The 230,686-nt window shown below is 46.1% G+C and carries 221 protein-coding genes and 4 pseudogenes (2 of these 225 only partly in view); 114 read left to right on the top strand and 111 right to left on the bottom strand.

Features of this window, described 5'->3' with window-relative positions:
• The 3 genes from TSUB_RS22185 to TSUB_RS22175 all read right to left on the bottom strand — a co-directional run.
• A protein-coding gene (locus tag TSUB_RS22185) for a hypothetical protein (protein WP_087018003.1) crosses the window boundary here: on the bottom strand, positions 1–1,414 show its 5' portion. 20 nt of this gene lie to the left of the window's left edge; 1,414 of the gene's 1,434 nt are visible here — the first part of the coding sequence; the start codon lies at positions 1,412–1,414; the stop codon falls past the left edge of the window.
• 151 nt (positions 1,415–1,565) lie between these two features.
• Positions 1,566–2,414, bottom strand: a complete 849-nt coding sequence (locus TSUB_RS22180) for a nitrilase-related carbon-nitrogen hydrolase (protein WP_087018005.1) — start codon at positions 2,412–2,414, stop codon at positions 1,566–1,568.
• A 119-nt stretch (positions 2,415–2,533) separates the two neighbouring features.
• Positions 2,534–3,007, bottom strand: coding sequence for a hypothetical protein (locus tag TSUB_RS22175; protein WP_087018007.1), 474 nt, complete (start codon positions 3,005–3,007; stop codon positions 2,534–2,536).
• Positions 3,008–3,368: 361 nt separating this feature from the next.
• Here TSUB_RS22175 and TSUB_RS22170 point away from each other — a divergent pair, with 361 nt between their 5' ends.
• From TSUB_RS22170 to TSUB_RS22160, 3 genes are all read left to right on the top strand, one after another.
• Positions 3,369–3,719: a YciI family protein gene (locus TSUB_RS22170; RefSeq protein ID WP_087018009.1), complete on the top strand. Its 351-nt coding sequence runs from the start codon at positions 3,369–3,371 to the stop codon at positions 3,717–3,719.
• A 606-nt stretch (positions 3,720–4,325) separates the two neighbouring features.
• On the top strand, positions 4,326–5,678 hold the full coding sequence (locus tag TSUB_RS22165) for a sigma-54-dependent transcriptional regulator (protein WP_087018011.1): 1,353 nt from the start codon (positions 4,326–4,328) through the stop codon (positions 5,676–5,678).
• Positions 5,675–7,492: an ATP-binding cassette domain-containing protein gene (locus TSUB_RS22160; RefSeq protein ID WP_087018013.1), complete on the top strand. Its 1,818-nt coding sequence runs from the start codon at positions 5,675–5,677 to the stop codon at positions 7,490–7,492. The genes TSUB_RS22165 and TSUB_RS22160 overlap by 4 nt, the downstream gene beginning before the upstream one ends.
• Before the next feature lie 6 nt (positions 7,493–7,498).
• Here the strand turns inward: TSUB_RS22160 and TSUB_RS22155 are convergent, their stop codons facing one another.
• Genes TSUB_RS22155 through TSUB_RS22140 form a run of 4 tightly spaced genes read right to left on the bottom strand, consistent with a single transcriptional unit; the run spans position 7,499 to position 12,061 of the window.
• Complete coding sequence (locus TSUB_RS22155) at positions 7,499–8,617, bottom strand: hypothetical protein (RefSeq protein WP_087018015.1); 1,119 nt, start codon at positions 8,615–8,617, stop codon at positions 7,499–7,501.
• A 16-nt stretch (positions 8,618–8,633) separates the two neighbouring features.
• The gene (locus TSUB_RS22150; RefSeq protein ID WP_087018016.1) at positions 8,634–9,602 is read right to left on the bottom strand and encodes an ABC transporter permease; all 969 of its coding nucleotides are present in this window, start codon (positions 9,600–9,602) and stop codon (positions 8,634–8,636) included.
• Positions 9,589–11,106 carry a sugar ABC transporter ATP-binding protein gene (locus TSUB_RS22145; protein ID WP_087018018.1) on the bottom strand — a complete coding sequence of 506 codons (1,518 nt, stop codon included), beginning with the start codon at positions 11,104–11,106 and terminating at the stop codon, positions 9,589–9,591. The genes TSUB_RS22150 and TSUB_RS22145 overlap by 14 nt, the downstream gene beginning before the upstream one ends.
• 19 nt (positions 11,107–11,125) lie before the next feature.
• Positions 11,126–12,061 carry a sugar ABC transporter substrate-binding protein gene (locus TSUB_RS22140; protein ID WP_087018020.1) on the bottom strand — a complete coding sequence of 312 codons (936 nt, stop codon included), beginning with the start codon at positions 12,059–12,061 and terminating at the stop codon, positions 11,126–11,128.
• A 724-nt stretch (positions 12,062–12,785) separates the two neighbouring features.
• Here TSUB_RS22140 and TSUB_RS25305 point away from each other — a divergent pair.
• The 8 genes from TSUB_RS25305 (at position 12,786) to TSUB_RS22105 (ending at position 21,045) form a co-directional block, all read left to right on the top strand.
• Complete coding sequence (locus TSUB_RS25305) at positions 12,786–13,172, top strand: toxin-activating lysine-acyltransferase (protein WP_221274603.1); 387 nt, start codon at positions 12,786–12,788, stop codon at positions 13,170–13,172.
• Complete coding sequence (locus TSUB_RS22130) at positions 13,157–14,563, top strand: protein adenylyltransferase SelO family protein (RefSeq protein WP_221274602.1); 1,407 nt, start codon at positions 13,157–13,159, stop codon at positions 14,561–14,563. The genes TSUB_RS25305 and TSUB_RS22130 overlap by 16 nt, the downstream gene beginning before the upstream one ends.
• A gap of 8 nt (positions 14,564–14,571) precedes the next feature.
• A complete protein-coding gene (locus tag TSUB_RS22125; protein ID WP_246616479.1) occupies positions 14,572–15,567 on the top strand; it encodes a glycosyltransferase family 2 protein in 996 nt (331 codons plus the stop codon).
• 411 nt (positions 15,568–15,978) lie between these two features.
• Entirely contained in the window at positions 15,979–16,974 is a 996-nt protein-coding gene (locus tag TSUB_RS22120) for a radical SAM protein (RefSeq protein ID WP_087020277.1), read from the top strand.
• Positions 16,975–17,107: 133 nt separating this feature from the next.
• The gene (locus TSUB_RS22115) at positions 17,108–18,247 is read left to right on the top strand and encodes an HlyD family secretion protein (RefSeq protein ID WP_221274601.1); all 1,140 of its coding nucleotides are present in this window, start codon (positions 17,108–17,110) and stop codon (positions 18,245–18,247) included.
• On the top strand, positions 18,238–19,668 hold the full coding sequence (locus TSUB_RS22110; protein ID WP_246616478.1) for a cysteine peptidase family C39 domain-containing protein: 1,431 nt from the start codon (positions 18,238–18,240) through the stop codon (positions 19,666–19,668). The genes TSUB_RS22115 and TSUB_RS22110 overlap by 10 nt, the downstream gene beginning before the upstream one ends.
• Positions 19,669–19,793: 125 nt before the next feature.
• The gene (locus TSUB_RS25130; RefSeq protein ID WP_246616477.1) at positions 19,794–20,327 is read left to right on the top strand and encodes an ATP-binding cassette domain-containing protein; all 534 of its coding nucleotides are present in this window, start codon (positions 19,794–19,796) and stop codon (positions 20,325–20,327) included.
• A gap of 7 nt (positions 20,328–20,334) precedes the next feature.
• Positions 20,335–21,045 (top strand): acyltransferase, encoded by a 711-nt coding sequence (locus TSUB_RS22105; protein ID WP_087022974.1) that lies wholly within the window; start codon positions 20,335–20,337, stop codon positions 21,043–21,045.
• A gap of 225 nt (positions 21,046–21,270) precedes the next feature.
• Here the strand turns inward: TSUB_RS22105 and TSUB_RS22100 are convergent, their stop codons facing one another.
• Positions 21,271–21,837 (bottom strand): helix-turn-helix domain-containing protein, encoded by a 567-nt coding sequence (locus TSUB_RS22100; RefSeq protein WP_087022982.1) that lies wholly within the window; start codon positions 21,835–21,837, stop codon positions 21,271–21,273.
• Positions 21,838–22,035: 198 nt separating this feature from the next.
• Here TSUB_RS22100 and TSUB_RS22095 point away from each other — a divergent pair, with 198 nt between their 5' ends.
• Positions 22,036–22,656, top strand: coding sequence for a LysE family translocator (locus tag TSUB_RS22095; RefSeq protein WP_087022976.1), 621 nt, complete (start codon positions 22,036–22,038; stop codon positions 22,654–22,656).
• Positions 22,657–22,677: 21 nt separating this feature from the next.
• Here TSUB_RS22095 and TSUB_RS22090 read toward each other — a convergent pair whose 3' ends face one another.
• Entirely contained in the window at positions 22,678–24,114 is a 1,437-nt protein-coding gene (locus TSUB_RS22090) for a serine hydrolase domain-containing protein (RefSeq protein WP_087022978.1), read from the bottom strand.
• A gap of 667 nt (positions 24,115–24,781) precedes the next feature.
• Here TSUB_RS22090 and TSUB_RS22085 point away from each other — a divergent pair.
• From TSUB_RS22085 to TSUB_RS22070, 4 genes are all read left to right on the top strand, one after another.
• Positions 24,782–25,660 (top strand): hypothetical protein, encoded by an 879-nt coding sequence (locus TSUB_RS22085; protein ID WP_159065005.1) that lies wholly within the window; start codon positions 24,782–24,784, stop codon positions 25,658–25,660.
• A 1-nt stretch (position 25,661) separates the two neighbouring features.
• Entirely contained in the window at positions 25,662–26,741 is a 1,080-nt protein-coding gene (locus tag TSUB_RS22080) for a hypothetical protein (RefSeq protein ID WP_087024737.1), read from the top strand.
• Between the two features lie 249 nt (positions 26,742–26,990).
• Positions 26,991–27,806 carry a methyltransferase domain-containing protein gene (locus TSUB_RS22075; RefSeq protein ID WP_087024741.1) on the top strand — a complete coding sequence of 272 codons (816 nt, stop codon included), beginning with the start codon at positions 26,991–26,993 and terminating at the stop codon, positions 27,804–27,806.
• Positions 27,799–28,134, top strand: coding sequence for a cupin domain-containing protein (locus TSUB_RS22070; protein ID WP_087024743.1), 336 nt, complete (start codon positions 27,799–27,801; stop codon positions 28,132–28,134). The genes TSUB_RS22075 and TSUB_RS22070 overlap by 8 nt, the downstream gene beginning before the upstream one ends.
• A gap of 54 nt (positions 28,135–28,188) precedes the next feature.
• Here TSUB_RS22070 and TSUB_RS22065 read toward each other — a convergent pair whose 3' ends face one another.
• Genes TSUB_RS22065 through TSUB_RS22055 form a run of 3 tightly spaced genes read right to left on the bottom strand, consistent with a single transcriptional unit; the run spans position 28,189 to position 31,000 of the window.
• A complete protein-coding gene (locus tag TSUB_RS22065) occupies positions 28,189–29,814 on the bottom strand; it encodes a DUF4857 domain-containing protein (protein WP_087024745.1) in 1,626 nt (541 codons plus the stop codon).
• Positions 29,814–30,695: an ABC transporter ATP-binding protein gene (locus TSUB_RS22060; RefSeq protein WP_087024747.1), complete on the bottom strand. Its 882-nt coding sequence runs from the start codon at positions 30,693–30,695 to the stop codon at positions 29,814–29,816. The genes TSUB_RS22065 and TSUB_RS22060 overlap by 1 nt, the downstream gene beginning before the upstream one ends.
• Positions 30,692–31,000 carry a hypothetical protein gene (locus tag TSUB_RS22055; protein ID WP_087024749.1) on the bottom strand — a complete coding sequence of 103 codons (309 nt, stop codon included), beginning with the start codon at positions 30,998–31,000 and terminating at the stop codon, positions 30,692–30,694. Before TSUB_RS22055 ends, TSUB_RS22060 begins: the two co-directional genes overlap by 4 nt.
• 533 nt (positions 31,001–31,533) lie before the next feature.
• Here TSUB_RS22055 and TSUB_RS22050 point away from each other — a divergent pair.
• The 4 genes and pseudogenes from TSUB_RS22050 to TSUB_RS25125 form a co-directional block, all read left to right on the top strand.
• On the top strand, positions 31,534–31,755 hold the full coding sequence (locus tag TSUB_RS22050) for a hypothetical protein (protein WP_087024750.1): 222 nt from the start codon (positions 31,534–31,536) through the stop codon (positions 31,753–31,755).
• Positions 31,756–32,086: 331 nt separating this feature from the next.
• Positions 32,087–32,590 carry a hypothetical protein gene (locus tag TSUB_RS22045; RefSeq protein WP_221274600.1) on the top strand — a complete coding sequence of 168 codons (504 nt, stop codon included), beginning with the start codon at positions 32,087–32,089 and terminating at the stop codon, positions 32,588–32,590.
• A gap of 19 nt (positions 32,591–32,609) precedes the next feature.
• A complete protein-coding gene (locus tag TSUB_RS22040; protein WP_221274599.1) occupies positions 32,610–32,975 on the top strand; it encodes a hypothetical protein in 366 nt (121 codons plus the stop codon).
• 66 nt (positions 32,976–33,041) lie between these two features.
• Positions 33,042–33,161 (top strand): annotated as a pseudogene (locus TSUB_RS25125) (acetyl-CoA carboxylase, carboxyltransferase subunit beta); the annotation flags it as partial.
• 53 nt (positions 33,162–33,214) lie between these two features.
• On the opposite strand, the gene TSUB_RS22035 reads toward TSUB_RS25125, so the two are convergent.
• Entirely contained in the window at positions 33,215–35,128 is a 1,914-nt protein-coding gene (locus TSUB_RS22035) for a PhoX family protein (protein WP_414718388.1), read from the bottom strand.
• 300 nt (positions 35,129–35,428) lie between these two features.
• Here TSUB_RS22035 and TSUB_RS22030 point away from each other — a divergent pair, with 300 nt between their 5' ends.
• The 5 genes from TSUB_RS22030 to TSUB_RS22010 all read left to right on the top strand — a co-directional run bounded on the left by TSUB_RS22030 (position 35,429) and on the right by TSUB_RS22010 (position 38,676).
• The gene (locus tag TSUB_RS22030) at positions 35,429–36,295 is read left to right on the top strand and encodes an alpha/beta fold hydrolase (protein ID WP_087022703.1); all 867 of its coding nucleotides are present in this window, start codon (positions 35,429–35,431) and stop codon (positions 36,293–36,295) included.
• Positions 36,292–36,840, top strand: a complete 549-nt coding sequence (locus tag TSUB_RS22025; protein WP_221274598.1) for a glycosyltransferase — start codon at positions 36,292–36,294, stop codon at positions 36,838–36,840. Before TSUB_RS22030 ends, TSUB_RS22025 begins: the two co-directional genes overlap by 4 nt.
• A gap of 59 nt (positions 36,841–36,899) precedes the next feature.
• Positions 36,900–37,499: a glycosyltransferase gene (locus TSUB_RS22020; protein WP_343231781.1), complete on the top strand. Its 600-nt coding sequence runs from the start codon at positions 36,900–36,902 to the stop codon at positions 37,497–37,499.
• Positions 37,499–38,191, top strand: coding sequence for an acyltransferase (locus tag TSUB_RS22015; RefSeq protein ID WP_087026361.1), 693 nt, complete (start codon positions 37,499–37,501; stop codon positions 38,189–38,191). The genes TSUB_RS22020 and TSUB_RS22015 overlap by 1 nt, the downstream gene beginning before the upstream one ends.
• Before the next feature lie 266 nt (positions 38,192–38,457).
• Entirely contained in the window at positions 38,458–38,676 is a 219-nt protein-coding gene (locus TSUB_RS22010; RefSeq protein WP_087026358.1) for a hypothetical protein, read from the top strand.
• Between the two features lie 112 nt (positions 38,677–38,788).
• Here the strand turns inward: TSUB_RS22010 and TSUB_RS22005 are convergent, their stop codons facing one another.
• The 3 genes from TSUB_RS22005 to TSUB_RS21995 form a co-directional block, all read right to left on the bottom strand.
• Complete coding sequence (locus TSUB_RS22005; RefSeq protein ID WP_087026355.1) at positions 38,789–40,288, bottom strand: carboxylesterase/lipase family protein; 1,500 nt, start codon at positions 40,286–40,288, stop codon at positions 38,789–38,791.
• Between the two features lie 44 nt (positions 40,289–40,332).
• Positions 40,333–42,381 carry a TonB-dependent receptor gene (locus TSUB_RS22000; protein WP_087026352.1) on the bottom strand — a complete coding sequence of 683 codons (2,049 nt, stop codon included), beginning with the start codon at positions 42,379–42,381 and terminating at the stop codon, positions 40,333–40,335.
• A gap of 429 nt (positions 42,382–42,810) precedes the next feature.
• A complete protein-coding gene (locus tag TSUB_RS21995) occupies positions 42,811–45,123 on the bottom strand; it encodes a penicillin acylase family protein (protein WP_087026349.1) in 2,313 nt (770 codons plus the stop codon).
• 416 nt (positions 45,124–45,539) lie between these two features.
• Between TSUB_RS21995 and TSUB_RS21990 the strand changes: the two genes are divergently transcribed.
• Complete coding sequence (locus tag TSUB_RS21990) at positions 45,540–46,394, top strand: AraC family transcriptional regulator (RefSeq protein WP_087022319.1); 855 nt, start codon at positions 45,540–45,542, stop codon at positions 46,392–46,394.
• A 104-nt stretch (positions 46,395–46,498) separates the two neighbouring features.
• On the opposite strand, the gene TSUB_RS21985 is transcribed toward TSUB_RS21990, so the two are convergent.
• From TSUB_RS21985 to TSUB_RS21960, 6 genes are all read right to left on the bottom strand, one after another.
• On the bottom strand, positions 46,499–47,047 hold the full coding sequence (locus TSUB_RS21985; RefSeq protein ID WP_087022316.1) for a DinB family protein: 549 nt from the start codon (positions 47,045–47,047) through the stop codon (positions 46,499–46,501).
• A gap of 72 nt (positions 47,048–47,119) precedes the next feature.
• Positions 47,120–47,548, bottom strand: coding sequence for a GNAT family N-acetyltransferase (locus tag TSUB_RS21980; protein ID WP_087022314.1), 429 nt, complete (start codon positions 47,546–47,548; stop codon positions 47,120–47,122).
• Between the two features lie 315 nt (positions 47,549–47,863).
• Positions 47,864–48,187: a hypothetical protein gene (locus tag TSUB_RS21975; RefSeq protein ID WP_087022312.1), complete on the bottom strand. Its 324-nt coding sequence runs from the start codon at positions 48,185–48,187 to the stop codon at positions 47,864–47,866.
• Positions 48,188–48,363: 176 nt separating this feature from the next.
• Complete coding sequence (locus TSUB_RS21970; protein WP_087022309.1) at positions 48,364–48,579, bottom strand: hypothetical protein; 216 nt, start codon at positions 48,577–48,579, stop codon at positions 48,364–48,366.
• A gap of 36 nt (positions 48,580–48,615) precedes the next feature.
• Positions 48,616–49,068 (bottom strand): hypothetical protein, encoded by a 453-nt coding sequence (locus tag TSUB_RS21965; protein WP_087022307.1) that lies wholly within the window; start codon positions 49,066–49,068, stop codon positions 48,616–48,618.
• Positions 49,069–49,247: 179 nt separating this feature from the next.
• Positions 49,248–50,398, bottom strand: a protein-coding gene (locus tag TSUB_RS21960; RefSeq protein ID WP_087022304.1) for an IS3 family transposase whose coding sequence is annotated in 2 segments (ribosomal slippage) — positions 49,248–50,161 and positions 50,161–50,398 — 1,152 coding nt in all. Because the reading frame shifts where the segments join, the coding sequence is not laid out codon by codon here.
• A gap of 206 nt (positions 50,399–50,604) precedes the next feature.
• On the opposite strand from TSUB_RS21960, the gene vapB reads away from it, so the two are divergent.
• Entirely contained in the window at positions 50,605–50,838 is a 234-nt protein-coding gene (gene vapB, locus TSUB_RS21955) for a type II toxin-antitoxin system VapB family antitoxin (protein ID WP_087025062.1), read from the top strand.
• Entirely contained in the window at positions 50,831–51,253 is a 423-nt protein-coding gene (locus tag TSUB_RS21950) for a type II toxin-antitoxin system VapC family toxin (protein WP_246616476.1), read from the top strand. The genes vapB and TSUB_RS21950 overlap by 8 nt, the downstream gene beginning before the upstream one ends.
• 179 nt (positions 51,254–51,432) lie before the next feature.
• Here TSUB_RS21950 and glmS read toward each other — a convergent pair whose 3' ends face one another.
• Positions 51,433–53,265 (bottom strand): glutamine--fructose-6-phosphate transaminase (isomerizing), encoded by a 1,833-nt coding sequence (gene glmS / locus TSUB_RS21945; protein WP_087025066.1) that lies wholly within the window; start codon positions 53,263–53,265, stop codon positions 51,433–51,435.
• Positions 53,266–53,276: 11 nt separating this feature from the next.
• The gene (locus TSUB_RS21940; RefSeq protein WP_087025068.1) at positions 53,277–54,053 is read right to left on the bottom strand and encodes a DeoR/GlpR family DNA-binding transcription regulator; all 777 of its coding nucleotides are present in this window, start codon (positions 54,051–54,053) and stop codon (positions 53,277–53,279) included.
• A 439-nt stretch (positions 54,054–54,492) separates the two neighbouring features.
• Between TSUB_RS21940 and TSUB_RS21935 the strand changes: the two genes are divergently transcribed.
• From TSUB_RS21935 to TSUB_RS21900, 8 genes are all read left to right on the top strand, one after another.
• On the top strand, positions 54,493–55,518 hold the full coding sequence (locus TSUB_RS21935) for a cupin domain-containing protein (RefSeq protein WP_087025070.1): 1,026 nt from the start codon (positions 54,493–54,495) through the stop codon (positions 55,516–55,518).
• Positions 55,519–55,907: 389 nt separating this feature from the next.
• Positions 55,908–57,929: an elongation factor G gene (gene fusA, locus TSUB_RS21930; protein ID WP_087025072.1), complete on the top strand. Its 2,022-nt coding sequence runs from the start codon at positions 55,908–55,910 to the stop codon at positions 57,927–57,929.
• A 223-nt stretch (positions 57,930–58,152) separates the two neighbouring features.
• Positions 58,153–58,794, top strand: coding sequence for a TetR/AcrR family transcriptional regulator (locus TSUB_RS21925; RefSeq protein WP_087025074.1), 642 nt, complete (start codon positions 58,153–58,155; stop codon positions 58,792–58,794).
• Positions 58,791–60,173: an efflux RND transporter periplasmic adaptor subunit gene (locus TSUB_RS21920; protein WP_087025076.1), complete on the top strand. Its 1,383-nt coding sequence runs from the start codon at positions 58,791–58,793 to the stop codon at positions 60,171–60,173. The genes TSUB_RS21925 and TSUB_RS21920 overlap by 4 nt, the downstream gene beginning before the upstream one ends.
• Complete coding sequence (locus tag TSUB_RS21915; RefSeq protein WP_087025078.1) at positions 60,170–63,301, top strand: efflux RND transporter permease subunit; 3,132 nt, start codon at positions 60,170–60,172, stop codon at positions 63,299–63,301. The genes TSUB_RS21920 and TSUB_RS21915 overlap by 4 nt, the downstream gene beginning before the upstream one ends.
• Before the next feature lie 193 nt (positions 63,302–63,494).
• Positions 63,495–63,896: a VOC family protein gene (locus tag TSUB_RS21910; RefSeq protein ID WP_087025080.1), complete on the top strand. Its 402-nt coding sequence runs from the start codon at positions 63,495–63,497 to the stop codon at positions 63,894–63,896.
• Positions 63,897–63,980: 84 nt separating this feature from the next.
• Positions 63,981–64,394, top strand: coding sequence for a hypothetical protein (locus TSUB_RS21905; protein ID WP_221274597.1), 414 nt, complete (start codon positions 63,981–63,983; stop codon positions 64,392–64,394).
• A 142-nt stretch (positions 64,395–64,536) separates the two neighbouring features.
• Positions 64,537–64,950 carry a GFA family protein gene (locus TSUB_RS21900; RefSeq protein ID WP_246616475.1) on the top strand — a complete coding sequence of 138 codons (414 nt, stop codon included), beginning with the start codon at positions 64,537–64,539 and terminating at the stop codon, positions 64,948–64,950.
• A gap of 60 nt (positions 64,951–65,010) precedes the next feature.
• Here the strand turns inward: TSUB_RS21900 and TSUB_RS21895 are convergent, their stop codons facing one another.
• On the bottom strand, positions 65,011–66,255 hold the full coding sequence (locus tag TSUB_RS21895; protein WP_087025084.1) for an MFS transporter: 1,245 nt from the start codon (positions 66,253–66,255) through the stop codon (positions 65,011–65,013).
• Positions 66,256–66,379: 124 nt separating this feature from the next.
• Between TSUB_RS21895 and TSUB_RS21890 the strand changes: the two genes are divergently transcribed.
• Together TSUB_RS21890 and TSUB_RS21885 are read left to right on the top strand one after the other, a co-directional pair.
• Positions 66,380–67,159 carry an XRE family transcriptional regulator gene (locus TSUB_RS21890; protein WP_343231780.1) on the top strand — a complete coding sequence of 260 codons (780 nt, stop codon included), beginning with the start codon at positions 66,380–66,382 and terminating at the stop codon, positions 67,157–67,159.
• Between the two features lie 394 nt (positions 67,160–67,553).
• Entirely contained in the window at positions 67,554–67,967 is a 414-nt protein-coding gene (locus tag TSUB_RS21885) for an RDD family protein (RefSeq protein ID WP_087025088.1), read from the top strand.
• 110 nt (positions 67,968–68,077) lie between these two features.
• Here TSUB_RS21885 and TSUB_RS21880 read toward each other — a convergent pair whose 3' ends face one another.
• Entirely contained in the window at positions 68,078–68,632 is a 555-nt protein-coding gene (locus TSUB_RS21880; RefSeq protein ID WP_087025089.1) for a shikimate kinase, read from the bottom strand.
• An 875-nt stretch (positions 68,633–69,507) separates the two neighbouring features.
• Here TSUB_RS21880 and TSUB_RS21875 point away from each other — a divergent pair.
• On the top strand, positions 69,508–69,729 hold the full coding sequence (locus tag TSUB_RS21875; protein ID WP_087025091.1) for a hypothetical protein: 222 nt from the start codon (positions 69,508–69,510) through the stop codon (positions 69,727–69,729).
• A 69-nt stretch (positions 69,730–69,798) separates the two neighbouring features.
• Here TSUB_RS21875 and agaR read toward each other — a convergent pair whose 3' ends face one another.
• The gene (gene agaR / locus TSUB_RS21870) at positions 69,799–70,575 is read right to left on the bottom strand and encodes a transcriptional repressor AgaR (protein WP_087025093.1); all 777 of its coding nucleotides are present in this window, start codon (positions 70,573–70,575) and stop codon (positions 69,799–69,801) included.
• Between the two features lie 300 nt (positions 70,576–70,875).
• Between agaR and kbaZ the strand changes: the two genes are divergently transcribed.
• The 9 genes from kbaZ (at position 70,876) to TSUB_RS21825 (ending at position 82,529) form a co-directional block, all read left to right on the top strand.
• Positions 70,876–72,153 (top strand): tagatose-bisphosphate aldolase subunit KbaZ, encoded by a 1,278-nt coding sequence (kbaZ, locus tag TSUB_RS21865; protein ID WP_087025095.1) that lies wholly within the window; start codon positions 70,876–70,878, stop codon positions 72,151–72,153.
• A 15-nt stretch (positions 72,154–72,168) separates the two neighbouring features.
• Positions 72,169–73,326, top strand: coding sequence for an SIS domain-containing protein (locus TSUB_RS21860; RefSeq protein ID WP_087025097.1), 1,158 nt, complete (start codon positions 72,169–72,171; stop codon positions 73,324–73,326).
• Positions 73,327–73,345: 19 nt separating this feature from the next.
• A complete protein-coding gene (gene agaV / locus TSUB_RS21855; RefSeq protein WP_087025099.1) occupies positions 73,346–73,819 on the top strand; it encodes a PTS N-acetylgalactosamine transporter subunit IIB in 474 nt (157 codons plus the stop codon).
• 20 nt (positions 73,820–73,839) lie between these two features.
• Positions 73,840–74,616 (top strand): PTS N-acetylgalactosamine transporter subunit IIC, encoded by a 777-nt coding sequence (gene agaW, locus TSUB_RS21850; protein WP_087025101.1) that lies wholly within the window; start codon positions 73,840–73,842, stop codon positions 74,614–74,616.
• Entirely contained in the window at positions 74,606–75,463 is an 858-nt protein-coding gene (gene agaE, locus TSUB_RS21845; protein WP_087025103.1) for a PTS N-acetylgalactosamine transporter subunit IID, read from the top strand. Before agaW ends, agaE begins: the two co-directional genes overlap by 11 nt.
• A gap of 183 nt (positions 75,464–75,646) precedes the next feature.
• Complete coding sequence (gene agaF / locus TSUB_RS21840; protein WP_087025106.1) at positions 75,647–76,081, top strand: PTS galactosamine/N-acetylgalactosamine transporter subunit IIA; 435 nt, start codon at positions 75,647–75,649, stop codon at positions 76,079–76,081.
• Positions 76,082–76,113: 32 nt separating this feature from the next.
• On the top strand, positions 76,114–77,253 hold the full coding sequence (nagA, locus tag TSUB_RS21835; protein WP_087025108.1) for an N-acetylglucosamine-6-phosphate deacetylase: 1,140 nt from the start codon (positions 76,114–76,116) through the stop codon (positions 77,251–77,253).
• A gap of 98 nt (positions 77,254–77,351) precedes the next feature.
• Entirely contained in the window at positions 77,352–78,206 is an 855-nt protein-coding gene (locus tag TSUB_RS21830) for a tagatose bisphosphate family class II aldolase (RefSeq protein ID WP_087025110.1), read from the top strand.
• A 510-nt stretch (positions 78,207–78,716) separates the two neighbouring features.
• The gene (locus TSUB_RS21825; protein ID WP_087025116.1) at positions 78,717–82,529 is read left to right on the top strand and encodes a discoidin domain-containing protein; all 3,813 of its coding nucleotides are present in this window, start codon (positions 78,717–78,719) and stop codon (positions 82,527–82,529) included.
• A 96-nt stretch (positions 82,530–82,625) separates the two neighbouring features.
• On the opposite strand, the gene TSUB_RS21820 is transcribed toward TSUB_RS21825, so the two are convergent.
• Entirely contained in the window at positions 82,626–85,196 is a 2,571-nt protein-coding gene (locus tag TSUB_RS21820) for a cellulose-binding domain-containing protein (RefSeq protein WP_087025112.1), read from the bottom strand.
• An 810-nt stretch (positions 85,197–86,006) separates the two neighbouring features.
• On the opposite strand from TSUB_RS21820, the gene TSUB_RS21815 reads away from it, so the two are divergent.
• Positions 86,007–86,210: a TIGR03643 family protein gene (locus TSUB_RS21815; RefSeq protein ID WP_087024987.1), complete on the top strand. Its 204-nt coding sequence runs from the start codon at positions 86,007–86,009 to the stop codon at positions 86,208–86,210.
• A gap of 158 nt (positions 86,211–86,368) precedes the next feature.
• The gene (locus tag TSUB_RS21810; protein ID WP_087024989.1) at positions 86,369–86,719 is read left to right on the top strand and encodes a hypothetical protein; all 351 of its coding nucleotides are present in this window, start codon (positions 86,369–86,371) and stop codon (positions 86,717–86,719) included.
• A 9-nt stretch (positions 86,720–86,728) separates the two neighbouring features.
• Here TSUB_RS21810 and TSUB_RS21805 read toward each other — a convergent pair whose 3' ends face one another.
• The 3 genes from TSUB_RS21805 to TSUB_RS21795 all read right to left on the bottom strand — a co-directional run bounded on the left by TSUB_RS21805 (position 86,729) and on the right by TSUB_RS21795 (position 88,190).
• The gene (locus TSUB_RS21805) at positions 86,729–87,019 is read right to left on the bottom strand and encodes a hypothetical protein (RefSeq protein ID WP_159065013.1); all 291 of its coding nucleotides are present in this window, start codon (positions 87,017–87,019) and stop codon (positions 86,729–86,731) included.
• A 159-nt stretch (positions 87,020–87,178) separates the two neighbouring features.
• Entirely contained in the window at positions 87,179–87,499 is a 321-nt protein-coding gene (locus tag TSUB_RS21800; RefSeq protein ID WP_221274596.1) for a hypothetical protein, read from the bottom strand.
• Positions 87,500–87,689: 190 nt separating this feature from the next.
• The gene (locus tag TSUB_RS21795; protein WP_087024995.1) at positions 87,690–88,190 is read right to left on the bottom strand and encodes a DUF485 domain-containing protein; all 501 of its coding nucleotides are present in this window, start codon (positions 88,188–88,190) and stop codon (positions 87,690–87,692) included.
• A gap of 278 nt (positions 88,191–88,468) precedes the next feature.
• Here TSUB_RS21795 and TSUB_RS21790 point away from each other — a divergent pair, with 278 nt between their 5' ends.
• From TSUB_RS21790 to TSUB_RS21735, 12 genes are all read left to right on the top strand, one after another.
• The gene (locus TSUB_RS21790) at positions 88,469–89,410 is read left to right on the top strand and encodes a YbgA family protein (protein WP_087024997.1); all 942 of its coding nucleotides are present in this window, start codon (positions 88,469–88,471) and stop codon (positions 89,408–89,410) included.
• Complete coding sequence (locus TSUB_RS21785; protein WP_087024999.1) at positions 89,400–90,209, top strand: MerR family transcriptional regulator; 810 nt, start codon at positions 89,400–89,402, stop codon at positions 90,207–90,209. The genes TSUB_RS21790 and TSUB_RS21785 overlap by 11 nt, the downstream gene beginning before the upstream one ends.
• The gene (gene phrB, locus TSUB_RS21780) at positions 90,202–91,659 is read left to right on the top strand and encodes a deoxyribodipyrimidine photo-lyase (RefSeq protein ID WP_087025000.1); all 1,458 of its coding nucleotides are present in this window, start codon (positions 90,202–90,204) and stop codon (positions 91,657–91,659) included. The genes TSUB_RS21785 and phrB overlap by 8 nt, the downstream gene beginning before the upstream one ends.
• The gene (locus tag TSUB_RS21775; protein ID WP_087025002.1) at positions 91,656–92,093 is read left to right on the top strand and encodes a nuclear transport factor 2 family protein; all 438 of its coding nucleotides are present in this window, start codon (positions 91,656–91,658) and stop codon (positions 92,091–92,093) included. Before phrB ends, TSUB_RS21775 begins: the two co-directional genes overlap by 4 nt.
• Positions 92,090–92,818, top strand: a complete 729-nt coding sequence (locus TSUB_RS21770; RefSeq protein ID WP_087025004.1) for an SDR family NAD(P)-dependent oxidoreductase — start codon at positions 92,090–92,092, stop codon at positions 92,816–92,818. Before TSUB_RS21775 ends, TSUB_RS21770 begins: the two co-directional genes overlap by 4 nt.
• Complete coding sequence (locus TSUB_RS21765; protein ID WP_087025006.1) at positions 92,818–94,128, top strand: NAD(P)/FAD-dependent oxidoreductase; 1,311 nt, start codon at positions 92,818–92,820, stop codon at positions 94,126–94,128. The genes TSUB_RS21770 and TSUB_RS21765 overlap by 1 nt, the downstream gene beginning before the upstream one ends.
• Positions 94,128–94,958 carry a DUF1365 domain-containing protein gene (locus TSUB_RS21760; RefSeq protein WP_087025008.1) on the top strand — a complete coding sequence of 277 codons (831 nt, stop codon included), beginning with the start codon at positions 94,128–94,130 and terminating at the stop codon, positions 94,956–94,958. The genes TSUB_RS21765 and TSUB_RS21760 overlap by 1 nt, the downstream gene beginning before the upstream one ends.
• Positions 94,951–96,186, top strand: coding sequence for an SAM-dependent methyltransferase (locus tag TSUB_RS21755; RefSeq protein WP_087025010.1), 1,236 nt, complete (start codon positions 94,951–94,953; stop codon positions 96,184–96,186). Before TSUB_RS21760 ends, TSUB_RS21755 begins: the two co-directional genes overlap by 8 nt.
• Before the next feature lie 45 nt (positions 96,187–96,231).
• Entirely contained in the window at positions 96,232–96,720 is a 489-nt protein-coding gene (locus TSUB_RS21750) for a DUF2878 domain-containing protein (RefSeq protein WP_087025012.1), read from the top strand.
• Positions 96,707–97,222, top strand: coding sequence for a chalcone isomerase family protein (locus TSUB_RS21745; RefSeq protein ID WP_087025014.1), 516 nt, complete (start codon positions 96,707–96,709; stop codon positions 97,220–97,222). The genes TSUB_RS21750 and TSUB_RS21745 overlap by 14 nt, the downstream gene beginning before the upstream one ends.
• 79 nt (positions 97,223–97,301) lie before the next feature.
• The gene (locus TSUB_RS21740) at positions 97,302–98,111 is read left to right on the top strand and encodes an esterase/lipase family protein (RefSeq protein WP_202819776.1); all 810 of its coding nucleotides are present in this window, start codon (positions 97,302–97,304) and stop codon (positions 98,109–98,111) included.
• 89 nt (positions 98,112–98,200) lie between these two features.
• On the top strand, positions 98,201–98,878 hold the full coding sequence (locus tag TSUB_RS21735) for an alpha/beta hydrolase (RefSeq protein ID WP_087025016.1): 678 nt from the start codon (positions 98,201–98,203) through the stop codon (positions 98,876–98,878).
• 21 nt (positions 98,879–98,899) lie between these two features.
• On the opposite strand, the gene TSUB_RS21730 is transcribed toward TSUB_RS21735, so the two are convergent.
• The 3 genes from TSUB_RS21730 to TSUB_RS21720 are packed head-to-tail and all read right to left on the bottom strand — an operon-like array spanning position 98,900 to position 100,222.
• Positions 98,900–99,322, bottom strand: a complete 423-nt coding sequence (locus tag TSUB_RS21730) for a VOC family protein (protein ID WP_087025018.1) — start codon at positions 99,320–99,322, stop codon at positions 98,900–98,902.
• Positions 99,323–99,332: 10 nt separating this feature from the next.
• Positions 99,333–99,704, bottom strand: a complete 372-nt coding sequence (locus TSUB_RS21725) for a glutaredoxin family protein (RefSeq protein WP_087025020.1) — start codon at positions 99,702–99,704, stop codon at positions 99,333–99,335.
• Positions 99,701–100,222 carry a hypothetical protein gene (locus TSUB_RS21720; protein WP_087025021.1) on the bottom strand — a complete coding sequence of 174 codons (522 nt, stop codon included), beginning with the start codon at positions 100,220–100,222 and terminating at the stop codon, positions 99,701–99,703. Before TSUB_RS21720 ends, TSUB_RS21725 begins: the two co-directional genes overlap by 4 nt.
• Positions 100,223–100,415: 193 nt before the next feature.
• Between TSUB_RS21720 and TSUB_RS21715 the strand changes: the two genes are divergently transcribed.
• The 5 genes from TSUB_RS21715 to TSUB_RS21695 all read left to right on the top strand — a co-directional run bounded on the left by TSUB_RS21715 (position 100,416) and on the right by TSUB_RS21695 (position 103,196).
• On the top strand, positions 100,416–100,892 hold the full coding sequence (locus TSUB_RS21715) for a GNAT family N-acetyltransferase (RefSeq protein WP_159065015.1): 477 nt from the start codon (positions 100,416–100,418) through the stop codon (positions 100,890–100,892).
• Positions 100,885–101,442, top strand: a complete 558-nt coding sequence (locus TSUB_RS21710; protein WP_246616474.1) for a GNAT family N-acetyltransferase — start codon at positions 100,885–100,887, stop codon at positions 101,440–101,442. Before TSUB_RS21715 ends, TSUB_RS21710 begins: the two co-directional genes overlap by 8 nt.
• A gap of 74 nt (positions 101,443–101,516) precedes the next feature.
• Positions 101,517–101,948: a hypothetical protein gene (locus TSUB_RS21705; RefSeq protein WP_087025037.1), complete on the top strand. Its 432-nt coding sequence runs from the start codon at positions 101,517–101,519 to the stop codon at positions 101,946–101,948.
• Between the two features lie 212 nt (positions 101,949–102,160).
• Entirely contained in the window at positions 102,161–102,718 is a 558-nt protein-coding gene (locus TSUB_RS21700; protein ID WP_087025025.1) for a sugar O-acetyltransferase, read from the top strand.
• A gap of 34 nt (positions 102,719–102,752) precedes the next feature.
• On the top strand, positions 102,753–103,196 hold the full coding sequence (locus tag TSUB_RS21695) for a GNAT family N-acetyltransferase (protein WP_087025027.1): 444 nt from the start codon (positions 102,753–102,755) through the stop codon (positions 103,194–103,196).
• Positions 103,197–103,339: 143 nt separating this feature from the next.
• On the opposite strand, the gene proX is transcribed toward TSUB_RS21695, so the two are convergent.
• From proX to TSUB_RS21675, 4 genes are all read right to left on the bottom strand, one after another.
• The gene (proX, locus tag TSUB_RS21690) at positions 103,340–104,347 is read right to left on the bottom strand and encodes a glycine betaine/L-proline ABC transporter substrate-binding protein ProX (RefSeq protein WP_087025029.1); all 1,008 of its coding nucleotides are present in this window, start codon (positions 104,345–104,347) and stop codon (positions 103,340–103,342) included.
• Positions 104,348–104,357: 10 nt separating this feature from the next.
• Positions 104,358–105,494, bottom strand: a complete 1,137-nt coding sequence (gene proW, locus TSUB_RS21685; RefSeq protein ID WP_087025031.1) for a glycine betaine/L-proline ABC transporter permease ProW — start codon at positions 105,492–105,494, stop codon at positions 104,358–104,360.
• 4 nt (positions 105,495–105,498) lie between these two features.
• Complete coding sequence (proV, locus tag TSUB_RS21680; RefSeq protein ID WP_087025033.1) at positions 105,499–106,686, bottom strand: glycine betaine/L-proline ABC transporter ATP-binding protein ProV; 1,188 nt, start codon at positions 106,684–106,686, stop codon at positions 105,499–105,501.
• A gap of 658 nt (positions 106,687–107,344) precedes the next feature.
• A protein-coding gene (locus tag TSUB_RS21675; protein WP_414718387.1) for an IS630 family transposase occupies positions 107,345–108,380 on the bottom strand; the annotation gives its coding sequence in 2 pieces (ribosomal slippage) (positions 107,345–107,920 and positions 107,922–108,380; 1,035 coding nt in all).
• Positions 108,381–108,788: 408 nt separating this feature from the next.
• Between TSUB_RS21675 and TSUB_RS21670 the strand changes: the two genes are divergently transcribed.
• Together TSUB_RS21670 and TSUB_RS21665 are read left to right on the top strand one after the other, a co-directional pair.
• A complete protein-coding gene (locus TSUB_RS21670; RefSeq protein WP_087018298.1) occupies positions 108,789–110,513 on the top strand; it encodes a metallophosphoesterase in 1,725 nt (574 codons plus the stop codon).
• Positions 110,514–110,920: 407 nt separating this feature from the next.
• Positions 110,921–111,299, top strand: a pseudogene (locus TSUB_RS21665) (ABC transporter permease subunit); the annotation flags it as partial.
• Between the two features lie 448 nt (positions 111,300–111,747).
• On the opposite strand, the gene TSUB_RS21660 reads toward TSUB_RS21665, so the two are convergent.
• Complete coding sequence (locus TSUB_RS21660) at positions 111,748–112,917, bottom strand: GGDEF domain-containing protein (RefSeq protein WP_087016441.1); 1,170 nt, start codon at positions 112,915–112,917, stop codon at positions 111,748–111,750.
• Between the two features lie 383 nt (positions 112,918–113,300).
• On the opposite strand from TSUB_RS21660, the gene TSUB_RS21655 reads away from it, so the two are divergent.
• Positions 113,301–114,926: a methyl-accepting chemotaxis protein gene (locus TSUB_RS21655; protein WP_087016440.1), complete on the top strand. Its 1,626-nt coding sequence runs from the start codon at positions 113,301–113,303 to the stop codon at positions 114,924–114,926.
• Positions 114,927–115,161: 235 nt separating this feature from the next.
• Complete coding sequence (locus tag TSUB_RS21650; RefSeq protein ID WP_087016439.1) at positions 115,162–116,076, top strand: homocysteine S-methyltransferase family protein; 915 nt, start codon at positions 115,162–115,164, stop codon at positions 116,074–116,076.
• 73 nt (positions 116,077–116,149) lie between these two features.
• On the opposite strand, the gene TSUB_RS21645 is transcribed toward TSUB_RS21650, so the two are convergent.
• Together TSUB_RS21645 and TSUB_RS21640 are read right to left on the bottom strand one after the other, a co-directional pair.
• Positions 116,150–117,391, bottom strand: coding sequence for a GGDEF domain-containing protein (locus TSUB_RS21645; protein ID WP_087016438.1), 1,242 nt, complete (start codon positions 117,389–117,391; stop codon positions 116,150–116,152).
• Positions 117,392–117,889: 498 nt separating this feature from the next.
• Positions 117,890–119,884: an exoribonuclease II gene (locus TSUB_RS21640; RefSeq protein ID WP_087016437.1), complete on the bottom strand. Its 1,995-nt coding sequence runs from the start codon at positions 119,882–119,884 to the stop codon at positions 117,890–117,892.
• A gap of 344 nt (positions 119,885–120,228) precedes the next feature.
• On the opposite strand from TSUB_RS21640, the gene TSUB_RS21635 reads away from it, so the two are divergent.
• The 9 genes from TSUB_RS21635 to TSUB_RS21595 all read left to right on the top strand — a co-directional run bounded on the left by TSUB_RS21635 (position 120,229) and on the right by TSUB_RS21595 (position 131,479).
• On the top strand, positions 120,229–122,085 hold the full coding sequence (locus TSUB_RS21635) for a DEAD/DEAH box helicase (RefSeq protein ID WP_087019521.1): 1,857 nt from the start codon (positions 120,229–120,231) through the stop codon (positions 122,083–122,085).
• A 217-nt stretch (positions 122,086–122,302) separates the two neighbouring features.
• On the top strand, positions 122,303–124,225 hold the full coding sequence (locus tag TSUB_RS21630) for a putative bifunctional diguanylate cyclase/phosphodiesterase (RefSeq protein ID WP_159064880.1): 1,923 nt from the start codon (positions 122,303–122,305) through the stop codon (positions 124,223–124,225).
• Between the two features lie 132 nt (positions 124,226–124,357).
• The gene (locus TSUB_RS21625; protein WP_087018062.1) at positions 124,358–126,664 is read left to right on the top strand and encodes a methyl-accepting chemotaxis protein; all 2,307 of its coding nucleotides are present in this window, start codon (positions 124,358–124,360) and stop codon (positions 126,662–126,664) included.
• 197 nt (positions 126,665–126,861) lie between these two features.
• Positions 126,862–127,488, top strand: coding sequence for a hypothetical protein (locus TSUB_RS21620; protein ID WP_087018066.1), 627 nt, complete (start codon positions 126,862–126,864; stop codon positions 127,486–127,488).
• A gap of 211 nt (positions 127,489–127,699) precedes the next feature.
• Positions 127,700–128,311 carry a DNA-J related domain-containing protein gene (locus tag TSUB_RS21615; protein ID WP_087018068.1) on the top strand — a complete coding sequence of 204 codons (612 nt, stop codon included), beginning with the start codon at positions 127,700–127,702 and terminating at the stop codon, positions 128,309–128,311.
• Positions 128,312–128,567: 256 nt separating this feature from the next.
• Positions 128,568–129,263 (top strand): molybdate ABC transporter substrate-binding protein, encoded by a 696-nt coding sequence (gene modA, locus TSUB_RS21610; protein ID WP_087018070.1) that lies wholly within the window; start codon positions 128,568–128,570, stop codon positions 129,261–129,263.
• On the top strand, positions 129,263–129,946 hold the full coding sequence (modB, locus tag TSUB_RS21605) for a molybdate ABC transporter permease subunit (RefSeq protein ID WP_087018085.1): 684 nt from the start codon (positions 129,263–129,265) through the stop codon (positions 129,944–129,946). Before modA ends, modB begins: the two co-directional genes overlap by 1 nt.
• Positions 129,943–131,016 (top strand): molybdenum ABC transporter ATP-binding protein, encoded by a 1,074-nt coding sequence (gene modC, locus TSUB_RS21600; protein WP_159064828.1) that lies wholly within the window; start codon positions 129,943–129,945, stop codon positions 131,014–131,016. The genes modB and modC overlap by 4 nt, the downstream gene beginning before the upstream one ends.
• Positions 131,017–131,200: 184 nt before the next feature.
• A complete protein-coding gene (locus TSUB_RS21595) occupies positions 131,201–131,479 on the top strand; it encodes a hypothetical protein (protein WP_087018073.1) in 279 nt (92 codons plus the stop codon).
• 163 nt (positions 131,480–131,642) lie between these two features.
• On the opposite strand, the gene TSUB_RS21590 is transcribed toward TSUB_RS21595, so the two are convergent.
• Together TSUB_RS21590 and rlmF are read right to left on the bottom strand one after the other, a co-directional pair.
• Positions 131,643–131,837: a hypothetical protein gene (locus TSUB_RS21590; RefSeq protein WP_087018075.1), complete on the bottom strand. Its 195-nt coding sequence runs from the start codon at positions 131,835–131,837 to the stop codon at positions 131,643–131,645.
• A 165-nt stretch (positions 131,838–132,002) separates the two neighbouring features.
• Positions 132,003–132,968 carry a 23S rRNA (adenine(1618)-N(6))-methyltransferase RlmF gene (gene rlmF / locus TSUB_RS21585; protein WP_087018077.1) on the bottom strand — a complete coding sequence of 322 codons (966 nt, stop codon included), beginning with the start codon at positions 132,966–132,968 and terminating at the stop codon, positions 132,003–132,005.
• Between the two features lie 609 nt (positions 132,969–133,577).
• On the opposite strand from rlmF, the gene TSUB_RS21580 reads away from it, so the two are divergent.
• The 4 genes and pseudogenes from TSUB_RS21580 to TSUB_RS21565 all read left to right on the top strand — a co-directional run bounded on the left by TSUB_RS21580 (position 133,578) and on the right by TSUB_RS21565 (position 135,741).
• A complete protein-coding gene (locus tag TSUB_RS21580; RefSeq protein ID WP_087018079.1) occupies positions 133,578–134,078 on the top strand; it encodes a GNAT family N-acetyltransferase in 501 nt (166 codons plus the stop codon).
• Positions 134,078–134,293 (top strand): DUF3820 family protein, encoded by a 216-nt coding sequence (locus TSUB_RS21575; protein WP_087018081.1) that lies wholly within the window; start codon positions 134,078–134,080, stop codon positions 134,291–134,293. Before TSUB_RS21580 ends, TSUB_RS21575 begins: the two co-directional genes overlap by 1 nt.
• An 87-nt stretch (positions 134,294–134,380) precedes the next feature.
• Entirely contained in the window at positions 134,381–134,641 is a 261-nt protein-coding gene (locus TSUB_RS21570) for a hypothetical protein (protein WP_087018083.1), read from the top strand.
• Positions 134,642–134,707: 66 nt separating this feature from the next.
• Positions 134,708–135,741 (top strand): annotated as a pseudogene (locus tag TSUB_RS21565) (IS630 family transposase).
• 64 nt (positions 135,742–135,805) lie between these two features.
• Here the strand turns inward: TSUB_RS21565 and TSUB_RS21560 are convergent.
• From TSUB_RS21560 to TSUB_RS21545, 4 genes are all read right to left on the bottom strand, one after another.
• Complete coding sequence (locus tag TSUB_RS21560; RefSeq protein ID WP_087022368.1) at positions 135,806–138,361, bottom strand: LuxQ periplasmic sensor domain-containing protein; 2,556 nt, start codon at positions 138,359–138,361, stop codon at positions 135,806–135,808.
• Positions 138,362–138,363: 2 nt separating this feature from the next.
• The gene (locus TSUB_RS21555; protein WP_087022371.1) at positions 138,364–139,458 is read right to left on the bottom strand and encodes a substrate-binding domain-containing protein; all 1,095 of its coding nucleotides are present in this window, start codon (positions 139,456–139,458) and stop codon (positions 138,364–138,366) included.
• Between the two features lie 122 nt (positions 139,459–139,580).
• Positions 139,581–140,483: a chemotaxis protein gene (locus TSUB_RS21550; protein WP_087022374.1), complete on the bottom strand. Its 903-nt coding sequence runs from the start codon at positions 140,481–140,483 to the stop codon at positions 139,581–139,583.
• Between the two features lie 189 nt (positions 140,484–140,672).
• A complete protein-coding gene (locus TSUB_RS21545; RefSeq protein WP_159064926.1) occupies positions 140,673–140,846 on the bottom strand; it encodes a hypothetical protein in 174 nt (57 codons plus the stop codon).
• A gap of 84 nt (positions 140,847–140,930) precedes the next feature.
• On the opposite strand from TSUB_RS21545, the gene TSUB_RS21540 reads away from it, so the two are divergent.
• The gene (locus tag TSUB_RS21540) at positions 140,931–141,365 is read left to right on the top strand and encodes a GNAT family N-acetyltransferase (protein WP_087022377.1); all 435 of its coding nucleotides are present in this window, start codon (positions 140,931–140,933) and stop codon (positions 141,363–141,365) included.
• A gap of 250 nt (positions 141,366–141,615) precedes the next feature.
• Here the strand turns inward: TSUB_RS21540 and TSUB_RS21535 are convergent, their stop codons facing one another.
• The 17 genes from TSUB_RS21535 to TSUB_RS21455 form a co-directional block, all read right to left on the bottom strand.
• Positions 141,616–143,745 carry a phage tail protein gene (locus tag TSUB_RS21535; RefSeq protein ID WP_087022380.1) on the bottom strand — a complete coding sequence of 710 codons (2,130 nt, stop codon included), beginning with the start codon at positions 143,743–143,745 and terminating at the stop codon, positions 141,616–141,618.
• Positions 143,718–143,924, bottom strand: coding sequence for a hypothetical protein (locus TSUB_RS21530; RefSeq protein ID WP_192867852.1), 207 nt, complete (start codon positions 143,922–143,924; stop codon positions 143,718–143,720). The genes TSUB_RS21535 and TSUB_RS21530 overlap by 28 nt, the downstream gene beginning before the upstream one ends.
• A complete protein-coding gene (locus tag TSUB_RS21525; protein WP_087022383.1) occupies positions 143,905–144,117 on the bottom strand; it encodes a hypothetical protein in 213 nt (70 codons plus the stop codon). Before TSUB_RS21525 ends, TSUB_RS21530 begins: the two co-directional genes overlap by 20 nt.
• Before the next feature lie 9 nt (positions 144,118–144,126).
• Positions 144,127–144,870, bottom strand: a complete 744-nt coding sequence (locus tag TSUB_RS21520; protein WP_087022386.1) for a phage BR0599 family protein — start codon at positions 144,868–144,870, stop codon at positions 144,127–144,129.
• The gene (locus TSUB_RS21515; protein WP_087022389.1) at positions 144,860–146,494 is read right to left on the bottom strand and encodes a hypothetical protein; all 1,635 of its coding nucleotides are present in this window, start codon (positions 146,492–146,494) and stop codon (positions 144,860–144,862) included. Before TSUB_RS21515 ends, TSUB_RS21520 begins: the two co-directional genes overlap by 11 nt.
• Entirely contained in the window at positions 146,491–147,399 is a 909-nt protein-coding gene (locus TSUB_RS21510; protein ID WP_087022392.1) for a hypothetical protein, read from the bottom strand. Before TSUB_RS21510 ends, TSUB_RS21515 begins: the two co-directional genes overlap by 4 nt.
• Positions 147,399–148,253 (bottom strand): hypothetical protein, encoded by an 855-nt coding sequence (locus TSUB_RS21505; protein ID WP_087022395.1) that lies wholly within the window; start codon positions 148,251–148,253, stop codon positions 147,399–147,401. The genes TSUB_RS21510 and TSUB_RS21505 overlap by 1 nt, the downstream gene beginning before the upstream one ends.
• A gap of 10 nt (positions 148,254–148,263) precedes the next feature.
• On the bottom strand, positions 148,264–151,182 hold the full coding sequence (locus tag TSUB_RS21500; protein ID WP_087022398.1) for a coiled-coil domain-containing protein: 2,919 nt from the start codon (positions 151,180–151,182) through the stop codon (positions 148,264–148,266).
• Complete coding sequence (locus TSUB_RS21495) at positions 151,166–151,504, bottom strand: hypothetical protein (RefSeq protein ID WP_087022401.1); 339 nt, start codon at positions 151,502–151,504, stop codon at positions 151,166–151,168. Before TSUB_RS21495 ends, TSUB_RS21500 begins: the two co-directional genes overlap by 17 nt.
• A complete protein-coding gene (locus TSUB_RS21490) occupies positions 151,501–151,842 on the bottom strand; it encodes a hypothetical protein (RefSeq protein WP_087022404.1) in 342 nt (113 codons plus the stop codon). The genes TSUB_RS21495 and TSUB_RS21490 overlap by 4 nt, the downstream gene beginning before the upstream one ends.
• A gap of 71 nt (positions 151,843–151,913) precedes the next feature.
• On the bottom strand, positions 151,914–152,840 hold the full coding sequence (locus TSUB_RS21485) for a phage tail tube protein (RefSeq protein WP_087022406.1): 927 nt from the start codon (positions 152,838–152,840) through the stop codon (positions 151,914–151,916).
• A gap of 42 nt (positions 152,841–152,882) precedes the next feature.
• Positions 152,883–153,305, bottom strand: a complete 423-nt coding sequence (locus tag TSUB_RS21480; RefSeq protein ID WP_087022410.1) for a phage tail terminator protein — start codon at positions 153,303–153,305, stop codon at positions 152,883–152,885.
• The gene (locus tag TSUB_RS21475; RefSeq protein WP_087022413.1) at positions 153,305–153,742 is read right to left on the bottom strand and encodes a gp436 family protein; all 438 of its coding nucleotides are present in this window, start codon (positions 153,740–153,742) and stop codon (positions 153,305–153,307) included. Before TSUB_RS21475 ends, TSUB_RS21480 begins: the two co-directional genes overlap by 1 nt.
• Positions 153,739–154,236 (bottom strand): HI1506-related protein, encoded by a 498-nt coding sequence (locus TSUB_RS21470; RefSeq protein ID WP_087022416.1) that lies wholly within the window; start codon positions 154,234–154,236, stop codon positions 153,739–153,741. The genes TSUB_RS21475 and TSUB_RS21470 overlap by 4 nt, the downstream gene beginning before the upstream one ends.
• Positions 154,237–154,322: 86 nt before the next feature.
• Positions 154,323–155,222, bottom strand: coding sequence for a Mu-like prophage major head subunit gpT family protein (locus TSUB_RS21465; protein WP_087022419.1), 900 nt, complete (start codon positions 155,220–155,222; stop codon positions 154,323–154,325).
• A 42-nt stretch (positions 155,223–155,264) separates the two neighbouring features.
• Positions 155,265–155,645, bottom strand: a complete 381-nt coding sequence (locus TSUB_RS21460; RefSeq protein ID WP_087022422.1) for a hypothetical protein — start codon at positions 155,643–155,645, stop codon at positions 155,265–155,267.
• A 3-nt stretch (positions 155,646–155,648) separates the two neighbouring features.
• The gene (locus TSUB_RS21455; protein WP_087022425.1) at positions 155,649–156,800 is read right to left on the bottom strand and encodes a phage protease; all 1,152 of its coding nucleotides are present in this window, start codon (positions 156,798–156,800) and stop codon (positions 155,649–155,651) included.
• A 188-nt stretch (positions 156,801–156,988) separates the two neighbouring features.
• Between TSUB_RS21455 and TSUB_RS21450 the strand changes: the two genes are divergently transcribed.
• Both TSUB_RS21450 and TSUB_RS21445 read left to right on the top strand, forming a co-directional pair.
• Positions 156,989–157,156 carry a hypothetical protein gene (locus TSUB_RS21450; protein ID WP_159064927.1) on the top strand — a complete coding sequence of 56 codons (168 nt, stop codon included), beginning with the start codon at positions 156,989–156,991 and terminating at the stop codon, positions 157,154–157,156.
• Positions 157,157–157,376: 220 nt separating this feature from the next.
• Complete coding sequence (locus TSUB_RS21445; protein WP_087022428.1) at positions 157,377–159,218, top strand: hypothetical protein; 1,842 nt, start codon at positions 157,377–157,379, stop codon at positions 159,216–159,218.
• Between the two features lie 299 nt (positions 159,219–159,517).
• Here the strand turns inward: TSUB_RS21445 and TSUB_RS21440 are convergent, their stop codons facing one another.
• The 23 genes from TSUB_RS21440 to TSUB_RS21330 all read right to left on the bottom strand — a co-directional run bounded on the left by TSUB_RS21440 (position 159,518) and on the right by TSUB_RS21330 (position 176,455).
• Positions 159,518–159,988, bottom strand: coding sequence for a phage virion morphogenesis protein (locus tag TSUB_RS21440; RefSeq protein ID WP_087022430.1), 471 nt, complete (start codon positions 159,986–159,988; stop codon positions 159,518–159,520).
• On the bottom strand, positions 159,988–160,179 hold the full coding sequence (locus TSUB_RS21435; RefSeq protein ID WP_087022432.1) for a hypothetical protein: 192 nt from the start codon (positions 160,177–160,179) through the stop codon (positions 159,988–159,990). The genes TSUB_RS21440 and TSUB_RS21435 overlap by 1 nt, the downstream gene beginning before the upstream one ends.
• A gap of 53 nt (positions 160,180–160,232) precedes the next feature.
• Entirely contained in the window at positions 160,233–161,639 is a 1,407-nt protein-coding gene (locus TSUB_RS21430) for a phage minor head protein (RefSeq protein ID WP_087022435.1), read from the bottom strand.
• On the bottom strand, positions 161,639–163,228 hold the full coding sequence (locus TSUB_RS21425; protein WP_087022438.1) for a DUF935 domain-containing protein: 1,590 nt from the start codon (positions 163,226–163,228) through the stop codon (positions 161,639–161,641). Before TSUB_RS21425 ends, TSUB_RS21430 begins: the two co-directional genes overlap by 1 nt.
• A 129-nt stretch (positions 163,229–163,357) precedes the next feature.
• Positions 163,358–164,944 (bottom strand): terminase large subunit domain-containing protein, encoded by a 1,587-nt coding sequence (locus TSUB_RS21420; protein ID WP_087022441.1) that lies wholly within the window; start codon positions 164,942–164,944, stop codon positions 163,358–163,360.
• Positions 164,941–165,543: a DUF3486 family protein gene (locus TSUB_RS21415; protein WP_087022443.1), complete on the bottom strand. Its 603-nt coding sequence runs from the start codon at positions 165,541–165,543 to the stop codon at positions 164,941–164,943. The genes TSUB_RS21420 and TSUB_RS21415 overlap by 4 nt, the downstream gene beginning before the upstream one ends.
• A gap of 29 nt (positions 165,544–165,572) precedes the next feature.
• Positions 165,573–165,869, bottom strand: coding sequence for a VpaChn25_0724 family phage protein (locus TSUB_RS21410; protein ID WP_087022446.1), 297 nt, complete (start codon positions 165,867–165,869; stop codon positions 165,573–165,575).
• Positions 165,869–166,195 carry a DUF2730 family protein gene (locus tag TSUB_RS21405; protein WP_159064928.1) on the bottom strand — a complete coding sequence of 109 codons (327 nt, stop codon included), beginning with the start codon at positions 166,193–166,195 and terminating at the stop codon, positions 165,869–165,871. The genes TSUB_RS21410 and TSUB_RS21405 overlap by 1 nt, the downstream gene beginning before the upstream one ends.
• Positions 166,196–166,199: 4 nt before the next feature.
• A complete protein-coding gene (locus tag TSUB_RS21400) occupies positions 166,200–166,742 on the bottom strand; it encodes a hypothetical protein (protein ID WP_159064929.1) in 543 nt (180 codons plus the stop codon).
• Between the two features lie 9 nt (positions 166,743–166,751).
• Complete coding sequence (locus TSUB_RS21395) at positions 166,752–167,171, bottom strand: DUF5675 family protein (protein ID WP_087022452.1); 420 nt, start codon at positions 167,169–167,171, stop codon at positions 166,752–166,754.
• An 89-nt stretch (positions 167,172–167,260) separates the two neighbouring features.
• Positions 167,261–168,823, bottom strand: coding sequence for a KAP family P-loop NTPase fold protein (locus tag TSUB_RS21390; RefSeq protein ID WP_159064930.1), 1,563 nt, complete (start codon positions 168,821–168,823; stop codon positions 167,261–167,263).
• Positions 168,824–168,888: 65 nt separating this feature from the next.
• The gene (locus tag TSUB_RS21385; RefSeq protein WP_087022458.1) at positions 168,889–169,308 is read right to left on the bottom strand and encodes a Mor transcription activator family protein; all 420 of its coding nucleotides are present in this window, start codon (positions 169,306–169,308) and stop codon (positions 168,889–168,891) included.
• A gap of 78 nt (positions 169,309–169,386) precedes the next feature.
• Positions 169,387–169,587, bottom strand: coding sequence for a hypothetical protein (locus tag TSUB_RS21380; RefSeq protein ID WP_087022461.1), 201 nt, complete (start codon positions 169,585–169,587; stop codon positions 169,387–169,389).
• Positions 169,584–170,339, bottom strand: coding sequence for a hypothetical protein (locus tag TSUB_RS21375; protein WP_087022464.1), 756 nt, complete (start codon positions 170,337–170,339; stop codon positions 169,584–169,586). Before TSUB_RS21375 ends, TSUB_RS21380 begins: the two co-directional genes overlap by 4 nt.
• Positions 170,340–170,425: 86 nt before the next feature.
• Entirely contained in the window at positions 170,426–170,863 is a 438-nt protein-coding gene (locus TSUB_RS21370) for a gp16 family protein (RefSeq protein ID WP_087022467.1), read from the bottom strand.
• A 61-nt stretch (positions 170,864–170,924) separates the two neighbouring features.
• Complete coding sequence (locus TSUB_RS21365) at positions 170,925–171,557, bottom strand: DUF3164 family protein (protein ID WP_087022470.1); 633 nt, start codon at positions 171,555–171,557, stop codon at positions 170,925–170,927.
• Positions 171,554–171,943 (bottom strand): hypothetical protein, encoded by a 390-nt coding sequence (locus TSUB_RS21360; RefSeq protein WP_087022473.1) that lies wholly within the window; start codon positions 171,941–171,943, stop codon positions 171,554–171,556. Before TSUB_RS21360 ends, TSUB_RS21365 begins: the two co-directional genes overlap by 4 nt.
• Before the next feature lies 1 nt (position 171,944).
• Positions 171,945–172,178, bottom strand: a complete 234-nt coding sequence (locus TSUB_RS21355) for a hypothetical protein (RefSeq protein ID WP_087022476.1) — start codon at positions 172,176–172,178, stop codon at positions 171,945–171,947.
• 19 nt (positions 172,179–172,197) lie between these two features.
• Positions 172,198–172,713, bottom strand: coding sequence for a helix-turn-helix domain-containing protein (locus TSUB_RS21350; protein ID WP_087022479.1), 516 nt, complete (start codon positions 172,711–172,713; stop codon positions 172,198–172,200).
• Positions 172,710–173,216 carry a hypothetical protein gene (locus TSUB_RS21345; protein ID WP_087022481.1) on the bottom strand — a complete coding sequence of 169 codons (507 nt, stop codon included), beginning with the start codon at positions 173,214–173,216 and terminating at the stop codon, positions 172,710–172,712. Before TSUB_RS21345 ends, TSUB_RS21350 begins: the two co-directional genes overlap by 4 nt.
• 9 nt (positions 173,217–173,225) lie before the next feature.
• A complete protein-coding gene (locus TSUB_RS21340) occupies positions 173,226–173,927 on the bottom strand; it encodes an AAA family ATPase (protein WP_087022484.1) in 702 nt (233 codons plus the stop codon).
• Positions 173,928–173,978: 51 nt separating this feature from the next.
• Positions 173,979–176,225 (bottom strand): DNA-binding protein, encoded by a 2,247-nt coding sequence (locus tag TSUB_RS21335; RefSeq protein ID WP_087022486.1) that lies wholly within the window; start codon positions 176,223–176,225, stop codon positions 173,979–173,981.
• Positions 176,226–176,236: 11 nt separating this feature from the next.
• Entirely contained in the window at positions 176,237–176,455 is a 219-nt protein-coding gene (locus tag TSUB_RS21330; RefSeq protein ID WP_087022489.1) for a helix-turn-helix domain-containing protein, read from the bottom strand.
• A 238-nt stretch (positions 176,456–176,693) separates the two neighbouring features.
• On the opposite strand from TSUB_RS21330, the gene TSUB_RS21325 reads away from it, so the two are divergent.
• Positions 176,694–177,458: a LexA family transcriptional regulator gene (locus TSUB_RS21325; protein WP_087022492.1), complete on the top strand. Its 765-nt coding sequence runs from the start codon at positions 176,694–176,696 to the stop codon at positions 177,456–177,458.
• A 446-nt stretch (positions 177,459–177,904) separates the two neighbouring features.
• On the opposite strand, the gene TSUB_RS21320 is transcribed toward TSUB_RS21325, so the two are convergent.
• From TSUB_RS21320 to TSUB_RS21290, 6 genes and pseudogenes are all read right to left on the bottom strand, one after another.
• A complete protein-coding gene (locus tag TSUB_RS21320) occupies positions 177,905–178,135 on the bottom strand; it encodes a hypothetical protein (protein WP_159064931.1) in 231 nt (76 codons plus the stop codon).
• An 821-nt stretch (positions 178,136–178,956) separates the two neighbouring features.
• Complete coding sequence (locus tag TSUB_RS25300; protein ID WP_414718406.1) at positions 178,957–179,064, bottom strand: hypothetical protein; 108 nt, start codon at positions 179,062–179,064, stop codon at positions 178,957–178,959.
• Positions 179,065–179,308: 244 nt separating this feature from the next.
• A complete protein-coding gene (locus TSUB_RS21310) occupies positions 179,309–180,343 on the bottom strand; it encodes a hypothetical protein (protein ID WP_087022495.1) in 1,035 nt (344 codons plus the stop codon).
• Positions 180,344–180,499: 156 nt separating this feature from the next.
• Positions 180,500–181,108: pseudogene (locus tag TSUB_RS25120) on the bottom strand (gp16 family protein).
• Entirely contained in the window at positions 181,050–181,421 is a 372-nt protein-coding gene (locus TSUB_RS21295; protein ID WP_159064933.1) for a hypothetical protein, read from the bottom strand. The pseudogene TSUB_RS25120 and the gene TSUB_RS21295 overlap by 59 nt, the downstream one beginning before the upstream one ends.
• A 188-nt stretch (positions 181,422–181,609) precedes the next feature.
• Complete coding sequence (locus TSUB_RS21290; protein ID WP_087022508.1) at positions 181,610–181,801, bottom strand: hypothetical protein; 192 nt, start codon at positions 181,799–181,801, stop codon at positions 181,610–181,612.
• Positions 181,802–182,033: 232 nt separating this feature from the next.
• Between TSUB_RS21290 and TSUB_RS21285 the strand changes: the two genes are divergently transcribed.
• Positions 182,034–183,041, top strand: a complete 1,008-nt coding sequence (locus TSUB_RS21285) for an acyltransferase family protein (protein WP_087022511.1) — start codon at positions 182,034–182,036, stop codon at positions 183,039–183,041.
• A gap of 38 nt (positions 183,042–183,079) precedes the next feature.
• Here the strand turns inward: TSUB_RS21285 and TSUB_RS21280 are convergent, their stop codons facing one another.
• From TSUB_RS21280 to TSUB_RS21270, 3 genes are all read right to left on the bottom strand, one after another.
• Positions 183,080–183,448 (bottom strand): hypothetical protein, encoded by a 369-nt coding sequence (locus TSUB_RS21280; RefSeq protein WP_087022514.1) that lies wholly within the window; start codon positions 183,446–183,448, stop codon positions 183,080–183,082.
• Between the two features lie 305 nt (positions 183,449–183,753).
• Positions 183,754–185,157 carry a PepSY-associated TM helix domain-containing protein gene (locus TSUB_RS21275; protein ID WP_414718405.1) on the bottom strand — a complete coding sequence of 468 codons (1,404 nt, stop codon included), beginning with the start codon at positions 185,155–185,157 and terminating at the stop codon, positions 183,754–183,756.
• Between the two features lie 898 nt (positions 185,158–186,055).
• On the bottom strand, positions 186,056–186,619 hold the full coding sequence (locus tag TSUB_RS21270) for a gamma-glutamylcyclotransferase family protein (protein WP_087022518.1): 564 nt from the start codon (positions 186,617–186,619) through the stop codon (positions 186,056–186,058).
• Between the two features lie 245 nt (positions 186,620–186,864).
• Here TSUB_RS21270 and TSUB_RS21265 point away from each other — a divergent pair, with 245 nt between their 5' ends.
• Positions 186,865–187,284: a VOC family protein gene (locus TSUB_RS21265; RefSeq protein ID WP_087022590.1), complete on the top strand. Its 420-nt coding sequence runs from the start codon at positions 186,865–186,867 to the stop codon at positions 187,282–187,284.
• A 35-nt stretch (positions 187,285–187,319) separates the two neighbouring features.
• Here the strand turns inward: TSUB_RS21265 and TSUB_RS21260 are convergent, their stop codons facing one another.
• Complete coding sequence (locus TSUB_RS21260) at positions 187,320–187,835, bottom strand: NUDIX hydrolase (RefSeq protein WP_246616473.1); 516 nt, start codon at positions 187,833–187,835, stop codon at positions 187,320–187,322.
• A 283-nt stretch (positions 187,836–188,118) separates the two neighbouring features.
• Between TSUB_RS21260 and TSUB_RS21255 the strand changes: the two genes are divergently transcribed.
• The 4 genes from TSUB_RS21255 (at position 188,119) to TSUB_RS21240 (ending at position 193,376) form a co-directional block, all read left to right on the top strand.
• The gene (locus TSUB_RS21255) at positions 188,119–189,456 is read left to right on the top strand and encodes a DEAD/DEAH box helicase (RefSeq protein ID WP_087022521.1); all 1,338 of its coding nucleotides are present in this window, start codon (positions 188,119–188,121) and stop codon (positions 189,454–189,456) included.
• 236 nt (positions 189,457–189,692) lie between these two features.
• Complete coding sequence (locus tag TSUB_RS21250; protein ID WP_087022523.1) at positions 189,693–190,286, top strand: outer membrane beta-barrel protein; 594 nt, start codon at positions 189,693–189,695, stop codon at positions 190,284–190,286.
• Between the two features lie 189 nt (positions 190,287–190,475).
• Entirely contained in the window at positions 190,476–191,513 is a 1,038-nt protein-coding gene (locus tag TSUB_RS21245; RefSeq protein ID WP_087022525.1) for an ABC transporter substrate-binding protein, read from the top strand.
• A 3-nt stretch (positions 191,514–191,516) separates the two neighbouring features.
• Complete coding sequence (locus TSUB_RS21240; RefSeq protein ID WP_087022527.1) at positions 191,517–193,376, top strand: sensor domain-containing diguanylate cyclase; 1,860 nt, start codon at positions 191,517–191,519, stop codon at positions 193,374–193,376.
• Here the strand turns inward: TSUB_RS21240 and TSUB_RS21235 are convergent.
• Complete coding sequence (locus TSUB_RS21235) at positions 193,348–195,012, bottom strand: DUF2813 domain-containing protein (RefSeq protein WP_087022529.1); 1,665 nt, start codon at positions 195,010–195,012, stop codon at positions 193,348–193,350. The genes TSUB_RS21240 and TSUB_RS21235 overlap by 29 nt on opposite strands.
• A 306-nt stretch (positions 195,013–195,318) precedes the next feature.
• Between TSUB_RS21235 and TSUB_RS21230 the strand changes: the two genes are divergently transcribed.
• Positions 195,319–196,971, top strand: a complete 1,653-nt coding sequence (locus tag TSUB_RS21230) for a bifunctional metallophosphatase/5'-nucleotidase (RefSeq protein ID WP_087022532.1) — start codon at positions 195,319–195,321, stop codon at positions 196,969–196,971.
• Positions 196,972–197,416: 445 nt separating this feature from the next.
• Here the strand turns inward: TSUB_RS21230 and TSUB_RS21225 are convergent, their stop codons facing one another.
• Complete coding sequence (locus tag TSUB_RS21225; protein WP_192867854.1) at positions 197,417–198,337, bottom strand: hypothetical protein; 921 nt, start codon at positions 198,335–198,337, stop codon at positions 197,417–197,419.
• Positions 198,338–198,597: 260 nt separating this feature from the next.
• Between TSUB_RS21225 and TSUB_RS21220 the strand changes: the two genes are divergently transcribed.
• From TSUB_RS21220 to TSUB_RS21175, 10 genes are all read left to right on the top strand, one after another.
• Complete coding sequence (locus tag TSUB_RS21220) at positions 198,598–198,777, top strand: hypothetical protein (RefSeq protein WP_087022535.1); 180 nt, start codon at positions 198,598–198,600, stop codon at positions 198,775–198,777.
• Positions 198,778–198,862: 85 nt separating this feature from the next.
• A complete protein-coding gene (locus TSUB_RS21215) occupies positions 198,863–199,147 on the top strand; it encodes an HlyU family transcriptional regulator (RefSeq protein WP_087022539.1) in 285 nt (94 codons plus the stop codon).
• A 436-nt stretch (positions 199,148–199,583) separates the two neighbouring features.
• Positions 199,584–201,134, top strand: coding sequence for a Re/Si-specific NAD(P)(+) transhydrogenase subunit alpha (gene pntA / locus TSUB_RS21210; RefSeq protein ID WP_087022542.1), 1,551 nt, complete (start codon positions 199,584–199,586; stop codon positions 201,132–201,134).
• Between the two features lie 13 nt (positions 201,135–201,147).
• Positions 201,148–202,524, top strand: a complete 1,377-nt coding sequence (gene pntB / locus TSUB_RS21205; RefSeq protein ID WP_087022545.1) for a Re/Si-specific NAD(P)(+) transhydrogenase subunit beta — start codon at positions 201,148–201,150, stop codon at positions 202,522–202,524.
• A 193-nt stretch (positions 202,525–202,717) separates the two neighbouring features.
• The gene (locus TSUB_RS21200; RefSeq protein WP_087022548.1) at positions 202,718–204,154 is read left to right on the top strand and encodes an ATP-binding protein; all 1,437 of its coding nucleotides are present in this window, start codon (positions 202,718–202,720) and stop codon (positions 204,152–204,154) included.
• Positions 204,123–204,791, top strand: coding sequence for a response regulator transcription factor (locus TSUB_RS21195; RefSeq protein WP_087022552.1), 669 nt, complete (start codon positions 204,123–204,125; stop codon positions 204,789–204,791). Before TSUB_RS21200 ends, TSUB_RS21195 begins: the two co-directional genes overlap by 32 nt.
• Positions 204,792–204,798: 7 nt before the next feature.
• Positions 204,799–205,680 (top strand): DUF2861 family protein, encoded by an 882-nt coding sequence (locus TSUB_RS21190; RefSeq protein ID WP_087022555.1) that lies wholly within the window; start codon positions 204,799–204,801, stop codon positions 205,678–205,680.
• Between the two features lie 87 nt (positions 205,681–205,767).
• A complete protein-coding gene (locus TSUB_RS21185; RefSeq protein WP_087022558.1) occupies positions 205,768–206,901 on the top strand; it encodes a conjugal transfer protein TraF in 1,134 nt (377 codons plus the stop codon).
• 164 nt (positions 206,902–207,065) lie between these two features.
• A complete protein-coding gene (locus tag TSUB_RS21180) occupies positions 207,066–207,209 on the top strand; it encodes a YoaH family protein (protein WP_087022561.1) in 144 nt (47 codons plus the stop codon).
• 82 nt (positions 207,210–207,291) lie between these two features.
• On the top strand, positions 207,292–207,807 hold the full coding sequence (locus TSUB_RS21175) for an HD domain-containing protein (protein WP_087022564.1): 516 nt from the start codon (positions 207,292–207,294) through the stop codon (positions 207,805–207,807).
• Between the two features lie 88 nt (positions 207,808–207,895).
• On the opposite strand, the gene nadE is transcribed toward TSUB_RS21175, so the two are convergent.
• On the bottom strand, positions 207,896–208,738 hold the full coding sequence (nadE, locus tag TSUB_RS21170) for an ammonia-dependent NAD(+) synthetase (protein ID WP_087022566.1): 843 nt from the start codon (positions 208,736–208,738) through the stop codon (positions 207,896–207,898).
• 124 nt (positions 208,739–208,862) lie between these two features.
• On the opposite strand from nadE, the gene TSUB_RS21165 reads away from it, so the two are divergent.
• Positions 208,863–209,393 (top strand): nicotinate-nicotinamide nucleotide adenylyltransferase, encoded by a 531-nt coding sequence (locus tag TSUB_RS21165; RefSeq protein WP_246616472.1) that lies wholly within the window; start codon positions 208,863–208,865, stop codon positions 209,391–209,393.
• 87 nt (positions 209,394–209,480) lie between these two features.
• Positions 209,481–209,927, top strand: a complete 447-nt coding sequence (locus tag TSUB_RS21160; RefSeq protein WP_159064934.1) for a hypothetical protein — start codon at positions 209,481–209,483, stop codon at positions 209,925–209,927.
• 37 nt (positions 209,928–209,964) lie between these two features.
• Here TSUB_RS21160 and TSUB_RS21155 read toward each other — a convergent pair whose 3' ends face one another.
• Positions 209,965–210,588 (bottom strand): hypothetical protein, encoded by a 624-nt coding sequence (locus tag TSUB_RS21155; protein ID WP_087022574.1) that lies wholly within the window; start codon positions 210,586–210,588, stop codon positions 209,965–209,967.
• Positions 210,589–210,921: 333 nt separating this feature from the next.
• Here TSUB_RS21155 and TSUB_RS21150 point away from each other — a divergent pair, with 333 nt between their 5' ends.
• Positions 210,922–212,052: a 1-acyl-sn-glycerol-3-phosphate acyltransferase gene (locus TSUB_RS21150; RefSeq protein ID WP_087022576.1), complete on the top strand. Its 1,131-nt coding sequence runs from the start codon at positions 210,922–210,924 to the stop codon at positions 212,050–212,052.
• A gap of 51 nt (positions 212,053–212,103) precedes the next feature.
• Here TSUB_RS21150 and TSUB_RS21145 read toward each other — a convergent pair whose 3' ends face one another.
• A complete protein-coding gene (locus tag TSUB_RS21145) occupies positions 212,104–213,012 on the bottom strand; it encodes a LysR family transcriptional regulator (protein WP_087022599.1) in 909 nt (302 codons plus the stop codon).
• A 293-nt stretch (positions 213,013–213,305) separates the two neighbouring features.
• Between TSUB_RS21145 and chrA the strand changes: the two genes are divergently transcribed.
• Positions 213,306–214,448 carry a chromate efflux transporter gene (gene chrA / locus TSUB_RS21140; RefSeq protein WP_087022579.1) on the top strand — a complete coding sequence of 381 codons (1,143 nt, stop codon included), beginning with the start codon at positions 213,306–213,308 and terminating at the stop codon, positions 214,446–214,448.
• An 82-nt stretch (positions 214,449–214,530) separates the two neighbouring features.
• Here chrA and TSUB_RS21135 read toward each other — a convergent pair whose 3' ends face one another.
• The 3 genes from TSUB_RS21135 to TSUB_RS21125 all read right to left on the bottom strand — a co-directional run bounded on the left by TSUB_RS21135 (position 214,531) and on the right by TSUB_RS21125 (position 217,532).
• Entirely contained in the window at positions 214,531–214,872 is a 342-nt protein-coding gene (locus tag TSUB_RS21135; RefSeq protein ID WP_087022582.1) for a hypothetical protein, read from the bottom strand.
• Between the two features lie 569 nt (positions 214,873–215,441).
• Positions 215,442–216,422, bottom strand: a complete 981-nt coding sequence (gene nagZ, locus TSUB_RS21130; protein ID WP_087022584.1) for a beta-N-acetylhexosaminidase — start codon at positions 216,420–216,422, stop codon at positions 215,442–215,444.
• Between the two features lie 9 nt (positions 216,423–216,431).
• Complete coding sequence (locus TSUB_RS21125) at positions 216,432–217,532, bottom strand: anhydro-N-acetylmuramic acid kinase (protein ID WP_087022587.1); 1,101 nt, start codon at positions 217,530–217,532, stop codon at positions 216,432–216,434.
• Between the two features lie 173 nt (positions 217,533–217,705).
• Here TSUB_RS21125 and TSUB_RS21120 point away from each other — a divergent pair, with 173 nt between their 5' ends.
• Both TSUB_RS21120 and TSUB_RS21115 read left to right on the top strand, forming a co-directional pair.
• Positions 217,706–218,815 (top strand): efflux RND transporter periplasmic adaptor subunit, encoded by a 1,110-nt coding sequence (locus TSUB_RS21120; protein WP_159064921.1) that lies wholly within the window; start codon positions 217,706–217,708, stop codon positions 218,813–218,815.
• Between the two features lie 5 nt (positions 218,816–218,820).
• Positions 218,821–221,967 carry an efflux RND transporter permease subunit gene (locus TSUB_RS21115; RefSeq protein WP_087021676.1) on the top strand — a complete coding sequence of 1,049 codons (3,147 nt, stop codon included), beginning with the start codon at positions 218,821–218,823 and terminating at the stop codon, positions 221,965–221,967.
• 132 nt (positions 221,968–222,099) lie between these two features.
• On the opposite strand, the gene TSUB_RS21110 is transcribed toward TSUB_RS21115, so the two are convergent.
• Positions 222,100–223,086: a lipid A deacylase LpxR family protein gene (locus tag TSUB_RS21110; protein ID WP_087021673.1), complete on the bottom strand. Its 987-nt coding sequence runs from the start codon at positions 223,084–223,086 to the stop codon at positions 222,100–222,102.
• A gap of 366 nt (positions 223,087–223,452) precedes the next feature.
• Here TSUB_RS21110 and TSUB_RS21105 point away from each other — a divergent pair, with 366 nt between their 5' ends.
• The gene (locus tag TSUB_RS21105; protein ID WP_087021670.1) at positions 223,453–224,310 is read left to right on the top strand and encodes a sulfurtransferase; all 858 of its coding nucleotides are present in this window, start codon (positions 223,453–223,455) and stop codon (positions 224,308–224,310) included.
• Positions 224,311–224,359: 49 nt separating this feature from the next.
• On the opposite strand, the gene TSUB_RS21100 is transcribed toward TSUB_RS21105, so the two are convergent.
• Positions 224,360–225,184: a phosphate ABC transporter substrate-binding protein gene (locus TSUB_RS21100; protein WP_246616471.1), complete on the bottom strand. Its 825-nt coding sequence runs from the start codon at positions 225,182–225,184 to the stop codon at positions 224,360–224,362.
• 139 nt (positions 225,185–225,323) lie between these two features.
• Positions 225,324–226,265, bottom strand: a complete 942-nt coding sequence (locus TSUB_RS21095; RefSeq protein ID WP_087021662.1) for a LysR family transcriptional regulator — start codon at positions 226,263–226,265, stop codon at positions 225,324–225,326.
• A gap of 103 nt (positions 226,266–226,368) precedes the next feature.
• Between TSUB_RS21095 and TSUB_RS21090 the strand changes: the two genes are divergently transcribed.
• The gene (locus tag TSUB_RS21090) at positions 226,369–227,703 is read left to right on the top strand and encodes an MATE family efflux transporter (protein ID WP_087021659.1); all 1,335 of its coding nucleotides are present in this window, start codon (positions 226,369–226,371) and stop codon (positions 227,701–227,703) included.
• A 77-nt stretch (positions 227,704–227,780) separates the two neighbouring features.
• On the opposite strand, the gene TSUB_RS21085 is transcribed toward TSUB_RS21090, so the two are convergent.
• The 3 genes from TSUB_RS21085 to TSUB_RS21080 all read right to left on the bottom strand — a co-directional run bounded on the left by TSUB_RS21085 (position 227,781) and on the right by TSUB_RS21080 (position 229,370).
• Positions 227,781–228,242: a methyltransferase family protein gene (locus TSUB_RS21085; RefSeq protein WP_087021656.1), complete on the bottom strand. Its 462-nt coding sequence runs from the start codon at positions 228,240–228,242 to the stop codon at positions 227,781–227,783.
• 3 nt (positions 228,243–228,245) lie between these two features.
• Positions 228,246–228,374 carry a hypothetical protein gene (locus tag TSUB_RS25220; protein ID WP_281422937.1) on the bottom strand — a complete coding sequence of 43 codons (129 nt, stop codon included), beginning with the start codon at positions 228,372–228,374 and terminating at the stop codon, positions 228,246–228,248.
• Positions 228,375–228,503: 129 nt separating this feature from the next.
• The gene (locus tag TSUB_RS21080; protein ID WP_159064920.1) at positions 228,504–229,370 is read right to left on the bottom strand and encodes an endonuclease/exonuclease/phosphatase family protein; all 867 of its coding nucleotides are present in this window, start codon (positions 229,368–229,370) and stop codon (positions 228,504–228,506) included.
• A gap of 387 nt (positions 229,371–229,757) precedes the next feature.
• On the opposite strand from TSUB_RS21080, the gene nrdD reads away from it, so the two are divergent.
• Positions 229,758–230,686, top strand: partial view of an anaerobic ribonucleoside-triphosphate reductase gene (gene nrdD, locus TSUB_RS21075; protein ID WP_087021649.1) — the 5' portion only. Its footprint extends 1,192 nt past the window's final position; the window shows 929 of its 2,121 coding nt (coding positions 1–929); it begins with the start codon at positions 229,758–229,760; its stop codon lies off the right edge, out of view.

Raw genomic sequence — 230,686 nt, 5'->3', positions numbered from 1 at the left:
AGGGACTGGCTTGTTCAATGGACTCGATGTCGACGATCTTCGAGCGTGTCATCACAATTTTCCATCGTTGCACCACGGGTTCTTCGTTGTCGTCTAAGGTGCGAGTGATCAGATTAATGAGGTGGCGCTTTTCAACCGACTCTTTGATGACTTTGTCTTCTTTGAGTCGATAGATGCGTTGTGAGCCTTTCTCCATTAAACGTGCGATAGCGCGAAGGTCAAACAGTATTGCTTCACGGGTTTGCTCATAACCGCTGAGAAACTTGGTGATGGAGAGCTTGGATTCGCTTTTATAGTGCAGAATGACTTCTTCACGTTGCGACACTTTTCCGCGACGCGCTTTTTGAATGGTTTCGTCCAACTTGTTGTAAGCCAGATACTCTAGCCATTCCCGCTTACGACCGACTTGGGTACTGGACGTACTGTCGAAGTAGGTCTTCTGCCATTTAGGGCGACCCTTACGAATCCAACGCCAAAGTGCATTTTTCAAGTCGTCTTTGAAGACTTCACGAAGGGCATAAATACCGGATAGCGTGACAATAAACAGCGCGGTAACGTCTTTTAGAAACCACTGCGCTTGTAAAATCATATAGGACACGAACAGCATGACGATCGCGGTCGCACTGCCTTTCACGATTTTATTCATGGTGCCGCCCAGTTCTGTCGTTTTCTCACGCAGTGTCACGGGGTATTCAATCAAGCGGCGTAACAGGCGCATTTTGTTCGACATACGTGTGGGATCACGCATTGCATGCCGAGAGTTATAGCGCTTTTCTTCGCGGTAGTGGTTTTCAGATTGCACTGTCTCCATCAATTGATCTTTGATGTCGGGGTACATATCGCCACGGGGCAAGTGCGCAATCAGGGCGAGAAACTGCTGCTCGGTCGTCCAAGACAAGTAGTTATCAATGTTTTCGAAATACTTGAGCAGTTTTTTGTCGCTTGGAATGTTGCGGCGAAGCTTACGTAAAATACTTTCTGCCAACAGCTTGGCATCGATGACCGCATCCCAATACTCATTGGCCTCGTAGGCTTCATCGAGCATGTCCTCACTTTCAACATTATCACGCTTTTTATCTACAAAAGGGTGATGGAGCAAACTGTGCGCCGTTTTTTCTAACGCTAAAACATATTGATAGGCGTAGAGGCTCAAACTTAAACGGTATTGCTCAGTGGAGAGTTTCCCCCGGCTGGCGAGACGGCTATGCACGAGAGGGAGCAGGTTTTTATTACTGTAGTACGTTTGTTTACTGTGAATAGCGCTGTGGTAAAAGTCATCCTCAGTGAGGACATGCGGGCTAAGGTCGAGTTCACCAGGTACAAAAAGGAAGACTTCTAGTTCGCGTTCTTTTGTTTCGCTCTGTACGTGAGTAAGACGCAGTTGCATACCGTCGCGTTTTTCTACCGTTATCACTGAGTTGAGGTGCTCCTTTAAAGGTGATATTTATCGTGATCAATCGCTCATTAATATGTTGCAATTACATTGCAGTTACATGATAAGCGACTTCAGAAAAAATATCATCTGGTTTCAGGCGCTTACTTTTGTCTATGTGGTATCGCATGTTTCATTCGTCGCAGCGATTTCTCAGTAACTTATTGACTAATGCCGAATTGGCATCTCGAATGGTGGGGAGTTGGAACCTTGCTTGACGAATGTCTCGCAGTGCCAGTTCAGTAACGAGGAGCTGTTCTTGTCTATCGGCTTCAGCAACGCACTCGCCGTAGGCATTTAGAATTCGCGAGTGTCCATTGAATCTCAGTTCGCCTTCGTTGCTGCAACTGTTCGCCATCAGCACAGGTACGCCATAGGTCATACTGAGGAAGTTGGTGTTGGTTTCCCAACCTTGTGAGGGCAGTAATGTGTCGCCGAGCAAGGTTTCTGCATTATTCATCGGTGCCAGTAGCAGAGATGGTTTGTCGAGCATCGCGATATGTGGCAAAGCGGGGTTCCAAAGATCGCTGCCGATCAATGAATGAGTGCGCCAGCCGGGAAAGGGTTCTGAACTCTCAATCGCTTGCCCCTTACTAAACCATTTTCCTTCTTCGAAGGGGCCGTAATTAGGCAAGTTGATTTTTCGGTGTAAGTGGATCATTTGGCCATGTTTTAGGATGGCATGCGCGTTGTAAAACTCGCCCGGTGCAGCCTCTTCGACAAAACCGACACAGACCGCCATATTGGTCGCGATCGCGGCAAGTTCGTCAAAGATTTCATGAGATGTGGGTAATGCGACATCGAGCGTTTGCTGCTTGAGGTTGTAGCCGGTAAGAGAGAGCTCAGGAAAGAGCAAGAGATCGATGTGTTGAGCGTTGGCTTGATCAATGAACTGGCGATGCTTTTCTAAATTGGCATTGAGGTCAGCAAGAGACGTGGCAACTTGGCCGATACCGACCCGAAGATAATCGAGATTATTCATATTTTCTCCCATGCAACAAGCCGCATGTGTTTGATCCCAGCATAGCAGATGCCGACACAAGTGCGTTGTCGTGGGTGTCTCGTTATTAAGCCGCTTGCGGGTAGCAAACGGCTATTTCATTAGGGGAAGAGTTTGGCACATGACTCTGTATTACAACGAAAGTAGGTGGTTTTGTTGTTACAACTGAGCGTGCCCGTTGTATCGCTATGGATCTGCCACAAGCAGGCGCTATCACCTTGATAGCGAGCGACACCAGAGACGAAACAATAAAGTGCATTCTCAGCGGTTTTCAGTTCACGCTCAGGGGCATTGGCTGCGCGATCAAAGTACTGAGTGATCGATGATAAGTCTAAGTTGACTTGACGAATATCGCAGTCGCCATTTCCTGATACAAACTGACGAATCTCAATGTCTTCACTGTTAATGTGAAGACCATCAAGGGGTGAACTATCGATCAAAGCGGCGTCTTGGTTAGCGACGGTTGTGCCTGAGAAACTCAGGATAGCAATGACAATCCAAACCCGACAGTGAGTGAGAAAAGGGGAGCAGTGGTTGAAATGACCTAGCCAGTTAGGAAGTGAACGCAAGCGCAAAACGCAGTACCTCTCTGATTGTTTTTGGTTTTGTTGCTTCACGTTAACCCGTTAGCGCGAACAAGGAGAATGAACTTTTCTGCAATTGGAGAAACGCTGTAGCTGAGAGAAATTGACCATTCGCACCTGCAAAAATTTTTTGAAGTAGATCACGTTGTATCTCTCCAAGTCTCTGGTGATAGCGTGAAAATCGCAGGCAATGCTGTTGCGATCAGCGAGAGAAAAGGTTTGCGTAGCGTGTTTCCCACGGCGGTTGTAAGTGCGTCTCTAGAAGAATTCTTAAAAAAAGACCAAAAGATGTCCCTGTGAGTGATTCTGGATCGTCTATAAGGTGAACATAACCTCAAACAAGGAGCAACACATGAACACGTATATGTTGATTTACTTAGGTGGCGATCCAGAATGGCATGCGAAAACGACGCCAGAAGAGATGGCAGCGGCAATGGCGCAGTGGACGCAATGGATGGAAGTGTTAAGGTCAAAAGATCAGCTTGTTGATGGTGGTGTGCCACTTGAGTTTGGTGGCGTCAGAGTCAACAAGGAAGGGATGGTGACAGACATAGCGGCGAGTGAGTTCAAAGAGTTGGTATCAGGGTTCTCGCTCGTTAAAGCAGAGACTGACGAGCAGCTCATGGAAATTATCAAAGCTTGCCCCATTTTTAATCATCCGGAGATTGAAGTAGAAGTGCGCAAAGTGATGTGTATGGGGTAGGCGTCTCGTGTATGAGCCTTGTTCCTGTGACTGAATCAGTGACACGAACATGACTTGAATACTATTGTGCGGCGAGTATCACTTTGGTACTCGTCGCAATTGTAGGAACGAGTGTACAAATCATCACCTATCCTCCTGATTTTTATTGATTAACAAGCATAGAACGTCGACTAATTGCAATCCTCTATGCATCATAAATGATACATTCGCCCAATAATTGATATAAATATTAATTGCTGTGAGATATTGATCGTTCTCACTAAGGTCTGTGGGCATATACTTATTTAGGATTTACATTAAAGCAGTATACCCAAGCGACGTTGTTACCTCGTATTGTCCAATGCTTATCATTTATCTCAGTCGCATCGATGGTGTCTCCAGAGTCCTGATGGCGCGCGATAATGATAAGTAGCCCAAGATGTTGAATGCCGATTATTCGTTTCTTTAAAAATACGTGTCGCCAAATTCTTGGCTCTGTTGATTTGATTTCTTTGGTAAGCGTTTGCCGTTATTTAGGCATAAGCTGAAGAGTAACGATGTCGTTTTGGTGTCTGCAAAGCGTTGAATGTTTTTGTTTCATCGCTTGAGATAGTTGCAGGAGTAGTGATGGCCGTTTGGGTGGTTGATGACGAAGTGGAGTTGTGTGTTTCGCTTTGTGAACTATTGAAAACGAAAGGAATTGATGCCGATTATAGCAGTAATCCCATAGGTATATTGGATGTCGAAGCAACGCAAATTGACTTGCTCCTACTTGATGTGCGTTTGGGGGACGTCAACGGGCTTGATATTCTGACCGCATTTAAGCGTAAAAATCCCGACACGCCCGTTGTGATGATCACAGGCTATCCGAATGTCGACAGTGCGGTGGCGGCAATGCGATTTGGCGCCGCCAACTATTTTACCAAACCGTTGGATATTCCACGTCTCATCGAAGAGATTAACACCCACTTGAACGCTGTGAAATCCACGCCCGTGTTTGGGAATCGTCGCCATGGACTCATTGGCGTTAGCCCGCAAGTGCGCACTGTGTTGAATGAAATTAAGCAAGTTGCCGCGACAGATGTACCCGTTTTAATTTGTGGTGAAAGTGGCACAGGTAAAGAACTCGCCGCGCAGCTCATTCATGATCACAGTCTTCGCTTTCAATCCCAATACTTGAAAGTTAACTGCGCCGCTATTCCTGACACGCTGATTGAAAGTGAGCTTTTCGGGCATGAAAAAGGTGCCTTTACAGGGGCAGAACGGAGTCGCGCGGGTAAGTTTGAAGCGGCAAATGACGGGACGCTGTTTTTGGATGAGATCGGTGAGTTGGATATTTCTGTGCAACCGAAACTGTTACGGGTGCTTCAAGAAGGTGAGATTCAACGTCTGGGGAGTGACAAGACGTTAAAAGTTAGCCCGCGTATTGTCGCCGCGACGAATAGGCCACTACTCGGTGATATAGATAATGCCCAGTTTCGTGAGGATCTCTACTATCGCCTTTCTGTTGTCACTATTGAGATGCCACCTCTGAGGCAACGTGTCGGCGATATTTCTGTGCTCACGAAACACTTCTTGCTGCGTTATGCAGAACAATACGGCAAACAGCTACGCACCGTAAACCAAGCAGTGATGAAATTGTTTGAAGCGCACGATTGGCCCGGGAATGTGCGCGAGCTTTCGAACTGTGTTGAGAGGGCGGTGATCTTTAGTGATGATGAACAGTTGTCATTGCAGATAGAAAACTTACCCCAGCAATATCAGCGCCCCATCAAGCTGGCTGAGCCTGTGCCTTCTCCGCTGACGTTTGATGCGGTATCGGGGCAAGATCATTATGATCAGATGATGGAAACGGTTTCGCGGCAAAAAATCATTGATGCCTTAACACAAGCAAATGGCGTGAAATCTAAAGCGGCACAACTTTTAAACGTCAACCGACGTACGCTCTATAACTGGATGAAGAAATACCAGCTTTCATGACGCAAATTGTATTGCATTCCATTTCGTTACGCTATGGCAGTGAACAAGCGCTCGACCATGTTTCTTTGACCCTACAAGGGGGGGAAATTCATGCATTGACGGGCGCCCATCGCAGTGGAAAAAGTTCGCTGGTGAGAATTTTGAGTGGTGCGAGCCAGCCTGATGAGGGCAATCTATTTATCGATGGGGAAACCATCGAGCGTCACAATCCCGCACAAGCGCTCGAAAGAGGGATAGCGACGGTTTATCAAAACGAAAGCATTATGCCCACCTTATCCGCCATGGAAAACATCTTTCAAACACGTTTGGAGACACGCTGGTGGGGTGGGATTAACTATCGACATCTCAATGAACAAGCACGTCGCATATTGGCGGAGCTGGACTGCCATTGTGATGTGACCATCCCCGTTGAGCGGTTGAGCAAATCTCAGCGTCACCGGATTGAGATAGCTAGAGCGATTTCACTCAATCCCAAGTTATTGATCTTGGATGAAGTCTCATCCAGGCTAACAGCGCCAGAGATGGAGCATGTCTATCGTTGGGTGAAACGACTCGCCGCACAGGGGAGTGCGGTATTGTTTATTACCACCAGCATTGAAGAGATTTTTAACCTTGCAGATAGGGTATCCGTGCTGAATGATGGATGCCTTGTTGAGACCGATAATATTAATGACATTGATAAAGTGACGTTGATTAATCGTACCTATGTGGCAACAACTTCTCGAGAGGAGTTGGAAAAGCAGCATCGTGAGCTCTTCTACTTCAAACGTTACAATGACAATATCATCAAAAACCTACCGCTTGGCGTGGTGATCTTTGATGCGGAGGATGAGGCCTATATCGCCAATACCACGGCCGCGAGGCTGCTAGGTTTATCGCGCAGTGACGTAGAGGCATTAACCTTAAATGCTTTAGCCGAGATGCTAGAGCTCGATAGCCTTGCAGAGGATGTGCGCGCACGTCGCAGTGCGACTTATGATACTTTTCCGTACACGGAATCTTGCTATATCGACGTCAGCGTCTACCCCTTCTACGACAGTCAACAAATCTATCTCGGCGCAATCGTAATGTTGCATGATAAATCGCAACACGAAAAGACCATGCAATACATGTTGTCAGCGGAGAAATCGTCGACGATTGCGCAGTTGGCGGCAGGTGTCGCCCATGAAATCAATAATCCCTTGGCAACGGTGCATAACTACTTGGAGATTTTGAAAAACTACGAGTTGCCGCCCGATGCCTTGGAACGCGTTGGGCGAATCGGTAACGAAGTGCGCCGCATAAGCGATATTGTCAAGAGCTTACTCTCTTTTTCCCGTAATAGTCAGATAGCCTTGGGGCAAGTTGAGGTCGTCAGCCTAACCCGTGAAGTGATCTTGTTGCTGCAACATCGGATAAGTAAGGCGGGTGTTGAGATTGTCTTACCCTTTCAAGCGAGCTATGACATTACGACGGATGAAAATAAGTTTAAGCAGTTATTGATTAATTTAATTGTGAATGCGTTAGATGCGATCGTTGCCAATCAGTTTCGTTCTGGATCGACACCCTACAAAGGACGGATATCGCTCGTTTTGCGGCGCAGTAAAGGTTATGACTGTTTAGATATCACGGACAATGGCATCGGTATGACGCAAGACGTGCAGCAGGCGCTGTTTACGCCGTTCTTTACGACCAAGGCCGATAAGTATAATTGCGGTTTGGGGCTGGCGATTTGTGATCACATTGTACAGCTTCATCAAGGCATCATTGATTGTTATTCGAGAGAAGGGGAGGGAACAACATTTACGGTGCAGTTCCCTCGTAGCGAAGGTTAACCTGCGTTAGCTGCGCAGGTAATAGCAGAACTGTTTTCCTTCATCGGTGGCTTTTTGCCATCGCAATAGATCGGTGAGATTGAATATGCAACGCCCTGAAATGGGCGAGTGCCACCGTTCATCCATCGCGGCAATTGCTTCTCCTACACTCAACGTATGGCGACGACGATGTTCAGCGTGGAGACCTTGGGTGTACCAAGGGCGCAGTTGTGTTGAACTGATCACTTCGCTGTTGCCTAAGGCACGCGAATAAATATCTTCGCTAATGCGTGTTGGCCAGCTGGCTTCTCGGTCAAGAATTTGGTGATAAGCCATCACTTCAAAGACATCGACAACCAGTGAAAGCAAGGCGATATCTTGCCCGAAGACTTCGCGATGCGCTTGATTAAAGTCGCTTTGGAAGAAGGGTAACGTATTGATGGCGGTTTTAACATTGCCGCATACCGCCTTTGCGCTTGAAACCAAAGCGGTGAGAGAAGCGAGAACCAATTCACACTTCCACTGAACAAACTCTTCTTTGCAGTGCTGTTGGATATACGCAAAAGCCCGTGGCGCGTCATATGGGTCAAAGTCATGATCGCTGTCTTCTTGAAAGCGGCTAAGTGTGACGGGGTCATAACTGTAATCTGACATGTTGCTACGACTGTAGTTGGCGAGCCAATTTTCCCAAAATCCCGGCCAACGTATAAATCCGATGTGTACGCCGTCAGGTTGAATCGCTAATGTTGCATTTTGGAGCTGTTCGCACTTGAGTGAAAGGTGATTAGATTGATTGGGCACGATACCTAAATACCAATCATATTGCTGTTGTCTATCACCATATTGGTCTACCGCAATCAGATCAGGATTACTGCGAGTTTCTAAAAGATCATTGCCAAAATCCATGCAAAGAAAATAGAAAATACCTTGATTGCTCAATGCGCTTCTTAGCTCAATATCATGGAACTGAGGGTGGTCTGGTTTCGTGCTCGCGCCTCTACCCAAGAATGATGAGATATGGATGACGAAGGTAAAGCCGTGTTCTTTCAACCAGACTGCGAGTGCCTCCGCGCTGAAATGATGCTCAGTATGCCAGGCATCATCATAAATCTTGATCCCTCGACGTAAGCAGGCACTTTTATTCATTCCTTTTCCTCTTTCCTTAATATTTTTCGCGACGGTGGTAAGCATCAACGCCCACCACAGTTAGGATGATGACGCCCTTTATCACGTACTGGATGTACACGGGAACGCCAAGTAGGTTAAACATGTTGTTGACGACAGTAAGCAGCAAGACGCCAATGAGTGTGCCGATGACGCTGCCCCGTCCACCCGCAACGCTGGTTCCGCCAATGACGGTTGCGGCAATGGCATCAAGCTCATAGCCTTGACCCGCTAAGGGGGTTGCGGAGTTGAGTCGCGAAGCGTAGATAATGCCCGCCATGGCGGCCATCGCACCGCCGATCACAAATGTCATGATTTGATAGAAATCGACGGGTACGCCAGACAGGCGCGCCGATTCTTTGTTACCACCAACGGCACAGGTATAGCGCCCCAGTTTTGTCCTGCTTAGGACAAACTGACCCAGTGCGACCATGAGAATAAACAGCAGTACGGGCACCGGAATAGGGCCAATATAGCCAGATCCTAAGACCCGAAAGGCCTCAGACTCACCCACGATGGGGTAGCCCCCTGTATAGATGTAGGTGACACCTCGCAGTATGGTCATGGTGCCCAAAGTGGTGATGATAGCTACAATGCCAATTTTGGCAGTGAGGATGCCGTTGATCATGCCGATCATCGCACCAATTGCGATCACGACAGGGACTGCAAGCTGCCATGGCATCCATGCTTGAAATCCCAGTACTAATGCAGCAGAAAGGGCCAAAATTGACCCGACGGATATATCGAAACCACCTCCTGTTATAACAAAGGTTGAGCCAATAGCGATCAGGCCAACGATCGCACTCTGGCGAAGCACATTGATTAAGTTTGCACTTGAAAGAAAATTGGGTGTAAACACAGCGATAATAAGCACAAGTGCCACAAAGGCGATGAGCAGCGCATGCTGCTTCATCAGTGATAACAGGCGAGAGCTGTGCTGAGTGACTGAAACGTTATTCGATGCCATGGTGCTGCCTCCTTTGAGTCGTAGGCGCTTGAAGTGCAGCAGAGATCGTTTCTGCTGACGCGTAATGATCGAAAGTATGGGTGAGTGTGCCGTGCTGAAGGGTATGAATTCGATCAGCGAGTTTGAGTGCTTCAGTAATATCACTGGTGAACAGGATCACACCGAGACCATTTTCGGTGAGTTCATCAATAATGCGGTAGATGTCACCGCGTGCACCGATGTCGATACCACGGGTGGGTTCATCGAGAACTAACAGCTTGGCTTGCTTGACCAAGGTTTTCGCGATAATGACTTTTTGTTGGTTACCGCCACTCAGTTCATCAATGGGTTGCGCAAGGTTATGAGTTCGAATATTCAATAGCCATGCATAGTACTGGCAGATTTTCCTTTCTCGTTCCTCATCGATAATGCCAAAGTGCGACATTTCTGTGAGTGCAGGGATGGACATCACCTTATAGACTTCATGCTCTTGAATAATCCCGTCGCGTCGGCGGTCTTCACTGACGAGCATGATGCCATGTTCAACTTGTTCGCGAATGCTTTGCAGTTTGAGTACCGCTTGTTCTTTCCAGATAGCATGACCTTTCGTCGGCGGGGTTGCGCCACTGATCATTTTTGCGATTTCGGTTTTACCTGCGCCTACTGGGCCGACTATCGCGACGATCTCCCCCTCTTTGACCTCGAAACTCACGCCATTGATACGGATATCATCATGAAGATTAACGATATCAATTAAAGACTTGGCTCGACTAAGATCTGATCGTTTTCTTTCCAAAAAGGTTTTATTGGCACCCACCATCATGGTGATAATTTCGTCTGTTGTGATCCCCGATACACTGGATTCACCGACGAGTTTGCCATCTCGAAGGACACTTAAACGGTCACACACGGCAAACACTTCGTTAAGGTGATGCGTAATATAGATGAGGGTAAGTCCTTGTAACTTGAGCTGATTAATCAGTTCGAACAGGTGTAACTTTTCAGTCTCTGATAGGGAGTCTGTTGGCTCATCCAGAATGATGACACGCGACTGTTTATTCAGCGCTTTAAGGATCTCAAGCTGTTTCTGCTCTGCAACACTTAAATCGCCAACAAGTCGATGAGGGGCAATGTCACATCCCAAGCGATGGCACAAGGTTGCGTAATCCGCTAATTGCTGCTTGATGTCGATGATGCCGCCAGATTGGGTGAGCTCATGACCAAGAAACACATTTTCGACGGCGTTCATTGTAGGAATTAAGCTGGTTTCTTGATGAATAATGGCAATACCAGCATGAGAGGCATCTAACGGTGAACGGAAGCGAATGGGGTGCTGATTGAGTACCACGTCTCCCGATGAAGGTTGCAGGACGCCAGAAAGCACCTTAACCAGCGTCGACTTGCCAGCACCATTCTCACCCAGTATGGCATGGCACTCGCCCCCTTCGAAGACAAGGTTGATGCGTGACAACACATCGATGTTGCCAAAGCGTTTGCTGAGTGAACGAGCTTCCAGTTTGGTCATTGTGTCTTCAGCCTTTAGATTAGAGTTCGGCAGGTACTGAATCGACGTTATTTTTGTCGACGACAATGGTGTTCAGCTCAATAAAGTTAGGGACTTTATGGCCTTCGAGGTATTTCACTGCAGTGTCAATGGTGAGGACACCTGCGTCATAGATAGAGTAGTTGGTTGTGGCGTGCACTTTTCCTTGCTGAATGGCGGGAACGAGTGCTTTAGACAGTTCGAGTGAGGTTACAAAAATAGGACGCTCAACTTGCGCTTCTTCTAAAGCAACGACAGTCGCTGAAGCGGCGGCATGCCATTGAGTGGCGACCAGATTGAACTCTTTGCCTGTTTGTAGTACCGCTTCCATGACGGCCAGTGCGCCTTCTTTTGTCCACCCAGTGACGCCTTGGCTATAGACGATCTCCCAGTTGGGATGGGTAGCGACAACATCGCGGAAACCTTTAGAACGCATACGCTGCGGCGGCGTGCCGGGTGTACCTTCGATAAGGACAATTTTGGCGGGCTGATCACCGAGCAGTTGTTCAGCCATGTCGCCAAGCATTTTTCCTAGTTTGACTTCATTGTTACCAATAAATGTCACTACGCCGGGATATTGCCCTTCTGGGTCAGCACCCAAAGGATTGGTAAAGGTAATCAAGGGTATTTTGGCCTCTGCGGCCATTTGTGCAACAGGACGGAGCGCTTGACCGTCGGAAGGACAGAGCAAGATGGCATCGACACCACGAGCAATAAAATTCTCAATTTGAGAAAACTGTTTACCCGGATCCCATTCTGCGTCGGCGTAAATCAATTTAACGTCGTGTGCTCTTGCTGCGGCATCCATTCCTTTCTTTTGGATGCTAAAGAACTCTACGGTACCGGGAAAAGAGACGGCGATATCGTAGGTGTTGGCTTTAACTGCGCTGACAGAGAAACCTAAAAAAATGAGACAGATAGCTAGACATTTTCGCATCAGAAACTCCCGGCACAAACCACGTATCCATAAAACGATGGATTATTACCGCAATTAGTGTGCCAATAGTTAATGAGAAGTGTTTAAACTTTGTAAAACAATGTGTTAGCAGTTTTTCTCGTCATGGCTATTAAGATAGGTGCATAGGGTGTGGGAATAAATTTGCTCAATTTGAGCATTAAAATGGGAAACTTTTTCTCATTTCGCAAAAAGTTAAAAATGTATGTAAAAGCAAACCCTTGGTCAGGAAAGTTAGTCAGGGTATTAGCGGTACTCTGAGATCGGTATGAGATGACTTCAATTCGAACAATTAAAGAAATAAATTTCGTCTTTTCCAATATCTAAAAACCAATTAATTGATAATCATTTTCATCTACAAGCGTTGATGTGGTCCTAACTTAATGATTAGAAAATATAATTCGCGCTATAAAATAAACATATTTATAATGAGAAAATCCTTCAATTTTTTTGAGTGCTGCGTATGCAATCACATTAATGTATTTTGTTACACTAAATTACACTTACCAATGAGGAGTGGTTCCACATAGAGAATTAACATTGTTGAATAAAAATTAGGCTTCTTATAGTCGATATGAGATATCGGTTATTAGAGATTACTTATGGCCTTTCCAATAAATAAGATAAACTCAATTATTTTGGGTACAGATGAACGTGTAACATGTGAAGAAGCAAGACTTTGTGAGTTAGCAAAGCTAATTAAAGTATGTACACTAGAAAAAAGAGAGCAATAATATCAGTTAGATCTGTTGTAAAATGGTTAGAACCCGCAGTGAACCATTGTCAATATTTACTATTGAAAGGCCCCTATGATCGATATGATACTGGTTATGTTACATGGGCTTGGGTTGACGAAACAACATTAAAATCTTACGAATCTGATGATAGGTTTTATCCGCATGACTCATGCTGGAATGAAGGTAATAATCTAATTATTCTAGATGTATGTATTCCATTCGACTTAAAATTCCATTTGAAGAAACTTTTTAAGCTTAAGAAGAAAATTTTTGAAAATGATATAAATTCTGTAAGCTACATACTGAGAGATTCTAAAGGAAAAGTAACCTGGTGCAAAAAATGGACAAAAAACTAGAAAGGCTCTTGAAAACTAATATATGCCCAAGTGAAAATAACACAAAGATTTTTGGCTCAGTATTATCGCATGATAGCTTTATATCGTACAGTACTTATAAATTAAAAAATGCTCGAGTGATGTGGGTCAATAGGAGATATTTTCTAGAGAGAAACATCGATTTTGAAAATATAGATGACTTTATACTAGAGAACTATGCTTATGTAACAGAGACGTATGCTCAAGAAAATGAAATTGATCGCCAAGATAAAAGAGTGTTTTTAGCTGACCGATATGGATGTCATGCGCCAATCAGTAATGGAGGAAGCTCTCGATGTGGAGTTAATGGAGAGTTTCAAGTTAAGGGTAATGGCGTGAATCCCCTCGTTGGTATGAATATTGACGAAGGGCACTCTGACGGCATGCTATGTCTTGCTGAAGCAGTAGGAGAGGCAATTTGGGGAGAAATCTGCCACAACAACCTGCCTCATGGCGCTTTGCGCACGGTTGCAATAATTAGTACAAATAGAACGTTCATGTCTGACCATGGATTAGGTGAGCTCATTGAACAGCCGGCAGCAATAGCAATAAGAGAGTGGTGTATCAGGCCAGCGCACTATGAGCGAGCTTTATATTATTGGCCCTATCCTGAGTATCACTATTTAAGAGACCTAGATCATGTCTATGTTCAGAAAAATATAGAACTATTTGTTTCTGACTGTGACTCTAAAGAAATCTCGATCAAAGATAGGCTAATTCAGTCTTTTCGGAAAATAGCAGAACAAGTTGCCGCGTCGAGAATAAAGGGTATACCTCATGGTTCTTTGTCAAGCTCTAATATTGGAATTGAGGGGGAATTTTTAGATTTTGGAACTATCACGGCAGTTCCAGATTTTGATAATTACCTTCTTTCTGGTGGAATGGGGGCTACTTGGGATGATCACCGTGGTATAAGCTCCTGGATTAAGAATGTGACCTACTACTTTGTTAAATATGGCAAAGGACAACTAGTTTCTCAAGACGTAGAAGACATACAAAAAGAGTTTCTTTGTCACATCAAAGAGAAGGAAAACTATTATACCGCACTTGAATGCGGATTAAATTTAGATTCGTCCTTGACATACTCAGATTTAGAAAGATTAGGAGAAAAAATAAAAATTCAGCTAAGAGATGGACTGAATAAAGAAAAAATGATGGAAAAGTTTGATGTTAAAAGTTTCAAGATGAAAGTGATAAAAATCTTGGAAGAACTAAAAATTGAAAAATTTAGATATAACTTTTTGTTGAGAGACATGTTCTTCACTAAATACATCATAGTTAAAAACCCTTTGTTAACTGATATGGCTGCAAGCTCAGTTTTGGTTTCAAAGTTGATAGATGAGTATGCAGTAAAGTCAATGCCAGAAAAATAGGTACTATAATGGATAATATGTCTTTAATGATATCAGTGCTTTTTCTATTTGAGCTAGTAGGTAATGCCGGGCTACTTTTAGTGTTTCTTTTCAAAAAGACCACAAGTAGTTATGATGAGAAATTGCCAAGCTCTACAGTTTTTATTCCGTACTACAATGAAGATCCAGAGCTACTAGTTCGATCATTGAATAGTATAAACAATCAAATAAAAGTAGAAAAATTACAAGTTCTCGTTATTAATGATGGGTCAACAAATGACTCTCCAAAAATTGTAGACGAGTGGTTGTTGAGCACTGATCTAAATCACGATTTTGAACTGATCAATATTGAGAAAAATGGTGGAAGAAAAGGGTTTGCTCTTGATCATGCTTTGAGTTTAGATGTGGCAAGAGGTGATATTTATATTGTTGTTGATAGCGACACTTGTATCGATGAAATGGGCGTTTTTTACCTCGCTGAAAAAATAGCGAGTGATGATAAATATGCTGCTGTCTGCGGATACATTGTGCCTGATAACAGTAGTGAGTCAATACTCGTTAAATCGCAATACTACGAGCATGCTGGTGTTTATCGAGCTTTGAGAAGTGCACAAGATAAGATGGGCATGGTACCTGTATTGGCTGGTGCATTCGTTGCTCATCGGGCAGATGTCGTTAAGCAATTGGGAGGCTGGAGTGCTTGGCTCGTTGAAGATATTTCATGGTGTTGGAAGGCGTTAGCAAATAACTATAAAACCGGCTATGCGAGCAAGGCTACAGCGCGGACACAATGCCCAGATGATAGTAGATCTCTCTTTAGGCAACGTCGACGTTGGGCTAGAGGTCGTGTAGAAGCCTTTTTTGAAACCTGGAAAGTATCGACCCAGAGTGGATTTGCGTCATTGCCCGTGTTTATGTTTACAACGATTCAGTATTTTACGCCACCAATATTAATTACCTTTCCTTTACTTATTATTTTTAATATGTGGCTGCCATTGGCAATCTATACCGCCACTATTTTTTGAATGCGGCATTTCTTTTACTACATTCCAAATTAGATGATGAAAACAGTCACTCGATGGGAGATATAGTTTTTATCCCATTGTTTCTATCCTTCTTGGATCTTATTACGTGGATGCCCAACATGTTAGGGTACATTGACGAAATGATCGGAAGGGATAAGAAATGGCTGACGAGATAAGTTAAGAATTGAGCACATAAAGTGTTCTTGTGGGCAGCGCACATCTGCTGCAAATTGAGGAAATTAAAATGTTTGAATTAAATGAAAAGGAACTTGCATACGTATCTGGTGCTGGTGAGAGTGAGCCAACTTATCCACCAGGTGAGAGTGAGCCTAACCCTGGCCGCCCATCTTACGAGAAATTAAGCTAAGAAATTTTAGAGGGGCCTTGCCCCTCTATTAAGGAGATGAACGAATGGAATTTATAAAGCTAGATAATGCCGGTGATGGTGAAAAATACATTAACATAAATTGGGCTCTAATGAATCAGTGCAATTACGAATGTTCATACTGTCATCCTGACCTGAATAGTGGCAGTATAAAGGCACTAGAATACGATGTATTAGTTAGCTTTATAAATCGAGTATTTGACTATTGTGAGTCTTTGGGAAGAAAACCGTATTTTGAGTTAGGTGGTGGTGAGGTTACACTTCTACGCTGGTTCAAGGAACTAGTTTGGGATATTCATAATCGAGGCGGATTGGTTTCAATCATTTCAAATGCATCTAAGTCTTTAAATTGGTGGAGAGAAAATGTACCTGCTCTCCATGGAGTATATTTGAGTTATCATTCAGAGTACGTTGATGATGATAAATTTGTTGATGTTGCAAAGATACTTGCTGATTCTCCAACTACAAACTTGACTGTGAATGTAATGATGAATCCACAGAGATTCGAACAGTGTGTAAGTTTCGCTAATAGGCTAAAAAATGAGGTTGTTTGTGAAATATCAATGCAACCACTTTATCATGGATTTGGGCATGGCGGCCTTACTAAGCGTTATGAGTATACTGATATTCAAGACGAAATTATGAAGAAGTTTAGAGGCCATAGTGTCAATAAAAATATTCCAAAGCCAAGAGGTTTAGTCAGTGTTGAAATGCCAAATGGAGAATTTATTGAAAGAAGTAGCTTTGACCTTTTAGTTGAGCAAGAGATTAATTTTGTTGGTTGGTCATGCAATGCGGGAATAGAGAATATAGTTATTACTTTTAAAGGTGATATATATAGAGCTTGGTGTATGCAAGATGGCCCAATTGGTACAGTTTTTGATAAAGATTTTGATTTCCCTATTGAGCCAACACTTTGTAAAACAAAGATTTGTCAGTGTGGTGCAGATATATGTTCCACTAAGATTAAGAATCCAATAAGTCGGCATATAGAGAACAACATTATAATGAAGACAGGTTAGAATGGAAGGTAGAAGTATATTTAGGCGTGACTTTGTAAGCGTTCAAAATGAGTCTTTAAGAGGGACTATTCTTATAAAGTCTGGAATAAGCCAGCGACTATGGGTCTCCCTTTGTCTTATTTTAATGACGTCCATGATTGCTTTTTTATCTTATGGGACTTATTCAAGGAAAGTTCATTTAGAAGGTATTGTTGTTTCTTCTAATGGTGTTATTAAGCTATCTCCTAGCAGTCAAGGAAATATTGAGGAAATTCTCGTCACCGAAGGAAGCTATGTTTCCAAGGGTGAAACTTTGTTTGTAATAAATCACGATCGATATGATCGCAACGGTAGAGACATAACTGAAAAAATAATACAGAATTTAAATAGACAGCTTGAATCTATTTCTCACCAGATGAAAAGTGAATATTTAATAAATATGAACGATATTAGCTTAAATAAGCATAATTTTTCTCTTATTTCGGAGGAATTGAGAGTGACTAATCGTTCATATGACCTATCGAAAAAAAGAACCACCTTAAAAAAAGAAGAAGTGAAGAGCTACGAGTCATTGTTAGATGGGAACTTCATATCTGAATTGGCGTATCAAAATTCATTGATTGACTTAGCAGAACTTGAGGCTATTGAAGAGGAAAAATCCCTATCGGTAAGAAGATTGGAACGAGAGTTGTCGCAATTGGAGTTTACGTTGGCCCAGCTTGAACTACAAGGTGAGTTGAGAAAGAGTCAACTCGAGCGTCAATCTGATGAAATACTCGCTCAAATAGTTCAACTGTCGTCTTCTAGCGCAACTGTCATTAAAGCGTCACTTGATGGAACTATTACAGGACTAAGAGCTGAAGTTGGTCAAACCGTGTCGGAAGTCGATGTCTTGGCTTCAATTATTCCAGCGGATTCTGAGTTACTCGTTGAGCTTTATTCTCCAAGCCATTCCATAGGCTTTGTAAAAGCTAATCAAAATGTTGGCCTTCGGTTTCCAACTTTCCCCTATGAAAAATTTGGCATTCAATCCGGGAGTGTCAAGCAGATTTCTCGATCTACTTATTCTCCTTCTGAAATTTCACAGTTGCGCTCTGTTGTTAGAAAAGATCAAGAAGCATTATTTAAGATACTTGTCTCTTTAGAAAAAGATACGGTAACTGTTTACGGGAATGAAGAGCCGCTAAAAATTGGGATGCTAGTTTCTGCAGACATAAATGTAGAGAAACGAAATTTGTCTGAATGGCTTTTGGGCCCAATAACAGGTTTACATCGGAAGACATTATGGAACTAAATGAAGCGCTTAACTGGGGCTTTAGACGAAAGCTATCAGATATTCGTCAGACGGAAGCGGCAGAATGCGGCATCGCTTGTCTTACAATGATTGCGGATTGGCATGGCTTTAAGCAAGATCTTTATTCAATGCGTCAGTTTTGTGATGTTTCAAAAAATGGCATGACAATGGTGTCCTTGATTGATTGCGCCCAGAAAATAAAATTAGGCGCTAGAGCACTACATGTAGAAATTGATGAGATGGAACATTTAAAGACTCCTTGTATTTTACACTGGGATATGAACCACTTCGTTGTACTAGATAAGATCAAAGGTAATAAATACACAGTTCATGATCCGGCTAGAGGTAAAGTTGTTTTAAATAGAGATGATATTAATGAGCATTTTACTGGTGTGGCTCTGGAGTTAATACCAGCACCTGGGTTTAAAAAAGAGGATAACCGAAGAGTTGTTAAAATAACTGACTTAATAGGGAATACTGAAGGCTTTAAGTCCGCAATTGGTCGAATATTCATATTTGCCTTGTGTTTAGAACTGTTGATTATAATCGGGCCCCTTATTAATCAACTCGTCATAGATGAAGTTCTGGTAGGTAAAGATGAAAATTTGCTAGTACTCATAATTGTTGGTTTACTCCTATTAGCATTTACACAGATGCTTGTTGGTCTAGCTCGAGAGTGGAGTACAATTTATCTCTCGGTAAACTTTAACATGCAGTGGGCTGCAAATATATTTAATCATTTGATTAGGCTTCCTATTGATTGGTTTGAAAAGAGAGAGCTTGGAGATATTTCAGCCAAGTTTGATTCAATTAATGTTGTCCAGCACGCTATTACAGAAAATATTGTAGAAGCGATACTTGATTCAATTATAGTAGTGTTAACTTTGTCCGTAATGTTTCTTTATAGCCCCATGTTATCAATGGTAAGTATTGCTACGACATTTGTATACGTAACAATGAGACTATTGTGGTTTGATAGTTTCAAGAAAGCGGAAGAAAATATTTGGATGGCAAATGCCAAAGAGAATAGCCATTTTTTAGAGACAGTGTCTGGTATTCTCAGCGTAAGAGTTAATGGCGGCACAAGTATGCGGGAAAACGTTTGGTTAAATCTCAACGTTAAACGTAGAAACACTCAACTCTATGAGCGAAAGCTGGGGATGATTTATGGGTTAATGGATCAGTCTCTCGTAGGTGTTTCAGCAGCGATAGTTACATTCTTGGGTGCTAATCTCGTTTTAGACTCGATATTTACTATCGGAATGTTTATGGCATACCTGTCCTTTCAAGCTCGATTTTCAAGTAGTATCTTCTCTCTTATTAATAAGATTTTTGAGTATAAGATGTTGAGTGTGCACACAGAGAGGTTAGCTGATATTGTTCTTTCCAAAAGGAGTCTCGACCAGAAAATCTACGCCTAATTAGTGATAAGAAAATTTCTGATAGCAAAGAAATTCTCTCATTTGACAATGTAAGCTTTTCCTATTCCAAAAATGAAAGGCTAATATTTGACGGTTTATGTTTTACGGTATTTAAAAACGAAATAGTGGCTTTAGTTGGAAGATCTGGAACTGGAAAGACAACCATAGCTAAGTTGGCAATGGGACTTTATAAGCCTACATCGGGTGTTATTTCGGCGTTTGGCCAAGACATTAACAAGACAGATCTTAATACTCTAAGACAATCAGTCGGAACAGTTTTTCAAGATGATCGTCTATTTAACGGATCAATATTACAGAACATCTCATTCTTTTCTCAAGAACCTGACTTAACATGGGCTATCGAGTGTGCAGTTCGAGCTAATGTTCATGATGAAATTAGCGCGATGCCGATGGGGTATCACTCATTAATTGGGGAAATGGGTAGCTCTTTATCAGGTGGTCAAAAACAGAGAGTGTTGTTGGCAAGAGCGTTGTATAAGAAGCCACGCTTTTTATTACTAGATGAAGCTACAAGTCATTTAGATGTAGAGAATGAAAAAGTGGTAAACAATACACTAAGAAATCTAGGGATTACTGTCTTTCAAATAGCACATCGGCCAGAAACAATAGCTTTGGCTGATCGTGTAATAGAGTTATAGGTATACCATGCATATTTTCAACATTAGAAATGACCACGAGTATCTAGAATCTTTGGGATTTTCCTTTTCTGGTAATTGTAAGGAAGTAGATAATTACATTGAGTTTGAGGATGAGAACACTTGCAGTATACAGTGTTCGATTAATGGTGTCTTAGGGAAAGGAAATAAGATAACTATTCGTAAAAATACTAGGTTACGTGCAGAAGTAACCTTACTTGGAAGTAACAATCTACTTAGGCTTGATGGTGAAACACCCATAGATTTTGAATTGGGAATATGTGTTCTGTTGCAGGGTGAGCATAATTTGGTTCATATTCATAAGAAGGTGACCGCTCAGGATACTACTTTTGTTGCTCAACGGGGGAGTAAGATTGTGGTTGAAGAAGACTGTATGTTCTCATACGGCATTATTTTACGCACAACAGACTCCCACGCCGTGATAGATATCATGAAGCGAGAAATCACCAATTCCCCCAAAAGTATCCATATCGGTAAGCATGTGTGGGTCTGTGAAAAAGTCTCTATTTTGAAAGGATCTAATATTGGTTCTGGCTCAATACTTGCTGCTGGTGCGATAGTAAAGGGGAACACGCCTAGGAACTCTATAATAGGTGGTGTACCTGCTACGCAACAAAGAGATGGTGTTACATGGCATAGAACTCAAGATGCAACTCAAGAGCAGATTGACGCTCAAGTTTACGCCGCGCTTAACTATTAGTGTAACAGCCGGGTACTTTAGCTGAGTAGCCTTTAGTTGCTGTCACATTGAGAATATCTTTGTTGGTTTGGAAAGCACTGTTTTGCTGGCCTAGCGCAACGATAATCTCGTTGTAGTGCGTGATAAGAAGCGAAACTCTCCTAACTATTTCGCTTTCATACCTTTGGCTTGATCTCGTTGGGGTGCTACCTGAACTTTACACATTTAGATGCCTGCCTCTATGTTTCAACGGTACTCTGAGATCAATATGGCGAGCGTGTTTTCTTCAAGTGCTTCAAACAAATGGGGTTGATCACCGGGATAGCTGATGTAGTCGCCATGATTGAGAATGTGGGCTTCGTTGATGAGCCCAACACGGGCTTTACCTTGCGCTATCAACACGTGCTCGATGACACCAGCATTATGAGGATCAGAATATTTTACTGAGCCTGGGTTGACGGCCAAGGTATAAAGGTCGCGTTTGGCGTACCCGGGACACACCGAAAGCAAGGTGGCCTCATAGTCACTATGCTCTGACAATACAGAGACTCCTTCGCCATTACGTATGAGTGTGACGCGTGGCTCTGCGGGCTCGATGAGCCTCGAAAAGGGAATATCCAGTACATGACAGATGGCCCACAGCGTTTCAATATTCGGATTCCCATTGCCATTTTCTAATTGCGATAACGTTGATTTCGCAATGCCGGCTTGCTTTGCGACTTCAGATAACGAAAGACCAGCACGCTTTCGCTCTTCATTAATCGCCTTGGCAATTTGTGCTATCGGTGCTTTAGAGTGAACTGTCTTGTTCAATTTAAAAAACTCCACGTTCAATTTGACGAACGGGTAAAACTTCGACAAACTGATGATTATCTGTTCGATTTAATGACCAGTATGTTCGGAATAAACGTCATTAAGGTCAAGACCCACACGCAAACAATTTGAAGTCGCTTGAGTCTATTACTTGGTGATCGGATGCAGTGAATGGGGATGGGAAGTGAGAGGGTAGTGATGGAGTATCTTTGGTCAGTGGTCGTGTTTGCGGTGGTATCCAGTGCGACGCCGGGGCCTAACAACTTGATGGTGATGACGTCGGGTGTCAATTTTGGTGTGAAACGAAGCCTCCCATTGTTAGCGGGCATCTGTATTGGCTTTAGCTTTATGCTGTTTTTAATGGGTATTGGTCTTGGACAGGTTTTCGTTATGTTTCCCAATCTGCAACTGGGGCTGAAAGTGTTGGGGACAAGTTATCTGCTGTACCTCTCCTGGTTAATTGCCAGTGCGGAAGGTACAGGGAGCGGGGATAAGCAAACCAAGCCTTTGGGCTTTCTGAAAGGCGCGATGTTTCAATGGGTGAATGCCAAGGCGTGGGTGGTCGCGCTGGGTGCGGTGACGGCATTTATGCAAGGTTCAGACGTAAACTATCTTGCACAGGCACTGCTGATAACCGCGGTTTTCTTCATTGCCAGCTTTCCAAGTGTTGGGGTATGGCTGTGGTTTGGTTCAAAGATGACCAAGTTACTGAAGTCCGAAAAGCAGCGCCGCGCATTTAACATCAGCATGGCACTGCTACTCGTTTGGTCTATTTATCCGGTAGTGAGAGAGTTAATCGCCCTCATTTGGCCGGCTTGACACGTTTGCGACATCAATCATCTAGCGCTTCGTGTACTCAGTTCTTGAACCATCTGGATTGACAAATGCCAGACCTACGCCATCGTCTTGATGTGAAATGATCATCGGTGTTTCTAAATCTCGTCGAATGAAGGTGTAATCGGCGGTTTTAATCAGCTCTTTTTTCTCTTGCTCAGGGAACTGGATAAAGAGTCGCTTACCTTCTCGGAAGATTGACATCTCGTAGCCGTTTTCATGGCGATAAGTGCCGATAGCCAGCGTGATTTCATCCTCTGTGATTGTCTTAGGTGTGCGTTGCGCGATAGAGAAATCCTGCCATTCGTAGGCTTTAGCAACACTATTAACAATCTCAGACAATATTCCCGGCTGATTGGCGTTTGTCAGCACGATGACACCTTGCCCCGACTGAGTATGAGCGACGAAGCGGGACACATACCCATAGTTCCAGCCAGAATGCTCAAAGTACCCATTACCGTCGCGTTGATAGTCATTTAAGAAATAGCCCATGCCATGGTAAGGCACAATGCTGGGTGAGGTGAGTGTCTTTGCGGTTTTCTGATCAATGAGATGGCTCTCTCCGCCTTTTAAGGCTGTTTGGATTTCGATAATAAACTTGGCGAGGTCGGGGGCGGTTGTCCAAAGACCAGCGGCAGCGAGCTCAGGAAATTGATGATAGCGACCTTCAATAGGCAGCCCATTTTGCGGATGGCCAGTGGCGACTTGCGCCGATTTTGATTCAGGTAAAGGTAGCTCAAATGTGCTGTTCTCCATCTTGAGTGGTGAGAGCAGTGTCTGTTCTAAGAGCGCCGCGAAAGGGATATCAAAGTGGTCAATGAGCAGTTGCTGCAGGGCAGTGTATCCTCCGCCAGAGTATTTTAACGAAATGCCTGGCGGAAGAATGGAGTGGACCGCTTCAGTGTTAGCGGGCGCTTCGCCTGTCAGTATCTGAGCCGCATTAGGTACAGGCTGGTCGATAGGGTATCCCGGAAAACCATGTTGACTTAGGCCGCTGGTATGATTGATAAAATGGCGCACTAATACTGGATGATGGGTGGTGTGTTTTGAATCCGGCACTTTCCAACTGGTGAGGTAGTCGTTCGCTTCTTTGTCCAAATCAATTTTATCTTGGCTTGCTAAGTGGAGCACTGCTGTTGATGTGACGGCTTTACTGATTGAGGCGACTTGAAAGAGCGTCTCTTCTGTAACAGGCGCGGCCTTTCCAGCCTCCTTGACACCATACCCTTTAACCCAGGCCAGTTCATGATCATTGATGACGGCGATCACCAAGCCCGGAACCTGATAGTGCGCCATGCGTTGTTGTAACGTTGAGGGCGCGTCCCCCACAATTTCGATGGGGGAATAGAGGTTAGATTCTATGGCGTCGATTAAGTTACCCGTGGCATTACTCAATGGCGAAATCGCACTTAGCATAACGAATGTGAATGCAGCCTTTCTCATTTTTCTCTCCTGTAAAAACAAATTACTAATTTCACTCAAAGGGAGTGAAAAAAACCATTATGTGACTGGATATATGTTTGAGCGTTGAAATAAAGTGCTGTTGCGAGGCAGTTATCGAGAAGTATATATCACTAGACATAGTTGCTAGGTTGCATGCTCACTAGCTGATAGTTGTATTTGTAGGGAACTTCGTAGAAGGCATAAAAAGTCGGCATATGACTTTGAAACTGGTGTCGAACTGACGGTCTCTCGTTTTCCCAATCCAAATCATCTAACTGTTTGTTACATCGCATTTTTACTATTATTTTTTTGTCATGACTCAGTTTTTGTTTGAAATGTTTGACAATATAGGGTCTTGATCTAGGCATTTATATATATACCTAAGCGACTTCTAGATGACGGCATCAAAATCGGGTTAGTGCATTGATTTTGAGTAAAGTACGAAGGAATGTATGCCACTTCCAAGCACCTTTAACACTGACTCTGGGATGCAAGGTGTTTTGCATTGCGCGTGTTTTCGGGTCCATTTAGTGGATGACTGTTTTTTGTTTTAGCCTACGACATCTTGAAAACAGCCTGTTGATGACAAGCCGAGAAGTTCCTGTGATTACGCTTCTTTAGGTCGCATAAATATAAAGAATTTAATTGGGCTATAGGAGGTTTAACTATGAATTGGAAATGGATTTTGGTTTTTCTCCCAATGTTAATGTTGGGCTGTAAATCCACTTATCTTGTAGAAACAAATGATATTGCTTCTCTTTCAGTAGCTTCAGAGCAGTGTCTTGCATCCCCTGATCAAGTGGTTGCGAGAGGTATTGAAGAGACCTTAATAAAAAAAGGATTAGAGTGGCTAATCGATGAGTTGGAAGATGAGTTAATTAAGGACTTAGAAAAATCATCGAAGGTTTATACGTTTTCTGCTCAGTCTACTTGTGTCGTTAGACGAGATGGTGAAAAAGATGATTTTAAAATGGTTTGGAAGATCGGGGAACAAAACAACAACTTTGTTGAAGTTAGTCAACTGATAGCTGATAAAGAAGTAAAGCCTTACCTAGTGCCATTTCAGTTTTCAGTGGGAGAGGATTTTTCTTGGGCTTCAACTTTTACCCAGGATAGTGATACCGACACTAAGCTAGATGTGAATTATTATCTGCTTTGGGAAACGTATAACTATGACGGAGGAATCTATACGCGATACACTTTGTTTGATGGCCCAATAGGCGAGTTTAAGGTCAGACAAGATAGTAAAAGTATAACCTATGATTTTCTTATCGATGCACCGCCTTCTCCTTACAAGGAGTATTTACTTTCTAAAGACGTAGACGGACTGAAACAAATCCAATCTTGCGATCGTACTAAATCATGCAGTTATATTCTTCGTAACCCTTATCAATATCATGAGCTGACAGTTTTTGTCGCTGTAACTGATGCTTCAATTGAAACGAAAGCAAAAAAAGCGCTACTTGAGGCTTTGTCCAGCAATAAATCAAGGGTTGTCGACAAAGTTATGGATGAAATATCGCCTTCGGACAGTGAGGAAAAATAATATGAAAACGTTAATAGTGATAATGGCATGCATGCTTATACTGGGTTGTGCTACCCCTTATGATCCTATCAAAGACAGCTACCGTTCGGAATACGAGTCTCTTGGTATTGAGCCAATTTACGAGGATGGGAAACAGAATGTGCTTGTTATGCTGCATGGAATGTGCGAGCACAATGATGGGTGGGCAAATAAAAAGGTCGCCGCATTGGCTGAAGCAATGTCAGCGAATATCGTTAAAAGTGATAGTGATAACTTATTATTTGATGAGTACAAACTAGTAAGAGGGAGTTACTCGCTTAAGGTATTTGCGCTAAAGGTTAGAAATGGACTGTTTCCTGATGAACCTGTTGAGGCTTACAATTTAAAAACAGCCTATCTTAACAAAGAAGTAAAAGACAAATTGGTGAGTGAATGTTTAGCTGACGTTATCGCTTATGCGTCACCTTGGTATGGTGATACCATGAAGTCTCAAATGTCTTCATCATTGAACATGATAGCGGAGTCTGTCTTGAATGACGAATTAGATAATGTCTATCTAATTAGCGAGAGCCTTGGAAGCACTATTCTTCGTGACGCACTCGTATGTGGTAAACAAACAGAGATAGCAGAAAAGTTGCTTGGTAAGGTCGAAGCATTCTACTTATCGTCTAATCAGTTACCACTACTCGATTATTTAGGTACTTGTAGGAGAGGTGATATCATTAGAAGCTCAAATGAGTTTAGAACAGACTTTGCTGGCGTTAAAAAAGAAGAACTAGAAGAAAGACGTACGCTAGACGTACCTTCTTCAATGGAAATTATCGCCTTAAATATTAACCGATACAAAAACATAGACGTAAGAAAAAACGAGATAAAAGAAAATGTTAAAATCATTTCCTTTTCTGATCCAAATGATTTGCTCAGTTATCAGTTAAGAAGTGATGTGTTTAGCAAAGGGGACTACCCTTTTTTAAGTATTCCTGTCAGTAATGGCCGTACTTGGCTGTGGTTGTATTCTGACCCAGTAAATACTCACAAAGGTTATTTTAAAAATAACTCAGTTTTAAACATCATGGCGTGTGGTAATAACGTTTGCGATTAATTGTTTAGCGCTACATACTCAAGCATATTGAAGTTGCTTGAGTATACTGGTGTGTATGGTGTACGCAGGTTTACAGCAATCTCTCCTAGATATTGACAATCGTCAAGTCCGCTTTTCCAACCCTCTCTGTATTATGAAAAAAGAATCGTTCTCAATTGGAGGTGTCATGGAAGGTATCAGCCATCGTTTTCGTTGGATTGCGATTTGTGCAGTCTTACTTTTTACATTGCCGTTGCTGCTGGAGGCAATATGAATGATATAAAAACCCTGCCCGATTCAGAGCGGGATATTGATAAGAAAGCGGGTCATTGGGTATTGGCACAACTAGGTAAGAAAGTGCTGCGGCCCGGAGGGAAAGCCATGACGCAGGCAATGTTGTCTGGACTGGCAATTGGTGAACAGGATGACGTGGTGGAGTTTGCGCCTGGAATGGGGTTTACCGCGAACCTATGTCTGCAAAAAAGACCGCGAAGCTATACCGCAATAGAGCAAAATGAAAAGGCGGCTCAGTTAGTCAGCCAGTACTTGAACGGCGATCGTCAGATTTGCTTAGTGGGTAATGCTCAGTCGACTTGTTTGAGCGCAGAGTGCGCGACGGTTGTCTATGGTGAAGCCATGTTAACGATGCAAAGTGATACTAAAAAGCAAGCAATTGTTGATGAGGCTGCACGCATTTTAAGATCGGGAGGACGCTACGGTATTCATGAGCTTTGTTTGGTTCCGAACACATTGAGTGACGTTCAAAAACGGCGCATTCAGAAAGAGATTTCCGACACGATAAAACATCCGGCTAAGCCATTATCGGTGCAAGAATGGTGTGACTTACTCGAAGGTGCGGGTTTTGAGGTGGTTGTTGAACATGTTGCGCCTATGCATCTACTGGAGCCTCGCCGGATGATCGATGATGAAGGGGTGCTGGGTTTCCTTCGCATTGCTAAGAACCTCATTTTAAAACCTGATGCCAGAAAACGTGTGTTTGGCATGCGGCGAATATTTCGGAAACATCGAGATCATTTGGCAGCGGTAACGCTAGTAGCAAAGAAGAAGGAGCAGCACCATGTTTGAGTATACACTTTACGAGGATCTTGCGGCGGAGATAGAGATTCCACGTGTCGGCATTACGAGCCGGCCTGTTTTCAAGAGCGATCGGTTACGGGCGGTGCTATTTGGCTTTGCGGAAGGCGAAGAAATGTCAGAGCATACCGCCGCGGTGCCCGCCATTGCACAAGTCTTGGAGGGCGAAGCGACGATGACATTTGAAGAAGAAGAGAGAAAACTTCACGCGGGGGCATGGGTACTCATGGACGCCCATCTACCACACAGCGTTGTCGCCAATCAGCCACTTAAGTTGATGCTTTACTTGTTACGAGCGCCCAAGCCAAGCGGCGACTAGATGTATTAAGTGTGAATAGTTAACTTAATCACTCATGCGCAAGCCAACGGAGATCTAGCCATCAGTGATCATATCTATCCTATCAAGCTTTTGATATTGCTTATTAAATCGTATTGCACTGTACCGTTTACCATCATTGAAACGGACTATATAGTTGAGCGGGTCAGCAAGTAATTGAAAAGACATGCTGCGATGATCAAAGCCTTCTAACGACAAAGGAATAAAGTGGTAGTCAGGATAGCGAATCAAAAATACGTCGCTATCCTGATTGATGGCGTAACCATAAAAGGCTTTTTGGCGATTTTCGGCTACGTGTATAAAAGCAATTTCTCCCAGTGTGTTGGGTAGGTCAATGGATGTCAGGTAAACCTGATTATCAGTCCGCCCTAGGTTAAATAGCTTGCCTTCATTGTCTTGAACGAAATACCCCCAATCGAAGGGTTTCATATTGGTTGTTTTTCCCCATACATTCGCAATGGGAAATGCCATGTTTTGTTCGTTTGCGAGCTGGTTGAGTCTATCACCTAACTCGGTGTCTTTTTGTCGGGACTCAGACTCGTAAATCAGGAACTTATCTTGATGCACAACGAATGCTTCCGAAGGAAAAGGGATGCTTCCTTTGTGGCTCAGCGGATTGAAAAAGGGGTAGAGAGAGACACGAGGTGGCGTAAGCCTTTCTGGCGTGTATTGTAAGCTCATTCTCGATGCGCGAATGGTCCGTTTATCAAAGGAGTGGCCATTGATGGTGATGGGCAATTTGCCTTGAATGTCTAAGTTCTTCCAAAACACAAAGGGAAGCGATTGTTCGAACTGGGCTTTTGTCAGCGAGTTGGATTGCGTGCCATACTCGAAATGATGACCATGACCATTTTTCTGATAAACAAACTCACCCCGCACATCAGAGTAGAACAGGTAGAAATCTTCATGTCCTGTGTGGAAACGATGCTCTAGCGCGAGGCCGACAACAAATAACAATCCGACACCCACAGGTAATACGGTCCAACGGTAGGCTTTGCTCTCTAAGCGTCTCGTTTTAACGCTTAAGAAGCTATCAATAAGTGGCATGAATAGCCAGATGATTGTTGCTATACCTACTGGCGCTTGAAAGGAGGCATCCATGTGAGAGAGCGCAAAGAAGCCCAGTAGCGTTAAGGCGAACTTACATGCTTGTATCTTGCGGTCATTTTCAATCAATGTAGCGCTCAGTCCCACATACAGTACAAGAGCGGGTAACTGTGCCAGTAAAAGATCGAGTAGTGCAGCATTGAGGATATTGGGAGGGTAGTAGTGACGAAAGGTGAGACCAACCGTCGCAATCAATAGGCTGTTGAGCAGCACCACCAAGGTGCCGCCAGCTAGGATATGTTGGCGAATCATTTGTCGCATAGGAATAGGCAAATGGGTGAGAATGCGGACGGTGCGACGTAACACTTCTGGCAGAAATTGGCAAAGCGCGATGGTTAACCCATTGAATGCGAAGCCATAAACAAGCCATTGATAGGGTTTTTCTTGCAGGTGAACGAAGCGATACCACATCATGGCATCAGGCTCGATGTTAGCAAACTGATTGGCGAGGTCAAAAACGAAGTAGAGGCAAGCTGACCCATTTAATAGGCATAAGACGAGAGTGAACCCGCGTAGTTTTAACCACTCTTTGTGATAGATCGGCGAAAGTTGCATCAGTATTTCCCTACGAAACCAAGGAAGCGGTCTTCGAACGTCATCGGCTCTGGGGTTAATGGAATACCGAGTTCAGTTTCTAACGTTTGTTGGTCGTGAAAAGCGTAGATTTTGTGTTTTTGACGATACTTCTCAATGCGATGAATCTTTGGACTACTTTTTAGGGATATGGCATCCGGAGACGAAAAGCATTGAAAGGCGTGGTTGAATGCTTTCATACTACTTTGATACACCTGAGTGGAACGGTCGACAATGGCAATTTCATCAATGAGATGCTCTAAGTCACTCATCACATGGGTGGTGATTAACACGGTTTTATCTGTGCCGTGTAAATAGTCACTGAGGTAGTCGACAAACAGTCGGCGATATCCTGCATCTAGCCCCATTGAATAGTCATCAAGAATGAGCAAATCCGCGTTTTGTGCTATTAACAGGCCAAGAATCACTTGCGACTTTTGTCCGAAGGAAAGGGAAGATAGAGGCTGATTGAAATCGACATCCATCAACGTCATTAAGTGATCAAAATGCTGCGGTTGCCACTTGGGGTAAAACGCGGCATAAAACTGTTCGGCTTGACGGATGGTCAAGGTGTCATAGTTAATGAAGCCTTCGTAAAGCAGTGCGATTCTGGCGCGTGTGGCAGGAGAGAGATGATTCGCGTGTTCGCCAAAGACGAGGCATTGCCCTTGCTCAGGTTTTAAATAGCCCATCAATAAGTTGATGAGTGTGGATTTTCCAACCCCATTTTTACCAAGCAAGCCGAAGATCTTCCCTTTTTCGATGATGAGATTGAGATCTTTATAGATAGCCTTTTTGCCATAGCGATGGCTTAGGTGGTCTATCTTAATTACCGGCGAAGGTTGGGCTTGTTGAATGCTCATTGCGAGATGTCTCGACCATCAACATAAACGACATGGCCTTCACCCGCATTGAGGACGAGAGTGAAGCGGTTTTTAGGTTTCTCAAAATAGACTTCGCCGAACTCATCCATTTGGGTTTGCATGATGACACGGTCATTTTGCTCGATACGAAACTCGACCCCTTCCGCGCTAGCGCCATCACTGAACCCTCCTTCACAGAGAATGTAACCATTGCCTTGGTCGTAGCATGACATAAGTGCAGTATGGGCAACGCTGTAAAAAGGAAGGGATAATAATGCGATGGCAAGTTGGTACCGCTGTTTCATATTCTCTCCAAGCATCCCTTTGGGCTTGCTTTATTCTATCTTCAATGAAAACACAGCATATATGTAACAAGACGTGTCAATCTTAACGCAGATCAAGAAACAAGAATCGTTATCATAATTAACTCATGAGGAAAATGGCTTGTCGGAAACGGTCCTACTGTCAATCACATGCGCTGTTAGATTGTTTCGATGAAGGAATGGGGTTGGCCAATGTATTCGGTTCCGTTTAGGGGCTTTGTAGACGCTTGTATGATGGGTATAAGCTTTACGTCGACTTTAATGTGTCAAATATTACCTATAGATACGGATTCTTTTAGCTTACCGGGCTCATTAAGTGAGTCAGATGCATCTAGCCTGCTGAAATTAAATTTTATGATAACTGTTTGTTTTATTGATGTTAAAGTGATTTCCGTGTAACGATTAGCTGTTTGCTTATGATTTTTTGAGAACGAGTAAGTAAAGATAGACAGTGTGTTTTCAGAGTGGTTATTACTTCTTTAATGAAAAAAGATAGAGGATATTTTGGAGTCCCAATGAAATTTATACCAATGATTGTCATTGCAGCTCTTATTTCATTTGGTGTAAAAGCAAATGACGCAAAGTTGTTGGAATTGACTGGTAAGGTGTATTATTACGCCGAAAACGATGACTTTGAGGCATTTGGAGATGTATTTACTACTTTAACTGAATACACTGTAAAAAAATATGGCCCTGAGTCTAAGGAGTATGCAACATCTTTTTACATAGGTTTATAAGGCACCTATAAGTTAGGAGAGTATGGCAATTCACAAGCCATGCTAGAGGTCGCACATAGATTAACGTTTAACAAATTTCCAGAGTTGAATAAAAAGTATACATAAAATACCTGGAATTGAAAAAAATAATGGAATCAGAAAGTAAGGATCTCGACGCTGCGTTTGATTTAGTCATGTCTGAATACTCGGTTTCTGAAGATAGCAAAGCATTTCTAGGCGCATTAAATTTTTAACTGAAGCACTTGCAGACAATGGACATTCAGAAATTTCTGCAGAGGTATCTGTTCTTTTAGAGAAGTTACATAATAATAATATACTTGATTCTTATTCTATGCTAGGGGAGTCAATAATATCTAGCATTGAAGCCAACACAAACCTAGTTAAGATAGATAACATTGAAAATAGAATAAAACAAGGGCTAGAACTCTGCGATTCATTTTTGTCGCGTCCTCATGATATATGCTTAAGGATAGATGCTCTCCATGTTGAATATATGCAGTCTAGAAATGACAAACTATTAGCACTAGATGTGGCAGTAAAGGCAAGAAAGGTTTTTGAGGAGCATGATATAGCCAAGCATCTATATTATATTGAAGCGATTGAGAGAGAAGCTAAGATATTATTTGATTTAAATCGATACCCTGAATCAATTGAAATTTCCACCAAAGCAATAGATTTGTTTGGGGTGAATGGAAAAGTAGTATCTCCATGCTTTTACTTCATGTTGTCAAGATCTTATGAGCAGGTTGGGGAAAGTGGTAAAGCCAAATCGATTCTAGATGATTTAAGAATATCTAATGGTGATAATGATTATTCTATGCAAGGGTGTGATTAATTTAATGTGTGGAGTTTATATGAAGACCATGATTATTATTTTTATTCTATCTTCTTTTGGAATTGTAAATAAAACGTACGCTTCAACGGATGAAATGGTTCTTAGCGTGAAAGGTATTGTGATTTCTGAAAAAGAGCGTAAGTTTAGACTAAACCTTGATGTGCCCGTTGTAGAAAGTGAAATAGAGCACAGTATCCTTAATGGATTCGGGGTTGAATGGCTAGTGGAAATAGAAAATGGTAATCCATTCATTCTAATATCAATAATAGATAATGGAAAAGAGATTAAGACTTTTGAATATGAGTCTTCTTGGGGAGAAGAAAGGCGGTTTATTTACATCAATAGCAAAAAGACACTGGCTTGTATTTGCTTAAAGTGGTGTTAAACCAGAAGTAAACATCGTTATGTCGCACCTATAAAATACTCGCTAAATACTGCGGTTTTGCGAGATAACCACTATTTACTCGAGCATGGCGCAATTGACATGATCCTACACAGGCATGAATTACGGCAGCGGATTGGTCGCCTTATCGCGAAGTTGATGAATGTAGACATTGCGCAGTTGGCTTGAGTCAACAAGTAAACGGCAGCGAGTTGCGCTGCCGTTTATGTTTGGGCGCGGGCTTAAGCGCCAATTACACCGTTATCATCACGTGTAATCATGATCACTGAAGAACGCGGAATACTGTTTCCACCATCAGGGAAGTGTGAAGGTTTCATATCTTCACCTGGGTGTTGGACGCCGACGAACATGGTTCTATGGTCCGGTGTGAAAGTGAGTCCGGTGACTTCGCAAGCGATAGGACCCGTGAGGAAACGACGAATTTCGCCACTCTCTGGATCTGCACACAGCATTTGATTGTTGCCCATGCCTGCAAAATTATCTTTGTTGTTGTATTTTCCGTCAGTCTGAATCCATAGACGACCCGCTTGGTCAAAGCCAATACCGTCGGGGCTATTAAACATGTTGTCCTTATTGATATTGTCAGAGCCAGCCATCAATGAGTCTTCAGGGTGCACTTCCGGGTTGCCTGCAAGGACAAAGATGTCCCACTCGAACTCATCAGAGAGATGGTTCCCTTTCATTGGACGCCAGCGGATAATGTGGCCATAAGGGTTCTTTTCTCGCGGGTTAGCAACATTCAGAGGCTGAGAGTCTCGTACACCACGGTACTTATTGTTGGTCAGTGTGACGAAAACTTGCTTGTTGTCAGGGTGAACCGCTACCCACTCAGGGCGATCCATTGTGGTTGCACCTACTTGCGTTGCCGCTTCTCGTGCAAAAACGAGTACTGAGGCTTGATCTTTGAAGCCATTTTCTGCCGTTAGGCCATTCTTTCCAAAGGTGAGTTCTAGCCATTTGCCTTTGCCGTGAGTCTCTCCTTCCTTGCCGTCAAATTGAGCGACGTAAAGGGTGCCATCTTCTAGCAAATTGAGGTTGGCGGTGTGAACACCTGCCTGATACTTGTTGCGTGAAACAAACTTATAAAGGTGTTCACCGCGTTCATCATCGCCGAGGTAGACAACAGCATGCCCGTCGTCGTTGAGTGTTAGCGCGGCATTTTCGTGTTTAAAGCGACCGAGTGCGCTGCGTTTTTTGGGAGTAGAGTTTGGGTTCATCGGATCGATTTCCACAACCCAGCCAAAACGATGGGGTTCGTTGGGGTGCTTTGCCATGTCGAAGCGCTCGTCATGTTTGTACCAATCGTAGCCCCAATCATTGTTTTTTAAACCATAGCGCGCATAGGTTTCGCCGAGTTTCTTATCATCTGAACTCGCAAAGTAACCATTAAAATTTTCTTCACAGGTAAGATACGTGCCCCAAGGTGTTTGACCATTCGCGCAGTTATTGAAGGTACCCAAAATTTTCTTTGCTGTGCGATCAAGGTTGGTTTCGAGTAGGGGGTGGCCAGCCGCAGGTCCTGTCATTTCCATTTCGGTGTAGGCAGTGATGCGGCGGTTAGCGCGACCCTCAAGGTTGACTTGCCATTTGCCATTCACTTTTTCCAACTCGACGATAGATACCCCATGGGCAGCTTGAGACTTGCGTGCGTCATCGGCAGAGATAGCTTTGCCTTGATGTGCAAAGAGATACTCAGGGTTAATGTATTCGTTGTTGACGGCGAGTACAGCGCGAGTATCTGAAACTGGAAAGAGCGTCATGCCGTCATTGTTATCGCCAAATTGTCTTTCTTGCGCTTTCGCATCATTGCTCTGGGCGAAGGCTGGCGCATCCTTAAAAAGAGGATCACCCCAAGAGATCAAGACTTCCGCTTTATAGCCTGGAGGCACTGTGATGTTGTCGGCAGTGGAAGCAGCAATGGCGGTAAACCCCATTAAGTTTTGGTTTGCCATGCTACCCGCGACAGCATTGGCAACCGGTGACGTCGCGAAAAAGCCCACGGTTCCAGCAGCAGTTGCTGTTTTTAGGAAACCACGACGGTTCATGGCCGCATCGATAAAACGGTTAAACTCGGGCTCACTGTCCAGTGGGCGTTGGTCGTGGTCGTTTTCTAGATCATGATTAAAGTTGCTCACAGTACCTTTCCTTGTTGTTGGTATATCGGACAATAAGTATGCGGCCGCTATGTTGCGGAAATGTTTAGGTTGTATGTCGATTCTGATATGGAGACGCCTAATAAATTAATTAAAACCCATTTTTAAAAATATAAAAGTAGATTTACCTGTACATTTTTTCTGAAACTATTGCGATGTTCCATTTATTCTTTGGAAATGTGTTCAGAAACTCATGCAGGTTAATTGAATCAATGATAAATCCCTACTTAATTAATAAGCACAACCGGTTGCGTATTTTGTTTATTAATTAGGTGTTAAGTGATGGATATTGATTGGATAGACCTTTATGGTTATAAGTGTCGTTATAGACATGCGAAGTCAAGTAAACCTGTACTTGTTTTTTTACCCGGTTCGATGCAAACAATTGAAAACTGTGATGATATTTTCTCAAAATTGTCAAAAGACTTTTGTATCTATCAACTTGAAGTTCCTGGAATAAGTGAAAGTGATTATCTTCCTGAAGAAAAAGACTTTCGATTTTTGGGACGGTGTGTAGAGAAGTTTTGTGAATCTTTATCACTTGACTGTATATCCTTGCTAGGGTTCAGTTATGGTGCTTTGGTCTCGTATGGTTTTATGCTTGAAAGCCAAAGAGTTAAGTGTGCCGCACTGGGAGGTGCATGCCGAAGACTCAATGAAAGTGCTACTTCTGATATTTTAGATGCCTATAAGCATAAAAAGGACAAACAGGCTTTTGCACAGTTTGTGACAGAAAGTTGGATGCCAGAAAATACTGGACGTTCGAAAGCGATTAAACGAGCTGTGGTCTCTGCTATTAGAAAAATGTCTGATGATATGTTGGATAAATACTTAGCTAACACAAAAAGAATTATTATTAATGAGCAAAACGAGCACAACACTCAACCAACACTGCTCTTTTGTGGCGATCGTGATGCCATGATTAGCCAGCAAGAAGTGACTGAGTGGTCAACCTATTTCTTAGATGCGAAAGTGCATTTTATTAAAAACTGCGGGCATTTATTTCATATCGAAGCTCGTGGCGAAGTTGTCGAGTTAACGAGGGATTACTTTTTAAGTCAAGGCGATGACTGGAAAGGGTTTAGCCTTGTCGGCACAAGTATCAGTGACCCGACCAATGAACGGGTGGAAATAGGAGGTGGCCGATGAAAGCACTCTATATTGGACTGCCCGCGGTAGGGCATGTCACGCCAGCGACGTCGTTGGTCAAAGCGCTGACAGAAAGAGGGCATGATGTGACGTTTTACTGTTCACATCACTTTGAAGAAAAAATTGCTGACACAGGCGCGACTTTCTCTTGTTATCCCGAGTTGAGTGATGAACATAAGGGGATAGCTTATGGGTTATTATCTTTAGGTAACTCCTTGCTAGATATTGCAGTTCAGCAAATGCCATTTTTAGTATCCGAAGTGAAGCGTTTAAAGCCAGATTATATTCTCTATGATTCAGTTGCTCCATGGGGCCGCTGTCTAGCAAAGGTAACAGGCTTACCAGCAGTTAACGTTGTTACAACGCCTGTTGTCAATAGAGCAATATTAATGTCTAGAAAACGGTGGGGTATCCCTTTAACTTATCTCTTGAAATTGTTTGAGTTTAAGTTTGATATTCGAAAGAAACTAACAATTCTGAATGAAGAGTTTAATTACCATGCTGGATTTTCGGATCTTTTTCTAATTGTGCAGAGATTAATTTAGTCTGTACTTCTCGTTTACTTCAACCCGATGCTGAACATTGTGGTGACAGTTATAAATTTGTGGGTGCTTTGCATAACTCACCGCCGAAATATGAGCGTGAAGATGCAGTGCCAAGACCTCTCATCTATATGTCTATGGGGACAATTGAATCGCAAGATAAGACATTATTTAACCGTCTTCTTTCGCTTATTTCAGATATATCAGAGTATGATTTCATTGTTTCTTTAGGTGGTCAGGATATTGAGGTTAATAGTGAGAATCTACCTAATAATATCTCTGTATATGCATCGGTGGATCAAAAATCGATATTGAGAAAAGCGAGCGCCTTTATTTCCCACGGTGGACAAAACAGCGTAAACGAGAGCCTTTTTTTTGGTGTCCCTTTACTCATTTTACCTCGAACAGATGAACGACGTTTGATAGCCGAGACTATTGAGTCATTTGGCGCAGCATTTGTTTTAGATGATAAGCGAATGAATGGAATTCAGTTTAGAGAGGCACTACTGCGCTTGGTCAATGAGCCCGATCTTGCTAACAAAGCAAGCTCGCTGGGCGACTCGCTTAGGCTGGCAGGTGGCGTGAATCGAGCATGCACCGAGATAGAAACCTATTTAGTTAACCACAAGACAATTTGTCACCAACAAGAAGGAACTGTGTAATGCCTACCTATGAAAATGACTTTATCTGCTTGCCTGAGCAACAAGAGTATCAACAAGCTGAAGATCTTGCTGCGTCATTGCGATGTCAAGGTTTGGAGATTGGTAACACGTCGATCATCTCCAATATTCCTCGGATTTGCTTTACTAAAATAAGAGATTCTGAAGGATATGCGCTGGATCCAACACTCTCTACACTGGATCGCCAGCGTTTTAATGGGGCGATTTCAATTGGCGAGCAGTGTTTTATCGAATCGCACAGTGATCGACCGCCTTTCCATAGTCAGTGCATGAAACTGACGTGCGTGCAAACCAATGACAATCCACCTGGGAAGATTATGATAGGTAATCGAGTCCACATGGCGGGCACTGCGATTGTGTCTTATCGCCATGTCGAAATTGGAGATAATGTGGGCATAGGCCCTATGGTGACCATTATGGATTGTGATGGGCACACTACGAAAGGTCGGGGCAATGACACCGAGATGGCAAGGCTCAGTGCTCAACCGGTCAAGATTGGCAGTGGTACGGGTATAGGAGCAGGGGCTTGGATAATGAAAGGTGTGACGATAGGGAAGAACTGTATGATTGGTGCGAACAGTGTCGTTGTGGGCGATATTCCTGATAACTGTGTGGCGTTCGGGAATCCAGCTCGTGTGGTACAAAGATTGAAAGAAGAGGAGATTTTCGCTTGATGGTGTTTTACACAACACTCAAGCCGCCTCAAAGTGCTTGTTCAGCGAGATTTTTTAGGTTTGTCCGCAAGGCATTACGTTGAAGATCTAGCGGACTAAATCAAAATGTACGCTTTGAGTCTAAGCGTCAAGGTCTCGCCTTGGCGCTTGTTTCGAATAAGGCAACACTCGAACATACGCTGGCATACTTACCTAGGGGTAGGGACTTAAATAAATTGTTATGTTATAACAACATCTGAGGTCAAGTTTTAAGGAGAAGCCACGTTATGTCATCTGCAGCAATACCAAGTAACTATCAGGAATGGAAGCACTGTATTACCGTAGAGTGTGGGCTAGAGTTAACCCCGGACTACATCTCACAACGAATTGAAGCGCTCCAAACCCCGAATGATCATTATACTAAGCAGTTTACGCGGCTGTATGGGGAACAATATTTAGCACAAGTGTTAGCTTGGTTTAAACAGGCAAGGGCTGAGGTCGCTTAGGTACGCGGTGTGGTGATGGTTAAACACTCGGGACGATAAGAACACAAGCAGCAGCCTCGGAAGCGCTGTTGTCTGGTTATACTCAAGCACCTTGAGGTGGCTTGAGTATTAATCATAACTTCAAATAGGCGCTGTTGGCTTTAAACTCTTTATCAAATAGTCGATGTAAGGTGTTGTTTCGCCTATCTATTTTTGCTTCAGTTTTACTATCAAATATCATGATGACATCATCTGCTCGGGTATATGCTGGCCAGAAAGGCAACGTTCCGCCATTTGGGTTGCCGGTTTTAGCAAAGTTTACCCAAGCGCTCGACATCAAATCGGCCAACGCTCTGTCCTCTTTGGTCCAAGGTCTATCAAGGGTATCGAGATTGTTGAAGGCATAGACCAAATCTCCCATGTGATAGGCGCCATGTTGTTCGCTAAATTTTCCGGATGGTGCTTTGCGAAATGCATAGAGATAGACAGGTTCGGTGCCAGTGTTATTTTGCTGGCACGCCCACTTTCTCGTCGCCCAGTGAATTGATTCGGTTTTCGCAGCAACAAAATTGTCCCAAGCTTCACCGTCTGTTTTTGCTGGATAGCGTTTTAGATATTCTTGGGCGACATCACCAAATGTGCTTTTCGCCCATATTGAAAATGTATTGAGTTTAATGACACCCCGAGGCATTGTCGCTGCTTCGTCGGATGTACCTCCGATAAGCATAGGTACATCAATCTGTTGCCCTTTGTCATAGATGCTAGTTACGCTGTCTGGGAGCAGCCAGCCATCAACAACTGGCCAAGCTTTATAAGGTTTTGACAGCAATTCTTCAGGTGAGCGCTTTCTGAGCTGATGAATAGACGTTGCACCCAAACTGTCCGCGTATCGAATGCCTGCTGCTTCGCTGTTTTCAAGCGTTGCATGCCCTTTCATCGCAAAGACTGAGCCGCTTTGGGCAATAATTTTGTGAAATAGCCCCTTTGCTTTCGGTGATGCAGATAAGAGATGTGTGCTGATTGCTCCCGCAGAGAGCCCAGAAATTGTGACGTTACATTTATCACCATTAAACTGACCGATATTGCGCTGCACCCATTTTAACGCTGCGATTTGATCAAGTAAGCCATAGTTTCCGGATGTGCGGTTAGGTGATTCTCGCGTTAAATCAGGATGTGCCAGAAATCCCAGTACACCGATTCGGTAGTTTATGGTGACAACCACGACGCCCTTTTTAGCCAGCTCGGTTCCATCGATTGAGGTATCACTGCCTGACCCCCAAACAAAACCACCGGGGTAGAACCATACTAGCACGGGTAAACGTTGGCCATTATTTGCCTCTGGCGCCCAGATATTGAGGTATAAGCAGTCTTCATCATAAATATGCGGTCTAGGCAAGAATTCTTTTTGATAAAAGGAGCCTTTCTCTGGCGGTATTTGGATGCTAGATGCGCCATATTCTTTGGCTGAGCGAACGCCATGCCACGGTTTAACGGATTCAGGGGCTGCCCAGCGGAGATGGCCGACAGGAGCGGCTGCAAAAGGAATGCCCTTAAAAACGGAGATATTGGTCTGTCGATCAATGCTTCCTAGCAGTCTACCATTATCGATTTGAATTTCTTTGTCGTATACCATGTGAAAAAGAGACCAGCATCAGGGATACTGGTCTGCGTCTAAGATTAGAAGTCAAGTTCTACCAACAAGCCGACCGTGCGGGCTTTTTGTAGCAGTGGAGAATTGGTATAGACCACTCTTCGTGCTTCGTAGAGGATGACGTCGTCGGCATCGAACAGGTTATTTGCAAATAGCTTGATGTGTCCGTAATCGAAGTTGTAGGTAATCGACGCATTAACGGTAGTGTAACTAGAGATTTTTCCCAGAGCATCATTGTTTGTGGTTGAGTAATAGTCACCAACGTACTGAACATTACCATTGAACTCGACATCACCTAACCAATAATTGATTCCAGCTGTGCTGGTAAACTTTGGTGCACGAGCAAATTGTTTGCCGTCATAGGCATTTTTGTAAGTATCTCTAATTTTTGACTTCAATAAGCCCATGTTAGCGAACACACTGAGATCGTCTGTTGCATACCAGTCCATAGTCGCTTCTGCACCATAGGACCTTGCACTATCCAAGTTTGAGATCTCTGCGCCTGTTAACTGTTGCAAATCGTCGTAGTCGTTATAAAACAGATTTGTTGTCAGTTGCAGGCTTTGATCCATTAAACGGTGGCGCGTAAAGAACTCATAGTTCCACACCGATTCTTCGTCAAATAGGTAGTTTGTATTCTCGTTGAAATCAATCCCAGCGCCGCCTGAGCTAAATCCTTTTGCGGCACTCACACCAAAAGTGTTATTGCTATCGAAGTGCCATGCCAAGGCGAGCTTGGGCAAGAAGTTGGAGTAGGTCTCATCAAGGTCCAGAGCAAACGCACCATTCCCTCCTCGTCTAAAGCGTTTTTCACTTTCATAGCGGCCGACTGCGGTGAGCACCAAGCTAGGGCTTAAGTTATAAATAGCTTGTAAGTAAGCAGATTGGGTCTTGGTCTTATCTTCGTAGCTACCCATTCCATCAATAAAGTCATCTTGGCGATTACTGAAATATCTTACTCCGACCAAAAGATCCAGTTGTTCTGAATCAGAGAGGTATCTCAGTGATGGTTCAATATGGTGCTCTTTACCTTCAATTTTCGCAGTGAATCTATCGCCAGTTGGCACAATACGATCGATTTCAAAATCGGTATAGTTGGCGTTAAGTGTGAGCTCAACGTTAGGTGTTACTCCATAGGTGAGGTCCCATACATAGCTGTCCGACTTACCTTCATAAACTGGACGCTTGGAAGGGAAGGGGGCATTGGGTGAATCATCGGGTTCATACTGGCCTTGCGGCGCGCGATTGTTATTGTGCGAAATGGAAATCGTCGAAGAGAGATCCGGGATCTTACTTGGCTCAACCAGTAACTTAGCGCGAATGACATTTGATTCGATTTCTTTTGAATCACCTGCGGGCTCAAAGCTCACCAATGCGACGGCACTCTCTTGGTACTGCCTATCAGCACTGATACGAAAAGCGACCTGATCATCGACAAGCACGTCGTTATAGACAATGGCGGTCTGCTGTAGGCTATGGTTTCCCAAACCGGCTTTAGCGGCGAATTGACGCTCAAAAATAGGCGCGTTGGATTTTAGGACTACCGTACCCGCAATGGAGTTTCGGCCTTGAATGTAACTTTGTGGGCCAAGATACACCTCTGCTTGCTGCATATCCCACATTGAATTTGGGCCATAGGCGAGTTCATTGTAGGTCAGCGAGCGTCCATCCAAAGAAACGTTAAGTCTGGGTTTTGAGCCTGAAATGAAGGCGGCGGCTCCCACGCCGGGCCCGGAGCCATCAACGCCTCGTATGGTCGCAATTTGGTTACCGTAACCCGTATCGACAATGTTAGGGCTCATTCTCAGTAAATCCTGCGTGGTATTAATGCCCTTTTGCTGCATTGCGTCTTGGTCATAAACGATGACACTTGCGCTTGTTTCTTGGAGTGAACGCTCAGACTTGTCACCGTAAACGACGACTGCTGGCACCATTCCGTCTGTCGTTTCTTCTGTGGCAACGGCAATCCCTGCGTGCATACCAAAACAGGCAACCGTGATTGATGCTGCGAGGGTGCTGAGAGGGTGTTTGGTTGGCTGGCTTTTCAGTAAGCGCTCCGTGCGCAGTAATTCCATTTGGTCATTCTCCTAGAGTGTTGTGGGTCGCCATATTACAAGCGTTGATGGCTCGTATAACTTCATTGTTAAGTGCGTGGGAGATACAGCTTGGCCTTCTAAAGCGCATGTCCCTTGTAGATAAAGTCCTAGTTATCGTGACGTCATAGTATGATTTTGATAACCATTCTCATTGGTGGGCGTAGTTTACTAACTGTTATAGGCTCATACTTCTGAATTTGTGCTTTTCGTTCAGGCAAGCAATTAGAGTTTTGGGTGATCGCTATGATGGCGAGTTTGGCCGAATGGAGAATAAGAAGAGTGCGGAAAAATACACCTGATGATTCAGGGGGAATCATCAGGTGAGTGTCGATGAGTATATAGCCAAAGAGGTCAGGTAAAACCGAGAAAACCTCTCTGACTCAGCCTCTGACGCTGCTTGGGGTGAGCCTAAGAAACAAGGTCAGCGCGGGTAATAGTCACTTTATGGGTGAGATAAGTATTCTCCCACTGTCGGGGGCTATAGGGCATTGGGTACAGCGATTTATCCAGAAACATTTGCAACTGACAGCTACGTGCTTCTGAACCTACGCCGTCGCGCTGACCGTGTGCCAATAACACCTGTGGGCAAATCGTATCTCCTTGCCACTCAGTTAACTGAAGATAGGCAGTGCCAAATAAGATGTAGGAAAAGCCGTCACGTGTTAGTTCAGCGGGCATTTCGCCGTTGAGCAGGCCTTGCTCATAAGATCCACCATGCATCGCGATAGGGCGGTTGTCAGCAGTCTGATAGAGCACGGTCCCCCACGCAGCATTTAAGGTAAAGCCAAGTTGCTCTAATTCTGTGATGGAGTGCTCCAGTGCCGCCACTATGAATTGTTGGCTTTGTAATGAGGTGGAGAGTTCAGATTCCACTTCAGGATCACCAAATCCGCTCACTTTAACGAGTTTGGCCCTTACAACCTTCCCCCATAGCTGATGAAACAGAAGTGCACCGCGACTGTCGGCGTTGTTCTTGCGATCCCAGTTTGCTAATACCTGAAAGGCGTGCTTGAGTGGCGTTGAGCAATCGTTGGGTTCTAGCGTCAAGATCCAATCTAGGAAGGTTTCTGCAGCATAGTTTCGGTTATCAAACACGACTTCGAGTGCTTGCTGAGTGTCTATCTTGCCGTTTGCACTGATCTCTTGCATTCGCTTATTTGACATGATGAGGCGAGGATCATAGTCAAGTCTTGCGGCGGCTAAGGTATGCTGTTGTCTATGCTGACCAAAAACTGATGGATAGTCAGGTTGCTGCTGACCAAATTCGCTGTACTTATAGCTATTATTGGTATTGTGGATGATGCCACGCGAGACAATGTTCGGATAAAAAGATTTGGCCGCTTGTAGAGGTCGTTGGTTTTGATCACGGAAGGTATTTTTAGACTGAGTTCCGTCTAAGACGTTAAATGCAACGCCTTCAATACCAACGTGCGCATCTGCCATCGCTTCGTCGGTGATTGGCGGAACATTACCAGCGATCACATACCCCACATCGCCATGTTTGTCTGCAACAACAAGCTGACAAAGCACACCGCGGTGTTGCTCTATCTGCTCGATAAATGCTCTTGTTGAACGCGCTTTTGCCGCCGATAAAAACTGATCTAACCCCTTGGCGTTGCACTCGCCCGGGTTGGTCATTGCGTACCAGCCAGCGGGCTTGTTGGGCGATTGGGGAAGCTTGAAAAGTGTCCCTAAATGGGATTGAGCAAACGCGTAGGATTGCGTGGTAACTTGACCTGATTCTTGCCGTGTTTCAATCTCGATGACGCGTAGCGTCGCAGATTGATAGTTGCCATCCACTAAGTACTTAATCGTGTCTTGTTCAAACTTAACGTCCATGAGCTGCATGATATAAGGCGTTACCGTCGCGGCATCCAAGATACTCCATGAGACATCGGCGTTGTAGCCCGTCAGCGGTAGCGGAAAGCCCAAGAAGGTGCTGCCTGCGACATCAAGTTCACCCGGAATGGTGAGCTGGCACTGGTGCATATAAATACGCAATTGATGCGGGTTTCTTTGCCAAGCGGAATGGGGATTGCCCATCAAGATGGCGCCACCACCTTCAACAACATCGCCACCGTACGCCCAAGCATTGCTACCAAAACCGCCTTCAACGTCAACTGGGGAATCATGCGGTGACAGACTATCGCTTGATGTATTCCCGTCAATACAGTTGGCAGTAGCAAGAAGATGCGGCCCAATCTCGATTAACTCCTTCATGATCCCAAAGCGCATGGTAAAGCGCACAACATCCTCAACTTCAAATCGCACCGTCGGCTCTTGGCCGATAATCTGCTGGCGCTGTGTTTCAGAGAGATTATCAACAAAGAAATTTAGGCCATTGACGTAGCCAACAATATAATCTTGGGTTTCTGGGTTTAGCCGCTCCAGTTCTTCTTTAACCCACTCGTCGGGCACCCTAAGCTTGAACATCAAGTCAGAGTTCAGATTAGTCGTTTTTAGGAAGCCTAAGGTCGAGAAGGCGTCTGGCCCATAGTATTTGGAGCGCTGACCACGCATGGCAATAGCCTGCCCAAGGAGTTCCACGAGCCTATCTCGGGCATGGGCGTACCCGTAGCCAAAGCCTAAGCTCTCGTAGTTATTTGCTAGGATACGAGGCACGTCCTTATCGGTCCAAACGATCTCTACTTGGTCAAACTTTCCCTGATTTTCATAGGTTAACGTTTTGCTTTCTGGAACAGGTTGAGAAAACTGAGTCATGCTTTTTTAACCCTAATAGCGACGATTAACTGACATTTGCCCAACAGCGGGTATAAGCAACAAACGAGTCCGTTTGATAGTTGCTACGCTGCTTTCTCAATGTCCTTTTCTTTTGATATGATAATCATTATCATTACCGAACAGGCAATGATACGAAATATTGTCTCTCTTTTCTTCTGAATTTGTGCTTTTTTAAACTCAAGTGACCACAAAATGCTTGTTCAGTGAGAATGCCTAGGCTGATCAGCAAGGCGTGGTTGGAAGTTCTAATGCTTGAAAATTTAGTGTTTGAAGGTCTCGTGGCCGAAGGCTTAGCGATCTAGATCGAAAAACACGCATCGAAAGCGTACTGAGAACAGCACGCTGTGCGTTGAATCTGATTAGAAATAAGTTATTGATAGATAAATAGTTTATATATGGAAGTAGAAAACAAAACGATAAACAGAGCCATTGAATATATACTCGACAACCTTACCAGTGAATTAGGTGTTGAAGAGGTGGCAGGGCATTGTAATTTATCGAAGTTTCACCTTGGTCGGTTGTTTAAAGATTCGACAGGTGAAAGTATCTACGCCTTGATCAAGCGTTTGAAAATGGAAGATAGCGCCATTGTGCTTGGCACAAATACAGGCAATAGTATTACCCATATTGGCTTAGGCTACGGATATAGTTCATCCAACTACAGCTCAGCGTTTAGCAAGCACCACGGGCTTTCTCCTGCAAAGTTTAGAAAACTAAAGAAAACCAACAAGTTTGACGTGGTAAACCATGTTGATGGCAAAGAGTTTATTTATCAACCATTTGAATATTATGATGAAAATGTAGTAATTCAAGACTTGGAAGATATACGCGTACTCTATCGGCGTTTCATTGGTCACTATGATGACCTTGTCCAACATTGGCCGAAGTTTATCGACGACCACCGTAGCCTAGTCCAAGATTACTCACAGTTAATTGATGTCTGTTATAGCGATCCGAATATCACAGAGAGAAATCGCTGTATCTATGATATCTGTATAAAAATCGACGCTGACACGCTGATACCGCCACATATCACCACGGATACGCGCATTCTCAAAGGTGGGAAGTTTGCCACTTATTCTGCGAAAGGTAATTCAAGCGAAATTTCTCATGATTATAAAGGGATGTTTAATGTCTGGTTGCCGAACAGTGGTTATAGCTTGGACAATAGAACCCGATTTGATGCATATAAAGTCGTCAATCCAGTCGATAAATACTTCGAAGTTGATATCAACCTCCCCATTCAGTAGGAAAGCACAACCTGATTCTTGAGTGGCACTTTCTTAAACAAAGCCGCGGGTTATGAAAACGTAGCCCGTGACGCGCACTTTATCGACACTCGCGTTCCTGTGGTTCATTCTGATATACGCGCTCCCTCAGGCACGATGATAGGCAGGTCTGTGCAGCCGAAGTCTAAACCAAACTGACTTAACAGACAGGTTAGCTGACCTCTGTGATGGGTTTGATGATTGAAAATATGTTGGCAAAACTCACCCACTGTTCGTTCAATTTTCTGTCCTTCGGTTGTCGTATAACTGACTACTTGGTGACAACTATCGGCGCTTAATTGATTCGTGATATCAATGTAAATTGAGTCTACAAGTGCTCGTAATGCAAAGAGTTCATCCAGATTCGATACGAAGGTGTCAGAAACTGACTGAGAAATGGGTAACTTCTCTAGAACCGCTGGTTCGACTGCCACTAACTCGTTATCGACAAGACGCTGAAGCATGATTAAGTCACCGAACAAGAGATGATTCCAGTGAGCCATAATTGTCGGGAAAAAGGCGTGAGTATTCTGATGTAACTGTTCATGAGTCAGCTTACTGCACACATGAAGCAATTGCTTATTCATGCGCTGGTTGTATAGCGCCAACATTCTGAAATTTGAAGATAAATCCATTTGATCTCCCAAGTATCTAATAGTGACTTCGATTGCGATTGAAGTCGCCGAGCGTTAAGCGTCCTTGCTAAGCTATTTTCTATGAATATGCTGAAATACACGCTGAAGTTTGTTGCTATGGAACCCGACAGCCTCATAGAATTTATGTGATTCCACCCTAAGCTCATTGCAACGCACTCTCATTTTTCCATCATTTTTATCCTGCGCGAACTGCACTAAGTGTTTACCTACACCACGACCTCGAAAATCAGGGGAAACAACTAAACCGCAAATTTCGAAATAATTATCAGAGGCAAGTCGGCGAGCATAGGAAAGATGCAACCACCCAATAATATGACCGTCAATTTCTGCAACATAGACTTGATCTAGGGTAGTGTTGAGTAGCTCTTCGAGCTTTGACGATGCGCTGGAGGAAGAGAGCTCTGCATAACCAAGATGCTTAGAGACTTCATTGATACCAAATCCATCTGACCCTAAAGCATTTCTGATGATGAATTCCATTCTACATTTCCTTTTAGATCATAATGCCGCGTCCTAGCGGATATTCTCATTTATTCATTTATAAACGATGAGATAAACGCATATTACCTTCACTGATCGAATGATTATCGCCAAACAATATACAACTCAGGGAATCGGCGATGCGCGGTATTCAAATAATACCGCATTCTGTAGAGAATCAACGCCCTAGCATTCACAAAAAACGTGATGTCTCTGGTGCTTGCCATCAAAATCGGGCTCAATGGCGTAGATCTCACGCTCACCAAGTTAAGCCATGAAGTGAGAAGTCACCAGCGATATTGAATATCAGGAACCTTATATCGCTGGGCTGTTATGTAAGTTTGTCAAAGCGCATCTTCCCGCAGTTTGCACAATAACTTGCTTTTCTTGTTCTGAGTAGGTGACCACAGTTGCCACATTCAGGCCCCAGTCGCTTAGGCGGAGTTGGTAGATTGTATCGAAATGGACACCCGGCATACCAGTTAGCTCTTCGAATAAATGGGTTGTTTCAGGCTTACAGTTAAGTCGCGCCTCCTTCAAGCTGCACCCATGCTCTTCTCGATAGTTCTGAATCGCAATTTTAGCATCCATAAGGTGTGGCGAAACAATGTCCCATTCATGCTCTTCGAGAAATGGCATTAATTTTCCGTCACACTTCCAGCAGTAGTACTTTTTCATGATTATGTGGCTGCACTTCGAATTGATTTGTATCTATCAGCATGAGCATTGCCCATCAGGTTCGCAGCTTCAACTAAATGACTCTAAAACTGCTTTGATGGAGGCGGGTTATCTTCTATATACACTTTAGATTCGCGTCATTGTACGTTGTTTTTAGTCAGCTTTCTTTTGTAATACAGTCCTTGAAGGAGCATGAGCATCATACCGATTGCTACGATTGCTGAGATTTTCAGCCCAGATAGGTCAGCGTCGTTGAGCAATAAAAAGAGTAGGATCCCTGTAATCGGGGTGAGTACGAATGAACGCTTCATCTTTTCTTGAACGGTGAGGTTCCACCAAAACAGTTTTTTCATTGTAAAGTTCCTTGTTTACGAAATAGCAACGTTCCATTAACTGTGTGCTAAACAGAAGTTTTCTTGATCGCTTGCGTCTGGGTCAAAGACAGTTACTTTAAAATTATCATGAAGATTATACTGCCCAATTGAGCCTCTAACTAGAGTAGACATGGCTGCTTTCGCAGTTGCACATAGTAATCTTAAAGTCAGATCAGAACGTTCGTCTGAACTGGAATAATTTTCCAACATCTCCTGACCTAGCCTGTCTAAATAAGGGCTAGGAGGTAAAAGCTCATGATTGAATGCGTACAGCTTCCAATTGGCGATATCGTATTTATCTTCCAATTTGTCGCTTGATGTTAGAAAGCTTAGTTCGAAGCAGCCATGCCATGGGAAGCAGCCAACATCAAATGCCAGAATTTCGTATTTTGAAAAGAATTCTTGATGATCAATTAGGTATGAAGAGATAGCTTTTGCTAACTCTTGAGAGTAATTATCGATATCCACTATTCACCCTAAACACTTCACGCTCTATATACGTTTTTTCCGCACAACATCCTTAAACTTATGTCCGTATAACCTACCATATTTAATATGAGGTGATTAACTTTAACTAGTCAAAACAGGGCATCATCACAAAAATCATGAGCCGCATATTTCACATCATGTGGAAAGCCCCCAGAACTCTATACACTCTCAAGCTTCTGAAAAAACTGTCTTTCATAGTCATTTGGTGACAGTCCACCATTAGTACCATTATTTCGTCTGGGATTGTAAAAACACTCGATATAATCAAATATCTCTGAGCGCGCTTCAGCGCGGGTTTTGTAGATTCTTTTCTTTACTCGATCTTTCTTAAGCAGAGAGAAAGAGCTTTCAGCAACAGCATTGTCATGGCAGTTTCCTTTTCGACTCTTGCTGATTTCCATATTGTGCACTTTCAGGAAGCTCTTCCAATCATCCGACGTATATTGAACCCCTTGATCAGAGTGGATCAGAACCTTGCTTTTGGGTCTTCTACGCCAAATAGCCATCAACAATGCATCGATGACTAGGTCAGATTTGGGACTACTTTTCATTGTCCAACCAACCACTTTCCGAGAAAATAAGTCGATGACAACCGTCAAGTATAGCCATCCTTCGTGCGTCCGGATGTAGGTGAAATCAGTTACCCAAGCTCGGTCTGGCTTATCAACGTTAAATCCCCTGTCTAGGACGTTTGGAGCGGCGACATGAGGCTTACCTCGACCAAAGCCTAAGTGGCGCTTATAGCCTCGCACCGCTTTTATATTGGCTTGCTTCATCAAGCGATAAACCCTGTTCTTTCCACAAGATTCACCATCACTTCGAAGATCGATAGTGATATTGCGATAGCCATAAACACATCCACTCTCAAGCCAAAACTGCTTAATTTTACCGAGTAAACGTTGATCCTCTTTCGCGCGACAACTCAGTGGCTTGCGCTGCCACGCATAGAATCCACTACGTTGGATTTCAAGGATTTGGCACATCACTTTCAAAGGGTATCGCTGAAGTCGCTCGCTTATGAACGTGTACTTTTCTTTGACTCCCCGGCAAAGTACACGGCGGCTTCCTTTAATATGTCCCTTTCCATGGTCACCCGCTTAAGCTCGGCTTTTAGCTTCCTGAGCTCAGCGTTATGATCATCTTCTTGCTGTCGTTGCTCTGCAGGCTTTTCATATCTTTTAACCCAGTCGCAAAGCGATTTGTAGCTCACTCCCAACCGCTCAGCGGTTGAGTTAAGTGTATGACCGTGCTTAGTGACTTGTTCAACGGCTTGGATTTTGAACTCTTCTGTGTAGCGTTTTCCGCTCATAACAACACCTCATAGTTTGCTGAATTATATAACTATTAAGTGTCTAGGGAAGTGGGGTCTTACCAGTTGGGATACATTGATGTGAGTGAAAATCAGATGAAAATTTGTTTAAGCTAGCTCTATAAATACAAGGCATATGCTTGACATATGCTGGTTGGTATTCATACTAATCACATGTTGGGCATATGTCAGTGTGTGAGGGTGTTATGAGAACGGTATCAATATTTAAAAATGGCAAGAATCAAGCGGTTCGTTTGCCTAAAGAGTTTGAGTTCGATGGTGTGAACGAACTAGAAATTCACAAAGAAGGCGATGTAATCACTTTGCGCCCAGCTCGCCCTGATTGGCTGTCGTTCGGGGAGCAAGATAAAGCTGATAAAGACTTTATGGCCAGCCGTGAAGATGTAGTGACAGACGAAGGGCGATTTAACTTTGAATAAAAAGATCAACTACATGCTCGATACTTGTATCTGCTCATTCATTATGAGAGAGCAACCAATTGAGCTTTTACAAAAGCTCCAAGCAGTTGTTGGTAAGCAACATAGAATTGTGATTTCGACTATCACCTACCAAGAAATGCAATACGGGTTACTTGGTAAAAAAGCGTCTCCTAAACATGCGGTACTTGTAGAAGAATTTCTTAAGCGAGTTGATGAGATATTACCTTGGGATAAAGCAGCAGTAGACGCCACTACAGAAGTTAAGCGCGACCTAATGGCAAAAGGTACACCTATCGGCAATAACGATACGGCTATCGCGGGACACGCAATTGCAACAGGCTGTGTTGTTGTTACTAACAACACAAGAGAGTTTAATCGAGTTACTGGTTTAAACCTCGAAGATTGGGTTCATTAAGGGATACAATCATGGGGTTATTTGTATATTCATTGAAATGTAGTGGCTTACCTGCATCTGACATAAAAAAACCTCCGACTAAGCTAGCGATAGCAGGAGGTTAAAAAACGATCAATATTTATTGTTAATGTTCAAACTTTATTGTCTTCCGACAATCACCAAGGTTTGCTTATACCTGTTTACTCTACTGTTACGCTTTTCGCGAGATTTCGTGGTTGATCGACATCAGTACCTTTGATGAGTGCAACGTAATAAGACAAGAGCTGCAAGGGCAGGGTGTAGACAATAGGAGCAATAAACTCATCACAGTGTGGGACGTTAAGCACTTTCATGGTGTCATCACTGCTGAAATGCGCATTGGTATCGGCGAAAACGTACATCAATCCACCGCGTGCGCGCACTTCTTCGACGTTCGATTTCAGCTTTTCTAACAACTCATTGTTTGGCGCGACGACAATGACGGGCATTTCCGCATCGATGAGGGCGAGAGGGCCGTGCTTAAGCTCGCCAGCGGCATAGGCTTCGGCATGAATGTAGGAGATTTCTTTGAGCTTCAATGCCCCTTCCATCGCAATCGGTGATTGCTCACCACGCCCTAGGAACAGTGAATGATGTTTATCAGCAAAGTCTTCTGCGAGTGCTTCAATGTCTTCTGCCATCGCCAAGGTCTGCTCTAGTTTTGCAGGTAAGCTCTGTAGTGCAGAAACCAGCGCATGCTCTGTCTGTGCGTCCAACGCGTTGTGGCGGCCAATGGCACCGACAAGCATGAGGAGACCGGCTAACTGCACTGTAAAGGCTTTGGTCGAGGCGACACCAATCTCAGCGCCCGCTTTCATCATGTATGCCATGTCTGATTCACGGACCAGCGATGAGCCGGGTACGTTACAGATCGTTAGGCTCGCCATGTAACCCATTTCCTTAGCAAGGCGGAGTGCAGCAAGCGTATCGGCGGTTTCACCTGATTGTGAAATTGTCACGAGAAGGCTGTTTTCAAACACATGAGAGCGGCGATAGCGGAACTCGGATGCGATTTCGACGTTACAGCTCACACCTGCCCATTGTTCGAACCAGTAGCGTGCAACGAGACCCGCATGGTAGCTGGTACCGCAGGCGATGATTTGCACATGTTTCACGTCTTTAAGTAAGGCTTCGGCATTCTCGCCAAACGCGGATGCGACAACGTGTCCATTGGCGATGCGACCTTCCAAGGTACGTTGCAGCGCGACAGGTTGCTCGTGAATTTCTTTCATCATGTAATGGCGATATTGCCCCTTATCGCCCGCATCGTGTGAGACTTCACTCTCTTTTACATCACGTGTGACGGGGTCGCCGTTTACATCAAAAATGTTGACATCGAAACGCGTGACCTCTGCAACATCGCCTTCTTCTAAAAAGGCGAAACGCCGGGTAACGGGGAGTAGGGCGAGTTGGTCAGAGGCGATAAAGTGCTCACCCATGCCGTAACCGATCACTAATGGGCTACCCGAACGGGCGACGACGACGCGACTTGGGTCTCGTCTATCCATTACCACCGTGCCGTACGCACCTTCGAGCTGTTTCACTGTAGCCTGTACGGCGCTAAGCAAGGTGTCGTGACGAGTGAGTTCCAGATCAACGAGGTGTGCAATCACTTCTGTGTCAGTTTGTGATGTGAAGGCATAGCCCGCTTCTTTTAATGATTCACGTAGCGCTTCATGGTTCTCGATGATGCCATTGTGCACGACGGCGATATCACTCCCTGACATATGCGGGTGTGCATTGGCTTCAGAAGGTTCGCCATGTGTCGCCCAACGCGTATGTGCGATTCCTGTGCCCCCCGCCATTGGTTGGCTGTGAACCGCATCGGTCAGCTCTTGTACTTTACCTAAGCGACGAAGACGCTTAAGTTCCCCTTCTGGGGTAGTGACGGCAATGCCTGCCGAATCGTAACCGCGATACTCCAAGCGGCGTAACCCTTCTAACAGTATTTCCGCAACGTCACGTTGCGCGACTGCGCCGACGATTCCACACATAGTTGTATCTCCTAATCCTGAGTGTCTGGTGCGCAAATGACTTTCACGCCCATCTTTTCTAGTTTTGTTTTGTATTCCTTAGTGAGCTCGTTGTCAGTCACTAAAGTGTGAATGTGTTCAAAGGCTAATTCGAGATTGGGAATGCGACGGCCTATCTTTTCGGACTCCACCATGACAATGACTTGGCGAGAGACTTCTGCCATTACCCGACTTAAACCAATTAGCTCGTTGAAGGTTGTAGTCCCTCTTTCAAGATCGATGCCATCTGCGCCAATAAAGAGTTGGTCGAAGTCGTAAGAGCGCAAAACGGATTCCGCGACTTGCCCTTGAAATGCTTCTGAGTGTGGGTCCCATGTGCCGCCTGTCATCAATAATGTGATGTCATTTTCCACTTCATTCAGGGCGTTAGCGACATTGAGAGAATTTGTCATGACAACGAGGCCATGCTTCTCTTCTAGCTGATAGATGAGGCTTGCTGTGGTGCTGCCACTGTCGATGATGATGCGATTGTGGTCGCGAATGAGACTGGCTGCGCATTTTGCAATCGACAACTTTCGTTTTGAAACTTGTTCGCAATTTTCATGATTGATGAGTTCTTGCGGCATCGCGACAGCGCCGCCAAAGCGTCGCAGTAGAAGACCACTTTTTTCAAGTTCGGCGAGATCTTTACGAATCGTAACTTCGCTGGTAGCAAAGTGTTTAGCGAGTCCATCGACACTGACTTCTTGCTTTTCATTGACATAGGCGACGATGTTGTGGCGGCGTTGCTGCGTGTTTCTCTTTGTCATCTTTCTTTTATCTTTCGAATTGAAGGTTCAATGCTATCAAAATGAAATTTAGACTGTCTAGCAATAAATAGCTATGTGGTAAAAAAGTTTGGCGCAGAAAACGATGAGTCCATTCCAATGGAGTATAAGTTCAATGGCGTGTCTGTTTTTAATAAGCTGAAAATGTGAGCGCTCTCACTGTGTCGCCGCTTTATAGTGCACACTCACTGAAGATAGTCCGCAATCGTAAGATTAATAGAGTCAATTAAAGCCGCGTGACGTGTCGCAGGCTTTTGTCTTTAGGCGTGATGCTTGTCTCGTTGTCACTCATTCAGGGCTATATCTACTTGTCGAAAAGCGAAAGTCGCGTTAATTCTGTACTCATAATGAAAATAAAGGCGTATTCACAATAAGAATACGCGACTGTACCTACACCTACTCAGAGCAAGGAACTAGCCATATGCGTAGTTTGGCAGCGAACAGCTATGGATCTGATTTGATCGACTTGACTGGCTTGCGTATCAAAGCTTACAGCGGACGTAAGGCAAAACAATTAGAAGAGTCTGAGGAGGCCCTGACCCAGCCTCTGGAAGTGTTTGATTCGCGATTTAGTACGCAAACATTGCGTGTGAATGATATCGGCGGCCCGCAAGGGAGTTTCTTTTTTGAGTGCCTTGACCACAAGAGCATCGCCTATAGCTGGGTCGTTGGGCTTAATATGACCCACATCCTTTATGGTTTCCGACCCGCATTGGAAGTCGAGGTACTGTTCCGTGAGCATGATTCACTCAAGCCCCTTGCCGATGTGCTCTACCTATTTGGCGTTGAGGGCGTTTACGCCCATATCATGAAAGCGAGTATTGCGGATCTTTACAATTGGATAGATCCGATTCTTGCTGAGAGTATGCCTGCCTACCGTGAAGGGCGCATCAGTGAAGACCATCCTGACTATTGGCTCCACAAGGTGGTGGAAGAGTATGACATGCAAGGTCGTCCGCTGGATGCCGGTATCTTAAACGTCTACCTATTAAACCTCTGCCATGTCGGGCCTGGTCAAGCGTTGCGTATTGATAGCAATCAAATCTTTATGCCGTTGCGTGGCATGTGTCTTGAAGCCTTGACTCAGATGCAATCGCTGGTTGAGTTTGATGCAGAGTTTTGGCTACACAGCCGTGATAATGATGAAGATCATCTTGAGTTCAAAGCGTGTCAGCCATTTACCACGACCTTTCCGCATCTTATTCGTGACGAAAACGCCTTCAACGCGTTCGACGCCGCAGATTATTGCTTTGCTGAAGTCCCAGCAGGGGGGATCAACCGTCACAATGTGTTTGAAGGGCAGTTACTGTTGGTGACCGAAGGCGAACTTTGGGTAAATGGTAAAATCCGCGTTGCCGAAAAAGAGGCGGTCATCTTTTCTGAAAAAGAGAACCTACACATTCATGGCGTGGTTGATAGCCATTATTTGATTGCACTGGTGAGCTAACGCGAGGCTACAAGCGCGCAAAAATTGGGCTGGATCAAGGTTAGTTCACCTTGCCAGCCTTTTGTTTTAAGGCGAGAACATAATCACAGTAAACCCTACAGGTTAGGCGCAGGATAAGCAGAGATTCCCACGAAGAGGGCTCTTTTTGCGACATCCTACGCGTCAGTCCATCCCCATTCGTAAAATGACCTGGAAGACGGTCAGGCGGTCCTTTGACCGCCAACTATATGAGTCTATCTATTCCGTAATTGCTAGAGACGCTTTGCCGTGATTTGGAGCAACGCGACACACCCATTGCCTGAACTGTTTTATAGGTCATGAGGCGCGGCTAATCGTCGAACCCTTTACACCGTGTTGTGTAAATTCTTTTTTTGCGACAGGGGGTTGCTATGCCTTTTAACTACATTCGAAACATTGTTTTTGTTGGTCAAACTGGGGCTGGGAAGACAAGCCTCATTGAACGGCTGTTGTACGATTCACAGGCCACCACGCATTTAGGTCATATTAAAGATGGTGACACCGTCACTGATTTTGATGCTCAATCTATTCAATATCAACACAGTATTGAAGCCACGCCAGTCGCCTTGAGCTGGCAAAAACATAAAATGAACCTGATAGACACGCCGGGGCTGCCTGAACTGATGGGACGGGCGTTAAGCGTGTTCCCAGCCGTTGAAACCTCGGCGTTGGTCATCGATCCTACATTGCCTATCTCTCAAATAAGCGAGCAATTGTTTGCGTTTGCAACAGAGCGGCAGAAGTGCCAAATGGTCATCATCAATAAGATGGATGCACCCAATGCCGACCTGCTCGCTACGTTGGCGGCGATCACAGAACGTTTTGGTGATCACTGTTTGCCGATAAATCTCCCTTCAGCAGATGGCAAGCGCGTTGTCGATTGCTATTTTTCGCCTCAACTGGATGAACAGACTTTGTGCGGCAGTGTCAGTGAGGCCCATGAGCGCTTGATTGATCAAGTGGTAGAAGTGGATGAAGTCTTGATGGAGCAGTACTTAGAGCAAGGTTCCTCTCTTACCGTTGAGCAGCTACATGATCCCTTTGAAAAAGCCTTGCGCACGGGTCATATCGTTCCGGTCTGTTTCACTTCAGCAGAAACCAATGTTGGGTGTGAGTTGTTGTTGCAAACGCTCGCAGAGCTGATGCCAACCCCGATGGAAGGGAATCCACCGCTACTCGAGAAAAACGGCCATCAAGTCCCGGTTGATTGTGAGACGCTTGCCCACAGTGTTGGTCATGTCTATAAGGTCAGTGTTGATCCTTACTTGGGTAAGCTGGCGTATATCCGCGTCTTCCAAGGTCAGATAACGGCGGGTAGCCAGCTCTTTATTGGTGAAAACAATAAAGCCTTCAAAGTTGGCCACCTCTATCAGTTACAAGGGAAAAAACGGGTTGAGATTGGTCAAGCGCGCGCTGGAGATTTGTGCGTCTTAGCAAAAGTCGACGAACTCGCGTTTGATTCCGTCGTGCATGATTCACATGATGAAGACCATGTGAGTTTAAAAACCTTGTGCTTTCCTTCTCCCATGTATCAGTTAGTGATAGAGCCGACCAAGCGTGGTGACGAGCAAAAACTGTCTGAAGTATTAAATAAGTTAGTCTCAGAGGATCCCTCTCTACAACTCGAGCACCGTATTCGGACGAATGAAACGATCTTGAGTGGACAGGGGGAGTTTCATTTGAAAATCGCCTTGGAGAAAATGGCCGCGGTTTATAAGCTACACGTCGAAACACGGCAACCGAGTGTGATTTACTTTGAGACGATTACCCAAGAAGCAGAGACAGTCTACCGACATAAAAAGCAAAGTGGGGGTGCTGGCCAGTTTGGTGAAGTGCATCTGCGGGTGAAACCATTGGGGCGTGGAGAAGGCTTCAAGTTTGTGAATAAAGTGGTTGGTGGCGCTATCCCTACCTCGCTCATCCCCGCGGTAGAAAAAGGCGTACGTCAAGCATTGGATGAAGGAGCGATTTCTGGGAATCCAATTAAAGACATTGAAGTGACGGTATTTGATGGCAAACATCATTCCGTGGACTCGAAAGAGATTGCCTTTGTGATTGCGGGTAAGAAAGCCTTTCTTGAAGCGGTGCGAGATGCCAACCCAATCGTACTTGAGCCAATCTATCAACTCGATATTGTGGTACCAACGGAAGCGGTGGGTGATGTGTCTGGAGATCTCTCTGCGAATCGTGGTTTGATTGAAGGGACGATGCCGATTGCTGCTGACTTCACTAAAATCAGTGCGAAATCGCCACTGAATGAGTTAGAAGATTATGCTCGTCGCCTCAAAGCGATGACTGGCGGAGAAGGTCGATTCCAAATGGCATTGAGTCACTACGAACCTGCGCCGGGAAATGTTCAAAAGCGCGTGTGCAAAGGAGAGAGTGAAGTTTAGCCATATGATTGACTCACCCCGAGTCAATGTACACCTAATGAGGCTCAGTTGCAGGATGCATAGCAACTGAGCCTCTCTTGTTTTTGTCACGCACATTGCTTGTCGTTAGGTGTTCTTGTCTATAATTAATCAATTGTTTAATTTTGGGTGAATTTTTGCGTTAAGCAATTTGCTTTTTGGCAACGTACTATATTCATCGGCTGATTAATTATAGGAGTGTGATGTGAGCGTACGTAAAGCAGGGCGTCCCGTAGGTGGCGATAGCGACGCAAGGCAAAAGCTAATTGATGCTTGTAGGCCGATGTTTATGCGTCTGCCTTATGAGAAGGTTTCTACGCGCATGGTCGCCGAGAAAGCGGGCGTGAATGTTGCACTCATTCGCTACTATTTTCAGAGTAAAGCGGGTCTGTTTGAAGCCATGGTGAACGATACCATGGAGCCGATTCATTCAACAATGAGTGCGGTATTAGATAAAGGTGGGTTCGATAATTTAGAACAACTGATGAGAACCTACTACAAGACAATGGCACCCTATCCTGAGTTTCCAGCCTTGGTTGCACGGATTATGAATGGGCCAGCGGATGATACCCAGCGTCGCATATTAGATAAACAGTTTGAGCGCTTTGTGCGTCCGATGCATGAAACCCTATTTTCGAAGATGCCTGATTTGAAAGAAGGTTGCGATCCCACGTTTGCACGTTTGACTTTCCTGAGCTTAATGATTTTTCCGTTCCTGATCCCTAGAGGTTTTGCAGAGTTGCAAGGCATTGAAATTAACGCGCAACTGCTCAATGCCTTGGCTGATCATAATATGCAATTGTTGCGACAGGGAATGATGAAAGAAGAGAGTGAGGTGGTGTCATGAAGCTATCACGAAAGCTATTGTTTATCCCGGCGGTACTCGTTGGTGTTGTTGTCTTGGTGGTGGCGATAAAGTCGCGTCCGTCTCCGGAACTCAATCCCGCTGCCAGCCGCAGCCGCTTAGTCGAGTTGATGCCATTGGAACCGCAGGCGATTGCGCCACAAGTCGTTGGCTTTGGACGGGTTACACCGAAAGTGGAATGGCAAGGGATAGCGGAGACCAGTGGTCGAGTTGTTTATAAATCACCAGAGTTAGAAAAGGGACGCTTGGTTGAAGCAGGCACGGTACTGGTGCGTATTGACCCCCTCGATTATGAACTGCGTTTGGCACAAGCTGAAGCAGATTTGAGTTCGGCACAAGCGCAGCTGAAAAAACTGGCTCAAGAAGAGAAAAACCTCAAAACTCAACTGAGTTTAGAGAAACAGCGTCTGGCTATCAGCCGCCAAGAGTTGAAACGAAAACAAGATCTTCGTCAGCGAGGGTTGATTGCACAATCTGATGTCGATAGTGAGCAGCAGGCTGTGTTAGCGAGCCAAAGAACGGTTCAGGAACTGGAAACGCAGCTTTTTGTTATGCCGAATGAGCGAAAAGTGACAGAAGCCCTTGTCAGTGTGAACACTTCGCGGGTAGATGAAGCAAAACGTTCGCTGGAGAAAACAGAAATCGTCTTGCCAATGGATGGTCGCATTGCAGATGTTAATGTCGAGAAAGACCAAGTTGTTAATCTGCAGCAAGTGATGATGGTCGCACATGGTATTGATGCGGTTGAAATCGATGCGCAAATTGCCATTCATGATATGGCCATGTTGTCTGCGTCCTTCGGTGGTGTTTCAGCATCGAACCCGATTAATACAGGTGTTGACCAACTGGACTTGGCAGTGACGGTCACACTGAGCAGTGGTAGCCAGCGATATGAGTGGCCTGCGACAGTGTCACGGATCAGCGACAGTGTCAGCCTGAACCAAGCGACCGTCGGGGTGATTTTAGATGTGGTGCAGGACTTTCGTCAGCTTGACCCAACTCAAGCCCCCCCGCTCGTCAACGGCATGCTCGTTGAAGCGACGTTGACTGGGTTTAAACAACCATTGATTACGGTACCTGAGCGTGCCATCCACGGTAATCGCATTTACCTGTATCGTGAAGGTAAGTTGGCCATCGAAGAAGTTGCGATTCTATTTCGAAGTCAAGGGCTTGTGGCAATTCGAGGTAATGTGGTCGCAGGAGAGCAGTTGGTTCTCAATGATCTTTTACCTGCGGTTGAAGGCATGGCGCTAACCCCTGAGGAGAGCCCATCTAATGGCATATCGTCTGAAGATGCGCGACTAGGCGACCAATCTTTGGATGAGGCCGATCGACAGATTGAGCAGGAGCAGTCATCATGATTCGCTATTTCTCTCGCCATCCAACCGCTGCTAACTTGATGATGTTGGGGTTGATTCTCATTGGCTTGGTATCACTACCTAAACTGAAACGAGAAACGTTTCCGGAATTTGCGCCGCCTTACATCATTGCGTCAGTGATCTATCCGGGGGCTTCCCCACAAGAAGTCGAAGAAAGCATTTGTATGCGGATGGAAGATGCGATAGATGGCCTCGCCAATATTGTCGAATCGCGCTGTGAAGCGGTTGAAGGCTCCGCATCCATGATTATCAAGCTGACAAGTGCGGAGGTGGTGTCGCGCATGTTGGTGGATGTGCAAACACAGATTGGTGCAGTCAACGATTTTCCCGCAGAGATTGAAACGCCGATTGTGCGTGAGTTGGATTGGAACGAGCCGGTTGTTGATATTGCCATTAAAGCCGATATGCCGTTACCCGAACTAAAACGCTACGCCGAAGCATTGAAACGAACCTTGAAGCTTGATTATGGCGTCTCTTTGGTCGATGTGGCGGGGTTTTCGGATCATCAATTGCGGGTTGAGCTTAACCCGATTGCGGTACGTCAGTTAGGTTTGAATGTGAGTGACATTGCCGCCAAATTGTCGCGACAGAACATTAAATTACCAAGTGGTAATGTCGAGCTGGAAGATAGAAACTATTTGCTGCGTTTTGATGGTCAACAGGTAACACCAGAAACGCTGGCACAAATTGTGGTGGGCGCGGATAAAAATGGCGGCGTTGTTCGTCTTCGCGATATCGCCACTATTACGGATCGCTTTGAACTCGACGAGCAGAAGATCTTGTTTGATGGCGAGCCTTCAGCCATGTTGCGCATCAGCAAAAACAAAGCGGATGATGCCTTAAGAATCAAAGACCGTGTTGCGCAGTTCGTTGATCAAGAAAATGCGACCGCACCAGCAGGGGTTGAACTGGTGCTAACGAATGATCTCTCTTCGCTACTGTGGGACCGCCTCACTATGATGGTGCGCAATGGTTGGCAAGGGGTCATTCTTGTCTTCGGCGTCATGTGGCTGTTTTTTAGCTTTCGGTATTCTTTTTGGGTCGCCGCAGGCTTGCCAGTGGCTTTCTTAGGTAGCATGTATTTGATGGCGAGTCTGGGGCTGTCGATCAATATTATGTCGCTGGTGGCACTGTTAATGGCGATTGGTATCATGATGGATGATGCTATCGTGATCTCCGAATCGATCGCGTCGCATATCGACAAAGGGCAGAAGGTGAAAGATGCGGTCTACAACGGCGTGAAAAAGGTGCTGCCGGGCGTGATGTCCTCTTACCTCACCACTATCTGTATCTTTGGTAGCTTGATTTTTCTTCAAGGGGAGATGGGGGCGGTGCTTCGCGTGGTGCCGCAAGTCTTGATCCTTGTATTGACGTTAAGCTTGGTCGAAGCGTTTCTGATTCTGCCTAATCACCTCCGTCACTCCCTTGAACATCACCCCGGCGGCGACAAAGAGTCAGGGTGGAAAGCACGCTTCTTAGCCAAATTTGAGTCATTCAGGAATAACCAATTGGTGACTGCTGTCAGTGCGGCCGTTCGCTGGCGGTATGCCTTTGTCGGGGGCGTGATAGGTTTATTGTTTGCCTCTTTTGCTTTACTTGCTGGCGGAGCGTTAAAGTTTGTGGGCTTTCCCGAGTTGGATGGCGATATCATTGAAGCACGTTTGATTTTGCCGCCCGGCTCGACGCTAACGCAGACCGAAGCCGTTGTGGCTGAACTGGTCACCGCGGCGCAGAAACTTGATGCGGAATGGACGGAGCGTGTCGAAGGTGGTGAGCGTTTAGTGCTTAACATTACAGAGCAATACAATTTTAATGCCGATGCAGACGAACGTGGACCGCACGTCGCGACGGTACGGCTCGACTTACAAAGTGCTGAAACGCGTAAAACGTTGATCGATGATTTTGTTGATGCGTGGGAAGCTGAAGTCGGGATATTACCTCATCCCGTTTCGTTAGTGTACAAACAGCCCGCAATGGGGCCGGGTGGCAAAGATTTAGAAATCCGCATGCAGCATGATGATCTCGATATGCTCAAAGCGGCATCACTGGATACACGTCAGTTCCTTGCTTCATTTGAAGGTGTCAGCGGGGTGCTGGATGACATGCGCATGGGTAAACCTGAACTCAGTATTTCAATGCGTCCGGGGGCGGAAGCCTTTGGTGTTGATGGTCAGATGATCGCTTCTCAGCTGCGCGCGGCGTATTACGGCCAAACGGCGGATGAGATTCAAATCGGTGCCGAGAACATCAAAATACAAGTGATGCTGGAAAAGGATCGCATTGGTGATCTGCAAGGTTTAGCCAGCTTCCCGATTGTGATGGCAGATGGCAGCCAATTACCATTGGGCACGATCGCCAATCTTGAATATCAGCGTAATTATGTCCGTATTCAACGCATTGATGGCCTGAGAACCTTAACGGTTTCAGCGGATGTTCGTCAGTCTGTGGTCAGCTCGGCAGAAGTGTTACGTCAGTTTAGACAAGAACTTCAACCTGAATTGATGAAGGTTTATCCGGGATTAAGGTTTAACTTTGAAGGCGCAGCGAAAGATACCGCTGAAACGGGCAGTTCGATGGCGACAGGTTTTGCACTGGGTATCTTTGGTGTCTTTGTGATTTTGAGCTTTCAATTTCGCAGCTACATTGAACCATTCGTGGTTTTAATTGCTATTCCACTTGCACTGATCGGTGTGCTCTGGGGGCATTGGCTACTCGGCCATCCGCTGAGTATGCCGAGTATGATGGGATTTGTATCCCTTGCTGGGGTTGTAGTGAATGACTCGATTTTGCTGGTGCAGTATATCCGTCATCATTTAGATGAAGGGGATGACATCTACACCGCGGTCGTACAGGCAAGCCGTGAACGCTTTCGCGCTGTGTTCCTCACTTCTGTGACCACCGCTGCGGGTCTTCTCCCGCTGTTGTTAGAGACCAGTTTACAAGCGCAGGTGATTAAGCCGCTCGTCATTTCGATTGTGTTTGGTATCTTCACATCCACACTACTTGTGCTATTTATGATCCCTTCTGCTTACGCCATTTTAGGTGATTTTGGGTTAGTTAAACGCCACAGCGCGCTGGATGAAGAGCAGCCTTTAAAACTGGCATCGTAGATGGAAATAGGTGACTTGTTGGGGGCTTGGGAGTGACTTTAGTCTCCTCGACATCTCCCCTTGGTCTTATTTTATGTACTAATCAGTCCAACTTTGCGTGTCATTCCACGTTTTGATATTTAACATATTGTTAATAATATTGTTATTTTATTTAATCACTTAGCGTCAAACTGACTTATAAAGGAGCATAAAAATGTCGGAAACAATGGGCTTGAATCACCTTGGATTGTCGGTGAGTGACTTAGAGGCGAGTAAATCTTTTTTTGTTGATGTGCTTGGCTGGCAAGAGTCAGGATATGATCCGTCATACCCGAGAACAGCAGTGACAGATGGGGTACTGCGTTTAACCCTTTGGCAGGTGGATGCGAGTCTCAATGGTGTTGAGTTTAATCGCAGGAGAAATGTTGGGCTGCATCACTTAGCGATCCAAGTGCCATCTGAGGCCAAGCTCAATGAACTGTACAAAAAAGTTGAAGCTCACCCGCAGTGCCAAATTGAATTTGCTCCCGAGTTATTATCGGGCGGCCCCCGTAAACATATGATGTTTAATGAGCCATCAGGCCTAAGATTAGAGTTAATTTGGCCGGGTGAGTAGCATAGGATGAGTTGTCTCAAACGACGGACTGACTTTACAACCACTTCCATGTGGCAAAAGTCCGTGCTGAGGTTTATCACTTGTTTGTGTAGTGCAATCCCTTGCTTGATTTTCGCGGGCAGCGAACATCAAGTAAAGGTGTCTGGGGATACTTACCTTGGTATCCCTGAATCTTATGTCATGATTGAATTCAATGAAAACAGATGTTCGTTAACGTCTTCAGGCAATCCCGAAAGAGATCATAGCTTTGCATTAACGTTAACGTGTGGCGATAAAGCGCAAGTTCTATGGCAGGTGAACTTCGCCGATACTGTCATGGATGAGCCAAGGTTCGGACTTTTATGGGCGGGTGATCTGGATGGCGATAATGAAATTGATATTAAAATGGAGGTCAGCGCTAAATATTCTTGTACTCAGCAAGCCATTTATCTATCGAGCAGCGCAGTAAAAGATGAATTAGTTAACCTCGCGGTGCTTGAAGAGGAAGTATGCTTTTGAGATCTGATTTTATCCTCAAGCATCTTGAGGTGACTTGAGTATGAGACACGGTTTTGAAGATTGAGTGGTTAAATCAAAAACAGCATAGTAAGGTTGGTGGTGACGAGTTTAAGCATAAAATTTACAAGAGAGAAGAAGTACAGTGAAAGGTAGTTGTTTGTGTGGCGCTGTAACATTCCAATTGACTGGTGACTTGCCATCGATTTATCAATGTCATTGCTCACTGTGTCGCAAGGTTTCGGGATCCTCTTCTAATTCAGCCTTAATTGTAGCGCGGTCTCACTTTCAGTGGCGATCTGGCGAAAACCAAATAAAGTCATTTGCAACGCCATCGGGGTTTAAGTCCGAGTTCTGCTGCCATTGTGGCAGTCCGGTGCCGAATTTAAGCGCTGACGGTCAGTCATATTGGGTTCCTGCCGGGTTAATGTCTGAGCCCATTTCAACCCAAGTGTCTGCGCATGTTTACGTCGATTCACGCGCAAACTGGGATACTGGCTTTTTAAGCGATGATGTTGATAAATTTGCTCAGATGCCCCCAGCGATTGAAGCGGGCTAAAGGGACGCGATAGTCTCTGCGATTCACGGCTTTTTAGAGTGCTTGTGTACGTTAACGTTTTTAGCCGTTTTTTATCAACTCGCCATCTATTGCTGCGCTTGGAATCAGTAAGAGTAGGGCACTTGAAAGCAGTAACAAGATGCCGCAGCTTACCCAACTTATCGCAATCCCCGCATGCTGAGAGACGAAGCCAAAGGCGAGAGATGCGACGACCCCACCTAAGCTGACCAAACAGGAATGAATCGACAGCATGGTAGCGCGAACATGTTCATCGCTATGGCGGTGAATCAGTACCGATTCTGAGTTTTCCCCAAGTGAAAAGAAGAAGAAAAACAACAGATATAAGCAACTGAAAGTGATGATCGATGCTGTGCTGGCAAGTAAAACTAAGGCAATTGCGGCAAGCACGCGCGAGCTAGTGATGAGCATTTTGTGAGAGCCGTGAAAAAGCTTGAGTAATGGCATCGATAGCCAAGAAGAAATCGCGGCCATGACAAAATAGAGTGCGGAGAGTAGGCCGAAGATAATCGTATTTTTCGATTGCAAGGTGTCATTCAAGTAGGGTTGCCAATAGTTCTCGATGCAACTGAGCGTTGCACCCATCACTAAGGTTGTTTGCATCAGCCGTTTTAATGTGGGGTGTTGAAACGCGTGACGCATTGTTGTGGTGATTCGGGCGTCTATAGAAATGGTGTCATGCTGTTGAGGTTTATCATTGTCAAAAACTAATATCGTGAACAGTGCAAGGCCGAAGGTCGCAAAAATAATAAGGACGACATTTAAGTTATACCCATGAGCCGCAGAGCTTGAAAACGTCGCATACCATTCCGGTAGGGCGCCACCAATCAATGCCCCGAAGGCCAAACCCAGCGTGACAGCAATATTGACCTTAGCCAATGCGGAATGAAAGTTATCGGGCTGATCGTCATTGAGTTCATGAAACCGTTGATAAAACCATGCATCGAGTGTCCCTGAATAGAGCGCTCTGGCGGCTCCAAGCAGTGTTGCAGCGAGGGTGATGCTAAGCAAATGATTGGCAGCAAGGAGCAGCATATTGCCTAAGATGCTCACCCATAATGACAAGATGTAGGTGCTGCGTCGTCCATATTTGTCTGCCACACTACCCAACGGAATTTCTAATAGTGTGGTACTCCCTATCCAAGCAGCCATCACAATGCCTATGTCAAACAGGCTCAAACCTTTTGCCTGAAATAACAATATGATGACAGGAATACCGATGCCAGTGATTGCCCAATGTAAGGCTTGTTGCAGACAAAATTGTCGGGTGAGTTGTTTCGGTGTCATTGGATTCCTACATCTTGCGTTTGTGTAAACGTCATGGTCTATATTTGATTCATTTATGCAATTAAAAGAATATTTGTATCGTTTGATGATACATTGATGGTCTTATGAGTGATCAGATGAGGGAATGATGGACAAGCAAATTGCCCAAGAGGTGTGTCGGCTGTTAAAGCTTGAATTGAAACGAAGTGGTCTTTCCTATCGTGAGTTGGCAATGACACTTGATCTCTCCGAGGTGACAGTAAAGCGATTGCTGAACAATGCTCAACCGCTGTCTTTGCAGCGTTTAGTCTCTATCACAACCTTGATTGAATACCCGCTATCGAAATTGATCGAAACGGCAGAAGAAAATGTGCATACCTTAGCTATGTTCACTGACGAACAAGATCGCGCTTTTATGGCATTGCCTGCCTTGTTTACGTTTTGGAGTAAGTTGGCGGTTGATCGTTTAACTGTTGCAGAGATCACCGAGAAATATCAGCTAGAAGAGGTATCCGTATATCGTTATCTTCGCCACCTTGAGTGCGTCGCTCTGATTGAACTTGGGATTCACAATCAAGTGAAAGTGTTGAAGCCGGGCCACACCGCTTTTGCACAGGGGGCGCAATTTCCCTCGTTTTTCACCCGCCAACGCCTCTGTTTGCTACAACAGCGTGTGGAAGGGGTGACCGCAGATGACAAAGCCGCCTTTCTTATCTCTTTGAAAGCGGAGTTAACGGAAGAAGAATTCAGTGAAATCAATCAACAACTTAAAGACTGGATGTTCAAGATGCTGCGTCAAAGTCAACAGCAAGCCACCCGCGTACATTTAAATACTCGCCCTTATACGTTTGGTTTTATGGCGGCAAAAGGCTCATTTGATGGCGCATTGCCGCCGCTAGAGAATTTGCAAGCAGCGCCAATGTAATTGAATATGGGTAGAAATCTATATTTGAAAAATAGAAAGATCATGGAGTTTATCTTCCTTAGTTCCCAAATGCGTTGACTGAGTTAGCACCGCTCAAAACCACAAAAGAAGCGATGGCGAGCCTTGAAGGTGGTTTGAATGTATTCAATTGTAGATAAAATTACAGTGTATTTTCATGGTGCCATAAGGCTCATAATTCGGGACAAAGTCACTTCCTTTTTTAAAGTGGATTATTGGCTTAGAACGACAAGAGTTGGCTATGGTAGTCTTTCTAAAGCAGAGCGTTGCGGCTTCGTACTTGAAGGAGTATTGCGTAATGAGCAGAGGCTGACATCAGGAGAGCTAAGCAGTACAAACGTTTACGCTAAAGTAGGTATGACAGGGAGGAGAAAAAGTGAAAGCAGAGAGAGATTCGAGTATAGAGCCACGCAGGCTTGCTAGCCCGGGGCTTCGTTACTTAGGACAAGTCATTGATAGTGTGATCAGTTTTTCAATATTCATGTTCATGCTTTGGCTAGGGGATGTTCTTGGTGTATCTCAGAATACGTCTAGTTTGAGTGCCTTTTCTGCGGCAGCGTTATATTTCTTGTTTTCTGATGGTTTAGCGAACGGGCAAAGTCTTGGTAAGAAGTTACTAGGGATCTCTGTGATCGATTCAGTGACAGGCAAGAGTTGTAGCTTCCCGCAGTCACTTGCGCGTAATTTTCTGACGCCGCTAATTGGTATCATTGATGCAATGTTTATACTGGGTCAAAAAAGACAGCGGTTAGGTGACATGCTAGCTAAAACAGTTGTCGTAGTGAATTGACTAGCTAGCAACTTAAGTATAAGAAAAGCGTGCAGTGCCATTGTGTGGCACTGACTGCGTAATCGTGTCTACGGTAAATTGAAAGAAGTCCTAACTTAAAAAAGTTAAGGTTACTGAGTGATAGATTTTCGCTGCTTCTCTAAATAATTAAAGAACGCATTTACCTCCTTTGGTGAGCAGAGGCGAATGACGCGTAGATTCGGCTTGTGTTGCAGATACGCGATAGCTGAGTAACGAAGTTTATTCTTTCTGTAGTTTTTCAATGTCCACAAAATAATAGAATCGCGATGGAAAAATGTTTTTAAAAAGGTCTCTTTATTGCCCGTGTTTGGCCATAACTCTTGGCCAGCCGCGATCCGTTTAATTGCGCGCATTAGCGCTTGATAGAAAGTACGTGTAAAGGAATAGTCAATCCAGACAATGGTATCTGCTTTAGACCATTTAATCGAGTTGGTGCGGTTGTAATTACCGTCAAGCACCCAGCTGTCGGCATCGATGGCGTTCTCAAGCTTTTTAAAAAATACGCTATCGCTTGAGGTTTTCCAGTTGGGCTGCCAAAACAGCTCGTCCATCTCTATATACTTACATCCCATTGCTTGTGAGAGTTTTCTACTGAATGTTGACTTTCCACTACCACTGGTGCCGATCACATTAATGCGTTTCATGGTCTAATTCCATTGTCAGATTATTAAAGAGCAAAACGCGCAAGTCGCGCGTGAATAAATCAAAGAACAACCTTGCTTTGATTTGTGGGGCGGCGATTCTACCGAATTAAATAAAAAAGGAAAGTACTTTTGACTATATTTCAACTTTCTGTGCTTTCCTGCCTAAATCATGCCTTTAATGAGTAAGGAGGCAGTTATATACTCAAGTCAAGTCACCTCAAGATGCAGGCTTCAGAAGCGGACTAGCGCATCGAGTTCAAGGCAAAGGTGTGAAGGAATGGCTTTCCCCTTTCAAATACCTTTAACACAGAAATCGGGGCGCTAGGCGCTTCCCTCTGGGCGAGTTTTCTAGGCTCGTCATCTGTGTTACTGCTTTTCGATTTAGTTCACTAGACCTTCAAAGCAGTGCCTTGCTGACAAGCCTAGAAATTCTCGCTGAACAAGCATCTTGAGGAGACTTGAGTATACTGTCAAGATGCCTAGGGTCGCGGCGTGTTGAATCGGGGAGTCCCTTGAGGCAGGTTGAGTACAAATAAGGCATTTTCTGTCTGAAAGGCAAGCGAGATCTTACGTATTATACTCAAACCACCTCAAGATGCAGGATTCAGAAGCGGCCTAGCGCGTCGAGTTCAAGGCAAAGGTGTGAAGGAATGGCTTTCCCTTTCAAACACCTTTAACGCAGAAATCGGGGCGCTAGTCGCTTCCCGAAGGGCGAGTTTTCTAGGCTCGCCACCGTCGTTACTGTTTTTTGATTTAGTCCACTAGATCTACAAAACAGTGCCTTGTTGACAAGCCTAGAAACTCTCGCTGAACAAGCATCTTGAGGTGGTTTGAGTATATCTGTCTTATCATTCTGCCAACTACAAAGGAAAGCTATGTTGGGTTTTGCCTCTGGTATCGGACGTTACTGCACAGAATTTGTGCGCTACTATGTGTCTGCGGTTGTTGTTCTGGGCGTGACAGGGGAGTTGTTTAATGTCGCGCTGCGGGTCTGGTCTGGCAACCAAGTGTCTTTCTACAGCAACGGATTGTGGCAAGTGACGTGTATTTTAGCTTTCTTTTTGACACTACATACCGGGCTAATGAAACGGTTTTAATCTTAACAAGTACTGCTGCTGGCAGTCGCAGCAGCGAGTTACTTGTTGTCTGCGGCGTTGTTGTGAACGCTACGCATCAACCAAAATTACCGGAACCCCTTGTCGCTTTAAACCTTGTAAGTATTCATCGGGAATGCCCGAATCGGTAATAACCTTGTCGATACGTGCTGTTTCGAGAATCTTATGCAGGCTAATTTTGCCAAACTTAGATGAATCGGTCACCGCGATGACTTCATCTGCGATATCACACATTTTGCGATTTAAACGTGCTTCGTTTTCGTTGTGTGTGGTGATACCCCTTTCGAGATTGAAACCATCCACACCCAAAAACAACTTATTGAAATGATAATGCTCTAAAACGCTTTCGGCTTGCATGCCAAAGAAAGACATGGATTTGCGACGCAGTTCACCGCCAATAAGGATGACGTCGACTTCTTCTGCGGGAAACAGCGCGTTAGCGATATTCAAGCCATTGGTCATCACCACAAGATCATTCGCGGTTTGTAAGGCCTCTGCGATGCAGTAGGTGGTGGTACCTGAGTCCAAGATGAGCGTGTCACCAGACTCGATCAGTTCAACCGCCGCTTCTGCTATCTTTTGCTTAATTGACTTATTGAGCTGATTCTTGTCTGCAACAGAATGTTCAGTCGGGCGTATCTCACTGTCTTGAAGATAAGCGCCGCCATAGGCGCGGGTTGCGATACCTTGCTTTTCGAGTGCCGCTAAATCATTGCGTATTGTAACCGCAGAAACCCCAAATTGTTTAGACAGGTCAGTCACCTGAACGCTGCCATGCTGCTTGAGCAGTGCAATTGTGTGCTCTCGCCTCTCGCTGGTGTTTTTCATTCTTATTATCTCTTTAATCTGACTTGAAGTGATTATAACGACGCAAACAGAAAATAGAAACCCCAAAACCTTTTCTTACCTTTCGGTTTCTTTTTCTTTTCTTGTTGTTACGCCGTTTATGTTAAAAAGCATACGCTTCTTTGTTTCGTTGTCTAGGCGATTGGTCACTTTTGAAGGCTTGTGGTTTCTTTTTGTGATCATTGTTGTGGTTATTGTTTTCTTTTGTTTCCTTTCGTTTGGTGGGGGAGTATGGTTTTTAAAGAAACGAAAACGACAGATTAATGGATGTAAGGAAAAGCAATGAGCTGTCTCGCAGATATTATCAAGGAACACAAAACAGGAAAGGCGACGGGCATCTACTCTGTATGCTCAGCCCATCCGCTGGTGATTGAAGCCGCGATTCAACAAGCCATCCGTGATAACAGCGCGTTGTTAATTGAAGCTACGTCGAATCAAGTGGATCAGTTTGGTGGTTATACAGGCATGACGCCGGCAGATTTTCGCAACATGGTAGAAGGCTATGCGCAACAAGCTGGCTTCCCACTGACGCGCCTTATTTTAGGTGGTGATCACTTAGGCCCCAACCGTTGGCAAGGTTTAGATGCAGAATCGGCAATGAAAAATGCCGAAAATCAAATAGCGGCCTATGTTGCGGCGGGTTTCACTAAGATTCATCTTGATTGCAGCATGAGTTGTAAGGGAGATGAAGTTCCGTTGACTGACTTTATCGTCGCGCAGCGTGCCGCACGATTAGCTACCGTTGCTGAAGAGACGGCATTAGCAACGTTTGGTGAGTCAAATCTACTTTATGTTATTGGTACGGAAGTGCCTGTGCCGGGCGGGGCGGCAGAAGAGTTAGATACGCTAGAAGTGACCAGTGCCAGTGCCGCGGTGGAAACCATCGAAACCCACTATGCAGCATTTGCTGACCTGGGATTAAGTGAAGCTTGGACCCGTGTGATAGGGGTTGTTGTTCAACCGGGTGTGGAGTTTGATCATCAAGGTGTGATTGACTATCGTCCGGAAAAAGCGGTGCAATTGAGCCGCGTGGTAGAAAGCTATCCGAACATCGTCTTTGAAGCACATTCAACAGATTACCAAACCCCGCAAGCTTACCAGCAGCTCGTTCGCGATCACTTTGCCATTTTGAAAGTCGGCCCAGCATTGACCTTTGCACTCCGTGAGGCCTTGTTTGCCCTCTCTTGTATTGAAGAGGAGCTTGTTTCCTCGCGTCATTGCTCAGGTTTACGTCAAGTGCTTGAAGGCGCGATGCATGCAGAGCCGAAGTACTGGCAGGGCTATTACGAAGGGGATGCAGAAGCACAGCGATTTGCACGCAGCTTTAGTTTCTCCGACCGCATTCGCTACTACTGGCCAGACGAAAAGGTCAACCAGTGTCTGGATGTGTTGTTAAAAAACCTCAGCACTCAACCTATTCCTTTGCCACTCATCAGTCAGTACTTACCCGTACAGTTTCAAGCGATTCGGCAGGGAAGCATTAAAAACGATCCCAAGGCAATCATCTTAGACAAGATTGGCGAAGTTACAGCCGTCTATGCCCAAGCATGTCGTCGTTAAGATAAGGCAAACATTATGTATTTGAATATTTCTGAACAGCAGTTAGTAAGTAAAAACGCATTGGCTACGGCGAAAGAAATTTCCCAACAACCTACGTCTTGGCAAAAAGCAATCCAATCATTAGAACCACAACAAGAACAAATCAACCGCTTTATTAGTGAGTTTCTCGCGTTAGAGAATGGCCGTATCGTACTGACAGGAGCCGGCACATCGGCTTTTGCCGGACGTGCATTGGCCCCTTATCTAACCGGAAAAATGAAACGCAGAATTGAAGCGATCGCCACCACCGATATCGTGACTGACCCTAACGAGTATTTCGCAGAAAATAGCCCAACCTTGGTGGTGTCGTTCGCTCGCTCTGGTAATAGCCCAGAGAGCGTTGCAGCGGTAGAGCTGGCAAGCCAGCTAATCGATGACTGTTACCATTTGGTGATCACCTGTAATGAAGACGGTCGCCTTTATCAACGTGCAAAAGATGACAAGCACAGTTTAGCGTTATTAATGCCACCAGAAACAAACGATGTCAGCTTCGCGATGACAAGCAGCCTGACTAGCATGATGGTGACATGTTTATGTGCGCTGCTACCTGAAGAGTTTCATGCAGCACGCTTTACTCCTGTAATGACGGCATGCAATCACTTCTTATCAAACAGCCTCGATACGATGACGACGATTGCGTCACTCGATGCCAACAAGGTGATTTACCTTGGCAGTGGTAGCTTACAAGGCGTTGCTCAAGAATCCGCACTTAAGTTACTGGAGCTGACAGCGGGTAAGTTACTCGTGAGTTTTGACTCACCAGTGGGTTTTCGTCATGGCCCTAAATCCGTCGTCGACGAGAAGAGTATCATTTTTGTCTTTATCTCCAATGACCCTTATACGCGTCGTTATGACCTCGATCTTCTCCAAGAGCTTCGTAACGATAATCAAGCACTAAGCGTTGTCGCACTGACGACGGACGTTGATTCCGTCATCGCTGAAGGCGCGTACGTGCAAATCCCTGAGTTCGACGGTGCGGATGACGCCACCCTAGCGTTTCCGTTCCTGATGTTTGCACAGATTTATGCATTTACACGTTCACTATCGCTGGGAATTGGCCCGGACAATCCGTGCCCAAGTGGGGAAGTGAATCGTGTTGTGCAGGGTGTCAACATCTATCCATTTACGCAATAACAAGAAAAAGGAATGAGTAATGCCAAATATCGTATTGAGCCGTATTGACGAGCGTTTGGTCCACGGACAAGTGGGTGTGCAATGGGTCGGCTTTGCCGGGGCCAACATTATTGTGGTGGCCAATGATGAAGTCGCCGAAGACAGCATCCAGCAAAACTTGATGGAAATGGTGTTAGCCGAAGGTATCGCCATTCGCTTTTGGAGTATTCAAAAGGTGATCGACAACATTCATAAAGCGTCAGATCGCCAGAAGATTTTGTTGGTGGCGAAAACACCAGCAGATTTCCTAAAAATGGTTGAAGGAGGGGTGCCAATCGAAGAGATCAACGTAGGAAACATGCACTTTGTTGAAGGGCGTAAACAAATCCACAAAACGGTATCAGTCAATGATGAAGACATTGCCAGTTTTGAACAATTAAAAGCGCGTAACGTGAAGTGCAACGTGCAGGGTGTCCCTACAGAACCTGCCACAGATGTATTCGAATTACTTTAACGGAAACAAGGAACTGAAAGATGGAAATTGGATTAATACAGGCGTTGATGTTGGGGGTGCTCGCCTTCTTCGCCGGATTAGATCTCTTCAATGGTTTAACGCACTTCCATAGACCCGTGGTACTTGGCCCAATTGTCGGCTTGATCCTCGGTGACTTGCCTACCGGTATTTTGGTGGGTGGTACGTTGGAATTGGTATGGATGGGTCTAGCGCCGCTAGCCGGTGCGCAGCCGCCGAACGTGATTATCGGTACGATCGTCGGTACGACCTTCGCGATCAGTTCCGGGGTTGATGCAGATGTCGCGGTTGGTATTGCGGTACCTTTCGCAGTAGCGGTACAAATGGGGATCACCTTCTTGTTTTCGGCGATGGCGCCAATGATGTCGAAGTGTGACCAGATGGCTGATAACGCCGATACCAAGGGCATTGAGCGCGTTAACTACTTCGCACTGCTTGTGCTGGGTACGTTCTACTTCCTTTGGGCATTCCTACCTATCTACTTGGGTGCGGAGCACGCCAAAGTCGCGGTAGAAGCACTGCCTGAGACATTGATTGATGGCTTAGGTGTAGCCGGTGGCATCATGCCAGCGATTGGTTTCGCGGTCTTGATGAAAATTATGATGAAGAATGCCTACATCCCTTACTTCATCCTTGGCTTTGTCGCGGCGGCTTGGTTAGAGCTACCCGTGCTGGCAATTGCTGCAGCAGCGCTTGCAGTCGCATTAATTGACTTCATGAGAAAGGGACCAGAGCCAGCGGTTGCGGCTAAACAAGAGGAATTTGAAGATGGGATCTAATCAACATATCAATCAATCTGAGGTACAAGACGTGTCTCAAGATGAGTATCAAGATCAGTCAGTGGGTGCAGAGCTAACCAAATCAGACATTAACCGTATGGCGTGGCGCTCACTGTTACTGCAAGCCTCGTTTAACTTTGAGCGTATGCAAGCGGCAGGGTGGTTATACGGCTTACTGCCAGCGCTGCAAAAGATTCACACCAACAAAGATGACTTGTCGAAATCGATGCGCGGTCACATGGGTTTCTTCAATACGCACCCATTCTTAGTGACCTTCGTGATGGGCATCATCTTAGCGATGGAGCGTTCTAAGCAGAATGTCACCTCTATCCAGAGTACGAAAATTGCTGTGGGTGCGCCGATGGGGGGGATTGGTGATGCGATGTTTTGGCTTACGCTGCTACCGATTTGTGGTGGTATCGGGGCTGACCTCGCCTTACAAGGCTCCATTCTCGGTGCGGTGGTTTTCTTCTGTCTGTTTAACGTTGTTCACTTTGGTCTTCGCTTTGGTTTAGCGCATTACGCCTACCGCATGGGGGTCGCCGCAATACCGATGATCAAGGCCAATACCAAGAAGGTGGGTCACGCAGCATCGATTGTCGGTATGACGGTAATTGGTGCGCTGGTCGCGACTTATGTTCGCCTTGCGACCACGCTAGAAATCACCGCAGGTGATGCCGTTGTGAAACTGCAAGCCGATGTGATTGATAAGTTGATGCCTGCCTTCCTGCCGCTGGTCTACACCTTGACCATGTATGCATTGGTTAAGCGCGGCTGGAGCCCAATCAAATTGATTTTGATTACTGTGACCTTAGGGATTGTTGGCCGATTCGTTGGCTTCCTATAAGGCAAGATAAAACAGCAATAGCGGTATCCGGTGATAATGCCGGATACCGAGAAACATCGCATTAGTAACAGTTTTATTGATAACAACAATTTATAAGTAATAAACGGGCAATGGCTGACACCTTGTGACGTTCATTGAAAAGCAAAGAGGGTACGTGATACCCGCTCTGATAAGGAAAACAGTATGTTGAGTGTAATTATTTCGGGTCATGGTGCATTTGCAAGTGGAATGGAAAAAGCCATGCTGCAAGTGATTGGTGAGCAAGAGCAGTGTGTTGCGATCGATTTTCCGCCAGAAGCGACGACTCAGCAACTGGAAGCACAGTTTCAAACCGCGATGGCGGAGATTGGCACTGATGATGGGTTAGTGTTTATCACAGATTTACTCGGTGGTAGCCCTTTCCGACTCGCCTCAACTATCGCGATGGGTAATGACAATATTGAAGTGGTTACTGGCGCAAACCTGCAACTGATCCTCGAAATGATGCTTGAGCGCGATGAGTTGAACTCACACGAGTTTCGTGAGCAAGCGTTACAGTGCGGCCACCGCGGTATGACAAGTCTTTTTGATGAGATGGCGAAAAAACAGCAGGCTGCTGCTGCCTCAGAAGGCATTTAATCGTAACGTTATCGACGAACAGGAGAGAGCCAGTGCATATTCACGCAAAACGTTTGTTAACCGAGCTGGGATGGATCGATAACGCTGTTGTCGTCATTGAAAACGGTCGATTTTCTGAAGTGCGTCGATACACGTTAGAAGACAGCATTCTAAAGATGCGAAAAGTTGACATGCTATTACCCGCCTTGATTGATACTCATGTGCATGGTGGCGGTGGCGTTGATGTGATGGATGCGACGCATGAAGCGTTAAACAAATTGTCTGTGCATTTAGCCAGTCGTGGTGTGGGTGCGTTTTTAGCAACAACGGTGACCGCAACACCAGCAGCCATTGATCATGCGCTGAACAATGTGGCGCACAGTATGAAACGTGGCGTGGATGGCGCCACAATACTGGGTAGTTATCTCGAAGGGCCTTATTTCACTGAAAAATACAAAGGAGCCCATGATGCTGACTTGTTTAGAGAATTAGTCCCCGCAGAGCTCGACCATCTTATCGAAGTCAGTGAAGGCACATTAAAAGCGGTGGCATTGGCACCTGAAAAAGAGAATGCGTGCCAAGCGATTACTCACCTCAAAGCCCGTGGTGTGAATGTCATGCTTGCCCATACCGAAGCAAGCTACGAACAAACGATTGCCGCCTTTGATGCCGGTGCGGATGGCATTGTGCATTGCTTCAATGGGATGACGGGCTTACACCATCGTGAACCTGGCGTAGTGGGGGCAGGGCTAAGTGATGAGCGAGCTTATGTCGAGTTGATTGCTGACGGTCACCATGTTCACCCTGCGGCAATGAAGATTTGCGCGACGTGTGCGCAAGAGCGTTTGGTACTGATCAGTGACGCAATGCGGGCCGCGGGTATGCCCGACGGTGACTATCGTTTGGGCGAGTTAACCGTGAAGATGGAACAAGGGGTTGTGCGCACAGAAACAGGTGGTCTGGCAGGCAGTACGTTAGCTTTGTTCAAGGGCGTCAAGAATATGCATACGCTAGTGGGCTTATCACTTGAAGATGCAGTAAATAGGGCCAGTCTAACCCCGGCGCGTATGTTGGGCATTGAAGAAAACTATGGCTCGATTGCGCTTGGTAAGCTCGCCAATTTTATTATCGTCAATGACCAAATGGAATTAACAGAAACTTGGGTCGAAGGTAGCCAAGTATGGAGCACTTAGCAGTTAACTGATAACGCTTATTCATTTATTTCAGACTCACTGAAAACATTTTTAATTCACTATTAAGGTGATGTGGAAACACATCATTAGGAGAGACTATGTACCTAATTTCTTCTCATGAAATGCTTAAAGACGCACAAAGAAATAATTACGCTGTGCCAGCATTTAATATTCATAATCTAGAAACTGTACAAGTGGTTGTTGAAACAGCCGCTGAAATGCGTTCACCGGTTATTCTTGCAGGGACACCAGGTACATATAAACATGCAGGTGTCGACTACTTGGTTTCTATTTGTCAGGCTGCGGCGAAAAAGCACAAGTTACCTTTGGTGTTGCACCTTGATCATCATGAAGACCTTGCCGATATCGAGTCGAAAATTCACTCGGGTATTCGCTCAGCCATGATTGATGCGTCTCACTCACCGTTTGATGAGAATATACAAACGGTGCGTGAAGTTGTAGAGATGTGTCATCGCCTTGGGGTGTCGGTTGAGGCAGAGCTGGGCTTATTGGGTGGGCAAGAAGATGACTTAATTGTCGATGAAGCCGATGCCCAGTTGACTGATCCTGCTTCAGCGCGTGAGTTTGTACTGCGCACTGGCATTGACTCGTTAGCTGTCGCCATTGGCACCGCACACGGCTTGTATAAATCTGAGCCTAAGCTGGATTTCGATCGCTTGGCGGCGATTCGTGAGTGTGTTGATATTCCTTTGGTATTACATGGCGCGTCAGGCATATCAGATGCAGATGTACGTCGCTGTATCGAGCTTGGTATCTGTAAGGTCAATGTGGCGACTGAGCTGAAAATTGCCTTCTCTGATGCGATGAAAACCTATCTAAGTAGCCATCCAGAGGCGAGTGATCCGCGTCAGTACTTGGTACCAGGAATGAAAGCAATGAAAGATGTGGTGATCAGCAAAATTAACGTTTGTGGTAGTGCAAATCGTATATAGCGATGCCACTTTCGTTTTAACTGTTCCAAGAAGTAGACCCTTGCTTTATCTTACGGTCGCGTTCCCCCTTCCTCACCGCGACCTGATAAAGCATTTCATTGTTGTCTCAATGCTTGCCACCGTAAAGGTGGCTTTTTTCGTTTCTTCAAGTGCCTTATCTTGAATATTAAAATTCAGACTATTCAACAAATAACGATTCTTATGTCAATCAGCAGTCTGCGTTTAATGCACCTGGTTGTGCTCAGCAATGTGTTGCTTACCTAAATTATGGGTATATCTGTACAAAAATGAATCATTATCACACATTTCATTTTCTTTCTTTTGTTTCTTTCGTTATGTGATCATTGATCCGATTTATGGTTTCGATTTCATTTATTGTTTGTCGTGACAATAAAGTGAAACATGGAGTTAATCGTGAAACAAAATAATAAACGACGTGTACAAGAACGTTCGCACTTGAAGCCTCTGCTTTTAGCTGCATCTATTAGTGCAATCCTTTCTGCAAATGCAATGGCGGCCCCCATTGGTAACGCAGATGTCAATACTTTTAAAACACAAGGAGATATTGTTTCCCTGCAAACTGTTGACGGGCAACATATTCAGGTTGATTTTATTAACCCGAAAGTATTTCGTTTACAGGTGAGCAAAACCAACGTGTTTTCCCCCGTTAAAGACGATGCCCTGAAAGATCAGTGCAAAAACTTTGACTGTGATAAAGCCGGATTTGATCGTGATGCGTTACCGGATATTGTTGTTGGTGACCAACAAGGTAATGTGGCAATTAATGTTAATAACAAAGGTAGCTATCACTTAATCAGTACCGAGGGTGCCGCGCTACGTATTTACCACTCGCCACTGAAGTTTGCACTCTATAAGGCTGATAACACCACCATGCTGTGGGAAGAAAAGCAGCCAATTGATTTGGGCGCGACAGTCGAAGCCTTTGATCAAGGAGAGTTGAAGTTCTTCAACGCCAATGTGAAAACGGTTCAGACGTTGACCAGTAACCAAGGTGAGCATTTCTATGGTGGCGGTCAGCAAAATGGTGAGTTTGAGTTTAACGGCAAGATCATGAAAGCCTCATACTCAGGTGGTTGGGAAGAGTTTGATCGTCCTAGCCCAGCACCGTTCTTCATGTCAGATAAAGGTTATGGTGTGATGCACCATACATGGCGAAATGGTGCGCATGATTTCCGTGGTATTGATCAGATTGTCTCTTCTTATAATGAAGACCGTTTTGATGCGTACTATTTTGTTGGCGACACTTTAGGCGATATTGTCAATGAGTATACCAAACTGACAGGGCGTCCCCACTTGATGTCGCGCTGGGCATACTACTTGGGTGATGCCGATTGTTATCAAAACAAGAAGGGCTCCTACCCACAAGGCTGGCCAACTAAGCCGGGCAATACCATAGACGTTGTTGATCAAGTCGGTGTACCTTACCAAACCCATGATATGCCTGTTGGCTGGATTTTGCCGAATGATGGCTACGGATGTGGTTATACCGATCTAGCGGGTACGATTACCGAGCTGGACAAGCTAGGTATTAAAACAGGTCTGTGGACGCAAAAATCCCTCGACCAGATCCGTCAAGAAGTCACTGATGGTGTCAAAGTCTACAAGTTGGATGTGGCGTGGACAGGCCCCGGTAAACTCTATTCGCTTGCAGCGAACAATGATGCGCATGTTGGTTTGATGGATAACTCCGAGACACGCGGCATGATTTGGACAGTGATGGGCTGGGCGGGCACACAACGTTATGGTGTCACGTGGACGGGTGACCAAGCCGCGAGTTGGGATTACATCCGTTGGCACATCCCGACCTTCATTGGCTCAGGTTTGTCTGGTCAGGCTTATGCTTCATCAGATGTGAATGGTATTTTTGGCTCGGGCGCAGAAACTTTTACGCGTGATGTCCAGTTTAAAGCCTTTACACCTGTGCTTATCTCAATGTCAGGTTGGGACAGTGGCGAGCGTAAACACGCTTGGTGGCATGACGGCAAATACAATGGTAAAGCTTATCGCGACATCAATCGTGAGTACCTCACGCTTAAGTCTGCCATGATGCCCTACATGTACACCTATGCGTATGAGGCTGACCGAACCGGTGCGCCGTTGACCCGAGCTATGGTGTGGGAGTTCCCTAATGACGAGCGATTGAAGAGCGAAGAGTTCAAGTATCAATACATGTACGGTGAATCGCTACTCGTTGCGCCTGTCTATGAGCCAATGTCGAAAAATAATGGCTGGTACAAGGACCTTTATTTACCTGAAGGTGAGTGGATCGATTTCTGGGATGGCACACGCACCAGTGTGGCGCAAGGCGGCAAGGTATTAGCTAACTACCCGATTACGATTGACCGCATTCCTGTGCTCGTGCGCGCAGGTGCGATTATTCCAATGTATGAGGGGGCGCGCTCTGACGCCTTGCAGGATAAAACGCATCTGATTGTGCAAGTGTACCCGCATGGCGATTCTTCCTTCACTTTGTTTGAAGATGATGGCGAAACGCGCGCCTACAAAGAGAATAATGCTTACGCAGAAACCAATATTCGCGTGCAAGCACCGCAGATCGGTACGCCGGGTGATATTACCATCTCGGTGGATCCGGCGACGATCCACAACGCTTACGACGGACAAGTGAATGAACGTAGCTATCATTTCCAAGTGAGCTCACTATTGCCACCTCAAGCGGTAGAGTGGGGTAACTCTGTGCTATTGAAGCTTGATTCCAAAGCACTCTTTGATGCGGCCGCAGAAGGTTGGTATTACGATGCCGCCGATAAGAATGGTGTTGTCCATGTGAAGCTTGGCAAGCAATCGGTCACTGAGCTTCAGCAAATCTTGATTGATATCGATGAAGGTGCTGCATGGCCAGATACGGCAGCGTATCCAGAGCCAAGCTATAACACCGAGTTCGATAAGAGCCAAATCAAGGTGATCAAGGCGATGCCAGAGCAACCTGGCGAAGAGTTCGCTAAGGCGCTTGATGGCGATACGTCGAGCTTGTTCCACTCCCCTTGGAACCCGAAAGATGACACTGAAAAAGCTCCCATGGATTTTGTGATTCAGTTGGGTGGTACGTTTAATGTGTCTGGCTTTACTTATCTCCCTCGTGAGAATGCGGGTAATGGTACGGTGACGAAATATCGTATCTATTTATCAACCACCAACGGTAATTGGGGTGAGCCAGTTGCAGAGGGTGAGTGGTTAAAAGACAAAGAGCTAAAAATAGCTAACTTTACTGAGACAGAAGCTAGCTTCTTACGTTTTGAAGCGGTTGCTGCTGCGAATGACAATGTGTCAGCCCTTGAATTCGATATCATCGCGACCAAAAAACGCACACCAATGAAAGAGGTAGAGTTGACCGAAGATCAGTTAAAGATTGACGGTAAAGCAAATATTGGTAGTGCGGTAACGGGAAGTGAAATGAGCATGAATGGCTTGAGCTTCGCTTCAGGTATCGGTATGGAAGCGCCAACAGCCGTGACTTTCAATCTTGATGGGACATGGACGCGACTTAACGCCGATGTGGGGATTGACGATAGCTGTAAAGTGGATGGCAACAAAGTGAAAGCCAGTGTTTATACCGATGGTGTAAAAGCCTGGGAGTATGACCTAGAAGGCCCAGCAGTTGTTAAGCCTGACCTCGATCTGTATGGCGTAAAAGAGGTGGTGTTGCGTGCAGACGATATCGATGATGCGACCCAAGGTGACTGTGTTAACTGGGCAAATCTTCGCTTAACGGGCCCCGAAACGGCGTCGTTTAATGAGTTTGACCGTACGGCAATCACTTACGTTAAGAAGCCCGCGGCGCAACCAAACTCAGAGATTGAGAAAGCGTTTGATGGCGACCCGAACACCATCTATCACTCGCCGTGGTTCCCTAAAGGTGACATTACCTTAATGGCGCCACAAGACTTTGTGATCAATCTGGGTGCGGATTTCATGGTAGAAGGCTTTAGCTACACTGCACGTCCGGGCGCAGGTAACGGTGCAATCGGTGACTACCGTTTATCACTTTCGACAGATGGCGAAACCTTCACTGAGGTGGCAGCAGGACAGTTTGAGCGAAAAGATGGCGTACAGCGCATCGCATTTACGGCAACGCGAGCGACATTCTTGAAGTTTGAAGCCTTGTCAGGTGTGGGTGATTTTGTGTCAGCCGCAGAGTTCGATGTGTTTGCTAAGAAGTATAAAGCTGATCAACCGGCCACACCGGATGAGCCAGCAGCAACGGGGTCGGGCGGTGCGAGTACTGGATTGTTCGGTATGATGTTGTTAGGTCTGGCGGGCTTCTTCCGCCGTCGCAAACAGTAACCTTCCCTAGCCTGTAAATAGCGATATGACCAAGCGGCATCGAAAGATGCCGCTTTTTTATTGCTTTTCTGGGTGTTATCAGTCAACGAGGTATGCTTACTGTGGGTTAACACCTAAGGTTCTTAACACGAGCTCGAAGTTGTCGCGTCGCTCTTTGATGGCATGGACATCACCACTGATAGGACAAGAGCTATCAGGGCAACCACGGTTCACGATACCAGAGATGGCATCAATGAACTCATAGCCGACGAGGCCGCCATCAACGTACTTTTTCAACTCAGTATGGTAGTTCCAGCCTTCGTATGGGCCACCAACATCATTGTAAGTTTGCACCGATGATACCCAATAGAACAAACCCGCGATCCACTTGATTTCTCGATTCTCTTCAGAGCTACAAATTAAGCCCGGGTTTGAACAGAAATCGAGGTCTGCATAGAGTGGATTGGCGGGTGGCGCTTCAACAACAACGCCGTTAACCGTTGTACCAATCGTTGCCGGGTCGAGATGCGAACGGCCCATAAAGTGGTTCAGAGTACCAAAGTTTTGGCGACCCGTAGTTTGTATAACCCCACGGCCCCACCAACCACAGCCTTCTACCGTGCCATTTGTATCTGAGCCATCCCAGATGAAGTGGCCCGCTTTTTGATCCTCATAGACTTTACAATCATCGCGTTCCCAAACCTGCTTAGAAGTATCGATCACGCTCGGTACTTCCATACAGTGGCCTGCATTTGTCCAACGGCCTACATTGCCATTGACGAGCAGCCCTTGTTCGGCGAGTACTGAATCAGGTGCTGCGAAGATAGGCGCAGGCGCACCGTACCATTTCGCATTGGTCAGCGCGCTGACTTCCATTTTCGCATCGCGAGGGCAGGAGTAGGGGTGATCAATGCCCGTGACGGGATCCATACCGTAGTCAGCGTATTTTTGTCCGAGTTGGCCACAGCTTGCCGTCATAGGATAGTCGACAGGCGCACCATATCGAATTTCAGACCAGTTGTTCTCATCACAGGCGTTGTAACGAATGGTTTCTTGCATACTTTGCGATAAGAACGCGGCAATAGCGACTTTGGCGTAAAGTGTGTTCGTTGCGTCATCTGCAGTATCATCAAGTAACCAGAAGGTATTGCCTGCAACGCCAACATTGTGCATTGAGTTCAATCCAGCGAGGAAATCAGCCCATTTGTAGACAGTGGAAGGAATCCATTGAGATTGCGGGGTTTCGAATAAGAACGCTTCATTGTTCATTGCCGTTTCAGCACTTTCTAGTTCAGTGTTCAACGAGGCAATGCGGGTTAGTGGGCCATTCGTAATGTTTTCACCGACATAATAAAGAGGCACTGTTGCGTTTTGGTAATCCAAAATCTTAGCGGCTAAATCCGCGGTCTCCGTATCAAACGTTAGGCCGAAGACATTGCTGTGCGCGGCTTTACGAATATGCCTATCGCCTGTGGTATTCCCCATAAAGTAGTTGGCAGCTTGTGAGGTAGGCAATGATGATAACAAGGCAGGAGATTGAACATAGTCTGTCACTTGTTTGACGTATTCAAGCGCGTTATGCCATTGATCATTGCTTAATGCGGGTGACGCGGGGGATTTAGTAAAGGCGACAAAGTCTGCCTTGGTCAGTGAATCGGGTTTATAGAGATCAAACGAGAAGAGTAGGTCAGAGGTTGCGGACGATGCTGCATTCCAGACTGAACGGCGACCAGAGTGAGTCTCGTAAGCAAAATCGCCAATACTTAAGGTCCAACCAAATGTGGCTTGAGGGGCGAGCGTCGAGATAACGAGATTGTGCGCTAATGCCCAACCTTTAGCATCATCACTGAGTGAATTGATGTCGTTGACATCTATTCTGGCTGCTGTGGCATCGACGGCGGCCAGTAACGCTTGTTTCACCGCGATAACCCCTAAAGATTGGCCTTTATCAAGGGTAGCAACGTCAAGGACATCACTGTTAATAACGATGGTTGAGGTGCTCGCACGATCTGCGGATTCAATCAACGCGATAAACGCGTTAGTGAGTTTAGTGACATCGGATAGATCAGCACTCTGTATCGCATCAATGGCGATAGAGGCTGGCGCGTCTATGCTCGCCGGGCTCGTGACCACAAAGTGATTCGGCCAACCGGCGACTTCAAGACGCACGGGATCCATTGGATTAGGCAAGGACAGTAAAGGTGCGGTACCTGGAGGCGTATTATCACAGTTTAAGTGAAGAGCCCAGCTGTCATCGCTACCAGGGATTGATGTTGTCCAATATTTAGCCTCATACGCGATGTTGTTATGGACCATAATGTCGCCACCCGTTGCATGGTCTCCCCGCGTCCAATCAGGGTAGACGTTGAACTCGACGCAGGGATCATCGACTGGGCCTGGTGTAGGATCAGGGCTTGGGTCGGGTGTTGGATCCGGTGTAGGGTCGGGTGTAGGGTCAGGTGTTGTGGCGCTAACGAGTTGCCAAGGAGAATCCCAATCGTTGCCATAATTATCCGTAGGCCCTTGTCCCGCATTGACCCACCATTTAGCTTCATAGACGTTCCCATCGACAGTGACTTGCGTACCGCCAGCATAGGACTTCGTTGTATCGTATGGTTCAGCGGCATATAAATGACTGCTTAAAACAATGCAGGCCAGGGAGGCCGCTATCTTGTTCATCCTAAACATAAGTTCACCTTTTAATTTGAGTATTTTTTGTATTAGTTTCACGCTGTTTGAAATAAGGGTAATAGCTATTGTTAGATAAATAATTATCTAAAATTAAGTTAGCAGCTCTAGACAGTAATATCTGGTGATTTATCGGTATTCATACGCATATGCGTGTCACATCACGCATTAAAAGACACCTATGTACTTATTATTATTCATTACAAAAGAAGATATGCGTCAGCTTGCTTATTTTAATAAATAGACTATCGCGAGAAAGCTTTGTTTAGTGTTAATATTATTTCGAGCTAGAAAATTTAAAAATTGAGATTTGCAAATGACTAATTAATAAAGGCTAAAATCCAAATTATTGAATTTTTAATGCCTGTTAATTCAGGCTGAAAGAGCATCGGGTGGTGCGGTTTTGCAAAGGGCGTCAACTTAATACTGATAATTCTATTACGTGATGCCGGTCAAGAAAACTATGTAACAACATATCCATTGGTGTTTAACTCTTTGTATTATATGTTTTCTGGTTTTTATTCTTTTGTGGGCGAGGTAGTGAGCCGGGTGAGTGGCATTTTTCTGGTCATGTTTTAACTGTGTCTTTATGACTGAATGAGAGTTCAGGTTAATATCAATCTGAGAGATAAAAGCTAACGGCATTATTGTGATCTTAACCATAATTCTATAACTAAGTTTTCATGTATTTCATTTTCAATTTTGAAAGGTGCATTAATGGAATGAATGGGTTGTGTATTTATTTTTCAATGGGTTGATCCACAGGTTTAATATTGGCGTATATGTTTGTTTTAAATACATTGGTTGATTATGAAATTAAGTGAGTCATCTATTTCTGCCATCATAGAGATGGCTTGGCAGGATAGAATACCCTTTGAGGCAATATTAACCCAATATGGGTTATCTGAATCACAAGTTATTTGTTTGATGCGGTATCATTTGAAAGAACGTAGTTTCAAGCGTTGGCGAATGAGAGTGTCAGGTCGCTCGACAAAGTATGCCAAGTTACGCTAAGTGAACCGTTGAGTACCAAAATACGGTATTACCGCTCTGTCTAGCTTGGTATCAAGGTTGATTGTGTAACATTAGCTGACAGGTCATTAAAATTGGGGGGCTAGTTGGCTTATTACATCACCCCCCTGTCTTCTCGGTGGGTAGTTTACGAGGTTATTGTGAGAAAGTGGTTTTTTGGCGCTGTCTTAGTACTGGTTGCGGGCTGCGGTAGCTACAGCAAAATGCACTATACAGAAAATAGTCTGGCACGAGTAAAAGTAGGCATGTCACTAACTGAATTTGAAAAGCGCTTTCCTGATTTTTGGTATGTAAATGGTGCAGCGATGAATGCTGTTGTAAACGCCGATTGTGGCGTGTATTCACTCTCGGTCATTAATGAAGACGAGAGGGTCGTTGATTACCTGTTTGCCTTTAGTGATGAGATATTGGTGTCTTTCAATACGGTAGAAACGTGGGATGCCTCTATGAACGTTCTGGCGAATTGCGATATGCCTAGCACAACCCTTTGAGGGTGAAAGCTATTTAGTTTTGTGCCGGGTTTTAAGTAAGTTGTTATCTTCATGCTTTACTGCGTTTGAAATATAAGCGGTACACACCAGTAATGCGCCACCTAAAGCAAACATAATGAGCCAAAATGCTTTGATGCCTCCGAACAGATCTAGTCGCGCATCGAAAAAGAAAAACTCACTCGTCATCAAAGAGAGCATAGTACTAAAGAGTAAAACGACGAATAAGGGGAATAGTGGGTGCGCCTTAAACGCATCACTAGGTAAGCCAGGCTCGGGAAGTTGGCTGCCATCTATTTCCAAATGAGTCCCGCACGCAGGGCATTCAAATGTATGCCGATCTGGGCTAACTGATAGGCGTTCATCACACTCACAACATTGACAATACATGTTTAGTTTGGCTCCCTGAATCGTGTACGCGAGATAATTTTTTAAAAGCCCGTTACTAGGCTGATTAACGCATTATTCACACAGGTCCAACGTGTTCAGCGTAAATTCACAGGTGGGCAAGGGTATCGATTGCCAGTGGTGGCGATCGAAATTCTTATTGCAGCCAGCATCTTCCAATAATGCATGATTATCTTCACACACGAGAATGACGGCGTTCGTCTCTTGTACATCGAGCAATAGTGTGTATGGCTCAAAAGCCTGCCTTGCAGCTGGGTGATCCCGCAGCGCCGTCTGTAGTAGCATTTCTTGGGTGAGTTCATCATGGTTTGCAAAGTGAAGATCGTTGGTAATACGCGTGCTTAATTGATGCACTTGTTCTGATAATGGTTGCATAATGGCGCTTTGTTGAATCGAAACTGACTCCGGTGGAGGGCTGCTGCAGGCGGAAAACAGTGCGACTGCAGTTCCTGCCATGATGAGAAGTGGTTTCATTTGTCCCTCAGCGTCTATTGGGCGGCCCATCATCATTAGTGTAGAGCGGCTTCAATGCCAGATCCCGAAAATAGTTTTGCGAGTGATATCGCTAGCTTTCACTTTTTTTCATGATGCCCCCGAACCAGTAGCTCAGTATTTGGCCGACGCCTGCGGTTAAGACACCGAATAGGACTTGAATTTGCCCCATCAACGAGTTTTCGCTCACTATCATGTTAAGTGAGTCGCTAACCTCAATGGCGAGAATGGCAGCCAGCAAAATAAAATAAGCGATCAGAAAAACTGCACTCAGTATGAATTGCGGCCGTTGAAATTGTCGCTCTGTTCGTTGAGCTTGAAACGATGACAACCTACGTGTGTCTATGCCCAAATTTTTCATCTCTTGTTTAAAGTTATGCTCAAGCTCACGGATCTTCGGCAAGCTATTGGGGTCTGTAATTTTATGGTGAAGGGCTTCCTCTGCACCATCTTGGCGATAGTCGACGTCCAGTGAGTCGTAGAGAGAACGTTCAGCCACTTCAGAAAACGGCCCCTCAAGCGCTGCACTTAAGTTGGGCGCAACGTGTTGTAGTAGTGTTGAGTCTTTGTCCATTTCATCTTCCCACAAAACCCATTCTTATTTATTCACGTGAATGCCTATGAGAACTGCTAAAAAAACACCGCGTGGATAAGCCTAACTCTTCCCTTTGAACAACCTTACTCGGGTCGCTTGAGTATAGATCTCATTCACTCTTTTGATGCCGTTCATCGTCACAACTCTGTATGCATACTATGCTTATCGTTGCATTGTACAAAAAATGTTTGTACAATGATCCAAAAATCATTAATAGTTGTACAAAGAGTTATAAATGTACAACTCTGGAGCGAGTTATGTCGATCAATGTTGGTGTAAGTGCCTGTGTTATGGGCGAAAAAGTGAGATTCGATGGCGGTCACAAAATGAACCGCTTTGTTGTGGATGAACTGACGAAGCATTTTACGTTTCGCCCTGTGTGCCCTGAAAACGCCATCGGGATGGGTACGCCGCGACCGACGATACGCCTTATCGACCGGGAAAATGGCATCCGTTTGGTCAGTAACAAAGACCGCAGTGTGGACTTTACCGACGATATGCTGGGTTACACAGAGAAAGTGTTGCCGAGCATGAGTGATTTATGTGGCTTTATTGTTTGCGCTAAATCACCAACCTGTGGCATGGAACGAGTGAAACTTTATATCGAGAATGGAAATACTGTGCCGGGCGGTACCAGCGGACTGTTTACTCGTGAGCTAATGAAGCGCTATCCATGGCTGCCCGTTGAGGAAGATGGCCGTCTTTGTGATGAGTACCTGCGTGAGAACTTCGTCTTTCGCGTTTTCGCGCTGAAAGACCTTTATGACTCGACCAAAGAGCTTACTGCTGGGGCGATAGTTAAGTTCCACTCACGATACAAGTTGGTTTTGATGGCACACAATCAGAAAGCGTATCGAGACCTTGGTCGACTCGTCGCCGATATCGCCAATCACGACATTCAATCGTTTTTTGAGCGTTACCGAAACGAATTTATGGCCGCCATTACCGATCGCGCGAATCGCAAAAACAACACCTGTACCCTGCAACATATTCAAGGTTACTTCAAAAAGTACCTGACCAAAGAGCAAAAGGCCGAGCTCGCTGGTGTCATCATGGATTATCGACATGGTGCCCTGCCGATTTTGGCTGTGATCACGCTCATCAATCACTATTTACAAAGCTATCCTGATGACTATTTGGCATCGCAAGTTTATTTAAATCCTTACCCTAAGGAGTTGAGACTACGTTATGGACTCTAAGCGTTATTTTTCAATCGGTGAAGTTGCAGACAAAACCGGCGTGAATACTGTCACCTTACGCGCGTGGCAGCGCAGATATGGTTTGATAAAACCGATGCGAACAGACAAAGGTCACCGCTTGTATACCGAAGAAGATATCGAATCCATTGGCCATATTCTGTATTGGCTCGAGAAGGGGGTGTCAATCGGTAAGGTGAGGCCGCTACTGGGCTCGCAGCAAGAGGTCGAACTCAATTTCGATGTACCACAAGAGGCGGAAGATCTGTTGCTGCGAATCCGTAAGGGCGATCAGCACAGGGTTGAAGCCTTGGTGAAAGAAGCGCTGAAACTCTACCCACTCAGTTATTTTGAAGGGAAGATTGCCGCCCATATTGATGCCGTTCTCGGCGATTCAGCACTGGTGTCCGTTGAGCGCGCCGTGTGGCGCAATGCGGTTATCGCAGTATGCGCTGCGTTAGCTATTTCTCTTTCTGGGAAGAAGGGTGTGGTTGCAATCGCTAGTGCTCAAGAGGCTGATCATCACATCTGGTTGGCGGCGTTAGGTCTCAGACAACAGGGCTACAGCGTTGTCATTGTCGACCAAATTGATCATTTCAAGTCTTTGTCAGCGACATCTGCTGAACAAATCATTGTCATGGGGCGTAAAAAGCTCTCGAACCAAGCTATACAGGAAATCGCAAAGCTAGATATGCCTGTATATAGCAAGGGTTTGATTTCACAGCTGCACCCTGAATTGACCTTGTTTAATAGCGGTGCAGATGCCTCCTCACTTTTAGAAAAAAGGATGACTAATGAGTAATGCTCCTATCATCGTGTGGTTTAGGCGCGATCTCAGAGTTGCGGACAACACCGCGTTGAGCAAAGCAGCGGAACGTCAACAGCCCATTATTGGACTGTTTGTCGAGACACCGGGGCAGTGGCGCGCGCATCAAATGGCACCGATTCAGGCTGACCTTATCGAACGTCGACTGGTTGTGTTGCGTAAAAAGTTGAACAGTCTTGGTATTCCTCTGCTTGTGACACAATGTGACGACTTTGCGGCTACACCTTCGCTCGTTGAAAAAGTGTGCACGGAGTTTAATGCCAGTGCAGTCCTGTGTAATAAAGAATACCAGCTCAATGAAATGCAACGCGACTATCAAGTGGCAAACGCGTTGAAAGGGGTGGGTGTTCAGATGCAGGTTTATGATGACAGCTGTATTCTTGCTCCTGGGACTGTATTGAATGGTCATGGCGAGCCCTACAAAGTGTTTACGCCGTTTCGTAAATCGTGGTTGCGGGTCTTAAACTCTTATGGCGCACAGGCCATGCCGCGTCCCACTCCGTCTCCACAGTTTTATCCCTTGCAAGGTGATACCCAGCAAGTGGAACCGATTACCTTCGCTTCTGAAAAGATACCGAGTGATGCATATCCGGTCGATGACGGTGCGATATCGTCGCGATTACAGCAGTTTTGTGATGAGTCAGTGCATCAATATCACGAGAAGCGAGACTATCCCGCTGTTGATGGCACGAGCATGCTATCGCCTTATTTGGCCATTGGTGCGCTGTCAGCGCGTCAGTGTTTCGCCATGCTGATGGCCGCAGCGCCAGACTGTATTGATAACCCGAAATCAGGCGGCTTTTCATGGCTGAATGAATTGGTATGGCGAGAATTCTACAACCACTTACTTTATGCCTATCCGCGATTGTGCCGTCATCAAGCATTTACGCCCTGGAGTGAAGCGGTGCGATGGGAAAAGAACAGCGCTGCGCTCAGTGCTTGGCAAGCAGGAAAAACGGGCTATCCCATTGTCGATGCGGCCATGCGCCAGTTGAACGAAACGGGTTGGATGCATAATCGCCTCCGTATGATAGTGGCTAGCTTTTTGACCAAAGATCTGTTCATCGATTGGCGACAAGGTGAAGCGTATTTCATGTCGAAGCTGGTCGATGGAGACTTTGCTGCCAACAATGGCGGTTGGCAATGGGCAGCCTCGACTGGCACGGATGCGCAACCCTATTTTCGTATTTTTAATCCAACAACGCAGGGCAAACGCTTTGATCCTAATGGCGATTTTATTCGTAAGTGGGTGAAAGAGTTAGAAAATTGTCCCGAAACCTTAATTCATGAGCCGCATCTTTGGGCTGGCGTTGGCAATACGGCATATCCTGCACCGATCGTTGATCACGGTGAAGCACGGACTATTGCAATTAGTCGATTCCAGTTGGCCAAAGAGCAGGCTGTGCCATCAGGAAGCGAAATATGATTTTAGATGCGGCATCGCCCATAGCCCACTTTGTCGACCTTTATCAGCGACTAGATAAAGACAATATTCATTTACTGAAAGAGGTCTATGACCCAGATGTCGTGTTTGTTGATCCGGCACACCGCATCGAAGGGCTTGCTGCATTGGAAGATTATTTTGAATCGCTCTATGCCAATTTGAACTATTGCGAGTTTGATGTTCACCATTTTCAAGAAGCGGCGGGCAAGGGCTATTTGCATTGGACAATGCGCTTCTCCCACCCGCGTCTAGAAAAGGGCGAAGCGCGTAGCTTAGAAGGGTGCACCATGTTGACGTTTGCGGGAGACAAAGTGGTCAAGCATCAAGACTTTTTTGATTTGGGCGCGATGCTCTATGAGGCGGTACCGGTAGTCGGAAGCATTATTCGGCATATAAAAGCGAGGTTGGGGCAATGAGTTCAGTATTGATTACAGGCGCGAGCTCAGGGCTGGGGCAGCAGTTGGCGCTGGACTATGCGAAGCAAGGCAAAAAAGTCTACGCGACCGGGAGGAGCGAAGCGCGGTTATCGCGACTCTGTCAACATTCACCGAACATCGAAGCGGTGATTTTTGATGTGGCCGACAAGCAGGCAACAGAAGCCGCCCTGATGGGATTACCTGAAGTCCCTGACCTCATTGTCTTGAACGCAGGAAACTGTGAGTACCTTGATGAGGGAAGAGTCGATACGGCACTGTTTGAGCGTGTTTTTTCTGCCAACTTCTTTGGGGTATTACATTGCATTGAAGCGTTGCAAAGCCAATTTACGTCCAAGACACACCTTGTATTGGTTGGGTCGAGTGCCGCTTATTTGCCGTTACCTCGCGCGGAAGCTTATGGCGCCTCCAAGGCGGCCCTTGCCTATTTTGCTCACTCATTACGTATGGGCTTATCGTCGCTTGGCGTGACCGTGTCACTCGTTAGTCCGGGTTTCATTAAGACCCCCTTGACCGATAAAAATGACTTCCCTATGCCGATGCGAGTGTCTGTGGAGCATGCATCGCGCGAAGTGCAAAAAGGGGTAGAAAAGAAAAAACTCGATATTCACTTTCCATCACGATTTACCGGATTTATGCGTGCGCTGACTCTACTTCCTCTTTCTTGGCGCCTTTCACTTATACAGAAAATGATCGGGAGACAATAATGAAAATTGCCATTATAGGTAGTGGTATCTCTGGCCTTACCTCCGCTTGGTATCTCCACAATGAACACGACGTCACCCTGTTTGAAGCGGGTGAAACATTAGGAGGTCACACGGCAACGGTGGATGTTGAGGTTGATAGTGGGCGTTATGCGATTGATACCGGTTTTATTGTCTTTAACGATCGTACCTATCCTAATTTCGAGCGTCTCTTGGAAGAGATAGGTATCGGGCGTCAGAAAACGCAGATGAGTTTCAGTGTAAGAAACGATAGTAAGGATTTGGAATACAACGGCCATACGATCTCAACCTTGTTCGCACAGAAACGTAATTGGTTCAGTCTGTCTTTTTATCGCTTTCTGTTTGAGATCATGCGTTTCAATAAACTGGCAAAACAAGCCGTTTATGACGACGTTGCACTGGAAGGCACACTGGGTGATTTCTTATCTCGTTATGGGTTTAGTCAAGCCTTAGAAGAAGATTACATTCTGCCTATGGGTGCGGCGATCTGGTCGTCCACCTTAAACGACATGCGCGCTTTTCCTTTGGCCTTCTTTCTGCGGTTTTTCCTCAATCACGGCTTGCTCGATATCAAGGATCGCCCTCAATGGTATGTGGTTCCTGGTGGTTCTCGAGAGTATATACGCCGCATGGAGCCACAGTTGAAGGCCGATATCCACCTAAACACCCCTGTACAGGGTGTCACCCGTCTAGGCCTCGGTGAAGGTAAAGAGGTGAAGGTGGTTGCAGGTGGTGTTGAGCATTTCTTCGATACGGTGATTTTTGCTTGCCACAGCGATCAAGCACTTGCGATGTTGTCGGACCCCACTGCGTTGGAGTTGGATATTCTAAGTGCTATGCCTTATCAGGAGAATGAGGTCGTGCTGCACACCGATGACACGATTCTGCCGACACGAAGAGAGGCGTGGGCATCGTGGAATTACCATATGTCTGGTGGTGATGAAGGCGACAACCCCACGACGTTGACCTACAACATGAATATCCTTCAAGGTATTGATGCACCTGAAACATTTTGTGTTTCTCTGAACTCCAGTGATCGCATCGCCGCAGATAAAATATTGAATATCTTTCACTATTCTCATCCTGTCTTTAATACAGAGAGCGTCGCGGCACAGCAACGACGGGGGGAAATCAATGGTATTCAACAGACCTATTTTTGCGGCGCTTATTGGTATAACGGTTTCCATGAAGATGGCGTACGCAGCGCGTTGGATGTGGTCAAACAGATTCGCAATGAAACGCAAAGTGTCGCGATAGACTCCCCTTTGAAACTAGTGTCTGGAGTAGCGTGATGGAGAGCGCTCTATACAGTGGCTGGGTCACTCATCAACGCTATACGCCGAAAAAGCACGGTTTTAAATACCCGTTTTTTATGCCCTTTATTGATTTGGATGAGTTACCGCATCTTGCCAAATGGTTGCGTGGATTTGGCACCCGTTCTTGGCTGCCTGCCCGTTTTCAGCGCCAAGACTATCTTCGCAACTCCGAAGGGGAGTTAAAGCACGCTGTCTTCGATAAAGTGATGGCGCTGGGTGGCACGCCAGATAGAGAAGGGCGGGTGAAAATGTTAGCGCAGTTACGCTATCTGGGTTTCTACTTTAGCCCACTAAATCTCTACTACCTCTACGATAAATCGGGGCAATGGCAATATCTGTTGGCGGAAGTGAGTAACACGCCATGGAATCAACGGCATTATTACCTGTTACCTGCGAAACAACACTGGGAAGAGAGTCGTTGGCGACACCACAAAAGCTTTCATGTTTCCCCCTTTAATACCTTGCAACAGATTTATGATTGGCGAATCAACGAACCCGGTAAAACCTTAAACGTCCATCTTGATGTGAGAACGGATACGGGCAGCCAAGAGAAAGTGTTTGATGCGACCTTAGCGCTTAAGCGAGAGACATTGGGCCGTTTTTCATTATTGAAAAAAATGATCACCACGCCAGCGATGACAGTAAAAGTGGTCATGGGTATTTACTGGCAGGCGCTTAAGCTTTGGTTGAAGTGCGTTCCTTATCAACCTTATCCCTCCGAAGAGGTTGGCGACGATAAAGCGGATAATCCGCAGCACAACAAAGCGATAACGAATAACAAGAGCGAGAGAAAACACAATGCATGATTCCCAAACTAAAGCAGCGAGTCTTACGATGACAAGTACTGAGCGCTTGGCCCGTCGCGGCGTACATAAGCTGTTATCACATGTTACCGAAGCGGGTATCACGCTAGTAGAAGAAGGGGCGGACACGCACTATTTTGGCGACAGAAATGCGACACTTCAGGCGCAGCTAGTGGTTCGGCATCCAAGGCTCTATTCGCGCATGTTAAAGGGAGGTTCAATCGCCGCCGCTGAAGCCTTTATGGACGGCGATTGGGATTCGCCCGACCTGACGAAAGTCGTTCAGGTTATGGCGCGCAATCTGGTGATGCTTGATAACCTTGAGAAGAAAACCAGTTGGATGACTCGTATCGGGTACAAGCTCTCTCACCTGTTTAATCGCAATAGTAAGAAACAGGCAAGAGACAATATCGCCGCCCATTACGATCTCGGCAATGCACTCTACTCCCAGTTCTTGGATGACAACATGCTCTACTCGTCAGGGATCTACCAACACGATGCGGATACGCTGAGTGATGCGCAGATAAACAAAATGCAACGACTCTGTCAGCAGCTTCATCTGCAGCCTGATGATCACGTTTTAGAGATCGGCACGGGCTGGGGAGCGCTTGCTATTTATATCGCCAAGCACTATGGATGCCGTGTGACAACCACAACGCTCTCACAGGAGCAATACGATTGGGCAAAACGTCGCGTTGAAGAAGAGAATTTAGGCGATCGCATTACCTTACTGCTCGAAGACTATCGCGATTTGACTGGCACCTACGACAAGCTGGTATCGGTAGAGATGATAGAAGCGGTGGGAAAAGAGTATCTTGATACTTACATCAAAAAGTGTGAATCACTGTTAACACCCAACGGTTTGATGGCCATTCAAGCGATCACCATTGCGGATCAACGTTATGATCACTACAGCAACCGTGTCGACTTCATTCAAAAATATATTTTCCCTGGTGGCTTCTTACCTTCAATCACCAAACTGAGTGAAACACTCACCCAACGCAGCGACCTTGTTATCCGTGATGTCAAAGATATTGGCATTGATTACGCGAGAACGCTGAGTGATTGGCATCAGGCCTTCAGTAGCAATGTTGATGAAGTGCTTCGACTCGGTTACGACGAGCGGTTTGTCCGTATGTGGCGTTACTACTTGAGTTACTGCGAAGGCGGGTTCTTGGAAAGAACCATCAGTACGGTGCAAATTGTGGCATCTCGCCCACAATGGCGTTAAACGATGTCGGTTTGATAGAGCTTGAGAAACATAGAGGGAGGCGTGATGAAACTGCTGGCACTGACTTTGGGCTTCAATGCATTTTGGTTTTTGTGTGTTGTTGGGAGAGATGAGTGGCTTTGGCTCACTTTTCCCGTCCTTGCGATACACCTAGCCCTTGTTCCTCGCTCTTTACCGATGGCGCTCTCCGTCTCTATGCTAGGTATCACCCTCGATACATTGATGATTCATTTTGATCTCTTCGCGTTTGATCATGGTGTAATGCCTTTTTGGCTAATGTCTTTGTGGATGGGATTCGGTTTTTACTGCTGGCACTTAAAACCCAGTCTGGCCAACATGCCAATATTGGTGGTGATGTTGGGTGGGGCAACCAGCGCCGCAGCAAGCTATTATGCGGGTTTTAAATTAGGAGCGGTTGATTTTCCCTTCGGCGATTTGCTGACCTTGAGTTTAGTGTTCACTTCGTGGGCGATGTTGTGCGCTGGGCTGCACTGGTGGTCATCGCGGGAGGTGAAATCTCATGAAGCGGTCTAAACATCTAGCACTTGTTTTGGTCTCGTTGACCTACTGGCTCTCACCAATGACAAGCTATGCCTCTTCTTGGCAACAGTGGCAGACCATTGGCAGCGCGACATTTACCTGGGGTTTTTGGCGTGTTTATGAATCAGAGCTGCGGTCGCCAAATGGGCAATATGATGTGCAAGGCGACATTGCATTGACGATAGAATATAAGCGCAGTATCTCCAAAGAGACCTTACTGGAGGCGACCGCCGACCAATGGGAGCATCTAGGTATCGATAAAGCATTGCAATCGCAGTGGTTGGCTGCACTTGCACCTTTGTGGCCTGATGTGAACGAGGGGGACCGCCTCACGTTTACACTGGAGGAGAGTGGCCAAAGTGAGTTTTGGTTTGCAGATGAACGACTGGCAGTCATTGAAGATAGCGATCTGAGTCGCAATTTTATGGCGATATGGTTATCTCCTGACACCGCTTATCCCAAAATGCGAACAGCACTTATTGGAACAGAGCCTTAGCCGCTGTCGACGTCGTGAAGTGAGCTGATGGTCTGCTCTCTGCTTGATGAAAGCGTGCGAAGGCCAACAGGGTATCAGCATGCTTTTTTTATCTCAGCGCCATTTCCATCATCGGCTCGTTCTTTTTAAGCTGACCTCAGCGGCCATAGCTTTTGGTATCTTTATGGCTCTGTTCTCGTCGCCAGCTAGCTCAGCTTCCAGTACCTCGATCACGCCACAAAAAGCGAACAACAAAGAGCTTGTTGATGAAAATCACCGTCAATGCGTGGTGCTACTTCATGGTTTAATTCGCTCCAGTGACTCGATGTCTAAAATGGCTGCGCATTTAACCACCTTGGGCTACCGTGTTGTTAATCAAGATTACCCCTCTACGGATCATCCGATTGATACCTTAACCGAAATTGCGATTCCGCCAGCGATTGAAGCGTGTGGCGATGCTGCGCAGATACATTTTGTTACGCATTCATTGGGCGGTATCTTATTGAGATACTATATATCGCAACACTCTATGCCTAAGCTTGGTCGCGCTGTCATGTTAGGGCCACCCAATCGCGGTAGTGAAATTGTGGATGCGATGGGGGATTGGGCCTTGTTTGGTTGGATCAATGGCCCGGCAGGTATAGCATTAGGTACCCAAGCCGATAGTATCCCTAATCAGTTGGGGCCTGTGCATTTTGAGTTAGGGGTGATTGCAGGGTCGAGGACCTTTAATCCAATGTTATCTCTGCTGCTGCCAAGCCCAGATGATGGCAAGGTCTCTGTTGAAAATACGAAAGTGACAGGAATGAAAGCGCATATCGTCATGCCCGTTACCCATACCTTTATGATGCAAAATCAAGGAGTGATTGAGCAAGTGTCACACTTTCTCGCTCATGGTGAATTTCAGTAATACTCAAGCTTCTTAGGAGGGGCTTGAGCAAATAGGTTGATTGTTGAAAACACTTTCATGTCAACCTTGCAGTAGATTAAGGAAGTAGTATGTCATCGAAGCGAGAGCTTATTCCGCATGTACTTGTTGAGCCAGCGAATGATCCCGATGCCTGTGTCATCTGGCTACATGGCTTAGGTGCTGATGGGCATGATTTCGAGCCCGTGGTACCAGAACTCGGACTCCCCGCTGACGCAGCGGTAAGGTTTATTTTTCCCCATGCGTCAGCCATTCCTGTGACGGTCAATGCCGGGCTGAAAATGTCAGCATGGTTTGATATTTTGTCTGCTGGTGTGAGTAGAACCGTGAACAAGTCGCAGCTTATTGCGTCTGCGCGTGCGATAGAAAATCTGATTGAAGATCAGATAGAAAAGGGAATAAAAGCAAACCGCATCGTGATTGCGGGTTTTTCGCAGGGTGGTGCCGTGGCTTACCATACCGCGTTGGGCTATGACCTTCCATTGGGTGGTTTACTGACGATGAGTACCTATTTCGCAACGCGAGAGGATGTTCAGTTCACCGAGGCGAATCGCCAGATCCCAGTCCGTATCATGCATGGTGATTTTGACCCTGTTGTGTTACCTAATATGGGGCTGGAAGCAAGAGATGCACTCGTTGAGCGCGGTTATGATGTGCAATGGACCACCTATCCTATGGCTCATCAAGTTACGATGCCGCAAATTATTGAAATCGGGCGTTGGCTTTCGAAGGTATTGTGTTTGAAATGACGAGAGGCCATCGCCTCTCTGTTACCGTTGATCGGCTTCCCAACTTAAGTCAGTAAAGGGGTTGTAAGCCACTTCCCAAAGATAGCCTTCTGGATCCTTGAAGTAGCCAGAGTAGCCTCCCCAAAACACGCTTTGTGCGGGTTTAATTAAGGTTGCCCCGGCTGCTACTGCTTGCGCCAATACCGCGTCGACTTCTTCTTTTGTCACCACATTGTGGGCGAGTGTTACGCCGTTATAACCTGTTGGCTTTTCTAAAGGTATCCCAATATCCTCTGCAAGCGCTTGATGTGGGTATAGGGCGAGCCAAGTACCTGACAAGGCGAAAAACGAAATACCGTCACCGTCAAATTGATGCTCCGGAAGTTGAAGACCATCACGATAAAAGTGCGTTGCAGCGTCTAGATTCTCAACGCCTAAGGTAATGATGCTGATTTTTGGCTTCATCAGGATTCCTCTATGCGGTTTGTTGCCCAAATCGCTGCTCTAAATAAGCGACAATATCGCTCGACTCATACATCCAAGTGACTTGCCCTGCTTCTTCTATGCGCAAACAAGGTACGGTCAGCTTGCCGCCACCCTCCAGCAGAGCCTGACGGTCTTCAGCGTTCGTTCTTGGATCGCGTGTTTCTATGTTTAATGATAGTCGCGCCATTGAGCGACGCACTTTCACGCAGAAGGGGCAGGCCGGGAACTGGTACAGTGAGAGAGATGTGGTGGCATTGTCAATCGATTGCTGGTCTGCTTCGCTACGCGTTATACCACTAGGCTTGGTAAGTGTGCTAATTCCAAGAATGAGACGGCCGAGTATCCATCTAATCAGTTTCATGACTTTCCAAATAACGTTTTCTGTATTGATTTGTACCAAGGTACACGAGGACGCGCGTCTTGACCAATGTAATAACAATGCATTAACGTTGAGCGATCAACTGTTTGCGCCTCATTTGTGATTGCATTAACGGTCAGAGATATGTTTTCGGCATACTCGTTAGCCAGACTAAAGTCGATGTTTTGATAGCCTTGCGCAAGCAACCAAAGCTTCGAGATACAAAGCCATTCGGATAAGGAGTCATTGCGAATGGCATTGGCGTCAAGGTACTGGTTTAAGGTTTGCTGCATCTCCATCATGGCATCGGCATGATGGTCTAAAACGGCCTTCTCGTTTTGCCATGTGTCAGTCAGTAAACCTAATAAAATATCGGCTTCTGGTTTATCGTTGAGTCTCTGAGTCAGTTCGGCAAAACGTGTATCCAGTCGAGTGAGAACATGCGAAAGAACTTGTTGTTCTTTGTCCGTCAGCACGAGTAGAGCTGAACCATAAGAGTTAAGTAGGGCGCTTGCGGTCATAACATGGCTAGATCAGGTTGATGTGAGTTTTATGCCTTTTCTTCGTTGAGGGGTCGATATCGGGCATCGCTTAAAGTGAAAGCTTACCATGTTATTGAATCGGCTGCCTGTGAAGCGTTAATTAGAAAGATATCAAGGTAACAAGCGCTTATTCTTGATTTTTGAATATATGCGGGAGGTAAAGGAGAGTTTGATGCAGGGTAAGTTGCAGGAAATTGAGGCAAATGACCCAGAAGGGCTAGCGCTGTCGAGAGCGTGCTTTGCACCTTATCGGCATTGCTATCGCGTTATACATGGTGCCAAGCCTAAGCAAGTTGATATTCAATCATCCTGGCGCTTTTTCGGTTACTTTTACGAAGGAGCGCTTGTCGGACGAGTGGAAGTGAAACTCAGTGTTAAATGTCTATCTATTTCTGCGTTGGCTGTTGATGCCAGTTACCGACGATTGGGAGTGGCAAATGAAATCCTGTCTGAGTTGGCACTTGCTTTTCCAAATGCTGAGCATTTTTCGCTTTGGTGCGTTGAGGAGACGGGAAATAAAGCCATTTTTGAATCTATGGGTTTTAAAGCTAAAGCCTATGAAAAGTCGATGATTTTTGAGCTGCTTGATGGTGGGATGGCAACCGAATGGCAGATGGTGAAAAGGATTAATAGGAGAGAGCATGAGTAGTATGTTAGGTGAGTTAGCGATGCCGATAGAGACCGATCGCTTTAGTTTACGTTTGCCAGAAAGCCAAGACGACCGAGCACTGTTTGCGATTTTCTCTGATCCCGTTGTTATGAAGTATTGGAATACACCGCCATGGCAAGGATTGCATGACGCGACAGCGTTTATTGAGAGCTGCAGACAGGCTCTAGAGAGTAATGAGACTCTGACCTATGTGATCCTTGAACGGAAAACAAAACAGCTGATCGGCAAGTGCATGCTGTTTGCTTATGATGGTGAATCTAAGCGAGCAGAAATTGGCTTTGGTGTTGCTAAACCCTACTGGGGTAAAGGTGTTATCCAAGAAGTAGGTGAAGCCCTTATTCAGTTTGGTTTTAATACGCTTGGCTTGCGACGAATTGAAGCGGAAATTGATCCTGATAATGTTGGTTCTGCCAACGCCCTGTCTCGTCTTGGTTTTACTCAAGAAGGATTACTGCGAGCACGCTGGGAGGTGAACGGGGTCGTGTCAGATTCCGCACTTTATGGTCGACTCGTGACAGATAGTCATTAATTTAGAAGCACTTAACATATTCATCAATTGGATGCATGATAGACTGCAATGAGTTAAATGCTATGGATAGTAAAATGAAAAAATGGTTGTTTGCGCTCATTGCGATAGGCGGATTTGCCTTGATTGTTGTTAATACAGATCGAGGAGAAAGAGCCCCATTAAACCCTCCGTTGCCAGATAGTCCAAATTTCGTCGCTTCGACAACGTTTGATGGTGAATGGAAAGGTGCTCGTAAAGATACGAGTGGGGATAGCATTTGCCTTAAAACGGATATTTTAGGCAGTGTCATTGAAGGGAAAGTGAAAATTCGCCTCACTTATAACAACACAATCTTGGAGGGCTGGATTTCAGAACAAGGCGACCTCCAGCTCTATGCGAATAGCCAACGGTGGGGTTATCGTTTTGCTGGAACAGCGCAAGGTGATCGGATAGAAGGGGAGTGGTCTGTCACGAATGCACCGTGTAAAGGCACATGGTATATCGATAAATTGCCTTCCGAAGCTTAATTGCTGCATCTAAATGCTTTCCTCAGTTGCAGGGCGAATGATTCGCTGCGTCAATAACAGGCTGAGTATTCTATTTTCAACTGCAATTTAATGAACCATCCAGAGCGCCAATGCGGCGCTCTTTGCGTTTTTCGATATGTATTCTCTTTTTGCGTGTTTTATTCGTTTTGTATGAATAAACTGACACTGATGTCCGCACTAAGGAGGTGTCTATGGCTAGGACTAAGTTCGACATCATGACGTCAGGAGAGCTTTACTGGGATGAAGATGAAACAATAACAGATGTCCGAGATAAAGCCGCGGCGTTAGTTACAGCCCTGAATCAGAGTCTGGATATGGATAGTCGAATGACTATTTTGCATCAGTTGCTAGGGGCGTTCGGTTCACAGAGTAAATTGCGTTCACCTTTTACCTGTGAATTTGGTAAAAATATCTTCATTGGCAAGAACACATTGGTCAATATGAATGCAATGTTTCTTGATTGCGCTCGTATTGTCATCGGTGACAACGTGCTCATTGGCCCCAATGCGCAGTTTTACACGGCGAGTCATCCTCTCGATTATCAACAGCGAAGACGATGGGAAACCTATTGTGAGCCGATATTGATTGAGGACGACGTGTGGATAGGCGGTGGCGTCGTGATCAAGCCCGGGGTGACAATTGGGGCGAGGTCAGTCGTCGCAGCAGGTTCGTTTGTGAATCGTGATGTGCCACCAGACACGCTGTATGGCGGGGTACCGGCGAGGTTTATCAAGCATCTGGTAGTGTAGTAAGTTGTGTTGTATTGAGAAGGAGTGTAGTGAGATGCAAATAAGTGAAGCGACGTTAGCGGATCTTGACAGCGTGAAAGCGCTTATCAGCGAGGTCTCTCGCGTCGATGTTCTCTCTGAGTTTACGGATGAAGGTCGGCAATCCTATCAAGCGTTTGTGATCGATGCGCTGGAAGAAATTTTTGATCGTCAAGCCTATGTCACGTTGAAGGCATGTAGCGAGGGCAAGATTGTTGGTGTCGGCGCGATCAAAAACGGCGACTATTTATCACATTTATTTGTCGATAAATCGGTTCAAGGTCAGGGAGTGGGTCATTTACTCCTAAAACGCTTGATGTCGTCGTCGAGCAAACAGAGCATCACGTTACGATCATCGTTAAATGCAGTGCGCTTTTACGAGCGGCAAGGATTCAATGTCACGGGCCCTGAATCTCAGGTTGCGGGGATTCGGTTTATTCCTATGGAAGCCTGTGAGTGAGCTCGTGATTAAGCGATTGTGGGTTCCTCTATCAGCATTATCACTCTCTCGCATAAATTGCCAAGAGTAGAGTAGTGTTAAATGAGACAGACTAAAAAGCCGAGCGAAGATGCTCGGCTTTTGCTTGATGGGTGACTCTAGGCTTAAAGCGCAGCTTGTTTCGCGGCTTCTACCCATGCATCGAAGGTGGCTTGGTTGGCTTTAATCCAGCCATTCGCGTGCGATTCGATATCCGCTGCAGAGTTTTTACCAGTATTCATGATCATGTTTTGCGCACTGACATCATTGATGTTGACTTTGATGATTTCAAACAATTTAGCCGCGGCAGGGTTAGCATCAGCAAAGGCTTTGTTGGCAACAATACGCATTGAGTTCATTTCGAAACCGTAGTTTTTACCGTTTGGAAGGGCGGTGTCGACGTTACTGCGTTCGCCTGGTAGTGCTGAATGCGGCACTTCTAGCCAAACGACATCTTTACCCGGAACCAATACGCCACTCACCCAGTATGGTGTCCATGTGTAGTAAAGGATTGGGTCACCTTTCTTATAGCGTGAAATGGTATCCGCGATAATCGCGGCATAGTTACCTTGGTTATGCGTCACTGTGTCACTTAGCTTGAACGCATCGATTTGGTGTTCGATAACCATCTCACAACCCCAGCCAGGGTTACAACCTGTCAAATCTGCTTTGCCATCGCCGTTAGCATCAAACAGTTTCGCAATTGCTGGATCAGTCAGTTGGCCGATGTTTGTGATGTTGTGCTTTTCAGCTGTCGCCTTGTCAATTAGGTAGCCTTGGGCTGCGCCACTGATGTATTGACCTTTGCGGAAAAACTTCTCGTCGCCACCTGCCATGGTGTATTTATCAGCATGAAGCGGGAACCAACCCACGGTAAGGTAAGTGGCGTCACCTTCAGCGATAGAGGTATAAGCCACATTGTAATCTACTTCTTTAGTTGGCAGCACTTCGTAACCTAAGGCTTCCATTGCTTTGTTAACGATAAGCGTTTGGAATGTTTCTTCGGCTACCGTTGATTGGACGGGTTGAATTTTGATCCCTTCTCCCGGTAGCTTGTCTGCCATTGCAGTTGCAGAAAGCGTGACGGTTGATAGTACGCTTGCTTGTAGCACTTTCTTCCATGAATAGTTCATTGGTTTTCTCCTAGTTAGCAGTACTTGCTTTTGGTTGTTGTTTCTTTTTTAGGAACAGCGAGATAGGGCCAGTGTGGTACCAGCGCTGTTTAGTGTTTTGCGCGTTAACGCCAAGTGTCTGTGTGATGCGGTCAAGCAAAATCGCTAAGATAACAATGCCGACACCGCCAACCGCAGCTAAGCCCATATCAAGACGGCCGATACCACGAAGTACCATTTGTCCGAGTCCGCCTACCGCAATCATTGAGGCGATAACCACCATAGAAAGTGACAGCATTAATGTTTGGTTGACACCCGCCATAATGGTTGGCATAGCGAGAGGCAACTGGATGCGGTAAAGCATCTGTTTACGATTCGCGCCAAAGGAATGACCTGCCTCTATCAACTCTTCTGGAACTTGCTGGATACCGAGAATGGTAAGTCGCACCACGGGAGGTAACGCAAAGATAATGGTGACAACAACACCGGGTACGTTACCAATACCAAATAACATGACAATAGGCACAAGGTAGACAAATGCAGGTGTGGTTTGCATGGCGTCTAGCAACGGCCGAACAAACTTGGCGGCGGTATCGCTTCTCGCAAGCCAAATTCCGAGTGGCAGTCCGATAAGCAAACAGAAAAAGACGGATGTCATGACGAGAGAAAGTGTCACCATCGCTTCTTCCCAAGCGCCAATCAGGCCAATACCGATCAGCGCGGCTAAGGTGGATACGCCTAATCGAATACCTGCCGATTGCCATGCTAATAGGAACAAGATAACCAGCATAAAAGGCGCAGGTGTTGATACAAGCGCTGTTTCGAATGAGCTGAGGATAAAATCAATCGGTACCCGGATGGCTTGGAAGACGGGACGACCATGTTCGACCAACCAGTTAAGTCCGGTTTCTACCCAGCTGTCGAGTGGGAGAATGGCTTCCGCAAAGGGATCCATGATATCAAAAGGGGTTTCTTCCACAGCTTCTGAGGTTAACCAGCTATTTTCCGGCTCAGTATTGGTCACTTGCCCCCAAGGGTCAGACGTTGGCTCTGAAGTCGTTTGAGACCATGGGTCAGCGCTAGATGACTCTGTCGCTTGTGACCATGGGTCTGCAGGTGTGTCAGTGGATTGCGCCCACGGGTCAGTAGTGTCTTGTGTATTCGCCATGTGCTTAATCTCTGTCTAATGTTTGCAGCAATCGTGATTTAGTGATAACACCAAAATAGTGTTTTTCCTCATCAACAACAGGGACGGCATAAGGCACACTGGCGACAGTCCCTAAGGTGTCGTTGATCGGAAGGTGTGGGGAAAGTGTGACACTGTCGGGCAGTAAAGCGCTTGTCAAAGACGCATTGCTTTTTTGCGCTTCACGTAAGGACTCGATAGAGACGATGCCTTCAAATCGATTCAACTTATCGACGACCACACCATAATCACGGTCACTATCAATCAGTATCTGCATTGCGGAGGCAGGACCATCATGTTCAGACTTTTTGAACACGGCTGCGGGTTTCTTGCGGGCAATATCTTTCGCAGAAAGGACGCTGGCAATATTTACGCCTCGGAAAAAGGCTTCAACGTAGTCATTGGCAGGTTGATTGAGGATCTCATCCGGTGTACCAACCTGAACAACAACGCCGTTCTGCATAATGGCAATACGATCACCGATCCGCATTGCCTCATCGAGGTCATGCGAAATAAAGACAATGGTTCGTTTATCATCATTCTGCAAGCGAATTAACTCATCTTGCATTTCGGTTCGAATTAATGGGTCAAGTGCTGAAAATGCCTCGTCCATTAACAAGATATCTGGGTCGCAAGCCAGCGCTCTTGCTAGGCCCACACGTTGTTTCATACCGCCTGAAAGCTCATCAGGGTAGGAGTCTGCGTAGGCATCTAAGCCAACGCGTTCCAATGCCGCCATTGCGCTCGCCTGACGAGTTTCCAAAGCAATACCTGCTAACTCAAGCCCAAATGCGGCATTTTCGATAACCGTCATGTGTGGCATTAATGCAAAGTTCTGAAAAACCATGGAGATGTTGTTGCGACGCACTTGGCGAAGTTCGTCTTCAGAGATGTGGGCGATGTCTTTACCGCGTAGCAGCACATTACCTTGTGTTGGTTCTATGAGACGGTTGAGAAGTCTAACTAGTGTGGATTTACCCGAGCCAGAGAGGCCCATGATAACGAAGATTTCGCCTTCGTTGATGGAGAGGGATACGTCATGAACACCAACAGTCAATCCTGTCTGTTCGAAGATGGTGTCTTTATTTTTTCCTTGCTCTATCAGAGAGAAAGCGCGGTCAGGCTTCTCACCAAATACTTTATATAGCCCTTGAACTTCCAGTATGGGAGGCATTCTTTGTTCCTTTTATGATCTTGCTTTTCGCTGTGTGACGCGAACGGTTAGTACTCTAATCAATTGACTACATAAGATCAAATCTGGTTTTGTAGCAAAGTCGCACGATATATGCGTCAAAAATGCTCGTAATGTAGCGAGTTAGTTGCGTTATCGTTTTTTCTGAGTTGCTAGGAATTCTGGTCAAAATCTATCTCATTGCCACTTCTATTTAGGTTGGTTTTATATTTCAATCGGTTATGTGTGAGAGGGTTTGGAGTGACAGAACTGGGGCCGGAAATCATTTTTTAGACAGGATTAAAGAGGTAATTAGATCTGTAATAGATAACTTTGATCCAATAGAAAAGATTCATTTGAATACAAAATAATGAATGTGAAAGCTCGAGCAGAACAAGATATGGACAGGTGTGTGATATGTAATCAAGGTTGAACAGCATTGCCTGTGCACAAGCCGTAGGCAAACGCTTGAGCACAGGGGCTTTATGATGTTGGTATCAAGCTCCAAAGCGGGTGGTATGCTCGCGCATTTGTTCAGATAGGGTAGCGAGGGTTTGGCTTGAAGTATGGCTCTGCTCTGCGCCAGCTGCCGTTTGGTCAGATATTTCACTGATCGAAGTGATGCTTCAATTTATCTCTTCTGTAATACCAATCTGGAAAATTAACTGGTCAGTTTAATCCAGTCTCTGGTGCACATTTTGGTCACTCTATCTGCACGCTTCAAGAATCGATTCCATGCAGTGCATACTTTCGACACAATATCTTCGTAGTCGGTAAAACTCTGATTGGCAAGATAGTGTTGTCTGAGCCAACTCCACACTTGTTCTATAGGATTTAGCTCTGGTGAATATGGCGGGAGCTTGATGATACTGACATTACTGAACTGTTCTGCAATGTCATTTGTATGCCAGCCAGCGCCATCCATAATGATCACTGCGTGACGACCTTTTTCGGTCACCGCGGAGATCTGCTTAAGGTGCTCAACCATAATGTCCTTGTTAACCCAAGGAACGACCAGCGCCTCGCCAATACCTCTAGCGGGACATACTGAGCCAAACAAATACGCATATTCAAACTGCTGCTGTTTAACTGCTCTTGGTCTTGATCCCCGTTTAGCCCAAAGTCGAGTTGTCGTGTTTTGCTGACCAAATCTTGCTTCATCTTGAAACCAGACATCGACGTTATCAAGCCCCATGTGACCGGGGATCTTAAGGATCGTTTCAATTTTGAATTTTTTTAAAATCGTCTTGGGTTTGCTGGGATTGACGAGGGTGCTTGGAGCGTGATGTTATCCAAGAGAAGCCCATGTGACTAAGCAAATAGTAGATAGAGTCTGGGTGGTAGTGTTTACCAAACTCTTTCACGATATAAGCATGAATATCAGTACCTGTTAACCTCCCCCCAGATGAATCTTCGGCACGTGCCTTTATAAACAGGCTTAGCTGTTCACGTTGCTGAGTATTGAGGAATGCTGGGCGACCCGTTCTTGGTTTCTCTTGCAGCCCTTCAAGCCCTTCTTCAAGGAATGTTTGTACCCACTTATTCACACTCGTTCTGCTTACCTTAAGGAACTTAGCAATTTGGGTTCGAGAGTGACCATCTTTAAAGTGTGCCAATGCGAGCAATCGCATCTTCATCTGAATAGATTTTTGTTGGCTAGCAAGCTTTTTGAAATTAATGGTATCGAGGCTGTCCATAGCGTCTTTTTCATGAAGAAGTAACAGCCTCAATTAGATCATATTTTTACTTAGAATGGTATAAGAGTATAAAGGCGGGTTTGAACTAAAGTTTAATATCACCAATGAGATCAATTTTAGAATTATCATCTACCTCTGTGGCTATCAACTGTCATTTAAATTTCATGATTTGTCATCAATGGCGGGGTAGGGTTCTATTTTGATTCCTTTTCCGTATATCATTGGCTGAAATACGCCTATTAAATTTGGCATGACAGTTTGTTTGGCAAGTGTTGCGGTTGTTTACGTGTCAGGATAATTCACTACTGATAAGGAAATTAATTTGGTTATAAATCTTTAAAAAATGCAGTACTTTGACTTTACTGTCTTGTCGTATTTTCAACAAGCGTAAAGGGAAAGACATTGAATATGAATAAAAAACGGGTCCGCAGCAGTACTGCAGTAGCATTAGTTTCGATATTAGCTCTCTCAGCATGTAATAGTAATACGACTGAAGGTGGCAGCGAAAAACCAGCAGATTTGAATAAAGCGTTGTTTTTTGACTATGGCGCTGAGTGGCGTTATCTCGATTTAGGTGTCGCTCCCGATGCTAATTGGACCGAGGTTATATTTGATGATGCGGATTGGAAACAAGGCTCGGGCATATTTTCATATGGATATGACTATCCGTTAGAGGGAAATACGGCATTAACCGACTATAAAACGCTGAACTGGGAAGGCGAAACGCCGAGCGCTTATTATTTTAGAAAGTCAGTTGACGTTGCAGACATCGAGACGCTACATGATGTCTATCTTAAGATGCGTGTTGACGATGCGGCTGCTATTTATGTGAATGGAGCAGAAATCGCCCGATCGCCTTTGCTCATTCGTGATGAAGCATTATCAAACACAACGTCACCTTTACGTTACTCTAAGTACGCGAATAATGCCGAGAATACCTTCGTGCTTCCAAAGCAAGTGTTTAAAGAAGGTGAAAATGTGATTGCCGTTGCCGTTTATAATCAGGTCTACCATCAAACGAATGATGTGCAGTTTAATGCGGCGTTGAGTGCGTCATTTGAATATACAGGTGAGCCAGATGGTCCTTATGTGACGGTACACGAAGACGGGGTTATCTCAACGCAATCTGTGACTCAGCAGGGTGTGATCATGCAGACATTTAATAACGCGTCTGATGCTGAAATCATTGTTAGTTTACCCGGCGAACTTGGTGAGTTTAAGGTCGAGCTTAAAGATGAGTACAGTGTGCCAGCTTACCGATATGAAAAGCCCGCCAAGTTTTTCGTTACTTCCGATCTAGAAGGCCAAATTGAAGCGATGGTTTATATGCTCGTGCAAGCGGGTGTTATGGATGAAGCGTATAACTGGACCTACGGTAATGGCCATCTCTATCACCTAGGTGATTTATTCGATCGTGGTGCGTTTGTGACTGAGAGTCTTTGGTTGTTTTACCATTTAGAGAACCAAGCCCAAAAGGCGGGTGGGGACGTGCATTTCATTCTGGGAAATCACGATCTAATGAACTTCTATGGTGACTTTCGCTATGTTCATCCTCGTTATTTCGAGAATGCAAGCTTGATGGGTAAAACCTTGTTAGAACTGCATACCAAAGAGACGGTGTTAGGACAATGGTTGCGTACTAAGAATGTAATGGAAGTGGCGGGTGATTTATTGATCGTTCATGCTGGTTTTAACAATGATCTCATTGCTGCAATTCAGGACGGTAGCTTAACGCTGGATGCGGTGAATGAGTACGGTCGTCAACATCTTGATAATGGTTATATCCGCTATGATGATCAAGGCAACCTTATTAAAGATGCCTATTACCTACCTTCACGCTTGTATTGGGATCGTTCGATCCCGGATGGTGCGCTTAGTCAGGAAGCGCTTGAGGCGGGTTTAACCGCATTCGGTGCCTCACAAGTCGTGGTCGGCCATACAGTCTTCGATAAGCCAGCATACCTTTACAATGAACGTGTGATTGTTGCTGATGTAGACCACGGTGATAACTACTACGTTGAAGGCCGTGTTCAAGCGTTAGAGTACTACTATGGTAATTATCAACACTTTATTGCTGATAAAGCGTCAGGTGTCATGAGATTGCCGCTTGAATCTACCACGCCAAGACAATAGCGTGCTTTTTTCGTGAACGATAAGCGCCTCTCGGGGCGCTTTATCAATTGCATCGATGACAACTTGTTATTCGTTGTCGCCTCTATCCATGCTTGGGTTGAGTTGGCCGATATGGTCAGGATTGTCTATGTGGACGGAGTCCCTTTACATGTATACTCAAACCACCTCAAGGTGCAGGATTCAGAAGCGGCCTAGCGCGTCGAGTTCAAGGCAAAGGTGTGAAGGAATGGCTTCCCCCTTTCAAACACCTTTAACGCAGAAATCGGGGCGCTAGTCGCTTCCCGAAGGGCGAGTTTTCTAGGCTCGCCACCGTCGTTACTGTTTTTTGATTTAGTCCACTAGATCTTCAAAACAGTGTCTTGTTAACAAGCCTAGAAACTCTCGCTGAACAAGCATCTTGAGGTGGTTTGAGTATATGGACAATTTAAGGATATCTTGAATCTATTAATGACTGGTTAGAAGAAGCGGCAGCGTTAGAACGCGCAACACCATGGCAAACTTTTCGACTGGTTTTGTTACCGTTATCAGTACCAATTCTTGCATTAGTGTTTAATTTGTCATTTATTGTAGGGGTGATCGAAGTACCAGTAGCATCTTGGTGGCTTGGTGATGTAGAATCCTAAACGTTAGCAGTGGGCATGCAGCAGTAACGCTATTCTCAGCACGATTTGTGGGGGAAGCTTTGTGGCTGCAGCCGTATTATCTGCGTTACCGATTACAGTCGCATTCTTGGTGGCTGAGACGTTCCATGTGGGCGGATCAACAGCAGGTGGCGTGAAAGGATAACAATAACAAAAAAGGCCTGTTTTTCACTTAGGCAGGTTTTTCTCCTCGAGTGCAAACTTTGTGTATTGGTTTGGCCGCCGACAGCACAGAGAATCACTCAAACTAACTTGCGTTACAGCATAGCTGGGTCCTAACTACTGGACTTTTGTAACAAACCCGGTGGCAACGCCGGGTTTTTTATTGCCCGCATCCAACTAACTGCCAATAGCGACATCGATAATCGCATGTGAAGCTAGATGCTAAAACGCCTGTTTCTCATTGTTGGGACATAGTTCAAAGAACTTTACCTAGTGTTAGAAAGAGTGGCTAGGAATATGAACTAATTCTCGGTGACGGGTTTGATCATAGGCTGCACGATGACGCTTGTCGGCACTGTTTCAAGTGAGAAAACAGCCCTTGTAGATAAGAATATTGCAACGATAAATAGGGTAGAGACAACGAAAAGTGGCTAGAAACTCACTTGGTTTCTTCCCGCATGTTTGGCGCGGTAGAGCGCACGATCAGCATTTCTCAATACGGCTTCTGCGTCTTCGCTATCTAAACTATCTGCTAAGCCGATACTGGCTGTTATACGAAGGTGATGGTTGGTCGGGAGCTCGACACTGAGATGGCTAATTCGCTTTCTCAGTCTCTCGAGTGTCTCAAAACATTGCTCTCTGCTGTGGCCATAAAAAAGGATAGCAAACTCTTCTCCGCCATAGCGAAAAGTCGCCGCTTTCTGAAGGCTACTTTTAAGGACTTTACCCATCTCTTCTAACACGATGTCGCCTCCATCATGTCCATACTTGTCATTGATGCTCTTGAAGTGATCGATATCGAGCATGGCAATGGTGAAGGTACCGTAGGTGTGTTGAAGTGCTGCATCTAAAGCACGCCGACTGCCAACACCCGTAAGCATATCGCGATAAGCTAAAACGCGGCTGTGATTGACGAGAATAGAGCAGGTAAGCAGCGCGCATAAGGTATACATCAAACTGAAGCTGAGCGGATTACTCCAAACGAGTGGGGTAGCGTTGATAGTCATTGCGCAGGTGAAAAGCGCGAGACGGCTGACTGAAGGCGATCGTTTGAAACGCCAGAACATATAACTCATTGCTGTCACGCCGAAAAAGATGTTGAGTGCAGAGCAATGCTGGCTATAGATGCGCGGTATCCATATCAAGGTAGTTTCCGGGTTTGGTGCGTCAGCAAGGTGTCCGATGACTAGGGCTCCCCAACCCATCTGTAGTATCAATACTAAGCCATAAAGTGCGCCAGTTTTGGATAGAATACGGCGTTTGGGTTTGCTATCCAGTGCAATCAAGTTGATGTTAGTGATGTAGATAGATAAACCTGTTGTGACAGCGAGGAGTTCGGGCGCAAGGTAATCGTGCACGGCTTCAAGCAAAGCATAGTTCGCGAACAAAAGTAACATGGCAAAGAAGAGTTTGGGCTTGTGAAAAACCGCGGCCATGATGGCGGTCATACCTATCATCAGGCTTGGAATAATGTGGAAGATGCCCGATTCGTAGCTTGGCATCGGATAGACATGTAAAAACGTTAGCCCGAGCAATACCGCAGCCATTTGAATCAATGACCACCTCATTACTGATTTTTCAAGTTGATGCTTCAATGGCATATAACGTCATTGCCTGTGAATAGAGGGTTTTGCGCCTAAAAATATTGTGCTCCATTTTGTGGAATTAATATCACACTATTATTGAGTTTTCACTCAGAATCGTATTTTGGTGATCAACTTTCTGTTTTTTGATCAAAATATTGCTTTCACGAATAGATCTTCTGACGCTCTTGTCAAAATTGCTATACTTGTTTCGTTGCATATAAAAACATGTGTATCCAGCCTCTTTGAGAACAATATTTTTCGCTGAATATGCCGCCACTTGTTAGAGGTGTTGACTGTATGAAGTTGACTAGTTGGTAGCAGCTGTTGTGAATGCGCGTTTGTTGCTCTCTTTATTGATGCAAGGATATGTCTAGGCTAGGGATCAGAGGTAAACAACAATGAACTCGTTATCGATTAGGGGCAGGTTAGTTCTGCTGATATTAGCTGCCGCGTCGGCGTTGGTAATTGTTTCAGTTATCAACCTGCTCGACATTCGCAGTGCGCTGTATGACGAACGCCATCGTGAAACAGAAGTTATGGTTGGCAGTGCGGTTAGCATTGTTGAAGATCTTCATCAAAAAGCGGTGTCGGGTGAGATATCGATGGAGGAAGCAAAAGCTACCGCAACCAATATGATAGGTGCAATGCGCTATGCTCAAACAGGGTACTTCTCGGTGTATGATTCGAGCGCTGTCATGGTGAACCATCCTATTCGCCCGGATTTAAACGGGCAGGATTTGTCTCGACTAGCGGATGAAAATGGGGTGCTTATCGTTACGGATGCGGTGAATGTTGCGGTAAGGCAAGGTGGCGGCTTTGTCGAATACGTATGGCCTAAGCCGAACGAAACCGTTGCGAAGCAAAAAATTGCTTATTCGCAACACTTCGCTCCCTGGGACTGGATTATCTCTACTGGCTTGTATGTTGACGACGTCGAAGAGATCTTTTGGTCTGAGGCACGTACGTCAATGTTGGTGGTTTCTATTGTCATTGCGACTTTACTTATCTGTTCGCTTTGGGTTGCTCACAGCATCGTTAAACCCCTCGATCGACTTAAAGATGGCATTTTAGCGAGTCAAAAGCATCATGACCTTTCGATTGAAGTTGAACTGGAAGGGAAAAATGAAATCTCTGCCGTCGCGCATGCGTTTAACCAACTGTTAATCAGCTTGAGTGCAGCCTTTGATGCGGTGCAAACGGGGGCAAATTCGCTGCTCGCGGATGCCCATTCCCTGCAAAAGTCAGCACGTCAGTTTTCGGAAACTTCATCAGAGCAGCAGGATGCTTCTGCAGCCATGTCCGCAGTGGTTGAAGAGCTGACGGTGAGTATTGATACCATCTCTGGTAACGCGGGTTCGATGCGCGCTCTTTCTCACAAAGCGGGTCAACAAAGTGAGCAAACGGCGGGGTCAATGCAGCAAACGCTCTCTCGCTTAGGTCTCGCGGCTAGCAAGGTTGAGACCTCAACGAGCTTAGTCACGGAGCTGGATGCGCACACGTCACAAATTCAAACGGTGATTTCCGTCATCCGAGATGTGGCAGAGCAAACCAATCTCTTAGCGTTAAATGCGGCGATAGAAGCGGCGCGTGCGGGCGATCAGGGGCGAGGATTTGCCGTTGTGGCTGACGAGGTACGTTTGCTCGCTGAGCGAACGTCTCAATCAACCATTCAAATCGCTGAAACGATTGAAAAAATCCAAGGTGGCACCAGTAATGTTGTCGCTCAAATGCAATCGGTCGTGGAGAGTGTGAATGACAGTGTGAGTCAGGCAACACAAGCAGAAGAGACGGTGAAAGCACTGCAGCATTCTTCAAGTGATCTTGTGAGCATTATTGATGAAGTCAGTAGTTCGCTGTCCGAACAGACAAGCGCGAACAATGAGATGGCTGAACGTGTTCATCGCATTGCAGACGGTGCGCAGCAAAACAGTGTGTCCGCTGACAATGCCTCCGAGGACATTACGCGCCTTTATGAGCTCGCGAAACGGCTAGATAACGCGGCCAGTCAGTTCAAACTCGCTTAAAGGGAAGCGCCTAGCGCCGCAATTTCTGCGGTAAATGTGTGTGAAAGGGGAAAAGATAGTCTTTCACACCTTCTCCTATAGTTCGTGGCGTTAGCCGGCTTCTGACCCCTGTATTTTGAGGTAGCTTGATGGTAAGTCGCTAAAGGGCGCTCCTTGGCGGCTTTTTTAGTTTGAGCTTGACGTTAAGGCGCTTTCCTACGATAAAGGACGATTACTCGGTAATATTTGTAAAACAATGAAGAAACTGACTGTACTCGATGGTGGGATGGGGCGAGAGTTAAAAGCAATGGGCGCGCCTTTCTCACAGCCTTTGTGGAGCGCTCAAGCATTGCTGGAGTCGCCTGAATATGTACTGCAAGCGCATCGTCATTTTATCGACGCAGGGGCAGAGATCATTATTACCAATGCGTATGCTTGCGTCCCTTTTCATCTTGGTGATCTCAGATATCAACAAGCAGGTTTTAGTTTGGCTTCATTGGCTGCAAAACTCGCAAGACAAGCTGTAGATCAGCGCCTGAATGAAGCGAAGGGTACACAGGCATTGCCTTGTGTAGCTGGTACCATTCCGCCTGCATTTGGTAGCTATCGCCCTGATTTATTCAAGCCAGATGAGGCCAAAGATATCTATCAGACGCTGTGCGATGCGCAGCGCCCTTATGTCGACCTTTGGATTGCTGAGACTATTGCAAGTATCAAAGAGCTTGAAGTGATACAGTCTGTGCTGGCTGGTTGCGATAAACCTCGCCATTTTGCGTTCACTTTAAATGATGAAGTGTGCGGCCCTGCACGGTTGCGCTCTGGGGAGTCTGTTGAGGAAGCGGTACGTGCGGTCTTAACCCAAGAGGCAAGTGGTGTCATGTTTAATTGCTCTGTACCTGAAGTGATGGACAGTGCAATTTCGCAAGCACGACATGTCTTCACTACACAAGGTAAATTTCTTCACATTGGGGTGTACGCCAATAATTTCACCCCAATCGAACCGGATCATGAAGCGAACAATGCGCTTATTGAAGACAGAGAGTTGTCTCCTGAGGACTATCTACAATACGTTGCCCGTTGGTACGACTTAGGTGCGGATATTATTGGCGGATGTTGTGGTATCTCGCCTGCGCATATTAAGGCGATAGCCGATTGGAAGCGATCTGAATAACGGTCAGGACCTTGCTGACAAGCCTGCTGACCTCGCGGGACAAGTCTCTTAAGAAGGCTTGTGCATCGTCTATTTAAGCAATGACTGTACAATTTCTACCTTTTTTCTTTGCTTTGTAGAGGGCTTGGTCAGCCGATTTCATCGCCTCATGTGGCTGACTGAAGTCGCGACCATTGGCAACACCGATACTGATTGTCACATTGACTGTCTTACGTTTCGTGGCTTGATTACGCATTTTTTTACCGTCTTTGTCGGCTTCGGGGCGTTTGTCGCCATCGCGCAATACAAGCGGATAGCTGGCGATACGTTCTCGCAACTCTTCCAAAAACTCGACGCTCTGTTCAGGTGTCTTACCGTGAAAAAGCACCGTAAACTCTTCTCCCCCGTAACGATAGACTCTCGCGCCGCCTTTGGTGAGGGTCATTTGTTTAGCGACCAAACGAAGGACATCGTCGCCAGTATCGTGGCCATGGGTGTCATTGAATTTTTTAAAATGATCAATATCGAGCATCGCGATGCTGTACTGGCGGGTAAGGTGTTTCATTTCATCTTCTAATGCCCGTCGACCGGGAATGCTGGTCAATTGGTCGATGAATGCCAACTCGTGACTACTACTGATGATATTCGTGAGTAGCAGTATTGCAGCAACGCTAAAGAAGGTCGACGAGACATAGGGATAATCAAAAAGCAAAAATGTCGACGTGGAAAAGAGTAGACAGATAAAAATGACCTGATCTGTGCCATGATTTCGTTTCGCGATTAAAAGCGCAATAACACTTAATGAAAGGAGACCTAAGACAATAATCAGAATAGGGAGGGGAGACCAAGCGTTGATGGCGTAAAAATACCCATTCCATAGTTGCTCACTATTTCCGGAAAAGGTTTCGATCAGACGTACCCCGGCGAGTACTTGAACCACGAACCAAAGTAGATAGATCGCCCCGTGGCGTGAGAATGGCCTACGTTGCGGCATAACGAGGAGTGCCATGAGGTTAAGTGGTAAAAATATCGCCAGTAGGGTGTAAATCAGACGGTTGTCCCCTTCGTGTAAAGGGACTTGTAAGTATTGCTGAACAATCCAATAAGCGGCGAGCATGAGAAAGGCAGCTTGCGCTGTTCGGCCCTGGTTGAATGGCTGCGCCAACAGAATGGTCAATGCGAAGCCAACGTAGGGCAAAAACACAACCAAGTCTAGATAGGCGCTCGACGCGCTAACAAGGGTGTCCAAACTTAAAAACAGACTCGCAACAGCAACGATCGGAAAGAAGATACGGAACGAGGCGGAGGTAATCAACTTGGTGGGAAACAGGGTCATTCAAACTCACTAACGTATTTCGAGCATCTGTTGCAAAAACGCCATCATATACTCATCCATGTTTAGAAGTAACGACAGAGCGCTGAATTCTTTAATTTTCTTTTGCGATAAAATATACTCAAGCCACCTCAAGATGCTTGTTCAGCGAGAGTTTCTAGGCTTGTCAACAAGACACTGTTTTGAAGATCTAGTGGACTAAATCAAAAAACAGTGACGACGGTGGCGAGCCTAGAAAACTCGCCCTGCGGGAAGCGACTAGCGCCCCGATTTCTGCGTTAAAGGTGTTTGAAAGGGGGAAGCCATTCCTTCACACCTTTGCCTTGAACTCGATGCGCTAGGCCGCTTCTGAATCCTGCATCTTGAGGTGGTTTGAGTATACAGTGATTTCTTCGGGCTCATACAGTGGATGCTTAGCAGCCAGAATGTCGAGGTTATCCGCATTAGAAAGAGAAAAGCCACCGCAAACGGTGGCTTTTATGTTCATATGGCAATTTGAGATTAGTCTTTATCAGACTCTGCGTTCTCAACCAGATCTGGGAAGATCTTGATCGGTTTTGCAACGATACTGCGGGTCGCGGCTTTAATGTCGGCTAACTTGACTTCGATTTGATCACCGAGCTGATACTCTTTGTTCTTGTCGATGTTAATGATGCCTGATTCACCCACACATTCGATACGCGCTTTGTTATCCATAATTAATGGACCTGGGACAAATGCCATGGCACCGTTTTCAAGAAGGCGCACACGCATACCCGCTCGATTAATATCAAAGATCTCAGCGGTGAAAACCGTTTCGTTTTTCAGATCTGCTTGCAACAGTTGAACATACAACCAATCGCCTACATCACGCTCGGCCATACGATGCACGCGACGGTGCAGAGCCATCTCTTCACCCACGGTCTCATCTGGCTGTTGAACGGGTTCTTGGCTCAAGATGACGGCTTTCAGCATACGATGGTTGATCATATCCCCGTACTTACGAATCGGAGAAGTCCACGTGGCATAAACATCCAAACCCATCGCATAATGAGGTAAAGGCTTATTACCAACTTCACTGTATGCTTGGAACTTACGCATACGGTTGTCGAGGTAGCTTGTCTCTTGCTCATTTAGCCAGCGACGTAATGCACTGAAGCCATCAAGGGATTGTAGCTGCTCAGCATCGAATGGCGCATTGAATTCTTTCAGTACGTCCATCACTTCGTTCATCTTCTCTGCATTGAAGCCAGCATGACTGTTAAAGACACCACTGTCGAAGTGTTTTGCTAGCACGCGACCCGCACAAATATTCGCCGTAATCATGGCTTCTTCAACCATGCGGTTTGCGGTACGGCGCGCATCGATGTGAATGGCGACGACGTCGTTATCTTCGCTCAATTCAAAACGATAATCAGGGCGATCTGGGAAGATGACAGCATTCTTGGTACGCCATTCGGTACGCGCGTTAGCGAACGCGTGTAAGTTGGCGACTTGTTCAGCGATGACGTCATTCGGTTGCCATGCATCGCTATGGCCATTTTCTAGATAGTCAGAAACATGGTCGTAAGCTAGGCGGGCTTGTGATTGAATCCAAGCAGAGAAGAAACGAATGTCATCACTTAGTGTGCCATCTGCGGCCACTTCCATCTCACAGACAAGCGCAGGACGTTTTTCATCTTGCTTAAGAGAACAAAGCTCGTCACTTAACTCGCGAGGGAGCATTGGAATATTACGGCCGGGCAGATAAACGGTGAAACCACGTTTGCGTGCTTCCGCATCCATTTCGTCATTGACCGCGATGTAAGACGTTGGATCCGCAATAGCAACAGTGACTTTGAAACTGCCGTCGTCATTTTTCTCGGCATAAAGGGCATCATCCATATCTTTAGTGGATTCGCCATCAATCGTTACGAAAGGAACATGCGTTAAATCTTCGCGAGTTAGCCCTTCATCATGCATTTCCCAGTTTTCGATGCCGGCTGGCTCTGCATCAGGGAGATCATGTTTAGCGAGTGTGACCCACCAAGGCACGCCTTTATCTTCTGAGGACGCAATCTTACGGCTGATTTCGCAGAAAAAGGTTTTGTTATCACCTACCAGTGGGTGGCGAGTGATGTGCGCGACAACCCAATCACCTTCGGAAAGTGAGTCGCTCGCGAGACCTTTACGGGTTTTTGCTTTTATTGCGTCTTTGATTTGCGGGTGATCGGGTATGACATTGAGACGGCCTTTAAAGAGTTTCACGCGGCCAATGAATCGAGATACAGATGCTTCAATTAGCGCTTCTGGCTCAGCGACTTCGCGATCTTTCTCATTGCGGATGAATGCGGAAACTTTGTCACCGTGCATCACTTTTTTCATGTATGACGGTGGAATGAAAAAACTGTCTTTACTGTTGTCGACTTCTAAAAAGCCGAAACCTCGGTCAGTTGCTTTGATGGTACCCTCTTTTTTAGGCAGGGCTTCCTGAAAGTCTTTCTTAAGTTGTGCTAATAACGGATTATCTTGAAACATTATAAACAGGTCTCGGTTCGTTGACGGTCACACTATACGGGGTAGGTGGGATAAAACCAAGTATTGAAATGCCGTCATTATTAAGCGTTTGTAGATACAGATGATTTACCAACAAAAAGTCGGTCCGGTTTGCAGTATTTTTGTTCGAAATTGGGAGATAAAGTCTTAAACAACTGTATGAAAAAATAAAAAATGTGATGAGGTTCATTTTTTTCTAGTAATTGTGATGGATTTGGCGTAGAATCCGCGCCTCATTTGTCGAGGCCCATAGCTGCGGTTGCTGTAGCAGAACCTTTGAGCTTAAGGGGTCTCTATTTTTTTTACGATTATCTATTGGGATCCCAATGCAAGAATCTGTCACAGAATTTCGCCAGTTAGCTCTGGCCGACACTCTATTATCTGCACTTGACGCGATGGGCTTTGTTGCTCCAACGCCAATCCAAGCAGCCTCTATCCCTCTACTACTTACTGGTACTGACGCGTTAGGTAAGGCTCAAACTGGTACAGGTAAAACAGCAGCATTCTCTCTGCCATTACTGAACAAGCTGGATCTATCTCAGCGTAAACCGCAAGCGATTGTCATGGCGCCTACCCGCGAACTTGCTATTCAAGTTGCGGCAGAAGTAAAAACCCTTGGCCAAAACATTAAAGGCCTTAAGGTATTGGAAATCTACGGTGGCGCATCCATCGTTGATCAGATGCGTGCACTAAAATCTGGTGCGCATATTGTAGTAGGTACACCGGGTCGTGTGAAAGACCTTATCACACGTGATCGTCTGCACTTAGATGAAGTGCATACTTTCGTTCTCGATGAAGCCGACGAAATGTTGAAAATGGGCTTCGTAGACGATGTTACCTGGATTATGGAGCAAGCACCAGAATCTGCACAACGTGTGCTTTTCTCTGCGACCATGCCACCTATGGTTAAACAGATCGTTGACCGCTTCCTTCGTGAACCTGCACGTATTGATGTTGCGGGTGAAAACCGTACTGTTGCCAAAGTTGAGCAGCAGTTCTGGGTAGTGAAAGGTGTCGAGAAAGACGAAGCGATGTCTCGTCTACTTGAGACTGAAGAAACGGATGCCTCTATTGTTTTCGTTCGTACTCGTCAAGATACCGAGCGCCTTGCGGATTGGTTATCTTCGCGCGGCTTTAAAGCAGCAGCATTACACGGTGATATTCCTCAGTCTTTACGTGAGCGCACGGTTGATCATATCAAACGTGGTGTCATTGATATCCTAGTGGCAACAGATGTCGTTGCGCGTGGTCTAGATGTGCCACGTATTACACACGTATTTAACTACGACATCCCATTCGATGTTGAGTCATACATTCACCGTATTGGTCGTACTGGTCGTGCCGGACGTACTGGTAAGGCGATCCTATTGGTTCGTACTAACCAAATCCGCATGCTGCGTACTATCGAGCACGTGACTAAGTCACGTATGGAGGAGATTCAACTTCCACTCCGTGACGCAGTAGCAGAAGCGCGCGTTAAGCGTCTTGCTGCAAACCTTGCTGAAGACAAAGAGATGCCTTCTCTAGAGAAATTTGCTGAGCTGGTGGAATCTTTGCAAGAGAGCATCAATGTGGACGCGACGACATTATCGGCAATGCTACTGAAGCGTCAACAAGGTAACCGTCCGTTGTTCTACAACGGTCCAGACCCAATGATCGCTGCGATGGAGCGCGATAAGCAACGTCGTCGTGATCGCCGTGAAGGCCGTGATGGTGGCGAACGTCGTGAGCGTCGTCAATTCAACGCTGCCGATTGGGATACCTACCAACTACAAGTGGGTCGTGAGCAAGGCGTACAAGTTAAAGATATCGTTGGCGCAATTGCAAACGAACTTGGTCTGAACAAAGACAGCATTGGTGCTATCAAGCTTGCACCTGAGCATACTTATGTTCAGCTACCTAAGAAGATCAGCAAAGACGTGACGGAGCAACTTAAGAAGCTGCGTATCCGTCAGAACCAAGTTAATGCCGTTGTCGTTGATGGTGAAGTGATGGCTGATTTCCGTCGTGGTCCACGTAATGACCGTGGTGGTAATCGTGGTAACAACCGTGACGGCGGTCGTGGTCGTCGTGATGGCGAGCGTCGTTTTGATCGTAACCGTGGCGGAGACCACAGAGGAAGTTATCGTGGTGAGCGCAATCACAATGGTGGCGATCGTCGTCGTCGCAATCATCAAGACTAAGTGGCAAGAATCCACTTAAGTCATTGAAAAGATGAAATGAAAAACCTCGGCCTAGTCGAGGTTTTTTTTATGTAACTATGAAGCATAGTCACATAATTGCTGCAACAGAGCTCCCGAAGAATTCATTCTTAGGTTTCAAAGTGGGCTTAAATAAGATATAGGTTACCTAGCGTTAATTGACTAAGATCGACAAATGGATGTGCGTCGGAGAGAAAACATGAACAATCAGCAGCAAGGATCGCGTATTTCACTGGTTGCCGGCGGGGTGAGTGCGCTGTGGCTTCTTGTCAGTGTCATACTGATCTCTCATTATCAAATCAACACGCCTTTAGCGATTGGCGTATTACTATTTTGTCCTTCATTAATCCTTTTCTTTACTTATCACTGGCGCGTCAAGCGCTTAGAGGCATCATTGTCACACCGTGAATCGGAAGCGCAGCAGCTAGAAACGTTAGCACAGCGTTATCAGGCGCTGATCAATAGCCTGCCGGATCTGGCATGGATTAAAGATGATAAGGGGCAGTTTTTAGCCGTGAATGAAAAGTTCGGTGAAGCGTTTGATGTCGAATATATGTCGTTGGTTGGTAAAACAGATTTTGATATTTCAGATCCCCATGATGCTGAGACCTATGTTCGTGAAGACCAGCAGGTGTTAGAAACGGGTGAAACAGTGCGTCGCGTTTTTAATGCACGTCATGTGGATGGCCATTACAACTGGATAGAGTTGATTAAGGTGCCAGTCTATGAAAATGGCAAAATCATTGGCACCGCGGGAACAGCAAGGGACATTAGTGAGCGCAAAAATGCGCAGTTGAAACTCGAGTTTCAAGCAAACTATGATGAACTCACCCGCCTTCCGAATCGCGCTTCGCTAGAGAAAGATGTGAACAAGGCGATTTCTGAGCACAAAGCTGGTGAGTTATTAGCGGTGTGCTTCCTTGATCTTGATAAGTTTAAGCTGGTTAACGACTCAATGGGGCATATTGCCGGTGACAAAGCGCTCACCTTGATGGCAAAGGCTTTGCGACTATCCGTCGACGATCGCGGCAAAGTCTATCGTTTGAGTGGCGACGAGTTTGTGGTTGTTTTCAAGCAACTAAAAGGCATGGCAGAGCTGAACTCTCTAGTGAAGAAGTTACTCGATGCGTCTCATCAAACCTATACAATTTCTAAGTTTGAGTTTGATTTATCAGCCAGCATGGGCGTGAGTTTCTACCCTGATCATGGCGATGATTGTTGGGATCTTGTCCGGGCTGCTGACATTGCCATGTATGAGGCGAAACAAGCCGGTCGAAAACGCTACCATTTCTTTTCAGAGGAATATGCAGGGCTTGCTTTTGAACAGCTGTCGCTAGAGAAGCGACTGAGAAATGCGTTACGTGGCGATGAGTTTTTCCTCAGATTCCAACCTATTGTTGATGTCGATACTAATCAAATGACAGCGGTAGAAGCCTTGGTTCGTTGGAATGAACCTGAAGTCGGTGAGCAAGAACCCGCGTCTTTCATTCCTTTTGCAGAGCAAACGGGTCTTATTACTGACATTGGTGATTGGGTGCTTGAGGCCGCTATCCGACAGCAAGCCCAGTGGCAATCAGAAGGAATTCGCCTTGTGCCTATGTCTGTGAATGTATCAAGTTTGCAATTTTTCCAACCAGATTTCGTTTCGCGGCTGGCGACCTTACTCGATAACTATGAACTTGATGGTGACTGGATTGAGCTAGAGCTAACCGAAAGCATCTTAATGAAACATGAAAAACGTTTAATTTCGACATTACAGCGTATTCGCTCGCTGGGCGTTAAACTGAGTATTGACGACTTTGGGACGGGGTATTCCAACCTATCTTATTTGTCTGAATACCCGATAAATAAGCTGAAAATTGATCGCACCTTTGTTGATATGATTGATCAGCGCCCTGAAAAGGTCACCATCACAAAGAGTATTATTGAATTGGGCCGCAACTTGAATCTTACTGTGGTTGCCGAGGGTGTGGAGCGTGTTCAAGAGCAAGAAGCGGTGAGAGATCTTGGTTGTCGCCAAATTCAGGGCTACTTGTATTCTCGTCCAATTAAAAGTGAAGAACTTCTAGATTGGCAAGATAAATATGCACCGAATTACCCGCATGCGTCACGGAATGCCTAAATTGTAATACATGTTGCATATCAAACTAGTTAGTGTGTCCAGAATATCGCCCAATTAGTTGAAAAAGATCACTGCGCTACCTACACCTAAATAATGATGTCGTTTTTATTATTATTATAGTGTGGGTAGTTTATGAAAATCGGGTCCAGAATAGTGCTCGCTTGTGCGGCACTTTGTGTAGTTTCGGTCTTGTTAACTGGCGGTATTTTAGCCTGGCAATCTTTAAACTTATCCGAAGCCTCTATATCCAACCGTGCTCAGCAGCAACTTATCTCAGTTAGAGCGATTAAGCAGCAGCAGATAGAAGATTACTTTGAAACAATTTCAAAGCAGCTTTTGACACAAGCCGGCAGTTTGAGTGTCGTTGAAGCAGTAGAGTCATTTTCCAGTGGTTTCGATGCTTATGTAAATAATAAAGACAGCGAAATAAGTTCACTGAAGAAATATTATGAAGATGAGTTTCGTGTTCAATACGGTGAGCTAAACGCTGGTCGTTCTGTGAATGTGAATGGCTTATTATCAGGCCTATCACCTCAGGGATTAGGGCTGCAGGCGACCTATATCGGCGCTAACCAATATCCATTAGGTGAGAAATATCAGTTACTTAACCCTAATGATGGCTCGCAATATAGCCAAACACATGAACAGTTTCACCCTTACTTTTCTAAGTTCCTGGACGCCTTCGGTTATTACGACATTTTTCTGATTAACCCAGAAGGGGATATCGTCTATTCGGTTTTCAAAGAGTTGGACTTTGCCACCAATCTTAAGCAAGGCCCATATCGTAACTCAGGTTTAGCCAATGTCTTTAACAAAGCCGTTGGGTTCCCATCGGGCAAAATTGCGTTTGATGACTTTAAACCCTATCTGCCCTCTTATGAAAGCGCTGCCTCTTTTGTGGCTACGCCACTGTATCGAGACAATCAGTTGGTTGGCGTTATCGCTTTCCAAATGCCAGTTGATCGCATAAACGGCATTATGACGTTTTTCGGTAAATGGGAAACGGCGGGTTTAGGGCTAAGTGGTGAAACTTATCTTGTCGGTTCAGATAATTTGCTTCGAAGCCAACCACGAGGCTTGGTAGAAGATGTTGACAGTTACGTCGATATGATTCGTCGTAGTGGCATGGCAAGTGGCGTTGTTAATGAGATTGCTGATAAAGCCTCAGCCATCGGTATTCAAAGCATCACCACCATCGGTGTCCAAAATGCGCTAAAAGGGCAGTCGGGTGTCGCGCGATTTATGGACTATCGTGGTGAAGAAGTCCTGTCAGCGTATACGAGTTTGACGGTATTTGATCAAAGCTGGGCTTTGATGAGTGAAATTGATGCAAAAGAAGCCCTGAAGGATATTGAAGTATTGCAGGTAAGCGTGTGGACTGCGGTCGCGATTACGGCGGCGGTTGTCATTGTACTTGCGCTGCTTGCCGCGTCTGTGGTGGGTAAATCCATTAGTGCTCCGGTTAAACGCATTACTGATAGAGTCAAGTCGATCGGCGCAACCAAAGATCTTACGATGGTGTTAGATATTGATGGTAAAGATGAGGTTGCTGAGTTAGCCCAGTCGTTAAACAGTACGTTTGGAGAAGTGCGAGAAGTGTTGGGTGATGTCGCGACGTTAACAGCGGTGATTGATAAGGAAACCGCGTCTATCTGCCACGAAATGAATGATGCGGTCGGTCTAATGAATACGCAATCATCAAAATGTGAGGCGATGGCGACAGCAAGTAATGAAATGAGCGTATCAATTCAAGAGGTCGCCAGTTTCGCAGGACGAAGTGCGGAGCTTGTTGACGATGTGAATAGGGCAGGGAATGAGAGTGAGCAAATAGGTCAAAACTTGCAAGGAGCGATGAATACATTATCGGAAGAGATGGAGAAAACCACCATATCTATCGAGCGACTTCGTGCTGAAAGTACGTCTATTTCTGATGTACTAGAGGTGATTCAGGCGATTGCTGAGCAAACCAATCTCTTGGCATTGAATGCTGCTATTGAAGCCGCGCGGGCGGGTGAGCATGGCCGCGGTTTCGCAGTGGTTGCAGATGAAGTCCGTACATTAGCCACGCGCACTCAGCAGTCGACTGGCGAAATTCGTACTAAGATTGAGTCATTGCAACTTGAGACACAAGCGACGGTAGAGAATATTTCTCAAGTCAGTGGTCTGATTGAGCAAGGACGAGAAAGTGTGGCTAACAGTAGCGAAAAAATGCATGAGATCAGCGGACTAATTGGTCAAGTGCATGAAATGAGCTCGCAAATTGCTGCCGCGGCAGAGGAACAATCTTCGGTCACAGAAGATATCAGCCACTCCACGACAGATATCGCAGATGGCGCATCACATGTTAGTGGGATTACAGAAGGTATTTCTGGTGTTGTTTCTGGTTTGGCAGATCAATCAACTCAGCTGCATAAAGAGGTGAACAAGTTCACCTATTAAGACGGGAAACTGAACGATAGGGCCACGATCTGTTGGCCCTTTTTTCATTGTAAGGCATAGGAAAACCTGTTCTAGGTAACATTTTGAAACTAGGAGTAAAGATTCGATAAAAACTTGTGACGGTACTCTCAGTGGAAATCTCTTGTTGCTTCTGGATTTTATGTACACTGATTTCGTTTTTATTCAGGGCTTTATTTATGGCAACAGACATCAACGACGTCGAATTTCAATTGATTAAAGAGACGCTATTGCAAAACACGTGTACGTCATGGGGAATCGAGACGTCTAGTGATTTATCTATTCAAGTCAACAACTTGTCTGATGTCTGCAAACAAGAGTTTGTCGCCAACCTAAATAAAGATCTCGCCAGTCAGGCGCACGCTGAGACTTTGTTTACACTGGACGATTATTGGCTAACGGAAGATGTTGTTGGTAACCGCTCTTACACCCTAGATGTCGATGTCACGATTACCCAGTCTGAGCAATGCAATGGCTTAATGAAACTATCCCTGAGCTTTTGGCGAATGAAAGGTCGCTGGTATTGCTCGATAGATTTAAATCTTATCGCCGTGCTTTCTGCTTGTAGAGAACGTGGGATTGGCAAGATATTGGTTGAAGAAGGTATCACGCGTTATGTCAATCCACTGATTATTCGTTGCTTTAGCCAGCTCACTCGCGAAGGCATTCAGTTAGACCTGGTTTTTCAAGCGGACTATTTAAACCCTGCCAGTAAGAAGCTAGGGGAGTTAGCGTATGAGCTGCTTGAGGAAATCGATATCGAACTTTCAACACGTAGCTATCTCGTTGATATGAGTAGCGAGTAACATCGCTGGTATTCTTGCGTTTCATTCCTGTCCGACCGTAAGCAACAATATTGCGCTTCCTTTGTGCAAGCCTAGATAATCTTCCATATTGGCCGCTTTTATGGGTCAATGTCTCATTTTTGTTTCTGAATGAAATAATCCAATCGGACACCTTTTGATTTGTGGGGGCTTGGCTTATATATATAAGAGGTGTTGAATACGAGGCTAGGCTATGCAGGTGAAGGAACAACGTGAATCTGAGTTTGAAAATCCGTTGATTTGGCCAATACTCAGCATCTTAGAAGAGCAACCTTCAGGATGGAAAGTACATACCCTTGCTGAAGCGCTTGGTAAGCAAGACATGATAACCTCCCTTGATGATGACAGCTATTTAGACCTTTTCAAACGCAATTTCCTCATGATGAATGCGCTGTTCCAGTTGCAGGAAATGTTGCTACCCAAACAGTGGCTACAAGCCGAAGCAATGGATATTTGCTTGATGTGGGCGACGGGAGGGGGGCATCAAATCAACTATCAAGATCCTTTACGTGAATACTATCTTGACTGGCAAAATTACGACGCGAGTCATCAGGATATCAAGGTGTTGATGGATTCGTTTTGGAAACGCTATCAGCAGCATGTCAATGAAAACAGGGGGCATGTTGTTGACCTAGATCGCGATGAAGCGCTTGTCGTCTTTGGCCTTCCTATGGACGCATCTGACATGGAAATTAGACGTACATGGCGCAAGTTAGCATTAAAATGGCATCCGGACCGTCAAGAAGGTAATGCTGAGAAGTTTAGAGAAGTCTGCGAGGCTTGGCAGATTCTTAGGGCGTGTTAAATGGTGAATTCGACCATTGACTGGACTTAACGACGGCATCTTTTCTCGTCGGAAGGTGTTAGCTATGGCGTGTTTTCACCCATCTACCGTTTTCCAGATTCGCTTGTGGCTACTTGCTCAAGCCCCCTCAAGATGCTTGTTCAGCGAGAATTTCTAGATTTGTCATTGAGACATTGCTTTGAAGTTCTAGTCGACTAAATCAAAAAGCTATACACTTTTAGCCTCTCGTTATTAATGTGCGCCGAAGGAGTGACTCATGCTGAAGAAATGGCTACTGTTAGTGTTTTTTTATCAGCCATTTGCCTATTCAGCCCAGATTTATTTAGCGTCCTCATTGAGTGAACCAATTGGCAAATTGTTTAATTCGGCTGACTATGCGGTGACGCTGGTGCCGGGTCCATCCTCTTCACTCGCTCGGCAAATTGTCCAAGGCGCACCTGCTGATCTCTATATTTCCGCTCACCCCAGTTGGACAACTTATGTTACTGAGCATACCTCCGCATTAAAGGTTGAGAGGTTTCTTACCAACAAGCTGGTGGTTATTAAGGGGAATAAGGTAGAGAATGACGAGCTAACCCTCAAGGAGATGCTGGGAGGCTCTCATGGTTTGGTCGCTGTCGCGGATCCTAGCCATGTGCCAGCGGGCCTGTATACTGACCAAGTCAGGCGCTCGCTTGAACTTTCGCCGGTATCAGAATGGGTGCCAGCAAGGCATGTTAGGCAGGCATTACGTTACGTTGAAACAGGGGCCACGCCTTATGGTGTTGTTTATAGCACGGACGCAAAGCATTCCGACAATGTCAATGTGGTGCTCCAAATCGATGCTAGCTTGCATCAAGCGATCGAATATCACATTGTTTCTTTCACTGAGAAAGGGAATGAGCTTGCGCATTTTCTAATGAGAGAAGAAAGCAAGATGGTATTAATGGACTATGGATTTGAATTACCTTAATGCTTACCCCATTTGAACAAGCTGCACTTTGGTTGAGTATCAAAGTCTCTCTGGTTGCCATTGTTGGTCTTTTTCCCATCACACTCTGGTTGGGGTGGCTATTGGCTCGAAAAACTTTTACGGGTAAAGCGTTGCTTAGTACAGTGGTGCACCTGCCTCTCGTTGTTCCCCCGGTTGTCATAGGCTATGTGCTTTTGATCACTCTGGGGCCCTCTGGTTTCATGGGACAGCTACTGCAGAGGTGGTTTGATGTTAGCGTCGCATTTAATTGGAAAGGGGCCGCTGTTGCCTCTGCAATTGTATCATTACCTTTAATGGTGCGAGCACTGCGGACCGGTTTTGAATATGTTGACCCAAAACTAGAGATAGCCGCGCGATCGCTTGGCGCCTCCCGGTTACGAGTCTTTTGTACCATCACTTTTCCACTATGTATCCCTGCGATGATTTCGGCTTTCCTCTTGGGTTTTTCACGCGCACTCGGTGAGTTTGGTGCGACGATCACCTTTGTCGCCAATATACCCGGACAAACGCAGACCATTCCTTTGGCCATCTATCAACAGTTAGAGATGCCGGGAGGTGAGTGGCAGGCAACACGCTTATGTGTTCTCTCTGTCTTACTTGCATGTATTGCTGTTGGGGCTTCTGAATATTGTCAGCGTTGGCAGTTACGGAGAGTGAAGTGATTGAATTCGAGATTGACTTTGAACGTGCCGGACAACTCTTTTACTTTAAGGCTTTACTGCCGCCAGAAGGCGTAACAGCGATTTTTGGCCCCTCTGGGGCAGGAAAAACCACGTTAATTAACTTGATCGCAGGCATAGATACACCCAATAAAGGCTTTTTGAAGGTTGGGGAACGCCTTTTTTTTGACACAGAATCTGGTCTGTCCGTTGATCTAGCGAAACGAAACATAGGTTATGTTTTTCAAGATGATCGCTTGTTTCCTCATCTCAGTGTCAAAGACAACATTTGTTACGGTGGTAACAGTACACAACGGTTTGCACAGTTGGTGGAGTTACTCGGCTTGGATAAGTTATTGGCCAAGCGACCGAACAGATTGTCTGGTGGAGAAAAGAAGCGTGTTGCTATCGCTCGTGCATTAATGACGAATCCGACATTGTTATTGCTTGACGAACCCATGAATGGGCTAGATGCACCTAGGCAAAGTGAACTGATCACATATTTAAAGCAGTTGGTAGAGACGGTTAATTTACCCGTTTTAATCGTCACTCATCAGGTGAATGAGATTTTTCAGCTAGCGTCACACCTTGTGGTTATCGACAGTGGGCGCATTGTGGCGAGTGGGGAAGCGAGTAAGACATGGTCAGCCCAGGCTGTCAGGCCATTTCTTGCAGAAGGCGTGCTTAGTGCCATTTTGCAAGCGGAAGTGACGCATTATCATACAGATTACAATATGACAGCCCTCTCTTTGGGAGGTAATGAGCGAGTATGGATTAACGGCCAGACGTTGCCTTTGGGTTCGGCTATCATGCTAAATGTTGCAGCGAGTGATGTTTCCCTATCAATTCACAAAGTGGCATCAAGTGTACGTAATTGCTTAAAAGCGCAAATTGTTGAAATTGATAAAAACTCTCATCCTAATTTAATTACCATCGTTCTGTCTGTTGCGGAGCAACGCTTGCTGGCAAATATAACAGATTGGGCATTGGATGAACTAAAGCTGAATATTGGTGATTTTTGTTACGCAATGATTAAAGGTGTGCGAGTGACCCCAGTTTCGAGTACTAAATAAGCGCTAAATACTAGACAACTTGAAAAAGTGGTATTACTATTCGCTTATAGCTGTTTCTTTCCAAGATAGCGTTTCATCCTCTTCAACATCCTTAAAGACACCTTTAGACGGTGTTGAAGCGTCTGCACCACTTTGGTGTATTACTTTTATTTAATGTGGAACACCCAGTTGGGTTTTACGATCAATGAATGATTTTGAGAAAGCTGAAAAAGCCCTTGCTGCGGCTTTAAATCAAGTTAACACCGGCAAAACCGAAACACGTACAGATTATCGCTCGGTATTACTCGATTTTGCTGATGAAGTACCAGGGCGCCAGAAAGCGGTTATTAAACGTATGCCTTTGGAAAAAGTGAATAATCTTATTGCTGTATTAAATGAGTTTAAAGAAGATTCGCGTCAGCAACGTATAGCTGAAATCAGCGAGATGCTAGCGAAAGATGGTATCGACCCGCGCGATCTATAAGTTAAATATTGCATATCAATAAAGTTATATTCATATAGAAATATCACGCTGTCATACTAAACAGTGTTATTTTCCTTTTAAGTGATGAATTTTATTGGCTTTATTGAGTAGAACACCAATACTTTCTTAGTTTTAAGGAATGTATTGGTGTTTCTCTACGCACTTATACGACAGTATCCGCTAACTCATCCTCTAAGTGCCTAAACACTAGGCTGATATGTTCAAAGCAAGCAACGACTTGGTTTTGTCTATCCCTAATTTCATACGTTGAGCGGCCTCTCTTGCCGTCAGGGTGTACAATTCTCTTTTCAAACACAGAAAAACCGTACTTCTCTTTGATTAACACCTCAAAGTCCATGTATCCTCCTTAATTACCCACTAAAAGTAAGCTTATTAAAGATGCTAAAAAAAGTTTGCCACCAAGATCAGAAACTCATGATTTTTAGTGGCTTAGGAGAGTGTTTTGTGATCTGGTTAAAGCTAAAATTTGGTTAATTACCTGCGTTTCAATGCACTTAAATTGTTAACGAAACCAATCAGTATGCGTATCAACGGGGTGATAAGTCCAAGCAATGAATCGACTGACTTTGTTACCGTGACGCATCTCTATGACGCGGCTATCTGCAACCTTCGTTTTTTCTAATGCCTTTTTAATAGGACGCAGGTTTTCAGATTTTGAGACCAAGCTAGTGAACCAAAGCACCTGCTCTGCGTAGGTTTGACTTTCTGCCACCATATTCAGGATGAAACCTTGTTCACCGCCTTTACACCATAGCTCTGCAGCGTTGCCACCAAAGTTGAGTGATTTAGGGTTGCTGCTGGTCGGTTGTTGGCCGCGTTTGTACTTGTTGTTTTGTAAATTTTTGTTTTTACGTTGCGAGCCTTGTGTTGCTTCCTGTGCTGAGCGATGGAAGGGAGGATTGCACATGGTAAAGGTGAAATAGCTATCTTTGCTGATGACCCCTTTAAAATAGGCGTTTTTGTCTTTCTGATGGTAGAGAGAAATTTTCTTCTTTAAATTCGGATTGCCATTAACGATCTGTTTGGCGGACTTAATCGACGCCATTTGAATGTCTGAACCCCAGAAATGCCATCCGTACTCAGCGCTACCTAAAATGGGGTAGATACAGTTAGCACCAACACCGACATCTAACCCACAGATGTACTTAGCGTTTGGTACTTTCCCAGCGTTACTTTCTTTCAAGAGATCGGCGAGATAGTGGATATATTCTGCGCGACCAGGGATCGGAGGACAGAGGTTTCCCGCAGGGATATCCCAATGGGCAACACCATAGTCGGCGGCCAGCAGTGCACGATTTAGTTCAAGAACAGCATCCGGCTCAGAGAACGGAATCGTTGTTCTACCTGCAGGTGAGCGAGTTAACCAAGGCTTTAGGTTTGGGTTTACTTTGGTGAGTAACTCAAAATTATAACCATTTTTGTGCTTGTTTCTATGATGTAGTCTTACGTTGTTTTTACTTGGTTTCACTGTTCAATGCCATCCGCTGCGTTAGGGCACGGATTATATACGCAAATTGGCGGCAGGTGTTTATTCTGAGTGATTTTCTCGGTTCGCCACCTTTGTTACTGTTTTTTGATTTAGTCGACAAGAACCTCAAAACAATGCCACGATGGCAAACCTAGAAATTCTCGCTGAACAAACATCTGAAGGTGACATGAGTATAGTCACTAGTCAGCATTGATTCATTTGCAATGGGGTATAAATAAAGTGCTCGTTAAACCCGCAGAAAAGGACCGTTCATAGGTCGGGTAGAGCGTCGATGTTAAGTATTTTCTGATAAGGGGATATCTATGATTAGCGAGAGAGTAGAAGGAAAGTCAGTGAAATCTTTTATGCAGTATCTCTTGGCAACATTACTAGCCGTTTTTTCCGGACTTGGTGTGTTTTGGCTTATTATCCAATTCTAATGGGTTGGTGGGGTAGGTCTGTGTGAAGGTGTTTTTGATGTGTTTTGAATACGTTAATCTGATTAAATAAAGCGCAACTAGTACCTATATCCGCGAGGGTATCGCGAAAAAAACGTCATAGCATGATATCGTTTCATCATTGCATGAGTGTGTTAGCAGGAGAGAAGCGATGATTCGAGCAGCGACAAAGGACGACGCGTCAGCGATAAACGATATTTACAATCACTATGTCAATAACACCGCAATCACTTTCGATCTCGCGCCATGGTCGTTGGCCGAGCGTCTTGAGTGGATGGCAACATTCAATCGAGATGATTCGCCCTATAAACTCTTTGTGTACGAAGTTGAATCTCAAATCGTTGGTTTCGCTTACTTCAATCAATTCCGTGAAAAAGCGGCTTACCGACTCTCGGCGGAGCTTACTTTATACTTATCGCCTGAGTACAAAGGTGTCGGCACGGGTAGTGAACTGATGAATCATCTGATTAAAACGATGCAGAAAGATGGCTTTAAGAAGGCCTACTCGGTGATTACTTTACCCAATGCGGCTTCTGTCGCGTTACACAAAAAATATGCGTTTAGTCAGGTCGGCAAGTTTACGGATGTCGGTTTCAAGTTCGATCGTTTTCACAGTGTGGCGATTTATGAACGTACGTTGAGGTTTTCGTAGTGCTTTCTAATGAAGGGTTGCTAGCGCTGGCAAAAGCGAAGATGCCATTTGGCAAATACAGTGGCCGCTATCTGGTAGACGTGCCTGAAGAGTACTTTTTGTGGTTTGAACGCAAAGGATTCCCCCAAAATAAACTTGGCGAACAGATGGCATTGATGCTTGAGTTGAAACGTCAGGGCGCTGATCATGTATTGAGACCATTGGTTGATAGATAGTACCGTTCATCGCATCCATCTAGCGGCTTTGAAAAATATGCACTATATTTTGCGATGTAGTTCATGGAAGGTTAAGGACGATTATCAATGATGGGGCAGCCAGTGTTTCAAGAAAGAGAGTTCGTATTATCGCGGATTGAATCATCACAAGGCATATTTCGCGCAGAGGGCGTTGCGCAAGTTGATGGCGTGCAAGTGTCGTCTATTCACTATACTGAGTTATGGCACCTCGGTGCCGATGGTTGGATAGAGGTGGAGCTCTCTGAACAACAAGCAAGCGCGATGACACATGCGATCTTTGATGACGTGGCCTCGTTGATTATCGAAGAGTTAGCCCAGCCACTTTGAATAATACCAATCTAAGTAAAAATATGATCTAATTGAGGCTGTTACTTCTTCGTGAAAAAAGACGCTATGGACAGCCTCGATACCATTGATTTCAAAAAGCTTGCTAGCCAACAAAAATCTATTCAGATGAAGATGCGATTGCTCGCATTGGCACACTTTAAAGATGGTCACTCTCGAACCCAAATTGCTAAGTTCCTTAAGGTAAGCAGAACGAGTGTGAATAAGTGGGTACAAACATTCCTTGAAGAAGGGCTTGAAGGGCTGCAAGAGAAACCAAGAACGGGTCGCCCAGCATTCCTCAATACTCAGCAACGTGAACAGCTAAGCCTGTTTATAAAGGCGCGTGCCGAAGATTCATCTGGGGAGGTTAACAGGTACTGATATTCATGCTTATATCGTGAAAGAGTTTGGTAAACACTACCACCCAGACTCTATCTACTATTTGCTTAGTCACATGGGCTTCTCTTGGATAACATCACGCTCCAAGCACCCTCGTCAATCCCAGCAAATCCAAGACGATTTTAAAAAAATTCAAAATTGAAACGATCCTTAAGATCCCCGGTCACATGGGGCTTGATAACGTCGATGTCTGGTTTCAAGATGAAGCAAGATTTGGTCAGCAAAACACGACAACTCGACTTTGGGCTAAACGTGGATCAAGACCAAGAGCAGTTAAACAGCAGCAGTTTGAATATGCGTATTTGTTTGGCTCAGTATGTCCCGCTAGAGGTATTGGCGAGGCGCTGGTCGTTCCTTGGGTTAACAAGGACATTATGGTTGAGCACCTTAAGCAGATCTCCGCGGTGACCGAAAAAGGTCGTCACGCAGTGATCATTATGGATGGTGCTGGCTGGCATACAAATGACATTGCAGAACAGTTCAGTAATGTCAGTATCATCAAGCTCCCGCCATATTCACCAGAGCTAAACCCGATAGAACAAGTGTGGAGTTGGCTCAGACAACACTATCTTGCCAATCAGAGTTTTACCGACTACGAAGATATTGTGTCGAAAGTATGCACTGCATGGAATCGATTCTTGAAGCGTGCAGATAGAGTGACCAAAATGTGCACCAGAGACTGGATTAAACTGACCAGTTAATTTTCCAGATTGGTATAACTGAATGATCCCTAAATAAAAAAAGGCGCTTTGCGCCTTTTTTTATTTAGGTGTTGGAAATTTTAAGCTGTTTGAAGTGGTCAAGTGCAGCAACGAAATTTTGTTCTCGAATGGGTTTTACGATGACATAGTTAGCGCCCGCCGCCATAAAGTCATTGTGCGCTTCTTCAAAGGCATCGGCAGTACAGGCATAAATCGGGGTAGTTATATTCAATTCTTCACGGATACGTCGAGTGGTTTCAATCCCCCCCATCACTGGCATATGATTATCCATTAGAATTAAGTCAAAGGCTTTATCTGACAGCATATTGAGCGCTTCCTCGCCATTTTCAACCCAATCGACACTGATGCCAAATTTTTTACAAAACACCTTGGCGACGAAAGCATTGGTTTTGTTGTCTTCAACCAGCAATACGTTGATGTTATGTGGCACAGCAACAGGCTTGACTGTTTCTATAGCGCGTTCAATCGGAATACTCTGCGCGACTTCTTTCATGGGCAGTGAAAAGGTGATAGAAGTGCCAATGCCGAATTGGCTCTCTATCTTAAGTTCCCCTTCAAGTAACTCAACTAAACTTTTTACAATCGAAAGCCCAAGTCCACTGCCTCCGTATTTACGCGTCGTTGAAGGCTCTGCTTGCGTGAAAGGTTCAAACAGTTTTGGCAGGGTGTCTTCATCGATGCCAATGCCAGTATCACGAACATTGAAATAGCAAAGTTTGTTTTCTTTCCAGACTGAAAAGCTGATTTCACCTTGATGGGTAAACTTCACCGCATTACTTAACAAGTTGAACAGAATTTGAATGATGCGAGATTTGTCGGAATAGAAAACGGTGTTTGCCTCAACCTTGCAATCGATATGAAACAGAATATCCTTTTCATCACAAAGCGGTTGATAGACATCAATAATCGGCTTGGTGATCTCTTTTAACGCCATGTTGTTGAACTCAAGGGTGAACTTCCCTTGCTCGATACGAGAGAAATCGAGAATATCATTCAATACGGTCAACAGGTGCTCACCGCTTTGATACAGCGTCTCGACCTTATCTAAATGCTGGGTATTTTTGAGAGAACCTTTCAGTATTTGAGCAATCCCCAAGATACCATTGAGTGGTGTTCGGATTTCATGGCTCATTTTAGCTAAGAAATCTGATTTGGCATTCGCGGACGCTTCTGCAGCGAGTTGAGCGCGTCGACTCTGGCGCTCAGCCTCAATCAAAGCAGTGATATCCTGAGCTTGGCCAATGATTGCAATGACTTGCGAGTCGATAATAAGTGGTGCTAAGTTCCAGTTATAAACCGTTTCCCCATATTGGGTATGTGCGCCACGAATTGTTTCCCCCGTTAAAGCACTTTCAAGCAAGGGGCGCATGGCGGTGCTAAATAGCTCGAACTCAGCAGATTGCGTGGACGAATGCTCCTGATAGTTAAATTGGCTTTTGGCCGCTGGGTTAATGCGTTTGATAGAGCAATCAGCGTCCCAAACGATGGTCGGAGAAAGTGCGATCTTAAACAAATCATCTAATGAGCGTTCTTTCTCAATGAGTGTTGAAAGTGTGGCTTGCAGTGTTGCGCCAATTTGGTTGAACTCTGAAATCGGCGTTCCGCCAAAGGCTTTGAACTCCCTGCGTTCCGTAGCGGAGCGGGTATAGGACATAAGCGTGTTCAATGAGTCAACAATGCGGCTTTTTATATGACGACGAGTCAGCAGAAGAAGCAGGATCGCTGCAAACAGAGAGGCAACCACACTCCAGATAAACTTGTCACGCAATAGCTCAATGTTATCGTTTTTTTCGAGTGTCAGGAACTGGATGTAGGATTCAGTCTCGTTAACATTAAAGGCAGAAACATTGACTAAGTAGTTGTTATCGAGCGACTTGCTCTTGGTTGTCGTGAGCATTTCTTTAACATAAGCATACTCTGCAGTATCGATGCTTAAATTGGTGGCAACAATATTTGCGCCGTTAACGAGAAAGACCGATTCAACGTTAGAGGCGCGACGAAACTCATCGATGAGAGAGAGGTTGTTGTTGAGTACGATGGCGATCGACAAGTAACCAATGACTTTTCCCGTCTCGCGATTGACAACTGGTGTCTGTCGAATCAACAGATCGACAGTGTTAAGAAGACTGTTTTTCTGGACATAGTGCCACTCACGATTGTTATTTTGCTCTAAAATAAGTTCTTTTATTAAGTTATCGTCAATGCCATGAAAAAAGCTCGCACCATCATGCCAAATCAATTCTTCTCCATTGCTAATGAAGCGAAAGTCTGGTGAATTTGCGGCGTCATTTTCTTCCAGTGCGAAAAATAAATCATCGATTGCAGTTAAGTCTTTATTGATAAGGTGATTTTGCAACTCTTGACTATTAACATTTGCTTCCTGACTACTTTTTAAGGCAGCAAGCTTGTAATCTATGATGTTCTGCAATAAACGCGATGTCTGATCTAGATTTCTCGATATTTCACTATTGATGCTGTTAACACTGAAATGGTAGCTCTGCGTAATAATTGCAAGCGTAAGAAAGCTATAGCCAACAAAAAAGAGTCGAACAATTAAGTTGGCTAATGATTGAGGTTTTTTAAAGCTTTTTTCTGTCATTATTATAAATCTGAATAACGGAATGCCCGCTGTTTAAGGGACTCTATTTGTTCTGGTGTATGTTCCTTCGTTACGATTTCAAAATCGCCTGAATAGACCACGGGGACATCACGATTCTCCATGTGAAGTTTAATCGCTTCCGCCATAGCGATACCAGTATCATCGTTCATTCTCATGACGGTCACATCCATAATACCCGCTTGAATTGCCTCAAGTTCAGCACTGCCGCCTCCCCAGCCATTGACCATGACATCTGTTCGGTCTGTCTCGTTAAGCGCGTCAATAGCGCCTAGGGCGATGTCGGTTGCACAGGCATAAATGAAGTCTAAATCTTTGCTTTCTTTCAAAATTTCTAACGTGGCAGCGTAGCCTGTTTCGCGGTTAGCCTTGGTGTAGAAGGAGGCGTTTAATGCGTACTTGTCTGTCGGTATCATTGCATCGATAAACGTATCACCACGCGCTGCACTGATATAGCCTTGAGAGAAGTAGAGCATACTGTAGTTGGCGTTGTCAGGGAACTGGCTTTGGTAGTAATCAGCTAGCGCGACACTGCCCGTTTGATGGTCAAAGCCGACGTAAAGGAACGGCTGATTATTGTCCCAAGCTCTTACTGGCGTCGTGATGTTTTGTAAAATCAGTTTGGTTTCTGGATGCTGTAATACGTGTTCAATGAACTTACTGTGACGGGTTGTATCAAGTGTGAAAACGAGAAAGTCAGGCTTTTTCTGCATCGCTTTGAGCAAGTGTTGACTTTGAGCTCGCATATCCACATTCGGGCGAGAAAATACGCTGTCAATCTCGTAAGGCACGCCAATTTCATTAAGGCGCTTTTCAAATGCCGTGATATTACGACGCCAGTAGTCTGATATTTGTTCTCCGGGGTAAACAATAGAGATCAAAATAGGTTCATTGATTGGTTCAGAAACGTGTTGTGGTAACTGTCTCACCAGCTGACTCAATTGTTCGGTCAATGCTTTTTGTTCCGGGTGAGCATTTAAGTATTCTTGATACGCCCAATAGCCTTGCATCGATGACGTAGCCAATACAGAAAAAGGGAGAAATATCGCCGATAAAAAAAGGGCTCTAAGTCTTTTCATTGGAAGTTACCTAAGTCGCCAAACAAGAGAGTGAAAATTCCTTTTTACTATAGACGACAACTGCCAAACTTGTTGGGATTGGCAGTCGAAAAAGTCTATTTACTTGTTCACGAAAGTATCAATTATGCATCAACGGTTGAGACAGCTTCTGCCCCACGCAGCATTGCGTGAATTAACTCGTCAGCATTAAACTTGGTCAGTGCTTCATGCGCCCCAACTTGCTTTGCCTGAGAGACGCTAATGTGGCTTGAGAGTGACGTATGAAGGATAACGTAGGTGCGGTTAAGCTCAGGGCTATTCTGAACTTCAAACGCCAGCTCGTACCCGTCAAGCCCTGGCATTTCAATATCGCTAACAAGAATTTGCACGGGTGCTCCCCCTTTGGCAGCATGACGCATAATGTTAAGCGCATCTTGTCCATTCGAAGCAACAAAGTAGGGAATGCTAATACTTTCTAGGGCTTCCGTTAATTGTCTCCGTGCGACTGCAGAGTCGTCCACGAGAAGGATCTTGAGTGGGCGGAGTGTTTCGCGTTGCAAATCTGTCAATACTGGGTGTAAAGCATCGTGCGAGTCTGGGTAGATGGTCGAAAGAATGAGCTCAACGTCTAGCAGTTGTACGAGGTTATCACCGACATTCATCACGCCAGTCACAAAGACATTCTCACCGAGGCTGTTAGGGGGAGACTCGATTTGCTTCCAGTCAAAGCTGACGATTTTATCAATGCTACGAACGAGAAATCCGACTTGTAAATTGCGGCAGTCGGTGATGATAATTGAGCAGTTTTCACGCTCTTGTTCTGAAATAGCGCGATAGCCAATGGCTTTTGCCATGTCGATTACCGGAATGGTAACGCCACGCATGTTTGCTGCACCGATAATATTAGGGTGCGAGTGGGGGATTTGGGTTAGATGGCGATAAGGTACGATCTCCTTTATCTTGAGGGTCCCCATGGCAAACTTTTGTAAGGATGAGACAGAAAAAAGTAGCATACCTTGAGATGCATTAGTGGCATTTTTGAGCATAGTGAAGAGAGCCTTATTCGCACATAACGAAGCGCATCATTGAACCGATAGCTCGATCATGGCATCGAATGGCATGCTTTACCACACTTAGACGTAAACAAATGTGTCTTTTTCGAGAATGGTTACAATTCGTTTACAACCTTGGAGAGGTTCTGCCCAGTTAAGATAACTGGGCCAGAAAACACCGGACTATTCTTTAATCGATTTGACGACCCATTCGCCGCAATCGATCTTCCGGTTCAGGTTAGCCAATGAGACTTTACGACGCTTTACTTCGTGGCCGCATAGCCAATAAATGGCACCATCTTCGTATGTGTACTCTGTTTCTTGGCTTAATCTAGGCACAAAGAAATGGACTTGCATAACAAACACCTCTCTTGAAATACAGTTAAATTCATCGCCTAATAGACAGTTTGTTATTACCTCCTGTGATTTGAGATTACGACTATGGACGATTATTTGGCTCGGCTGCACATAAGTCAAATTACACCTGAAGAAACTGTGGAAATACGTCACAAAGTACTTTGGCCATCCCACAATAAGTCATCAGTTATTCTGGAAGAGGATGCGCTTGGGCATCACTTCGGTGCCTATATTGATGGCAAGTTGATCTCGGTAGCATCTGTTTTTATATGCAAAGCGCAATCAAGTGCTCGATTAAGGAAGTTTGCGACCTTACCATCTTATCAAGGGAACGGGGTTGGTTCGGCGCTTATCCACAGTGTATTGGGTTTTCTAAAGGCGAAACAAGTTGCACATTTTTGGTGTGATGCTCGCTTATCGGCCTGTTCGTTTTACGAGAAACTGGACATGAAACCGCGTGGTAAACCTTTTAAAAAGAAAGACGTAGACTATATTGTCATGGAACGAATACTTGGTTAGTTTCTGCTTATCCACAAAAGCCGTGTATAAAGCTGTGGACAAATGCTCGAAGGCTACAAGCAGCCTGAGCTCGGAAGTGTGTCAAGTAGATATCGCATATTTCGCGACGTGAATTAGTATTACCGTCAAATTACTCAAAAGTGTGACATGTTGGACTAATCCAGCGCTTTTTTTTCGTGTAGCGCGTCACTTAAGTTGAGAAATAAGTTCGGATAAGTTGAGAAATATTTTTTCTCAACTTATCCGGTTTCTATTGCGGTTTTATAATTACGCTGTGACGATACTTAACTTGAGATTCTGTCTCATTTCTCAAAGAAGTCAGTATAATCTCAATTTTTGTTGGGTTTGTTTCGAAGTTGGGAATTAATATTTCACTTTTGTTGGTGATTAAATCGACAATTTTGTTCTTGTCTTGATCATATATTTCTAGTCTTGTTTCTACACCGGGTTCCGGGTTACCGCCTTGGTACCAGCTAGTTAATTGCTCTGGCTGGCCGACTTGCGATAATCTGTTACGGTGTAACCATGAAAGTGTTATAGGCAGGGTGGTTTCTTCTGGGTCGTAAGCGCCGTTTAAACGGACGTTGCATACGGGTAAGGGTTTAAAGGCTCGGGCTTGGATGTCGGTGGTGATGATGGTGGCTTGAGGGTCGGGGAGTATCCCTATAGGAGTGACGGTTAAGGCGCGGACTTTGACTTGTTCGCCCTGAATGAATTCGTTATCGATGGCTTCACTTGATAAAGAAGTTAGCCAGCTCATGGCAGGGTGGTGTTGGGGATGGGTATCGAGGACGGCGCGGGTTAATGACGCGATGCCGTTTTCGACTTTTGATACTACCACTAGCTCATCGTTTATCGCGCAAACCATCGGGAGGTCTGCTTGGGTCAGGGCGTTGTCGGTGAGTGTCACCTGAATGGCGTGTTTGTCGATAGCCTCGGTGGTAAAGGATGCTGGGGTGAAGTTTGCACGGTGGCTATATGTCCAACGGTTGGTGTTATCAAAGTAAAGCTCTGCACCTAACGTATCGCTTGTTGGTTTCGCCGCGAGCCAAAGTAACATACCACTATCATCGCCAAATCCAGCTAACTCAGAAGCGTTAAAGGTATTAGCAAGTAACCAATAAGGCGCTTCCATTAAACGCTGAGTCGCGATAGCCATAGGCGGATTTAGAGGACTATCCCAATCGCTCGGTGGTGGTGGCGTATACTCACCGCTTGTCGGGGAAAAGACATCCTCCATCACATCAAGCTTAATCTCAGGTTTTGCCATCGTACCGCGCCGCTTCTTCTGCACACGCATAACATGGTTTAACCCTGCGGGCGGGTATTCTACTTTCACCACATCACCAGGTTGCAAGTGAGTAAAGCGCGTATCGCAATAAATCTCAGCCGTCAGCAAGCGTGAAGAGAGCATTTTGAGCTCTCGCATCGCCACTTTATACGCCAGTGTTGAATCCATAATCATAGGAAACTTCACCGTCTCACCCACCGTTCTGCCCACCGCATTAACCATTGCTGAGTTCATCACAGTAATCGCTGCTTTTTCGTGTGTTGCAGAATCGGTATAGGTGACGGTCAGGGTGTTGATAATGTCAGCTTGGCTTCGTCTTCGCACGTTTCGACATGTCCGAATCTGATCGCTGGTTAACACCTCTAAATCATCAATCACATAATCATCACGGGCGAGCTTGAGCGTGATTTTGCCTGAACTTTCATTGGTATAGACATAGCCATTGATATAGCGACAGATATCTTTGATAAAGTCCTCGACAGGTTGCTGACGCGTCCAGTGGGCATTGAGCCCAAATCGTTCATTGAATAGCTTATCTGCTGCCACTTTAAACGCTGCATCATCGATGTCGCTATTGCCCACACCCCATTCGGGGCACTCAACAAGTTCATGAAGAACGTGAGCTGCGTTGAGCCCTGTACCTGGATTTGCACGCTCAGCATACCAAATGGGATTTCCGTCCCAACCCGTCTTAATGCGAGCAACTTCTACCGAAACAGGCGGAGGGTAACTGGAATTCCCCATTTCTGGGGTCTTAAACACTAACGAGGTGAGATACCGAAAGGCACTCACCACCTTCTTACCGCCTGCCGTTTTCGCGCAATGCTGATAAAGATAGGTATTGGTATCTTGATCGGCATGCCCTAACAAGACATCAATATTACCGACAACACCACCATATTGGTCTCGGTCTCCGAACAGTGTCGGCTTATCGATATGAATCTCGTCGTTTTCAAAGGCATAGCCCGACCAGCCGACCTTCTCACCAAACCAGATTTTTATAATGGCATCCACAGGGCCATGGCAAAGCACCAAATGCTGTCCCCAATACCAGCGATGGCCTACGACTTGCGATTTTTTCTTACCCACGCAATCACATCCTCAACAATTGGATCGTTAATCTCTTCAAGTTCCGAAATCGCAATCCCTTCTTTGACAAAATCAGCCCAACTCAACCCATGCCCAGCAAAGAAAGTACGGCCACCGCTGCAGCAATATCCCGCGGGTGCTAAATCAGAGGGATAGACCCTATTTGCGGATTTCAACACTACGCACATCTCCCCACCAGTAAACCGTCCCACTGCTGATTTTGGCTCGCCCAAACACCACGCCAATCGCCTTTCCTTCCTCGATGACAGGCGCTTTTGGCTCTTGCGCATCAGGGGCGGCAACATCTTGGTTCATCGCGCGATAGCTGACATAGAGAGAGATCGCCGCAAAGACAAACGCTACCCAAATCATTTCAACTCCTTATCTATCAATCGGATCACCCACATAGGGGTTTTTAGTCGGCAAATTAGCGGCTCCACCAAAGTTGGCCGCATTATTAAAGCGCTCGGCGCAACACTGCAGCGTGCGATCGCATCCCTGAACTATCTGCAGCGTTGAACCCACAGCAATTAAGGCTGGGTGCAATAGAGAAACTTGATTCTTAGCCGTTTGTTGGTCGATGAAATAATGATTTTGGCCCTGGCGTAAATAGCCAAATTGATAATGCAGCGGCAGCGATTCATTAAATGTCACCAGCGCTCCCTTACACTGTTTCACTGACACGTTTGTCCCTTGCAACGTCAAGCCACATTTTCTGCTTCCTGGTGTATAACGGCATTGCGGCGAAACCACTTCGACCAAGCCTGTCACTTGCAGCTCGGTTTGCACTGGCGCGACTTCTACTTTCACCCAGCCCTCATTCCATACACCTGCCATGATTCGGCCCGTAAACACGGTCTCATAGCCAAGTCCCTCGGAGCGTAAAATAGTCAGCTTCGGGGCAATGTTAAGTGGCGGATTTAATGCAATATCCGCAAGCTCACTGCCTGCAGCCACATCAAAACTGGTTTCCACTTTCAAAGGGTCATCTGATTGCTCGATATTGCCAGAACGCTCGATTGGCTGCGTTGCCCATCGCCGCCCTTGATAGACAACATCCGCTTGCGCAGAGGTAAACAACCACTCTTCATTGCCAATTTGTACCCGATATAGCTCAACCACCATGCTCTAACTCCCTGATTTCATTATTGGGGACTTCAACCAAAGGCAAGCGAATTGCAGATGTCTTCGCGTTATGTTGAAACTGCCACTCATCTTCTGCAGGGCGCATTAAGCGCATCAGATGCCCACCTATTAGGTCATCCGGAAGCACCGCTTCACTCAGATCGCCCTCGATTTCCAACACCTCATTACCGTGCTCATCGAATCCCGCAGGGATGGCTTTCGTTAACTGACGCCCCGAACGCCAGGCTAAATAGAGGTGAACACCCGAAGGGAAGTAGTCATTGAAGCCGCGTCGACTGACGACAATACGTCCGCGACTGCACTTATCCGCTATCTGAATTTCCTGATGAAAGCTCACCCACCAAAGGGTGTTTAACTGCCCTTTAAGGGGCGATAAACAGCCTTGCAAATGCGCTCTGTCTCTTTCCAAAAGCTCACATTCTGTGCGGTGTCGAGAAAAGTCTTGATTGAGCACATGCACGGCGTTACCCGTACTCGTTGTCTTACTTTTCCAATTAAACGCCACATCATCAGCGATGCCCTCAGCGCGCCCGCGATTAAAAAGTACGGGTCGCCCTAGATACATCAGGGGCCAATCATTGGTAGGGGGGATCAAAGGGGCAGTGTGAGAAAATGTGATGTGTTGCTCAGCGGCTCTCCCGCGCCGGGTCGATTGCAGCCCTTGTTCAGACAGACAAAAGCGAATCGGCAGCAGTACCGCATTGTCATGGTGATAAAGTGTTGGTCTTTTGAGTACAAGCCTATCTGGATGAACATCGGAAATATCGACCATCTCAAAGTCATAAGGGCCGTGATACAGCATGGCAATCTCACCAAATGGACGCTCGCCAATATCCGCTACAATTTCAAACTTACCTTCTGCAACGCTGACATTATTAATGCCTTCTAACCACAGCGGAACCGCAAAAGGATAGCGACCTTGAACAGCGAAACGCGCATCATTGTCGACCGCTTTTGCAGTTAAATGACGGTAGTGATAGGTGAGGCTTTGGAGTGGACTTTCAGCATTGGCTAATCGCTGCTCTTGAGTTCGGGTTTCAATCACCGCCGTTTTCCACTGCCACTGCTCTTCAACGGGATAAACAGGGCGATAGGGCCAAGGCACCAACTTTGTACCAAGCACCGAGAGCTCAGTGCTTGCCGCATCAAACTCCCAATACCAATGCGCATCGATTTTGACATCGACTGCATTGCTCACCCTCAGTACATAATCAAAATGCCCCCCAAACGCAGGAAGAACGGCCTCTTCTTCAGGGCCACTTAGCATCAAGCCACTGGTATTCAATCCGACGAGTCGTGAAAGCGACAGCGGCTTTTCAAAGGTACTCCACAACTCAACCGCATGCTCTGACTCGCCAGCCAAAAAACCAAGATCGATGAGGCTAGGGCTTAGAAATAGAGAGTTCTTAAAGTCTCGATCCCAAAAACTCTTTGTTGGGATTGACTCAACGCTTACCGTCTCGACTCTAAAGTAACGAGACTCTACATAGCCTGTTACCGTTGGCTCAGGAACATAAACAGGTGTTGGAACGGGAAGTGGTGGAGAAGGATAAGCCTCAAACACGAATAGGTTGTCAAACACCCAACCACTCAAAGCAGTCATAGTTTGTCACCTGGTTCAAGGACTATCGCAATAGCTGGATCAACACCTTGACCATGCATAAATGTCCGAAATGGAAAAACAACCCAAGGTGTACCTTGATAAACAACAATCGATGCTACTCCTAAAAACTCCCTAGATGTCAAACGTATTGGTGTAATATCAAATCTAGGGGCAAACCCTCCAACATCTGCCCACCCACTTTGGCTGATGAGCACAGGTAAAAAAACTGAAGTAGCAGATTGACGCAGAACGCCGTGATTTCTCTGGAAAAAGCGATAATCGTAAGTATTGCACCAAGACAGGTTACCAACACTAATTGGTGAACGTGTTGAACCTTTGGATGATCCATACCAACTCCAATGCCCGTCAGAATCACGAATCATTGTTGTTCGCGTCCTTCCCTGATTAGCTGGTGTGTCACTTAGATAGTACGCTTGTTCATTGTATGTTGAGCGAGACTGAGCACTGGCCCAAATCGCATGTCCAGACATGTCAGGATGCGCATCAGCACAAACACCCCCGCCTGCGATTAAGCACAGGTCGGCACTTTCTACACTATGCAGAATAATATGAAAGTGACTTGGAGCCATTAAGACATAGCAAACTGCTGGATAACTGACGGGGTTTGGACGGTCCATAATGGATTCATACATGCTATCCAAGTTCGGGGGCCAAGTAGGAGAGAGATATGCAGTACCTACATATAGTTGAGGTTGCTCTGGCCAATCTGTGGAGAAGTTGAACCCTAAAGCAAGTCGCTCAGTGGTGCTCTCGACAACAAATCGACCATCTACATCATAATTGTGCTGAAACACCCAACCACTATTTGGATTTTCCAAGATTAGCTGTTTCGCCAGTTCAGGAATTTCATTGCAGCTTTGAATTGACGCTCGTAAAATAGCCACTACTTGAGCTCCCATGCCATAAAATCAACATTACTCGTTCGATAGATATTTTGAATAGCTAAAAATTGCCTCTCGCCATCAAAGGAGGTGATGATCGACCACGTTGATGTATTGGCCCCTGAAATGAAAAAGCAGCCAATAAACTCGCCCAACATTCCTCGGCCCCCATCACTTGTCAAACTTCCATCGACTAATGACAAAGGAATCATCCAATGACGCTTAGCGTTATTGCCATTGTCTGAATGGAGCAAACCGTAGGTATACATAGATGGATGAACCAGCGCTGGTCGAAAGTAGTGATTATCAATCCACATAATCTGGCCTGCATAGTTGCTCAATTTAAGAAAGTTCGAGTAACTATCCCCCTGGCTTGCCCAATTTGCATTTGCGCTCGTCCCCTCTCCCCAGCACCCATTTCGCCTGGGCCAATGCCCTAGAGATGCATAACTTCTGATATTACCTAAGTAAGTACAGTGTGTTGTAACGGAGACTTGGCAGGCAATTTTGATATGGTCTTTATCTAAAGAAATGAGATAAGGCATATCGTGCTGCCAGAGATAAAAATAAAACAACTCTGTCTGCTGAGGCTGTGTCTCAAAAGAATCACCGAAGCTGTACTGAAGTGAGCTCATCACTTTTAGGTTATAGCGCTCGTGTGTGACTGAATAATCTGTTTTGAGCCCTACAGTAAAAAACTCTTGCTCACTCCCACCGTTGGTCGACAATATAAGTTCATCATCACCCTCTGGTTCTTGGATCCATCGCTCAACAGTCCACCCATTTGCAACAGCCAAATCATGAACCTTGACCAATAAATCTCGATATCCTTGAGCTACACCCATTTCCCACGCCATGCCCTTCTCCTTAAAAACTGCCACGATTCCGTTGTACGATTTTCACCACCGCCTCTTCTCCAATGTCACTGCGCAGATAAGCCGCCAAATGGGCTTCATTGTCGAGAAAGGCCACATGCACCGGCGCGGGTGATACGTTCACATTTGGTGAACCGCCTCCCTGCGGCGCAGGTTGGCGATAAAACTGTTGTTGCTGCGCCTGCATCTGTTTCATTTGGCTCATTACCCCCACCATCCAGCGGAAGTTATCCGCCTGTTTAGGGTTGAGCACCATCTCATCTTTGCGCAGCATCCAGGTGCCTTCATTGGCGGCAGGTACGCGGTTGATACCGTCATGGGCTTGACCTGCTATCGCGGTACCAGCGACGATTCCCACCGAGGCATAGCCCATGGTACGCACGGCCGCGGCTAACGCAGGGCCAGCGGGGGCTGGATAAGCTGCCATCGCCTTCATTGCCGCTTCTTCCGTCGAAATGATCATCGAAGGGATGGCCGCCATTTTTTGCGCCGCAAACAACACTCGATAGATGCTGGATTGCTCTTCGCCCGCCCCACGCAGAAAGTTGGTAGTAATACCGAGTTGCTGCTCTGTAAACGTCAGTAAGTTATCCGCAACAGTACGCTGATATTCGGCGCGCTCATCAATGGCTTGACGTTCAATATCGGTGAGATTGGCTTCGTGTTCAGCCCGCAGTATTTCCCGACTCGCGAAATACTCGCTTTCTAGTTGATCTTGGAGGGATTGGTTATCTTGGGCTTGGGTATAAGCCCGTTGAAACACAGCAGAAAGACGGCTTAAACGCTCGCCATACGCGTATTCTTCTCGCGTCTTCGCTTCATTTTCACGGTCAGCCATGATCGCGCTACGAAGCAGCCACGCATCATTCAATGCATCGGTTTCCGCATAAAACGCATCAATATGGCGACTGTCTGAGCCTGTCTCGTTCAGTTGGTCTAAACGCGCCGCTTGAAGCAAGATGTTCTCAGCCAGTGACGCGTTAATGCCCTGCAGACTGCCTTTTTCAATCTCGTAACGCACTTTCGCCACTTCACTGCTCACGCCATGCAAAGCAATTTGTTGCTCTAGTTGCGCTAACAAACTATCGCCTTGTCGTTCAAGTTCTTGTTGGCGTTGCTGCGCTTCCAGTGCGGCCGCTTTGTTATCGAGCTTTTGCGCCTCCAACCGCAACTGGTTTTTCAGCGCATCACTGACATTTTTCAGCCCACCTTGCTCTACTTCATAGGCAATTTTCGCCGCTTCACTGCGTTGGCCTAACATCGCCACTTGACGCTTCAAAGTCGCGAGTTGTCGCTCTGCGGCCGCCGTTTGTTCGCTATTAGCACTACTAGAAATGCCTGTCGGCTCACTCGGCGATTGGCTACCCGCTAAACGCGCTTCCAGGGCGGACAAATCGGCTTCAGCTTGCATTAGTTGCTTTTGAATCGCTGATACCGCCTCTGCCGACTCGCGAGCTTCACGGATCTGCCGCTCACGCATTTCGCTGTTACTTTCAAACAAGCGCTGCCATAGGCTTTGGGGGGATGCTGCAGGAGAAAATGCCAGCTTGCGATACTCGCCGCGAAGCTCAGCAACCAAGGTTTTTTGCTTTTCAATCACACCATTGAGACGCGTAGCTTCTAGCGCCTGCATACGCCCTAGCAAACCATCTACTTCATGTTTGAGCTGCTCAGTATCTAACTTCGCACTGTCGGCCTGCATACCAAAATACGCCAACGCCCCCGCGGCCATCATAGCAATACCAAGCGGGCCACCCAGCATTGCCAGCACACCTGTTCCGGCGCGCGCGACGACATTGAGCCGGGCTTGAGCAGTGGTAAGGGTCGTGGTCGCCGCAGTGAGTTGAGCACGAGCAATAGCCAGCGCTTTTTCGCCGCCAGTAGAGCGAAAAATAAAGCCATTGGATAGCTGCAGTGACTGTAAGCGAGCGATCTCTGCACTCGTTACGGCGATGGTTTGCTTTGTCTGTGCTACTAAGGCGAGTTGATGACTGCGTTCGGCGAGTGTTGCGCGAAGAGAGGCCGCCGTTTTGTTTCCCAGCGCTGCTATACCGCGACCTAGTGCAACGGTAAGAGTCACACCAATGGCGGTAGACAAACTCGTCAGATTATCTGCAACAACTTCAAGCGTAGGGGCAACACCTATCACCATCTCCTGTTGCCAGGCTTGCCAAGCGGCCTGCGCCCGATACAAGCTAGTGTTAGCCTCTTCTATCTTGCTAGCGTCAAAGCGATTAAGGGTAATGCCCAGCGCATCCGCATCTCGCGTCATCTCTCGCAAGCTCTCAGAGCCAAGCTTTAATAAGTTGGCAAGCTTTACCCCTTCGGTATCAAACAATTTAAAAGCCAAGCGAACCCGATCTGATTGACTCTCAACTTGCTTAAATCCATCCGCAAACTTGTACAACATCTGCTCCGGCGTGAGCTGTGACAACGCTGCAGCACTAAATCCCAACTCTTCGATGGCGGCTTTGGCTTCACCCGAACCCGTCGCGGCCTCAGCGACTCGGCGTGTCATACGCTGTAATGCGGTATCGAGATTATTACTCGTAATCCCCGTCATCTCGCCCGCATGGCGAAATTGCGTCAGTGCCTCGGTAGTGATACCGAGCAAATCTGCGTGCTTAGCCGTTTGGTCGATCAGCAACGCTTGTTGACGATACACACCCACCATGCCTCTTACCGATGCCAACGCCGCAAAACCACCAACAGCGGCCATCACATGACTTTTTAAGTTCGTCATGGCCGTCGAAAGCTGATCGCTTTGCGCATCAAGGTCACGCAACGTTCCTGCCGTCGATGTCGATTTTTGGCCGAGTTGCTCAACGGCGCGATCGGCTTGTCCCACACCATTAACAAACTGGCGAGTATCCGCTGAAAAGCGCAGGGCAAACTTAAGGTTTTGACTCATTACGTAAATTCACACTCTCAGTAACAGTCGCAGCGATGACTTTTAGACGGTCATAATCATCGGGGGAGTAAGAACGCTGGCTCAACTGCAAATCAGCGGCAACCGCCTGCACATCCATGCCTAAGCAGATGCCGTTATGCCAACGAAGAAACTGGGGCAAACTCAACCACCATTCGAGTGCCGTTGCATTCTCTTGCCAAAGTTCGATAAGAGTCGGCTCTGAGCGTTGTGGCGAGAGGGGGATGGGTAGCCCCCAGTCTTTTAGCTCTTGGTGCCATTCGTTGTCATCGGTGGGGGTTGGCCCATCGATGAGTGCGATCACTGCCTCGGTAAGTTTTTTGTTGCGGCGCGTCCTTGGGCTGCGTCCATGTAAGCGCTTAGCGCAGCGGCGGTAAAGGCAGGGTTTTGGACGGCGGCTTTGAGGGTTTTGGTATTGAAAGGCAGTGGGTCGCCATTTTCGTCTCCGATGCCGTCCCAGCCTTTGATGACTTTTTTGAAGAAGGCAGGGTCGCCTTGGCGCGAGAGGTCGTTGAATTCGCCAGTATCAAGGAGGACGAGATCGAGGGTGATCTCATGGGTCTGTATTTCGCCATTGTCGGTGGCAAGGGAGACGGTGGCGGGCCAGGCTTTGACGAGACGGTTTTTGGTAAGTTTAAACATGGTATTAGTCCTCAATTTGGGGCTTGGTAATCAGCTACTGGGTTAACGCAAAGGTGTATCGCAGTGGTTCGTTAACAATTAAATATCTCATCGCTACCACCGATGAGACGCAGTGGGATGGAGTAGGTTTGGGTACCGTCTTGGTCAGCGTAGCTGGGACGGCCGAACTGGACTTTCTGAGATTGCCAGCCGATTTGGTTGCCGATGGGGCCGTTAGTGAAAGCGATGGTGTGCTCTTTGCCTGCCTTGGCGAGAGCGAATGGGTCTAGGGTGTTGAGGTCTGGCGCTTCCATGATGAGGGTGGCCGTAGGGGCGAAGTCGGTGATCATCACCTCTTCGTGGCCGACATACTCTTGGTGGATGACGCTATTGGCTTGGTCGATTTCGAGCGAGACCATTTTATGGGGTGTGCCGTCGATGGTGAAGGCACTGTTTTCGACGCCGACTTTGAGTGGTGTTTGGTAGTGACTGAAGTCGGGTGTTGGGTGCTCGGCGGATTCTGGGACGCTATGCAGCCCAGTGAATTTGAATTTTAGGGTTGGGAACTGCTTGGCTTGCAGAGACAGAGCGACGGTTCCGCGCGCGCCTGTAACCTTGTGCAGTGTGCCTGATTGGTAGTAGTAGAGGGTGAGGCTGTCGCTGCTGGTGTCGTTGATGAGATAGCGGGTTTTGTTCTCTTCGGTGACGGTTTTACGCAAGCAGCTATCGAGCAGGGGGGACCATGGAGCAGGCTCGCCGATGGTGCCCTCTGCGGTTAACTGTTTTGAGGCGAAGTCGATGCCGAACTCTACCTCGACGTAGCATTCTGTCATGATTTCGGGGCTGTTGCCGAGTTCGCCTGTATCGTAATCCAGTGCGAGGGACTCGCCTGCTTGCGGGACGATGCTGAACTCTCGGCCGAGGATGAAACTTGGTTCGCTTCCACCTGCGATGGGGTCTACACCGTAGTTAGTCTCAGGGGCGAACATGAGGATTTTCTTTTTCGCTTTGCGGCTCATGGCATTTCCTAATGATGGGTTTAAACAAGCATTAAGTAATGTTTAAACATGGTTTTGGTCGGCGGTGTATTCGGTGACGAAGTGATCTATCCAACTGGCTTGGCCTTTCTCGATGGAAAGCAAGCGACCTGGGCCGAGCCAGTAGGGTTCGTGCTCTTTGGTGGGCTGCCAGCCGAAGAGTTGCTGCCGTAGGGCTTGGCGCAGCGACGTGAAATTCAGCTCACGGCCATTACGGTTGCTGTCGACAATCACGACGCCGAGCGTGACGGTAATGCTTTGCAAGTAGGGGCCACTACCACGCACATCGGGCTTGGGGTTTTCTGATACCACGAATACAAATAGGGTGGGGGTGCGTAGCCCTGATCGTTTGATATCAAATTCGGATAAGCCGCCAAGTGGTTTGACGTCACGCCATTGGGCGCTAGTTTTTAGGTGCCCGATGGTCCTGTCGATGATGTTAGGCATCAGATAAACCCTTTGCTTTGGTCACGGGCGAAGACGCTGCCTGATGAGGTGATGGTGGCGCTGTTGTTGGTGTCGGCCTTAGTGTGGTTATCGTCAAAGCCGAGTTGTACCAAGCCCTTACTGACTGACTTTAGATAGCTAATCGCCTCTTGGTGGCGTTTGTGGGCTTGGTGGGCCTCATCAAGCACGTCATCGTAGAGGTAGTAACGGGCTAAGTCGCAGGCAAAGCGGGTGAGGATACGAGGCAGCGTAGGCAAGGGCAGGCGATAACGGCCTCCAATATAACCGTCGATGGTAGCGCAAGCATCGTCGATAGCGCGGTCGAGGGTTTGGGTGTCGATAGCGGTGTCGTCATGGTTGACGCCTTGATTGGTAAGCTGTGCCAGCTCTTCGGTGCCGTAGCGCTCTATCATGTCAAGGGCGTTGCAATAGGTCATGATTGATAGCTCTCCCATGCTTGGTCACGTTCTGCAGCGCTGACTCGACGACCGACAAGCTGGCTAAGTATGTCGGTCTGCGGTTTACCGCTGTTGGTGAAGTGATTGGGATTGTTTGGGTCGAGTTGGGTTATCGCCGTTTCGATTTTTGAGCCTTCTAATCCTTTTAGATTGCCCTCTGCTACTTCACTTTGTGAAGCCTGCGCGGCTATATCACCTTGTGATGCTTGCGCATCCAAGGCCCCCGATGAAGGACGATGGTTATCTGTTTGGGTGGCTTGGGCTGGTACTGCATTGACCAACGGCGCTGCCAACACTGCCAGGCGCGGGTCGGCTTTAAGCTGGGCCAGTTGCGTGGCGTTAAGTGCGCCGACCTCCAAGGTGTTTTTACCAAACTTAAACACCATGCCTGCACGGCGATAGCCATTCGGCGCATGGCTATAGATAACCAATGACTGAGACGTGGGTGAAAGTGGTGTTTCAGATATCGACATAGCATAAGGTCTCCACTGTACTGTTAGCGGTTGTCAGTTGGGCACTGCGTGACAAGATTAAAGAGGACTGTTCGGGCTACTAAGGGCTATGGCAGCCAAGGCACCACCATGAGTTCAACCGCTTTGTAGTTGATGTTGCTTTCGCCGTTGGCTCGGTTTTCTGCGTCGATCACTTTCTTCGCTGCAGCGCGGTTAGAAGGCCCGACGATAAGCAGGTCAGGAGAGATACCCAATGGGCGACCCTCGTCAGATTTAAATTCCATCATGCGTTGAATACCTGCTTCGAAGTTGTCGGCACTGAGTGCTGCCTTAGACGCAAAGGCTTGTTGCCAGAAACCAAATCCCCAGTTACCGCGTCCGTCGGTGCCGTAGAGGTATTCATCCGCCATAAAGACGTGGTCAGACTGTCCTTTATCGGTCTTGGCATCGACACTGTAGTCACGGCGACGCTGGAAAATGAAGGGCTTGAGCGGGCGACGTGTGTCGAGCAGATACCAAGGCGGGTTGTCACCCTCCTGCATATTACTGACCGAGGTTGCTTTCCCTTTCTTCGGGTCATTGACGGGGTGGTCGGTGTCGAAGAAGTTTTGCTTGTCGTAACACGGTGTACTAAAGCCAGCAGGCATCAGAGCGAACAGCATTTCATCGGGATGACAAGCTGCGGCATAGCCCATCTCCTCCATAAGTGGCATGTAAACGCCGTATTGGTCATCTTCTATCGCTTCACGAGGGATGCCAACGGTGCTCTCGTACTTCTTGTTTTTCAGAGAGTAATCGTGCGCCTTGAGTTGGTTGACTTGGCGATCGCCAATCCACTCACGAAGGCGCGGAAATTGACCGAGCCAGGCATAGGTTTCAGTGCCTGTGGTCGAAGGCACCAAGGTGGCGAGCTTGGGCCAGATTGGGGTGTAGCTGCCGCGCCCTGTACTAAAAGCGGTCTTAACAGCGGTGTAAAGGGAGGTCATTGCTTGTGGGGTGATTTCCATGTTGCACTCCGTTGATATTGAGTAGTGAGATAGATCAGCGGGTTAGAGTTTGGCCGCTATCCAGATGCCGTCGTCATCGACTTGAGTGATGGTGCCACCACGGATTCGGGCATCGCCGTTGTTATCTAAGCTGAGGGTGTTGGCGTCAATAAAGTAGGCCGTGTTACCGATATGGGCCGGAGTGATATCACCACTGTTGGCAAACTTAGTTTCGGCAATATCAACCTCTACGCGCATGACGTTATCAGGTTGGCCAGTGGCGTCTTGACCCAGTGTCGCGGTGCCGATAAAGGTGTCAGCAGGTGTTGCCGAGGCAAAATCGACCGCTAGGCCAGCAGACAAAAAGACAGGGGCATGGGCTATAAGGCTAATATTGGCTTTCATGCCGTAGGCGCGTTTCGTGCCGTAACGTTTAGCTGGCATGGGCTACTCCTTGTGTTCGAGAAAGGTGGATTTATCGAGACCGCAGGCACTGAGCACCGCGAGATCTTCGTCGGTAAGTTGTGGGTCTTGCTGTTGGTTTTGCTGCTGGTCGAGGTGAGTCGCGGTCTGTTGGGTCGTGAGCGCGGTGATGGCGGGGCGTTTATCGAGCATGGCTGAAAGGGCAGCGATGCCGTGTTGCTTGCCAAAGGTGGTGAGGTAGTCCTCTTCAGCGGCCACGATTTTACCTGCAGCTTTCGCCTCACTGAGTATGCCGAGCACTTGCCCTGTAGTACTCTCGACACTGAGGGCAGCAATTTGCTCAGTAACCCCGTTATAGGCACAACTGAGGCTTGCTATTTGGCTGTTGAGGTCAGTGACTTGCGTGGCTAACGATTCAGATTCTTCCGCTTTGGTTTGCAACGCATCGAGTGCTGATAATGCCGCAGCGGCTTGCTCTGTAGTAATGGATGGGTTGGCATTGTCTGGCAGCTCGATACCGAGTTTGCCGAGTAGTTGTTTTAAGAGATCGTTCATGAGCGAATCCTCGGTGGTGCCATGGAGGTTAATGGCGGTATTCGGGGTGGTTAAATTGACGTTGAAGTCGGCTGCGAGTTGCGCGAGCGGCTCCATGCCAAGAACGGCAGGGTCATTGGTGAGTGCAGCCATGCGCAGGTAGAGTGGGCGGCCTGTTTTGTCGTAGGGGAAGACGGCAGAGAGAAAGGCATACTCTTTGTTGTCTATCAGTTGGCGAGCGGTGGATGTCCATTCGGGTTTAATAAAGATGCCGCCGCTTTGCTTTTCATCAGGCTCTCGCCATTCAATATCAACAGTAGATAGCCATGCCGCAGCGGGAACCGGGCCATTGCTTTCTCGTGCGGTGAGGGCTTGGTGGTCGTAATCCACCAACACCTTTTGCGTTAAATTTTGTGTGGCTGTGATAAAGGCATTGGCGCTGTTGGCATCGAGGTGCCAGTGACCATCGGCGGTATCATGAGGGCGACCATCTCGAGCGGTGAATGGGCCTGCAGGCAGCAGTTGTACCCAGCCATCTTCTGCGGGGGTCAGCTCTGCAGAGAGTACCGCAAATGGGTGAGGGTTCTCAGCGCTTAAAACCGCGTAGTTGATTGGGTGAGATGACGCTGTGATTTTGTTCATAGCGCCATTGTGGCGCTATGAGAACAGGGACTGGGTTGGAAGGGGTTCGGGGGGAAGGAAATCTATCGAACTCAACACTCAAATACAGATCCTAATTCTTGAAAGTAGCAACCTTACTTTAAAGTGTTTGTTTTTTGGGCTATGTAAAGTCTACGATTAGAAATTAGGCTAAATTTCAGGATGATAGAATGACAAATTCAATGTTCTGGCTTGTCGCAGTTGTAGCCGCGCATGGGGTTTTAGAATGGTCTACTTTGGATGCTGGGTTGAACTTTGGCGACCGGGTGAATGCTGATCTCTGGCATATTAAATTGGGTATTGTATTGGTCGTTTTTGCTTTATTGTTAGCGCTATAACTGGATGCGATATTTCGTCTATTCCTTATTGTCTCTGTCTATCACAAGCTATGCTTATGTCGAAGTTAGTTTTGTTTTGATGAATGAACTCCATCCTTGATATGAATACCTTGCGTCTTGAATGTGATGTGGTTATCAGTATGCCATAGAAGGCATAACATGCCGGGCTAAAGACGATAGAATATGTCGTTATGATGTTTTGTTATCTCAGGGACATGCAATGAAACTTAGCCAGATTTTAAGTCATACAAACCAAGTAGAGCGTTCAAAGTTTATAAATTGTATCGATAGGTTATGCCAAGAAAGTAAAAGTGATGAAGAGCTTTCAGCACAATTAGAAAAGATAAATGGTCAGCTGAAAGCTGCATCTGGAAATGAGATTACTCAACTATTTTGTTTGGTTAAGAAGAGGTTTCGGGAGCATATTCGAGAGCAAATTGCACTTGGAGGGCCACAAGTCTCATTGCTAATTAACATATTGACACGTGATGGGAATGCAGTTGCGACAATTCCTTGGGTTGAGTCATTATACGCTAAAGATTACCAAAGCATAGATAGGTTGAGTCAACAGCTTCTTCAAGAGATCAATGACTACGAATCTCAAGGGGAGTTTGAGAGACTAGAGCGTTTAAAGGTCTATTACGATTGTATGCATGTGGCCTTTAGTAACGACTTAAAGGCTAATCGTGCAGCTAAGGTTTCTGAGGATGAAAGAACAATACTAAATGTTTTGTCAGAGCGTCTAGGTATATCCCAAGAGGAAGTTCATGCCATCGAGCATTCTGTTGACCCTATTCCAGAACTTGGAATTGATAGTGCTTTAGAGTACTTGCGTGAGAGTGGTCTGATTTTGATTAACAGAAGACGCTCTGAAGTGATGATTGCTGATGAGGTGACAAGTCTTATCCATGAGATTCAGGGTAAAGAGGTTCGTGATAAGTATGCGCTCCGAATACTTAGGTCATTAACTGATTCTGAGCTGTCTAATGTGCTTAAAGCACATGGTCAGAAAGTAAGAGGTATTAGTCGACAAGAGAAAATAAGTACTATTTCTCACTCTGGCCTATCCATTCGCCATATACTCGCAAATGATATGCATGCAGAAGATGCCAGCCAAAATCAACGCAAAGAACGAGTTAAACTGTTGATTGAAGATATGGACTTGGATATTCAAAGGATTGGAGTGCGTTTACAGGACAGAATCGATGTGCTTCTTAATTTCTTAAATCACTCGGAAGATGAAGAGTTTAATACTCTTAGTGTGAGTGGTTTTAAAGAGTTATTAGCAGCGCTTTCTTTGACTGATCCTAAAGTTGAAGAGAGAATAAGATCTGACTTTGAAATAGAAAACAAAGAGTCAATTGATCCTGAGAAGCTAAGAGCATTGGGTATTACGCCTTTTGATATACTATACTTATATTCAAATGATGAGATTAAAATAATACGTAATGATATGGGCTTGTCTCGAAGAGGAAACGCTAGAAGCCAAATTATTGAGTCATATGCTAGTGCGAATGATCGCTTGATAGAGAACTACTCTCTGCTAGCATCTCGTGATTTACAAGGTTTACATCAGGCTGGTATTGATATTAAAGAAGCTGATATTGGGGTTAAGTTCGAAGAAATAACTCGTTCCATTTTAGAGCAGTTAGGAATGATTGTTGATGAAGATTTGCGTAAAGATATAAACACTGCAAAAGATAAGGCAGATATTATTATCTCTCTTGATAACGATGATGTAATTATCGGTGAAGCAAAATCCTTTAAGAATGGTAGCTTTGCAAAGTACTCTTCAACTTCTAGGCAGGTTAAGTCTTATGTAAAACGCTGTGAGGCAAATGGTCACAGGGTTGCACAGGTTCTTATCATTGCTCCTGCATTTTCAGATGATTTTGTTGATGCTGCTGATATGGACACTGATATTAATATATCTCTTCTTGAAGCGGCTGGACTGAAAAAGATACTCGATGCCTACAAGCAGAGAAGACACCCTAATTTTTCTGCAAAGCTATTAACAAAAGGTGGTTTGCTGAAGGCTGACTTGATTTCAAAGTCAATTTAATTCGTCATTACTAATGAGGTAATAAATTAGATTTGTTGCCTCATTGATAAACAAATAGTGAAGTGAGAAATATTATCTCAAGAAGCACGATGCAGAAGATTTCTTTAATGTTGGAAATGGATCTTGCGATAGAAACCATCAAATCCTCACTCTCTATCATTCAGCACATAGAGCCAATCATCAGTATAAAAGAACTGTGTTTTTGCTTTCAAACCTCGTTTAAACCCTCCCAAAATCGTTTAAACGGGTCACACCTATATAACGCCCCCTCTTTCTTCCTAACCTCCTGAAATCGTTTCTCAGGCGCTTTTCAGTCTTGCTATCACCATCTCACTAATTACCTGCAGATCCTCTTCGCTGGCACCTAGCCATGGTCGCGCAGGAATAGCGGCGTTTTGTGGTCGCATGATGGGTGTGCCGCCGAAGTGGTGGATTGCACCGTATTCGTAGTTGGTGCCAAATTGAAGTTCATCTTGGCTGGTGTCGTAGCTGAGTTCACGGGAGAGGTGACGGTTGAGTACTAAGATGAGGTTTGGGTTGCGGGATTTGGTAGTAGCGTAGTCTGGACTGAGTGGTTGCCAGGGTTCGCCGTCAGGGGATTGTTGCTTTTGCCAGCGTTCGTCATGGGCGAGTAAGAGGTATTCGCCTATCTCTTGTAGTAGTGGCTGAATATCTTGGCCTTGCTTTACCAAGGTGTTGAGCTGCGAGCGGATAGTGGCGATGCCGTTTGCTGCCTCTTCTGCAGCAAGGGAGAAGGTAACGCCCACCATTAAAACAGCCCTTCTTTTACTGCCTGGTTAAAAAGCGCAGTATCAGATGAAACCATCGCCGCCTCCCAGATATCCCCAAGGCGATCTGCTTCCACTCCTTTAGCTTGTTCGCAGAGCTTATCGAGTTCGCGTAGGGATTCGATAGTTAATGGTTGCTTAATCAGTATTTGTGCTTGCTTGAGTAGTTCCATTGTGCCTCTTTATATCCTTTCGTGAGACGGAGCCTTGTCGCGCTCTATTGAGCTTAACTTGTTTTTGAAACCGTTTCTGAAATAAATGTGAATGTATTAGGAGCCGCTTGTTTAAGACGCTCAGGAGTAAGCACCCAAGCCACAAAGTGTTCGGCAAACCATTCGTGTGGATTGGATGCGGCGTACTCAGTGAGGTAGTTACTGAGCAGTGGCTGGGGAACGAGTGGTGTATTGGCTTTGAAATAGACCTGATGGCCGATTTCATGTAGCCATGTGGTAAAGACTCGCGCGCCCTCAGTGTGTCGGCGTGCTGCGGTAGAGAATGACCAGACGGGCTTGCCTGTTTTTGCTTTCTCAAATACATGAGTGATTTGGGTTGTAATATCGCTGACGAAAAGGTTTTTCAGCGTGTCGGTACTCTTTGCTTTTACGACGACATGATTCCAGCGTGGAGAGGTGAAACCGTTCACGCGGCGAGGACGACGCGTATAAAAGTGACTTATGTTCGCGCGACCTGTTTGTAGATACTCCTCAACTTGCTGTGCGATAGCGCGCGCCTTGGCAGTGCCGCTGAGTTCTCCTGCTTTGAGAATGAGGGTTTTGGTGTCGTGGTGGTTCAAAAACTGTTTCAGTGCAGTGTGGCTTGGTGTGCCTTGTAACTCATCGAGTATGCGGCTTATCTCGATAGCATTGACTTTGTTTACGGTTGAAAAGGTGTGCTCGACACTGCGTGGGGAAAGGCGGGTAGCGAGAGGGGGCTTTTTAGCGACGGCTGCTTTGGCGATTTTGGTCAGCTCTGCACTGTTTTTTGGGGTGTAGTCAAACCCAGGGTCGATGCCTTTGGGAATGTGGTGTAACTCGCCAGTGGCTTTGTCAATCCATTCATAGGTCTCTATGGCGGGGGCTTTGCCAACCTTAAGCCCCATACGTTTTAGGTCGGCCTCGCTGAGAGTGAACTTTTTGCAGGCGCATCCATAGCCGTTGATGGGAGAGTGGGTTTGCCACCAAGGATCATCAAGCGGGAGCACTAGGTTATGCCACTTGAGGTGATCATGGCGTGGGTTTTCACTGCCGCTGTGTTTGTAAATGCCATACGGGCGTGTGCCTTTGAGTGCGTCTATCTGTTGCTCTCGGCCTGCGGTGTAGCTTTGGCGGATGTTGGTTTCGTAGATGACGTTGGCGCGCCAGTCTCGGTTGCCCTTGTATTGCCAGCCGTGGTGCGCAGTGATGTGATCGAATTGCTGTTTAAACCAGCCTAGGCTTTTGCCTTCACTGATGGCTTTGTCGACGGCGCTGCGAAAGTCTGCGAGGAGATCATCTTGCATGGCACCTGCGATGGTAAAGGCGCGGTTGTGGGCGTTTACCCAGATATCAGCCCAGCGTTGTGAGGGGAGGTTGGTTTTGTTTTTGAGGTAGGCGATCTGTTGTTTAAACGGCAGGCTGGCGTAATTGACGGGCATTAGTGTCCCTCCGTGACATCGCTGATGCCCGATAGCTCTGCGGCGGCCATAGCAAGGGCGAGTGTTTCGCCGAGTTGCTCGGTACTGATTTGCCCTTGTAAGCCGAGAATATCTTCGCGCAGTTGTGTCAGTGAGGTAGCACTTTCGACCAGTTCACGTACTTCATCGATCATAAGTTCGAGCAGGCCGCCTGCTTCTTGTCTTAGTGTCTCTGTTTGCTGGGCTGGGATATCGGTATCGTTTCGATCTGTTGGGGCTGTTGGCACAATGGTGTTTGCACTGAGGCTAGCTTGGTGTTGAGCTGTGTTGTCTGTCGGTTTAGGTTCGGCTATGGGTGTTAGCCCTAGTGTCGCTTCGCCATCGGTGGCTTGGGGGATTTGGGTTTTTTCATGTACCCAACTTACGGGGATCTGCATCCCGAGTTTGACAAGGTTAGGCAGTGACTTGCTGAGATGCTCGATGTCTTCGGCTTCGGTGAGGTCAAACTCAAAGCGGGGATGACGGTGTGGCCCTTTGAAGCTCTTACCATTCAGAGCATAGAGGGGATAGATGAGATCGCGAGTGAGGGTAGCTGCGAGGCGTTTGAGGTCAAAGTTGCGGATCTCTTCACGTACTTCATTATGCACATTGCCGAGGGCGTTGGTGCTGGTCTTGCCATCGGCTTGGCTAGTGAGAGTGCCCCCGAGGATCGCTTTGCTTATCGACTTTTCACACCAAGCAATCATTGCCATAAAAGGCTCGCTAGCTCCCTCGGCGGCTTTCTCGAATTCTATCTCCATCCCTTTCGGGATAATGCCACCTGCGTTGTGGCCGATACTCATCACCGCCCTTAGTAGGGTGTGTTTTTCACGTTCGGTTGCGCCATCGGCATATTTACCGATGCGCAGCGGTAGGCCGTAGATCTCTAAGAATTCGGCGAGGTCGCGCACGCTGTAGTTTTTAAACAGGTAGGGCCAAGCGAGTACGCGGATAAGCCCTGCGCGGGAGAGGTAGCCAGATTTGGCTTTGCCGATATGGCTTATCCAACCGAAAGGGCGCAGTGGCTCGCCTTGGTGAGTGTCGTCGCGAAGGCGCAATTCATTGCGGTGCTCTGGGTTGATGGTGAACCAGGCAGCTTCGCGAAAGTGATAGTTGTGGACGAGATGGGTTTTCTGCTCAAAACGCCACTCTAATTCGAGGTTGGCAAAGCCTTTGAGGATGGCATCACTCATGTCAAAGAGGGCATCATCGAGCCAAGTGGCATCTTCAAGCAGCTCCTGAATCATGTCGGCATCATTTTCTTCGGCAGCGGTGGCATTACGAGGCGGAATGATGCGCCAGTCTTGCCCAAGTAATGCCATCTTTCGCTTGGAAAGCTCACTTTGGAGGTGGGCGTCTTTCTCTTCCATGTCTTCGGCGAGTTCACATTGAGCGATGAGGTCGTGGTGCTCGGCGCGCTGCATGAGAGCAGCCAGTTTTCTTGGGGTGAGGCCGTTGGATGGATGGTTGGCGTAGTGGCGTTGGAGGTGGGCGAGTTTGCTGTCTTGGTCGGTTTGCGGTTCGTCGAGGTGCTCGGCGGTGAGCTTGCGGCCATAAATATCGATAATCATGATGTGTCCTTTTGGCGAGGTATGCCGAGAAAAGCGCAGACACGCTTAGTGCCATCCTTGGTGCTTTATCGCTACGTCCCTGTAGCGGAAAGTCTGCGTATTTTCTAGACATACCTCTTGGTTTGTTTGCTAATAACAGCCGCTCTCTAGGTCGTTGAGTAGGTCGTCGTGGTCGTCGAGTTCGTTGGCTTTGGGGAGTGGGGTGAATTCGATGGTGCTGCCTGTCATGTGGCTGGCGCGGATTGCCATGGCGAGGCCAACGGCGAAGTCTCCGTGGCGTTGTTTACCGTCTTGGCCTTTGGTTTTGCCTTTGTCTATTTTTGGAATACCGTTGATGACTTGGATTTGGTGGAGGTCGTCGCGGCAGTCTTCATGCTTGGGGATGATGAGAGTCTGGTCTTCGAACTCAGCTTTGAGTTTGGGCATCCATTCTCGATACCAAGGGTCATTGATGGCCACTTGGTCGACCATTTCGGTGCCGTAACGCAGTGCGGCGGCTTCGGCGAGGTAGCCGCCATTCCCTGTGGCATCAAATGCCATGCCGCGTTTTCTTGGTAGCGCATCACAGAGGGCGATCATGACTTGGCGTTGGGCATCATAAGTAAGGTTACGTAGTTCGACCACAAACGGGACGCGTTTGGTAAGACGCTTGCTGATTTCGAGTGGGACGAAGATAGTGAGATCTCCTTTGCGAGCGAAGTCTTCCCCAAAGGCGTGCGAGCATTGTGGGTCGAGAGTGTTTAAATAGGGCGTTAAACAGCGTTTAATCCATTCCTCAATATAGGCTTTGCGCTGGGCATCACTCCATTCCATGAAGCTTTTACCGTTGAGGTGTGAGTCTGGAGCCTCGCAACTGAGAATGGGAATACCTGCTTGCATGGCGGCATCGATAAGAACGGTGGGGACATATTGGCCAGCGCTGGCTTTGGGCACGCAGTAGTACTCTTCAAGGGCGTCATCTTCAGTGGCGGTATCCTTGAGAAGGTTGGCCTTCCATTGCTCTTCTCTGGTTTGACTCCATGGCTTGCCACCGTTGGCGGCTTGACGTTTGCAGATACGTTTATAGAGCCCCATGCGACAAGCATCATCTAGGGTGATGGTGTGTACGCTGTAACGTTTTTTGCCAGCTCGGCTATCGCTAATGAGTTGGTTAAAGAGATTTGTTACGCCGTTGTGGGTGCTGATGAGGCGCACTTTGCTGCCCCACATTGTAAGAGCGAGGGCGGCTTTAAGGACTTCGGCAAGGCGCTCATGAAAGGCGGCTTCATCAATGACGACGTTACCTTGCATCCCCCGTAGGTTTGAGGGGTTCGAGCTTAGGGCTTGGACTTTATAGCCTGAGGCGAAGTAGATGACAAAGGTGAGGATGTCTTTGTCTTCATCCTCGAGAACTTCTTCGCAGATCTCTCCAGCCGCCTTATCAAAGGCTTTAGCCCACATAGCGACGGCGTCGACAAATTCGCGTGCCATCTGTTTGTTGGAACCCACATAAAACACATGGCTGCCTGCTGCGCTTTTACTCGCTCCTGCGGTGAGGGCTGAGTCGGCCGCTTCCGCCCAGGTGATGCCTGTTCGACGCGATTTCTCGGCAATCTTGATTACGCTGTTATCAGCTATCCAGTAGCGTTGATAGGGAAGCAGTAACTCATTATCGTCGTAATGGTAGCTAAGGTGTTGAACAGCGGAGGCGAGGGGAGAAGGTGCTGAGTTAATCATGCTATCCCTAGGATTTCGTTTTTGATGGCTTGAATGCCTGAGGCTGTCATTCCTGCTGCTTTGGCGGCACTTTCAGCCACGGTGGCGGCGTCTTCCATGGCTTGTTTCCGGATCTCATTTTCGAGTTTGACGCTACCTGATTGGGCCTCCTGCAGGCGTTTAATTGCAAGAGCGAGATGGCCCATGGTTTTGGGGTCGATGGTGTCACCTTCCTCGAGCGCAGCCATTTGAAAGTCGAAAATTTGAGACTTTCCAATTTCTATGAGTGAACGTGCAATGTCTGTTTGTGGCATTTCGCCAAATTGTTGCACCCATTGCTGGGTGAGTTGTTGGGCCTGCTGATAGCGTTGCATTCCTTTGTGAAAGCTTTGGCTATAACGGCTGAGGCCGTTGCGGCTGATTTTTTGTTCGTCGGGTAGGCCAAACTCGTCAATGAGTTGGTTTATCTGCTCGCGGATGGTGGTTTGGGACATTTTTCCTTCTCGGAGCAGGATGTTGAGTTGGGTTTTGATGTCGTCGGGAAGTTTGTCGATTTTGCTGATGCGGTGTTTGGTGTGCGATTTCTTGCTATTTGGCTCGGTTGGGGTGTGCTGGTTCATGTTGCCCTCTCTACGAGTTGTTTGCTTCGCTATTCGCCAGGCCGAGGACGCTTTACCCCAGGATGTGTGGCTTGGCCTGTGGCAACATCAATGCCGCGTTGCTTTAGTTGGGCAACTTGAGTGCCATTGACATCGCGCAGGGTGATGAGTTGTTGTTCGGTGAGCCAGTAGAGCTCGCTGCGCACGAGATCGCGGCTGACATTGTGGCCGTAGGCGTCGAGAGCAGCATCGAGGATGGAGTCGTTGGCTTCGTAGCCAGGCATTTCATTTAGAACGCGCAGGATCACCAAACGTCGGTCTTGCTGGAGTAGTTCGTGGAGGGCCATCAATTTTTGTCCTTTAGTTCGTTTTCGAGGAGGAGGTTGCTGATGCGATCGAGGCCGTCGAGTTTCGGGCGGATTTCTCTAATGTCACCTCGGAGCTTTTCGATAATCAGTTTGAGGTCGCTGACTTCGTTTTGGCTGGGAAGATTTTCGACCTGTTGGCTAAGGGCTTGGTGTTGGGCTTGAAGGTGGTTATGGGCCTCTTTGACGGCTTGAAGATCTTCTTTGCGAGCGAAGGTTTTTACCAATGCAAAGCAGGCTAGCAAGAAGAGGATGTTGAGGGCGGTGGCAACGATAGGCCACCATGTTCGGATAAGCTCTAGGGTCATTGAACTAACTCGCGAGTCCTTTCTCTTTTTCTCGGTGACGTAGGCCCATGTAGGCACCAGCGGGTGAGATGAGGAAGGCGGCGACAGCCATATCAGCGCCACTGCCATAGTCAAATGCATGGGCTAGTGACATGCCGAGTACATAAATTGCCGTGGCGAACATGCTGATGTACGCGAGGTTGGGGCGGCATTTGATTACAGTGGAGTGTTGCGCCTTGTCGCCTTCGCGAATAGTGTGTTGTCCTTCGCTAAAGAGAATTTCGGTGCTTTCTAGTTGGCGCGCTTCGCGCTCAGCTTCGATGCGAGCAAGTTCAGTTTGCATGGTTTGCAGTTGAACAAGCTCAGTGCTGGAGAGTTGTTTGAGTTGGCTTTCTAGTCCTTTTTGCTGTGAGGTCGCGGTACTGTATTCCGTTTCAATGCGTTCAACGGCATTTGCAACTTTGTCGGCGGTTGCGTTGCTGCCAAATAGGTTACCGACGACGCGAATGAGGGCAGGGCCTGCTTTGAGTGCGGTACTGGCAAGGGTGGCGATAGTGAGTGGATCCATGGTTAGTCCTTAGTGAGAGATGATGAGTTGCCACTCTTTGTTATCGAGGTAGGCCATGAGTTTGTTGAAGGCATTACGTGAATTGATGACGCCCCACTGATTGTTGATGACGCCAAAGCCTTCACCAGGGGCGATACAACCTTGGAGTTGAGACGGTAAGTTGGCAGCGTGAATGAGGATATGAGTACGTAGTGAAGGCCCGTAACGAGTGACGCCAAGGGTGTTGGCTTCTAGGGCATAACACTCACCAAATTTGGGGCTGGTGTGGGGGATAAGCCGATAGGTGCCTTCAGGTATGCAGCTTTTACGTGGTGTATTGTTTTGCCATGGTCGCTCGACGGTGGCACAAAGTTGTTCGCCGTTTTTACTATGCAGGGTGGCAAAGGTGCCGTCGTCAAAGTAGCGGCGGCGTAGGGTAAGGGTTCTCATCACATCGCTCCGTTCCTGAAGTGGAAATTTGGGGATGTGATGAGGTTAACGTGCCGGGTTTGGTTAGTGGGAGGGAAGAGGTTCGGGGGTTAGTCATCAAAAGTAGCAGCATGCTCTACTAGTTGGCGGTAGGTTTCTTTGGGTACCTGTAAACCAAGTTGTTCTTGCCCCACAATGTTGCGGATTGGAGGGCTTTTGCTGGAGTCTCGTGAAACACAAGTTAATACCTTTTGATAGTGATTTTCTATAGAGGCTCTATTGGATGTTGAGTTTATTAACTGGATTGATAATAGACCCAAGTAGGATATCTTGTGGTATCCATCTTCAATATTTACTTTATACCCAACGTTACCTCTTGATACCGTCCCATTATGAAAAACTTTCGACGGCTGGATGTTTACTGATATTTCAGTACTATAATCATAGCGTTCTAGGTAATGGTGTAATGCTGCAGGTTCATAGAACTTGTCTCTGACTTCTTTAGGGCGCGTCTCATTAATAATTGCTGTGTAATACTCATACTCTCTGTCATGAAGTATCATCAGTGAAGTTAGGAAAAGGATATCTATTTTGGGTAACTTGCAGTTCATGATTACTGCTGTAAGTTTGTCAACCAGTTGCTCAGTCTCACGCAGAGGCAATTGGTATACATCGGCTATGGCTGATATATACCTAGATAAATCCTCAATGCATTGCTCACTGTTACCAACTAGTTCAGGCCAAACAGTCGTATTAAATCGATCTAGAGAGAGTGAACTGAGATGTTCAAAATGGTTTTTAATAAACTCATACCTAGATTGTTCTTTCAGCGTACACCGTCTTTTGAAAAAACGGCTGAGATACATAGAAGCATCAAAATTGTTGCCATAAATGGCTTTTACAGCATGTTGTAACTGCTCGGTGTCTGTTGCTACAACAAATATGACGAGTGGAATATCAAAGATGTGTTTGATGACTTCAAGCATTTCTATCGCATAGGATGGCCGACAGCGGTCAAGCTCATCGATAAATATAAAAGTTGGGCTGTTAATACCTTCCTTGTTTGTTACTGATTTTATCCATGACTCCATCGCGTCTTTGAAAGCCTCGGCTCCTGCTATTTTTGAGTGGTGGTCATCTAGCAAAGATTGCACGACTTTTCCTGCTGCTTCACCTAAACCCAGATCACCTACTTTGTTTGGAGTTTCATTATCACAATTATAGGACTCCGCGATTTCGTCAATTTTTACACCAGTTAATTTTTTGACGATTCCTTTGGTTAATGCGGGTGCCACAGACTTAAATAGCCTAACTGCTTTGTCTGCCTTCTCTATAACGAATGGGTCAGCGTACTTGTCTGCTTGTGCCTTTAGTTGGCAAATTATTGACGATACAACAGTTAGTAATGGGTCGTCGGAAAAGTCTTGCTTCCAAGCATCTATGTAAACGGTGGGATGGTGCTTTTTTATTGACTCTTCCCAACGCTTTAAAAAATATGTTTTTCCCGTTCCCCAACCAGAATTGAGGTTAAGTACATATCCGTGAGCGGCGGTGGCTACGAGGTAATTAGTTAGAAATAGTGCGTATGAAGCACGGTTGAGCTGATCGGCAGGCAATTCAGTTCCGCATTCAAGTGAGAGTGAATTACTCCAGTTAAAAATGTACTCAGCCATAAAGCCCCCTTCTTCAGATTCGTTAGTACTGTATAGGATGCAGGCAAGCATGGAAAGTTAGAACATTAGAACAGCGCTCTCTGTCTTCTTTTTACCTCCGCCGTTCTTTGCTCTTTGAGAATTGAGGTTATCTGCCTTTCACTGAGCTGGTATTGTACTGCTAGCGCTTCAATGTTGCGACCATTGAAGTCACGCCAAATCTGAATGTTACGCACTGCTGTTTTGAGTATGTTGCCATTGGGGATGTAAATATCGCGTCCGCCTAGGTAGTGGCCTAGGCTGAGGACGAGCTTGTTGGCGATGTGTGGGTCTGTAACACCTGAGCGTTCCAGTTCGAAGCGGAAGAGTTCGGCGATAGATTGCAGGGAAGAGGGCCAGCGGTGTTGCAAGGCATCAGGGGCGATGTGTTCGAGATGGTCTAACAGATCATGCAGTTCGCTGGTGGATTCGGTGAATATCTCTTGTTGAAGTACTTGCTGTGTCATTGCTATCCCTCCCCGTGAGATAGCTAGTGTGCGGGAGGGAGAGGTTTTTGGTCAAGGGGTGGCTTGGTTTTAACGGTGTTATTCGTTTTTTGAAAGCACAACAACTTGTGAGACGTGAACATTTAAATCTAAAGTCTCTTCATTTAGTTTCGTGCGGACTATTGCATAGTCATCTGATAAGTAAGCTAGTTTTGCTTCTTTAATCTCTCCGTTTATGACGGTGTAGAATGCCTTATTTTGAGCGTAAATATTAGCTAGAAAATTGTAAAATTCACTCATAAATTTGTCCCTAGTATTTTTAGATCTCTATCGAGAGTTGAATCACACTCTTTAAGTTGAACTTCATTTTTACTTTGATCACTAATACAAGTTCGATACCGTTCTCTAATATGCTCTAAAGCTGTTCCTGGAACATTGAGAATTTTCGGATCGAGCTTCAATGCCTGCACAGTAGCCTCAACCCTAGATGCTTCTGCTGAAGCTTGCGCTGCATTGGCTTTGGCTTGCTCGGTATCTAACATATTTGTTAGAGCAGTAATGATTAACTTGTGTTGTTCTGCGACTGCACTATTTGGTGAGTCTAGGTGCCCATTAGCGGCTGCGATGCAAGTTGATGCAAGTAAATCCCTAGCAAGAAGCACATATTGAGTTCTCCCTTCAAGTGCTACTATTTCATTTATGGCGTTTAAACCTAATTGAAGGCTTTGATTTAGAGTCTGATTAGATGATGTATCGGCCGTATCGGCTATCGCAACTGTAACTGCATGAGTTAAGTCGTTAACAAGCTTAGCATCAATATTTAGCTGGCTACTTGATGCAACGTCTGAAAAGGGCTCTGGACAAACTATTTGCTTGCCTTCAGCAGTTTGAAACACGTAGGTACCGCGAATTTGGCTAGGATAAGTCATTACTCCTATTTTGTTTTGGGATGCTGATATTGATTTTTCATTGGCTGTTTTTTGCTCAGAGATACCAAGTTGAGCACAGCCTGAAAGCGAGGATATTAATACCAATAATATTATTTTATTCATTAGTGATCGTCCTTGTTGAATATTGCCTATTAAATATAGGCAATAGATGTTCATACTTAGTTGTGTGATGAGGTTGTTGTGATGTACTAGTTACTTTTTAGTGTTCGTTTCTGCCATGACTTCAGAGTATTGATAAGCTGGCAAGCCAATTTCTTATCCAGCCAACCGACGTTCTCAATCCCCGTTGTCCGCTTCACAAAATTATTAAGTTCTGTTTCACTGCCGTCACGCACGACACCTTCCTTGTACATGCCAATCCAAAGAGCACGGATTTTGTCTATTTCAGGATGCATAGTATTGCCTGACTTAGGGCTTAAACGCCCTTTAAAGGGTTTTCTTTCTCGTTGTTTAAAGCCATTTTCTTTCAGATGGTTGAGTACAGCATCTAGTTCTAACAGTCGCATCGCTTTACAACTGGTTTTGCCTGTGAGGGTACCGAGCATTTGGCGGTAGGTCTCATCGTCTAAGCCAAGTTCGCGCTTGGCGATATGAATCAGTTTAATCACTTGATTTCTTCGGTTCATAATAAGTGCCTTTATTGCTGGAAATAGAGAGCCCCGCAGATGCGGGGCTTTTGTGGTGGGATTACAGTTTGCTGATATCAAGCGGGATTTGTTGGTAGTTGCCGCTCTCTTGTCGCTCATATAGCCGTAGGTAAGTACTAGTACCTGTAATTTGAATGCTGTCGGCGATGGCATCCATGGCGTCTCGCCACTCGGGTTCGTCGATATCGAGCTGACGTAAGCTAAGCACTTGGTTGACGTCTATGCGGCCCTGTTTGTTGACCCGAAAGGCGTGGTCAACGAGGGCTTTGATCTGTTCACTAGAGCCTTCTGACCAACGTGCGATGCATTGGTCTATTTTGGTTTTTGCGGCTTGGATTCGTTCATCGAAGATGCGGTGCTCTCCCATAGCGCGGATCAGTTTATAGCGACCATCAAATGAGATGAGGGTAATGTTGCCTTTAGTGCCACCCCAGTTGATGTCGTACTCTTCGGCGGAGAGGTCGACAAAGTCCGTGATGTCATTCATGGCGGAGGCTTTGAACATGGCCATGCTCTGTTGAACGTGCCTTGCTTTGGTAACGATGGACATGACGACATCATCACGCAGCTTGTCGATAGCTTTGATTTGGGCTTCAGGGACGAGGTGGTTTTGCCCGTTGCGGCGGAATCCTTCGGGGATGAGATTGGTGGAGTCAGTTTGCTGTGGGTTCATTGCTGTGCTTCCTTGTTAAATGTGTTGGCGATGGTGATGGCGTTAAAGGGTTGCTGCAGTAGCCGCGTGACTCGGTTGTGGTGTTCAGTGTTGGGCGCGGCTTTGTCGACAATATGCAGGGTTTGTTTTGGGCGGCAGCAAGTGCCTCGGCCTTTATGGTCGAGTGTCCATCTCAGGCACTCCTTTTTACATCGATTGCACGGCACCATTAGGGACTTGGTGCTGGCGAGTTGATAGTGTCTGCCTGTGCGCTTGATAAAACCGTGACAATCTAGCTGGTGTAGGTAGTACTGTAGTGATTTGGCGGTGTTGCAGCCGATGAGATAACTGAGCTCTGCGCGACTGAGTTCGCCTTGTTGAAGGTAGTAAACGATAGCTTTATACATTCTATGCCTCCCAGACGATGCAACACCCTGACAGGCGTGCGGCATAGATACGGCACGTTAGGCCGTTGAGGGTTTGGGTAATCTCAATTCCCCTGTGCGCAAGTTCTGGCGTGGGGGTATCAATGGTAATGAGCAAAGCGTTAGGTTTTTGCTTGATAGCTTTGATGTTGCCTTTGATGGCCGAGAGCGTGTTGATAAGCTGCTCGGCTTTATAATTTGTTTTGATTCTTCTCATTTCGTATTCCTTTAAGCTGCTATTGCTGCCGTTTCCAAATGAGCTGGTTGTATTTGACGGCGAGCCGTTCGAGTTCCCGTTCGTAGAGTTCGGCGAGTCGTTGGGGGTCGTTGTCTGCGGTGCGCTTGATGAAGTTGCGCTGCTCTTCGAGGTTGTAGTATTCGCTGAGCGGTGCAGTTTCTTGTGGCTTTTGGCGCTTTTGATCATCGCTGCATAGCGATGAGTACGGACACCCATTCCTGCATGCTCGGTAAAGTCGCACACGTTCTCGATTTGCTGATGAGAACGGTTGTTTTTGGTACGCATCGCAGACGTTGATGGGGATCGCGCCTTTGACAGGACAGGTGACGGTTTGGCGCATGAGTTTGCCCATGACGGCCAGTTTGAGGTCATCGTCTTTGCCTGGGTAGATACCTCTTACGACTTGGCTGAGTTTGGAGCTACTGACGTTGAGCTCTTTGGCGAGGGCGTTTAGGCTCTTACCTGAATGTTCTAGCTCTTGTCGTAGTGCTTCTTTCCAATCTAGTTCGCTCATCTTCCCTCCAAATAGGGGTAGAATGTGCCTGTGTTTTGGCAGGTGAGCCCTGCGTTACTGCGAACAGGGTGTTTAGGCCCAAGGTCGATCATGAGGCGATACACTTTGCCATCCGGGGTGTCGTATTGGCGAACGAGACCTGTCCGAACGAGGGCGCGTAGGTAGGCTGTGGTGTTTGTAACGCCAGCATCGCCGAGTGAGCGAAGGTCGTAGAGCGTGAATCGTTTGTTGATCCGACATACGTTCCATAGGCGCTGGTAGAGCTTGGGCCTTCGCATTTTCTTGACGTAGGTGAGTGGTGGCGGTGCGTTGCGTACGACTCGGTATTTCGCCATCATTTTGTTCTCTCCTTGTTCAATACGTCTGATGTGCTGGTGCGCGAGGAAAAAGTCGATGAGATTTCTTGCACGTTGGCCGTTAATGTCTAGGGCGCTCGCAAGTTGCCTGCCTGTAAAAACTTTCGCCTTGCTGATGTACATCCATGCCAATGTCCTGTTTGACATGCTTGCCCCTTAGTAGCCGTGGAATGGGGCGTCACCCCAGTCGCGTGAGGTGATGGTGAGAAGCTCGTTGGCATTGGCTAGTGAGATAATTTTGTTGATGCCAATGACGATGCGACGCATTTCGCCGTTGGTGGATTTGCGTAGGCGCTCTAGGAGCTCTTCTTCGATGGTGATTTGATCATCCATCATGCAATTGGCGACGGTTTTGACATCTTCTAGGTCAGCGGCCTTGAATTCGACCCATTCTGAAATGCGGTTGAAGAACTGGCGGTTGCTTTCGATACGCCTGGCGATTTTGTTCATACCAATCAATACCATAGGGACTTCGGTGGCGTCATAGATGTCGCGTACGGTGTCGAGCATTTCATTTTTGTTCATGAGGTAGTCCGCTTCGTCGATGAACAGAGGGGTGTTGTTGAGACTGAGATGCCGAATGATGTATTCGATGTTGCGGCTTTTAGCGTTGAGAGGTTCGCCACCGCATTCTTCTACCATTCTTCGAGTAAGGCTTGTAACGGTGTCGGCGCTGCGTACGCTGATATAGACGCCTTCTAGTTGGTTGTAGATATGAGTCGCAGCGGTGCTTTTTCCTCGACCTGAGTCGCCGTGCCAAAGGGCAATAGCGGGGACGCCCATGGGGCGCTCGTAGAGTCGGTTGAAGGATATTTGTGCGCGTACTACGTTTTTTACGGGTGCGACGATTGGGTTCATGTTATATTCCTTTTTGTCTATGAGTTCTTCTTAATAGGCATTTATGACGCGTTAGCCTTCCACGCGGCGCGTCATAATCTCTTCTACCCGTCGGCGTCCGAACGGGTTTCTATGTTTGTAATCTTCTAAAAATTCCTCCTCCTTTTCGCTGAGTATTCGAGTGAGTGACTCGTTGGCAAGGTGATAGGCTTTTTCGTGTTCGTCTCTGATTAATAAGCCTTTTCTTTGGTTGATGTTCTCCTGTTGCTGTTCGATGACCGCTTTGGCTTGGGCGAGTTGCTCTAGCTGCTCTGGGCTATAAATGGGGCTGTTGTCTGTTTTTGCCGTGGCGTTGTTGAGAGCGTTGAGCGCTTTGTTGTCGGTGACTTTGGTGGTGAGGCCAAGGTGCTCTACGTTGTTGCGTGCTTTATGGGCGGCGAGGTGTTCGGCCGCAAGGGTGTCAATGCCAAAATCTTGTTGTAGGCGCTTCGCGGATTTTCTGAACTGTGTGAGTTCTTTTTGTTGTGCTTTGCGGGCGCTGCGTAGTTTCTCTGGGTCGATCTCTTGTCCAACAAGAGCCACGTTGAAGGCTTCGGTGTGCATGTTCCAGTTGTCGTCTCTGTATAGGATGCAGCGGCCGATATCTGTGGGGTCGATGAAGACGCGAACGGTGCGGCGATCCCATTCAAGATTCATAAGTTCTGGCGCGGTGTAGGCGATGCTGTCTTTGCTAATTTTTCCTCTGACGACGGTTGCGGTGCCGACGTAGTTGAGCAGGTAGTCGAGCGATCGGGGATCGCTAACCATACGCGGCTGGTAGTGGGATTCGGTGTATTTTTCAAAGGGAGTTTTCCCTTTCATATCTTTGCCAGCATGGGGGTTGTGTAGGTACTTGTATTCGAGCCAGTCGTTGATGAGCGTTTCTAACTCTTCGGGAGTGCAGGCGAGGTTGATCGCTTCTTGCTGTAGCTTTTTCTTTCCTTTTCCTATGCGCTCGGCAAAGCTTTTGGCGGCTTCGATGGCTTGGCGCTCGCTGACGTTGTGGCCGATGTAGCCTGGGAGGAGTTCGAGGAGTCCTTCGGAGAGTGTGCGAAAGAATCGCTCGATGTAGGGTTTTTCCCAGCCACTGAAGGCGTTGGCGCGTTGGGTGCCGATGTCGAGCATCTCGAAGATGGCGGTGACACGCTCTGAAACGTAGTCGCTGCCGTTGTCGGTTCTTACGATACCTTCTTTGTTGGGCACGCCCCATTCCTGGATGCACTTGCGTAGTAGTAGGCAGATTGCTTCTGAGTTGGACGTCGGAGCGAGGATGAGTTTCACGCGCCGTGTGTGAACGTCGATGGCGGCGACGATGCTGTAGCGTTTGAGTTTTCCGTCGACTTGGAGCTGGACGTCGGTGGGGGTGCTGTCTAGTTCCCAGCAGTCGTTGGGTTGCTGTACCCATGGATACATGTGGCCGTAGAGGGGGCGGTGTTTGCTGGTGTAGTCGTCTGGGTTGGTGAGATAGGTGAAGGCTGCGCCATTTTGCTTGAGCCATCGGGTTAACCAGCGGCTAATGCTAGATGGGCTTGGGAGGTGCCATTCGGGATAGTTGTTAGCACTTTCGACAATGAGCTCGTGAAGGCGGTTGGGCTTTTTAGCGAAGTGGGGCTTTTGGGTAATGATGGCGACGAGGAAGTCCTGCAAGCTCTGTTGTTGTTCGATTTTTGTAGCTCGGTGTTTTTTGAGTGCGCGTCCAACTAGCCCTTCTGGGCCTTTGTCTTGAAGCTGTTTGTTCCAGCGACGGAGAGTGGGGACGCTGATGGTTTGAATTTGAGTCTGTATTTGTTGATCGAAAGGGAGTTCGCGGCGGTTGTATTGGTCAACAAATCGCTTTTCGGCACTGGTTTGTTTGCGCTGTGCTTGGTGTTGCTTTAGATAGTTAGATCTGGCTTGTAGGATGGCGATTTTTGCATGAGCGAGCTGCTGCTTTTCTGTTGGCAGTGCATTGAAGGCGAGCATCGCGCGTTGTTTGGCGAGAGCGGTGGTTTTGTCTTGGTGTGCTTGTTCTCTGTCTAATTGTGCGGATTTGCAGTGTGCGCTGAGCTGAACTGCTGTATTGGACGCTTTCAAGGCTTCACTGTTTTGCACTTGTGCTGCAGCTAGGCAAGCTTTTGTGGTTTCTGGCAGAGCACTAAGGTGGTATTCGAGCCCTTTACCTTTTTCTCTTGGCTGCGATTGCCATTGCTCTCTTTTGGCAAGCTTACGAAGACCTTGTGGTGTCGATGGCACTCCGGTCATCCCGATCAGTTCTTGTATTGTGTACCATTGCTTAGTCATTATTCCTTTCCTTATTCGTCTGTTGATAAGGTCTGCTGTAGCTTGGCCATGATTGCTTTTGAGAGCTTACGTTTTGGGGTGTTGTTGGTATTGGGGGCGAAGTTGTCGATGCAATGTAGAACCGTTCGCGGGTTGAATTGATGCGCTCTCGCCCATGAGCTGACTGTCCACCCTTTGGCGTAGAGGGCTCCGATGATTTGCTGTTTGTTTTGAGCCAGTTTGGCGTCCATGATGATGCTCCTCAGTTGTCTGTTGTCGTTTTTGGTATGTTGCTGACTACGACACTAGAAGCATATCCGTACAATTAGGTGCGATCAACACTAAAGTGTTTTTAATTGCGATTGGTAACACACTTTAGAGTTTTTTTGTTTCTTTTTAGGCGGATGGTGGTTCCTTTCCGATTGCGCAAGCTCTGTGGTACAATGACTCAACACCCTTTTAAAACAATACGATAGAGAAAAGAAACCGATGATTGAGAAAGGAAACTCAGTTTCCATTGCTCTAAAAGGAACAGAAACCTTTGGTGCTCGTCTTAAAGAATTGATTGGTGAGCAATCTGTAAAGAGCTTTGGTGATCGTGTTGGTATTTCTGAGAGTGGGTTGCGTAAGTGCTTGCCGCCTAAAACGTCTAAACCTGCCTTTGATAAGGTCGTCGCTATCGCTGATGAAATGGGAGTTCAGCTTGAGTGGCTCTGTACAGGGCTTGGGCCAAAGTTTGCTGATTCGGTGATGGAGGATGTCTCTCTCAGTGAAGATGAGAATAAGGTGCATGCGCTGACAGGTGCGCCCTGTATTTCGACTGTTGTCTCTGAACTCGATGAAGAGTTAGTGTTGATTCCTGGATACCATGTTCAATATCCTTCTGAGTGTGATGATCTTTCAAAACAAACGGTTAGGCGACACCTGGCTTTTAGGCGTCGTTATCTGGAATACCGTGGGTTGGATGAGGTGAACTTGGTTGTTGTCTTTAATAAGGGCGACGCGATGGAGTCGACGATTAAGGACAACGATTCATTGCTGGTGGATATCAGCAAGACGACTCTGCTGGATGGAAAGATCTTTGTGGTGAAGTTAGGCAATGAGCTTTACGCGAAACGTATTCAAAAAAGTTACGATGGCTCTGTGCTGATTATTAGTGATAACAAAGAGTACCAGCCATTAACGATTCCTGCGGATAAGGTAGGGGCATTGGTTGTTTTAGGGCAGGTCGTAAACGTATCAACTGACCTATAGTTGTTTCTTTTTTCATGTTCGGCGATTTCTCATGTTATCCGATGGATATCGCCAGAACTTTTTAAACGACACTTTTTTCTCATTTAAACAGTGTCGCGTCATTCTCGTCCTCTAGATGCTGTAACCCCTTTAATCACTAGGCTTCCCACGTAATCCAGCCTATTCCCACCTATTCCTCATTATTTCTCACATAGAGTGGTGTATTACATTTCGTATGATCAACAAGCTAGACAGACAGTTGGTCTAGTTAGACAGTGGGGTTAACAGGGGGCAAATGAGGGAAATGAGAGCAAACGTTTGCTTAGAAACATAGACAAACTCGGCTTCTGTTGTAATGTCAGCTTTCCCTATACTCAGACTGTCTAAACTGGATTTTTCTGCCTGATAAACGCAGGGGAGTACCATGAAAAAGTCACGCTTCACTGAATTACAGATTGTTTCGATCCTTAAAGAGGCTGAGACGGTAAGTTGGCAGCGTGAATGAGGATATGACTACGCAGTGAAGGCCCATAAAGGGTGACGCCAAGGGTGTTAGGGTGTTGGCTTCTAGGGCATAACACTGACCAAATTTGGGTTGGTGTCGGGGATAAGCCGATAGATGCCTTCAGGTATGCTGCTTTTACGTAGCGTGTTGTTTTTGTCAGCTTCTTATTGACGCGCTCTAACTGAGTTATCATTTAGCTATTCAATATTACAAGTAGTGATTTAAGGTTTTCAGTAAAGACCTTAAAAAAAAGCAAAGTACTAAATAGCGTTAAATACTTCATGCTTCCGCCTAAAACAGAATGTTAAAGCGCCTATGTTGGAGTATATAAATTTCTATGACTTAGGGGTATGTAACGGCGGGCTAAGTACTAGGTTTTGAAAGGAAATCGGTGTAACGCTTGAAAGTGTGAAAAGGCTCAAGCAAACCCTAGCTACCTAGGGCTGCTGAACCCCTGCTGATTACTCGAACCAGTCTAAAACTTTACCGAGTAACTGCATCAACAGTAGTGCACGGCTCAGCCATCTGAATAAGCGATTAAACTTTTTCATGACTTCAACCCTCTACGGATTACCTCCGTTTTGGTGCGTGCGCAGCACACTACCCCCCACTATCACAGTGATTAGTATTGAGCATATACACAGCGACATCCGCAAGAGTCGGACTCTCTTCTTTGGGGGCCAATAACGGGTTACTAAGCCGCATTGGGAGTTAGTTGGCCAGCGGTTAAGTGACTAACATAACGGCGGATGTGCCTAAATAGGCTCATTGTTCAAGTTAGCAGCATTCTGGGTTATGTGTAATATTTAATATGCAGCAAGTGCCGTATTTGTGATCATGCAAAGGTTGTAAATTTGACAAAGCTAAGAAACTAATCGAATATAACTGTGAGCATATACACAGCACATCGCTGTAATCAAAAAAACCAGCCTACTAAGCTGGTTTTTTTGGCTTTAAAACAACTCTCGTTGTCTTCTTTGTACTTCCGCCGTTAAGGATAGAGGTTATTTGCCTTTAACTGAGCTGGTGTTGTACGGCCAGCACTTCAATGTTGCGAGCATTGAAATCACGCCAGATTTGAATGTTATGCACTGCTGTTTTGATAATGTTGTCATTGGGGATGTAGCACCTGAACGTTCCAGTTCGAAACGGAAGAGTTCGGCGATAGATTGTAGGGAAGAGGGCCAGCGGTGTTGCAAGGCATCAGGGGCGATGTGTTCGAGATGATCGAGTAGGTCATGAAGTTAGCTGGTGGACTCGGTGAATATCTCTTGTTGCAGTACTTGCTGTGTCATTGCTATCCCTCCCGCTTGTGATGTCAGTTTGCGGGAGGTCAGGGAAGAGCGTCAAGGTTTGGTGGGCGGCGTTACTTTAAGTTTGCAAGAAGCTTACGCTTTACAATATTCCAAGAGTCATCAATATCATGTTCCTCAACAAGAATATTGGCATCGTGAAGATATATTCGGTTGGTGTATTCATCTTCTCCTAAATAGCAATATTGTAGTCGAGCGCTGCCGAATTCATTGTAAGGGATACCGTAGGCACTACATCCCAGCTCGATGAGTTCTTTTTTACCAAGTGGCTTAGTTAAACTCGCGATGATAGTTCGTTTGATGGATGCTTCGTTTACTTCGGTGGTTTCATCAACTAAGGTCATTTCGGCCGAGATATCGTTTACAAGGTCAAATACTTTTTTGGTGAATGCTGATAATTCAGGTTCAGCACTCATGATGTGGTTGCTCATGATTTTTGTGTGTTCTGCAATGATAGCGTTGACTTCATCTTCTGAGTAACGGCGATCAACGAACCGCATAATATCTGGGCTGACATCGACAAATGTTGTCCCGCCTACTAAGCAATCAGCCTCGCTTAATAATGTGTGTAGGTTGGTTTCAAAAACTTGTTTACGCTCTAAGAACACGTCTATTTGCAAATTGTTGCGTTGATCTTTTGTTTGGTCGATATCAATGCCGCTAGTTTTACGGAAATGAAGCATATCGGCCGTGGTTTGCTCTAACTCATCGAAGACACCATTACGATTGTGTTCTAGATAAAATTTTAAGTTTTCTTCTAGCTCTTCTGTTTCTTGATAGCCCCATTTGGAGATAGTGTCGTTGAGAGCTTCTATCTCTGGGGTGTCTTTAAAAATGTTTTCCTCTAGCGCTATGACATCTCTTAAGAGTGCTGCAGGGTTGAAGTCGCGACGTAGTCTGTCTACCAGTGCTTGTGGGCTTTCTTTATCGTGAGCACTAATACCGCAGAATGAAATTTGATTATCTTCAACGGTGAGTTGTGCGTTAACTTGGTTTTGCAGATAGAGGGTATAAAGCTGGTCTTTTTTTATTAGGGCTGCCGCTGAGGTTGCTGCAACACAGATGACGAGTACTAGTATCTTTCGCACATTACGCTCCTTGTAATGAGTCTTGGGTAAATGAAACTAAAGTTCTATTTAATTCATCATACCTAAGATATCGAAATGTATGAGCTTGGTTTTGCGGCTGAGGTCATGTTTGTTAAAGTAGGTATTGGATCTAGGGCCTAGGGTTGGTTTTATACGCTAGGCACTGGAGCCTCTCTCAAACCACTGCTTGAGCTGCTCAATAACGCATTGCGCTTGCCTGACTGATAACCATCCCACATGCTCCACGTCTGTCATTCTCTTCACGAACTTATCTAACGCCTCCTCACTGCCGTCTCTGACTATTCCTCGTTGATACATGTCAATCCATAGTGCGCGAATCTTATCGATTTGTGGGTGATTTGCGCTGCCTGATTTTGGACTGAGTCTGCCTGATGGGGTCGGTCATCTAGGATGTTTTTCGTTGTTTAAACGGGGTTTAAAGCCTTTTTTCTTCATGGTGTCGATGATGGTTTGTAACTCTAAGTTGTTCATGGTTTTGCAACTGAGTTTTCCTGTGTGAGTTTGGAGAAGTTGGCGGTAAGTGTCATCTTCAAGGGAGAGGTCTCGTTTGATGATGTGAGTGAGTTTGTGGGTAGGCTTTATTTGGGTTTCGGGGACAAAAATGAGGGCAGTGAGAGCAAACGTTTGCTTAGAAACATAGACAAACTCGGCTTCTCTAGTGAAGCCGATTTGTTGTAAGTACGGGTTAATTGTGGAGTGTTTTGTTGGTGACGTTTTGGAGGTCAATGAACAGTGAGAGCGCATCCCCACCAACATAGTGAGCTGTCATACACGCATCCAATACTTGCTTTAGATAACTTAATTCTTCCCGCTTCTCGTAAGCATCCTTAATGATGACGTAGTCAACATTGGTGCAGGTGTTAAAGGCTGCTTGCATTTCGGTTAAACAATTTTGCTCTCTGATATAAGGGCTGCCAGAAGCGCATTGGGCTTGTGGTAGCTCGCGCTGCAGAGCTTGAATTACGTCATCACGAGCTTTTGTGCTGGCTTCTGCATTCGAGAAGGGCGACATTAACGAGAGCACGATAACCAGTGATGTAAAGCCAAATTTCATCATTATTCTCAGGGTCAATATTACTGTCCGGAATTTTAACTAAATCAATCATGTAAAACAGTGTGTTACGTATTGTTTTGAAAATTCTGGGATAAAAATGCGACTTGTGTAGCACTAATTTGGCATGAAAAATTGTGAGTTTCTGTATTTTTTTTATATGCATGGGATGCAATTGTACGTTTCGCAAGCGATCAGACTAGGCCCCGATCAAGCGCTTGAAGATAGACCTGTTCATCAGCGCAAGCTATCGCGATACACCACAATTGGCTAAGTGCCTCAGCTTCTTCTCCTTGCGCTTCCATAATCAGATTGTCGAGTTCCAGAAGGGATTTCACAGTGAAAGGTTGTTCAAAAAGCTTTTTGGCTTGATTAAGGCGGTTCATAGATACCCTCGTGCTAATGTTAACAGCTCTTCTACTAGCTTGATCGAGTCTAGTGACAAATCGTGACAGTTTAGGGAATTCCCCCAGCAAATAATAAAAAATTCATCGAGCAAGGTGAATGATAGGAAAATGGTTGGGCGCAATATGAATGTCACTCGGAGCGACTAGGCTTTTTTGTTCTATTTGACACACCACTGAATATTCGCCAAGAACAGAAAGGTGAGGTAGCAAAATGCGTTCAGTTTTACTGGATATGCTTCGACTTATCGCCATTGCGCTGGTTTTTATTGCTCACTTCGGACAACTGTTTGAACATGAAATAGGCGCTTTCTTTGGGATTAAGAACGTTTATTACGTCAGCTTGGGTGGTGTTGGCGTTACTCTGTTTTTAATCTTATCGGGATTATTGGCGGGTCTAACCGATGCCAAGCGTTTCATTGAGCCTAAAGATCAAACCGTCTCTTTCTCGTCTAAAAAATACTATCAATATGTCATCAAAAAACTATTGAGGATCTACCCTGTGTATTGGGTGTCAGTGATACTCAGTATCATCGGCTATGGACTGAGCGGTGTGGTATTAAAAGAGCGACTTCTACCACTTTTTCCAAATGGTGTACTTACCGATCTTTTTGGGAGCACAACTGGGTTTTATGCCTGGTTCGGGCTGTGGGGTGGCCCTTTCAATCCACCTAGTTGGTTTATTGCGCTGATTATTCCCCTATATCTCTTGTTTCCACTGTTGCAATATCTCCTATGGCGATGGAAGTGGGTGGCGTTGTTGACGTTATTGTGTGTGAGTATTGTGAGTAGGATTTGGGTCGGCCAACATGGCGTTGTGCTTTTGGGTACGTCATTGTTCAATGACATCGAGGCTTGGGTCTATCGTTTGTATGGTTTTATGCCGGGCAGGCCGGGGGATTGGTTTGTGTTATGCCGTGTTTTTGAGTTTAGTTTGGGGATCTTTTTAGCTTACCGTGTTCCAAAAGCGGTCTGGTTCAAATTGCAACTCGGGAGACTCAATCAACCGATCGCAAGGCTCAGTGATCTTGCGTTCCCGCTTTTTTTACTTCATGTCCCCTTTCTGTTTTTTCCTGAGTGGTTGAGCCTTCAAGGATTGCAACCTTGGTTGGCAATCGTCGTATTTATGATGCTGCTTTTGCCGCTGGCATGGGGTGTCAGTTGTCTTGATGCGGTTTTCCCTCGTCGCACTGTGACGCGCTGGCTATCAGGCGAGGTATAGCTCAGTGAGGCGACAAGAAAATGTTGCCTCACCTATCTTTAACCGAATAGATCTTGTAGATGGCACGAAGCGTTCACTTTTACTCCTTCAATACGGTCTACTTCCAATAAATGAAGCGCCTCATTCGACAATGAATTGACACCGGGTTGCGTTACGTATTTTCCAAAAACTCTGGCTTGGGTTTTAATTTCTATATTGTGGATCTCTTCAGGCAAATTAGCGATTAAAGTGTCTGTATCGCCGTTTTGATCAATTAACCGATATTGCGGGGAACCAGAACTGCAGCGGGTTAAAATCAGTTGCTCGTTTTCTACGGAGAGGGTACCACTGTACAAGTCAGCAAAGGCGAAGGCATTGGTTGATATTGAAGCCGCAATGAGGGCAGCAATGAAGTAGGTTTTGGTCATGATAACTCCCTAAATGACGGATATCGTCAAGCTGCCTTTAAGTGCACGAGTTTACTACTGAATCCCGCACTGAGAGGTCGCTTGAGTCTAAGTATCGTTCTGGCTCGATAATACTTGGGGTCGCTTTTGTTAGGGTAAGAGATTTAACGGGAATTGGAGATAGGGCACAGAATCTTTCCCGTTCAGGAAGAAGTATGGCGTGAGTATACTCAAAGAGAGTGATGAGTTAACGGTACTCATCACTCTCTGTATTTATAAGGGGCTGGCTGAACGCATTGCCATTATTCTTTGGTTAGAAAAGGCATTTAGTTGAGTGCTGTATTTAAGCGTTTCACCTTCTTGACGATCAATGCATCAATCGCGAGTACGACCAGAATGGTTGCCCCGGCGAGAGGGAAGGCGACCGAAATGAGCAGCAGTGTTACGAGTGCTGATTTCCAGATGCCTGGTTGTGTGAATCGAGGTGGGGCCCCCAAGCGGATGGCATTTTGAGGTCTGCGCTTCCACCACATCATGATGCCGGTTACCGATATTACAATGAATGCGATGCAAAGAAGCAGGTTAACAACTTTGTTTACCACGCTTATATCGCCTTGGTGCAAGGCGATACCTGCTGCCATTAACTTTGCAACAACGCCATAGTCGTTCCAGTTGACATCGGCCAATACTTCGCCACTGTACTGATCGAAATGTGTGGTCCTATCCTGGGTTGGGTTAGTGATATCCCCACTCATGGTGTTGGCTGACACAGTGAATACCCCGGTTTCTCCTCGCGGGAAGTAAAGTTTATATTTGATGTAGCCAAGTGATTCAATATCAGCGATGAGTGTGTCGATATCGATGGAATAACCAGTACTATTGTTCTGGTGAGTCTCAACATGATGCTGATGGGAAGCTGGCACAGGGGTGAGTTCGAGATTCCAAGGGACTTCTTCTTCTGCAAGATGATTGAGCTGCTTGTGATTCATATCTGAAAGTGGTACGTCTGACCACTTTTGTGCTGGAAACGTGTTCCATGGTTGCACAAATTGTCCACCCCAGAACCCGGCCCACGCAAGCCCGGAGATGACAAAGAAAAGCAGAATGATGGCGAGTGTACCACCTAGATTCGCATGAATATCGCGCATCATGGTGCGAGTACCATTATTGCGGCGAATTTTTAGAAATCCAGCCTTGCTGGCGTTATCGCTGGGTAGCCAAAGATAAATCCCTGTTACCAGAAGTAGAATGGTTAAGCTAGCCGCGATTTCAATCAGGTAATCGCCAGTATCCCCAATCAACAGGGTGCCATGAATATCGTTGGCCAATTGATGCCAGCTCTCTTTACGGTCAATGGCACCCAACACTTCACCTGAATAAGGATCGACTGTCGCAAATAGCACCTGGCCATCAGCAAACCTGACAGAGAATCGATTGGCTGTATCTTCAGTTTGCGCGGTAATAAACTGGGTTATGGTGGTATTTGGGTATGCAGACTTGACGGCTTCTAGCTGCGCTGAGAAAGGCACCTGATCTTGCTGGGTTTCGACGAGTAAACGCTCTGCGTGGCGTGCCAGTTCGATCTCTTTATCAAACAACATAATGATGCCGGTGACGGAGAGCATTAACATAAAGGGAACAACAAACAAGCCAGCATAAAAATGCCAGCGCCAAATCAGAAAATATCGGGATTTTGCAGTCTCTGCTGCTTTTGTTGTTGATTGACTCAACATAAATGACTTCCTTTCTTTTACATGCCAAACCCATAAAGTTGGGCCTTGGCATATGTCACCGAATACTCAACATGTTAAGCAACTCACCGTTCGTTGGACATGCGTTGCTAACCGCCGCGTCAGACAGGGCTGAGTTAGGTGACTGAGATTATTTATTCAAACTGTGATGAATCCTTCAAACTCTGTGTCTTAAACAGGTGAAGGGCTTCTATTGGTGCAATAGGCTAAAGAGAGGAGGCGCACGGGATAAATAACCAAGAATCGTCTTCGAATTGAGGCAAAGAAAATCGCAGGTAGTGAGGACACTTGCTACGAAATAGGGGCTACCAGCTAACACTCGTGAGCTTAGGTCAACACTTATCAATAGGCTTATGGTGCAGTGTCTTTCGTGTTCTACAAGGTGTTCGCTATCTTCTATGTAAATGCGTTCCAACCCATTTACGGTACAGAAAGTTGCCCATTGGCCACCTTGGGTAGCATGCATGTTCAATACAGGCATCGCCGTAATTAACAGCCAACTGAGAAGGCTGGCAATAATAGCAAGGTGGGGGTTCTGATAGCGCATGGGTTGGTATCTAGCGGTGTGTAAGCGCTGGAATATAACGGCAATGTTACGAATTGTCACTCGTAAGTGTTGATTTTGTTAAATTAGTGCCGTTTTAAGGGTGCGAGATCTAGCGATTGGCGCCCCGATTTTTGTGTTAAAGGTGTTTGAAAGGGAAATCCATTCCTTCACACCTTTGCCTTGGACTCTTTACCTTGACTTCGACGCGCTAGGCCGCTTCTGAATCCTGCATCTTGAGGTGGTTTGAGTGTAAGTCTGTTTAAGTCGCTAGCGTATCTGCTCAGTATTGCCGTTGACAAATACTGAGCATCAAACCGACAAGGAAGATGTTTATGCAGCGCGTAAAACGTCAGTGAGGATGAGGTCAATGGCTCTTTGATGGTCATCTGTGACACCTGCAACTCGGGAGTACTTTGGTGCTAGACGATCATTTTCGATAGGGTGGTGCCAACCTTTGGTGGTCGAAATGAACTGGCGCGCGAACGTCTCCGACACATCGAGACAACCTGAAAGTACCGTATCGATGTAACTTTGTGCGATGGGTATGTGTATGCAGGGCGGGGTCACATCCTCATTGATGTACATCCAAACCGCGCGCGCAGGGTCGATTTCACCTTCCAATAAGTTCAACTTTTGTTGTGGTACTTCAATGCGGATATAGCCACGCTCGCGTTTGTCAAAATCATCTATCGTTTCTTTATCGATATCGATGACAACGGCATTGAAACCGCCAGTACCGGGCGTGACGGCAAGTGGGGACAAGGTATAAGAGTCATCGATTTTGCTCCAATGACGGTCAAAGCCAGTCACAAATACGGGGTGGCACTGACCGGTTTGTTGCGTCAGTTGCCTTGAATGTCGATTGATTAAGCTGCCATAGCCAATCAAATACATGTTAACGCCTGCCTAGTCGAACGGTTTAACTCAATATTACAGATGACCTGCGATATGCCTGCGGAATCATCGTAAGTCGTTGATAGAATCATTTCTAGAACCATTACCATATCTAACAATAATTTGTTCGGCAAAGTATTTGTAAAGCTGATATAACATCTAGGTACGGTGCTTGTTGTCATTCTCGCTTAGCTTGGCGTGATGGTATTAAGTGACTAAAGGATATCTAAATGGCTGACAGGACAATGAAGCAATCGTTATTGCATGTCGCTATCGTGGTTCAGGACTATGATGAAGCGATCGACTTTTATGTTAATAAACTCAAGTTTGACTTAGTCGAAGATGTATACCAACCTGAGCAAGATAAACGCTGGGTGACGGTGTCACCGCCCGGCTCTGATGGTGCAGCCCTCTTGTTGGCTAAAGCCTCCAAGCCTGAACAGCTTGATGCCATTGGCAATCAGTCTGGAGGACGTGTTTTCCTTTTCTTGCAAACGGATGACTTTTGGCGCGACTATGACAACATGGTCAAACAAGACATTCAGTTTGTTCGCCCCCCGCAAGAGGCCGAATATGGCACCGTTGCCGTGTTTGAAGATCTCTATGGTAACTTGTGGGATCTCATCCAACTCAAGGATGACCACCCGATGTTAAATAGGTCATAACACCCAGTGACGGATAGTCTGGCTCGCTTGGTTGTTTACTGGGGCTCGTGAACGAGAAAATAACGATAGAGTGCAGCCAGTGATTTTGAGTCATTGAGTGTGCCATCAACAGACCAGCGCTTTAATGTAGGTATGTCGACTTCGATAACTTCGATAAACTCATCCTCATCACTTGTTGCCTCTGTATGAGTAAGTTGTTGAGCGACGTAGATTTCTAACATCTCATCACAAAATCCGGGAGCGGCATAGAGAGAGCCCAGCGTATGCCACTGTGCGGCGCTATATCCCGTCTCCTCTGGAAGTTCTCTTTTAGCGCATTGGTAAAAGGATTCGTTTTCATCGACTGTGCCGGCAGGGAGTTCGAGTATCCAATCATTGAACGCCGCTCGAAACTGTTTCAGCAGTAATACATTACCTTGCTCAGTCAGTGCGATAATGACCACTGCGCCGGGATGACGTAGCGTTGTCTGCGAACGTGTTTTTCCGTCAGGGAAGACGAGCGATTCTTCAACGAGCTCAAATGATTTCCATCGATGGTGTACCTTGCTCACAATGATTCTCCGTTCAGTCAATGAGATGAGTATGTTAAAAGCGTGCAGAACAAATGTCGACGGTACGTGTTTTTACTGAAGCAATAAAGTGTCATTTGGGTGAGATAGCGCCATTTTTCAATTTGTTGCGACAGTTCGAAAGCAAAAGCGGACGTTCTAAGATTAAAATCGCCGCGGTATGGCTTCTGTCAGGGCTAGGGATGTGCTATCCTCGCGCGCCCGAACAGAAGAATCTGTCGGCTTATTCTGTTTTTTGCATCCCCTATTTAGCTGGAGCGTCATTTTGCAATTTAAAGATCTTGGTTTAGACAATCGTTTATTGAAGAAAGTGGATCATCTTGGTTTCAAAGCCGCGACTGATGTGCAAGCGCAAGCTGTGCCTGTCGGTATTGCGGGTAAGGATCTGCTGGCCTCTTCAAAAACGGGGTCGGGCAAAACGCTGGCGTTTCTGCTACCAGCGATGCAGCGTATGTATCGCTCCAAGCCTTTTACACGACGCGACCCTCGCGTTTTGATTTTGACGCCGACACGTGAGCTGGCAAAACAAGTGTATGGACAACTGAAGCTGCTTATTGCGGGCACGCCCTATGACGCGAGCTTGATTTTAGGTGGAGAGAACTTCAATGACCAAGTGAAAGTTTTTCGCAATAAAGACCCGATGTTTGTCATTGCGACACCGGGACGCTTGGCGGATCACCTAGAGCATCGCAGTGTGAGTCTTGATGGCTTAGAGATGCTGATCTTAGATGAAGCTGACCGTATGTTGGACCTAGGTTTTGAGGCCCAGTTGCAGCGCATTAATGCGGCAGCTAATCATCGCCGTCGTCAAACCATGATGTTCTCAGCGACATTGGATCACCAGCAAGTGAATGATATTGCGGGTGATATGCTCAATTCGCCAAAGCAAATTGCGATCGGCTTCTCCAATGAAGAGCATAAAGATATCGAGCAAAACTTCTTACTGTGTGACCATTTAGATCATAAAGAAGCTTTGCTTGATCATATTCTTGAAAATGAAGACCATCAGCAGGTGATTATCTTTACCGCTACACGGAGTGACACCGACCGTTTAACCGAGAAACTCAATGCAGCGAAACGTAAAGCAGTGGCACTGAGCGGCAGTATGAACCAAACGGCTCGAAACAACATCATGAGTCAGTTTGAGCGCCATGTTCATAAGATTCTCGTTACAACCGACGTCGCTTCTCGCGGATTGGATATAGCAACCGTCTCGCATGTGATTAACTTTGATATGCCCAAACATGCTGAAGAGTACGTTCATCGCGTGGGTCGTACAGGCCGAGCAGGCAACAAAGGTAAGGCATTCTCATTGGTTGGACCTAAAGATTGGCAAAGCTTCAAGAACGTTGAAGCCTTCTTAGAGCAGGAAATGACCTTTGTGACGATTGATGGCCTCGAAGGTAAGTTCAAAGGCCTTAAACCTAAACCGAAGAAGAACCTTAAGCCTAAGTCGAAGAAACCAGCAGCCAAACCATCAACGCCAAAGAAAGCGAAGAAGCCACAGGTGAAAAAAGCAGATAAGAGTTTTTACTCGAATGTCGCTGTGGGTGATAACGTCTTCATGCCTAAGAAGAAAAAACGGACTCCTGACGCTGAGTAACGTTCGATTGAACGAGAGATAAGCTCGCCAAATTTGGCGGGCTTTTTTGTGCCAAAGCGATTGTTTTTGCTCTGTATTGTTTTCGCCTTTGGCTTGACAGCAACCCTTTGAAACCAACGTTGCGTAGTTTTCAAAAAAAATTGCGAGAGACTTCTAGCCAATTGTAAACATATTTGGCTAAGCGGTTGTTTCGACGATATCTTTGATGCGAATAGGTACTGAGGAACGGTAAAAGTATGAAAGGTATTATGCACTTCGGTGCGCTGATGTTATTACTTGGCTCGTCGGCGGCACACAGTTATGAGTTTAGTGTTGGCGTTAGACTCGGCGGTGTTCAGCAAAAAGCGAGCTCTCCAGTGCGCTCAATGAAAGATTGGGCATTTGGCTACGGTGTGGAGTCTACTTTTATTGTTCCGGTTGGGAGCAAGTTCGCGTTGGGTGCTAACGTTACCGCGGAGATCTACAACACGGAGTTCAAAGACTACCGCGTTGAGTATGATAATCGCTTGTTCACGGGCAGTTTGATGGCGGGCTACCGTTTTGATCACCTTGGTGAGTATCAAGCGGACAATGCCTTGCTCTACGTCAAGGCCGGTTTTGCAAACTGGGATCGTGAGTACAAAGACACGTTTGCCGCGTCAATCAAAGCCAACGATACTACGCCAATTTATGGTATCGGCTATCGCTATACCAACACTAAAAACTTCTATACTGGCATCGAAGTGCTCTACTTCGAAATGGATTCTGGCTTAACTGGCCGCGGTGGTGTGAATGATTACGGTCAGGTTGACAATACCATGGCGATGATCTCAGCAGGTTACCGTTTCTAACGATTTTAATCGTCGGAATTCAATCTTAACGAATTCCGACGTTTTTCTTTACTCGCCTGCCACCAGCACCCTTAATATTGGATAAGAAACAGTCTGCTTCGACGATGATACATTGACTGTTTTTATTGACATATTAATCGACATTCTCCGTGTTCATGACCATACTATGTAAAAACATAGGGAGTGGTTATGTTTTTCTGTCGAATAATTGTTTTAATTTTGTTTCTATCGCCTCTCCAAGGGCACGCAAAAACGAATGTGCTGTTTATCAATCCCGGGTTGCCAGAAGAGAGTTTTTGGGGGAGCGTGGATGGTTACATCTCAGAAGCGGCCAAGCAGCTCGACATCAAACTAGAGATTTACCATGCCCGCCGCGATCATATTAACGCGATTGATTTCTTAACACGTCGCCTGACGGTAACCCCCCTTCCAGACTACATTGTTTTAGTGAACGAGAAAGGCATCGGTGCCAAGATGCTTGATACCGTTCGCGGCTTTCCTATTTTCGTTACTTTCGTGCTCAATGACCTGAGTGAGATAGATAAACGACAAGCTTATAAAGATGCACATTGGCAAACTTTCCTTTTACCCGGTCTTTTTCCCGATAATGAGTATATTGGGCGAGAAACTGCAGCCGCGTTGTTTGAGGCGGGGGGGGAAGTACCCGCGGAGGTTGCTGTGATCTCTGGCGATAAAACGACACCCGCCTCACAACAGCGTGAACTGGGTGCGATGACCTTTATACAACACAATATCGAGATGGCATTCACCCAGCGTGTTTTCGGTCATTGGCGAGAAGAGAATGCCTATCGTCAATCAAAAGCCTTGATAGCGCGCTATGGCGAGCTGCGTTATGTCTGGACAGCCAACGATCACATGGCATTCGGCGTGCAGCAAGCGGCGGTTGATATGGGATTAGTCGTGGGAGAAGATATCTTCATTAGTACTGTGAATACCTCGAAACGAGTGCTGTTAGAGCTGAAAGCGGGAAAAATAGCCGCGTTAGGTGGTGGACATTTTGTTGCCCCAGGCTTAGTTTTGACAAAAATCTCCAAGCATGTCGATCAAGGCTACTGGTCAAAAACTGACAGGTTGCCGCTGTTTGAAATCATAGAGCCAAACTCCGAATTGCATGCCATTCTGTTAAGTGAAGAGTGGCAGCGAATTGATTTCCCTCATTTGGATGTTGAAGCCGTGCCGTTTTCAGCATTTAAGCAAGCGGAGTAGCGTATGGTATTGGGTTCACAGTCCATCAAGCGTCGTTTAACCATCTATATTCTTGTCTGTAGCGCCCTTTTCACCGCGATTACTATCGCGGTGCAGTTTGTCGTTGAGTACCACCGAGAAACGGAAGCGATTGAAGGTCAGCTTGATAATCATGTGAACTCAACGAAAGGCCCCTTAGCAGAAGCGCTTTGGGATCTCGACTTTGAGCAGATGCAAGCCCTGCTTGAAGGCCTACATACTGTGCCCTTTGTCTGTAACATTGAACTACAAGGCAAAGATGGTACCCACTTTTTACTGACAGATGAACATGGGGTGGGGCCAGAGCGGATAAAGTACCCGCTTTATTACAACTCTCGCGAGCTGGGCTATGTGAGTATCGCGATTGATCATAATGAAATCAAAGACAAGATGGTTGAAAAACTACTCATTGTCGGTGTGACTAACTTCATAAAGACAGTGGTACTGTTGCTGTTTATTTTCTTTCTCGTCTCACGGGTGGTAACCAGTCCTTTGACGCGTCTTTTTGAAAGTGTGTCGACGATTGCGGGCGGGTCTTTACGCAAGGTTAAAGTGCCTAGAGAACTGCTTGAAAAGAACGATGAGATTGGCATTCTCGCCGGTTCGGTGATTGACTTACAACAGCAAGCGCGTGATGCGTTTGCTAAGCAGCTGTGGGTACAAAGGGAACTTCGATTTCACCAAAGCCGACTGCAGCGCACAGTGAGAGAGCGAACGGAAGAACTGCAGCGCCAATCTAAAGTGAATAAAATTCTGGCCGAAATGTCCCTCGACATCATCACTCATGATAGTAAGCAAGCGGACCGTATTGTGTGTGACGCGATTGCGCCATTAGGAGGCTATCTCAATGTTGATCGCATCAGCCTGGTAGAATTCGATGACCAGTTTGCGCGCTATCGGCATTCTTGGCGAGCAGATGGAACGGATAACCCACTAGAAGAAGGTTACGATGTGAGTCGGTTGGCCTTTTTAAAGCGTCGTTTACTCTCGATGGAACCCATTGTTATTAATGATATTCGTGATCTTGAGGAGATAGCCCCCGAGGAGTACCAGTTACTCGAATCACAGCACATCGCATCGATAGCGGCTTTTCCGTTGATTGATGGCACCAAGGTGTTTGGCCTCTTAACCGCCGTGCATGTTTATGAGCCTCAAGCTTGGGAAGAAGACGTCATTTCCATTTTAACTCGCTTTGCTTCTGCCGTAAGTGAACTGCATATTCACGAGAAAAACCGCCAAGCCATGAGTCATCTTCAAGATGAGTTGATTGAAGCCAATGAACGTTTGCAAGTGATCGCTGAAACCGATGAGTTGACGGGCTTGGTAAACCGTCGTCCGTTCAAACGCGAGTTAGAAGTCGCACTTTATGCCCATGGTAATCAACCGCAGCTTATCTCTCTGTTGATGATCGATATTGACCACTTTAAACGATACAACGATATCTATGGTCATGTGCAAGGTGATATTGCGCTACGATATGTCGCGCGTACCTTGTCTCAAGTGTTGAGTCCAAATGGTCATATGGTCGCGCGGATTGGTGGGGAGGAGTTCGCTGCTATCTTGACGGATTTGACGCGAGAAGAGGTCGCATTGCTTGGTCAGCGTCTATGTGATGATGTCGTCGAGCTAGGGATTCCCCACCAAGGTAGTCGGGAACACAAAGTGTTATCGGTGAGTATTGGTGCGGTCATCATTGAAGTTGGGCTTGGCGACGCCCCATCAGTGAGTGAAGTGATGGAGTTGGCCGACGGTGCGTTATACCGAGCCAAGCATGAAGGTCGAAATAAACTTGTCGTGGATGACCAGTCTCAAGACACTAACTTTGCCCCCGAGACAATGCAATAACCCGTATCAGAATCTGTTTGAGTAAAACAGGGATCTCTGTGTTCGCCCTCTCTTCGGTATATTTCATAATGGCTAGGGCGACGTCCGGTTTGGCGTGATGCTTGAGCGCTTTACTGATCACCCGTCTTTCTGTCATCGGGGTTTGCTGAGACACGTTCGCAAGCTCATGAAAAAGCGGCGCATAGCCTTGGTGGTAGAGATAATGCTCCATGTCTTGATTCGGCAGGATGGTAACACGCTGTTTCTCAGCGAGTCCATTGAGAAAACGTAGGCCGGTTTGTGCGTACTTCTTCCCCGCAGGATCGCCATCTGTGACAAGGTGCCACTCGATACCTAATTTGTTTGCTGTTTTGAGCAAGGATTTTAATCCACTTTGTGCAAAATCGATAAGCTGTATGCCTTCGCTGGCAAGGTCAAAACCGAGTAACTTTGCGAGTTCTGAAAACAACCATATTTCAGTTTCCCCTTCTACTAATAACCAGACTCTTGCAAAAAACGCATTGGGGCGGTGGTACCGAACATGAAAAGTCACGCGACGCAGTTCATCATCAGAGAGTAAATCTGACTCGATAGCAAAGACGCGGGTTTTGTTTTGTGCTCTCTGTAAGCGGCGAATTGCATCTAAAGGGGTCGCGCCAAGTAGCTCAGCACTGTTGGTGGTGATTATTTTTTGGATAGGCAGCGGCGCAAAAAAGGCCCATGCTTGATGAAGTAAGGTTGGGTGTAAGCGCCCTTCCGGATCTTCAAGTACTAAGAGGGGGCGAGACAGTCGTTTGAGTGCCACGGCCCCTCGCGCGCGAATAAAGGCATTCAACAAACTAATGAGTAGTAGCTTTTGTGACTTATTCAGGTGTCTTTGATTCAGCATCGATAAGGGTGAGTGATTGTCTTGGCGGATGTGACGACCACGTTTGTGTGCACGATTGTGGGGCGCGAATGCAAAGTAGTGCTCGACAAGAGATTGCAGGGCATGAATGCTACTTTTGAGCTCACCAGCGTTAACGTGACCTGGCTGGGTAAGCAACCGACGTGTGGTATTGTTTAGTCGTTTGGTCAGGCGTTGCTGAATGGGATTTTGTTCTTTGCCGTTGCCGTTGCCGTTGCTGAAAGGTGAGGTGAGATCTTCACTCAGGTCAAGATTGCGAAGTCGTCGGGCATCTCGAATACGTACCAGTGGATGTAGAACTCTAAACTGTGCGAGTAATCGCTTGATGTCCAGACAAATCAGCTCATTGCCTTGATTATCTAGCATGGCGTAATGGGTAACGACTTTTCCTTCCTTTTGGTGTGCACTGAGAGAAAAATACAGCGCTTGGTATTGCTCATTATTGGTTTGCCAGTATGAGCGAAACGCTCGATAGCGATGAATCAATCGCTCTTCCAAGTAATCCTCTTGCCACACCATCACAATGTATAACGTCGAAGCCGCAGTTTGCTTATGTGTATGGTCGACAAAGAAATCTTTTTGGCGACATTGGTAGTGATCAAGATGCGGCGAAAGAAACAGGTCGAGTGCATCGAGTAGGGATGATTTCCCCCACGCGTTTTCACCAATTAAAACGGTGAGTTCGTCAAAGCTCAATGAGAGGCGTTGTACACCACGAAAGTTAGCAATTTCGATACGCTTTAGATGCATAGACTGGCTTTAGGCTACTTTTTATTCTGCTTAGTATTATTTTAGCTGATCTTAACTTAATGTTTTCAATCGCATTTCACACATCAAGCCTTGGTGCCGTTGGGGTAATGAGTTTCCTGTATGAAAAGGCATGCCCGAGCATAAGTACTGTCAATAGTGTTAGCTTCGGAAATAAGTGTATGTAATTCGTATCTCAACTCTATGTGATATGTGCCAAGGTATGTTGTGAGTAATTGATACAGATAATATTAAACTGTGATCAAACCCCTTGTTTTGATATCATTTTGACTAAAAGGGGATTAAGAAATGACGAAGGCTACACCTTTAACACTCCGTCTTGCACATATCAACGACTTACACTCTCACTTTGAACCCAGTGCGCTAACGCTTGAACTTGCTGGCCAACAGCAAGCTATCCAATGTGGTGGTATTGGATTGGTCTCAAGTGCGTTAGAAAAGCAGCGCCAACGTGCTGAACAAGATCAAACACCTTTCCTTTTCCTTGATGCGGGAGATTCTTTCCAAGGTAGCCTTTACTTTTCTCTCTATAAAGGTGAAGTGAATGCGGTATTGCAAAACATTCTCGCTGCAGATGCGACTGTGCTTGGTAATCATGAGTTTGATCTTGGTAATGACTATGCGCTTCGTTACATCAATGCGTTGACGCACCCTGTAATGGCATCAAACTGGGATGTCTCTTCTTTGGCGCGCAAACCCCACCATCTCAAAAGCTTCGACGTGCAAGCGCAGTGCGGCGAGTATATTGTCAGAGAATTTAATGGTCATCGCGTCGCGATTATGGGTATTACCTTGGACAATATGGCGGATATTGCCCATCCGTCAGAAAAGACGCCCTTTCTCGATGTAGAGAAGGCGCTGAATGCGATGATATCGGATGCGCACCGACAAAATATCTTCAATATTATCGTGTTGAGTCATCTCGGTTATCCACGTGATTTGGACCTAGCCAAGCGTGTTTCAGGCATCTCTGTGCTCATTGGCGGACATACACATACCTGGCAGGGTGACTTCAGTACCGTTGGTTTAGAGAATAGTGAGCCATACGGACGCCGTGTTGCGGACACCTTGGTGTTTCAAGCAAGTTGTAATGGCTATACCTTAGGCGTTGCAGAACTGTCGTTCAATGAAAGGGGAGTGGCAACACTCATTCAAGGCCAAAACACTTTGCTGGTTGATGAAAAATCCATCAATGAGGCGCAGCAGAGCCAGTTGCAGACGCTTAGCTGTGTTGCGCTTTTACAAGAAGACCCGAGAGTAACAACGGCTTTATCGCCTTATCGTTGTGCGGTAGATGCGTTAATGAATCAAAATATCGCCAAAGCGCAAACATTACTTCGCCATATCCGAGTACCGACTGAGACCTTGTCGAGTGAAGTCGCGCCCATTGTTTGTGACGCCTTTGTGTGGCAAGCGAATGAGCGAGGTTTAAAAGTGGATTGTGCCATTCACAACGCGGGTGGCGTGCGCGTCGATGTGGCAGAGGGTGACCTCTCTGCGGGCGAAGTTGCCGGAAGACTCTTGCCGTTCGCGATTGATGTTGTCAGATTTGAAGTGAAGGGAAAGATACTTAAAGCCGCGCTAGAAGGTGCGATAAACAATGCTATTAACCGAGATGAGATAGGAAGCGGTGATGGTAGTTACCCCTATACATCCCACCTAAGATACCAGTATCAACGTTCTAAGCAAAAAGGTCAGCGAATCGTCAATCTCGCCTTGTATCGCAATGCGGAATGGCAACCCATTGATGATGAAGGCCTTTATTGGGTAGCAAGCTCTAGCTATACCGCATTAGGTAAAGAAGGCTATGAGGCGTTTCTCGGCGCCTGTAGTAAACCTGAGTCTATTGGCGTGACAATGGCGGATGCCTTCATCGCGTATGCGCAACAGCAAAGCGTGTTGAGCGCTCCAACAGAGCAACTCGTGGAGCTCATCGCGTAGCGTCAAAAATATGATACTTTTTTGGCAAAGTTCTTGCTTTTGATAATGGTAAATGAGTAAAGCGATACAGCTAACTGATTTGCTTTCGATATCTCATTGTTATCAAAATTGGTGATTTATTGCTCAATTAATTTCAGAGCGTGCCGATACTGTTATTAGGTGGCAGGAAGGGGGTCACATGTACAAACGAGATTGGTTAGACGTGGTCATGGTCATTGCTTGGATTAGCGCATGGGGTGGGCTGGTATATTTCGTCCCTGCCGCAGGTATCTAATCGCTACGAACGGCGTCTTTTAGTAGAGACGGCGGTCAGTGAGTAAGCGTAAAACACGTTGGTTGACCTAAGCTGGGTAAGAAAGAGTGAAGCATTGTCTTCACTCTTTTTTTATGCCTGACGTTTGACGATAACAGCCTAACGGATTAATGACGGACGTAAGCTAAAGTATTAAGACGAACGCTCATCCCAATAACGCTTTAATCGTCTCACCACCAAAGGCTGCAAGTAGATAGGCACCTGCAAAGCACCAACCAATGGCAGGTATTCACTGCCTAAAAAACTCCCTGCAACAGTCCATGTGAGCAAGACGTTGCGGTTACCTGACGTAATTGCCGCAGCGAGAGCCGCTTCTTTCCCTTGATGCCAAAATGCTGCGAGAGCAATAATGAAAAAGCCACAGCAAATCAGGGCACCTAAGAGGAGTAACTGCAATGCGTATTGAGGATTCGTATTGAACGTTTCTCTAAACGGGCCAATGAGACCAAGCGGAAAGCTAAAGACTAAAACAATAGTGACTTGAGCGAGTTTGCCATGGGCACGTTGTAAAGTTGTACGTGGGACAAAGCGATACAATAGGACAGAAATGAGCATGGGTAGAACGATGAATATAACTAATCGTTTTATATAGCTCACCATATCCAAAGAAAACGTCTCTGATTGCAAGAAAACAAGGTTTAGATAGATGACTACTGGCATTAAAAGTGTTGTGGCAATGGTGGTCGCCATACAAGGTAGTGGATCGAGGCCAACAGAGCGTGCAATTGCCGGCGTGGCGAACAAGGAGCCTGTTGCCCCTACTGCACTTAACGCGAGTATTAAATCCGAGGAAAGGGCGAAGAGATGACCCAAAGCGACCAGTAGTAAGGTTAGCGCGACATTATGAAGGAGGGCAAAGGCCCAAGTCTGCTTTGACTTCAAGTGTTGGATAACAAGCTTTTGCTCCATACCAGCAAGTGTGAAAAGCATGAGGGTAAAAAGAATCGCAGGTAAGAAGGGGAACAAACTTGCGGACAGATTGGGAAAAATAAAACCAACCACAGCAGCAACAACCAATAGCCATGTGCTATTTTTTGCTAAAAACGCGAGCATAAAAAACCTAACTTGTTAAAGGAATGTATCATGATAAATGAGCGGGGTGAGTTTGTGAATATCCATTCAAAAAAGTAGGGCGAAAAGCAGAAATTTAGTTACCTCACTCGCATTGAAAAACCATTTAGACGTGAACAAGTTTTTAACATGTTTTCGCATTAGTTTTTTTAATCTTTTTGGGCATTTTTTGTCAGTGTTGCACACTGTTCAGATTGGATAATATTACCCCATAAATTGAATGACAAAGTTAGGGGCATCCTATGGCACAAGTAGCAAACTTCGAAAACACACACACTGCTGCGTCAGTGGAGCAAAAAGCCTACGCGTTAACATTCAAAGGATTGATTCGTCACGCTTGGGACATTTTGTTCGTGCGCGAAAAAGCCACTATATACGCATCTGATCTACCGGAGCACTTGCGTAAAGATATTGGCTTATAAATCTGAATAGAAAGACCTGCAAATAGGGTGCGCCCGTCGCCTTCTCATGGCATGATGTGCGCTTGTTTCGCAAGGAGATAAGTTTGTGGGTTTTTTATCCAAACTATTCGGAAAGTCTTCGCCGGTTGAAGAAGCAAAGCCAGCAGTGGAAGCCGTTGAATATAATGGCTTTCAAATCTACCCTCAGGCAATCAAAGAGGGTGGTCAGTACCGCATTGCTGGGCGTATTTGCAAAGTGATCGATGGTGAAGTTAAAACACATACGTTTATTCGTTCTGATCTCTTGGGATCGGAGCAGGATGCGAATGAGTTTATGCTTAAAAAAGCGCAAATGTTTGTTGATCAAACTGGCGACAAAATGTTTTCTTAGAAGGAGCTCAGGCTCCTTTTTCTTTTCTCAGCACGAGCTTTCTACTTGTGCTTGTCTGTATCCTCTCGTTTTGTTCAGCTGTGTGGTTTTAATCCGAACATATCCCGCGGTGATTAGGGCTGATGTATTGCTTTGTCATATATGTGGCAATGGATAATCAATAAATTCCCTTCAGGCATTTTCTGTCTCTCTTCTTAGTCAACTGGCGAAAAAATGAATAAAATTTAAACGTTTGTGTCGCATGTCACAACGTTGCCAGCTATGCTGACTTTAAGATAAAAACGGAAAATGGTTGGTGGGGTGGTATTAGTCTGATGGTGTCTTTGTTTTACGTTTGAAAAGGTAATTTAACAACAAAGCATCAAGTCAATCTTGAAGTATGACGATGACTAATGAGGTACTCCCTATATTACATTGCACATACTAAGGATGGACAATGCAGATAGGTATACCGAAAGAGAGCCTTGCGGGAGAAAACCGTGTCGCTGCAACACCCAAAACGGTTTCTCAATTAGTGAAATTTGGCTTTGATGTTGCTGTCGAGAAAGGCGCAGGTGAAGCCGCGAGTTTCGAAGACAAAGCCTTCCAAGAAGCTGGCGCTCAGCTCGTCTCTGAAACTGATGTTTGGTCCTCAGACATCATCTTTAAAGTCAACGCACCGCAAGCTGTAGAAGCGTGCAATGAAATCGACAAATTGCAAGAAGGTGCAACGCTAGTCAGTTTTATTTGGCCCGCGTTAAACCCTGAGTTGATGGACAAGTTGACCGCTAAGAACATAAACGTGCTAGCGATGGATGCGGTGCCGCGTATTTCAAGAGCGCAGGCATTAGATGCGTTGAGTTCAATGGCAAACATTGCAGGGTATCGTGCTGTGGTCGAAGCGGCGCATCATTTTGGCCGCTTCTTTACTGGGCAAATTACTGCCGCGGGTAAAGTGCCACCCGCAAAAGTGCTGGTGGCCGGTGCGGGTGTGGCTGGGTTGGCTGCAATTGGTGCCGCGGGGAGCCTTGGAGCCATCGTGAGAGCATTTGATGTTCGCCCCGAAGTAAAAGAGCAAGTCGAGAGCATGGGCGCTGAGTTTCTTCAGGTCGATGTGCAAGAAAATACCGGTAGTGGCGATGGATATGCGAAAGAGATGTCTGAAACCTATAATTTGGCCGCTGAGCAGTTGTATGCAGCGCAAGCTAAAGAGGTGGATATCATCATTACTACTGCGCTTATTCCGGGTAAGCCAGCACCTAAATTAATTACTAAAGAGATGGTCGATAGCATGGCTTCAGGCAGTGTGATTGTCGATCTCGCTGCTGCGAATGGGGGCAACTGTGCCTACACCGAAGCGGATAAAGTGATTACAACCGCGAACGGGGTGACGATCATTGGCTATACCGATATGGTGTCGCGCCTGCCTGCTCAATCTTCACAGCTTTATGGTACGAACTTGGTTAACCTCATCAAACTTCTCTGCGAAGAGAAAGATGGCCAGATAGCCATAGATTTTGACGATGAAGTGTTACGTGGCTTGACCGTTGTTAAAGAGGGAGAGCTTACTTGGCCAGCGCCTCCCATTAAAGTGTCTGCGCAGCCGCAAGCTCAGCCCAAAGCTGCGGCTCCTGTTGTTGAGAAAGAGGCACCGCCATCCTCGCCAGGAAAGCGTTTTGCCTACCTCGGTGTCGCAGCTCTCATTTTCGGTTGGATAGCGCACTATTCTCCGCCGGAGTTTCTCACCCATTTCACGGTATTTGTCTTGTCATGTGTGGTGGGTTACTACGTCGTTTGGAATGTCACCCATGCATTGCACACACCTCTAATGTCGGTAACGAATGCCATCTCCGGCATTATCATTGTTGGGGCACTGTTGCAGATTGGCCAAGGCCATGGATTTGTGAGTGTCATGGCGTACATTGCGATACTGATTGCGAGCATCAATATCTTTGGTGGCTTTACCGTGACTAAGCGAATGCTGGAAATGTTCCGCAAAGACAAATAACAAGGAGAGTGTTATGTCTGCAGGTGTTGTGCAAGCAGCGTATTTGATTGCTGCTGTTCTATTTATTCTCAGTTTAGCCGGCCTCTCTAAGCAAGAATCGGCGAGAATGGGGAACTATTATGGTATTGCCGGGATGGGCATCGCCTTGGTGGCAACCATCTTTGGCCCATATTCTGAGAGCACGTGGCTTATTTTATCGGCAATGGTAGTAGGTGGGGCTATTGGTATCCACTATGCTAAGAAAGTTGAAATGACTGAGATGCCCGAACTGGTGGCGATGCTGCATAGTTTCGTGGGTCTTGCCGCGGTATTGGTGGGTTTTAATACCTATCTTCATCACGGTGAATTGTCAGGCGCTATGTTGAATATCCACTTGGTGGAGATCTTTTTAGGTGTCTTTATTGGTGCGGTGACTTTTACCGGATCCTTGGTGGCTTTCGGTAAATTGCGGGGCCTCGTATCGAGTAAGCCGTTGACATTGCCTCACCGACACAAAATGAATTTTGCTGCTTTGGTGGTGTCCTTTTTGCTTTTATACATCTTTGTACACGTGGAAGGTTCCGGCTTTATTCTCTTCGTGGTTATGATTATCGCTCTCGCGTTTGGTTATCATCTGGTGGCATCGATCGGTGGTGCTGATATGCCGGTGGTGGTTTCTATGCTTAACTCTTATTCAGGTTGGGCAGCGGCAGCGGCGGGTTTCATGTTGGCAAACAATCTTTTGATCGTCACTGGTGCCCTCGTCGGCTCATCGGGTGCGATTCTGTCTTACATCATGTGTAAAGCGATGAACCGCTCGTTTATCTCTGTCATCGCGGGTGGGTTTGGTAGTGATGGCACGGTAGCGAGTGATGATGATGTACAAGGTGAACACCAAGAGTCGAGCGCAGAGGATGTTGCTGAGCTCCTCAAAGACGCGACCAGTGTCATCATTACGCCGGGATACGGTATGGCCGTCGCTCAAGCTCAGTACCCAGTCCATGAGATTACCGAAAAGCTCCGTAAACGGGGTGTGGAAGTGCGGTTTGGTATTCACCCAGTCGCCGGGCGTTTACCGGGGCACATGAATGTTCTGTTGGCTGAGGCTAAAGTGCCGTATGACATTGTCTTGGAAATGGATGAGATCAATGAGGATTTTTCAGACACCGATGTTGTCCTCGTCATTGGTGCTAATGATACCGTTAACCCAGCCGCGATGGAGGACCCCAATAGTCCAATCGCTGGGATGCCCGTACTTGAAGTCTGGAACGCGAAACAGGTTGTGGTCTTTAAGCGCTCGATGAATACGGGGTATGCGGGCGTTCAGAATCCACTTTTCTTCAAGGAAAACACCAGTATGTTGTTTGGGGACGCCAAGGAGAGTTGTTTGGCAATCTCTTCCCATATATAGCAAAGTCATTATGCGACAAAGAGGCCAAATACTGGCCTCTTTTTATTGTTATTAGTGACACTGTCACCAGTGCTTCGCTGGCGTTAAATCGACGCAAAAGGATGTCTGACTGCGGCGCAGCGGTTGGCTGTAACGGGTTGATTCTTCACATCCCCCTGACATTGGTGTTGAGGTTAGTGTTATTATCAGCGCCATGAAGTTGATTGTACTCCTAATATCATTATTTAGCGCTCAAGCTCTAGCACTGACAGTGCCAGAGCGTTTGTCGTTGCTAAAAGATGATTTTGCAGTCGAGCACAACATTGCTGAAGTGGATTTTCGACAGTTCCAGTTAAACTATCCTGAAGTCTTGTTGCTGCCAGAATATCAACTCCCGCAGACTGCTCAGTATCCTGTTGATCAACTTCAACGCCTCTATCGTAATGCGCAGCTTTGTAAAGGCCCATGGCCCGTCAATCCACTGTTAACACAGCCAGTTGTTTTTACTCGGGCGGTATGTAATAAAACAGTGTTACCGGTTGGTTGGTTCGCCCGTGCTGACTATATTCACCCTGGTGGTGGTTCGTATGCACGTCGCTATGTCGCCCTTTTTCCAGAGCGCTACGATGAGTTGATCGCTTTTTATCACATATCTGAGCGTGCAGTCGCCGAAGAGAACAGCGAGCTTTTTCGTCTGCAGCACATGTCAGAATCAGCACTTCGTGCATTAATCGCCGGTGCGGATTTTCTAATCGCGGGCGAAGAGCTTTGGGTTCGGCATCAAGATGTTTACCGTGTTTATGACCGGGCTATCTGGTCGCGGACTCTCGATCGGCATGACATTAGCTTTAACTTAGTATCAGATGTCCAGTATTGTGTGACGCACACAGGCAACATCTGTTGGCAGAGCATTGAACAGTCAAAACTGCCTTATTATTTAGCAATTGGATTAGTTGTCTTCAACCTATTATTTGTGATGGGGTGGGGCTTTCATCGTTGGAAGTCACATCAAAAAATCCTCGCAGAACGAATGTTAGTATTGCAGATACTGACACATGAGTTGAGAACACCTATCGCAAGTTTGGGTCTTACTGTCGAGGGCTTTCGCCGTCAATTCGATTCGTTACCTGAAAATGTATATGATGAATTTCGACGTTTATGTGAGGACTCGCGCCGTCTAAAGCAACTCGCTGAAGCCAGTAAAGACTACTTGCAGTCGACACAAGGGCAGTTAAGCGTCGAACATGTGCCGTCGTTTAATGAATGGGTAGAATTTGTTTGCGAACCCTTTGATGTGACATTGTCACTTCCTGACGATCAGGCAGTTGATATTAATGTGTATTGGCTAGCAACGTGTGTCAGTAATTTGCTAGCAAATGGACAGAAGTACGGTGTAGCGCCCTTAACGCTCTCGGCTTCAATTTCCAGAGGACGGTTAGTAATGCGAATTTGCGACCAAGGGCCTTTAACGGCCAAAGATTGGGCGCGAATTCGTAAGCCTTTTGTCAGTGAACGTGGTTTAGGCTTAGGGCTGACAATTGTAGAATCAATGATTAAACGTATGGGGGGCAAACTCAGTTTGGAAGGCCCGCCAACGACTTTTGTAGTGGAGATACCTTGTGAGTCAAACACTTCTGCTAGTCGAAGATGACAGCAACTTAGCCGTAGGTCTATTAGCCGTATTACGAGATGCGGGCTATCAATGCTTACACGCTGATTGTGCGACTGCGGTAGCGCCTTTATGGTCACAAGCAGACATGGTGATATTAGACCGACAATTGCCAGAAGGCGATTCCCTCGACTTTTTGCATGCTTGGCAAGCAGAAAAAGCATTGCCAGTCATCGTTTTAACCGCGATGGTCTCTGTTGATGATCGGGTTAAAGGCTTGGATTCTGGCGCGAACGACTACCTGACCAAGCCGTTTGCAGAGCAAGAGCTGCTCGCGCGTATCCGCTCCCAATTGCGCCAACATGATGTTGCCCCTCCGGTGAACAGTAACTTGTTAGTGGTGGAGCCCGTCGCGATTAACACCGAGACGCGAGATGTACTGGTTGGTGACGAAAGTATTACGTTAACCCGCACTGAATTTGACCTGCTCTACTTTTTGGCTAAGCACGAAGGGCGTGTGTTTACACGTGATGAGCTACTTGATCATGTGTGGGGGTACAACCATTATCCGACAACGCGTACCGTCGATACCCATATTTTGCAGCTTCGTCAAAAGATTGAGGGGATAAATATTGAGACCTTACGGGGTGTTGGCTATCGGATGAAAGCGGCATCGTAGTTTTCTGATGAAAGGCTACTTACTCGCGGCGGCCGTTGTCGCTATACCCGTTCATGCCGAGTGGTTTGCTGGCAAAGACCCGTTGACGCGCGCGCATCAGTTGCTTTTACAAGGTGAAGTGTCGACGAGCTTTGAGCAAATGGTACAAATCTGGCAACAACAGCCGGAAACGCTGGTGGCCGATAACTTAACCGAGTTGTTGAGTGCCTCAATTGGCTTAGACTGTGGCCGAGTCTTAACGGCGCACACGTTACCTGAATGGTTATCTGAGCTGGCGGTGCAGCGCGAAGCCGTGCAGCATGTTAACCAATTAAATTACAGTGTCACTGTTCAGGGGGCTGCATCGGTTAATTCACTTGCGATTGAGCTTCAACGATGGCCAGATGAGGTTATCGTGAGTGGCCGGACGGCAGTCTCTCGCAGTGGTAAGTTTAAGATTAGTTTTCATCATTTGTCTGAAACTTTGCCTCGAGGTCTCTATCGGCTAGCAGTGAATAGTGCCAATAAAGGTGAATGGTCTCAGTGGCTGATTTTAGGTGAAGCCCCTAAAGTTCAGCGGATTAGTTGGGTTGATACTTATCAATGGCGAATTGAAAACAATAAGCTCCCTTTAAAAGCCTGTCCCGCCCCCATGTTAGAGCAAGCCGTTTTCCCGATCGATCGCCTTTATCAGCAGGTCGTCTGGGAACAAAAAGATCAAGGCAAATTACCGCGGATTTTCGACCCAGATGATACAAAACTCAAGCCCGGTCAGTATTGGTTGAGTGTTGGCCTTGTCGACTCGCGCTGGCAAGGTGATGTGAAAGTCCAAGAGGTGCAACGTTTGATTAAACCCACTGAAGTTCACCCGCCTGCAACCATCATAGAAGTGACCAATCTAGCATTTTGACACCTAATGTGTTGATGTTGTTATCATATTGTAATCATTGCATCTATATTATGTCTGAATAACATAATTAATGTGGTGGTGATTCTAATGAAGACTCAGTTGATGGTATTGGGATGTGGGTTGTTCGCTGCCTCAGCAGCAGCAACCGATTCTCGAACTTTTGGTATGGCGGAAGCGGGAGTGGCGACAGCAGATTATTTGAGTGCACCATTTTATAACCCGGCTTTGGTCAGTGTGGTGTCTCGTCGTGATGATGTGGGTATTTTGGTGCCTGCCATTACACTCCAAGTGTCTGACAGTGATCAGTTTCTCGATGATGTCGATGATTTCTCTGATGCCGTAGATGCAGCGGATAATACTGCAGCTGTTGCTGTTCTTAGAGAAGTAGATGGCAAGACACTGAATGCCAAAGTCAATATTGGTGTCGCAGTCGCAATGCCGAAGACCATTATCCCGACCAACTTTTTTATTCACAATTATACCGATGTCATTGGTATTCCGAATGTCTCTTCTGCGGACTTAGCTGGATTTGACCCAACTAATGTGCGCTCTTCTGCCACCATATTAGCCGTTAACGTTATGGATGTTGGCATGGCAATGGCGAAACCTGTATCGATTGGTGGACGCTCTTATTTAGTGGGTTTTGCACCTAAGTTTCAGCGCGTAACGACTTATAACTTTACCGACAGCCTCGATGATTTTGATCCTCAAGATTTTGATGACCCGCAGTACGAAACCGAAGAGACAACCTTCAATGTAGACTTCGGTGTTGCCTATGTTGAAGGACCTTATCGAATGGGATTTGCGATAAAGAACTTAATTCCGAATGACTATGAAACTGCTGCAACAAACCCCGCGTTCACAGAGCTGAATGGCCGCAAATTCACTTACAAAATTGAACCTCGTTTGACGACGGGTTTTGGTTTTGTCTCTAAGTTTTATACCTTGGGTGTTGATGTTGATCTTATGAAGTCAAAGCGTTTTGCGAGTGATCTTTTTGAAGCAGAAACGCAGTTCGCGAGTGTTGGTATGGAGTTTGATGCATTTCGTCAGGCGCAAGTGCGAGCGGGTGTAAAACATGATTTGCAAGGCAATATTGATACCGTGTTTACTGCCGGACTTGGATTATCGCCATTTGGAATCGTTAATTTTGACTTAGGTGCGTCCTACGGTGGTAAAGGGAAATATGGTGGTTCGATGCAATTAGCACTGATGTTTTAGTCACTTTATTGGGTCAGCGTGATAGTTTTATCAATGAGATGTTAGAAATTACTTTAATTTCAAAAACTTGATGGTTTGTCAAAAATCTGAAACCTCATAGAGTAAGTCGCTTGAGTCTCAGAAGCTTTCGACATAAACTAGTCCCCATTGATATTGGGGGTAGTATGTCTGATCCAAGTTTGACGCATGAAGAGCAACAAGAAGCGGCTGAACGTATCCATGCCTTAATGGCGCAAGGTATGAGCAGTGGTGAAGCTATCATGAAAGTTGCGAACGAAATTCGTCAACAAAAGAAAGATACTGAATAAGTATTGCGAACCCTGAGGTGTGAGCCTTGGGGTTTTCTTTAGGTTGCTTTGTCTGTTTGAGTGTGCATGGAAGGCCGTTAAAATGAACAATCGTTACCTTAGAGCCAGAACATTAGCTCGTTCCCGTCATCTCGGTCAGCGTTATGGTGATCGACCTTACAGTTATCATCTCGACAGTGTCGCGGATCTTGCTCAGCCATTTGGTTCCGACGCGATGATCGTCGCACAGCTTCATGATTTGCTTGAAGACACCGAAACCTCTGTCGACGAAATTGCCGCAGAGTTTGGTTTTACGATTGCCGATGCGGTGATGTACCTCACCGATTCCTCTGAGATAACACGAAGTGTCCGTAAAGAGGAAGCGAACTCCCGCTTACGAAACCTCACCGTCTTTGAAGAGTCAGCTCGACTCGCTTTGATTGTAAAAGCGTGTGATCGATTAGCGAATGTGCGAGCGAGTAAAATGTTTTCGACCAAGCACTTAACTCGTTATCGTGAAGAGCATGGTGCGTTTAGAAATGCGTGTTACAGAAAGGGTCTATGTGAGGCGATTTGGTGGGAACTGGACAACCTGATCGAACCTAAAGGTTACGCCTAGACTGTGTTACTGTTGCGATTGTTCCGATAGAGTAGGCGATAAAAAAGCTTGGTCATTTGACCAAGCTTTTTTGTTCTTGAGTGAAATTTTACTCATTGTCTAAATCGTAGACGGTCGGAATAGGTTGGCGCTTATGTTGAGTCACTGTGTAGATATGCACTAAACGATCAGTGACACTTTGATCAACCTCTTTTCCTTCAAGGAAATCATCTATTTGGTCATAGGTAAGGTTGAGTGCCGCTTCATCGGCTTTTTGAGGATCCAGTTCTTCTAGATCAGCAGTGGGGACCTTTTTCACCAGTTGTTCTGGCGCACCGAGGTAGTCTGCTAATTGGCGTACTTGGCGTTTATTTAGACCAAATAAAGGCGCTAAGTCACATGCACCGTCGCCGTATTTTGTGTAGAAACCGGTGATGTTCTCAGCGCTGTGATCAGTACCAATAACCAATCCGCCTGTCATGCCAGCAACTTCATATTGTGCGACCATTCTAGCGCGGGCTTTGACATTACCTTTGACAAAATCAATGGCAGCTTTGTCAGTGGCCTTATCTTCCACTGTCTTTAGAGCATCAAGCGTTGCAGTATGAATACCATCAACACCAGATTGGATGTTGATACTAATAGCATGACTTGGTTGAATAAACTGAAGCGCAAGTTGTGCTTCGTCTTCATCTTTTTGCACACCATAAGGTAGACGAACAGCAATAAACTGATACTGGATTTCTTGTTGTGATTGATTAAGTTCATTTACCGCAATCTGCGCTAAACGTCCGCAAGTGGTGGAGTCAACACCGCCACTGATGCCGAGTACCAATGTGCGGCAGTGTGCATTGGTAAGCATCTGCTTGATGAAATTGACACGGCGAGATACTTCGTAAGCTGGGTCAATCGTGGGGAGAACGCGCATCTCTTCGAGGATGAGTTTTTCCATGTCAGTTGATTCCTAGTAAACATTGAGATTTTTTACGATCATGGCGTAACCAGCGATGATGATCAATGTGAATCGTACTAAAAAAAACGTAAAATTATCGGCAAATTGATGGAGTTAACTGACTGTGAAGAAAATTGCGATTTTTGGTAGTGCATTCAACCCACCGACGAAAGGCCATTTGTCTGTCGTTTCTCGATTAACGCATTTTGATGAGGTATGGATGATGCCGAGTTTTGCGCATGCTTGGGGGAAAAGTATGGCACCCTTTGAATTGCGTTGTGAATGGGTTCGCGTATTTATTGAAGACAGTGGTCTTTCTAACCTTGTTTTGCGAACGGATGAGCAAAACTTTGCTAAAGGCGGGGAGGCAGTGACAACTTACGCGGTGTTGTCCGCATTTTCGGCGAAATTTGACGATCATGAGTTTACATTTGTGGTGGGACCAGATAATTTTCTCAACTTCAGTAAGTTTCATCGTAGTGATGATATCTTGGCTAAGTGGAGTGTGTTAGCATGCCCGCAGACTGTCGACATTCGCAGTACGTATGTTCGTAACGCGGTACTTGAAGGCAATAATGTTTCTCATTGGTTGACACCAGGAGTTGAACATTGCTTAGAGGCCGTTCGAGATGAACTGAGTGAAATATGGAAATGAGTCTAGCGATCAACACGGCTTATCGGTTTCAAGGAAGAAGAAACTGAAAGTGTGATTTTGTTGCTGAAGTAAAGGTGTCGCGATTTAATGAATTCAATGCTTCGTTTTGTGATTGGTTGCGTTTCGATCACGTGTTTAACTTTCCACGCATGGGCCTCACCTTCGTTATGTAACCAAGCACCATTTCACACGGATGAAGAAGCGTGTGTTTTCGATTACACCGGTGAATATAGCGGTTTTGTTGCCGACCAAGTGGGTTTTTGGGACAGTTGGATAACAGAGAGTCCATTTTATGCCAGCACACTTGATGACGGTACTCACTATGGGTTTAGCCTGTATCTTCCGGAAGACGCCCATGATATCGAGCAGTTTAGCTCGGATGAGATCAAAAATTGGATCCGACAGCATGGTATTACGATGAGTTTAGGACTCGGTCCACAACAGAAAGGGCGGCCAAGATTTCGTATTGACTATCGCTGGCAACAAGAAGAGGAAGGCAATGTTATGATTCAAATGCAGTTGCCTCTCCACTGATAAATTACTCGCCTTCGATCGAAGGCGATAACCAAAACTACCAGTCTTCGCCGAGCAATAATTGTGAACGATTGATAAGCTGTTGTATATCAAGCCCTAACTGCTCTGCGATCACTTCCATTTTCTTACCCGAACGCTTCATTTTTACCGCTTCAGCTAGATGTAAACATTGTGAAACCAGCTCGATATCATTAGGTGCCAATGCATCGAAAACCTTTTTGTGACCGTGTAACACTTTGCTATTATCGAGTGTCATTGAGTGTTTGGTCTGCGTAGCGACGCGCAGTTCACTCAGAAGTTGATGGAGAGTGTTGAGGAGGTGACGCGATAGTTCTTCACTCGGTTGGTTGCGCAATTCGTCCAGTATCGGAGTCAGCAGTGGGTGATGCATTAATCCCGCTTGCGGACTAAAACTGTGCTGAGACCTCACCGATATTTGAATCGCTTGCCATTCTGTATGAGGAAGAATAAGTAAGCTTTGTAAGCAGTCTTGGTTAATCCAGAAATGCTGGCCCGCCGCGACGTAATGAGTCAATTTGCCAAGGCGAACCAGAATAGCACCAGTGACTGGAGCGACGAGATGATTGTATTGTGCTTTTTTTCTGCCGGTGACGATCAGATGATTCGAAGTGTTGAAATGATGTTCTATAGTATGTTGCATAGTGTCGGTGTCTTATTCGTCTGATTTTAGCCAAAGTGACAGAATGGCTAGTTTGTGCGTTTATTTGCAAACGGTCAAATAAATCTGCTGACTTCCTGCGCAATTGGAACCCGATTTGCTTGAGTTTACCGTCATGTCTAACCCTAAGAGATGGCATGCGATAACCGTCGTATTTCCCTCAGTGTCCTTGTCAGGTCATTGTGGTATCTAAGATGAGAAACAGAGTGCATTTTAATTATCTGGTATGACCTCCAACCAATCAGATTGGGTGAAATGAATACTGAATCATCTTGGCTTACTGCGTAAAATAGCGCCATCTAAGTAGTTTGAAGAATTAAAGTGGAAAACGATATTTTTCAGGACATTCGTCCTTACAACGACAGTGAAGTGCAGGGCGCTTTGCAACGTCTTATCCAAGATGATGAGTTCATTAACGCGATTATTCATTATCGTTACGCGAAATTGCCGACATTTTTGGCAACATTACTGAAACCCGTCTTGAAGATGGTGCTCACGCGCCGTTGGTCTAGCATTAAAACTGTTGATGATGTTCAGAATCATATTGCCTCTTATATGGAACAAGCACTCGATGGATCCAGTGATGGTGTGACCTGTAGCGGATTAGATAAACTCGATCCAAATCAAAGCTATCTGTTTGTCTCAAACCATCGTGACATCGCGATGGATCCTGCGGTAGTAAACTGGTGTCTATATCATGCAAACCATAAAACAGTGCGCATTGCGATCGGTGATAACTTACTGAAGAAACCTTGCGCAACTGAGTTGATGCGTTTAAACAAGAGTTTTATTGTAAAGCGTTCAATCAAAGCACCGCGTGAGTTAATGAAAGCACTGGGCCAACTGTCTGGCTATATCAGACACTCGTTGCAAGAAGAAAATGAGTCAATCTGGATTGCGCAAAAAGAGGGACGAGCCAAAGATGGTGATGATCGTACGGATCCCGCGATTCTGAAAATGTTTTCACTGGAAGGGCGCAAAGCAAAAATGGGTTTTAGTGAATACATGCGCTCACTGAATATCGTTCCTGTGAGCATCAGCTATGAAAACGATCCTTGTGATCTGGCTAAAGCTAACGAGCTAGTAGAGAAAGAGCAGAATGGTCATTACCAGAAGTCTGAGTTTGAAGACATCGACAGTATCATCAAAGGTATCGTTGGAGAAAAGCGTCGAATTCATGTTTCATTTGGTGACGTTGTAACAAATGAGTTTGAGACACCTGAAGCACTAGCAGAAGAAATTGACCGCCAAGTTTATGAAAATTATAAATTATTTCCAATAAACTACATTGCGGCTGAGTGTAAACACGATAGCGTGACTCAAGTAGAGCAAGAGCGCTTTAGTATTAAGGTAGCCGATATCGATGAGGCTGTCGCGACGGTGATCAAGAGTATGTATGCGATGCCTGTAAAAAAGCAGGCCTTTGAAACCGCGCAAATAGATTAAATGATTGCTATACAAAAAGGCCATCGATATATCGATGGCCTTTTTTGTTGATCAAATACTGAGCTTGGAACGACCCATTTTATCAATCGCGAAATCAATAAACTTCCTGACTTTCGGTGCTAGGTGTTTACGTCGCGGAAAAACGGCATACACGGGTAATTGCAATGTTGGTGTCCAACTCGGTAAAAGTTGGATCAGTTCTCCTCTCAATACTTCTTCTCGCAAAAGGTAGGTCGCCACATAGGCGATTCCCAAGCCTGCTTTAGCTGCATCAACAATGGCTGGCGCATTGTCGATACGTAAATCACCGCGGACTTTTACCTCTGCCACGTGACTGTCTTTGCTAAATGCCCAGCTTTCAAAACTACGATCAGCGGCTTTATAGGTGATGCAGTTGTGCTTTTTAAGTTCATCAGGGGTGAGCAATTCACCGTGTTGACGGATGTAGTCAGGGCTAGCAACTAACATGAACTCACAATCGTAGATTTTTCTCGCTACCATGCTTTCTGGGATTTGATCGTGGGCCGCAAGCCAGCAATCATATCCTTCTTCGAGGATCTTTGGGCTGTGATCAAAGAGGCTCAATTCGATCTTTAGGTGCGGGTGCGCTGATTTAAACTCGGCTAATAGCGACGAGAGGAAAGGGGTGCCAAGTGATAAGCCAGCCGCAAGACGAAATACGCCACTGACCTCATTATTGTAACCCGCCACAATCGCTTCTGCTTCTTCCACATTACCAATTAACTTATCACCGTATTCAGCAACTTGAAGTCCAATTTCAGTGAAGTTGACAGTGCGTGTACTGCGTTGCACGAGTTGGCAACCGAGCCGTTCTTCGAGCGCACTGATCTGTTTACTGACATGGGATTTTGAAATTCCCAACTTCTCTGCGGTGCGGGTGAAATTTTCCTCGTGGGCGAGGGTAGCGAGTATCACCATTTGCTGCAGGCTATCCAACATCATATCGATAACGGCTCATTAATAAACAAATATCAGGGTTTTTAGTATATCCTCTCGGCGGTGTGTGAGCAATCACTAACATCTATTTGTGCCTTTTTAATCAGTTGCTTACCTATACTGTTTTCAGATGGAAACGCAGGTAATGGCCTGGTTCAGCTTGGTTGGTTGCAAGTAGTGTATTGTTCTAAAGCCGTTATTAGAATCAATCTAGTTAATGAACTTCATTGATATGAACGATTTTATTCATAGTTAAGTGCAGCGTATCCTACGGTCAGTTTTAAAGGAGTCATGCCATGACGGTGTTTATTCAGTTTTTTTTGTTGGGGCTGTACAGCTTTGGTGGTCCTGCGGCACATATTGGATTTTTTCAGAGGGAGTTTGTTGAGAAGCGCGCTTGGATAGATCAAGCCACGTTCACACAAGCTGTCGCTTTGTGCCAATTTTTGCCAGGTCCTGCGAGTAGTCAGCTGGGGATGTTTATTGGTTATAAGAAAGGTGGCTATTGGGGGGCGTTGTCTGCGTTTATCGGATTTACTTTCCCTTCGTTTCTTTTACTGACCGTGTTTGCCGTTGCGTCGACGCGAGGTCTAGAACAGTCGATGGCCATTTCAGTGTTTATGGGTGCGGCAAAATGGCTAGCGGTTGTGGTGGTCTTGGATGCGGTTTGGGGAATGGGTAAGAAAAACATCCGTACTAAGGCGCATTGGATCATCCTATTGGCAACAGCTGCATGGCTAAGCCTCACGTCAGGATTACTTGCTCAAGTCACCCCGATTGTCCTCGTTGCTGTAATAGGTTACGCGGTCACTAAACCGAGTGAACAAAGATCACTCACGAAGTGGCGACCAAACTGGTTATTGTTGATCATGTTTGCCGTGCTTTTACTTTGTTTGCCACTAGCGTCTGCATTGAGTCCATCGATACACCTTTTCAATCTCTTTTATCAAGCAGGGAGTTTTGTTTTCGGCGGGGGTCATGTCGTTTTACCTTTGCTAGAACCTATGCTCGATGGTTTAGTGACCAGTGATGTTTTCATCTCAGGCTATGCCTCTGCGCAGTTGGTACCTGGACCAATGTTTACTATGGCGAGCTACCTCGGCGCGAGTGCGATGCCAGAGATCCCAATATGGGGGAGCATTGTCGCCACGCTCGCGGTCTTTTTGCCAGGCGCATTACTGTTGTTTGCGATGGTACCTGCGTGGGAGAGCTTGATGACGCACCCTCGGCTTAAGGCATCAATTGACTGGGTAAACGCGACAGTAGTGGGTCTGCTTGCGGTCGCGTTTGTTGATCCTATTGCAACTTCAGCCATTCATGGCGTTAAGGATGTGGTTGGTTGTGCTATTGGCTGGTGCTTACTGAAATACGCTCGGCTGCCAGTCTGGGGTGTCATTATTACTCTGTTGCTATTAAGGGCGGGGTTTGAATTAATTTAGGGGGCGATATTTTAACGTCTTCTCAATATGCTCGATTCAGAAAAGCGCTAGTGACAATGTCACTAGCGCTTTCATAGTTTAATTATATTGCGATCGAATAGTGTTGCATTCGGCGTTGATCATAAAGGATCTTGCTCAGATTGTCTTGATGGCAGATGACATGCTCAATATTCAGCGACTGTTGGAGGTCTATCTCATGGATCAAAGAGATCATCATATTTTGAAGTGGTATTCTCTCGGGATGAGGCTCTAGTTTTCGATTGAGAGAGAGTTTGCGCGACTTGTGGCTCTCAGCAAGTTGTTTTAGCGTAAAACACGCTTGTTGCAGATCAGTCGTAGGATCCGAATGGACACTAAACAGGGTAGTGAACCGCTTTGGCTGCTTAAACAGTGTGTAGGCGATTTCTATGGTTTTATTTCTCATACTGCCTCCATTCAAATCTGTTATGAGTCTGTTAAGTATATGTGGTTAGTCGAATTGTTACGTCGATCTTCGTCTCGCTTGTCCTCAGCGCCAGAAACCAATACACGAAAATGCCCACAACATCACTATTTACCTAACTTAATAGGTAATTGACAATTAGAATGTCACAAAATATACGCAATTATGTTCGATTAATTTGATCTTGGGCGAGTCTTGCTTGATAACATTTGTTAACATATTCGTATTCTGAATCAAATACTTTGGAGGAAGCTTAATGATGGAGTTAGCATTAATTGTTGTTTTTATCGTAGGTGCGATCGCTGTGACAGTAAAAGAGCGTAAAAAGGTAAGACGCTATTCAAAACGCAGCTTATAGATCTCTGTCATTGAGCTTGTTCAAATGCCATTAAAAAGCGGACATCTTGTCCGCTTTATTGTCAAGGCTCGCCAACTTTGATACTGCTTTTTGATTTAGTCCACGCGATCTCCAAAGCCGTGCCTCGGGCAAACCTAGAAATTCTCTCTAAACACCCATCTTGAGGTGGCTTGAGTTTATATATTAACGCTTGCTACGATAGGGTTGCCAGACGTCTTTTTATCGCCGTGTATCTGTCACTTTGCATCTGCGCGATGGCATCATCTTGGTTGTGGGTTTTCAACGTGCCTAGTTGGCTACAATCCTGCTGTGGCAGTGCTTCTACCATTTCTAGTAACCCTTGACGGTTGTTGCAGAGCAGAAGAGCATCACAGCCCGCCTCGAGCGCTTTGACGGCTCTCTCGGCATAGCTTCCCATCACATCTGCACCTTTCATATTAAGGTCATCTGAAAAAACGATGCCCGGATACTTAAGCGTGTTCCTTAAGACCTTTTTTAGCCAGTAGTCAGATCCGCTCGCAGGTCGATCATCGTACGCATCGTAAACCACATGGGCTGGCATGATGCAGTCAAGTAGCTCTTCTTCGATCAGCGTTTGAAAGACTTGCATATCCGTTTCTTGGATATCATTGCGAGGATCATGAGGTGTCTCTAGGTGAGAGTCTGCGAGCACGCCACCATGCCCAGGAAAGTGTTTTCCCGTTGTCGCCATGCCAGCCGCTTTCATCCCGAGGGAAAATTGCTTTGCATAGCGAGTGACGGTCTCTATATCTTTCCCAAAGGCGCGATTGCCAATTGCCGCACACTGCTCGCCAATATCAAGTACCGGAGCGAAGCTGGTGTCGACGCCATGCGCAATGAGTTCGGTGGCCATCAACCAGCCAGCGTCATAGGCGAGCTGATCGCCATCTTCTTGGTATTGGTAGACCGATGCTGGTGGTATTTTGGTGAAACCTTCTCTAAAGCGTTGTACACGGCCGCCTTCCTGATCAACAAAGATCACCAGTGGTGTCTCTCGGGATGCATTGATCGAAGCGGTAAGCGCACTCAGTTGAGTCGATGTGGTGTAGTTGCGTGCGAATAGTATGACACCTCCAACATTAGGGTGTGATAACAGCGCTTTATCGTCTTCAGTAAGGTGTTGGCCTTCAATATCGATAATAATGGGTCCCATAGGGTGTCCTTAAGGTTGGTAGATTGCACCTAGAATTGCGGGTTGTGACGCACCTGTGACCTCAATACAGTTACCGTGTAACAAGTTGCAGCGTCGATGTGCAAGCCATGCAAATGCCGCAGCTTCTATAAAATCTGGGTCGAGATTGTATGCCCATGTATCATGGACCTGGCATTGAGGTAGTAGTGCTTTTAATCTTTTCATAATCAACGGGTTGTGGCAACCGCCACCACAAACAATCAGTTCAGATGTTTGCATAGGTAGCGCATTCACTATGGTGCTTACGGTGAGTTCACAAAGGGTGGCCTGAACGTCTTCAGTCTTGATCTGATCAGGCAGTTGCGCCAAGCAGTTGTTTAGCCATTGTGCGTTAAAGTACTCTCTACCGGTACTTTTGGGGGCGGGTGCTGAGAAGTAGGGGTCTTGGAGCATGTGCGCTAACAGAGTCTGATTAACGCTACCCTGTAACGCCATAGTGGCGTTTTTGTCGTATTTTTCTCCGCAATGCTGCTGTACCCAGATATCCATCAAGGTATTACCCGGTCCCGTGTCAAAGCCATAGACTGGGCGTGATTGATCGAGCACCGAGATGTTAGCGATCCCCCCTATGTTCACCGCAACGACTGTTTTCTCAGGTTTTCTAAATAGCGCATCGTGAAACGCGGGTACTAGCGGTGCCCCTTGGCCACCATAGGCCATATCCATTCTTCTCACATCCCCGACAACTGGGATGCCTGTGAGTGCCGCTACACGATTGTTATCACCGATTTGCATTGTAAAGGGATGGGGGGCGTGGGGTTGATGCCAAATGGTTTGTCCATGATTACCAATCGCAATGATTGCTTTTCGGTCAAAGTTAAGTGTTGTTAACCAGCCATTAATCTTTGATGCGTAATACTCGCCAAGTACATGTTCGCATTGACCCAATTCGGCCAGAGTCGTATTGCCCGAGGTGATGAGACGAGATAATCGGTGACGAATTTCTTCAGGGTAGGTTTCGCTAGCCGTAAATCGGATGGTAACACTACTTTCAGAAATATCGGCCAGTACTAAATCTATACCATCAAGACTTGTTCCCGTCATTACTCCAATAAAGTGTCCATTCATCATGTAATTATGTTGTCCTTGTAGGGTTATTTGGGTTTATGTGTAGCGGATTCAGTGTTATGTTTAATTTATGTAATTGTTCTATCTTTTTTCTTAATCCGTTCAGCTTACATTCACTCGTGAATGTTAATTTTTCAATTATTTATCAGGCTACCTTATTGTAGAAAGGGTTACTCGTGAAATATTCAAAACTCTCAATAGGATTGATGACCGGACTCCTGCTTGCAGGTTGTAATGAAACACAGACGCAAGGCCAAATGCCTCTGCTGACGGTTTCAGCAGTCGAAGCTGAGTCTGTTGCTTATAACCATCAAGTAACATACTCGGGGCGATTGGAAGCGCAAGAAGACGTGACCATCTCAGCTCAAGTTTCAGGGTATCTTAAATCGCGACATTTTGTCGAAGGGGATTACGTTGAACAAGGTCAGTTATTGTTCCAACTGGATCCCGCAATTTATGAAACGCAAGTTGCTGTTGCTAAAGCTTCTTTAGCGCAAGCTGAATCAGCGCTACAACTCGCGAAAGTCGATTGGAAACGTGCACAAGAGTTATTGCCAAAAGGCAGTATAAGCCGCTCTGAGTATGACCGCATTTCTGCGGCACGCAGTCAGGCTGAATCTCAGGTGGCAGCGTCAAAGGCTTCGCTGCAAGGTGCGGAGTTGAATCTCGAGTATACCCAAATTAAAGCGCCAATTTCGGGGCGTATCAGCCGCAGTAGTGCCAGTTTGGGTGATCTCATTGCCCCTTCATCTGGGCCTTTAGCGACGCTAGTTAGTATGGATCCGATTAACGTTCAGTTTGCTATCAGTGAACGTGAAGTTTATCAGTTTGCGATGAACGCTGAAGATCCAGAGGCGGCAGGGGATGATGTGAAAGTATTGATCAGCCTAAGTGGTGGGGCATCTTACCCAGAGTCAGGCAAGATCTCTTATGTCTCTAACCGCATCAATCGTGCAACAGGTACGCTAGATATGCGCGCGGAGTTCCCTAATGCTAATGGTTTGCTCTTGCCGGGACAATTCGCAGATGTGACCTTGCAGAAACCGGATACAACGGATGTTGTGGTTGTGCCACGTCGTTCTGTTCAGACTGATATCGGCGGTGACTTTGTGATGACGGTGAATGATGAAAATGTCGTTGATCGCTACAGTGTCACGACGGGTTCTGAAATTGGTCAAGACATCATTGTTCAGGGACTCGAAGAGGGCACCAAGGTATTGACTTCGGGTCTACAGCGTGTCCGACCTGGATTGGAAGTTAACGTGCAAATGGCCAACGAAGAGTAGGGATTATGCTAAGTCGATTTTTTATCCAGCGGCCTAAGTTTGCTCTGGTTATCTCGATCGTTATTTCATTAGCGGGGATAATCAGCTTTCTTAATTTGCCCGTAACGGAATACCCAAGTGTGAGTCCACCAACCGTTTCTGTTTCTGCATTTTATACTGGTGCAAGTGCAGAAACCGTTGAAGAAGCGGTCGCAGAGCCTCTCGAGGCTGCGGTAAATGGTGTTGAGGACATGCTATATATGTCTTCAAAAAGTGCTAACGATGGTTCGTATAGCTTGTCTGTGACATTTGACATCGGTACCGACCCGGATCAGGCACAGGTTAACGTTCAAAACCGTGTTCAATCCGCCATTGCTCGACTGCCACAGCAGGTTCGTGATGTGGGTGTGACAGTACGTAAGTCATCGCCAGACATCCTCATGGTTCTTAACGTTTATGATGAAAATAACGTTTACGATGAGAAGTTCCTCAACAACTACCTGACCATTAACGTTAAAGACAGCTTATCGCGCGTTAAAGGTATCAGTGAAGTGTTGGTGCTGGGTGGTGGTGAGTTTGCGATGCGTGTTTGGGTTGATCCTGACAAGTTGGCACAACTCGGTTTAACAACGTCTGATGTGACTAATGCCTTACGTGAACAGAACGTGCAGGTTGCGACAGGTAGTGTTGGTGCTGCGCCATCAGCGACGTTGCGTGAAGTTCAGTTTAACCTCGTCACGAAAGGGCGTTTGGAAACGGTCTCTGAGTTTGAGAACGTTGTCATTCGCGCTAACAATGACGGTTCTATGGTGCGCATTAAAGATGTCGCACGTGTAGAGCTAGGGCAGCGTTTCTATACAGGTAAGAGTTCATTTAATGACCGTCCAGCCAGTATTGTTATCTTGACCCTACAGTCAGATGCAAACGCGCTAGAGTCTGGCGCATTGGTGATGGATCGTCTAGCTGAGTTGAAAGAGTTGATGCCTGAAGGCATGAACTATGAAACCAGTTACGATACGACGACCTTCGTTGCCGAGTCGATCAAAGGCGTTGTCATCACCTTACTCCAAGCCATTGTGTTGGTAATTGCTGTAACTTACCTATTCTTGGGTAATGCGCGCGCGACCTTGATCCCTGTCGTTGCGATTCCGGTCTCGCTGATCGGTACCTTCGCGTTTATGACTATTTTTGGCTTTACCATTAATACCATCACGCTATTTGGTTTGATCCTTGCTATTGGTATCGTGGTCGATGATGCGATTTTGGTCATTGAAAACGTCGATACCATCATGCACAAAGACCCAAACATCAGCCCACGTCAAGCGACGTTGCAGGCGATGAAAGAAGTCACAGGCCCAATTGTTACCTCTACCTTGGTACTGTTGGCGGTATTTATTCCGGTTTCTCTACTTCCGGGCATTACTGGCATCATGTACCAACAGTTCGCGCTGACGATCTGTATCTCGGTGGTATTGTCATCGGTCAATGCCTTAACCCTGTCTCCTGCTCTGTGTTCACTGGTGTTAAAACGTGGTGCGCAAGAAGCGAAGTGGTTTAAAGCCTTTAACCGTGGTTTGGATAAAGTGACCGACAAATACGGCCAGTTTGCGGGTCTATTGGTGCGTAAGAGTGCGGTGCTTGTCGCGGTATTCTTTATTGCTGCGGGCTCTGCTGGGTTCTTGGCAAAGAACACATCGTCTGGTTTCGTACCGCAGGAAGATAAAGGTATTTTGATGGTTAACGTTCAATTACCTGATTCAGCTACCTTGTCGCGTACTATCGATGTGACGCAAAACTTGCGTGAGCTCGTTTTCCAAGAGCCCGGCGTCGAGAATATGACCATCGCCGATGGTTATGCGTTCCTGACTGGTGCAGCGCAGTCAAATGGTGCCTCGTTATTCATCAAGTTGAAAGATTGGGATACCCGTCTCGCAATGGATGGCGATCATAGTGCCGATGCGATTGCTCAGCGTATTAACATTGCAGCTGCGATGCAGTTACCTGAAGCGGCAGTGTTTGCCATTGGTCCACCAGCCGTACCTGGCATGGGTGCCACATCTGGCTTCCAGTTTGTCCTAGAAGATACCATGGGACGTTCTCGCTCCGATCTTGCTGATGTTGCAAATGATCTGATTGCGAAGGCGTCTCAGCAGCCAGAAATTGTTTCTGCGTTCACGACATTCCGAGCCAATGTACCTCATTACTATGTGGATGTTGACCGTGAGAAAGTGAAGCAGTTGGGTATTCCGTTGACGGATGTGTTTGCGACGCTTTCGACCAACCTCGGTGGTCAGTATGTCAATGACTTTACACTGTTTGGTAAGAGCTTCCGTGTGACCATGCAAGCTGAAGACTGGGCTCGTGGTGGTGTTGATGACTTACAGCGCTTCCATGTACGTTCGGCATCTGGTCAAATGGTACCACTTAGCACACTTGTCTCGACTGAGCTTGTGTTTGAGCCAGATGTCGCGTGGCGTTACAACATGTATCGTTCAGTTGTCATCAATGGTACTGCCGCACCGGGTTACTCATCGGGTGATGCTATTGCTGCGATGGAACGTGTTGCAGCAGATCTTCCAAACGGTTATCAGTACGAGTGGACGGGTCTAGCGTACCAAGAGAAATTGGCGGGTAACCAAGCGATTATCGCTTTTGCGTTGGCACTGGTCTTTATCTACTTGTTCCTTGTTGCACAGTACGAGAGTTGGGCGATTCCGTTAGCTATCATCTTGGTTGTGCCACTAGCGACACTCGGATCTTTCATTGCATTGAACCTAACGGGCATCGAGCTCAACCTTTATGCTCAGATTGGTTTGGTTATCTTGATTGCGATAGCAGCCAAGAACGCCATTCTCATTGTGGAGTTCGCGAAGAATGAACGGGAACAAGAAGAGTACTCGATCGAAGAAGCTGCTGTGCGTGGTGGTAAGCTACGTTTCCGTGCGGTGAATATGACATCGTGGTCATTCATCTTGGGTATCATCCCACTTATCTTTGCATCTGGGGCAGGTAGTGTAAGCCAGAACTCGTTAGGTATTGCATTGACGGGTGGTCTGCTCTTTGTACTGCTCGCTGGTACTATGTTGATTCCAGGCTTCTTTGCCTTGGTACAACGCCGTCGAGAGAAGCACCATGGTGGTTCAACTAAGTTAATTGAACTTGATGATGAGTAACAGTTAATCCGATACGCGAAGGGAGAGCATTAGCTCTCCCTTTTTTTGATCTCGACTTTTTGATGTTTGCCGCATGCCAAAACACCGAGCAGCATTGTCATCAGTTCAACGCGCTAGCTCGCATGGTGAAGATCATAGTCGCCAAAAAACGTTGAAAGAACCATGGGTATGCAGCGAATTTCGGTCTTCTTTATACTCTCGGCTGGTGGTGTTTAACGTTAATGATGCGCCCCATTGTGGACGATAATAGACAAACCCAGTGAGCATACTGAATTGGGTGTGCTCGAGAGACACGGGATAAACAGGTTCCGGTCGATCACCTGATAGCGTGATATCATTAAAGCGATAGCGCGCTTCAAGGGTAAGAAACCCAAAGTATCCTCGTCGGCTGCGCGCCAAGAGACCGTTATCGATGTATCTTCCTTGTGACGTTGTCACACTGCCAAGTGTCTGTTTCAATCCTGTTCCTAGTCGAATTGAGCCTGCTGCTCCGACTTCGGAGCGGAAGTTACCTAAGTCAGCTCTACCCATAGATGACAGCTCCAACTCCATACCGTTGAGGTATGCTTGTTGAACAAGGGCTTGTTGTCTTTCGTAGCTGAGTTGAAACAGGGCTTGGTTGTCGATTTGGTAGTCCCAGCCATTGGGATCATCGGATCCAATAATACTGTGTAGCCAACGTTGTCCATCTTCTGCAAATGACGCAGGACCAATGTAGCCGAGCATGAATCGGTACTTTTCAGATTTTGTAGAAGTATGTTGATACAACTGGGTATGAAACATGAGCGTGCCCGCATAGGGGCGCTCATCGGGGCGGGGTTCGACGAGCTCAATATCTGTTGGCGTCCAAATTTGCTGACTCAAGCGCATAGACCAGCCTTGGTTGATACCGTCACTGAGTAGCCAGCTCGCGGGGTACTGTAGCCATGTCGGGCCATTGGTGGCTAAGGATTGTGTGCTCGCTGAATTGAACTCCAGAAATAGCCCACTTGAATAATTCCGATCTGAACCTGCGATGCCGTCATTGTCATGGGTGAAGGCAACACTGCCTGTATTATAACTATGAGCCGGTAAGTGGGTGCATAGAGTGGCTGCTATAAGCCACGGGAAAACTCTCATTAAGTGTCCTTTTATTCCTGAAGGTAGCGTCAAGTTTCCGCTAGATTGACGACGCTAACCGTCCTTGATCATAAGCGCAAACGGCGAGGGCTATGGGCCATTTGCTGTCTTGCAGTCTAGCCGTATGGAATCGTTTATGATAGAGAAATTGGTATAAAACACCACATTCATCCCGATTCTCAAATAAAAGCATTATTACCTTTTGTTATTGGTGGTGTTTATACCATTTACATTCGCGATACTTTGATAGAAATGGATAGTTGGCTGGTCAGTGTATTGCGCTTTGAATTGTGCATTTTGATATAAATTACAGTATCTTAAAAAGCAAGACAGTGACACGTTGATTGATACTAGAGGGAGTGAATAGTGGCAAAGATAGAACTTTCAACAGCATTGGTTTCAGTAAGTTGGTTAAAGGAACATATAGGCCATCCTGACCTTGTGGTATTAGACGGCTCTTGGTTTATGCCAGGTAGTGAAAGAAACGCGATTCAAGAGTACGCGGATTGTCACATTCCAGGTGCGCGTTTTTTTGACTTTGATGGTGAAATCAAAGATGTGACGTCGTCACTTCCACACATGCTGCCTGATGCCAACACGTTTTCGGCCGCGGTTTCCGCTTTAGGGATCAGCAAATCCACGACGGTTGTTGTCTACGATAGTCAGGGCATTTTTTCTGCACCGCGCGTGTGGTGGATGTTTCACGCCATGGGGCATTCGAATGTTGCAGTGCTGGATGGCGGCTTGCCAGCGTGGCAATCGGCAGGTTATTCCGTCACGAGTGAGAAGGCATCCGTTATTAGAGCCAATGATTTTGAGGTAAGTGTGCAGGATGCGTGGGTGATCTCTGCGGATGAGCTAAATGAGGTTAAAGCGAAGCCTGATGTAACGATTCTGGATGCACGTCCATCGGACCGTTTTTATGGTCGCGTGCCTGAGCCTAGAGAAGGGGTTCGAAGCGGGCATATTCCGGGCGCCAAGAGCTTACCCTTTGTTCAGTTGGTTAAAGATGGATACATGGTAGATAAAGAGAGATTGCAACAGCGATTTAAAGCGTTAGTGGAAAGTAGTGATGACCAAATCGTCTTTAGCTGTGGTTCAGGGATAACAGCGTGTATTTTAGCACTAGGCGCGTTTGAGTCGGGTTACAAACAACTTCGAGTCTATGATGGTTCATGGACTGAGTGGGGCAGTGACTCTCGTTACCCTGTGACGCTAATCTGATTTGAGTATAAAAAGGAGGCGACGAGAGCCTCCTTTTTGCTTGTGGCTATTAATGGATACTGATGTAGCCAAGCTCTTCAATGATGGTTTGGCCTTCATCTGAAAGCAGAAAGTGAATAAAGTCTTGTGCTTCTTTACTGATTTCGCCATCTTTATGCATGATCAGGAAAGGGCGAGACAAGGTATAGTCCCCTTTTCTGACGTTCTGGACGCTGGGGTCAATACCATTAAAATCAACGGCTTTGATTGACTCATCGACACTGCCTAATGAAGCATAACCAATAGCGTGGCTGTTATGGTTCACTAAGGTTTTCACCATGCTATTCGTGTTGGCGATCAGAATCTGGCGGCTGATGTCAGAGACGGTCTCTCCATTCAGCGTTTGAAGCAGGTCGACGTTACTTTCGAAAGAGAATCGAGTGCCTGAGGCATTTTCTCGACTGACGACCGCCATTAATGAATCGTCCCCCCCGACCTGACTCCAGTTGGTGATTTTTTCTTGGTAGATGTCTTTGATTTGAGCGCTAGTTAAATTCTCTATGGTGTTAGACGGGTGCACAACCATGGTGATGGCATCATGGGCAATTTGCACCAATTTTAAGTTTGGTGACGCTTCTTCTTCTTTCAAGAATCGTGAACTCATCCCGAGCTCAGTTGCACCCGATTTAACGGCGGCAATACCCGCAGATGATCCTGTACCATGGACAGCAACAAAAATATTTTCATGCTTTTGGTTATAGGTTTCTGCCAATACGTCCATCACGCGGCTCACAGAGGTCGATCCAGAGATGGATATGGTATGTTGGTTATCTGCAAAAGCAGAGAAGTTAACGAGCCCCATCAATGCAAAGGCGGCTGCGGTTTTTTTTAGCATTATATTCTCCATAATAGCGATGCGACGGTAAAAGTATTTAACACAGTGTCGAAAATCACGCTTTCAGCATGAGAAGGGTGTGTGTTTTCATGGTGTTATATAGAGATTTCATGACACTTATATGACAGCTTACTTTCCGCTAAGGGAGCTGCCAGTGATATCTGGCCGATAAACGATTGAGCTGTTTGATGTCTGCAGCTGTTTGTTGCCGTATCCAATTAACCACTTCACTGACAATGGGCTTGTCGTTAGGGAGATAACAGAAGTAGTCCCAAGCGCTGGGTTTAATATGGGTTTGACTAGGACAATAAAGAAAGTGCTCTTCTAACTCTGGTAGCACAAGTAATAAATCTGTGACGGTCGCGCCTTGACCTGATAACGCCGCACTTAACGCCATATCTAGGGTGGCAAAAGTTGTGTTCTTTACGGGAGACAATGCAGCCTCTTCTTTATCGGCCAACCAAGCTTTCCAATCGTGATGGTCAACCGTTGAATGCAAGCGAGGCATGGCTAAGATGGCGGCCTCGTCAGGACTGTCACCCAGCGACGCACGTGCGCAGACCGGTGCCATGAACTCTCGCCGCAAGAAGTAAACATCATTTCTCTTTGTATATTGATCAGGTTGGCGACTATTAAAAACTAACAGATCATAATCCGCTTTCCCTTGGGCGACATCTTCATCTAGGGTCGGAACGATGACAATTTCGTGATCGGGGTAATTTGCGTTTAAATCATGCAAACGGGGAATTAACCAGCGGATGGCAAAGCTCATTGCAGCTTTAATGATGATCCGATTGTCTGTGTGAGAGCGCCACTGCTCAAATGTGCTTTCTAAGCCTTGATAATGCTCACTGAGTAGTCGAGATAAGGTTTCGCCTTTTTCTGTTAGGGCAATAGCACGATGATGGCGGGTTATCAAAGGAGATTGAAGTTCATTTTCGAGCTGTTTTATCTGTCGACTAACGGCGCTTTGTGTGACGTTAAGCTCCTCAGCGGCCAGCGTGAAACTCAATAGTCTGGCAACCGACTCGAAGACTTTTAATCCATTGTGTGAATGAGGTAATGACGGATAAGGGCTCATTGTTTGCTCGCATGAGTTTAAGGAATGTCAGAGTCCCATAAATGTCATTTGAATACCAGCTTGTGAGGGCGTATTTTTGACCGCACTGGTTCCCGAGGTATTCATGAAAAAGCTACTTTCTCTCTCCATTCCACTGATCATCTCTCAACTTGTCGCCGTCGCATTGGTGTTCACGGATGTTTGGATGATGTCGCGACTCAGTGTTGCCGATCTCGCGGCGGGTGGGCTAGGGGCTTCTGTCTATAACTTTGTTTTTATTCTTGCAGCAAGTACAGTCGGGTGTGTCGCTAACTTGATTGCTATCGCGTATGGGCAACGCACCGCTCGTCCAGAATATGGCGATCAACAGATTCGTTTCGCGGTAAAAGGTGGGGTATTACTGGCCGCCATACTTAGCATCGCTTTAACAATCAGCTTTATGTTCATGCCGGCATTGCTTGCCTACGCGAAACAACCCCACGATGTCATTGGGCTCGCAATGGAATACGTTGATACCTTGAAGTGGGCGATGTTACCAACGTTACTTATGTTGGTATTGCGCGGCTTAACCAGCACTTTGGGTAACGCGCGATCGATTATGGTTATGTCCGTTGCGACTGTGATTCTTAATGTACCTGTGAGCTACCTGTTCGCATTTGAAATGGGCTATGGCTTAGCGGGTTTGGGTGCGGGTACAGCTTTAGCCGCTGCGGTTGTGCTGTTGGGGTATGGTTACTGGGTGTTTAAACAGCCCAAATACCGTCAATATGCGCCTTGGCTAAAACTGGAAGAGTATTCTATTCGCTTGTTGAAACCTTTGCTCATGCTAGGTGTGCCGATAGCGCTGGCCGCTTTTTTGGAGCACGGCCTTATTTACGGTGGTACCTTGATGGCCGGCGTATTGAGCGTCTCTGCATTGGCGTTGCATCAAGTCTTGTTGCAGTGCCTCAGTTTCACTTGGAACATCAACTTTGGTTTTTGCCAAGCCGCTGCGATTTTGGTCGGAAGGGCTTACGGCGAGGAAGATCTTGATGCTATTCGCCGCATTAGCAAACACAGTTTTGTGACAGTCACGTTAGTGAGCATGGCAATCTGCGCTGCATTTGTTTTTTGGCCGAGCATTATCTCGGCAATCTTCGGATTGGATACTGAATTGTCAGCGCTCTTAGCGTCGATTATTTGGGTTGTTGCCTTGAGCTTTGTTGTCGATGCTTGGCAATTGCTTGCGATTAACATTTTGCGAGGAATGAAAATTGTGATGGCGCCGACAGTGATGACCGCCATTGGTTACTGGATCTGTGGCATTCCTGCGGCGTGGTGGTTGATGTCGGCGTTTGGTCTTGGCGGGATTTGGGCTGGCATTGGCATCGGTTTAGCGGTGACGGGGATTTTACTGTTGGTGTTAATGGTCTATGCGATGACACCTAAACGGTTTAATGCCCATCTAGTGACGGCGTAACGATATAGTGTGCAATATGAGGTTCAACAGGTCGCGTTTATCGCGGCCTTTTTTATGGTTTGTACATTGTTGATATCCTAGAGCCAACGCCTAACGCGGGTGGTGTATTTGAGATAAGGTTTGCCAAACCGCGCCGACAGCATGCGCTCTTCAGGTTTTATTTGATATTGGGTGAGGTAGACAATGAACAATGTCACAATGATCAAGGCGACAGGAGAGTGAAGGTAAATAGCCCAACAGACTAACCAAAGGACTAAACAGAGATACATAGGATTGCGAGTAAAGCGATAGATGCCCTTTGTCACTAATGATGAGCTTTTTTCGGGGTGGCGAGGGTCAACGGTCGTTTTATGGCGTTTAAATGCAACGGTTGCCGCGATAGCAATACTCAAGCCTAACGAAAATAGCCCAATGGAAGTGTAACGAGCGACGACTACGTCGACTTGCCAGTGGGGCGTGTAGAGGCTGACACCATACATTACACCTAGTGCCGTGACAAACAGCATGGGAGGCGGAACTTTCAGTGCCAGCGTTTTCATAGGTTAGAGAATAATAATATCATTGAACTCGTCGAACTCAGCGTCTCGCTCTTGGTCGACATACACTTCTTCTGGGGACTTGACGATAAGTTCTTCGTCTGTCGGCGCCACAAACCCTTGGCAAGTCATCATTTTATCTCCTTGACGGTGAGCTCTTTTTCATCGCTATGAATAATAGCTCTATACCTTTTAGCACTGATATCTTCAGAGCGGCAAGTTGCATTTCAATGACATTGTGATGTTGGTCCGGTTTTTAGTGGCTTAATTGTCAAAAGGTAGGCGTAGCGCGATAGGGCAATGGTCAGAAAGCCGATACTGTTTAATGTCTTGCAGTGCTATCTGGAACTGGGAAACAGAGCCGTGTTGTAAAATCGTCTCGGCAAGGGTTCGATTAGATACTGCATGGTCAATGAGCGCGTCATAACGTACATAGCCACCGTTGCGGCGTCTGGCATAACAACTGGCGTCTAGGCCTTCAGTGATCAAAGACATTTCCGCTTTGGTGATAGAGTCTTGCCATGTTTTTAGCCAATTTGATATCGCTAAGCGGTGGTTAAAATCGCCCAGAATCAGATAGTCTTCCCCTTTGGTCACGCGCTCGTTAATCCATTCGCTAAGCACGCCAAACTGGCGTTTTAAGGTTCGGCACGATTTTTTTGCGCGGTCAATATCGGAGAAACAACCAGACTTTAAATGAACATTGAGCACATGGAGTGGTTTGATGCCATCAATGATGAGGTAAGTCCCGTTCCGCAGGCCGGATGAAGATGAGAGTGCACTGAGATCGGGTTGGCGCCGCACATTGACACCGTGCCGCACGGCAAATCCTGTGTACTGTTGACTTTGTTTGGGATTGCTTGGCCTGCGGTGTGAGAGATAAATGGCATAGGTATCGGGAGGAAGTACCTTTTCGAGCGCATAGGCAGAATCCACTTCTTGAAAAGCGAGCACATCGGGTTGCAGCGCGGCCAGTGTATTAGCGAGCTTTGCAAAATCTTGTTGAGTACGTGTCACTTTGTCTGATTTCGTTGATAGCCATTCAATGTTCCAACTCACTATGGTGAGTGTGGTGCTATGGCTGCTGGCAACGAGGCTGCAGAAAAGGATCCAAAGTAGGGCAAACCGCAAAATGAGTTACTGTTCCTAACGCTGAGATAAACACTGATTTAGAGCACAGATTAAGTCTACAGTAATCACTATTATTCGCATGAATAGATCAGTGATGCCAATGTCAATTGCGAGTCAAATCACAAAGAAAAATCAGGCTTTGTCAAACGAAAAATCTACTTAAATCACGCTTTTTTGGCTTGACTTTAGAGTGGATAATTTCGTGATTTTGAGTCTGTGAACCATATCGCTTGCGGTCTGTTCTATCTTAAGAAAACGATGATCCAGATCAATGATTCCATTCCTGAATTCTCGCTTAATACCCCACATATTGTATGTGACTCTGTTTTCCTCACTATATTTAGTGGTTTTAGTGACAGTGTCATGATTATAAATAAGGAGCCTTCAGTGAAACCGGTAGTGATTAAACGCGATGGATGTCGCGTAGCTTTTGATGTTGCACGGATTCAACAAGCGGTACTTAGTGCAGCAGAAACTGTTGAAGTTATCGACAAGAATTATGCTTTGGATGTCGCCCACACCGTGTTTGAGCAGTTTAAGCTAGAAGAGCAGGTTGAAATTCACCAAATTCAAGATGCTGTTGAAGACATGTTGATGACGGGACCTCACCGTGAAGTTGCTCGTGCTTATATTGAATATCGTCATGATCGCGATATTGCCCGTGAGAAGCGCAGCCAGTTGAACTGTGAAATTCGTGGTTTGATTGAGCAAAGTGATGCTAGTTTGCTCAATGAGAATGCCAATAAAGACAGCAAAGTGATCCCCACTCAGCGTGATCTTCTTGCTGGTATCGTCGCAAAACACTATGCAAACAAACACATTTTACCACGCGACGTAGTAACCGCTCATCAACGCGGCGAAATTCACTATCACGATTTGGATTACGCACCTTTCTTCCCGATGTTTAACTGCATGCTGATTGATCTCAATGGCATGTTGACCCATGGCTTCAAGATGGGTAACGCCGAAATTGACACACCAAAGTCGATTTCAACCGCAACCGCGGTGACGGCACAGATCATCGCGCAGGTCGCGTCTCATATTTATGGTGGCACGACGATTAACCGTATTGACGAAGTGTTGGCTCCTTACGTCGCGGTCAGTTATGAGAAGCATCTTGAGATAGCAAAAGAGTGGGAAATTCCAAATGCAGAGGCGTTTGCACGTGCCCGCACTGAGAAAGAGTGTTACGACGCGTTCCAGTCGTTGGAGTATGAAGTCAACACCTTACATACTGCTAATGGTCAAACGCCGTTTGTCACGTTTGGCTTTGGCTTAGGGACTTCTTGGGAGTCACGCTTGATTCAAGAGTCTAT

Source organism: Thaumasiovibrio subtropicus, assembly GCF_019703835.1.
GTDB classification, from domain to species: Bacteria; Pseudomonadota; Gammaproteobacteria; order Enterobacterales; family Vibrionaceae; genus Thaumasiovibrio; species Thaumasiovibrio subtropicus.
The sequence above is the reverse complement of the archived record's forward strand: the minus strand, read 5'-3'. Positions and strand labels throughout refer to the sequence as shown.

Coding starts and splice junctions, on each gene's coding strand:
- TSUB_RS21440 (WP_087022430.1), bottom strand. CDS start 159,988: ATGGTGGGCGTTACCTTCTCCCTTGCTGCAGAAGAGGCAGCAAACGGC.
- proX (WP_087025029.1), bottom strand. CDS start 104,347: ATGAACTATTCATGGAAGAAAGTGCTACAAGCAAGCGTACTATCAACC.
- agaR (WP_087025093.1), bottom strand. CDS start 70,575: ATGAAAAACACCAGCGAGAGGCGAGAGCACACAATTGCACTGCTCAAG.
- TSUB_RS21750 (WP_087025012.1), top strand. CDS start 96,232: ATGAAACTGCTGGCACTGACTTTGGGCTTCAATGCATTTTGGTTTTTG.
- TSUB_RS21540 (WP_087022377.1), top strand. CDS start 140,931: ATGGACGATTATTTGGCTCGGCTGCACATAAGTCAAATTACACCTGAA.
- TSUB_RS22070 (WP_087024743.1), top strand. CDS start 27,799: ATGTTTGAGTATACACTTTACGAGGATCTTGCGGCGGAGATAGAGATT.
- TSUB_RS22055 (WP_087024749.1), bottom strand. CDS start 31,000: ATGAAACAGCGGTACCAACTTGCCATCGCATTATTATCCCTTCCTTTT.
- TSUB_RS21160 (WP_159064934.1), top strand. CDS start 209,481: ATGAATTCAATGCTTCGTTTTGTGATTGGTTGCGTTTCGATCACGTGT.
- TSUB_RS22155 (WP_087018015.1), bottom strand. CDS start 8,617: ATGAATAAAAGTGCCTGCTTACGTCGAGGGATCAAGATTTATGATGAT.
- TSUB_RS21700 (WP_087025025.1), top strand. CDS start 102,161: ATGGCTAGGACTAAGTTCGACATCATGACGTCAGGAGAGCTTTACTGG.
- TSUB_RS21695 (WP_087025027.1), top strand. CDS start 102,753: ATGCAAATAAGTGAAGCGACGTTAGCGGATCTTGACAGCGTGAAAGCG.
- TSUB_RS21940 (WP_087025068.1), bottom strand. CDS start 54,053: ATGACAAAGAGAAACACGCAGCAACGCCGCCACAACATCGTCGCCTAT.
- pntB (WP_087022545.1), top strand. CDS start 201,148: ATGTCTGCAGGTGTTGTGCAAGCAGCGTATTTGATTGCTGCTGTTCTA.
- glmS (WP_087025066.1), bottom strand. CDS start 53,265: ATGTGTGGAATCGTCGGCGCAGTCGCGCAACGTGACGTTGCGGAAATA.
- TSUB_RS22130 (WP_221274602.1), top strand. CDS start 13,157: ATGGACAAAAAACTAGAAAGGCTCTTGAAAACTAATATATGCCCAAGT.
- TSUB_RS22170 (WP_087018009.1), top strand. CDS start 3,369: ATGAACACGTATATGTTGATTTACTTAGGTGGCGATCCAGAATGGCAT.
- TSUB_RS22050 (WP_087024750.1), top strand. CDS start 31,534: ATGAAATTTATACCAATGATTGTCATTGCAGCTCTTATTTCATTTGGT.
- TSUB_RS21760 (WP_087025008.1), top strand. CDS start 94,128: ATGGAGAGCGCTCTATACAGTGGCTGGGTCACTCATCAACGCTATACG.
- TSUB_RS21775 (WP_087025002.1), top strand. CDS start 91,656: ATGATTTTAGATGCGGCATCGCCCATAGCCCACTTTGTCGACCTTTAT.
- TSUB_RS21910 (WP_087025080.1), top strand. CDS start 63,495: ATGTCGGAAACAATGGGCTTGAATCACCTTGGATTGTCGGTGAGTGAC.
- TSUB_RS21345 (WP_087022481.1), bottom strand. CDS start 173,216: ATGTCAAACAGGACATTGGCATGGATGTACATCAGCAAGGCGAAAGTT.
- TSUB_RS21420 (WP_087022441.1), bottom strand. CDS start 164,944: ATGATTAACTCAGCACCTTCTCCCCTCGCCTCCGCTGTTCAACACCTT.
- TSUB_RS21365 (WP_087022470.1), bottom strand. CDS start 171,557: ATGAACCCACAGCAAACTGACTCCACCAATCTCATCCCCGAAGGATTC.
- TSUB_RS22095 (WP_087022976.1), top strand. CDS start 22,036: ATGGAGTATCTTTGGTCAGTGGTCGTGTTTGCGGTGGTATCCAGTGCG.
- TSUB_RS21640 (WP_087016437.1), bottom strand. CDS start 119,884: ATGTTTCAAGATAATCCGTTATTAGCACAACTTAAGAAAGACTTTCAG.
- vapB (WP_087025062.1), top strand. CDS start 50,605: ATGAGAACGGTATCAATATTTAAAAATGGCAAGAATCAAGCGGTTCGT.
- TSUB_RS21735 (WP_087025016.1), top strand. CDS start 98,201: ATGTCATCGAAGCGAGAGCTTATTCCGCATGTACTTGTTGAGCCAGCG.
- TSUB_RS21635 (WP_087019521.1), top strand. CDS start 120,229: ATGCAAGAATCTGTCACAGAATTTCGCCAGTTAGCTCTGGCCGACACT.
- TSUB_RS21745 (WP_087025014.1), top strand. CDS start 96,707: ATGAAGCGGTCTAAACATCTAGCACTTGTTTTGGTCTCGTTGACCTAC.
- TSUB_RS22090 (WP_087022978.1), bottom strand. CDS start 24,114: ATGAGAAAGGCTGCATTCACATTCGTTATGCTAAGTGCGATTTCGCCA.
- TSUB_RS21570 (WP_087018083.1), top strand. CDS start 134,381: ATGATGGGGCAGCCAGTGTTTCAAGAAAGAGAGTTCGTATTATCGCGG.
- TSUB_RS21200 (WP_087022548.1), top strand. CDS start 202,718: ATGAAGTTGATTGTACTCCTAATATCATTATTTAGCGCTCAAGCTCTA.
- TSUB_RS21230 (WP_087022532.1), top strand. CDS start 195,319: ATGACGAAGGCTACACCTTTAACACTCCGTCTTGCACATATCAACGAC.
- TSUB_RS21430 (WP_087022435.1), bottom strand. CDS start 161,639: ATGCCCGTCAATTACGCCAGCCTGCCGTTTAAACAACAGATCGCCTAC.
- proW (WP_087025031.1), bottom strand. CDS start 105,494: ATGGCGAATACACAAGACACTACTGACCCGTGGGCGCAATCCACTGAC.
- TSUB_RS21595 (WP_087018073.1), top strand. CDS start 131,201: ATGAATGATTTTGAGAAAGCTGAAAAAGCCCTTGCTGCGGCTTTAAAT.
- TSUB_RS21980 (WP_087022314.1), bottom strand. CDS start 47,548: ATGGAATTCATCATCAGAAATGCTTTAGGGTCAGATGGATTTGGTATC.
- TSUB_RS21100 (WP_246616471.1), bottom strand. CDS start 225,184: ATGCTAAAAAAAACCGCAGCCGCCTTTGCATTGATGGGGCTCGTTAAC.
- phrB (WP_087025000.1), top strand. CDS start 90,202: ATGAGTAATGCTCCTATCATCGTGTGGTTTAGGCGCGATCTCAGAGTT.
- TSUB_RS21705 (WP_087025037.1), top strand. CDS start 101,517: ATGAAAAAATGGTTGTTTGCGCTCATTGCGATAGGCGGATTTGCCTTG.
- TSUB_RS21765 (WP_087025006.1), top strand. CDS start 92,818: ATGAAAATTGCCATTATAGGTAGTGGTATCTCTGGCCTTACCTCCGCT.
- TSUB_RS21350 (WP_087022479.1), bottom strand. CDS start 172,713: ATGAGCGAACTAGATTGGAAAGAAGCACTACGACAAGAGCTAGAACAT.
- TSUB_RS21740 (WP_202819776.1), top strand. CDS start 97,302: ATGCTTTTTTTATCTCAGCGCCATTTCCATCATCGGCTCGTTCTTTTT.
- TSUB_RS21720 (WP_087025021.1), bottom strand. CDS start 100,222: ATGACCGCAAGCGCCCTACTTAACTCTTATGGTTCAGCTCTACTCGTG.
- nadE (WP_087022566.1), bottom strand. CDS start 208,738: ATGGAAAAACTCATCCTCGAAGAGATGCGCGTTCTCCCCACGATTGAC.
- TSUB_RS21190 (WP_087022555.1), top strand. CDS start 204,799: ATGAAAGGCTACTTACTCGCGGCGGCCGTTGTCGCTATACCCGTTCAT.
- TSUB_RS21330 (WP_087022489.1), bottom strand. CDS start 176,455: ATGGACGCCAAACTGGCTCAAAACAAACAGCAAATCATCGGAGCCCTC.
- TSUB_RS21245 (WP_087022525.1), top strand. CDS start 190,476: ATGTTTTTCTGTCGAATAATTGTTTTAATTTTGTTTCTATCGCCTCTC.
- TSUB_RS25305 (WP_221274603.1), top strand. CDS start 12,786: ATGTACACTAGAAAAAAGAGAGCAATAATATCAGTTAGATCTGTTGTA.
- TSUB_RS21895 (WP_087025084.1), bottom strand. CDS start 66,255: ATGACACCGAAACAACTCACCCGACAATTTTGTCTGCAACAAGCCTTA.
- TSUB_RS21555 (WP_087022371.1), bottom strand. CDS start 139,458: ATGAAAAGACTTAGAGCCCTTTTTTTATCGGCGATATTTCTCCCTTTT.
- TSUB_RS21795 (WP_087024995.1), bottom strand. CDS start 88,190: ATGGACAAAGACTCAACACTACTACAACACGTTGCGCCCAACTTAAGT.
- TSUB_RS21545 (WP_159064926.1), bottom strand. CDS start 140,846: ATGCAAGTCCATTTCTTTGTGCCTAGATTAAGCCAAGAAACAGAGTAC.
- TSUB_RS21390 (WP_159064930.1), bottom strand. CDS start 168,823: ATGGCTGAGTACATTTTTAACTGGAGTAATTCACTCTCACTTGAATGC.
- TSUB_RS21285 (WP_087022511.1), top strand. CDS start 182,034: ATGCGTTCAGTTTTACTGGATATGCTTCGACTTATCGCCATTGCGCTG.
- TSUB_RS21325 (WP_087022492.1), top strand. CDS start 176,694: ATGATTGAGAAAGGAAACTCAGTTTCCATTGCTCTAAAAGGAACAGAA.
- TSUB_RS21295 (WP_159064933.1), bottom strand. CDS start 181,421: ATGATGAAATTTGGCTTTACATCACTGGTTATCGTGCTCTCGTTAATG.
- TSUB_RS21515 (WP_087022389.1), bottom strand. CDS start 146,494: ATGACTGCTTTGAGTGGTTGGGTGTTTGACAACCTATTCGTGTTTGAG.
- TSUB_RS21505 (WP_087022395.1), bottom strand. CDS start 148,253: ATGGCGTGGGAAATGGGTGTAGCTCAAGGATATCGAGATTTATTGGTC.
- agaW (WP_087025101.1), top strand. CDS start 73,840: ATGGAAATTGGATTAATACAGGCGTTGATGTTGGGGGTGCTCGCCTTC.
- TSUB_RS22085 (WP_159065005.1), top strand. CDS start 24,782: ATGAATTGGAAATGGATTTTGGTTTTTCTCCCAATGTTAATGTTGGGC.
- TSUB_RS21590 (WP_087018075.1), bottom strand. CDS start 131,837: ATGGACTTTGAGGTGTTAATCAAAGAGAAGTACGGTTTTTCTGTGTTT.
- TSUB_RS21455 (WP_087022425.1), bottom strand. CDS start 156,800: ATGAACAAAATCACAGCGTCATCTCACCCAATCAACTACGCGGTTTTA.
- TSUB_RS21180 (WP_087022561.1), top strand. CDS start 207,066: ATGTCTGATCCAAGTTTGACGCATGAAGAGCAACAAGAAGCGGCTGAA.
- TSUB_RS22145 (WP_087018018.1), bottom strand. CDS start 11,106: ATGACCAAACTGGAAGCTCGTTCACTCAGCAAACGCTTTGGCAACATC.
- TSUB_RS22120 (WP_087020277.1), top strand. CDS start 15,979: ATGGAATTTATAAAGCTAGATAATGCCGGTGATGGTGAAAAATACATT.
- TSUB_RS21480 (WP_087022410.1), bottom strand. CDS start 153,305: ATGCCTAACATCATCGACAGGACCATCGGGCACCTAAAAACTAGCGCC.
- TSUB_RS21985 (WP_087022316.1), bottom strand. CDS start 47,047: ATGGATTTATCTTCAAATTTCAGAATGTTGGCGCTATACAACCAGCGC.
- TSUB_RS22165 (WP_087018011.1), top strand. CDS start 4,326: ATGGCCGTTTGGGTGGTTGATGACGAAGTGGAGTTGTGTGTTTCGCTT.
- TSUB_RS22015 (WP_087026361.1), top strand. CDS start 37,499: ATGCCTACCTATGAAAATGACTTTATCTGCTTGCCTGAGCAACAAGAG.
- TSUB_RS21670 (WP_087018298.1), top strand. CDS start 108,789: ATGAATAAAAAACGGGTCCGCAGCAGTACTGCAGTAGCATTAGTTTCG.
- TSUB_RS21460 (WP_087022422.1), bottom strand. CDS start 155,645: ATGCCAGCTAAACGTTACGGCACGAAACGCGCCTACGGCATGAAAGCC.
- TSUB_RS21975 (WP_087022312.1), bottom strand. CDS start 48,187: ATGCCATTTCTCGAAGAGCATGAATGGGACATTGTTTCGCCACACCTT.
- TSUB_RS22160 (WP_087018013.1), top strand. CDS start 5,675: ATGACGCAAATTGTATTGCATTCCATTTCGTTACGCTATGGCAGTGAA.
- TSUB_RS22105 (WP_087022974.1), top strand. CDS start 20,335: ATGCATATTTTCAACATTAGAAATGACCACGAGTATCTAGAATCTTTG.
- TSUB_RS21520 (WP_087022386.1), bottom strand. CDS start 144,870: ATGGTGGTTGAGCTATATCGGGTACAAATTGGCAATGAAGAGTGGTTG.
- TSUB_RS21145 (WP_087022599.1), bottom strand. CDS start 213,012: ATGTTGGATAGCCTGCAGCAAATGGTGATACTCGCTACCCTCGCCCAC.
- TSUB_RS21655 (WP_087016440.1), top strand. CDS start 113,301: ATGAACTCGTTATCGATTAGGGGCAGGTTAGTTCTGCTGATATTAGCT.
- TSUB_RS21380 (WP_087022461.1), bottom strand. CDS start 169,587: ATGAGTGAATTTTACAATTTTCTAGCTAATATTTACGCTCAAAATAAG.
- TSUB_RS21225 (WP_192867854.1), bottom strand. CDS start 198,337: ATGCTCGCGTTTTTAGCAAAAAATAGCACATGGCTATTGGTTGTTGCT.
- TSUB_RS21620 (WP_087018066.1), top strand. CDS start 126,862: ATGGCAACAGACATCAACGACGTCGAATTTCAATTGATTAAAGAGACG.
- TSUB_RS21730 (WP_087025018.1), bottom strand. CDS start 99,322: ATGAAGCCAAAAATCAGCATCATTACCTTAGGCGTTGAGAATCTAGAC.
- TSUB_RS21445 (WP_087022428.1), top strand. CDS start 157,377: ATGAAACTTAGCCAGATTTTAAGTCATACAAACCAAGTAGAGCGTTCA.
- TSUB_RS21375 (WP_087022464.1), bottom strand. CDS start 170,339: ATGAATAAAATAATATTATTGGTATTAATATCCTCGCTTTCAGGCTGT.
- TSUB_RS21250 (WP_087022523.1), top strand. CDS start 189,693: ATGAAAGGTATTATGCACTTCGGTGCGCTGATGTTATTACTTGGCTCG.
- TSUB_RS21125 (WP_087022587.1), bottom strand. CDS start 217,532: ATGATGAATGGACACTTTATTGGAGTAATGACGGGAACAAGTCTTGAT.
- TSUB_RS21580 (WP_087018079.1), top strand. CDS start 133,578: ATGATTCGAGCAGCGACAAAGGACGACGCGTCAGCGATAAACGATATT.
- TSUB_RS21550 (WP_087022374.1), bottom strand. CDS start 140,483: ATGCTCAAAAATGCCACTAATGCATCTCAAGGTATGCTACTTTTTTCT.
- TSUB_RS21240 (WP_087022527.1), top strand. CDS start 191,517: ATGGTATTGGGTTCACAGTCCATCAAGCGTCGTTTAACCATCTATATT.
- TSUB_RS21485 (WP_087022406.1), bottom strand. CDS start 152,840: ATGAGCCGCAAAGCGAAAAAGAAAATCCTCATGTTCGCCCCTGAGACT.
- TSUB_RS21615 (WP_087018068.1), top strand. CDS start 127,700: ATGCAGGTGAAGGAACAACGTGAATCTGAGTTTGAAAATCCGTTGATT.
- TSUB_RS21995 (WP_087026349.1), bottom strand. CDS start 45,123: ATGACTCAGTTTTCTCAACCTGTTCCAGAAAGCAAAACGTTAACCTAT.
- TSUB_RS21790 (WP_087024997.1), top strand. CDS start 88,469: ATGTCGATCAATGTTGGTGTAAGTGCCTGTGTTATGGGCGAAAAAGTG.
- TSUB_RS21435 (WP_087022432.1), bottom strand. CDS start 160,179: ATGGAACTACTCAAGCAAGCACAAATACTGATTAAGCAACCATTAACT.
- proV (WP_087025033.1), bottom strand. CDS start 106,686: ATGCCTCCCATACTGGAAGTTCAAGGGCTATATAAAGTATTTGGTGAG.
- TSUB_RS21370 (WP_087022467.1), bottom strand. CDS start 170,863: ATGAACCGAAGAAATCAAGTGATTAAACTGATTCATATCGCCAAGCGC.
- TSUB_RS22110 (WP_246616478.1), top strand. CDS start 18,238: ATGGAACTAAATGAAGCGCTTAACTGGGGCTTTAGACGAAAGCTATCA.
- TSUB_RS21175 (WP_087022564.1), top strand. CDS start 207,292: ATGAACAATCGTTACCTTAGAGCCAGAACATTAGCTCGTTCCCGTCAT.
- TSUB_RS21410 (WP_087022446.1), bottom strand. CDS start 165,869: ATGGCCCTCCACGAACTACTCCAGCAAGACCGACGTTTGGTGATCCTG.
- TSUB_RS21155 (WP_087022574.1), bottom strand. CDS start 210,588: ATGCAACATACTATAGAACATCATTTCAACACTTCGAATCATCTGATC.
- TSUB_RS22010 (WP_087026358.1), top strand. CDS start 38,458: ATGTCATCTGCAGCAATACCAAGTAACTATCAGGAATGGAAGCACTGT.
- TSUB_RS21990 (WP_087022319.1), top strand. CDS start 45,540: ATGGAAGTAGAAAACAAAACGATAAACAGAGCCATTGAATATATACTC.
- TSUB_RS21880 (WP_087025089.1), bottom strand. CDS start 68,632: ATGAAACGCATTAATGTGATCGGCACCAGTGGTAGTGGAAAGTCAACA.
- TSUB_RS21970 (WP_087022309.1), bottom strand. CDS start 48,579: ATGAAAAAACTGTTTTGGTGGAACCTCACCGTTCAAGAAAAGATGAAG.
- TSUB_RS21645 (WP_087016438.1), bottom strand. CDS start 117,391: ATGACCCTGTTTCCCACCAAGTTGATTACCTCCGCCTCGTTCCGTATC.
- TSUB_RS22125 (WP_246616479.1), top strand. CDS start 14,572: ATGGATAATATGTCTTTAATGATATCAGTGCTTTTTCTATTTGAGCTA.
- TSUB_RS22045 (WP_221274600.1), top strand. CDS start 32,087: ATGCTAGGGGAGTCAATAATATCTAGCATTGAAGCCAACACAAACCTA.
- TSUB_RS21335 (WP_087022486.1), bottom strand. CDS start 176,225: ATGACTAAGCAATGGTACACAATACAAGAACTGATCGGGATGACCGGA.
- nagZ (WP_087022584.1), bottom strand. CDS start 216,422: ATGGGACCCATTATTATCGATATTGAAGGCCAACACCTTACTGAAGAC.
- chrA (WP_087022579.1), top strand. CDS start 213,306: ATGACGGTGTTTATTCAGTTTTTTTTGTTGGGGCTGTACAGCTTTGGT.
- TSUB_RS21710 (WP_246616474.1), top strand. CDS start 100,885: ATGAGTAGTATGTTAGGTGAGTTAGCGATGCCGATAGAGACCGATCGC.
- TSUB_RS22025 (WP_221274598.1), top strand. CDS start 36,292: ATGAAAGCACTCTATATTGGACTGCCCGCGGTAGGGCATGTCACGCCA.
- TSUB_RS21770 (WP_087025004.1), top strand. CDS start 92,090: ATGAGTTCAGTATTGATTACAGGCGCGAGCTCAGGGCTGGGGCAGCAG.
- TSUB_RS21450 (WP_159064927.1), top strand. CDS start 156,989: ATGACAAATTCAATGTTCTGGCTTGTCGCAGTTGTAGCCGCGCATGGG.
- TSUB_RS21360 (WP_087022473.1), bottom strand. CDS start 171,943: ATGTATAAAGCTATCGTTTACTACCTTCAACAAGGCGAACTCAGTCGC.
- TSUB_RS21475 (WP_087022413.1), bottom strand. CDS start 153,742: ATGACCTATTGCAACGCCCTTGACATGATAGAGCGCTACGGCACCGAA.
- TSUB_RS22115 (WP_221274601.1), top strand. CDS start 17,108: ATGATTGCTTTTTTATCTTATGGGACTTATTCAAGGAAAGTTCATTTA.
- TSUB_RS25220 (WP_281422937.1), bottom strand. CDS start 228,374: ATGATGACTTGCCAAGGGTTTGTGGCGCCGACAGACGAAGAACTTATC.
- TSUB_RS21340 (WP_087022484.1), bottom strand. CDS start 173,927: ATGAACCCAATCGTCGCACCCGTAAAAAACGTAGTACGCGCACAAATA.
- TSUB_RS22180 (WP_087018005.1), bottom strand. CDS start 2,414: ATGAATAATCTCGATTATCTTCGGGTCGGTATCGGCCAAGTTGCCACG.
- TSUB_RS21385 (WP_087022458.1), bottom strand. CDS start 169,308: ATGACACAGCAAGTACTTCAACAAGAGATATTCACCGAATCCACCAGC.
- TSUB_RS21490 (WP_087022404.1), bottom strand. CDS start 151,842: ATGTTTAAACTTACCAAAAACCGTCTCGTCAAAGCCTGGCCCGCCACC.
- TSUB_RS21815 (WP_087024987.1), top strand. CDS start 86,007: ATGAAATTAAGTGAGTCATCTATTTCTGCCATCATAGAGATGGCTTGG.
- TSUB_RS21825 (WP_087025116.1), top strand. CDS start 78,717: ATGGCGGCCCCCATTGGTAACGCAGATGTCAATACTTTTAAAACACAA.
- TSUB_RS21525 (WP_087022383.1), bottom strand. CDS start 144,117: ATGATTTGGGTAGCGTTTGTCTTTGCGGCGATCTCTCTCTATGTCAGC.
- TSUB_RS22065 (WP_087024745.1), bottom strand. CDS start 29,814: ATGCAACTTTCGCCGATCTATCACAAAGAGTGGTTAAAACTACGCGGG.
- TSUB_RS22140 (WP_087018020.1), bottom strand. CDS start 12,061: ATGCGAAAATGTCTAGCTATCTGTCTCATTTTTTTAGGTTTCTCTGTC.
- TSUB_RS21935 (WP_087025070.1), top strand. CDS start 54,493: ATGCGTAGTTTGGCAGCGAACAGCTATGGATCTGATTTGATCGACTTG.
- TSUB_RS22080 (WP_087024737.1), top strand. CDS start 25,662: ATGAAAACGTTAATAGTGATAATGGCATGCATGCTTATACTGGGTTGT.
- TSUB_RS21755 (WP_087025010.1), top strand. CDS start 94,951: ATGCATGATTCCCAAACTAAAGCAGCGAGTCTTACGATGACAAGTACT.
- kbaZ (WP_087025095.1), top strand. CDS start 70,876: ATGAGCTGTCTCGCAGATATTATCAAGGAACACAAAACAGGAAAGGCG.
- modA (WP_087018070.1), top strand. CDS start 128,568: ATGCTGAAGAAATGGCTACTGTTAGTGTTTTTTTATCAGCCATTTGCC.
- TSUB_RS21660 (WP_087016441.1), bottom strand. CDS start 112,917: ATGCCATTGAAGCATCAACTTGAAAAATCAGTAATGAGGTGGTCATTG.
- TSUB_RS21725 (WP_087025020.1), bottom strand. CDS start 99,704: ATGAAACTGATTAGATGGATACTCGGCCGTCTCATTCTTGGAATTAGC.
- TSUB_RS21085 (WP_087021656.1), bottom strand. CDS start 228,242: ATGAAAACGCTGGCACTGAAAGTTCCGCCTCCCATGCTGTTTGTCACG.
- TSUB_RS21090 (WP_087021659.1), top strand. CDS start 226,369: ATGAAAAAGCTACTTTCTCTCTCCATTCCACTGATCATCTCTCAACTT.
- TSUB_RS21320 (WP_159064931.1), bottom strand. CDS start 178,135: ATGATAACTCAGTTAGAGCGCGTCAATAAGAAGCTGACAAAAACAACA.
- TSUB_RS21875 (WP_087025091.1), top strand. CDS start 69,508: ATGTTGGGTTTTGCCTCTGGTATCGGACGTTACTGCACAGAATTTGTG.
- TSUB_RS21830 (WP_087025110.1), top strand. CDS start 77,352: ATGTACCTAATTTCTTCTCATGAAATGCTTAAAGACGCACAAAGAAAT.
- TSUB_RS21915 (WP_087025078.1), top strand. CDS start 60,170: ATGATTCGCTATTTCTCTCGCCATCCAACCGCTGCTAACTTGATGATG.
- TSUB_RS21220 (WP_087022535.1), top strand. CDS start 198,598: ATGGCACAAGTAGCAAACTTCGAAAACACACACACTGCTGCGTCAGTG.
- TSUB_RS21465 (WP_087022419.1), bottom strand. CDS start 155,222: ATGGAAATCACCCCACAAGCAATGACCTCCCTTTACACCGCTGTTAAG.
- TSUB_RS21265 (WP_087022590.1), top strand. CDS start 186,865: ATGAAGCAATCGTTATTGCATGTCGCTATCGTGGTTCAGGACTATGAT.
- TSUB_RS21270 (WP_087022518.1), bottom strand. CDS start 186,619: ATGTATTTGATTGGCTATGGCAGCTTAATCAATCGACATTCAAGGCAA.
- TSUB_RS22150 (WP_087018016.1), bottom strand. CDS start 9,602: ATGGCATCGAATAACGTTTCAGTCACTCAGCACAGCTCTCGCCTGTTA.
- TSUB_RS21800 (WP_221274596.1), bottom strand. CDS start 87,499: ATGCAACCATTATCAGAACAAGTGCATCAATTAAGCACGCGTATTACC.
- TSUB_RS21470 (WP_087022416.1), bottom strand. CDS start 154,236: ATGTCGATATCTGAAACACCACTTTCACCCACGTCTCAGTCATTGGTT.
- TSUB_RS21560 (WP_087022368.1), bottom strand. CDS start 138,361: ATGACAGAAAAAAGCTTTAAAAAACCTCAATCATTAGCCAACTTAATT.
- fusA (WP_087025072.1), top strand. CDS start 55,908: ATGCCTTTTAACTACATTCGAAACATTGTTTTTGTTGGTCAAACTGGG.
- TSUB_RS22000 (WP_087026352.1), bottom strand. CDS start 42,381: ATGGAATTACTGCGCACGGAGCGCTTACTGAAAAGCCAGCCAACCAAA.
- TSUB_RS21135 (WP_087022582.1), bottom strand. CDS start 214,872: ATGAGAAATAAAACCATAGAAATCGCCTACACACTGTTTAAGCAGCCA.
- TSUB_RS21650 (WP_087016439.1), top strand. CDS start 115,162: ATGAAGAAACTGACTGTACTCGATGGTGGGATGGGGCGAGAGTTAAAA.
- TSUB_RS21785 (WP_087024999.1), top strand. CDS start 89,400: ATGGACTCTAAGCGTTATTTTTCAATCGGTGAAGTTGCAGACAAAACC.
- TSUB_RS22075 (WP_087024741.1), top strand. CDS start 26,991: ATGAATGATATAAAAACCCTGCCCGATTCAGAGCGGGATATTGATAAG.
- TSUB_RS21920 (WP_087025076.1), top strand. CDS start 58,791: ATGAAGCTATCACGAAAGCTATTGTTTATCCCGGCGGTACTCGTTGGT.
- agaE (WP_087025103.1), top strand. CDS start 74,606: ATGGGATCTAATCAACATATCAATCAATCTGAGGTACAAGACGTGTCT.
- TSUB_RS21630 (WP_159064880.1), top strand. CDS start 122,303: ATGAACAATCAGCAGCAAGGATCGCGTATTTCACTGGTTGCCGGCGGG.
- TSUB_RS21625 (WP_087018062.1), top strand. CDS start 124,358: ATGAAAATCGGGTCCAGAATAGTGCTCGCTTGTGCGGCACTTTGTGTA.
- TSUB_RS21415 (WP_087022443.1), bottom strand. CDS start 165,543: ATGAACCAGCACACCCCAACCGAGCCAAATAGCAAGAAATCGCACACC.
- agaV (WP_087025099.1), top strand. CDS start 73,346: ATGCCAAATATCGTATTGAGCCGTATTGACGAGCGTTTGGTCCACGGA.
- modB (WP_087018085.1), top strand. CDS start 129,263: ATGCTTACCCCATTTGAACAAGCTGCACTTTGGTTGAGTATCAAAGTC.
- TSUB_RS21425 (WP_087022438.1), bottom strand. CDS start 163,228: ATGATTATCGATATTTATGGCCGCAAGCTCACCGCCGAGCACCTCGAC.
- TSUB_RS22040 (WP_221274599.1), top strand. CDS start 32,610: ATGAAGACCATGATTATTATTTTTATTCTATCTTCTTTTGGAATTGTA.
- TSUB_RS21860 (WP_087025097.1), top strand. CDS start 72,169: ATGTATTTGAATATTTCTGAACAGCAGTTAGTAAGTAAAAACGCATTG.
- TSUB_RS21820 (WP_087025112.1), bottom strand. CDS start 85,196: ATGTTTAGGATGAACAAGATAGCGGCCTCCCTGGCCTGCATTGTTTTA.
- TSUB_RS22030 (WP_087022703.1), top strand. CDS start 35,429: ATGGATATTGATTGGATAGACCTTTATGGTTATAAGTGTCGTTATAGA.
- TSUB_RS22060 (WP_087024747.1), bottom strand. CDS start 30,695: ATGAGCATTCAACAAGCCCAACCTTCGCCGGTAATTAAGATAGACCAC.
- TSUB_RS21500 (WP_087022398.1), bottom strand. CDS start 151,182: ATGAGTCAAAACCTTAAGTTTGCCCTGCGCTTTTCAGCGGATACTCGC.
- TSUB_RS21095 (WP_087021662.1), bottom strand. CDS start 226,265: ATGAGCCCTTATCCGTCATTACCTCATTCACACAATGGATTAAAAGTC.
- TSUB_RS21110 (WP_087021673.1), bottom strand. CDS start 223,086: ATGAGAGTTTTCCCGTGGCTTATAGCAGCCACTCTATGCACCCACTTA.
- TSUB_RS22005 (WP_087026355.1), bottom strand. CDS start 40,288: ATGGTATACGACAAAGAAATTCAAATCGATAATGGTAGACTGCTAGGA.
- TSUB_RS21405 (WP_159064928.1), bottom strand. CDS start 166,195: ATGACCCTAGAGCTTATCCGAACATGGTGGCCTATCGTTGCCACCGCC.
- TSUB_RS21185 (WP_087022558.1), top strand. CDS start 205,768: ATGAAGACTCAGTTGATGGTATTGGGATGTGGGTTGTTCGCTGCCTCA.
- TSUB_RS21400 (WP_159064929.1), bottom strand. CDS start 166,742: ATGGATCCACTCACTATCGCCACCCTTGCCAGTACCGCACTCAAAGCA.
- TSUB_RS21355 (WP_087022476.1), bottom strand. CDS start 172,178: ATGAGAAGAATCAAAACAAATTATAAAGCCGAGCAGCTTATCAACACG.
- pntA (WP_087022542.1), top strand. CDS start 199,584: ATGCAGATAGGTATACCGAAAGAGAGCCTTGCGGGAGAAAACCGTGTC.
- TSUB_RS21280 (WP_087022514.1), bottom strand. CDS start 183,448: ATGACCAAAACCTACTTCATTGCTGCCCTCATTGCGGCTTCAATATCA.
- TSUB_RS21395 (WP_087022452.1), bottom strand. CDS start 167,171: ATGAGAACCCTTACCCTACGCCGCCGCTACTTTGACGACGGCACCTTT.
- TSUB_RS21715 (WP_159065015.1), top strand. CDS start 100,416: ATGCAGGGTAAGTTGCAGGAAATTGAGGCAAATGACCCAGAAGGGCTA.
- TSUB_RS21235 (WP_087022529.1), bottom strand. CDS start 195,012: ATGCATCTAAAGCGTATCGAAATTGCTAACTTTCGTGGTGTACAACGC.
- TSUB_RS21890 (WP_343231780.1), top strand. CDS start 66,380: ATGATGGACAAGCAAATTGCCCAAGAGGTGTGTCGGCTGTTAAAGCTT.
- agaF (WP_087025106.1), top strand. CDS start 75,647: ATGTTGAGTGTAATTATTTCGGGTCATGGTGCATTTGCAAGTGGAATG.
- TSUB_RS21290 (WP_087022508.1), bottom strand. CDS start 181,801: ATGAACCGCCTTAATCAAGCCAAAAAGCTTTTTGAACAACCTTTCACT.
- TSUB_RS21115 (WP_087021676.1), top strand. CDS start 218,821: ATGCTAAGTCGATTTTTTATCCAGCGGCCTAAGTTTGCTCTGGTTATC.